The sequence below is a fragment of the Pseudomonas sp. KD5 genome (assembly GCF_012932895.1).
In the GTDB taxonomy this organism is placed as follows: Bacteria; Pseudomonadota; Gammaproteobacteria; order Pseudomonadales; family Pseudomonadaceae; genus Aquipseudomonas.
Window position 1 is genome coordinate 469,764 of sequence record NZ_JDWJ01000001.1, and the last position, 227,976, is coordinate 697,739.

Genomic DNA, 227,976 nt, shown 5'->3' on the forward strand with positions numbered 1-227,976 from the left:
GCAATTCCGTCAGATGCTGGCTCAGGAAATGCTGATCGGTCAGCTGCGCGCTGGCCTGGCCGGTAGCGGTTTCGTCACCGATGCACAGGTGTTGGCCTTCGCCCGTTTGGAAAAACAGACCCGCGATTTCGCCACCGTGAACATCAAGGCAGACCCGGCGGCAGTGAAACTGACCGACGATGAGGTCAAGGCCTACTACGACGAACACGCCAAGGAGTTCATGACGCCAGATCAGGTGGTCATCGATTACCTTGAATTGAAGAAGGCATCCTTCTTCGATCAGGTCAGCGTCAAGGACGAAGACTTGCAAGCGGCGTATCAGAAAGAAACCGCAAACCTGTCCGAGCAACGCCGGGCTGCGCACATTCTGATCGAAGTGAACGACAAGGTGACCGAGGCGCAAGCCAAGGCCAAGATCGAAGAAGTTCAGGCGCGCCTGGCCAAAGGCGAGAGTTTCGAGGCCCTGGCCAAGGAGTTCTCCCAGGATCCAGGTTCGGCGAACAACGGCGGTGACCTCGGTTTTGCAGGTCCGGGCGTCTACGATCCAGCGTTTGAAAAAGCCCTGTATTCGTTGGCCAAGGATCAGGTCTCGGAGCCGGTTCGCACTGATTTCGGTTTCCACCTGATCAAGCTGTTGGGTGTCGAGGCGCCTGAAGTGCCAACGTTCGCCAGCCTGAAAGACAAGCTGACCCGCGAGTTGAAAACCCAGCAAGTCGAGCAGCGTTTCGTCGAAGCGACCAAGCAATTGGAAGACTCCTCGTTCGAGTCCTCTGATCTGGCCCAGCCGGCACAAGACCTGAAGCTGACCGTTCACACGTCCGCGCCATTCGGCCGTGAAGGTGGCGAAGGCGTTGCGGCCAATCGTGCCGTAGTGACCGCTGCATTCAGTCCTGAAGTGCTGGATGAGGGTGCCAACAGCACCGCCATCGAGCTGGATCCGGAAACCGTGATCGTGCTGCGCGCCAAGGAGCACCGCAAGCCTGAGCAACTGCCGCTGGAAAGCGTGGCTGCCAGCATCCGCGTGCAATTGACCAAGGAGCACGCGAGTGCCGCCGCCAAGACCAAGGCCGATCAACTGATCGCCAGCTTGCGTGATGGCAAGACCGCACTGGACAAGGCGATCGATGGTCAGAACTGGAAAGTCACCGCAACCGCGACTCGCGCTCAGGAAGGGGTCGACCCAACCGTGCTGCAAGCGTTGTTCCGCATGCCCAAGCCAGTCTCCAAGGACAAGCCGACCTTCAGCAGCGTGACCTTGGCCGATGGTAGCCTGGTGGTCGTGCGTCTGAACGGCGTGAATGAAGGCGCTGCGCCGACCGAAGAAGAGAAGGCTCAATACCGTCGCTTCCTCGCCTCGCGCATTGGCCAGCAAGACTTCGCGGCCTACCGCAAGCTGCTGGAGCGTGAGGCTGAGATCAAGCGTTTCTGATGCCTGACTGAGCTTTGCGCGACACAAAGGACCCCAGCCGAAAGGTTGGGGTTTTTTTATGGGGGAAACGAAAAGATCGCAGCCTGCGCTAGCGCTTTCAGGGGATCGCGGTCATCTTTAGGCGCTGCCGCAGGCTGCGATCTTTTGATTTTTGCTCCGGCGGGACTTTCTCCCGAGATGATGGTCAATGAATCTGTAGCCGTTTTAGACAATCGTTGCTCCGCTAAGCATCGATCTGTTGCACAATACGCCTCGAACCGTTTTCCTCAGGATGTTCAATGTTTAAATCAATTCCCATGCGTGTTGTAGGGCTGGCCTTGGTGCTGGCCGCCGCTGCCGGTTGTTCGTCGAAGAAGGCCGCCATCTATGAGCATGAGAACTTCGACGACTCGGGAACGTTTTCGCGCAGCTATCCGGTGACCGATGCGCAAACCTGCGAAGCCGCCCGTCGGGCCTTGCTTAGCCAGGGTTACATCATCACCAGCAGCGATCCGAAACTGGTCAGTGGGCACAAGAGCTTCCAGCAGACCGGCGAAACCCATATGGAGATCAGCTTCAACGTGGTTTGTGCCGATGACGGCAGCGAGGGGCACCATGCGACCATGTTCGCCAACGCCCTGCAGGACCGATATGCGCTGAAAAAGACCAACAACTCCGCCAGCCTCGGCGTCGGCGTATTGGGCTCGGTATCGATGCCGATCGGCTCGTCCGATGATTCGATGGTCAAGGTCGCGAGTGAAACCGTGTCCTCGGCCAAGTTCTACGAGCGTTTCTTTACCCTGGTCGAACTGTTCCTGCCGCCGGAAGCGAAGAAGGCCGCGCACATTATCGAGAAGCCGAAAACCGAACTGGGGATGCCTGAAGCCAAGGCTGCACCGGCTCAGTTGGCGCCAACCCCGGCACCGGCGGCAGATCCTGCGCCAGCGCCAGCAGCCGAGCCCGCACCTGCCGCCGCGCCTGCCACTTCGGAGCCTGTTGCGCCGCCTGCTGAAACAGCGCCGATTACCCCGACCAAGAGCACCGAGCCGACGTCGTCCACGGAAACGGTCACTCCAGTAGCGGACTCGAGCACGCTGCCGCCGCCGACCGAGCCGATTTCGGCGATACCTGTCTCCGGCCAGTAGTGGGCTTGCTTCTTATGGGAGCGGGTCAGACGATACCGCTCCCGTAACGTCTTTCAAGACTGATCCACATCAAGTCGGGCTGTATTCCTACAGCCCGTATCGAAAAATCCAGTGATAAATTCCTGACCACCTGCTACGTTTTATTCAGTAGCGACGTAGTGTCGTGCCCGCGTCATTTTTCTTTCATGCGGGCACTTTATGCTCAAGGCGTTGGTCATTTATTCAAGCGATTTTTCAACAAACGATGGGGGTTTAATAATGGACGATTATCAAGAAGAACTGCTCGAGTATCAGGCCTTTGAACTGGACCCGCTGGAACCGGCCGAAGACGCAACCGAGCTGTAATTGCGATGACTGCGGCGAAACTCGCCGGGCGTCTGGCCATTCCAGCGTTTGAAGGCCCGCTGAAAGGCTTCGGCTGAGGCAAACCCCAGCAGATAGGCGATTTCGCCGAACGCCAGTTCAGTGTCGCGGATGTAGGTCATGGCCAGGTCACGGCGTGTATCGTTGAGAATTGCACGAAATTGCGTGCCTTCCTCGGCGAGTTTGCGACGCAAGGTCCAGGTTGGCAGCTTCAGGCGTGCCGCCACTTCTTCCAGGTCGGGTTCCCGGCCACCATTGAGCAACGGGCCCAGCAACTGAGTGATGCGTTCACGCAGGCTGCGGGTGCGTGTCAGTTGCTCAAGTTCCCGTTCACACAGTTGCAGCAGGTGCCGCCAGGTGCTCGGGCAGTGCTCCGGATTGCGCTGGGCGAGGCTGTCCAGGCTCAGGCGCAGTTGATTCTGTTCGGCGCCAAACTGGATCGGACAGTCGCCGAGTACGGCATAGGCGTCACGGTAATCCGGCGCGTCAAATTCGATCTCGATTCGTTCGGCACGCAGCGGGGCAGGGCTCACGCTGGACAATTGCTGCAACCAGCCAGCGATGATCGAATCCACCACGAAGCGGTTGTAGGCGTTGTAGGGGCTGATCGAATAGAACCGCAGCCAGGCGCCTTGGGCGTCTTCGTGAAAGCTCGACTGGCCTCGATAGTTGGAGCCGTACAGCGCTTCGAAACGAATCAGGCAGCGCGCCGCTTCGCGCACGGTGGGGGCCTGGGCGGCGGTGACGCCGGCGAGGCCGGCCTGGCTCAGGCGGCTGAGCTCGCCCATGCGCAAACCCAGCGCCGGGTCGTCGGTCAGTTGAATAGCGCCGTGGCCCAGGCGCATGTAGCGCGGGATCGACAGGCGGGCGCCGGCTTCGGCCAGTCGCGCGGCGTCGAGGCCGTACTGTTCCAGCAACGGTTGTGGGTCCAGGCCATGGCTGCGCACGGCGTCGGCCAGGCTATGGACGAAGCCCACCGACAGATCCCCGAGGCGCATCGGCTGCGGTTTCATCGCTTACAACCAGAGGTTCAGCAATTGCGCGCCGCGGGCATCGCCGTCGGCGAAATGCTGCCCGTTGCTGCTGAGAAAGCTTTGACCGGCGCAGCTCTTGTCCCAGAACTGACCGCGCAGGAACACGCTCATGCCGGCGATGCTCTGGCTGGCCGGTGGTTGGGCGGTCAGCGTCAGCCGCTGCCAGGCCTGACCTTCGCTGAGTTCGCCGGCCTTGAGGCTGACAGAACTCGGCGCGGGCAGGCCTTTATAGCCGCGCCATGGTTGATCCCAGGACCCACGCCCGACGACGAACGCCGGGACTGCCACCAGTTGCGCGCCTTGGTCGTCAAGTTTGCGGTAGTTGTCGGGGTACCAGCTGTCGCTGCCGATCAGCACGCCGAGGCGTCCGGCCGGGGTGTCGACGACGTTGACCGGATGATCGGAATTGCCTTGGAGCGTGCCACGTCCAGCGAACGTCGGGTGCACTTGTCGCTGGGGCTGGCCGATTGGCAGGCCGTCGCGACCGAACACCACGCTGCTGTTGTACAGCGCGCCGTGGCCGATGTGCAGGGTGCCGTCGCTGACGCTCGGCTCGGGCAGCACGATGGAACCGGCCACCAGGGTCACGTGGAACTCTTTCGCCAGGCCACCGAACAGCGCCTGGTAATCCTTGGCCATGCGTTTGGCTTTCATTCGCAAGTGCGCGTCGTCGAGACGGTTGCTGCCTTCGGCGCTGATCAGGGCGCGGATGAACTGCAGCGGGTTGCTCGCCGCCAGCCAGTTCATGGCTTCCTTGAGGGTGGTGGCCTGGTACAGCTCGTCTTTCTCGCCGCTGACCATCAGCCAGGTGCCGACATGTTCAGGCAGTACGACGATGGTTTTTTCATTCAGCAGGCCCTGGTCCTGGGCCTTCTGCAAATAGGCCGCGAGCTTGCGGTGCAGGCGTTCAGGACTTTGATAGTCGGTGGGGAACAGTTCGGGCTGGATGCCCAGCAGATTGCCACGATCGGCGGGCGTGCCCTGATCGACCGCGAGATTGATGCGCAGGTCCGACAGGTAATGACCCACCGGACGGTCCGCGGCCCACATCGCGTAGGTCGTCAGGACGGCGATCAACGCCATGGAGAGGGTCAGGTACAGAAGTTTGCGCATGGAAAACAGTCAGTGGCCGTGTGCAGGGTTCGCGACTAGGGTAGGGCGCATGCCTGCGCTTGCCAAGGGGCGCTGCGCATTTGGATCAATAAGTTGTCAGTTACGGTCATTGAGTGACAGCGGTGCGACTCTTAGTCTGTCGAACATGACTGACGGGGGCCGAAGAGCTCCTGCAAACTTTCCGTGATCGCTCGTTGTGGAGTTACCGATGGCCGCCGCTCATTACCCGCACCTGTTGGCCCCGCTGGACCTGGGTTTTACCACGTTGCGCAACCGTTCCCTGATGGGTTCGATGCACACCGGTCTTGAGGAAAAGCCCGGCGGTTTCGAGCGCATGGCCGCGTACTTCGCCGAACGTGCCCGTGGCGGCGTTGGCTTGATGGTCACCGGCGGTATCGGCCCGAACGAAGAGGGCGGGGTTTACTCGGGCGCGGCCAAGCTGACCACCGAGGAAGAAGCGCTCAAACACCGGATCGTCACCCGCGCGGTGCACGAGGCGGGAGGCAAGATCTGCATGCAGATCCTTCACGCCGGGCGTTATGCCTACAGCCCGAAACAGGTGGCGCCGAGCGCGATCCAGGCGCCGATCAACCCGTTCAAGCCTAAAGAGCTGGACGAGGAAGGCATCGAGAAGCAGATCAGCGATTTCGTTACCTGCTCGACCCTGGCGCAAAAAGCCGAGTACGACGGCGTCGAGATCATGGGTTCCGAAGGCTATTTCATTAACCAGTTCCTCGCGGCGCACACCAACCATCGCACTGACCGCTGGGGCGGCGCCTACGAAAACCGCATGCGCCTGCCGGTGGAAATAGTCCGTCGGGTGCGCGAAGCGGTCGGCCCGAACTTCATCATTATCTTCCGCCTGTCGATGCTCGACCTGGTGGAGGGCGGTAGCACCTGGGAAGAAATCGTGCAATTGGCCAAGGCCATCGAGCAGGCGGGCGCGACCATCATCAACACCGGCATCGGCTGGCACGAAGCGCGGATTCCGACCATTGCCACCAAGGTGCCGCGTGCAGCGTTCAGCAAGGTCACGGCGAAACTGCGTGGTTCGGTGAGTATTCCGCTGATCACCACCAACCGCATCAACACCCCGGAAGTCGCCGAGCAGATCCTGGCCGAAGGCGATGCCGACATGGTGTCGATGGCGCGGCCGTTCCTCGCCGACCCGGACTTCGTCAACAAGGCGGCGGCCGGCCGTGGCGATGAAATCAATACCTGCATCGGTTGCAACCAGGCTTGCCTGGATCACACGTTCGGCGGCAAGTTGACCAGTTGCCTGGTGAACCCGCGGGCCTGCCATGAAACCGAACTCAATTACCTGCCGGTGCAACAGATCAAGAAAATCGCCGTGGTTGGCGCCGGTCCTGCGGGGCTGTCCGCCGCCACCGTGGCCGCCGAACGCGGTCATCAGGTGACGCTGTTCGATTCGGCCAGTGAAATCGGCGGTCAGTTCAACATCGCCAAGCGCGTGCCGGGCAAGGAAGAGTTCTTCGAAACCCTGCGCTACTTCAACCGCAAGTTGCAGACCAGCAACGTCGAACTGTGCTTGAACACCCGTGTGGACGTGGCGCAACTGGTCGAGGGCGGTTACGACGAAATCATCCTGGCCACCGGCATCGCGCCACGGGTTCCGGCGATTCCGGGTGTCGAGCACGCCAAGGTGCTGAGCTACCTGGACGTGATCCTCGAGCGTAAACCGGTGGGCAAACGCGTCGCGGTGATCGGCGCTGGCGGTATCGGTTTCGACGTGTCGGAATTCCTCGTGCACGAAGGCGTGGCCACCAGTCAGGACCGCGAAGCGTTCTGGAAGGAGTGGGGCATCGATACGCACCTTGAAGCGCGTGGCGGTGTCGCGGGCATCAAGGCTGCGCCGCATGCGCCGGCTCGTGAAGTGTTCCTGCTGCAACGCAAGACCTCCAAGGTCGGCGATGGCCTGGGCAAGACCACGGGCTGGATTCACCGCACCGGTCTGAAGCACAAAAAGGTGCAAATGCTCAACAGCGTCGAGTACCTGAAGATCGACGACGAAGGCCTGCACATCCGCATCGGCGAAAGCGGCGAACCGCAGGTGCTGCCGGTGGACAACATCGTGATCTGCGCCGGGCAGGATCCATTGCGCGAGTTGCACGACGGTTTGGTTGCGGCCGGGCAGAACGTGCACTTGATCGGCGGCGCGGACGTGGCGGCGGAGCTGGATGCCAAGCGTGCGATCAACCAGGGTTCGCGGTTGGCGGCTGAGTTGTAATCAACACAAAATCTGTGGCGAGGGAGCTTGCTGTGGCGAGGGGGCTTGCCCCCGTGGGGCTGCGCAGCGGCCCCAAACCGATTCAACGCATTTTTTAGTATCACCGCGTTGAATCGGTTTACGACGGCTGCGCCGCCGAACGGGGGCAAGCCCCCTCGCCACATATCTGCTGTTAACATACCGGCTCTTTACCCAGAGCCGGCATCAATGCTTTCCCCTCCAACAGACTGGCTCGCCCAAGCCCCCCTCGAACTCCTTCACCTCGACTGGCTCACCACCGCCGGCATCGACGTCGCCATCCTGCGTCTGGACCAGATCGACCCGCTGATCAGCGGCAACAAATGGTTCAAACTCATCGAACACCTGAAAGCCGCCGACCAGAACGGCGCCCAAGGCATCATCAGCCTGGGCGGTGCTCACTCCAACCATCTCCACGCATTGGCCGCCGCGGGCAAGCGATTCGGTTTCACCACGGTCGGTTTGCTGCGCGGGCATCCGCAAGACACCCCGACAGTAAAGGACTTGCAGGCGTTCGGCATGCAGCTGCACTGGCTGGGTTATGGCGGTTATCGAGCGCGGCATGAGCCGGGTTTCTGGCAGCCGTGGCGGGCGCAGTATCCCGGGCTGCAACCGGTGCCGGAAGGTGGTGGCGGCTTGCGTGGGGCGAAGGGCTGCGTGCAGCTGGTGGCACAGGCTCGCGAGCAACTGAGTGGTCTGGGCTGGAGCCATTACGACGGCTGGTGGCTGGCCTGCGGAACGGGCACGACCCTGGCCGGTCTGGTGCTGGCTGAGGCGGGTGAACACCCGGTGTATGGAGCGCTGGCGGTGCCCGATGATCATGGCGTGGCGCAGCAGGTCGAGATGATTGGGCAGGAAGCCGGTTGGGTCGATCCTTTGTATGAACTACTGGACGCCAGCCGTGGCGGTTTTGCCAAAGTCGATCCGCAGCTGCTTGCATTCATCGAGCAGACCGAACAGGCCCGCGGCATTCTTTTCGAGCCGCTGTACACCGGCAAAGCGCTCATGGTTCTCAAGCAACAGGTCGACGCCGGTAAATTTCCCCAAGGCACGCGCCTGATCTTCATCCACACCGGCGGCTTGCAGGGCCGCCGGGGTTTCGAGCAAAGCGGTCGCGATTAACCGCGTTTGGGCATCATCCGCAGCAAGGTGTTATCGCGCACCACATAGTGGTGGTAAATCCCGGCCACCGCGTGCAACCCGATCAGCCAATAACCGATGGTGGCGCCGAGCTCATGCCAGCCTTGGAACTGCTTGGCCAGCGGTTTGTTTTCTTCGATCAGCAATGGCAAGTCGACGCCATAGAACATCACCCGATGCCCCTCGGCGCTGGTAATCAGCCAACCCAGAACCGGCACGGTGATCATGAAAATATACAGTGCCCAATGCATCAGCCTGGCAACCACGGTTTGCCAGCGAGGGGAGGCGGGAAATATCTGCGGTGCCGGCCCCAGGCTACGGGCGAACAGCCGCAACCAGACCAGGACGAACACGGTCAGGCCGAGCATGAAGTGTGCTTCCTTGATCAGCGTCCGGCCGCCACTGCCTTTGGGAAATATCCCGCGAAATTCGATACAGGCGTAGACCAGTATTAACAGAACCAGCATCAACCAGTGCAGCGCGATCGATACGGTGCTGTAGCGTGATTCGGAATTCTTCCAGGGCATACGGTGTTTCCTCACAATTCTGGTCTGAAGTCACCGTTCTTGTTCGACGGCGTGCACTAACTGTAATCCTGTTTCGCTGGATTTGCCCGAGGCAAATGGGCTGTTCAATGCTCTAAATCAACTGATCGACCACAAAAAAGCGCCAGTTCCATCAAAGGAGCTGACGCTTTTTTTTATGACGCGAGAGGGGCGATCAGTTGGTTTGCGGCATTTCGCCATTGGCCAGACGCTTGTTGATGTCGGCGATCACCTCGGGCAAGTCGCTGATGGTGTCGATCATGTAGTGCGGTCGCGAGCCTTCGAACAGAGCATGAATGCGCTTGCGTTCGCTGGCGAGTTTGTCGCTGCTTAGCGCGCGATAACCTTCGTAGTCCAGACCCAGCGCGTTACCGGAGCAGATCAACGCCACGGTCCACATGCCGGCACGGCGACCTTCGAGAATGCCTGGCACCGTGTCGTCGATCTTCACGCAGGCCGCGACGTCGTCGATGCCCAGCGCAATCACATTGGCCAGGGCCTGAGCGGGCCATGGGCGGCCGTTGGGCACTTCGTCGGTGGCGACCACGTGATCAGCGACATAGCCGTTGGTGGCGGCCAGTTCCACCACTTTGTCCATGACCTGTTTCGGGTAGCCGGAGCACGAGCCGATCTTGATCCCTTGTTGGCGCAAGTTGGCGATGGTGTCCAGGGCGCCCGGAATCAGCGCCGAATGTTCGGCGATTTTTTCGATCTGCAGCGGCATGAAGCGTTGGTAGATGGCGGTGACGTCATCGTCGGTCGGCGTGCGGCCGAACACCTGGCGATAACGCTCGGCAACTTGTGGCTGATCGCACAGGGTGCGGATGTGGTCCCACTTGCCCATGCCCATCGGCCCACGGGCTTCTTCGATGGAAACCTGGACGTCGAACTCGGCGAAGGCTTCGACGAAAATCTGCGTCGGGGCGAAGGAGCCGAAGTCGACCACGGTGCCGGCCCAGTCGAGGATGGCGGCTTGCAGTTTGGTTGGGTTGCTGTAGTTCATGTCTCATATCCTGTCTTGGGGAATTGGTGATCCCCGTAGCAGCTGCCGAGCCCGCGAGGCTGCTGCTACGGAGCGTGGTGGATCAGATTTCGATGACTTCCATCTCGCGCAGCACCTCGGCCACGGCCGCCACCGCTGCGTGCATTTCGGCCTGGTTGACGTGGCCGATGCAGCCGACGCGGAAGGTGTCGACCTGGGTCAATTTGCCGGGGTAGAGGATGAAACCCTTGGACTTGACCCGTTCGTAGAATTCCTTGAACTGATAGCGCGGGTCTTTCGGCGCATGGAAGGTAACGATGATCGGCGCCTGGATCGCCGCGGGCAGGAAGCTGCGCAGGCCGAGTTTGGCCATGTCATCGAGCAGCACCTGGCAGTTGTTGGCGTAGCGTTGATGCCGCGCCGGCAAACCACCTTCTTCGTGGTATTGCAGCAAGGCTTCGTGCAGCGCCGCGACCACGTGGGTCGGCGGGGTGAAGCGCCATTGACCGGTTTTGGCCATGTAGGCGTGCTGATCGAACAAGTCCATCGCCAGCGAGTGCGAGTTGCCGGCGGCGTTCGCTAGCGCTTCTTTGCGAGCGAAAACGAAACCCATCCCCGGCACGCCCTCCAGGCATTTGCCCGAGGCGGCGATCAGGGCGTCGAACGGCACCTGTTGCGCATCGATCGGCAGGGCGCCAAACGAGCTCATGGCGTCGATGATCAGGCGTTTGCCGTGCTGCTCGATGACGTGGGCGATTTCTGCCAGCGGGTTGAGGATGCCGGTGCTGGTTTCGCAGTGAATCAAGGCGACGTGGGTGATGCTGGCGTCGGCCTGCAGCAGGCGGTCGACGTCGGTGGTGGTGATCGGTTCGTCTTCGGCGGTTTCGAAGGTGCTGAACGAACGGCCAAGCACTTCGCAGATCTTCGCCAGGCGTTTGCCGTAGGCGCCGTTGATCAGCACCAGCACTTTACCGTCCCGGGGCACCAGCGTGCCGATCGCCGCTTCGACCGCGAACGTGCCGCTGCCTTGCAGGGGCACGCAGTGGTGGCTGTCGCCGCCGTTGATGATCACCAGCAATTGCTCGCACAGGCTGGCGGTCAATTGGTTGAAGCGGTCATCCCATGAACCCCAGTCGACCATCATCGCCTGACGGGTACGTTGCGATGTGGTCAATGGGCCGGGGGTGAGCAGGATGGGCTCGGCAGTACGCATTCTTGTGTCCTTGCAAAAGCTCAGTGGGATGAAACTACGGGGCATAAATTGCAATTCGACGTGCTATCAATCAAATTGTTTGTTGTTATGCCAGCCATCAGTGAGAGTTATTCATGAATCTGTTCCAGCTGCGTGCCTTCGATGCCGTGGCCCGCGAGGGCAGCTTCACCCGCGCCGCCGCACGCCTGTTCATCAGCCAACCGGCGGTCACCGGGCACATCAAGGCGCTGGAGGAGCGTTACCAGATCACCTTGTTGCGCCGCACCGCGCGGCGCGTCGAGTTGACGGAAGAGGGCACCAAGCTCGCGGCGATCACCCGGGCAATGTTCGGCCTGGCCGAAGAAGCGCAGGCGATGCTGGAGGCCAACCGGCAGCTACTCACCGGGCGCCTGGAAGTGGCGGCGGATGGCCCGCACATGGTCATGCCGATGCTCGCCAGCCTGCGTGTGCGTTATCCGGGGATTACCGTGAACCTGCGGTTGGGCAATGCCCAGGAAACCCTCGCGGCGTTGTTGTCGGAGCATGCCGACGTGGCGGTGCTGACCGAAGTCGAGCCGCGCAAAGGGTTGCATCTGCAAGGGTTGAGCGAGTCGAGGATTTGCGCGTTGGTGCCTGCTGGTCATCCGTGGGCGCAGCAGTCGAAAGGGGTGCCGCTCAAGGCGCTGGACCAGGTGATCATGGTGTTGCGCGAGCCGAGTTCGATTACCCGACGCACGTTCGACGAGGCGTGCATTCAAGCCCGGGTCAATCCACGGGTGTTGCTGGAACTGGACAGTCGCGAGGCCGTGACCGAGGCAGTGGCCGCCGAGTTGGGCGTGGGCGTGGTGTCGTCGGTGGAAGTCAGTCACGACCCACGGGTGGCGGCGGTGCCGATCATTGGCGAGGGGCTGGTCAATCGGCACATGATCGGTTGTATGGAACGGCGGCGGGATTTGCGCTTGATACAGGCGTTTTTTGGGCTGGCGCCCGTCGGGTAGAGCGCGGCGTGGCTATCGCGGGCAAGCCACGCTCCCACAGGTTTTGCGTCGTACACAAGGTTGGCGGCCAGCATAAATTCCTGTGGGAGCGGCCCGGTAAAATCACGGCATGGGATCCGAGCGGTTGATCAGCCAATCGAGCAGTAGATGCGCATCGCGGCGTGGTTCGGGAGCGGGCCGGGAAGGCTGGAGGTGGCTCATGCCGGCACACAACACCGGCCGGTCCGGGTCGCTGTCGAGAAAACTGACCAACACTTCGGTGCCGGCCATGGGCAGCCTGGACGGATCGATCCGACCGTCCGGTGCTGCGAGGGCGACCGGTAGCCAGAGTCCAACGGACTCATCCGCCTCGAACCCCGGTTTCGGCCACAAGCAGACCTGTATTCGGCCTTGCTCATCGAGTGCCGGCGGTTGCCCGACGGGGCCCAGCACCCGGGCGGTCTGATAGCCCGGGATGCTCGGCCTGACCTGTTTGAGCGTCGGCCTGAATACCGTTGACCAGGGAATGGCGGTGAAACGATTGCTGTAGCGCCGGGCCATGTCATGGCCGGGCTTGTCCTCGGCGAGAATCGACGGCTGCAGCCCCTGGTGCTGGATGTCGGTGAGCAGCCACTGATCGTTGAAGCTCGAGAGCGGGTGCTGCGCCACTTGCACGATTCGTCCGCTGCGCAGCTCGTTCAGGGTGCTTTGGCCGTGGATCTGCCGATGCTGGCAACGCAGGCGTTCCAGCGTGCGGCGGCCCAGCTGTTCGCGATGAAGCTGTTCGGGCGCAAGTCTTGCCGTAACCGGGCCCGTTCCGGCGAGCGGGTGGTTGGCCGCGCCGTCGCCAATCACCTGCGCGCCGCGGTTTCTGGCATCCCATTGTGCCGGGGCGGGGGCCGGGTCATGGCGCTGGAACAGTTCGCTGATCGCCGGCAAGAGCGGGTCGTTGAGCACGTCGGTATGGAACGGCATCAGCAGCGGTTCCTGCGGGAAACTCAGGCTGTCGTCGGCCAGAACCAGCAGGTGCCCGTCGGGCTGATGCTCGAAGTGGAAGTGGATGCCTTCTTCTTCACACAGCCGCTGCATGAAGGCCAGATCGCTCTCATCGTACTGAATGCAAAAGGGCCGCAGCGGGTAGTGGCCGCAGGTCAGGTCGAAGCGATAGCTATGCTCGGGCAGCCGATGCTTCTCCAGTAACTGACGCATGATCGCCGGCACGCTGAGACGATGAAATACCCGACGCGAGCTGTGCAACTGAAGTCGTTGCAGATGGGGCGCCAGCACCAGTGAGTAGCCGACCCGATACGGGCCGCGATGTTCGCGGCTGACGCTGTGGATCACGCCATGAATGCCCTGATCAGCCGACAGCCTCAGGAACGCTGGTTGTTGCAGCAACCGGTGCAGGTTCATCGCCGGTGCGAGGCCGATCACCTCGATGTCGAATCGATAGGGCTGGTTGAGGCCTTCGCGCCCATTGAACTGCAACACCTGCAAACTCAGACCACCGTCGAGGAGTGTCAAGGTGTAGGGACTTTCCTTGTCGTTGTGCATCGAATGCGCTTCTGCCATGGAGAACGGGCGCAGAGGGTACGAAACCACAGCCCTGAAGCGTCACCGCAAATCGACTTTTCAGAATTGCCCTACAAACACTGTTGAAGATGTCGATCGGTCATCGGCTGAAGATGTTGGAATTTTTGGTCGATTGGCATCTTTAGGCCGTATAAACTTGCGCTACGCGTCGGCCAATAGATGTCTCGGCGCCACAGATCAAGAGAGTGAGTAATGGGCGCACAGTGGAAGGTTAAACACAAAGAAGCGGCAGCCAACGCCAAGGGCAAGATCTTCGGCAAACTGGTGAAGGAAATCACCATTGCTGCGCGCAACGGTGCCGATACCGCCACCAACGCACACCTGCGTCTGGTGGTCGAACAGGCGAAAAAAGCCTCGATGCCTCGCGAAACCCTGGAACGCGCGATCAAGAAAGGCTCCGGCCAGCTCGGCGAAACCGTGCAATACCATCGCGTGACGTATGAAGGGTTCGCACCGCATCAGGTGCCGCTGATCGTTGAATGCGTGACTGACAACATCAACCGCACCGTCGCTGAAATCCGCGTCGCGTTCCGCAAGGGCCAGTTGGGCGCTTCCGGTTCGGTGGCTTGGGACTTCAACCACGTCGGTATGATCGAGGCGTCCCCGGACAGCCCTGACGCCGATCCGGAAATGGCCGCGATCGAAGCCGGCGCCCAGGATTTCGAACCGGGCGAAGACGGCGCGACGCTGTTCCTGACCGACCCTGCGGACCTGGATGCGGTACAGAAAGCGCTGCCGGAGCAAGGCTTCACCGTGTTGTCGGCCAAGTTGGGTTATCAGCCGAAGAACCCGGTGAGCGGCTTGAGCGACGAGCAGATGGCAGAAGTCGAAGCGTTCCTCGAAGGCCTCGATAACCACGATGACGTGCAGGACATGTTTGTCGGGTTGGCGGGTTAAGCGGTTCTGACCGTTGTGATTTAACCTGTGGTGAGGGCTTGCTTGTGGCGAGGGGGCTTGCCCCCGTTGGGTTGCGAAGCGACCCCAAAAGCGACGGCTGCTGCGCAACCGAACGGGGGCAAGCCCCCTCGCCACAGTTCTATCTTTGCGGGTCAGGATCCATTCAACTCCCGCACCACCTCACTGAACCCCGGCCGCGCCAACACATCCGGCTGACAGCAGCGCTGCTGTAAATCCTCTAACGCGACCCGCTGTTCAGCGCTCAACCCTGAGTCGATCCGCTCCAGCAATTCTCCCAGCAAAATCCCGAACGCCCGTACCTCGATCCGTTGCAGCGCGCGGCTTTCAAGGCTGTCCGAGGTGGCATGGAAAGATGCCGCGCCAAAATCCCCCAACAGACAATCGCCATGCTCGTTCCACAGAATGTTGTGGCCATAGAGGTCGCCGTGGGTGATGCCTTGGCGGTGCAGGTGTTCGGCCACCGAGGCGATGCCACTGGCGATGCGCATTGCCACGCCGGCGCTGAACCGGGTGTCGTCGGCATAGATGTCACGGGAGCAGGACGCCAGGCTCGGCAGGCTGGCCAGGTTGCGGTAGCTCGGATCGATCAGTTGCATCACCAGCCCGGCCTGCGCCTGCGGATGCCCGACGATCCGCCCTTCGACCCGGATCAGGTTGGGGTGGATGCCGGCAGTGATGCAGGCGTTCATTTCGTGCAACGGCGAGCCGTCGCTGGTCATTTCGCCTTTGTAGAGTTTTACCGCGACCTGTTTTGTCTGCTCCCACAACGCCTGATGAATGACCCCCGACGCGCCTTCGCCGAGTTTCTGCTCCAGGCTCAGCTCGGACCAGGGAATGCTCGTCGTGGCTTCAAGTGCCGCCGCATCGGCTTCGGTTTCCAATGGGTTGCCGGCGTAGGCCAGCCAGGTCAAGCTCGGCAGGGTCAGTAGCCATTCGGGAAGCTCGCTGAGCTGATTGGCGGCAATGCGGATCAGCTCAAGTCGATGACACTGGCTCAGGCTCTCGGGCAAGCGCTGTAAGCGGTTGCCGGCGAGCATGAGTTTTTGCAGGTGCGGGCGCTCGCCCAGCTCGGTTGGCAAATCCGTGATGCGGTTGTCGGTCAGGATCAGCCAGCGCAACAGCGGCGGCAGGGCGGCGGCCGGCACGTGTTCGATGGTGTTGGCCTTGAAACCGATCATCGTCAGTGCCGTACACTGGCCGAGGCAGGCGGGCAGTTCGGTGAACTGATTGTCCGAGCAGAACAGCACGCGCAAACGGGTCAGGCGGTGCAGATCGTCCGGCAGGCTGCGCAAGGCGTTGCCGCTGAGGTTGAGCACTTCCAGCGAGTCCGCCAGGTCGAATATTTCCCGGGGGAATTCGGTCAGGCCACAGACCAGGTCCAGGCGGGTGATACCCGACAATTGGCCGGCGCGCAGTTGTGCGAGGGTGTGCATAGGCAGGTTCGCTATTGATCTGAAGGAAGGCGCGGGGGCCTGGAAATGGGCGACATGATAGCGGGAAAGTGGTGGTGGCTGTCAGGCGAGTTCCCTGACCTCCAGCAACTGCCCCAGCCGGCTGCGCGTGCGCGCCAGGTCGATGGCATCGCCATCCAGGCATTCGCGCAATGACTGGTGGCCGAGCAGAATCAGGTGTTTGTCCTGGTCGTACAAGACGTCGATCAGGTTGATGAAGCGTTGCTGGGCGGCGATTGAACAGTCGGCGAGGCTGGGCAGTTTGTCGATGATCCAGCGGTCGAAGCGCCGACACAGTTCCAGGTAGTCCATGACGGCGGTGGGGTGTTCGCACAGGTCGGCGAAGGTGAAGCCGATGGTTCGCCCTTCGCAGTATCGGGCATGAAGGTGCCGTGTCCCGACGGGCAGTCGAATGGGCGGTGCGTCGTGTTCGAGCAGGTGCAGCGCCTGACGTTGGGTCACCGTGGCCGGCCAGACGTACTGGCCCTGGGTAAACAGCTGCTGCGCATGGGGTCGCGCCTGACTGCGGTAATCATGGGGGCCGCCGACTTCCATCACCTGCATGCGCGTGTTGATCAGGTCGATCACCGGTTTGAAACGAGCGTGGTAGAGCGGGTTGGGCAGTAAACCTTCCGGCGGGTAGTTTGAGGTCACCAGCAGCAGAATCCCCCGGCGAAACAGCGCCTTGAACAGCCGGGTGATGAGCATCGCATCGCCGATGTCATGCACATGGAATTCATCGAAACACAGCACCCGGCAGTCTTGCAGCAGTTCGTCGAGGGTGGTTGCCAGCGCATCGGGCTGATCGCGATGGCTGAACATGCCCTGGTGCAATTGCGCAAAAAACTCATGGAAGTGCAGGCGCTGTTTTGCCGTGACGGGGATGGCCTGGAAAAATCCGTCGAGCAGCCAGCTCTTGCCGCGCCCGACCGCACCATGGAGGTAAAGCCCGGGGAGTGGCGCCGATGACCCCGGCAGCGCCGATGCGTGCTGCGCCATGCAGTCGATCACGCGCAACTGGCTGTGGCTGAGGGTGTAGCCCTGAACATGGGCCTTGTGGCGGAAGTAGTCGTGGATCACCCGGCCTTGCGCGCTGCCACTGGTTGGCGCCGCGAATGCCTTGCCGAAAAAACGGCGTAGCGCGGACCAGCGTGGTGTGAGTTGCGGACGGTTGGGCGGTCGTACGGCCACTGTGATGTCACCCCGTAATCTTCAGGCCGGCTCCCCCTGAGCCGCGGCGGCGTAGTTTAACCAAGTGGGTAATTTCCCTTCCACTGCTGCCGATAAAATCTGTAGGAGCGAGGCTTGCCCGCTAAGAACGATGATGCGGTGATACGAAAAAACGCGGTGCATTCTTCGCGGGCAAGCCTCGCTCCTACAGGATTTCGATCTTTTGATCTTCGAGGTTAACGCTCGATACTGCGATTCCACCGATCATTCCATGCCGGGCGCTGTTCGTTGACCTGATCCCAATCGATGGCAATCGCTGTCTCCAGATAGCGCTTCATCGCCTCGACCTGACCGCGGGTCTTGTCGGTGGTTGGCGTATTCGGGTTCGACGGAATCTGATCGCCGTCTTCAAGCGCCGCAGCCTGTGCTTCAGGTGTCAGCAAGAAGGCTGCGAGTTTCTGCGCCAGTTCCGGTTGGGTGTTGTTGGCGATGGCGCATTCGGCCACGTTGAGCACCACCGAGCCTTCCTTCGGCTGCGCATATTCCACCGGCATGCCCTTGAGTTTCAGCGCGGTGACCTGGGTCGGGGTCAGCGGGAACAGCGCCGCTTCGTCGGTCTGGAGCATTTCGGAGATTTTCGCCGAGCTCGGAATGTACTCCAGCACGTTGCGCCCGACGGTGTTCGGCCAGGCCTTGAACCCCGGTTCGACGTTGGTTTCGCTACCGCCCTGAATCCGGTTGAACATCAGGAAACCGTGCAGGCCGAAGGTCGAGGAGGCCATCGACTGGAACACAACCTTGTCCTTGTATCGAGGATCGGCCATGTCCATCCAGGAGGTTGGCGCGTTCCAGCCTTTTTCCTTGAACAGCCGCGTGTTGTACGCCAACCCGGTAACGCCGAGGCTGACCGCCACCGCTTGATCCTTGATGCGGCCCTTGGGCGGAATCTGCGCCAGGGTCGGGCTGTCTTCGAGTTTGTCGCACAAGCCCATGGCGATGGCGCGGTACATGATGCCGTCGTCGAGGAACATCACGTGCAATTGCGGGTTGCCTTTGCTGGCCTGGACCTTGGCCAGAATATCGGCCGAGGTCCCCGGCACGATCACCACTTTGACGTTATTGGCTTTCTCGAAAGCCGGCAGCACCTTGTCGGCGTAGAGCCGCTCCATGGTCCCGCCGTTCATGCCCAGGTAAAGCGTCGGCTCGGCGTGGGCCTGAGTGACCGTGAGCAGGGCGCTCATGCAGGACAAACCGAGCAGTGCAGTGCGTTTGAGGTTATTCATTGGCGCGACCTTCCTCTATCAAGCTACGGAGATGGAGTGAAACCGGGTGATGGAAAACGCATCCAGCGGCGTCTTTGACGCGCCGCTACAGATGATCTCGGTGAGCGCCTGGCCCACCGCAGGCCCGATCTGAAAGCCCGCGCCGGCAAAGCCGAATGCGTGCAACAGACCGGGTTGCGTGCTGCTGTGACCGATCACCGGTTGGCGGTCGGGTAAATAACCTTCGGTGCCGCTCCAGGTACGAATCGCCTGGGCGCCTTCAAGAAACGGGTAGAGCTCGACGGCCTGACGCAGGATCTCGATCACCGCGCTCTGACCAGGCCGGGCGCGGGCACCATCAAGGGCAAAGCCCTGACCGCCGCCCAACACACAATTGCCCCGCGCGACCTGACGGGCATAGATGCCGCCGCCTTCGACGCCGGTGCTGGCATTCATCACCAGCGGCAACGGCTCGGTGACCAGCATCGCCGGGTGTCCGGCGTGCATCGGCACCGCTTCACCGAATTGCGCGGCAAGGTTGCCGGCCCAGGCGCCGGCGCAGTTCAGCAGCCAGGGGGCGCGCAGTTCGAGGCCGGTTTGAGTGCTGACGCGAAAGCGCTGACCATCGTGTTCCACCGCCGTGACTGCGCATTGCTCATGCACCTGCGCGCCATGCCGACGTGCCGCTTGGGCAAACGCCGGAGACACCAGGCGCGGGTTGGCGTGGCCATCGTCCGGGCACAGCGAAGCACCGACCGCGACGTCTCCGACCCACGGAAAACGTGCGCGCAACTCACTGCGGTCGAACAGTTGCAAATCGAGGCCGAACCCCTGGCTGCTGGCGGCGTAATCCTGCAACGCTCGTAAATCGTTGAGACTGCGGGCGAGTTTCAAGTGACCGCTGCGCTGGTACTCGCCGTCGATGCCGATCAGTTGTGGCAACTGTCCCCAGATTTCATGGGCCCGTTGCGACAACGGCAATTGCGACAACGGCCGGCCCTGACGACGCACGCCGCCATAGTTCACGCCACTGGAATGCGAGCCGCAAAAGTCCCGCTCCAGCAGCGCCACGCGTCGGCCAGCCTTGCTCAGAAACAGGGCGGCGGAAGCCCCGACAATGCCACCGCCAATGATGACTGCCTCGACTTCGATCATGGCTCGACCTCCAGACCGAACGGCAAGGGTTTGATCGGTGCCTGAGCCCGCAACCGACCGATTTCGGCTACGGAACGCTGACTTTCGCAGGCAATGATTTCCGCGGCGGCGGCCCCGCACATCCGGCCCTGACAGCGACCCATGCCGACCCGGCAATGGGCCTTGACCCGGTTGATCTCCCAATGACCTTCGCGCACCACCTGGCGGATGTCGCCGGCGCGTACTTCTTCGCAGCGACAGATCATCAGGTCATCCGCAGCGTCAGCGGCCCAGCTTTCGGGGAAGGCAAAGGCACGCTCAAGGCCCTGGCGGAATCTGCCGATATCTTTCAGCGACTGTTCCAGCTGGGTGGCACGTTGCGGCGGGAGCAGGTGACCGCTGTCTTCGAGCAAGGCGAGGGCTGCCCGTTCACCGGCCATTTCCGCCGCGTCGGCACCCATGATGCCGGCGCCGTCGCCAGCCAGGTACACCTCGGCGACACTGCTGCGCCCGGCACTGTCGCGCTGTGGCAGCCAGGCGCGGTTGAGCGGGTTCCAGGTGAATTCGCAGCCCAGCAGGTCGGCGAGTTGGGTTTCGCTGCGCAGACCATGGGCGAAGGCGACAGCGTCGCAGTCGATTCGATGTTGGCCTTTTGCGTTGCGCCAGATCAGCGATTGCACACGCTGTTGGCCATCGATGCCTGACAGGCTGGCGCCTTGATGCACCGGGATGCTGTGGGCGGTCAGCCAGGTACGGTAATAGAGGCCTTTGGCGAGGGTAGCCGGTTGCGACAACAGACCGGGCAGGGCACGAGCCTGAGCGCTGAACGGCGAACTGTCGAGCACCGCGACCACGTTGGCACCGGCCTTGGCGTATTGATACGCCACCAGGTACAGCAACGGTCCGCTGCCGGCGAACACCACGCGTTCACCAATGGCACAGCCCTGAAACTTCAAGGCGATCTGCGCCGCGCCGAGGCTGTACACCCCCGGCAACGTCCAGCCCGGCACCGGCAGAATCCGGTCGGTGGCGCCTGTGGCGACAATCACCCGGGAGAACGCCACGCGTGCGGCGTGACCCTCGTGCAAGGTGTCGAGTGCGTTGGCCTCGGCGTTCCACACCAGCGTGTCGGGGCGGTAATCGAGTTGTTCACGCAGTGCGTCGATGGTTCGATGCAGCGCGTTGGCCTTGGGGGCTTCGAAGCCATACAACTTGACGGGCGAGCGCTTGAAGTTCACCGGCTGCCGCCGATAAATCTGCCCGCCACCGCGTGCGGCTTCGTCCAGCAGAACCGGGCGCACGCCATGCGCCACCAGCGTCTGCGCCGCACGAATCCCGGCAGGGCCGGCGCCGATGATCACCACAGCGTTCATACCGAGCGCCCCGGTTCGCGGCTGACCTGCTGGCCGGCCTCAAGCTGCGTCGAACACGCCCGCACCCGGCGGCCATCGCCCAGGCGTACCCAGCAGTCCTGGCAGGCGCCCATCAGGCAGAAGCCGGCGCGGGGTTCGGCGCTGAAGTCGCTGCCGCGCAGGTGTTCGCTGCAGGTCAGCACGGCGGTCAGCAGGGTGTCGCCGAGCAAGCCACTGGCAGGCACGCCGTCGAGGGTAAAGTCCAGGGCCGGGCGGTCGCCTTCGGCCAGTCGTTTCAGCAGAGCCATGGCGCCCTCATTGTTTACCCACCAGAACCCGATCCAGGCCGTAGACCCGATCGAGCAGAATCATCGTCAGCGCGGTCAGCGCGATCACCAGGGCCGACACCGCCGCCATCATCGGATCGATGGATTCGGTGGCGTACACGTACATGCGCACTGGCAAGGTTTGCGTGGCCGGCGAGGTGACGAAGATCGACAACGTGACCTCGTCAAAACTGTTGATGAACGCCAGCAGCCAGCCACCGGCGACCCCCGGCAGAATCATCGGCAAGGTGATTTGCCGGAACAGCGTGAAGCGTCCGGCACCCAAGGATTGCGCGGCGTGTTCGGCGCTGCGGTCCAGGCCGATGGCCGACGCCAATACCAGTCGCAACACATACGGCGTGATTACCAGCACATGCGCGAAGATCAGCCAGGCGAAGCTGCCGTTGACGCCCATCAGCGCGAACAGGCGCAGCAACGCCACCCCCAGCACCAGGTGCGGAATGATGATCGGCGACAGGAACAGGGCGTTGAAAAAGTCCCGTCCGGGGAACTCGAAGCGGGTGATCGCCAGCGCCGCCGGCACCGCAATCAGCGTCGCCAGACTGGCCGCGCTGAAGGCCAGGATCAGGCTGTTGTAGAACGCATCGACAAAGTCCGCGCGTTCGAACACGGCGCGGAACCAGCGCAGGGAGAAATCCGTGGTCGGCAGGCTCAGGGTGTTTTCCGGGGTGAAGGCGACGAGGCACACCACCACCAGCGGCGCGAGCATGAACAGCACCACCAGGGCATGGAACAGCAGGGCGAAAGGACCGTTTCTGGACATGACGAATTATCCCAATGACTTCTTGTAGCGGCCTTCGATCATCCGGTTCCACGACAGCATGATCAGCAGGTTGAGCAACAGCAGAGCCACGGCAATCGCGGCGCCCATCGGCCAGTTCAGCTCCGACAGGTACTGGTCGTAGATCAGCGTGGCGACCATCTTCAGCCGGCGTCCGCCGAGCAGGCCGGGAATGGCGAAGGAACTGGCCGCGAGGCCGAACACGATCAAGGTGCCGGAGAGCACGCCGGGCATGACCTGCGGCAACACCACTTTGCGTATCACCGTGAAGTGGCTGGCGCCCAGTGACAGCGCAGCCTGCTCGGCGGCCGGGTCGAGTTTTTGCAGCGAGGTCCAGACCGGAATGATCATGAACGGCAGCATCACGTGGACCAGCGCGATCACCACTGCGAACGGCGTGTAGAGCAGCTTCATCGGCGAGCCACCGAAGGCTTGCAAGGTCTGGTTGACCAGCCCGTCGGCGCCCAGCAACAGGCTCCAGCCGAACGCCCGCACCACCACCGAAATCAGCAGCGGCGTGAGGATCAAAATCAGGAAAATCGAACGCCACGGTGCGCCCATGCGACTGAGGATGTAGGCCTCGGGCACGCCGATCAGTACGCAGAGCAGGGTGGTCAGGGCGCTGATCCACATCGTGCGCAGAAAGATCTCGTAGAAGTACCGGTCGCCCAGCAGGCTGCTGTAGTGGGCGAAGGTGTAGGCGTCGCTGTTGATCCCCGAGCTGTAGTCGAAGACGTTCAACGACAACACCAGCGTCAGCAGCAGCGGGATCGCCAGCAGGCCGACGTACAACGCCAGGGCCGGCGCCGACAACACATACCCTTGGCGTCCTTGACGGATGGCGGCGAGCGTATTCATGCCGACACCTCGTCGACACTCAGCACCCGCAGCAGTGCCGCGTCCCAGTCGAGGCCGACCGCCGTGCCTTCGGCCAGTGGCGCCGAGCCGTCGTTGCGACGCACCACGCAGAGTTCGCCCAGGGTCGTCGTTACGCCGTACAGCCATTGGCTGCCGAGGAAGAAGCGGCTGGCGATCTTGCCTTGCAGACGGCCATGGCCTTTTTCCCGCAGATCGATTTTCTCCGGGCGCAGGCTTAACGTCAGATCGCCGTTGCCGGTGTTGCACACCTGAACCACACCGGCGCCATCTCGCTCACCGGGCAGCAGATTGGCTTTGCCGACGAACCCGGAAATGAACTCGGTGCGGGGGTGTTCGTAGAGGGTGTAAGGCGCGTCGATCTGAGTGATGCGCCCGGCCTGCATCACCACTACCCGATCACTGATCGACAGCGCTTCGGACTGGTCGTGGGTGACCATCAGCGTGGTGATCCCGACTTCGCGCTGGATGCGGCGGATTTCGAACTGCATCTCTTCGCGCAAATTGGCGTCGAGGTTGGACAGCGGTTCGTCGAGCAGCAACACCGGCGGCTCGATCACCAACGCCCGGGCCAGAGCAACACGCTGGCGCTGGCCGCCGGAAAGCTCCCGTGGATAACGCTCGGCGTGCTGGTGCAGGCGAACCAGTTTCAGCACCCGATCCACCCGTTGCTGCAATTCACCGTTGGGTACTTTGCGCATGCGCAGGCCGAAGGCGACGTTGTCTTGCACGGTCATGTGCGGGAACAGCGCGTAACTCTGGAACACCACGCCCAGGCCACGGCTGGCGGGTTTGGCGTGGGTGATGTCGCGACCGTCCAGCACAATGCGTCCGCTGCTGACTTCAACGAAGCCGGCGATCATTTGCAGGGTGGTGGTTTTGCCGCAGCCGGAAGGGCCGAGCAGTGAGACGAACTCGCCTTTTTCCACCGACAGGTTGGTGGCGACGACCGCGTCGATCTCGCCATATCGTTTGCCGAGGTTTTCAAGTTGCACGAAGGCCATGACTGCGCTCCACCTGAGATTGTTATGCGTCGCCAACGGCGCGCTTTTTTGTATGGGCAGATACGAAAAGATGTTGCGGGGGGTGTTGGCGCTCGACGTGTGTCGGCTGCCGTTGTTGTTCGAATCGCCCCTGTATGGACGCAGAGTAGGACGAAGAATAGGATGGGCTCAATAACCTATTTCACTGAAGCGATGACTATTTTCAGTTTTATTCAGTGAGTAAATTTATTGATGAGAAATCAAATGTCAGATTCCACTGATCGGAATGAAATCAAAAATGAAGTCGGTGTCGGTGCGGTCTCGAGACTGTTTGCGGTGTTGCGCAGTCTGGGTGACACCGTCGAGGGCGGCGAACGCGTGACGCAACTGGCGCAGCGCATCGGTTTGTCGCAACCGACTACCCATCGCTTGCTGCGCAGCCTGATGGACGAGGGCATGGTCGAACAGGACGCCCGCAGCAAACGCTATCGCCTGAGCCTGGAGTTTTTTGCCTTGGCGGCCCGCGCCGGCAATACCAACAACCTGCGCGAACTGGCGCGGCCGGCATTGCTGCGGTTATCGGCATCGTTGGGCGATTCGCTGTTTTTGCTGGCGCGCAGTGGCTTTGATGCAATCTGTCTGGACCGCAGCGAAGGGCCGTTTCCGATCCGCACATTTACCGGTGACATCGGCGGGCGGGTGGCGCTTGGTGTGGGGCAGGGCAGCCTGGCGATTCTGGCATTCCTGCCGCAAGAGGAACGCGACACGGTGATTCACTACAACTTGCCGCGGCTCAAGGATTTCCACCTGTACGACGAAGTGTTCCTGCGCTCGGAAGTCGAGAATGTGCGCGCGCTCGGGTACGCCGGGCGCAACACCGGCGTGTTGCAGGGCATGGCCGGCGTGGCAGTGCCGATCCTCGATCGCGACGGCCGGGCGGTGGCGGCGTTGAGCGTGGCCACGATCAGTGATCGCCTGGGGCCGGATCGTTTGCCGACCGTGGTGGAAATGCTCAAGCGCGAAGCCGCGTTGATCGGGCCGCGGATCAATCCGTTCGACCCGCTGTTGCGCAGGCCTTCGCAGGTGTTTGGGCAGGGGTGACCACAACCCGGATCAGAACTTCAGTGTCTGCTTGAGCATCTGCGCCGCCGGTGTGTCACTCGGGCTGACCATCGCGTAGTTGTACCCGGCATCCGACCAATACTCGGCCTGCAGTTCGCCGTCGCTGCGGCTGCCGCGGGGCAGGAGGAAGTTTTTCGGTCCCGGCGGACGGACGTAAAAGCTGACTTTGTGGCCGCCCTGATCTTCGTAAACCACCATCGCTGCCGGCCCTTGTTCGGTACTGAGTAAACGGCCGCTGACCGGTTTGTAGCCAGCCCCCGCCAAGTTCGGCAGGCGATGGGCCTGGCTGAAATAGCGGTCGAGCCAGCCTTGCATATCGCCATCGTCGCTGACTTGGTAATCCGCCGGCAGGATGCCTTGCTGGGCAATCAGTCGGTAGGCCTGCATCGCATCGGCCATCGGCAGTGGGGGGCTGACCAGAGTCATCTGCCGCGCGTGCCAACCGCCCAATCCGCCGACGCTGACCGCAATCAACAACACCGCGGCACTGGCCAGATGACGGCGAGACTGGCGTTTGAGGCGCTGGCGAATCAGCGCCGGGTCAAGTTGCGGGTTGGCCGGTTGCTGCAAGGCGCCGCTCAGGGCTGCGCGCAATTGCTGGGCGTCCTGCTGCCAGGCGCGCACTTGCGCGGCCACCTCGGCATTGCTGGCCAGATAAGTGTCCACCTGATGTCGGTCGGCATCGCTGAGTTGGTGATCGACGTAGGCGTGCAGGTCACGCTCGCTGGGCGGCATGCTGATCATTTGAGTCTCCGCAGGGAAGGGCGGGTGATTTCGCCGTCGCTGAGCTGGCGCAAGGCCTGGCGCGCGCGGGACAGGCGCGACATTACGGTGCCGGTGGGGACGTCGAGAATCTCGGCGACCTCCTTGTAACTTAAGCCTTCCACCGATACCCAGAGCAGCAATGCGCGCTGTTCGGTGCTGAGCTGATCGAAGGCTTGCAGGGTCGACTGGGCGATTACCGTGCGTTCTACCGAAGGCTGCGCATCGTCGCGCCCGGTAAAGAATTCGAGCATCCGCGCATACCGCCGGGAGCGGCGGTGGGCGTCGAGAAACTGCCGATAAAGAATCGAAAACAGCCAGGCCCGCAGGTCGCCCTCCGGACGTTTAGCGCTCCAATTCGACAGCGCTCGTTCCAGGCTTGCCTGCACCAGATCGTCGGCGCTGCTGGGGTTGCGCGTCAGCGATACGGCGAAGCGCCGCAGCCTGGGAATGATTTCACGCAATTGTCCGTCGATGTTGTTCATGGAAATGGCGTGTTCTCTGGCTGTGATGAATGGCACTGACAAGAAGGACGCCGGCCACCGTGGTTTATTCCTTTGTCGGGGAAAACCATTACTTATTTGTGTAGGAGATTTCTGAGGGGTTTGTAATCCATGTAATGGCATCGAACTTCGCGGCTCAACCCATGCAGCAAGCTCAGGCAGTCAGCCCAGCCTCTCACCAGGTTGCGCAGAACCACCCGTGCTTGAACGTGAATATTGAGCCTGAAGAGAATTTTTTAACATGCAAGAGTGCAAAATTTCCCTTGAGTCGGCATCGATGTGTTCGCTGCTTCCGGACAACAACACCCATGACGTGTGGCCGCGGTTCGGTCGTGGGCCGACGGTTGAGCCTGAGTATCTTCTGATCCATCACGCCATCGAGGCGCAAGCCGCCGCCAGACCTCAGGGCATTGCCGCCCATTGTGAGGGCGAAACCATCACCTATGGTGAACTGAACCGGCAGGCCAACCGACTGGCCACGCTGTTGCGTCAGCAGGGCGTCGCCCCGGGCGATCACGTGGCCTTGTTTGTGGAGCGTTCGATCCCGATGCTGGCGGGAATGTTGGCCGCATTGAAAGTGGGTGCTGCCTACATCCCTCAGCACGTAGGGATTACTCCCACTGCGCAATTGCGCCACATCATGGACGTGGCCTCGACGCGGGTGGTGCTGACACTGTCGAGCCTCGAGTCGCGAATTCCCCTGACGTCGCAGCAACACTGCATTTGCCTCGATGAGTTCATGGAGGTTGCGTCAACACCCGCTGATGACCTGAATGTGGCCTGTTCGCTGTCATTGACCCCGGACCGGTTGTGTTTCGTGCTGTTTACCTCCGGCACCACCGGCCTGCCCAATGGGGTTCGGGTGACCCACCGCAATGTGTGCAATATTTTGCTGACAGCCCCTGGCAATCTCGGCATGCGGCCTGGGCTCAAGGTCGGACAGATACTTAACATCGCCTTTGACATGGCGGCCTGGGAAATACTCGGGTGTCTGGCTCATGGTGCGACCTTGATGATCCGTGGCAAGGACATCGCCCAGACGGCCGAACAATGCGATGTGCTGATCGCTACGCCTTCGATACTCGGCACACTCGATCCATTGCGGTGTCAGCAAGTCAAGGTCGTGGCCCTTGCCGGGGAGCCATGTCCGCAGCCCCTGGCTGATCGCTGGTCCTCGTTCTGCACTTTTTACAATGCCTGCGGCCCGACCGAAACCACGATCGTCAACACCATGCAGCATTACAGGGGCGCAGGTGCATTGACGATCGGCAAACCCACGCCCAACAACACGGTGTACGTGCTGGATGAGGCGGGCCAGCTCTGTCAGGCGGGTGAGCAAGGTGAGATGTGGGCTGGCGGCGACTGTGTGACCGCCGGTTATTTGAGTAACCCGACGCTGACCGCCGAACGCTATCGGCCGGATCCGTTTCTGGGGCAGGGCCGGATGATGTTTCGCACACGTGATCTGGGGCGCTGGACAGCGAACGGCGAACTTGAACACCTGGGACGTGTCGATGATCAGGTCAAGGTCAGAGGGTTTCGGGTGGAGCTCGACTCTGTTTCTGCGGCTCTGGAGTCATCTGATCGCTGCGAGCGGGCGGTCACGTTGAAACTCGACAGTCGCCATCTGGTGGCCTTCGTCTATCCCGTTACCACGGACATCGATGATGCAAGACGGCGCTGTGAAGAGCGGCTTGCCTATTATTGCGTCCCTTCGCTGATTCTCGCCGTGGAGCACATTCCGCTGACCTCACGCGGCAAGGTCGACAAACGTTTGCTGCTGGAGTGGGCGATGACGCACCAGGTCGACGCGACGACCCGGCAAGGGGTGAGCGCATGAAGGGGGGCAATCCGGATACCGCACTGCCGGTCAAGCGCGTGCTGTGGCGGCGATTGGGGACGTTGCCGATATTTTCGCATTACAACCGCCTCGTAGCGCTGGTGCTTGCACTCAATATCGCGGCACTGGCGCATGGGTTGACCGCCGGGCAGTGGTGGACATCCACGGGGATAGTCCTTGAGGCGCTGTCGGGATTGGTGGTGGCGAATCTGTCGCTGGCAATTTTGATTCGCCAGCAATACATCATCAATCTGCTGTTCTGGCTGGCAACCCGGGCGCCCACTTCCTGGCCGCTTGCGATACGCCGCTCACTGGCCAAGGTTTACCACTTCGGCGGCTTGCACAGTGGCGGGGCGCTGGCGGCGATTGGCTGGTTCGCGGTGTTGATCGGCTCCCTGGCCTGGCATTGGACTGAAAGCTTGGGCGGCGTTTCCCTGGCGCTGCTCGGGGTGAGCACCGGGTTGCTGGGGATCTTGCTGCTGGTGGCCGTCATGGCTCACCCGCGGATTCGCGGGCGTTTTCACAACGGCTTCGAGCGAATGCACCGCTTTGGTGGGTGGACCGCACTTGCCCTGTTCTGGGTATGGAGCGTTCTGTTTACCCGGGACCAGAACCCGCAGGCCTCCGTGAGCGAGGCGCTGTCGACGTCGGTGGCATTCTGGATGCTGATTGTGCTGACGTTCAGCATCGCCTTGCCATGGTTTCGTCTGCGCAAAGTGCCGGTGCAACTGATCAGGCCTTCTTCTCATGCGGTAATAGCCCGTTTTGACCATGTCACGCCGTTTGCCGGCTCCTCCAACGCCATCAGTCTCAACCCGCTGATGGAGTGGCATTCCTTTGCCAATATTCCCGCACCGGGTGAAGCGAGTTTTCGCCTGATCATTTCCCGGGCAGGTGATTGGACCGGCGAGTTCATCGAGCAAATGCCGACGCATGTCTGGGTCAAAGGCATTACCACCGCTGGCGTGGCGCACATCGAAACCCTGTTCAAATCGGTGGTGTACATCGCCACGGGCAGCGGCATCGGCCCGGTGTTGCCCCATTTGTTGGCCGGGCAAGTACCGATACGGCTGGTTTGGTCGACCCGCAGCCCGCGAAAAACTTACGGTGACGAACTGGTGGAAGAGATCCTGCGGGCCAATCCTGATGCCTTGATCTGGGACACCGATGTGCTCGGCAAGCCAGACCTTGTGCAACTGGCTTATGACGCGGTTCGCTCGTTCGGTGCCGAGGCGGTGATCTGCATTTCGAACCAGACGCTCACCCAGCGAGTGGTTGAGGAAATGGAGGGGCGGGGCATTCCGGCGTATGGCGCAATCTGGGATTCCTGAAGTGTGCCAAGAGCGTTTTTTCATTCAAACATTTCACATCTATTTAATGAGATCACCATGCACACATTGATCGAACGTCATGATCGAGTCGTATTGATTCGTCTTAATCGCCCGCAGGCCAGGAATGCTTTGAGTTCGGCCCTGATGCGCGAACTGCTGGACACGTTGCAACGGTTGGACCGTGACCCCGGAGTCGGCTGTTTCGTGATCACCGGGACAGCGGATTTTTTTGCGGCTGGCGCCGACATCAAGGAGATGTACGAAAAATCTTACCTGGACATGGTCCATGAGGATTATTTCGCCAATTGGGAAGCCTTTGCCGCGTTGCGTACGCCCAAGCTGGCCGCTGTTGCCGGTTATGCATACGGTGGCGGCTGTGAGTTGGCCATGATGTGCGATCTGATCTTTGCTGCGGATAACGCTCGTTTTGGCCAACCGGAAATCAGGTTGGGGGTGATGCCTGGAATGGGCGGGACCCAACGTCTCACGCGCCTGATCGGCAAGTCGAAGGCCATGGACATGATTTTGACCGGACGCTCGATGTCGGCCGAAGAGGCCGAGCGGGCAGGATTGGTGTCGCGGGTCATCGTTGCCAGCGATCTGCTGGAGCAATCCTTGGCCGCAGCGCAGATCATTGCCGGTTTCGCCAAAACCGCCACACTCGCTGCGCGCGAGTCAGTGGACCGGGCGCTGGAGTCAGGGCTGCGTGAGGGCCTTCTTTTTGAGCGAAGAGTGTTTCATGGTTTGTTTGCCACGCAGGGGCAACAGGAAGGTATGCAGGCTTTTTTGCAGAAGCGTGAGCCGAGTTTTAACCCGGTTTGACCAACCTTGAGGATTCGTCGCTAGCGGTGCTTTGAAAGAAACTACAGTTCAGGGGGAATAATCCTACGTGACGTTCGTCTCATAGCTCTTTCCCCCTGTGGCCTACGGCCCCGGAGACTTTCATGGTTGATCGCTCATCTACAACAGGGCCGTCTCGGCCGCCCCTGAGCACCGCGAGCCTGACGTTGCGCCTGACCGGCATTGCCGTGGTGGTCGCCGCGCTGGCCGGGGCTTTTGCCTACGTCAACGGCACACTCGACCCACAGCGCCTGACGCCGAAAGCGTTGATCAATGTGCTGGAGAAAAACAACGGCGTGCACCCGGGGTTCCGTCGTAACCACGCCAAAGGGGTGTGCGTGATCGGGCATTTCGAGAGCAGCGGCCAGGTGCGCGAGTATTCCAGCGCCCAAGTGTTCAATGAAGCGCGGACCCCGGTGGTCGGGCGTTTCGCGCTGCCTGCCGGCAACCCTTACGCACCGGACAACAGCGTACCGATCCGCAGCCTGGCGTTGCGCTTTACCCAGGCCAACGGTCAGCAGTGGCGCACCGGGATGAACAGCATGCCGGTGTTCCCGGTGGGCACGCCCGAGGCGTTCTATCAGCTGCAACAGGCGCAGTCACCGGACCCGGCCACCGGCAAACCGAATCCTGCGGCAGTGCCGGCGTTCTTCGGTTCTCACCCGGAAGCCGCGCCGTTTCTTGCCTGGATCAAGACTGCCAAACCTTCTGCCAGTTATGCGACCGAGACGTATAACAGCGTCAATGCGTTTTACCTGGTGAACGCAGCGGGGCAGCGGCAAGCGGTGCGTTGGAGCATGACCCCGGTTGCTCAGGATGCGGCGGGCGCGATGGCACCGGAGGGCGCTGACTTTCTGGAGAAGGATCTGGTTCAGCGTTTGTCCGCCGGACCGCTGCGTTGGCAGTTGAACATCACCCTGGCGAACCCCGGGGACCCGGTCAACGATGCGAGCAAGACCTGGTCCGGTGACCGAAAAGTTGTGAACGCCGGCACGCTGGTGCTTGAAAGTACCCAGCCACAACTCAATGGCGAGTGCCGCGACATCAACTACGACCCACTGGTATTGCCCAGCGGTATCGAAGGTTCCGACGACCCGTTGCTCGCCGCTCGTTCAGCGGGCTATGCCAATTCCTATCTGCGTCGCACCAGCGAAGTGAATCAGTTGCCCAACGCCAAGCAGGAGGCTCATCAATGAGCGCTCAACCGAACCATTTCGCTCCCCTGGCGCGGCTGCTGCATTGGCTGATGGCGCTGATGATCATCGCGATGCTGTTCATCGGCGCCGGCATGGTGGCCTCGGTGTCCGAGCGTCACGAGTGGCTGATCCACCTGCACAAACCGTTGGGCATCGCCATTCTGCTGTTGGTGGTCGTGCGTCTGGCCGTGCGTTTTTCGACCCGGCAACCACCGCTGCCGGCGGACTTGCCGGGTTGGCAAGTGCTCGCGGCGAAGGCTTCGCATGTCTTGCTGTACGCCTTGATGCTGATTTTGCCGCTGCTGGGCTGGGCGATGATATCGGCGGCTGGCGATCCGGTGATGCTCAGCAGCTCGTTGCAACTGCCGTCGATCCTGCCGGCGAATGCGCAGGTGTTTGCATTCCTGCGCAAAGCACATAGGTATCTGGCGTATCTACTGTTCCTGACCGTGCTGCTGCACCTGGCGGCGGCGTTGTTTCACGGTTGGGTGCGCCGCGATGAGGTGCTGGACAGCATGTTGCGGGGCAGGGACCGTGGGTGAGTCGGGGGACTGCCGATAACTGTGGCGAGGGGGCTTGCCCCAGGTGTTGGGTGTTTTGGCGGCGAGCGTCAGCCACCAATAGATCAACGCTACGGCGTTGATGCCCGCACCCAGCCAGCACACCGCGATCCAGCCGCCCCAGGCATACATCGCCGTCGAACCGATAGAGCCCAAGGCGCTGCCGATCGAATAGAACAGCATATAGCCGGCGGTGAGTCGGCTTTGCGCTTCGGGGCGCACGCTGTAGATCATGCTCTGGCTGGTGACATGAACGGCCTGCAAACCCAGATCCAGCGTAATCACCCCGAGCAGCAGCGCCCACAGCGAGGATTGAGTGAGGGCGATGGGCAGCCATGAGGCGAGCATCAGCAACAACGACAGTCCGCTGGTCCATTGACCCAGGCCACGATCGGCCAGATGTCCGGCGCGAGCAGCGGCCAGTGCGCCGGCAGCCCCGGCCAGCCCGAACAGTCCGATTTCGGTGTGGGACAGTGAAAGCGGCGGGGCGCTCAACGGCAATACCAAAGGGGTCCACAGCACCATGGCACTGGCGAACGTCAGCAGGGCAAGGATGGCCCGTTGACGCAACACCGGTTCTTCCTTGAACAACGTGAAGACTGAGCCGATCAGCGCGCCGTAAGCGCTATCCGGTCGCGCGTCTTCGTGCCTGGGCAGTACACGAAACAACAGCAGCGCCATCACCAGGGTCAACCCGGCGGACAGCAGATAAATCGAACGCCAACCAGCCAGGTCGGCCATGCCGCCGGCCACCGTTCGTGCCAATAGAATGCCGACGACAATGCCGCTGGTGATCACGCCTACCACACGTCCACGTTGCGCCGGGATGGCCAGCGTCGCGGCGTAGGCCACCAGGACTTGCGTCACGACCGCCAGTAACCCGGTCAGCGCCATGCCGAGCAACAGCCAGGTGCTGCTCGGCGCTAACGCGATCATCAACAAGGCCAGTGCCGACAACAGGGTTTGCAAGACGATCAATCGGCGACGGTTGAGCAGATCTCCCAGAGGGACCAGCAACAACAGGCCCACGCCATAACCGATCTGAGTGAGGGTGATGACGATACCGATGGTTGCCGGGTGCATGGCGAAGGCTTCGGCCATGGCATCGAGCAATGGTTGTGCGTAATACACATTGCCGACGGCCAGGCCGCAGGCGACGGCAAACAGCAGCACCACGGCACCGCTTAACGGGTGGTCAGGTCTCATCACAGGCTTCCTTGTGTGGTTTCAATATAAAACCAGTTGTACGGTAAGGAGTCTGGTTTTATATTGCAACCACATTGGTTGCCGGCGGACGCGGTCATGGTTAAACGTACAAGCATGCAAGGTGCCGAATGCCCGGTCGCCCGTTCACTGGATGCGATTGGGGATTGGTGGTCGCTATTGATCGTGCGCGATGCGTTCGATGGTCTGCGACGCTTCGGTGAGTTCCAGCGCAATCTGGGCATGGCCAAGAACATTCTTTCGGCACGCCTGCGCACATTAGTGGCCCACGGGATTTTCGATCTGGTGCCGGCGTCGGATGGCAGCGCGTATCAGGAATATGTGCTGACGGAGAAGGGCCAAGGCTTGTTCCCGTTAATCATCGGGTTGCGGCAGTGGGGCGAGGCGTTTTTCTATGAGGCGGGGGAGGCGCATTCGCAGGTTGTCGATCGTGAGAACGGTCGACCGGTGCGGCCGCTGGAATTGCGCGCCGAGGATGGGCGGCTGTTGGGGCCCCAGGATTGTGTGCGTATCCCGGCTGAGTAAAACATCAAAAAACCGCAGCCTTGCAGGAGCTGCGAAGGCTGCGATCTTTTGTCCAAGGGTGATCAGCGCAAGGTATCGACCATGTCGGCAATGGTCGTCAGCACATCCTTGCCCAACTGTTTCGAACGCTTGCCAGACCAGCCAGTCAGCGCATTCGGCGCGTCGTTGTTGTCCTTGAAGGGCATTTCAATGGTAAAGGACAGGCAATCGAACTTCTGACCGACGCTGTTGCAGGCCAGGGTCATGTTGGCTTTGCCCGGTTCGTCGCGGGTGTAGCCGTGTTTGGTCTGAAAGTCCTTGGTCAGGTGCTTCAGATGGCTGCGGAAGCGCTCTTCGAGTTTTTCGATCCGCGGTGTATAGCCGGGGTTGCCTTCGCAACCGGCGGTGAACACGTAGGGAATTTCTTCATCGCCATGGATGTCGAGGAACAGGTCGACGCCATACTTTTCCATTTGCTGCTGAACGAACAGCACTTCCGGGCTGATTTCCTGGCTGGCGTTCTGCCAGGCGCGATTCAGGTCCTGGCCCATTGCATTGGTGCGCAAATGACCGTGGAAGGCGCCGTCCGGGTTCATGTTCGGCACCAGGTACAGGTCGGCGCTGGCCAGGAGCTTATTCAGCACCGGGTCGTCGTGTTTCTCCAGACGCTCGATCACGCCTTCCATGAACCATTCGGCCATGTGTTCGCCAGGGTGTTGCTGGGCGATGATCCAGACCTTGCGCTGACCTTCGGCGCCAGTCCCTTTGCGCAACAGCTGGATGTCACGACCCTCAACGCTCTTGCCGGTGGCCAACAGTTCGGTGCCGGCCTTGGTCAGTGCCTGTTCGATCAGCCAGTCGTGACGGCCACGGCTGTAGGGTTCGAAGTAGGCGAACCAGGCATGTGTGGCAGTGGCTTCAAGGCTGAAACGCAGGCAGTCGCCTTCGAAGATGGTCGGCACCCGGAACCAGTTGACGTGGTCGTAGGACGCCACCGCCTGATAACCATCCCAGGCCTTGTTGTATGAGGACTTGCTGGCGTTGTTCAGACGAAACCAATGCTCCTGACCCACATGCAGGCCGCTGGCCTTGAAATGGAACCACTGGAAATGCTGGCTGCGAGTGTCTGGCCTGATGGCCAGCAATGCTTGCAGAGGATTGCTGATGTCCAGCACATCAATGTTGCCGCTGTCGAAGTTAGCGCTGATGTCGAAAGAAGATTTAGCCCCGGCCATAATCAATTCCTGAATACGATTTTTATGGCTGCTACTTTACACGCAAGAGGGGGAGAAACCGGGGGAAATTACGGGGGGGTAAAAGGGGGGCGTCCTCCTTGACGCCGATGCAGCTTAGAGACTGCGCAATTGATTCTCAAGTGCTATTTTTCGTTAGTTTGGCCCAGTGCTGCCGGGCTTCTCTTGGCAGTAGATATTCTTTTGATATCATCCGCGCCAATCGAATTTTGCAGCACCTACAGACTTCATTAGCCTGAAGCCAAAGCCAGCCTGACTGGCAAAAAAAAGACCCGGCAAAAAGCCGGGTCAAAAACCGTGATTAGCCTGATGAGGAGATAGTCCAGGAGTCCGACCTAAGGTCTCTTGGTCTATCGACTGATCTCGCGACCAGTTGGTGCAATAATAATCATTATCATTTGCAAGTCAAATGTTTCTACCTGCGCGATTGGAAAAATTTTCCTGTCCTCCTCCAATACGCTCCCGCCTCAATTGTTCTGATTGCCCTCCAGGGCCCGGTCGACCATCGCCTTGGCCATGTCGATCATGTGCACCGTCGAAAACGCCAGATCCCGGCTTGCGCCCTGCAGCTGGTTGGCTGACTCATGCGCGGTGGCAACGGCGCACCGCAGCAGGTCCGAAGCATGGACCAGCGCCTCTTCGCTGCTGATGTTACGGTTCACATCAAAGAAACGTTCTTCGCTGGCCGCTTCTGACACAGCTGGTTTCAAGTAATAGTCCAGTGCCCGCTGCGCGGCGGCAGAGCCTTTTGGCGAGGTGAGGCTGGTGTCGATTTGCATGTCGGGCAGGGTATTGCTGGGGATAGTCATGACGATGGCGAGCTCCGTGAGAAATTCAAATCCGTGAGCCCAGCTTAGTACGTACTGTATTTGTGTCTTCAGTTTTAATACTACAATTTGTGTTTTGATGGTCGGAGTACCCCACGTATCGTGCCGCACATGGATAAATGGATTGAATTGGTCAAGGCCAAAATGAGTGAACTCAAAGTCACTCAGGAAATACTCGCCGAGCGCATCGGGATGTCCCAGGGTGGCGTCGGCCACTGGCTCAATAAACGTCGTCAGCCCGGCATCGCAGAGATGAATCGTGTCTTGCGGGCGCTCGGCATGGACTATCTGGAAGTGGCGATGGTGATCAGGGAGCCGCTGCCCTCAGAGGATGAGGAGATCTGTCTGACGCAAAAGTACAACCCGTACTTCCGCTACCCGGTCAGTGACTGGCGGGAAACCGGGGAGGTGCGTGACGGAGAGCTATCGACCTACGGCACCTCGCTGGCTGTCAGCAAGCCACGTTTCGAGCTGTCCGATTACCACGCACAGGGCGCTGCGTTCTGGCTGGTGGTGGTCGGCGATGCGATGACCGCCCCTACGGGAGCGAGCATTGCCGAGGGCATGCTGATTCTGGTCGACCCGGCCATCGTGCCGGAGCCTGGCAAACTGGTGATCGCCCAATGGCCCGGCAGCGCCGAGGCGGTCTTTCGCAAGCTGATCGAAGAAGGCGGGCAGCGTTATCTGGTCCCGCTCAATCCGACCTATCCGAAAGCCCTTTACACCGAAGAATGCCGAATCATCGGCGTGGTGGTTCAGGCGACTGCCAAATTCTAATCAGATCGGTCCTCGCAACGCGTAGGACCGATCTTCATTTCACGCTTGTTCCAACTCCACCAAGGCACTGCCTTCGCTGACCATTTCGCCTTCCTGGCAATACAGCGCCTTGATCACCCCGGCGTGGGGCGCGCGAATGCTGTGCTCCATTTTCATCGCTTCCAGCACCACCAGCTGCGCCCCGGCTTCGACCGTTTGCCCGGCCTCCACCAGCACCCGCACGATGCTGCCGTTCATGGGCGCGGTGAGCCCGCCTTGATGGCTGTGACTGGCTTCGACGGCGCCGATCGGGTCATACGACTCGATGCGGCGCAGCTCGCCGTCCCATTGCAGATACAGCGCATCGCCACGGCGGATAGCCCGGTGCTGGCGGCGCAAACCGTGGTGTTCGGTCAGCAGATATTCACCTTGAAGCCGTGCGGTATGCATGTCGGCATTGCCCAGGGTCAGCGCCTGGTCTTGCCCTTCGCAACTCAAGTGCAGGGTGATTTCTGTTGGCAGCCCGGCACGGAAACCATTGTTGAAGGCCCATGGCGAACTCGGATCATCGGCGCGCAAAACAGCCGGCTGACTTTGCGAAAACGCCTGGGCCGCCGCTTGCCAGAACTCATCACTGAGCGGCGAAGGTGCTGGCAGCAGTTGCTCCTGATAACGCGGAATGAACCCGGTATCCAGTTCGGCGGCGGCAAACGCCGGGTGGCCGATGATCCGGTGCAGGAAGTTGATGTTGGTCTTCAGCCCGCCAATGGCAAACTCCTCGAGCATGCTCAGCAATCGCAGCCGCGCCTGTTCACGGTCTTCGCCCCAAGCAATCAGCTTGCCAAGCATCGGGTCGTAGAACGGCGAAATCTCGTCGCCTTCTTCGACGCCACTGTCCACACGACGCCCCGGCCCTTCGGCGGATTCGCGGTACAACGCCAGGCGCCCGGTGGCCGGCAGAAAATCGTTGCCCGGGTCTTCGGCATACAACCGTACTTCGATCGCATGGCCGATCAGCGGCACCTGATCCTGTGTCATCGGCAGCGCTTCGCCGCGGGCTACACGAATCTGCCAGGCCACCAGGTCGAGGCCGGTAATGGCCTCGGTCACCGGGTGTTCGACTTGTAGGCGCGTGTTCATTTCCATGAAGAAGAACTCACCGCGCGCATCCAGCAAAAACTCCACGGTGCCGGCGCCGACATAGCCGATTGCTTGAGCCGAACGCACGGCGGCTTCACCCATGGCCCGACGCAGTTCCGGGCTCAGGCCTGGAGCGGGTGCTTCTTCGACGACTTTCTGATGCCGACGCTGAATCGAGCAGTCACGCTCGTTGAGGTACAGACAGTTGCCGTGCTGGTCGGCGAACACCTGGATTTCCACATGACGTGGCTTGAGCAGGTATTTCTCGACCAACATCCGCGAATCGCCGAACGACGATTGTGCTTCACGCTGCGCCGAGGCCAGGGCTTCAGCCAGTTGGCTGACGTCCTCGACCACTTTCATGCCTTTGCCGCCGCCGCCCGCCGTAGCCTTGAGCAACACCGGATAACCAATGCGTTCGCAGGCATCGCGGAAGGTGTCGAGGTCCTGGGCTTCGCCGTGATAGCCGGGCACCAGCGGCACACCGGCGGTTTCCATCAAGGCTTTGGCCGCGGACTTGCTGCCCATGGCGTCGATGGCCGAGGCGGGCGGGCCGAGGAAGATCAGGCCAGCCGCCTCGATCGCCCGGGCGAACCCGGCGTTTTCCGAGAGAAAACCATAACCGGGATGAATCGCCTGAGCACCGCTGGCTTTCGCGGCGGCGATCAGTTTGTCGATTTGCAGGTAACTTTCGGCGGCTTTGCTGCCGCCCAGGTCGACGCGTATATCCGCTTCGCGGCTGTGCCGGGCGTCACGGTCGGTGGCGCTGTGTACGGCCACGGTGGTCAGGCCCAGAGCCTTGGCGGTACGCATCACCCGGCAGGCGATTTCGCCACGGTTGGCCACCAGCAGGGTGGTGAGAACAGGTGCGCTCATCAACGCGGCTCCTTGAGGGTGGTTTCGGCTTGCCAGGTGGGCGAACGTTTTTGCAGGAAGGCGCGCAGGCCTTCCTGGCCTTCCGGGCTGACGCGAATTCGGGCGATGGCATTCTCGGTGTAGCGGCGCAGCGCCGGGGTCAGTGCGCCGTTGCCGACTTCACGCAGCAGATCCTTGCTGGCGCGCATGGCTGCCGGGCTGTTGAGCAGTAGATTGTCGATCCACTGATCGACTTTCTGCTCCAGCTCAGCCATCGGATAGCTCTCTGACAACAGGCCGATTTCCCGAGCCCGTTGCCCGCCGAAACGTTCGGCAGTCAAGGCATAACGCCGCGCCGCACGTTCGCCGATGGCTTGCACCACGAACGGGCTGATGACCGCTGGCGCCAGGCCGATGCGCACTTCCGACAGGCAGAACTGCGCGTCGTCGGCGCCAATCGCCATGTCGCAGCAACTGATCAGGCCCAGCGCGCCGCCAAACGCCGCGCCCTGCACCACGGCCAGCGTCGGGACTTTCAGTTTGGCGAGGTTGTACATCAACTCCGCCAGTTCCCGGGCGTCATCAAGGTTGGTGTGGTAATCGAGTTCGGCCGATTGCTGCATCCAGGCCAGATCGGCACCGGCGCTGAAATGTTTGCCGCGCCCACGGATCAGCAGAAAACGCAGGCTCGCATCGCTCGACACTTTATCCAGCGCGAGAATCAGTTCGCGGATCATTTCGGCGTTGAACGCGTTGTTCTTTTCTTCTCGGCTGAGCCACAGGGTGGCAAAACCACGCGGGTCGGTCTGCAGCTCGAGGGTGTTGAAGTCGCTCATATTCATCCGTCTCCACAACTCTGGTTGTAGGAGCGAGGCTTGCCCGCGAAGAATGCGCCGCGGATTTCCTGTTGCACCGCGTCATAGCTGTTCGCGGGCAAGCCTCGCTCCTACGGGATCACATCCGGAACACGCCGAAGCGGCTCGGTTCGATGGGTGCGTTCAGCGACGCCGACAAGGCCAGGGCCAACACGTCGCGGGTCTGCGCCGGGTCAATGACGCCGTCGTCCCACAGCCGGGCGCTGGAGTAGTAGGGGTGACCCTGTTCTTCGTACTGATCGAGGATCGGTTGCTTGATCTCGGCTTCCTGCTCGGCGCTGAAACGATGCCCGCTGCGCTCGGTTTGCTCGCGCTTGACCTGCACCAGCACACCCGCCGCCTGTTCGGCGCCCATCACGCCGATTCGCGCGTTCGGCCACATCCACAGGAAGCGTGGATCGTAGGCCCGGCCACACATGCCGTAATTACCGGCGCCGAAGCTGCCGCCGATGATCACGGTGAATTTCGGCACCTTGGCACAAGCCACGGCGGTCACCAATTTCGCGCCGTGCTTGGCGATGCCGCCGGCCTCGTATTTCTGGCCGACCATGAACCCGGTGATGTTCTGCAGGAACAGCAACGGAATGCCGCGCTGGCAGGCCAGCTCGATAAAGTGCGCGCCTTTCTGTGCGGCCTCGGCGAAGAGGATGCCGTTGTTGGCGAGGATCGCGATCGGGTAGCCGTGCAGGTGGGCGAAGCCGCACACCAAAGTCGTCCCGAACAGCGCCTTGAACTCATCGAACACCGAGCCGTCCACCAGTCGTGAGATCACTTCACGCACATCGAACGGTTGCTTGGCGTCGGCCGAGACCACACCGTACAACTCGTCGCAGCTATACAGCGGCGCGATCGGCGTACGTTGTTGCAGTTCGCCGAGCTTGCGCCAGTTGAGGTTGGCCACGCTGCGCCGGGCCAATGCCAGAGCATGTTCATCGCTTTCGGCGTAGTGGTCGGCGACCCCGGAAATCTTGCAGTGCACATCGGCCCCGCCGAGGTCTTCGGCGCTGACCACTTCACCAGTCGCGGCTTTCACCAGCGGTGGGCCGGCGAGGAAGATGGTGGCCTGCTGACGAACCATGATCGCCTCGTCGGCCATCGCCGGAACGTAGGCGCCCCCGGCGGTGCAAGAGCCCATGACCACCGCAATTTGCGGAATGCCCATGGCACTCATGTTGGCCTGGTTGAAGAAGATCCGCCCGAAGTGTTCGCGGTCCGGGAACACTTCATCCTGACGCGGCAGGTTGGCGCCACCGGAGTCCACCAGATAAATGCACGGCAGGCGATTCTGCTGGGCGATGGTTTGCGCACGCAGGTGTTTTTTCACCGTCAGCGGGTAGTACGAGCCGCCTTTCACGGTGGCATCGTTGGCGACGATCATGCATTCGACGCCTTCCACCCGGCCGATCCCGGCAATCACGCCCGCGGCGGGAACGTCTTCGCCATAGACCGCGTAGGCCGCCAGCTGGCTGATCTCAAGAAACGGCGAACCCGGATCGAGCAGGCGATTGATCCGCTCACGGGGCAGCAGTTTTCCCCGCGAGGTGTGACGTTCTTGCGCCTTCGGGCCGCCACCTTGCTGCACTTGCGCGAGCAGGGTGTGCAGGGCGTCGACCTGTTTGAGCATCGCCGCGCTGTTGGCCGCGAACTCCGCCGAACGGGGGTTGAGCTGGGTATGCAGGATAGCCATGGACAGCTCCGTTTAGCGGGTTTCGTTGAACAGTTCGCGACCGATCAGCATGCGACGGATCTCACTGGTGCCGGCGCCGATTTCATACAGCTTGGCGTCACGCAGCAGACGACCGGCCGGGAATTCGTTGATGTAGCCATTGCCACCAAGAATCTGGATCGCGTCGAGGGCCATTTGCGTGGCGCGTTCGGCGCTGTAGAGAATCACCCCGGCGGCGTCCTTGCGGGTGGTTTCGCCGCGCTCGCAGGCCTGGGCCACGGCATACAGGTAAGCGCGGCTGGCATTGAGTTGGGTGTACATGTCGGCGACTTTGCCCTGGATCAACTGGAATTCGCCGATGCTCTGGCCGAACTGTTTGCGGTCGTGGATGTACGGCACGATCAGGTCCATGCAGGCCTGCATGATCCCGGTCGGGCCACCGGAAAGCACTACGCGCTCATAGTCGAGGCCGCTCATCAGCACTTTCACGCCGCCATTGAGTACGCCGAGGATGTTTTCTTCCGGCACTTCGACGTCATCGAAAAACAGCTCGCAGGTGTTTGAACCGCGCATGCCCAGCTTGTCGAATTTGTTGCTGCGGCTGAAACCTTTCCAGTCACGCTCGACGATGAACGCGGTGATGCCGTGCGGGCCTTTTTCCAGGTCGGTCTTGGCGTAGATCACGTAGGTGTTGGCGTCAGGACCGTTGGTGATCCAGGTCTTGCTGCCGTTGAGCACGTAGTGATCGCCGCGTTTGTCGGCGCGCAGCTTCATCGAGACCACGTCGGAACCGGCGTTCGGCTCGCTCATGGCCAGGGCACCGATGTGTTCGCCGCTGATCAGTTTCGGCAGGTATTTGCTTTTCTGTTCATGAGTGCCGTTGCGGTTGATCTGGTTGACGCAGAGGTTGGAGTGCGCGCCGTAGGACAGGGCGACCGACGCCGAACCACGGCTGATTTCTTCCATGGCAACCACGTGCGCCAGATAACCCAGGCCGGCGCCGCCGTACTCTTCCGGCACGGTGATGCCCAGCAGGCCCATGTCGCCGAATTTGCGCCACAGGTCGGCCGGGAACAGGTTGTCGATGTCGATCTGAGCGGCGCGCGGGGCGATCTCTTTGGCGACGAAGGACTGAACCTGATCGCGCAGCATGTCGATGGTTTCACCGAGGGCAAAGTTCAGGGATGGGTAGCTCATGGGGCACCTTTTGGCTTTTTTGTAGGGTGGGGAGGGCAGTGATTCAGCTCTCACCTTTACGTTAACGTAAGCCTGTGACGAATGGCTGTCAATCACCCTTTACGTTAACGTCAACTTGAGCGAGAGTAGAGCCAGTTCTGAAAGACTGTGGCGAGGGGGCTTGCCCCCGTTCGAGTGCGCAGCGCTCGCAGATCTTGGGTCCGCTGCGCGGCCCAACGGGGCAAGCCCCCTCGCCACACAAGCCGGCTCCTACAGGTCGCCGGTACAGCCCATTAATAAAGACAATAGGGGTCGTCATGGATCAACCCAGTGCAAACCCGCAGCGCAGCTATACCCGTGGTTCCCAGGACAAAGCCTTGCTGGCGATGACCATCGGCCAGGCGTTTGATAACACCGTCGCGCAATACCCGAACGGGGAGGCGCTGGTCGTGCGCCATCAACAGCTGCGTTACACCTGGCAGCAGCTGTCGGATGCTGTTGATCTGCACGCCAGAGCATTCCTGGCGCTGGGTTTGCAAACCGGTGACCGGCTCGGCATCTGGGCCCCGAACTGCGCCCAGTGGTGCATCAGCCAGTTCGCCAGTGCGAAAATCGGCGTGATCCTGGTCAACATCAACCCGGCTTATCGCAGTTCAGAACTCGAATACGTATTGAAGCAATCCGGCTGCCAATGGCTGGTCTGCGCCGGGGCCTTCAAGACCTCCGACTATCACGGCATGCTGCAAGGGTTGGTGCCGGAATTGGCGGAGCAATCCATCGGCCACTTGCAGAGCGAACGCCTACCGGAACTGCGTGGGGTCATCAGCCTGGATGCGCAGCCACCCTCGGGTTTCCTGCCGTGGTCGCAATTGGCCGATCTGGCGGCCAGTGTGTCGATCGAGCAATTGCACGAACGCCAGGACAGCCTGCATTTCGATCAGGCGGTGAATATCCAGTACACCTCCGGCACCACCGGTTTCCCCAAGGGCGCGACCCTCAGCCACTACAACATTCTCAACAACGGTTACATGGTCGGCGAAAGCCTCGGCCTGACCGCCGATGATCGGCTGGTGATTCCGGTGCCGCTGTATCACTGCTTCGGCATGGTCATGGGCAACCTCGGCTGCGTCACCCACGGCAGCACCATGATTTACCCCAACGATGCCTTCGATCCACTGTTGACCCTGACCACCGTCGCCGAAGAAAAAGCCACCGCGCTTTATGGCGTGCCGACCATGTTCATCGCCATGCTCGATCAGCCCAAGCGCGCCGAATTTGATTTGTCGAGCCTGCGCACCGGGATCATGGCCGGGGCGACGTGTCCGATCGAGGTGATGCGTCGGGTTATCGGCGAAATGCACATGAGCGAAGTGCAGATTGCCTACGGCATGACGGAAACCAGCCCCGTGTCTTTGCAGACCGGTCCGTCGGACGACCTGGAATTGCGCGTCACCACGGTCGGCCGCACCCAGCCGCAACTGGAAAGCAAGATCATCGACGAGGCGGGCAATCTGGTGCCACGCGGCACCATTGGCGAGCTGTGCACTCGGGGTTACAGCGTGATGCTCGGCTACTGGAAAAACCCGCAAGCCACCGCCGAGGCTATTGATGACGCTGGCTGGATGCACACCGGCGATCTGGCGAGCATGAACGACGAAGGCTACGTGTGCATCGCCGGGCGTAACAAGGACATGATCATTCGCGGCGGTGAGAATATTTACCCGCGCGAACTGGAAGAGTTCTTCTTCACCCACCCGGCGGTTGCCGATGTGCAGGTGATCGGCATTCCTTGCTCCCGGTATGGCGAAGAGATTGTCGCCTGGATCAAATTCCATCCCGGCCACAGCGCCACCGAACAGGAGTTGCAGGCCTGGTGCAAGGAGCGTATCGCGCACTTCAAGACGCCGCGTTACTTCAAGTTCGTCGAGGAGTTTCCGATGACCGTGACCGGCAAGATCCAGAAGTTTCGGATGCGCGAGATCAGCATCGAGGAACTCAAAGCGATGCGTTGAAAATCAAAAGATCGCAGCCTTCGGCAGCTCCTACGGATGTGCACAAAACCATGTAGGAGCTGCCGTGTTGTGGTCGAAGTTTTTTAGACCATGATGTAGGAGCGTCGACTTAAGGAAGCATCATGGGATTCAGGGTTGTTACGTCTGAGGAAAAAGCAGAAGCCATTCGGTTGGTTGTGGAAATGAATTACTCCGTTCCAAAAGCCTGTGAGGCTACCGGTGTGGGCCCTACAGCCCTGCGTCGCTGGGTTTTACGCTGGCGTCGGGAACAGGACGGAATGTCCCAGCCTCCACGACTGCAGGATCAGGAGCTGATTGAGTCGCTCCAGGCAAAACTGGCGCTACTTGAAGCCGAGAACCAAGTGCTAAAAAAGCAATTGCCCTCTCATCTAAAGGTTCTGTTCGGTCGAACCAAGTGATTGATGGCGTTAGAGGTGCAATGTCGATTCGGCGTATGTGCGCCGTACTTGGCCTTGCCCGCAGCAGCTATTACACCAAGTGCAAACCCAAACCGCAGAAACCTGCCCTGCGTTGGCTGGGGCGCAAGCTTCGTGCGCTGCATAAAGAACATCGAGAGGCGCTAGGTACTCGTGGGCTATCCAAAGAGCTAAGAAAAGAGGGCATTTTCATCGGGCGCTATCGAATGCGCACTTTGATCAAAACCTTTGGCCTGCACCGACGCAGGCCGCGTTATGCCCACTATCGCCGCGCCACGAAGCCGGCGATCGGTAAGCGTCCGCCCATCACACCTTGCTTCAAATGATGTGTCGCTCATTTCTTTGTTTCAGACAAAGTAGGAGCGAAAACAATATGGCGAACATACCAGCAGTCGCTCAGTGGCCCCCAGCGTCAAGTTTCGCCTTGTAGGCCCGAAGCCATATCTCAAGAGAAATATAGGCTGCGACCGGAAGCGAAAACCAAAAAAGGATCATCCCGAAAAACATGCCGGCACCGATCCATCCTTGCAAGTCGATGCCATTCCACATACACGGAAGCGGCAGGCCCTTGTCGCCATGACATTCAAGATACTGATAGGCGAATGTGCTTATCTTCAACCATATGAGAAACTGCGTAGTAGGCAGCCATGCAAGAACGTAGCGATATCCGATTTTCATTCTTTTTCCTACTCCCTCGATGATGCTCCATCCTCACAGAATGCACGGTGCCAGAACACGCCCACTAAATGCAGATGCACCGTAAGCATCCGCCCATAATACCGAGCGTGACTAAACGAGCATCTTTATGTGGCAGCAAACGGGGAATCGTGGTCTGTCCGCTTTTCCGACTCCAATCTAGTCACGCAAGGTGTGATTGGCGGTTAAGCGTCCACCTGTGCGGCTGCGATCATGAGCTTGATCCAGTCGGCACGGCTTAACGGCCATGATCCGTATGTCTATCTGAAGGACGTACTCACGCGCCTGCCGACGCAGCGGGCGAGTGAAATCGGTAACCTTTTGCCGCATCCATGTACGTCCGGGCAACCCACCTTTCGAACTCTGCATCAAGACCGGTGCTCTACGTGTGGCCGTCCGCGGTCTCTAAACTTAGGCACGGTCGTTCTTTGGTGTGTCCATTACGATGTAGCTCGTAATCGAAGAAACATGCGGCTGCGTACCCAAGACATCATTGTGGAATGTCTTGTAAGCCTTCATGTCCGCCAGTTCAACACGCAGAAGATACTCAATAGTCCCGGTGACGGTGTGAAACTCAACCACATCCGGACATGCGCTGATCGCTTTTTCAAAAGCCCGCAGACTGTCCTTCGTGTGATTGGAGAGTCCTACGGTAACGTAGGCCACAAACCCTGCTCCTAGGCGAGATCTGTCGATGACCGCCCTATAGCCTGTGATGACCCCAGATCGCTCTAGCTCTTGAACCCTTCTCAGACAGGCGGAGGGAGACAGCCCGACTCGTTCGGCCAGCTTCAAATTGGTCTGGCGGGCGTCTCGAGAAAGCTCATGCAATATTCTTCTGTCGATCTGGTCAAACTCTGCCATTAGTTGCGTCAGTCCTTGGTTTTTACGTCATTATGCAACCATTGTGCGTGCGTTGCGCTATAAAATTCACGCACTTCTCAACCAGGCTCACCCTTGTTATGACCGATCCCACGCTCCTCATTCCATTTATGATTTTCGCCATAGTGATGACCGGTACACCGGGCCCTAATAACGCCATGGTGCTGGTCTCAGGTGCGAAGGTTGGCGTGATGCGAACGATGCCCTTGGTGAGTGGTATCGCCCTTGGCGTCAGCTTGCAATTCGTGCTGCTTGGGCTGGGGCTAGGTACCCTATTTGACGCGGCGCCAGGTTTTCATACAGCGCTAGGCGTCGTCGGCGCAGGCTATATCCTTTGGCTGGCCTGGAAAATTGCAACCAGCGGCCCGCTGGAAATCGGTCAGGACAGCCGGCCCCCAATGGGGCTAGTGGCGGGCGCGGCATTTCAGTGGATAAATCCGAAAGCGTGGGCGCTTTCAATTAGCGCATCTGCAACCTATATACCCATCGAAAACCATGTCCTAAACCTATGCCTAGCAGGTGCTCTATTGGCGGCTCTATCGATGCTATGCGTGGGGATCTGGGCAGTGGGTGGGGTTGCATTACGGCAGGTGCTAACGCGCCCCAGTTATTCGTTAGCCTTCAACATCTCTATGTCCATAATTTTGATACTGACTACGATGCCTGCGATTCTGCGGTTGGCCCTTTCATAGCCGTAGCAAGTCCTACCTACAACTATTGAATAGTTAGCGTCCGGCGGACATGCCTTGCGTGGTTAAACGGGCGCCCATTTATGCAGCAGGAACTCCGTAATATCACTCGCCTGCTGCGTCGGCAAACGAGTCAGAATGTCCTTCAGATAGGCATACGGATCATGCCCGTTCATGCGCGCCGACTGGATCAAACTCATGATCGCCGCCGCCCGCTTTCCGCTGCATAGTGACCCGGCGAACAACCAATTCGAGCGTCCAAATGCCCACGGCCGGATCTGGTTTTCGACCTGGTTGTTATCAATGGGCACAGCGCCGTCGTCGAGGTAGCGCGTCAGCGCTACCCAGCGTTTAAGGCTGTAATCCAAGGCTTTGGCCGTCGCCGATCCGTTCGGCACCAGATCTCGCTGGGCCAACATCCAGTCATGCAGCGTTTTGATTATCGGCGCTGCTTTTTCCTGGCGTATTCGCCAGCGATCCTCATCGCTTATGTCCCGCGCCTGGCGTTCAACTCCGTACAAGCCGCCAATCGAGTGCAGTGCCTGCTCGGCCAGCTGACTTTTATTTGCCACGTGCAGATCAAAAAACTTGCGTCGAGCGTGGGATGCGGATCATTGGGTGAGTTCACGGACAAAACGGGCACAGCCTTCGGGATCGGAAGTTGGCCATTTCACTACGATTGATTGCTCGCCAAGCGGCAGTTCGATAGTCGCCGACGCTTCCTCCGGCTGTTTGGGGCTGGCTCTTAACGGAACAAAAGCCGGCAACGCCGCTGACGGCAGGTCTCGGTAAAGCGGCAGTCACTTGCGGATCACGTTGGCGTTGATGCCGTGGCGGATGGCAACGCTAGATAGGGTTGCGCCCGGTTGCAGGCATTCCTGAACAACCTGGGCCTTGAAGGGTTTCGGGTAAGAGCTTCGTTGGCGCATGGAAATCCTGACATTAAGGGCTATTGCGTCCGCTTAAAAATACGCGGACACCATCGCCCTTAATGCTGGAGTTCGGAAGGTGTGTTGGCTGGACGCTTACGGCGATCGTTGCCCCGAACATACTTGATCGTCGATTTATTCCGTCCCGGCCAGACACGCTTTGGGCGGGCGATATTACCTACATCAGAGTGGGAAATAGCTGGCTTTATCTGGCTGTGGTGATGGATCTGTTTTCACGCAGGATTGTGGGCTGGGCTTGTTCACGAACCGCCGATGCTGAACTGTCTGCGAAAGCACTGAGACTGGCAGTGTTGCTACGCCGCCCGATGCCTGAACTGCTATTTCACTCAGACTAGGGTTGTCAGTACACCGCTGATCGATTTGCTCCATGCCTAGCGGAAAACCGGATCGTTCAAAGCATGAGTCGTCGAGGCAACTGTTGGGACAACGCGGTGGTTGAACGCTATTTCAGGACGTTAAAGCACGATTGGATTCCGGAGAACGGCTACCAAAATCATTTCGAGGCCGAGAAGGATGTGATGGGTTTCATCTCCCATTACAACCATCGCCGTTGTCACTCCGCCTCGAACCACTTGCCGCCTGCGCTGTTTGAGGAGCAGGCGGCTTAATACTCCTACGGTTAAAAAACTGAACCACTACACCGAAGGCTGCGATCTTTTGAGGAAAAAAACCGGAAGACAAGAAAGCACAAAGGGGAGCCGAAGCTCCCCTTTAATTTTGTCGTTACGTGCTCTTTTTTTATTATTGAGGGGCGGTCTGTTGTTGTTTTTGGCAACCGTGGCCCTTTACCGCTGTTTTTGTCGATCCCCATCCGGGATCAAGAGCAAACGTATTTTTTTGAGCGCTGATCTACTTTTTCGCCAAGCGATCCAACCAGTTCGGGAGCTACCTGAAGGTAGTTTTATTGTTCTCTGCCCGGTTGCGGGTTACTCCGAAAAGCACCCTGAAAAGCACACCTTCTCCAAAAAAATCTGTTAGCTGCGTCTCTGCCGTGTTGTTCTTGTTATGTCAGAGTCGTTACGTCTTATTTTTATTGGTTTGCAGCTTTTTATTCTTGTTATGCCATAGAGATAGCAGAAGCCGTGCCAACTTTGAAAAGTCCTTTAAAATCAATGATTTGATTTTTTGTGAGATTTTTCATCCGTACCAAACCTGACAATTTGTTTCCGTGTTACTCGTTTCCGCCCCACGTGCCAGAACACGCGGTAACACCCGGACACATCCGCGTCGTCACTGTGCGCTGCGAGCCTTGGCCACGCGAGAACCAGTAGGGCGCCCCAGCACCGCGCAAATCTGCTGGCCGGCGCGAATCAAGGCGTCCAGGTCGATCCCGGTCTCGATGCCCAGGCCGTTGAGCAGGTAAACCACGTCTTCGGTGGCGACGTTACCGCTGGCGCCCTTGGCGTACGGGCAGCCGCCAAGGCCGGCGATGGAACTGTCGAATACCGAAATGCCTTCCAGCAGGCTGGCGTAGATATTGGCCATGGCCTGGCCATAGGTGTCGTGGAAGTGCCCGGCCAGTTTTTCCCGTGGCACATCGGCCGAAACCACTTCAAACATCTTGCGGGTCGCGCCAGCGGTGCCGGTGCCGATGGTGTCTCCCAGCGAAACCTCGTAGCAGCCCATGGCATAGAGTTCGCGAGCGACCCGGGCGACTTGCGCAGGCGCGACATCACCCTCGTAAGGGCAGCCCAGCACACAGGACACGTAACCGCGCACGCTGACGCCGTGTTGTTTGGCCGCGTCCATGATCGGCACGAAGCGCTCCAGGCTTTCGCTGATCGAGCAATTGATATTGCGCTGGGAGAACGCTTCGGATGCTGCGGCGAACACGGCGACTTCCTTGACCCCGGCGGCGATAGCGTCTTCAAAGCCCCGCAGGTTGGGGGCGAGGGCGCCATAGGTTACCTCTGGTTTGCGCTGGATCTGCGCGAAGACCTCGGCGGAACCGGCCATTTGCGGCACCCATTTGGGCGAGACGAAACTGCCGACTTCTATATAGCCGAGGCCAGCGGCGGTGAGCGCATCGACCAATTGCACCTTGTCCGCGACGCTGATGGGTTGGGCTTCGTTTTGCAGACCGTCGCGGGGGCCGACTTCGACCAGGCGTACGTGGGTGGGGAGGGACATGGGAATCGACCTGTTGAGATTGTATGAATGTTCACAGAGCCCTGTAGGAGCTGAGCTTGCTCGCGAAAGCGTCAGGTCAGTCGACATCCATGTTGAAGGACATACCGCTTTCGCGAGCAAGCTCAGCTCCTACACGAGCTGCTGGCTCTTGATCGTTTGCTCCAGCGCCTGGGTGCAGCGCTCTTCGGCTGTGTCGAGTTCCAGCTTCATCTGTTCGATGTCCAGCAGTTGCTGCTCGAGTTGTTCCCGACGCTCGGCAATTTTCGCCAGCATGCTGTGCAATTGCTTGGTGTTACCGCTGGAGGGGTCGTAGAGCTCGATCAGCTCGCGGCATTCGGCCAGGGAAAAACCAATGCGCTTGCCCCGCAGGATCAGCTTCAGGCTGACCTTGTCACGGGGCGAATAAATGCGTTCCTGACCGCGACGCTCGGGGCTGAGCAGGCCTTGCTCTTCATAGAAGCGAATGGCCCGGGTGGTGATGTCGAGCTCGCGGGCGAGGTCGGAAATGCTATAGGTCTGGCTGCTCATGGAAGCGCTCGAAAAAGGTCATGGCGCTAAGCTAATGTCAGGTTGACGTTTACGTCAAGGGGCATGAATTGTCTGTGTAGTGACGGGCCTCTTCGCGGGCAAGCCTCGCTCCTACAGGTTTGGTGTCGATCATTTAATCGTGGTTCGACGCTAACCTTGTAGGAGCGAGGCTTGCCCGCGAAGAACGATGACGCGGATTAACGTCTTACACCTTATCCAGCTTCTTCTCGTGCGCCGTGACCTGCTGGCACAACTCGATCATCTGCTCGCGCATCCAGCGGTTGGCCGGGTCCTGGTCGGTGCTTTCGTGCCAGTAGAGGTGGGTTTCCACCGGCGGAACTTCTTTGACCGGCAGGTTCACCGAGTACAAATCATGGCGACGAGCGAAGCGTTCCGGCACGGTCATGACCATGTCGGTCTGCTGTAACACCTGGGACGCCATCAGGTAATGCTGGGAGCGCAGGGCGATCTTGCGCTGGATGCCCATTTTGCCCAGGGCCAGGTCGACATAGCCCAGGCCGCTGCGGCGGCTGGAGATATGGATGTGGGTCAGGGACAGGTAATCGTCGAGGGTGAATTTCTCTTTGCCCGCCAGCGGATGGCCCTTGCGCATGGCGCACACATAACGGTCTTCCATCAACTTGACGTGACGCACCTGCGGGTCGGTGTTGAGCGGCGCATCCACTGCGAAATCCAGACGTCCGGCCGCCAGTTCCTTGGTGGTTTCGCGGCGTTTGGACAGGAAACTTTCGATGATCACCGTCGGCGCCAGGCGGCGCAGGCGCTGGAACAATGGCGGCAGGATCACCGCTTCGGTGAGGTCGGTCATGCTGATGCGGTAGGTCTTGACCGCCTGCAACGGGTTGAAGATTCGGCTTTCCTGCACCGATACCCGCAGCAGGGAGAGGGCGTTGCGCACGGGGCCGATGATGTTCTGCGCCATCGGTGTGGGCACCATGCCTTGGGCGGTGCGCACGAAAAGCGGGTCGTTGAAGGTTTCGCGCAGGCGGGCCAGAGCGTTCGACACCGCCGGTTGAGTAATGCCGACAATCTGCCCGGCGCGGGTCAGGTTGGCTTCGGTGTAGATCGCGTCGAAGACGATGAAAAGGTTGAGGTCGACCTTGCTCAGATTCATGCGCTGCACTCTTGTTATCAGGGGCGTCTTGATCGGACCCGAGGGCCTTGGCAATCAGCCGATCATATATCGGTGATGAATGTTAATACACGCTGAGAATAGGTTAGGTAAATTTTCGTAGCTGTTCTAGCATCGATTGCATGACCTGAACAACTCCTCTGAACCCCTGATTAAAAGGTAGAGCTGCCATGGATTTCGCTTATTCGCCCAAGGTCCAGGAACTGCGTGAGCGCGTGACTGCGTTCATGGATACCTACGTTTACCCCGCCGAAGCGGTGTTCGAACGCCAGGTCGCCGAGGGCGATCGCTGGCAGCCGACAGCAATCATGGAAGAGCTCAAGCTCAAGGCCAAAGCTGAAGGCCTGTGGAATTTGTTTCTGCCTGAGTCCGAACTCGGTGCCGGCCTGACCAACCTCGAATACGCGCCATTGGCGGAAATCATGGGTCGCTCATTGCTGGGCCCTGAGCCGTTCAACTGCTCGGCGCCCGACACCGGCAACATGGAAGTGCTGGTGCGTTACGCCAACGAAGAGCAGAAGCAACGCTGGCTCGAACCGCTGTTGCGCGGCGAGATCCGCTCGGCGTTCGCCATGACCGAACCGGACGTGGCCTCGTCCGACGCCACCAACATGGCTGCCCGTGCCGTGCGTGATGGCGATGAGTGGGTGATCAACGGCAAGAAATGGTGGACTTCAGGGGCCTGCGATCCGCGCTGCAAGATCCTGATCTTCATGGGCCTGAGCAACCCGGATGCACCGCGTCACGCGCAGCACTCGATGATTCTGGTGCCAGTGGATACGCCGGGCGTGAAGATTGTGCGTCCGCTGCCGGTGTTCGGTTACGACGACGCGCCTCACGGCCACGCCGAAGTGCTATTCGAGAACGTCCGGGTGCCGTACGAAAACGTCCTGTTGGGCGAAGGACGCGGCTTCGAAATCGCCCAGGGTCGTCTCGGCCCGGGCCGGATTCACCACTGCATGCGTTCGATCGGCATGGCTGAGCGTGCGCTGGAGCTGATGTGCAAACGGGCGGTCAACCGCACTGCGTTCGGTAAACCTCTGGCGCGCCTTGGCGGTAACATCGACAAAATCGCCGACTCGCGGATGGAGATCGACATGGCACGACTGCTGACGTTGAAAGCGGCGTACATGATGGACACCGTCGGCAACAAAGTGGCGAAGAGCGAGATCGCGCAGATCAAAGTGGTTGCACCGAACGTGGCGTTGCGGGTGATCGACCGGGCGATCCAGATCCATGGCGGGGCAGGGGTGTCCAACGATTTCCCGCTGGCCTACATGTATGCCATGCAACGCACCCTGCGCCTGGCCGACGGCCCGGACGAAGTGCACCGCGCGGCGATTGGCAAGTTCGAGATCGGCAAGTATGTGCCTAAAGAAATGATGCGCAGCGGGCACTGAAACCTGTGGCGAGGGGGCTTGCCCCCGTTCGGCTGCGCAGCAGTCGTAAATTGTACACCGCGTCTTTCCAGGATAAATGCGGTGGCCGGTTTGAGGCCCGCTTCGCGGTCCAACGGGGGCAAGCCCCTCGCCACAGTAAGCCCCCCCCCCAAGCCACATTGTTCGGTGTTCACTTCAATACACCCAAACCTCAACCCGTCGATTCTTGATCCGCCCTTCATCCCCGCTGTTGGCCGCCACCGGCATCTCGGCGCCAAAACCGCGAATCTCGCGAAACACCACGCCGCTTTTCACCAGTTCTCGCCGCACCGCCATGGCCCGCAGTTTCGACAGCAGGTCGGCCCGCGCGGGGTCGCTCTTGGCATCGCCAAACCCTACCAGCGTCACCTGCCGATTGGCTTTGTCGTGCTGCTTTATATAGTCGAGCACCCGCGACAGGTCCTGGCGGGCCTTGTTGTCCAGCGTCGCGCTGCCTTCTTCGAAACGAAAATTCACCGTCAGCCGCTGGGCATGCCGACTGAGTGCCTGATAACCCTCGGGCATCAGCGCATTCGGTGTGACGGCCATGGCCTGAACGGTCTGCGCGATAAAACCATTGGCCGCGACAATCGCCTGGCCATTGCTGCTCTGGGCGAACTTCACCAGCGCCTTGGCCCAGGGATTTTTCCCGTTCGGCGGCAGGTAAAGGAACAGCCGACGGGACAGCGGGTAATCTTCCGTCGCGATCAGGCTATTGAACGGCAGCATGGCCTGGGAGTCACCATCGACAATGGCCACTGCTTTGGCCTGGCGCACATAAGGCAAACCGATGAAGCCGATGGCTTGCGGGTCCAGACTCACCGCGTCGGACAATTGCTCACTGGATTCGAAGCGTTTCGCATTGCCGCTCAGCATTTTCCCACGCGGGCTGAGGACCAACTCCTTGAACGTGTCGTACGTGCCCGATTGGTCATCCCGCGCGTAGAGATGAATCGTCCCACCGGTGCCGCCGAGTTCTTCCCAGGTTTTCGTCTCGCCGCTGAAGATTCGCGCCAGTTGCTCGGTGTTGAGCTGCTTCAGCGGATTGTGCGGATGAAGGATGATGGCCAGCCCGTCGATGGCGATGACTTGTTCGGCAACCGGGCTTTTCAGATCGCCCAGCGGTTCGAGATCCAGTCGTTCGCTGTCCTTGATCGGCCGTGACGAGGCCGCAAGATCGGCGGAGGCGATTTTCAGGGCTTTGAATCCGGTGCTGGAACCGTGGGCCGCGACTTCCACCTCGACTCGACGGCCCTGAACGGTTTCGCCGACGATGCGTTGTTCGTTGGCTTTGTCCGGGGCTTCGCGGTGCACCTTGAGCAGGCCCTGCTCATGCATCAACCCCTCGACCAGCGCCGGCCCCAACGCCGCGCCAATGGTGTTGGAACCCTGGATGCGCAGCACCGGGCCGTGTTCGGGCGTCGGCAGATCGCCCGCCGACACCGTCAATGGCAGCACGGCGCCGAGCAGCAGGAACAACACGCGCAGGGTCATGCCGGCACCTTAATAAGCCAAAGAAAGTGCCGGGAGAATAAGTCAGTAAGGTTTCTGAACGATGACAGTGATTATTCCCACGCGGAGCGTGGGAACGATCAGCAAAACGTTATCAGCTCAACTCAAGCCAGATCGGCGCGTGATCGGAAGGCTTTTCCATTGCGCGCAGTTCGTAATCCACGCCTGCGTCCTTGACCCGAGGCAACAACCCGTTGGACGCCATGATCAGGTCAATCCGCAGCCCACGCTTGGGCTCATCTTCAAAACCGCGGCTGCGGTAGTCGAACCAGCTGAAACGGTCGGCAACCTCCGGGTTCAGGTGACGGAAACTGTCCACCAGACCCCAGTTCTTCAGGCGGGCCATCCATTCGCGTTCTTCGGGCAGGAAGCTGCATTTGCCGGTTTTCAGCCAGCGTTTCATGTTGTCCGGGCCAATGCCGATGTCGCAGTCTTCAGGGGAAATGTTCACATCGCCCATCACCACGATCGGCTGGTCGTTGCTGAACTGGCTTTCCAGCAATTGTTGCAAATCGCTGTAGAAACGTTCCTTGGCCGGGAACTTGGTGGGGTGATCGCGGCTTTCGCCCTGTGGGAAATAGCCGTTCATGATGGTTACCGGCACGCCATTGGCGTCGGCGAACGTGCCCCAGATAAAGCGCCGTTGAGCGTCTTCTTCATCAGTGGCGAAACCTTTGTGCAGCGCAATCGGCTCCTGGCGCGAGAGCAGGGCCACGCCGTAGTGACTCTTCTGGCCGTGGAAATACACGTGATACCCCAGCGCCTGCACCTCGGCCAGGGGAAACTGGTCGTCGTGGACCTTGGTTTCCTGCAACCCGATCACGTCCGGTTGATGCTTTTCGATCAGCGCCGCCAGCTGATGCGGGCGAGCGCGCAGCCCGTTGATGTTGAAGGAGACGATCTTCATGGTCGGCAGTCCTGGCAAAAGTGCGATGCTAGCTGACATGTAGGAATGGGGCCAGCTTTGGGGTGAGGGGATTCGTTGTGTCCTGTCAGAGATGCGTTGGCGCGGGCAAGCCTAGTCGATGAAGCTCATCGCTTGGTCTATACCTGTCTGGGGAACTGTGAAGCCACCCCAAGGCTCGTACCAAGAAGAGCGCAGCCATCTGAGCTGTGCCCCAGGGAGATCCGCCGTTATGCCCGAAACCTCGACCGCCATCGCCGATATTCACATGCTCGACAGCGGCTATTCCCGCGAAGCGCGTTCCCTGTTGTACCAGGCGTACCGGCACGAGCCGACGTTCGGCTATCTGTTCGAAGCCGAACGCCCCGGTTATGAGCAGCGGGTCCGGGCGACGGTGCGCGAATTGATCAAACAGCACTTTCTGCAGGATTTACCGGCCATCGGCCTGCTGGTGAATGACCGCTTGATCGGCATCGCCCTGATCGCGCCGCCGCAACGCCGCCTGGGCATCACCGAAAGCTGGGCCTGGCGCCTGCGGATGGTGCTCAGCACCGGGTTTCGCTGTACCCGACGCTACCTCGATTACCACGCCGCCGTGATGGCGTGCGTGCCGTCCGACTCGGTGCACGTCCTGCCATTGCTGGGGGTTCACCCGCAATTCCAGGGCAAGCACTTTGGCGAACAGTTGCTGCAAGCGGTGCACAACTGGTGCGCGGTCGATGAGCACTCCCAAGGCGTGATCCTCGACACTGGGAATCCTCGCTATCTGGAGTTCTATAAGCGTCAGGGCTATGAGGAAATCGGCGAAGTAGCCGTAGGACCGATTCGTGAACACGTGTTTTTCCACGCCAACCCGCAGGTGTTACAAACAGCAACAGCGTAATCGCCGAACTTTTTGGGGCAAGTCCGGCTCTATCAGGCTCCCAAGCTCGTGATAGCATCCGCGCCTATGAATGTTCCAGGAAGAATGACCAGTGGCCTGCTGATGCTGTTATCCAGCTGCGCAGCGCTGGCGCAAAGTGAATTGGATGTGCGGATCAAACCGTCCAACGATGAACTGAAGGCCAATATAGAGGGCTATATCGGTAGCCTCGGCGATCGCGATGAAGAAGCCTTGCTGCGCTTCAGTCGCGGCGCCGAAGAGCAGGCGCGCAAGGCCGCCCAGGCCTTGGGGTATTACCAGCCGCAAATCGACAGCGACGTGAAGGGCGGCAAAACGCCGCGCCTGGTGCTGAACATCGATCCCGGCGAGCCGATCCATTTGCGCAACGTCACGATACGTGTCGACGGTCCTGCCGCCTCGCTTAAATCCTTTCGTGTGCCTAAGAGCGACCTGCTTAAACCTGGCGCGGTGCTGAATCATGGTCATTATGAAGACGCCAAGCGGCTGATCCAGAACCAGGCCTCGCGTTTCGGCTTCTTCAGTGGGCGCTTCACTCGCCAGAAGCTGTTGGTGGACCCGCGCGCGGGCGTCGCCGACATCGAGTTGATCTACGACAGCGGTCCGCGTTATGCGTTGGGCAAAGTCAGTTTTGAAGGCGACACGCCGTTCGACGAAGACCTGCTGCAACGCATGGTGCCGTTCAAGGCCGGTACGCCCTATGACTCCGAGCTGATCGCCGAACTCAATCAGGCGCTGCAATCGAGCGGTTATTTCGAAGGCGTGCGCGTCGACGCAGCGCCCACCGCATCCAAGGACGACGTGATCCCGGTGGCGGTCAAACTCGACGCCCGCAAGCCGCGGACCATGGGCTTGGGTCTGGGGTTTTCCACCGACGTCGGCCCGCGAATCAAGGCCAACTGGACCCGGCACTGGGTCAACCCGCAAGGCGACAGCTATGGCTGGGAAGCCGAACTGTCGGCACCGCGGCAGAACGTCGGGGTGTTTTACGACATTCCCCTGGATCCACCGCTGACCGACAAACTGCGCTGGGCCGCTGGCTATCAATATGAAGATATCGCTGGCACCGACTCCCGCAGCAAATTGCTGACCCTCGGCCCCGAATGGCACAGCAAGTTGCCCAGCGGCTGGCAGCGGGTAGTGTCGCTCAAATGGCAACGTGAGGAATACACACTCGGTGACGACTCGGGGCTCAGCACCTTGCTGATGCCCGGCGTGAGCTATTCGTACCTGAAAAGCGACAACCGCATCGACCCGCACAACGGCTATCGCCTGCAATTCGAAACCAAGGTGGCCAAGGAAGGATTGGGTTCGGACACCAACCTGGTGTATGGCACGGCACTGGTCAAAGGCCTGACCACGGTCTTCGATAAACACCGCTTCCTCGGTCGGGTGCAGGTCGGCGGCAGCGCCACCAACGGCTACAAATCGGTACCGCCATCCTTACGCTTCTTCGCCGGTGGCGATCAGAGCGTGCGCGGTTACGACTACCAGAGCCTGTCCCCGGAGAACTCCGATGGCGACCGTATCGGTGGCCGTTACATGGTCGCCGGCAGCGTCGAGTATCAATACTCCATCGCCGAAAAGTGGCGGGTCGCAACCTTCATCGACCAGGGCAACTCCTTCAACACCCTCGAACTGCCGAACCTGAAGACCGGCGTCGGTATTGGCGTGCGCTGGGTTTCGCCGGTAGGGCCGATTCGCCTCGACCTGGCCCATGCGATGGACGACGACGGCGGCATTCGACTGCACTTTTCCATGGGGCCTGAGCTGTGAAGCGTGGTTTGAAAATAACGCTGCTGGCGATCCCGGCGCTGCTGATGCTGGTCGTGCTGGCCTTGATCATCGTGCTGGGTACGGCGACGGGCAGTCGCTGGGCGCTCGGGTTTGTGCCGGGTTTGACCGTGGAGAATTTCCAGGGCCGTTTGGGTGGACAGTGGAGCGCCGATCATCTGCTGTGGCAGCAGGACAACAGCCGGGTTGAGCTGAACCAGGCGATTTTCGCCTGGTCGCCACTGTGCCTGACGCGCATGACGCTGTGCATCGAGCAATTGCAGGCCGAGCAGGTCAGCCTGCAATTCCCGCCAGGCGTGGAAGAGCAAAGCAGCGGGCCGATCAGCCTTCCGGACTTGAAGTTGCCGCTGGCCATCGAGTTGGGTGACGTCAAGGTCGGCCGTCTGCTGTTCAATGGCAGCGAAGAGCTCAAAGGCCTGCAACTGGCGGCGCACTGGACCGAACAGGGTTTGCAGATCGACTCGGTGCACTTGCAGCGGGATGAACTGAGCCTGAACCTGTCTGGCCTGTTGCAACCGAGCGGCAACTGGCCGCTGACCGCCGAAGGCAAACTGACCTTGCCGGCGCCGGGCACCGAACCCTGGGCACTGGCTTTGAAGGTCGACGGCGATCTGCTGAAAACCCTGAACCTGAAAGCCGACAGCAGCGGTTACCTGAACGGGCAGTTGACCGGCGAATTGCAGCCACTGGTGGAAAACCTGCCGGCCAAAGTGCGCATCACCGCTGACGGCTTCAAGGCCAGCGCCGAGCTGCCGGACACCCTGCAACTCAATCAACTGGAACTCACTGGCGACGGCGACCTGAAAAACGGCTACCAGTTGCTCGGCAAAGCCACGTTGCCCGCAGAGCTTGGCCCGGTCGCGTTGTTGCTGCAAGGCAAGGTCGACGCCAAGGGCGCGCAAATCGCGGGTCTCGACCTGACCGCCAATGACAAACAAAGCCTCAAGCTCACCGGGCAACTGGACTGGAGCAAAGGCTTCAGTGCCGAAGCGAAAATCGACTGGCTGGATTTCCCCTGGCACCGCCTCTATCCGCTGATCGACGAGCCGCAAGTGGCACTGCGCAGCTTCAACGGTGAAGTCTCCTACACCGACGGCAACTACATCGGTAACTTCAAGGCCGCACTGGATGGCCCGGCCGGTGCGTTCAGCCTGAACAGCCCGTTCAGCGGCGACCTGAGCCAAATCCATCTGCCACAATTCAAACTTGAAGCCGGGCAGGGCAAGGCCGAAGGGCACCTGAGCCTGCAATTTGCCGACGGCATCGCCTGGGATACCGCGCTGGACCTCTCGGCGATCAACCCGGCTTACTGGCTCGCGGAGTTGCCGGGTACCTTGGCGGGTCCGTTACGCAGCAACGGCGAGATGAAGAATGAAAGGCTCAGCCTGACCGCCGACCTGGACTTGAAAGGCAAACTGCGCGGGCAGCCGGCGGTGCTGCAAGCCAAGGCTGATGGCGGCGGCGAGCAATGGAACCTCAATGCCTTGCAGATTCGCCTGGGTGACAACAGCATCAATGGCCAAGGCAGCCTGCAACAGAAACTCGCCGGCCAGATCGACATCAAAATGCCGCGTCTGGCCCAACTCTGGCCGCAACTGCGCGGCCAGCTCAATGGTCGGGTCAATGTCGCCGGCACGCTCAAGGCACCGCAAGGCAAGCTCGATCTGCAAGGCACGCAATTGGCCTTTGAAGACAATCGCCTGCAAAGCCTCAATCTCGACGCCACCCTCGACAGCGCCCAACGGGCGAAGATCGACCTCAAGGGCAGCGGCATCCAGACCGGCGACACGTCACTGGGCACCTTGACCGCCAGCGGCCAAGGCGATATCAAAAACCAGAAACTGACCCTCGACCTGCAAGGACCGAAACTGAAATTGGCGCTCGGTCTCGACGGCGCGTTGGATAAAGGTAACTGGCGCGGGCGTCTGGCCAGTGGCGATATCCAGGCCGGTGGTCAGGACTGGAAGCTGCAAAACCCGGCCAGGCTCGAACGGCTGGCGGACGGTAAAATCAACTTCGGTGCCCATTGCTGGATGTCCGGCCCGGCCAGCCTGTGTGGCGAAGACCAGCGCTTGATGCCCGAGCCAAAGCTGCGTTACCACCTCAAGCAGTTCCCGATCGACAGCCTGGCGCAATGGCTGCCGAAGGATTTTGCCTGGCAGGGCCGGCTCAACGCCGACCTGCAACTGGACTTGCCGGCCAGCGGCCCGAACGGCCAGATCAGCGTCGATGCCAGCGGCGGCACGTTGCGCATGAAGGAAAAGGATCAGTGGCTGGACTTCCCGTACCAGACCCTGAAACTCACCAGCAAACTCACGCCAAAACGCATCGACACCGACCTCAGCTTCGTCGGTGGCAAGCTTGGTGAGCTGATGCTGCAGGCGCAGATCAACCCGTTGCCGAAGAACAAACCGCTGACCGGCTCATTCCGCCTCAATGGCCTGGATTTGTCGGTGGCGCGGCCGTTTGTGCCGATGGTCGAGAAACTCACCGGGCATTTGAACGGCAGCGGCACGCTGTCTGGCGGGTTGTTGGCGCCGCAGGTCAACGGCAACCTTGAGCTGCGCGACGGTGAAATCTCCGGGCCGGAACTGCCGATGGCGCTCCAGGCCCTGCAACTGCAAGCCGTGATTGCCGGCGAAACCGTACAGCTGAACGGCAGTTGGAAAAGCGGCAAGACAGGGCAGGGCAGCCTCAATGGCAACATCGCCTGGGGCCAGGCACTGGTCGTGGATCTGGCGCTCAAGGGCTCGCAGTTGCCGGTCACCGTCGAACCCTACGCCGCGCTGGAAGTGGCGCCGGACCTGAAGATCTCCATGAAGGACGACAAACTGGCGATCGTCGGCAAAGTGTTGGTGCCCAAGGGCGAAATCACCGTGCGCGAGCTGCCGCCGTCGACGGTCAAGGTCTCCGATGACACGGTGATCGTCGGTCAGCAGACCGAAGAGGGCAAGCCGCCGATGGCCATGGCGATGGACATCGACGTGGTGGTCGGGGACGACAAACTCAGCTTTGCCGGGTTTGGCCTGACCGCCAACCTGCAAGGTCATGTGCACATCGGCGACAACATGGACACACGCGGCGAGCTCTGGCTCAACGACGGGCGTTATCGCGCCTACGGCCAGCGGCTGACGGTGCGTCGGGCCCGCTTGCTGTTTGCCGGTCCCATCGATCAGCCGTACCTGGACATCGAAGCGATTCGCCAGACCGACGACGTGATCGCTGGCATTCGCTTGAGCGGCAGTGCCGAACAGCCGACCACGCAGATCTTCTCCGAACCGGCGATGAGTCAGGAGCAGGCGTTGTCTTACCTGGTGCTGGGGCGTCCGCTGAGTACCACCGGTGAAGACAACAACATGCTCGCCCAGGCCGCCCTCGGTTTGGGTTTGATGGGCAGCTCCGGGGTCACCAGCGGGTTGGCCAAGGATCTGGGCATTCAGGACTTCCAGCTCGATACCCAAGGCAGCGGCAACACCACCAGTGTGGTCGCCAGCGGCAACATCTCCGAGAAGCTCAGCCTGCGCTATGGCGTAGGCGTGTTTGAACCGGCCAATACCATCGCTTTGCGTTACAAGCTGAGCAAAAAAGTCTACCTCGAAGCCGCCAGCGGCGTGGCCAGTTCGCTGGACATCTTCTACAAGCGGGATTTCTAACCCCCTGCGCGATCCCTGTGGCGAGGGGGCTTGCCCCCGTTGGGCCGCGCAGCGGCCCCAAAACTTGCCATTTCATTCCTTCTGAAACCCTGCAAATCGAAAAGCGACGACTGCTTCGCAGCCGAACGGTGCGGTGCGGCGTTCCGACAAGCCCGCTCGCCACAGGGATTTGTGGTCGTCGTTCGACAGCCATTTATCAGTCGAATACAAAGCATCCTAACTATTGCGTTGACATTGGCTGCCTAAGCAGTAATATCTCGACATACATTCACTGCCTAGGCAGCTAATTGGTGGTCAGATGAAACATTTCTCCTCATACGATTTCCATAATTGCCATCTCGGCCTCTTGCTCGGACGCGCCGCGCTGCTCAAGGACCGGATCATCGATACGCACATGGAACCCCACGGCATCACTGCCGCGCAGTTCAAAGTGTTGATCATCATGGCCCAGTTCGGCGTCGATACCCCGGCCGAGCTGTGCCGTCACCTGTCGCTGGACAGCGGTTCGATGACCCGCATGCTCGATCGTCTGGAACAGAAAGGTTTCCTTGCCCGCCAACGCTCCGAGGCAGACCGCCGCCAGGTGCAACTGGTGCTGACCGAACAAGGCCAGCAGTTGACCGACCAGCTGCCGCAGATCGGCGCCGATGCCATGAATGAACTGGCCGGTGCCATCACCCCGGAAGAATTGAAAACCCTGGAACACATCCTGAAGAAAATCCTGGTAGCGGCGGGTGACTCGATCACCTTGCTGCGGGTAGGTGGTCATGAACAGTAAACGCCTGCGTACCGGACTGAGCCTGGTGCTGTTGGCCATGAGCGTCGCCGGTTGCGCCAGTTACAGTGGCTTGAACACCGAAGGCGTCAGCCTCGATGCGAAGAACCTCAAGGCCGGGCAGTCGCTCAACGGCGTGCCCCTGTCACCTGCGGTCTGGCCGAAAAGCGATTGGTGGAAAAGCCTCGGCGACCCGCAGCTCGACGGCTTGATCCGCGAAGCCCTGCACGACAGCCCCGACATGCAAATCGCCGACGCCCGCGTTCACCAGGCCAGTGCTGCCGCCTATGCCGCCGATGCTGCACGGATGCCCACCCTCGATGCCAACGCCGGTGTCAGCCGTTCGCGTCTGGCCCGCGACAAAGATCCGAGCGGGCAGGGTGGCACTTACTCCACCGTGCGTAATCTCGGCGCCAGCTTCAATTACACCTTCGACCTCTGGGGCGGTCAGCGCGATGCCTGGGAAGCCGCATTGGGCCAGGCCCGCGCCGCCGAAGTCGATCAGCAGGCCGCGCAACTGACCTTGTCCGCCGACGTCGCCCGCGCCTACAGCGATCTGGGGCAGGCACACATCATCCATGACCTGGCCAGCGAAGACCTCAAACGCACCAAACAAATGCTCGACCTCAGCCAGCGTCGCCTGAGTTCGGGGATCGACAGTCAGTACCAGTTCCAGCAAACCGAAAGCCTTGAAGCCAGCGCCGAAGCCAGCCTGATCGACGCCGAGAAACGCCTGCAAAGCGCGAAAATCGCCTTGGCGGTGCTGCTGGGCAAAGGCCCGGATCGCGGCAACGAAATCGCCCGGCCGAAAGTCCTTCAGGCCAGCGCAGTCGCGTTGCCATCGGTGTTGCCAGCAGAATTGCTCGGTCGTCGTCCCGACCTCGTGGCCGCGCGCTGGCGGGTTGAGGCCGCGAGCAAAAATATCGCGGCGAGCAAGACCCGGTTCTACCCCAACCTCAACCTGAGCGCGGCGGCCGGTGTCGAGTCGTTGCTGGGGGATGCGATGTTCGGTTCCGCCAGTCGTTTCTTCAACATCGCGCCGACGATCTCGGTGCCGATTTTCGACGGCGGCCGCCTGCGTGCCGACCTCGATTCCCGCGACGCCGATTACGACCTCGCGGTGGCGCAGTACAACAAAAGCCTGGTGAAAGCTTTAGGCGATGTCAGCGACACCATCAACCAGTTGCACGATATCGGCCGGCAAATCGGTGCCCAGCAACACGCCACCGACATCGCCCAGGATTCTTACAACACCGTGGTCCAGCGCTACGGTTCCGGCATAGGCAACTACCTCGACGTGCTCAGCATCGAGCAGCAATTGCTCCAGGCCCAGCGTCAGCTGGCCAACCTGAATGCCGAGCAGATCGACCTGTCGATCCAACTGATGCAGGCGCTGGGTGGCGGTTTTCAGGGCGAAACCCTGACCGCCGCCAACGCAACCCCAGCCACGCAGCACAACTAATTCAAGGTACTTGTCATGGCCACTGCCGATACAACTCCAACCCCAGCTCCTGACAACGGTCAAGACACGAGCAATCCGCGCAAGCGCAAAGTGATGCTGTTTGTCCTGACGATCCTGGTGATCCTCGCCGGAGCCGGCGTCTGGGGTTATCACCAATTCTTCGGTCGCTGGAGCGAAAGCACCGACGACGCCTACGTGAACGGCAACGTGGTGGAAATCACGCCGCTGGTCACCGGCACCGTGGTCAGTATCGGCGCTGACGATGGCGATTTGGTCCACGAAGGCCAGGTACTGATCAACTTCGACCCGAACGACGCCGAAGTCGGTCTGCAAAGCGCCCAGGCTAACCTGGCCCGCACCGTGCGCCAGGTGCGCGGTTTGTATAGCAACGTCGATGGCATGAAAGCCCAGGTCAACGCGCAGCAGGCCGAAGTGCAAAAGGCTCAGGAAAACTTCAATCGGCGGAAAAACCTCGCCGCCGGCGGGGCGATTTCCCAGGAAGAACTGTCCCACGCCCGTGATGACTTGACCTCGGCGCAGAACGCTCTGGCCAACGCTCAACAACAGCTCAAGACCACCAGCGCGCTGGTCGATGACACCGTAGTGTCGTCGCACCCGGATGTGATGGCCGCCGCTGCGCAAGTGCGTCAGGCGTACCTGAACAATGCCCGTAGCACCTTGATCGCGCCGGTCACCGGTTATGTCGCCAAACGTACCGTGCAACTCGGTCAGCGTGTCCAGCCGGGCACCGCGTTGATGGCGGTGATTCCGCTGGATCAGCTGTGGATTGACGCGAACTTCAAGGAAACCCAATTACGTGACATGCGCATTGGTCAACCGGTGGACATCGAAGCTGATGTCTACGGCAGCGACGTCAAATACAGCGGCACCATCGACAGCCTCGGCGCCGGGACCGGCAGTGCATTTGCCTTGCTGCCGGCGCAGAACGCCACCGGTAACTGGATCAAGATCGTGCAGCGGGTGCCGGTGCGGATTCACATCAATGCCGAAGAACTGGCCAAGCACCCGTTGCGGGTCGGTCTGTCGACTCAGGTCGAGGTTAACCTGCGCGATCAGAGCGGTCCGGTGCTGGCACAACAGCCGCCGCAAAAGGCTTCGTTCAGCACCAGCGTCTACGACCGTCAGTTGGCCGAGGCCGACGCGATGATCACCCAATTGATCCACGATAACAGCGCCGCAGTCAGCAAAACCGCGCATCGCTGATTCGCCAATCCGTCAGCTGCGCCTGTAACGGGCGCAGCGCCGGCCCCGCTCCAAGAAATTCAGCTCCAAAGGATTCGCGATGAGCAAAAACGCCTCTTTCTCGCCGCCCAGCCTGGTGCTCAGCACCATCGGCCTGTCGCTGGCGACGTTCATGCAGGTGCTCGACACCACCATCGCCAACGTGGCCTTGCCGACGATTTCCGGCAACCTGGGCGTGAGTTCGGAGCAGGGCACCTGGGTGATCACCTCGTTTGCCGTGAGCAACGCTATCGCGCTGCCGCTGACCGGTTGGCTCAGCCGGCGCTTTGGTGAAGTGAAATTGTTTCTCTGGGCGACGATGCTGTTCGTGCTGGCGTCGTTTCTGTGCGGTATCTCGACCTCGATGCCGGAGCTGATCGGTTTTCGGGTACTGCAAGGCCTGGTGGCCGGGCCGTTGTACCCGATGACCCAGACGCTGTTGATCGCGGTCTATCCGCCCGCCAGGCGTGGCATGGCCCTGGCGTTGCTGGCGATGGTCACGGTGGTGGCGCCGATTGCAGGCCCCATTCTCGGTGGCTGGATCACCGACAGCTACAGCTGGCCGTGGATCTTCTTCATCAACGTGCCGATCGGGGTTTTCGCCGTGATGGTGGTGCGCCAGCAACTCAAGGCGCGTCCGGTGGAGACCAGTTACCAGCCGATGGATTACGTGGGGCTGATCACCTTGATCATTGGCGTCGGCGCGTTGCAGGTGATCCTCGACAAGGGCAATGACCTGGACTGGTTCGAGTCGAACTTCATCATCATCGGCGCGGCTATTTCGGTGATTGCGCTGGCGGTGTTCGTGATCTGGGAAATGACCGACAAACACCCGGTGGTCAATCTGCGGCTGTTCGCCTACCGCAACTTCCGCATCGGCACCATCGTGCTGGTGGGCGGATATGCCGGGTTCTTCGGCATCAACCTGATCCTGCCGCAATGGCTGCAAACCCAGATGGGCTACACGGCCACTTGGGCTGGTCTGGCGGTGGCGCCGATCGGCATTTTGCCGGTGGTGTTGTCGCCGTTTGTCGGTCGGTACGCGCACAAATTCGACCTGCGATTGCTGGCCGGTGGGGCGTTCCTGTGCATCGGTTTGAGTTGCTTCATGCGCGCCGGGTTTACCAACGAAGTGGACTTCCAGCACATCGCCTTGGTGCAGCTGTTCATGGGCATTGGCGTGGCGCTGTTCTTCATGCCGACCTTGAGCATTTTGATGTCGGACCTGCCGCCGAGCCAGATTGCCGACGGCGCTGGGCTCGCAACCTTCCTGCGGACCCTGGGCGGTAGTTTTGCGGCGTCGTTGACCACCTGGATCTGGATTCGCCGGGCCGATCAGCACCATGCGTATCTGAGTGAAAGCATCACTACCTATGAGCCGGCGACCCGGGAGGCGTTGAACACGCTGGGCGGGGCGGGCAACCCGGCCTACGCACAACTGGATCATGTGCTGACCAGTCAGGCGTACATGCTCTCCACCGTGGATTACTTCACGTTGCTGGGGTGGGCGTTCATGGGCTTGATTCTGCTGGTATGGCTGGCGAAACCGCCGTTTGCGGCGAAGGCGGGGCCGGCTTCGGCAGGGCATTGATTCAGTGGCGCCCGTTTAAAAGATCGCAGCCTCGCTCCGCTCGACAGCTCCTACATTGACCACGTTAGGCAATGCACCTGTAGGAGCTGTCGAGTGAAACGAGGCTGCGATCTTTTGATCTTAGGTTTTTATGGCGTAACGAAATCAAACGGCGCCAATGCAAACCCTTGCTCATCCACCTGCAACGCCCAGCCCTGACGGTCCCAATCCCCCAGCACAATGCGCTTGGCAGCTTGCTCGCCAATCTGCAATTTGTGGATGGCGGGGCGATGGGTGTGGCCGTGGATCAGGGTTTTCACACCGAATTGCCGCATGACCCGCGGCACTTCCTCAGGCGTAACATCGACAATGTCATTGGCCTTCATCCGCGTCTGCGCACGGCTTTCGCTGCGCAACTTGCGCGCTAGCTTATGCCGGGTGCCCAAAGGCAGATGGCGCAGGATGAACAGGGTGATCGGGTTACGCAGGTAGCGCCGCAGCTTCATATAACCGACGTCGCGGGTGCAAAGGCTGTCGCCGTGCATCAACAGCACCGGCTCGCCGTAAAACTGCACGACACTCGGATCTTTGAGCAAGGTACAGCCGGCCGCTTTGCAGAAGGCCTTGCCGAGCATGAAGTCGCGATTGCCGTGCATCAGGAAAATGGCCGTGCCGCTGTCGCTTAAGTTCCGCAGGGCTTGGCAGATGGAACGCTGGAAGGCTGTCATGGCATCGTCGCCAATCCACGCCTCGAAAAAGTCGCCCAGAATGTACAACGCACTCGCCGAGCGGGCGCGTCCAGCGAGCAAATCCAGAAACGCCCGGGTAATGTCCGGGCGCTCCTCTTCCAGATGCAAGTCTGAAATCAGCAGTATCACGCTTCGATGATCTCGGCTTTCTCGATGATCACGTCGTCTGCAGGTACGTCCTGGTGACCGGCCTTGGAGGTGGTGGCCACGCCTTTGATCTTGTCGACGACGTCGGTGCCTTCAACCACTTCGCCGAATACCGCGTAGCCCCAGCCCTGAACGGTCTTGGCGCTGTGGTTCAGGAAGCTGTTGTCAGCCACGTTGATGAAGAATTGCGCGGAAGCCGAATGCGGCTCCATGGTGCGGGCCATGGCAACGCTGTACTTCTTGTTCGGCAGGCCGTTGTCGGCTTCGTTCTGGATGCTTGGGCGCTTGTCTTTCTTTTCTTTCATGCCTGGCTCGAAACCGCCGCCCTGGATCATGAAGTTACCGATGACGCGGTGGAAAACAGTGTTTTCGTAGTGACCGGCCTTGACGTATTCGATGAAGTTGGCAACGGTCAGCGGTGCCTTATCAGCGTTCAGTTGCAGGACGATGTCGCCGAAGTTGGTAGACAGTTTGACTTGAGTCATGATCAGTACTCTTTATAGGAATTCGTGGGTTAGGGGCGCTTTGGCCCTCAACCGGTCCGGCCAGTGTCGGCCAAGGTGCGCAGTTTAGCGTGCCGGACGCGAATTTCGAGGCTGTTTTTCATCGCCGGCCGATTAAATGCAACCGATTGCCGGCCTGCTCTGTCAGCCACTTGACAGCATCGGCTATGATAAGCCCCTTTGATTTATAACAGCCGCTTTGATTTGGCCAACTGGCCGCGCACTTGTACGTTCAAGGATCCTATGAGCAAGCCCACTGTCGACCCTACCTCGAATTCCAAGACCGGCCCTGCCGTGCCGGTCAATTTCCTGCGCCCGATCATCCAGGCGGACCTGGACTCGGGTAAGCACACGCAGATCGTTACCCGTTTCCCGCCTGAGCCCAACGGTTACCTGCACATCGGTCACGCCAAGTCGATCTGTGTGAACTTCGGCCTGGCCCAGGAATTCGGCGGCGTCACGCACCTGCGTTTCGACGACACCAACCCGGCCAAGGAAGACCAGGAATACATCGACGCGATCGAAAGCGACGTCAAATGGCTGGGCTTCGAATGGTCCGGTGAAGTGCGCTATGCCTCGCAGTATTTCGACCAGTTGCACGACTGGGCGGTAGAGCTGATCAAGGCCGGCAAGGCCTACGTCGACGACCTGACCCCTGAACAGGCCAAGGAATACCGTGGCAGCCTGACCGAGCCGGGCAAGAACAGCCCGTTCCGCGACCGCTCGGTTGAGGAAAACCTCGACCTGTTCGCTCGCATGAAGGCCGGCGAATTCAAGGACGGCGCACGTGTGCTGCGGGCCAAGATCGACATGGCCTCGCCGAACATGAACCTGCGCGACCCGATCATGTATCGCATCCGTCATGCCCATCACCACCAGACCGGCGACAAGTGGTGCATCTACCCGAACTACGACTTCACCCATGGTCAGTCGGACGCCATTGAAGGCATCACCCACTCGATCTGCACCCTGGAGTTCGAAAGCCATCGTCCGTTGTACGACTGGTTCCTCGACAACCTGCCGGTGCCGGCGCACCCGCGTCAGTACGAATTCAGCCGTTTGAACCTGAACTACACCATCACCAGCAAGCGCAAGCTCAAGCAACTGGTCGATGAAAAGCACGTCAATGGCTGGGACGATCCGCGCATGTCCACGCTGTCGGGCTTCCGCCGCCGTGGCTACACCCCGGCGTCGATCCGCAACTTCTGCGACATGATCGGCACCAACCGTTCCGATGGCGTGGTCGACTTCGGCATGCTCGAGTTCAGCATCCGTCAGGACCTGGACGCGAATGCCCCGCGCGCCATGTGCGTGCTGCGTCCGTTGAAAGTCGTGATCACCAACTACCCGGAAGACCAAGTCGAGAATCTCGAACTGCCACGTCATCCGCAGAAAGAAGAACTCGGCGTGCGCAAGCTGCCGTTCGCCCGTGAAATCTACATCGACCGCGATGACTTCATGGAAGAGCCGCCAAAAGGCTACAAGCGCCTGGAGCCGAACGGCGAAGTGCGTCTGCGCGGCAGCTACGTGATCCGTGCCGACGAAGCGATCAAGGACGCCGATGGCAACATCGTCGAACTGCGCTGCTCGTACGATCCGGACACCCTGGGCAAGAACCCCGAAGGCCGCAAGGTCAAAGGCGTGGTGCACTGGGTGCCGGCTGCGGCCAGCGTCGAGTGCGAAGTGCGTCTGTACGATCGTCTGTTCCGTTCTCCGAATCCGGAGAAGGCCGAAGACAGCGCCAGTTTCCTGGACAACATCAACCCTGACTCACTGCAAGTCCTCACCGGTTGTCGTGCTGAACCCTCGTTGGGCAACGCACAGCCGGAAGACCGTTTCCAGTTCGAGCGCGAAGGTTACTTCGTCGCGGATATCAAGGACTCGAAACCGGGCGCTCCGGTATTCAACCGTACCGTGACCCTGCGTGATTCGTGGGGCCAGTGATCAAGTCTTAAGGAACCGTCGTGCTTACGATCTACAACACGCTCACCAAGAGCAAAGAAGTCTTCAAGCCGCTGGATGGCAACAAGGTGCGCATGTACGTCTGCGGGATGACCGTATATGACTACTGCCACCTGGGCCACGGCCGCAGCATGGTCGCGTTCGACCTGGTGACCCGCTGGTTGCGGTTCAGCGGTTACGACCTGACCTACGTGCGCAACATCACCGATATCGACGACAAGATCATCAATCGGGCCAACGAGAACGGCGAGTCGTTCGAGGCCTTGACCGAGCGCATGATCGCGGCGATGCACGAAGATGAAGCGCGCCTGAACATCAAAAAGCCGGACATGGAGCCGCGTGCCACGGATCACATCCCGGGCATGCACGCGATGATCCAGACCCTGATCGACAAGGGCTACGCCTACGCACCGGGCAATGGCGACGTGTACTACCGCGTCGCCAAGTTCATGGGCTACGGCAAGCTGTCGCGCAAGAAGATCGAAGACCTGCGCATCGGCGCACGAATCGAAGTCGACGAGTCGAAACAGGACCCGCTGGACTTCGTGCTGTGGAAAGGCGCCAAGCCGGGCGAGCCGAGCTGGCCATCGCCGTGGGGCGACGGTCGTCCGGGCTGGCACATCGAGTGCTCGGTGATGTCCACCTGCTGCCTGGGCGAGACCTTCGACATTCATGGCGGCGGCAGCGACCTCGAGTTCCCGCACCACGAAAACGAAATCGCCCAGAGCGAAGCGGCCACCGGCAAGACCTACGCCAACGCGTGGATGCACTGCGGCATGATTCGCATCAATGGCGAGAAGATGTCCAAGTCCTTGAACAACTTCTTCACCATTCGCGACGTGCTCGACAAGTACCACCCGGAAGTCGTGCGTTACCTGCTGGTGTCGAGCCACTACCGCAGCGCGATCAACTATTCGGAAGACAACCTCAAGGACGCCAAGGGCGCCCTCGAGCGTTTCTACCATGCGTTGAAAGGCTTGCCGAAAGTGGCACCGGCGGGTGGCGAAGCCTTCGTCGAGCGTTTCACCCAGGTGATGAACGACGACTTCGGCACGCCGGAAGCCTGTGCGGTGCTGTTCGAGATGGTCCGCGAGATCAACCGTCTGCGCGAGAGCGATCTGGATGCGGCGGCCGGTCTGGCGGCGCGCTTGAAGGAACTGGCCAGCGTGCTAGGTGTGTTGCAGCTTGAAGCCGATGACTTCCTGCAGGCCGGTGCCGAAGGGCGGGTCGATGCGGCTGAGGTTGATGCACTGATCCAGGCGCGCCTGACTGCCCGTGCCAACAAGGACTGGGCCGAATCCGACCGCATCCGCGACCAGCTCACCGCCATGGGCGTGGTGCTGGAAGACGGCAAGGGCGGCACGACCTGGCGTCTGGCTGACTGATCACTGCGTTTGCTACAAACAAAACCCGCCTTGTGCGGGTTTTTGTTTGCGCCACTGATCGTTCTGTCACTCGATCTGGCGCAACCGCTTGTACAAGGTATTGCGACTAACCCCCAACCGTCGCGCCAAGTGCGAAATATTTCCCCCAGCCGCCTGCAATTGCCGATTCAATGCCTCGGCATCATTCAAATCAACGGCTATCTGCTCCGGTGTATCCACCGGCTCCATCTCGAGATCGACAAAAAAATCATCCGGTAAATGTTCCGGTCGCACCGGCTGTTCCTCGGCCATGGCCAACGCCACCTGCATCACGCTGCTGACCTGACGCAAATTCCCCGGCCACGGATGACGGCCGAACAGGTCCAGCACCTCGGGGCTCAACCCGGCCCATTGCGACGGTTCACGGTGTTGTTCCCACAAGCGCTTGAACAGCGACTGCTTGTCACTGCGTTCCCTGAGCGGTGGCAGTTCCAGGGTCAAACCACCGATGCGGTAATACAAATCCTCACGAAACCGCCCCAACTGCACCTGCTCGCGCAACAAGCGGTTGGTCGCCGAGATGATCCGGATGTCCACCGGGAACAACTCGCTGCTGCCCACCGGTTGCACGCAACGTTCTTGCAATACCCGAAGTAGCCGGGCCTGGGTTGGCAGCGGCATGTCGCCGATTTCATCGAGGAACAGGGTGCCTTTGTCGGCCTTGCGGATCAGCCCGATGCTGCCTTTCTGGTTGGCGCCGGTGAATGCGCCTTTCTCGTAGCCAAACAGCTCGGACTCCACCAGTTCGGCGGGGATCGCTGCACAGTTGACGGCAATGAACGGTTGTTTGCTGCGTGAGCTGGCGTGGTGCAGGGCTTTGACGAAGACTTCCTTGCCGACCCCGGTTTCCCCGTGGATCAACAATGGAATGTCCTTCTCCAGCAAACGCTCGGCCTGGCGCACGGCTTTTTCCACGCGGCTGTCGCCAAAGTGCAGGGTGTTGAGGCTGATCGCGGCGGGCGCTGCCAGGGTGGGCTCAGTGCACTTTATTTCAGTGGTTTTCGTTTCAGTGCTCTTTTTTTCTGCAAACAGCCGCGCCTGAATCGACGCCTGCTTCGGTCGTTTCAGCACGCACTGGAAACGGTTGTTTCCTGAGGCTTGCAGGGAAAACGGCAGGCCGTCCGGCTGATTCAGCAGTTCCATCAACGAGACTTTGAACAAGCTTTCGACGCTGACCCGCGACAGGCTGATGCCCAGCAGATTGTCGGCCCGGCGGTTGGCCGACAGTACCTGACCGGTTTCATCGAAGATCAGCATCCCGGCCCATTGGCTGTCGAGGTTGTTCAACCCGGTGTTGAAGGTCAATTGGAAATGCTGGCCATGGAACAGGTTGAGGATCAGCCGGTTCTCCACGGTCTGGCTCATCATCTTGACCATGCCCAGGGTGTGGGAGGGCGGCAGGTAGCTGTCGCTGGACACATCCAGCACCGCGATCACCTTGCGCTCGGCATCGAAAATCGGCGCGGCGGAACCGGTCATGAAGCGGTTGGCCTTGAGGAAATGTTCATCGTGCTCGATGTGCACGGCCTGCTCGCAGGCCAGCGCAGTGCCGATCGCATTGGTCCCGCTGCAATGCTCCATCCAGCTGGCGCCGACGCTGAAACCACGGGTCAGGCTCGGCTCGATGAAACGCTGGGTACCCCACGACGTCAGCACCTGGCCGTGATTGTCGGCGAGCATGATCAGGCAATTGGAGTTGCTGAGGATGTTTTCGTAATACGGCAGGACTTCCTGATGGGTGGTCTGCACCAGGGAATGCTGGCTCTCCAGCAAGTGGGCGATGCCGTCTGCCGGTAACTGATCGAACGCCGGAGCGCTCTGATGATCGAGCCCGAACGCGCGGCAGCGAGACCAGGAGTCCTGGATGATGGCGTCGTGGGAGCGCTTTGAGACAGGTACGGCCATGGCGGTCGATCTCTGGGCATTATTATTTTTGTTATGAGTAACACGCTTCATGTAGCAGCTGGCGAAGCCTGCGTTCAGCGACGCAGTCGTCGTGAAATCAGGCGTCGCGGTGTATCAGGACGACCACGCAAACAGGTCTTACGACGACTGCGTCGCCGAACGCAGGCTTCGCCAGCTGCTACACAGGATGTGGGGGATTCGAGTAATCGTCTTGCTAAAGCATCCGTAGAGTGTTGTTCACTATTGTTCATTGTCAACCGCCGGATTGTTCAGTTGTTCATTCGTGGTTGTTCATTTCTGTTCAGCAACGAATGCGATTTTTATCTTGATTGAAGGGATTTCCAGCCAAATCAAACGCTTGAGATTTTTGGCACGAATGTCGCTGTAGTGCTCCGGTCGCTTGACTCAAAAAATAAAAAAAGGCCGAGCCATGTCACTAATCCTGGAACACGTCAGCCGCACCGTCGAAGGCCAGACCTGGATCGACGATGCGTGCCTTAATTTCGAACCCGGATCGTTCAACGTTTTGCTCGGTCGCACGCTGTCCGGCAAAACCAGCCTCATGCGCCTGATGGCCGGTCTGGACAAGCCCGACAGCGGCCGCATCCTGATGAACGGCGTCGACGTCACCCAGCGCCCGGTGCGTTTGCGCAATGTGTCGATGGTCTATCAGCAGTTCATCAATTACCCGACCATGACGGTGTTCGAGAACATCGCCTCGCCGCTGCGTCAGGGCGGCGTTGCCAATGAGCTGATCCAGAGCAAAGTGCTGGAAACCGCGAAGATGCTGCGCATCGAGAAATTCCTCCAGCGCCATCCACTGGAGCTCTCCGGCGGCCAGCAACAGCGCACGGCCATGGCCCGGGCGCTGGTCAAGGACGCCGAGCTGATTCTGTTCGACGAGCCGCTGGTCAACCTCGACTACAAGCTGCGCGAAGAGCTGCGCCAGGAAATGCGCGAGCTGTTCAAGGCGCGCAATACCATCGCGATTTACGCCACCACCGAACCCAACGAAGCCCTGGCGCTGGGCGGCACCACGACGATTCTTCACGAAGGCCGGGTGATTCAGAGCGGCAAGTCCTCCGAGGTCTATCACCAGCCGCAAACCGTGCTGGCGGCGGAGTTGTTCTCCGAGCCACCGATCAACCTGATGCCGGGCCGCATTGCCGGCAACGAAGTGAGTTTCGCCAATTTCGTGCACTTCCCGTTGAACGTCGATCTGCGTCCGGTGGGCGAGGGCGAGTTCCGTTTCGGCGTGCGTCCCAGCCATATCTCGCTGGTGCCGAGCAACGACGACGATCTGGAACTGGCGGTGACCGTCGAGGTGGCCGAGATCAGCGGTTCGGAAACCTTCCTGCACGTGCGCAACGAGTATTTCCTGCTGGTGCTGCACTTGCCGGGGGTGCACGAATACGACGTCGATGCGCCGATTCGCATCTATATCCCGACTCATAAACTGTTTGTGTTCGATATGCAGGGGCGGCTGGTCCAGGCGCCCGGTCGCCGTATTGCGAGGGTTGCCTGATGGCCGAAATCCGTTTGCAGAGCCTTGCCCACAGCTACACCCGCACACCAGCCGGCCCTGAGGATTACGCGATCCGCGAGATGGACCACGTCTGGGAGCAGGGCGGCGCCTATGCGCTGCTCGGGCCATCGGGCTGCGGCAAGTCGACCTTGCTCAACATCATTTCCGGATTGCTCAGCCCGTCCCAGGGCCAGGTGATGTTCGACGGCAAAGTGGTCAACGAGCTGACCCCGGAAAAGCGCAACATCGCCCAGGTTTTCCAGTTTCCGGTGGTCTACGACACCATGACGGTGTTCGACAACCTGGCTTTCCCGCTGCGCAATCAGGGCATGGTCGAAGCGAAGGTTTTCAGCAAGGTGCATGAGATCGCCGAAGTCCTCGACCTTCAGGCATTGCTGCACAAGAAGGCCCGCAACCTCACCGCCGATGAAAAACAGAAAGTCTCCATGGGCCGTGGGCTGGTGCGCGATGACGTGTCGGCGATCCTCTTCGATGAACCGCTGACGGTGATCGACCCGCACCTGAAGTGGAAGCTGCGGCGCAAGCTCAAGCAGATCCACGAGCAGTTCAACATCACCATGGTCTACGTCACCCATGATCAGCTCGAAGCCTCGACCTTCGCCGACAAGATCGCGGTGATGTACGGCGGGCAGATCGTGCAGTTCGGTACGCCACGGGAATTGTTCGAACGGCCGAGCCACACCTTTGTCGGCTATTTCATCGGCAGCCCGGGGATGAACCTGATCGACGTCCAGCCGCAGGCCGGCGGTGTCGGTTTTGCCGGGACTCACTTGCCGTTGTCCACTGCGATGCAGCAGCGGATCGCCGACAGCGAATGGAAAAGCCTGAAGGTCGGCATCCGTCCGGAGTTCGTCCATGTGTGGGAGGAGGCCTTTGATGACGCGTTGCGGGCAAAGGTCGTACACGTCGAGGACCTGGGCACCTACAAAATCATGACCCTGAACCTCGACGGCGTGCTGCTGAAAGTACGCTTGGCTGAAGACAAACCGGTGCCCGAGGGCACGGCGTACATCAGTTTTCCGGGGCAATGGCTGATGGTCTACGCCGATGATTACTTGCTGGAGGTGCAGCCATGAACAAGGTGCAGAACAACAAGGCCTGGTGGCTGGTATTGCCGGTGTTCCTGCTGGTGGCGTTCAGTGCGGTGATCCCGATGATGACCGTGGTCAACTACTCGGTGCAGGACATCTTCGACCAGTCCAGCCGCTATTTCGTCGGCGCCGATTGGTACAAGCAGGTCTTGCTCGACCCACGGCTGCATGACTCGCTGCTGCGCCAGTTCATCTATTCCGGTTGTGTGTTGTTGATCGAAATTCCGTTGGGCATCGCCATCGCCCTGACCATGCCGATCAAGGGCCGCTGGTCGTCGCTGGTGTTGATTCTCCTGGCGATTCCGCTGCTGATTCCGTGGAACGTGGTTGGTACCATCTGGCAGATTTTCGGCCGGGCCGACATCGGCTTGCTTGGGGCCAGCCTCAACGGCATGGGCATCAGCTACAACTACGCGGCCAACACCATGGACGCCTGGGTCACGGTGTTGGTGATGGACGTCTGGCACTGGACATCACTGGTGGCGCTGCTGTGTTTCTCCGGGCTGCGGGCGATTCCGGACGTGTATTACCAGGCGGCGCGGATCGATCGGGCGTCGGCCTGGGCGGTGTTCCGACACATCCAGTTGCCCAAGCTCAAGAGCGTACTGCTGATCGCGGTGATGCTGCGGTTCATGGACAGTTTCATGATCTACACCGAGCCGTTCGTGTTGACCGGTGGCGGTCCGGGCAATGCCACGACCTTCTTGAGTCAGACCTTGACCCAAATGGCCGTAGGGCAATTCGACCTCGGCCCGGCGGCGGCTTTCTCGCTGGTGTACTTCCTGATCATCCTGTTGGTGTCGTGGCTGTTCTACACCGCCATGACTCACTCTGACGCCAATCGGTGAGGCCTGCCATGAGCAAGAGAAAGCTGATTCCACTGCTGGTCTATATCCTGTTCCTGCTGGTGCCGATCTACTGGCTGCTGAACATGTCCTTCAAGAGCAACACCGAAATCCTCGGTGGCCTGACGCTGTTTCCCCAGGATTTCACTTTCGCCAACTACAAGGTGATCTTCACTGACCCGAGCTGGTACACCGGCTACCTCAACTCGGCGTACTACGTCAGCATGAACACAATCATTTCCCTGATCGTGGCGTTGCCGGCGGCCTATGCGTTTTCGCGCTACCGCTTTCTCGGTGACAAGCACCTGTTCTTCTGGCTGCTGACCAACCGCATGGCACCACCGGCGGTGTTCCTGCTGCCGTTCTTCCAGCTGTATTCCTCGATCGGGTTGTTCGATACGCACATCGCGGTGGCGTTGGCTCACTGTCTGTTTAACGTGCCGCTGGCGGTGTGGATTCTTGAGGGCTTCATGTCTGGCGTTCCCAAGGAAATCGACGAAACCGCCTACATCGATGGCTACAGCTTTCCCAAGTTCTTCGTGAAGATTTTCGTTCCGCTGATCGGCTCCGGGATCGGTGTCACGGCGTTTTTCTGCTTCATGTTTTCCTGGGTCGAACTGTTGCTGGCGCGAACCCTGACGTCGGTGAACGCCAAACCCATCGCCGCGGTGATGACCCGCACGGTCTCGGCGTCCGGCATCGACTGGGGCGTGCTGGCAGCGGCGGGGGTGTTGACCATCCTGCCGGGCATGCTGGTGATCTGGTTTGTTCGCAACCACGTGGCCAAGGGCTTTGCCCTGGGCCGGGTATGAGGAACTGATGATGGAATGGATGAGTTGGACTGGCCCGACGGCGGCGTTCTTCGGCGTCATAGCCTTGATCCTGGTGGGCATGACGACCTGGGAGTTGCGTTCGCCAAGCATTCTTCGAAAAGGTTTTCTGCCGATTACCACCACCCGTGGCGATCGGCTGTTTATCGGTCTTCTCGGCAGCGCCTACCTGCATTTGCTGGTAATCGGCGTCACCGACTGGAGCATCTGGATAGCGTTCGCGTTGTCCCTGGTGTGGCTGTTGGCTGTGATGCGTTGGGGCTAGTCGAATCGCTCGGCAATGTTGCTCCGAAACCCATAAAGGAGGTCTTATGTTCGATAAAAACAATAAGCTGCGACATAGCATTTCACTGGCAGCCATGCTGGCACTCAGCGGATTGAGCGCATCGGCCTGGGCTGATGCCTACGAAGACGCTGCGAAAAAGTGGATCGGCGGCGAATTCAAACCGTCCACCCTGACGGCCGATCAGCAACTCGCGGAATTGAAGTGGTTCATCAAGGCGGCCGAGCCGTTTCGCGGGATGGACATCAAGGTTGTCTCGGAAACCCTGACCACCCATGAATACGAGTCCAAGGTGCTGGCCAAGGCCTTCACCGAGATCACCGGGATCAAAGTCACCCACGACCTGCTGCAAGAAGGCGATGTGGTGGAAAAGCTGCAGACCGTGATGCAGTCGGACAAGAGCATCTATGACGGCTGGGTCAACGACTCAGACCTGATCGGTACGCACTTTCGCTATGGCAAGACCGAGGCGATCACCGACCTGATGGCCAACGAAGGTAAAAACTTCACCTCGCCGACCCTCGACATCAAGGACTTCATCGGCACGTCCTTCACCACCGCGCCCGATGGCAAGCTCTATCAATTACCCGATCAACAGTTCGCCAACCTCTACTGGTTCCGCGCCGACTGGTTCGAGCGGCCGGAGCTGAAAGCCAAGTTCAAGGAAAAGTACGGCTATGAACTGGGCGTGCCGGTGAACTGGTCTGCCTATGAAGACATCGCCAAATTCTTCAGCGAGGACGTCAAGGAAATCGACGGCAAGCGGGTCTACGGGCACATGGACTACGGCAAGAAAGACCCGTCCCTGGGCTGGCGCTTTACCGATGCCTGGTTCTCCATGGCCGGTGGTGGCGACAAGGGCTTGCCCAACGGTTTGCCGGTGGATGAGTGGGGCATTCGTGTCGAAGACTGTCATCCAGTCGGCTCCAGCGTGACCCGCGGAGGCGATACCAACGGCCCGGCAGCGGTTTTTGCCACCACCAAATACGTCGACTGGCTCAAGAAGTACGCGCCACCGGAAGCGGCGGGCATGACCTTCTCCGAATCCGGCCCGGTGCCGTCCCAGGGCAACATTGCCCAGCAGATTTTCTGGTACACCGCGTTCACCGCCGACATGACCAAACCGGGCCTGCCGGTGGTGAATGCCGACGGCACGCCAAAATGGCGCATGGCGCCATCGCCACGCGGACCGTACTGGGAAGAGGGCATGAAGCTTGGGTATCAGGACGTGGGTTCCTGGACATTCATGAAGTCCACGCCTGAGAAACAGAAGCTCGCGGCCTGGCTGTACGCGCAGTTCGTGACCTCGAAAACCGTGTCGCTGAAGAAAACCATCGTCGGCCTGACGCCGATCCGCGAGTCGGACATCAACTCGCAAGCGATGACCGACCTGGCGCCGAAACTCGGTGGCCTGGTCGAGTTCTATCGCAGCCCGGCGCGGGTGCAATGGACACCGACCGGCACCAACGTGCCGGACTATCCGCGTCTGGCGCAGTTGTGGTGGAGCCACATCGCCGAAGCTGCCAGCGGCGAGAAAACCCCGCAACAGGCGCTCGATGGTCTGGCCAAGGATCAAGACGCGATCATGACCCGTCTGGAACGCTCCAAGGCCCAGGCCACTTGCGCGCCGAAAATGAACCCGGAACGCGACGCGCAATACTGGTTCGACCAACCGGGCGCACCGAAGCCGAAACTGGCCAACGAGAAGCCCAAGGGTGAAACCGTGAGCTACAACGAACTGCTGAAATCGTGGGCGGATGCGCGTAAGTAATTGTCGGTAAATGTGAAACGCTAACGGCACCGTAAGGTGCCGTTTTACTTTGTGCCTGTTCCACCGCCAGGTATTGCGGTGACCTGCATTGCATTTTCGTTTTTGGGGAAAACCAGTCTGAACACGGTCATCGCACCGGGCGGGCTTTCAACCTCGGCCACTCCCTGATGCACGCTCATGATTGAGCGCACGATGGCCAGACCCAGTCCGGTGCTGCCTTGCGAGCGGGAGCGGCTGCTGTCGACCCGGTAAAAACGGTCGAACAGGTGCGGCAGATGCTGCGCTTCGATGCCCGCGCCGGGGTTGCTGACTTCCAGTGCAACCTGTGTCGCCTTTTGTTCAATATGCAGCGAAACCGTTTGCCCGGTCGGGCAGTGGCGCAGGGCGTTGGACAGCAGGTTCGAGATCGCCCGTTGAATCATCAACCGGTCGCCCAGCACGCGTGCGCTGCCGGTCACGTTCAGGTTGATGCGCTTGTCTTGCGCCGACAAGGAAAACAGGTCGGCCACTTTCTCGGCTTCTTCTTCAAGGGCGACCGGCTCGAAAGATGTGAGCGCTGCCGGGTTGCTGGCCTGCGCCAGAAACAGCATGTCCGAGACGATCCGCGCAACACGCTCCAGTTCTTCGGTGCAGGACACCAAGACGTTTTTGTACGCCTCGGCCGTGCGTTCCCGGGACAGCGTCACTTGTGCCTTGCCCATCAAATTGTTGATCGGCGTGCGCAGTTCATGGGCCAGGTCATCGGAGAACTGCGACAACTGCTGCACACCATTGTCGAGGCGATCCAGCATGAAGTTGATCCCCTGGGCCAGTTCACTGAGTTCCTGGGGCATGTCGAGCACCGACAGCCGATGGCCGAGGTCTTGCGTCGAGACCATCGCCGCCACTTTGCGAAACTCGCGCAACGGCATCAGCCCCCGCTGTACGGCGGCCCAGGCACTGAGGCCGATGAAGATCAGCAGCAGTGGCAAAGCAATCAGGGTCGAGCGCAGATAGGCGCTGAGCAACGCCTGATTGTGGGCATCGTCCATCGACAGCAGCACCGGGACGCGGGTGCCGTCCTTGATGCGGACCAACCGAGAAGCGGTCAGGTAGCGCTTGCCTTGATCGTCGGTGCCGTCGGAGAACGCCAGTGGTTCGTCGGCAGCCAGTACTGCCTTGCGTTCAAGGCGCGGGTCGGCCATGCCGGAGCCGGATTTCAACAGAGGCGTGCGCAAGTTACTGCGGTCATAAATCGTCAGGGTGAGGTTGTCATGGCCCATGACCTGATCGAGCAGAATGTGCGGCGCCGAACGAATTTCTGCGGCATCGGCGTACAGCGACAGGCTGTGTTCCACCTGTTCCATCTTCTGGGCCAGGCTGTCCCTGGATAACGCGTTCAACTCATGGGTCAGGGCAAAGTAGGCAAGGATCGCCAGGAACACCACCAGTAGCGCGCCGAGAATACTCACCGTCAGGCCCAGGCGCATCGACAGGCTGGCCGGCTTCATTCCCGCGCCTCCAGGACATAGCCGACACCGCGCAGGGTGTGGATCAACTTGCTGTCGAACGGGTCGTCGATCTTGGCGCGCAAACGTCGGATCGACACTTCGACCACGTTGGTGTCGCAGTCGAAATTCATGTCCCACACCAGCGAAATGATCTGGGTACGGGTGAGCACCTCGCCGGACTGGCGCATCAGCAGGTGCAGCAGGGCGAATTCCTTGGTGGTCAGGTCGATGCGCTGCTCGCCGCGAAAGGCGCGGTGACGGCCCGGATCAAGTTCCAGATCGGCGACTTTGAGCACCTGCGGCACCGGGATGTTTTCGCTGCGGCGCATCAGCGTGCGCACTCGCGCCAGCAATTCCGGAAACTCGAATGGCTTGACCAGATAATCGTCGGCACCCAGATCCAGACCACGAATCTTGTCGGCCAGACGCCCGCGGGCGGTGAGCATCATTACTCGGGTGGAATGGGTGCGACGTAATTGTTCCAGCACGCCCCAGCCATCGAGTTCCGGCAGGTTCACATCCAGGATCACCAGGTCGTATGCCTGCTGTTGCGCCAGATGCAGTCCGTCGGCGCCAGTGGCCGCGTGGTCAACGATATAACCACTTTCCGTCAGTCCCTGATGCAAGTATTCGGCAGCTTTAAGCTCGTCCTCGACGACAAGGATTCGCATGATCTATCACCACTTTTATTTAATGGATATTTAATTAAGGTGGCCGGGAAAGTTGTTGTTTTTGTAGGGGCTTCCGGACGGTTTTGAATAACGACTAGAGGTTGTGAGTTGCTGGTTTTCTACAGCGGTTTCCCTGTGTGATGGCGTGCAAGGTAAAGGCTGTAGTGGCTACAGGGTCAACTGAAATGCTGGGTCTTGAGCTCTGAAAATGGCGATCTGCGACAGCCTGTCGCAGCAGGCAAGCCCGAATGCCCATGCGCCACATTCAGGCAAGTGCTGTTTGGCAGATAACTACCGTGTATTTGTTTCCATGTATTGCTATGTCGCCTTTCGCACTTCGCATCCTAGATCAAAACAACTTCCATAAACCGTGGATGACGGATTTGTAATGTTCCAGTCACCTTGCCGATAAGTTCAAAACTCTACCGTGGCGGCATCAAAGATTCTTGAATAAAGGAAGTCTTCCATTGCCCGGTTTAAAAGAACGGACGGCGCGAGCACGCCTGAAAAAAACAGCGAGGACAGTGACGGCCAGCGTTGTGTTGCTGGCCGGCACGGGGCTTGTGCATGCATCGACCCTGACCCTCGATCAAGCCCTGCAAACGGCATTCGCCGGTAACCCGGATCTGGCGGCTGCGCAGTGGGAAATCGGCATCGCCGAGGGTGAGCGCAAACAGGCCGGCCTGATCCCCAACCCCGAAGTGTCGTGGGAGGCCGAAGACACCCGGCGCGATTCGCGAACCACCACGGTGATGCTCAGCCAACCGATCGAACTGGGCGGCAAACGTGGCGCACGGATCGACGTCGCCAGCCGCGCGCAGGACGCCGCCGGGATCGAGTGGGAGCGCAAGCGCAATGCCTTGCGCGCCGATGTGATTCAGGCGTTCAACAGCGCCCGGACCGCGCAACAGCGCTTGCAGTTGTCTCGTCAGTCGCTGCAACTCGCCGAACACGGTTTGCGCGTCGCCCAAGGACGCATCGAGGCCGGCAAATCATCGCCGGTCGAAGGCACCCGGGCGCACGTGCAACTCTTAGAAGTACGCCTGGAACTGAGCCGCGCCGAGCGCGATCAGGCCAACGCCTATCAGCAATTGGCGCAGGTCATGGGCGCACCGTTGCCAGCCTCGACCACCGTGCAAGCGGCCACGCAAAGCATGCCCACCGTGCCACCGGCGAGCCGATTGCTGGAGCGCCTGAACGAGACCGCCGAGCTGCGTCTGGCCAAATTGCAGATCGATCAGCGCGAAGCCTCACTGGGTCTGGAAAAGTCGCAACGCATTCCCGACCTGACCGTGAGTATTGGCAGCCAATACAGCGAAACCGAGCGCGAGCGGGTCAACGTGGTCGGGCTGTCGCTGCCGATTCCGCTGTTCAACCGCAATCAGGGCAACGTGCTGGCAGCAGCCCGGCGCAGCGATCAGGCGCGGGATCTGCGCAATGCCACCGAGCTGCGTTTGCGCACGGAAATCCAGACCAGCCTTGAGCAATGGCAGACCGCCAATGGCGAAGTCGAGGCGTTCAACCAGACCATCCTGCCCGCTGCGCAAAATGCGGTCGACAGCGCCACGCGCGGCTTCGAAATGGGCAAGTTCGGCTTCCTCGATGTGCTCGACGCCCAGCGCACCCTGATCAGCGCCCGCAGCCAATACATCCAGGCCGTCAGCGAGGCGACGGACGCGCGAGTACGCATCGAACGCATCTTCGGCGACCTCACCGTCAGCCCTTGAATTTCATCCTTCAAATCACTGCGCGATGGCATGGCGCAGAGGAGTTTCCATGGAAAAAAAACTGATCGTGGTGGCTGCGGCGACGTTGGCGCTGGGCATTGGTATTGGCTCGATGTGGCCGGGCAATGCGTCCATCGACGCGCACGCCGATGAAGCGGCGGAGCACGCCGATCACGCTGAAGAAGGCGCAGCAGCCGACGGCGAACATGCAGAAGAAGGGCACCTGGAGCTGAGCGCTGAACAGATCACCGCGGCGGGCATTCAACTAGCCGAAGCGCGGGCGCAGTACATCAGCCTCGGCTTGCCGTTCCCCGGCGAAGTGCGCTTTGACGAAGACCGCACTGCGCACGTAGTGCCTCGGGTGCCCGGGGTGGTCGAGTCGGTGTCGGTCAATCTCGGGCAGTCGGTGAAGAAGGGCCAGTTGCTGGCGGTGATCGCCAGTCAGCAGATCTCTGATCAGCGCAGCGAACAGGCTGCCGCGCAGCGGCGCCTGACCTTGGCGCGCACCACCTACGAACGCGAGAAAAAACTGTGGCAGGACAAGATCTCCGCCGAGCAGGATTTCCTTCAGGCACGCCAGGCATTGGAAGAAGCCGAAATTGCCCTGGCCAATGCCCGGCAAAAAATCAGCGTGCTCAGTGGCAGCGTGGTCGCCACCGGCGGCAATCGCTATGAACTGCGCGCGCCGTTCGACGGTGTGGTGGTGGAAAAACACCTGACGCCGGGGGAGGTGGTCGATGAATCCACGGAGGCTTTTACCCTCTCCGACCTGTCGCGGGTGTGGGTGACGTTCGGCGTTTCGCCCAAGGATCTGACCAAGGTGCAAGTGGGCAAACCGGTCACCGTCAGCGCCCCGGAACTCAATGCCGAAGTTGCCGGCACCGTGGCCTACGTCGGCAGTTTGCTCGGTGAACAGACCCGCACTGCAACGGTCCGCGTGACCTTGGAAAATCCGCAAGGCTCGTGGCGCCCCGGCCTGTTCGTCACCGCGCTGGTGGCGACCGACAGTCGCCAAGCCAGGGTCGCCGTACCTGAAACCGCGATCCAGACCGTCGAGGACAAACCCACAGTGTTCGTGCGCACCGACGACGGCTTCAAGGCGCAAGCGGTGGAGCTGGGCAGTCGCGCGGCCGGCTTGGTGGAAGTCACCCAAGGGCTGGAGCCGGGCGTGCAAGTCGCCAGTGCCGGCAGCTTCGTCCTCAAATCGGAATTGGGCAAAGCCTCGGCCGAGCACTCTCATTGAAGGCTCCCACTGATCCGTCAACCTCGACCGGAAGGTTCTCATGTTCGAACGCCTGATCCAGTTTGCCATCGAGCAGCGCATCATCGTGCTGCTCGCCGTTCTCCTCATGGCCGGCCTCGGCATCGCCAGTTACCAAAAACTGCCGATCGACGCCGTGCCCGACATCACCAACGTCCAGGTGCAAATCAACACCGGCGCGGCCGGGTTCTCGCCGCTGGAAACCGAGCAGCGCATCACTTTCCCGATTGAAACCGCCATGGCCGGTTTGCCGGCGCTGGAGCAGACCCGCTCGCTGTCGCGTTCGGGGCTGTCGCAGGTCACGGTGATCTTCAAGGACGGCACCGATCTGTTCTTCGCCCGGCAATTAGTCAACGAGCGCTTGCAGATCGCCAGGGAGCAATTGCCCGAGGGGGCGGAAGCGCTGATGGGGCCGATTTCCACCGGGCTCGGGGAGATTTTCCTGTGGACGGTGGAGGCGCAGGAAGGTGCGCTCAAGGACGACGGCACCGCCTACACGCCAACCGATTTGCGGGTGATTCAGGACTGGATCATCAAGCCGCAATTGCGCAACGTGCCCGGTGTGGCCGAGATCAACACCATCGGCGGGTTCGCCAAGGAATACCAGATCGCCCCCGACCCGAAACGGCTGGCGGCTTACAAACTGACCCTCACCGATCTGGTCACGGCGCTGGAGCGCAACAACGCCAACGTCGGCGCCGGTTACATCGAGCGCAGCGGCGAGCAGTTGCTGATTCGCGCGCCTGGGCAAGTGGCGAGCACCGATGACATCGCCAATATCGTGATGGCCAATGTCGACGGGACGCCGATCCGGATCAAGAACGTCGCGACGGTAGACATCGGTCGCGAACTGCGCACCGGTGCCGCCACCGAAAACGGTCGCGAAGTGGTACTGGGCACGGTGTTCATGCTGATCGGCGAAAACAGCCGGACGGTCTCCCAGGCAGTGGCGACCAGGCTTGAACAGATCAACCGTTCCCTGCCCAAAGGCGTGATTGCGGTGCCGGTGTATGACCGCACGCACCTGGTGGACAAGGCCATCGCCACGGTGAAGAAGAACCTGGTGGAAGGCGCGATTCTGGTCATCGCGATTCTGTTCCTGTTCCTGGGCAACATCCGCGCGGCGTTGATCACCGCGATGGTCATTCCGCTGTCGATGCTGTTCACCTTCACCGGCATGTTCACCAACAAAGTCAGTGCCAACCTGATGAGCCTCGGCGCCCTCGACTTCGGCATCATCGTCGACGGCGCGGTGGTGATCGTCGAAAACACCCTGCGACGGCTGGCCCATGCGCAGCAGCATCACGGGCGTTTGCTGAGCCGTTCCGAGCGTTTCCACGAAGTATTCGCGGCGGCCAAAGAAGCGCGGCGGCCGCTGATTTTCGGCCAGTTGATCATCATGGTCGTGTACCTGCCGATCTTCGCCCTGAGCGGTGTCGAAGGGAAAATGTTCCACCCGATGGCCTTCACCGTGGTCATCGCGCTGTTGGGCGCCATGCTGTTGTCGGTGACCTTTGTGCCGGCGGCCATCGCGTTGTTCGTTACCGGCAAGGTCAAGGAAGAGGAGGGCGTGGTCATGCGCGGCGCGCGTCGCGTTTATGCGCCGGCGCTGGCGTGGGTGATGTCCCATCGCGCCATGGCGGTGGGGGCGGCGCTGGCTGTGATTGTGCTCAGCGGCGTGCTCACCAGCCGCATGGGCAGCGAGTTTGTGCCGAGTCTCAGTGAGGGCGATTTTGCCCTGCAAGCCTTGCGCGTGCCGGGCACCAGCCTCACACAATCGGTGGACATGCAGCAGCGTCTGGAGACCTTGATCCTCAACAAGGTGCCGGAAGTCGAGCGCGTGTTCGCCCGTACCGGCACCGCCGAAATCGCCTCCGACCCGATGCCGCCGAACATCTCCGACAGCTACGTGATGCTCAAGCCGAAGGCGCAGTGGCCGGATCCGGGCAAGTCCCGCGAGACCCTGATGGCGGAACTGCAACAAGCCGCCGCGACGCTGCCGGGCAGCAACTATGAACTGTCGCAGCCGATCCAGTTACGCTTCAACGAACTGATCTCCGGCGTGCGCAGCGATGTGGCGGTCAAGGTGTTCGGGGATGACATGGACGTGCTCAACGCCACGGCGGCGAAGATCGCCGCCGCCATGCAGAAGGTCAACGGCGCGTCCGAGGTCAAGGTCGAGCAAACCACCGGCCTGCCGGTGCTGACCATCAACATCGACCGCGACAAGGCGGCGCGTTACGGGCTCAACGTCGGCGACGTGCAAGACACCATTGCAGTGGCGGTCGGCGGGCGCCAGGCCGGGACACTGTATGAAGGCGATCGGCGTTTCGACATGGTGGTGCGCCTGTCCGATGCCATGCGCAAGGACATCGAAGGTTTGTCGGCACTGTTGATTCCGGTGCCGGCGCCCCTGAATGGCGCGGCTGATCAGATTGGCTTCATCGCCCTCAAGGACGTCGCCAGCCTTGATCTGGTGCTCGGGCCGAATCAGGTCAGCCGCGAAAACGGCAAGCGGCTGGTGATCGTCAGCGCCAACGTGCGTGGGCGCGATATTGGCTCCTTCGTTAAAGAGGCTGGCGAGGTGATCGAGCGCGATGTGCAGGTGCCGGCGGGTTACTGGACCACGTGGGGCGGTCAGTTCGAGCAGTTGCAGTCGGCGGCCAAACGCTTGCAGATCGTGGTGCCGGTGGCTCTGCTGTTGGTGTTCGGGCTGCTGTTCATGATGTTCAACAACCTCAAGGATGGCTTGCTGGTGTTCACCGGGATTCCGTTTGCGTTGACCGGGGGCGTCATGGCGCTGTGGCTGCGGGACATTCCGCTGTCGATCTCGGCGGGCGTTGGTTTCATTGCGCTGTCGGGGGTAGCGGTGCTCAACGGTCTGGTGATGATCGCGTTTATCCGCAATTTGCGGGAGGAGGGGCGTTCGCTCGCTGATGCAATCAATGAGGGTGCGCTCACACGTCTGCGCCCGGTGTTGATGACGGCGCTGGTTGCGTCCCTGGGCTTCATTCCCATGGCTTTGGCGACCGGCACGGGTGCCGAGGTGCAGCGACCGTTGGCGACGGTGGTGATTGGCGGGATTCTGTCTTCGACCATCCTGACGCTGCTGATACTGCCGGCGTTGTATCAGTTGGCGCATAGACGCGACGAAGACCCAGCTTCAACCAAGTAGGTGGAACTGCTGTGGGAGCGCTAGATAACGGATATGTAATTTGCGTGCCACCGTCACGAAAGGTTCGGATTGTTACCTTGATCCCGTTAGTTAATTAAACGAGGAATCAAGCATGAAACTTGTACAACTGAGTGCGTTTGCAGCGGCGTTGGTGATGTCTTCCGTTGTTTTGGCTGAAGGTGGCGGCGACAGAGCCTTTGAAAAAATGATGGCGGCCAATGACCGCTCGGTGGAGGCGTTTGTCGCCAAGGAACAGGCGCGTAACCCCGTCGTGTTGAATGAAAAAAAGGACGACAAGACCAAAGACTTGTAAGCGTGTCGCACCTGAACTAGCCCGTCATCGAAGGCCGATGGTGGGCTTTTTTTTGAGCCTGGATTTAAGGTACTGGATATGAAAGTTTTTAAGTTGATGGCGTTCGTCGGTGTGATGGCGATGTCGTTGAATGCGCTGGCAGAAGGCGGCGGTGACCGGACGTTTGAGAGGGCGTTCAGTGCCAACGCCCACGCCATGCAGCAATACGCGGCCAACCAGGGCAAACCTGCGCCGGTGGTGAAAGACTACGAATACGGGATGAAACTGGATGTGGTGAAAGTGGTGAGCGTTGTGCGGCCGCAAGTTGCTTGTGCCGTGGTGCCTACTGCCATGACCTATGAAGATTCAAAGGGCCAACTCAATACCATCAAATACACCGTGGCAGGCGATTGCCGCCGACAGGGCGGGTGAGGGCACCGAGGGCCTCCACCTACAGTGCGTATTTCAATTCGGAATGTTTAACGGATGTGGCGCAAATACAGACGCTTCCCACAATGTTTTCAGGTTGTCCGTCGGACGCACGCTCTCTAGCCTGTGCATGTCGCTGCCAATTCAGCGACCGGGCCTGGAAACCCCGATCAGTAACAGTGGCGCCAACACGCCTTTCATAACGTATCCTTGCGCACCTTGAATGTGTGCACTCCGTTATGGCGGCTGTGCGTGGGAGACCTTCGGGTCGACCGGGTCGCCGCTGCCCGGGTTTCCAACCTGCGTACAGCTGCCACCTCTTCGTCCGGAAACCGAAATGGGGCAGCTCCAACTTTTCAGTGGAGTTTCACCATGAAAAAACCAACACCAAACCCTCCCGAAGCAAGCACAGCTACGGACACCGACCTAACATCTCCCTACGCCTCCATCGACTCCAAAAAACTCCACGAAGCTGCCGAACGTGCGCTCGATTACTACCTGAATCCGACGGCCCACGTCATGTCCACGCCCTACACCCCCAACCAGATGTATTTCGCCAATCCCAAAGCCGACACCGAATCCCTGCTGGCCAATGCCAGCGAATCATTGTCCTCGGCCACGGTCATGCTCGGTGACTTCGCCGCGCTTTTGGAAGGCACCCATCGCAAGACTCTGTTGGGTATTGCGCAAGTGGTGATGTTGGGAGAGTTGGCGGTGAATCAGGCATTGGATAACGTCGAGTCGGGTGAGTAACTCTCCCGCAACGCAATCCTGCAGGAGTCGCCGAAGGCTGCTCCTGCAGTGCTCAATCCACGGGCATAAAAAAGGCGCCCCGAAGGACGCCAAAAGATTCACCTCTTACCAAAGGAGCAAGGAGCTTCTAAAGGTGAATTTGCATAAACCGTGAAGTCAGAGAATCGCCAGCGGATACTCGACAATCACCCGCACTTCATCCAGATCCGACTCAAACGCCGTGGCGCGGGTTGTGGCCTGGCGCAGACGCAGAGACATGTCTTTCAGCGAGCCGCTCTGCACCACGTATTTGACTTCTATGTCGCGCTCCCAGCGCTTCTGGTCAGTCAGTGGTTTGCCGTCGGCATCGCGACGCATGTACACGGCGTTGGCGTTGGAGTAATCGGCGTCGGTGCCACGGCCGTAACGGGTCATGAACGACAAACCCGGCACGCCATAGCTGGTCATGTCGAGGTCGTAACGCACCATCCACGAACGTTCCTTGGGCGAGTTGAAGTCGCTGTACTGGATGGAGTTGTCGAGGAAGATCGAGTCGGACTGGCGCAGATAGTCGAAGTCGTCGTTGCCGTTGTTGCGCTGGTGCGATAACGCAACGGAATGGGCGCCGAGTTTCACCCCGACGCGACCGCTCCAGATGTTGTTGTCAAATTCGCCGAGCAGTTGTTTGCCTTCGTCGACCGCCTTGTAATAGTTCAAGCCACCGAATAGCGACAGGTCATCCGACAGCGGATAAGTCCATGCGGTGCCGGCGTAATACTGATTCCAGGCGTCCTTGAGGCGACTGGAATACAGGCTGAAACTGAGGTTTTTGTTCAGCGTGTAGTCGCCACCGAAATAGCCGACCCACGGCGAATTGACCGGACCGGCGTAGAAGGTCGCGAAGTTTTCGCGCATGTTGCTGGACACCGGTTGGCTCATCGCATGCAGGCGACCGCCCTGTACCGACAGACCTTCGATACTGGTGTTGGTGGCCGTGACACCCCGGAAGCTTTCCGGCAACAGTCGGGAGTCACCCGCCGCAACCACCGGGTTGGCGGGGAACACATCGCCGACCTTGATCACGGTATCGAAGGCGCGCACTTTGGCGGCGCCACCGACCTTGGTGTATTCATCCCGCGCCTGACCATCGCTGTCGACCGGCAACACGTCGAAAGAACTACGGCCACCGTTGCGCCCGTCACCGGTATCGAGTTTCAAGCCGATCATCGCAAACGCATCGACACCGACCCCGACGGTGCCTTGGGTAAAGCCGGATTCGAACTTGCTGATGACCGCGTGAGCCCAGGCCTCGGAATAACCATTGCCGGTGGGACTCGACTGGCCGTCACGGTGATCACGATTGAAGTATAAGTTGCGGTTGAGCACCGTCAGGCTGCTGCCCTCGATAAACCCCTCGGGTTTTTCTTCCGCCAACACCATGGACGGCCCGGAGCCGACAACCACCGCTAAAGCGGCTATCGACATTTTTGTGTTGTTAACCATCAATCACTCCTTGGGTTCGGCAGAACGGGAACGTGCTTCGGCGTGGGTTTTATTGTTCGACGGGCAAGGGCCCGCCGGCATGGTCGCCGGGTGACATCGTTGCAAGCTGCGGATAACGCCAAGGTGATGGGGGAATTACAATTTCGTCATGTGCGTGGAATGACAAGCCTGCACGTTCAGGTCAGCGCTGCGAGTTGTTCGATTGTTTGCGGAAAGCGTTCAACCAAGCGGATCAGTGTCGTGGCTTGGGCATTTGGTGTTGCCCGTCCTTGTTCCCAGTTTTCGAGGGTTCGGGTGTTGGTGCGTAGATACATGGCGAACACCGACCGGGAAAGATTGAGCTGTTGACGGATGGCTACCACTTCCTCGGCAGTGATGGGTACCAGTTTCGGCAGCTTGACCTTGTGGGTCCGCAGCGTGACCTTGCCTTGGCGCTCGTCGGCCAAGGCTTCGAGGCCTTCCATCAGTTCGGAAAAAATGTCACGTTTCATAGTGGGTTCTCGTGTTGATTTCTCTATCCAGCGCTTGTCTGAAAAGTTTTTTCTGGGAAGGCGACAGGTCGTCTTGCTCGTTTTTGCTATACACGGTGAACAGCCAGAATTGATCGAAACCTGACCACCAGTAATAAATCACCCTAAGCCCGCTACGCTTGCCTTTACCGCGACGTTGATCGAAAAAGCGGATTTTTCGCAGCCCGCCCGTACCTTCAATGAGATCGCCCGCTTCAGGGTTTTTCAGCAGCTCCAACTGAAAGCTGCGGAACAAATCGTCATCCAGGTAATCGTCTCGGTGTTTCTGAAACGCAGGTAATTCGATAAAAAGAGCGTCCATGTTCTGTACGTCACCTGCGTATAGTGTTGTCTTGATAATCGAATAGGTCAAGGCATCGAAGCCATCCTTTTCGTCCCCCGTTTTCAAGGTAGACCCCGGTCGTAAAAACGCCTGTAGGACGAAGCGACCAGGCCGGTGAGAATTTTCGAGTAATGCTGGGGGAAGGGGACTTCGCAATTGACTCATCGGCTCACCCACAGCACTATCTGCCGATGAATGATCAACGCCGAATGAACATGATGTGTTCCTCTATGACCGCTTCAGGTGGGCCATAAGGTCATACGTGCTCGGCATTTGACGTGTTACCCAAAGCCCCGCCAGAGATGGACGGGGCTTTTTGATTCTCCGTCTGCACATGGCTGATGGAGAGTGAAATGTTCGAAATTAGAAAAGCCACCCAAAGCGACGCCCAGACGGCATTCGACATACGGCTGCTAGCCATCCGACATCAATGCATCGGTGCCTATACCGAAAAGCAAATGCTGACCTGGACATCGGGGTCAGCTGAGGACGGTTACTGCGCACTCATGGAAAAGTACTTCTATCTGGGGTGCGTTCAGGGTGAGCCTGTGGCGACAGGCATGCTGGATCCGGAGAACCGCGAAATCGGCGCAATCTTTATACATCCTGACTTTATGGAACGAGGCCTGGGTAAGCGTATCGTGGGCTTTCTCGAAGATCTGGCGCGGGATCTTGGCCTGGTGGAAGTCCGTCTGGATGCGACTTTGAATGCCGCCGACTTTTATCGACGCTGTGGTTACATTGGGGAGGAACCCGCGGTTTACCATTCCCCCTCCGGTCTTCAACTGGCCTGCGTTCCTATGGTGAAGAAACTGTGATGGCTTCGGGGCCGACCTGAGTAGCACTGCATAATTTGGCGCCTGAAAGCTCCAATCTCAAAACGCAAAAACGGCACCCGTGTGCCGTTTTTTATCCGTCGTACCGATCTCGTTTCAGACTTCGGCGAATGGCTTTCAGTACAGTGCCGTCGAGAGCGTTATGCCCTGCGTTGAGCAACCGGCACTGAATATCCACACGTTCACGGAGCCAGCGCAGGCTCGCCATGCCGAACGAGTCTTTGATGCCTTGTATGACGCGGGTATTGCTGTCGAGGGAAAGCACTTCGTGAGCCTGGGTGAAGAAGTACTGGTTGATGTGGTAGTGCAGCTCCAGCCGGATAGCGCGGACGGCTTCTTCATTGACGAAGTCTTCGAGTGCGCGCTGGCGCATCGACTGGCCGTTCAACTGCCAAATGGCCCTTGACCAGTGCATGGCAGCCTGACGCTGCTGGATTGGGCAGCCATGGCTCAGTGTCTGATAGATTTCTTGCGCATTGCAGCCTTCGACCCCATTGGACACTCCGACCAAACCATCGCTCAAGGTTTGATCGTAGGCGCTGACATTCGTGGAAAACGGCACAAATATCGAGACCAGCGTGGTGTTCAGAACGGCTTGGGGATACCGCTGCTGGTATTGAATCGCCAGCCAGCTTCCCCAGGAAACCCCCAGCAAGCTTATCTTCTCGAAGCCCAGATGCCGACGCAGCGAATCGATGTCTTCGACACACAGCCTGGTATTGTTGTGACGCAATTCACCGTGGGGATGAGAGCGTCCGCAGCCGCGCTGGTCAAACAGGACAATGTCGTAACCAAGGAGGTCGAAGAACTCGAGGTGATGACGGGAACTGCAACCGCCGGGCCCGCCATGCAGGAAAAAGATCGGTTCGGTACCCGGAGTGCCATGCCGTTCCCAATAGACCAGATGACCGTCGCAGGTTGGGTAGTAGCCATTGTTCAAGGACGTCGTCATTCCATCGGGACCCTGAGTCGGTAGAACTGGAACAGCTCCACTTGGCCGGGGCGGGCCGCTACGCTTGAAATCAGCTCCATTTTCAGCGATTGAGCCATATAAGGAACCGCGATAAGCACGGGGGTATGGCCGAAAACGAGAATCGTGCCTCCTGGATTCACGCACGCTGCCATATCGCGCAATGTTTGCCGGGCCTCGTTATGCGTCATCACTTCGGCATTGAGAAAACGCAGAATCAGCACATCACATTTGACCCCGCAAGCGGCCACCTCACGGGCGTCGGCCAGATAGAACTCCGCAGAACACATGCCATGGCGACGTTTGGCGTGTTCGACCATCGAGGCCGAACGGTCCGAACCCAAGCAACGGCGGCCGGGGAGCTCGCGGGCCAGGTGCGCGATGAATTCGCCAGTCGAACACGCCGGGTCAAGGATCACGGCACCCGGGCTCGACAGGGTTTCAAGCAGGGCTGTGCAATGTTGACGCAAGTGGGTTTCGTCGCCATTCAGCTGCATGGCGAGCGCGTCGTCGCATTGCCAGTAGTCCGCCGGACACACAAACTCCAGCCCCTTGTCATCGACTGCAGGAAACGGGAAACGGACCTCGCTGTCAGGCCGAGCCTGTGCGATGTTGAACGCCGCGTGTTTTTCCTGCGTGGAAACACCGCGAAAATAGACGGCGATACCTTCATCGCTCCACTGTACATCCGTCAGCGGCCCAAGCAGCATCCAGGGCTTGAGCAAGCTGTTGATGTGCCAGCTGCCAGTCGCCGTCTGTTGCAAAACTTTTCGACCGACCCAGTCGCAGCGATTCACCCGCAAAACGAAAAGCTGATGGCATCCGGGCCCTGCGGGTTCTACGTGACAATCAAGCTTGCCCAAGGAGGCGACGCGGTGGATGAAGGTTTGCGTCAGCTGTAATTCGCGCTGGAAATCTGCTGGTGTGGACCGCAGGTTCATGCAGGCACTCCTTGCGGGTTTTCCAGACGCCGCCCTCGTGCCTGCGGGATCACCACATTGCCGCTGGAAACAATAAAAAACCGCTCCAGCCCCGGAATGACGACGTTCACCAAGGTGGTCCCGAGTTCGGTCTGGTGCAACTGCGTGATACCCAAGGTCCGCCCATGCCGGTGCAGATCTTCTGCCAGCAAATTGATTTGCTCTGCCAATGGCCTTTCATCGTGGGCGGTAGGTAACGCTACGAACTGTTGTTCGCACAGGTTCAATAGAGGATGCAGGTCGAATCGCAGGCAACGCAGGAGTCGCGGAAAATGGGTTAGATGACGTTCTGCGTTGATCAGGTAATGCTTCACTTCATGCTCGCTGGCACCGTGATGCATCTGAACCAGTTCGGTCAGTGCACGCCACGCACCATGCCGGGCCATGAGGGAGCAACCTGTTCCGAAAACTCTTGGGAAGGTGCAAGACGCGAGTGAAAAGGCCAGAAAAGTGCGTGGGAGGAACTCATTGCTGATGTCGACAAGGATGATTTCGGCGTCGATTTCTGATTCGGCATCTGACCATAGGCGGCCGAGGTCATCGTCATCGGGTAAACGGGCAATGCGGCGTAGAGGAGGGCGGTTTTCGTAGTAAAAATGCTGCAGTAGAAACAATGACACCGCGTCACGTTCAATACTTTCATTAATGGCGTGCAGCACCGCCTCATTATAACTTGCACCCACCGCAGTGCCGCTATTACTGGCATAACGCTGCAGGGAGTGGCAGTGGGTAGTGTCGGCAGAAAATAGCGTGCCTGGGTATCCTGGGGAACACAACGCTTTCGGATAATAAAAAGGGGACTGGTCGATAGCGTTGGTGTACGTTCGGCAGGCTATAACAGTGTTTTTTTGTTTTTCGATAAGTGCAAGAACTGTGTCGTCATGAAAGAGAGGGCATTCAGAGAAGTATTCCGGAGTAATAAGTTCAGTACTGGAAGTATCGCAATGATCGCTGAGGTAATGTTCCAATGCTTCATAGAGCGCACCCACATTGGCCTGTGGAGGGTAGCCTTTGCCGGCACCCCTGGCTCTTCGTTCAGGATCGATGGTACTGACAGATGCATGGGTCGCGACGACCTTTTGGCCAATGGTGCGGGTGTTGAGACGGAGTCCCAATACCTTGAATTCCGCATAAATTCGCTGTTCAGCCTGTGCGAGAGTCAGTTCCCGTTCAGTCACTGTGAAATTGTCCATTATTTGCTTCCTCAAGAAACCGGGGGCGTGAGCCCCCGATTTTTTATTCGGCTTTCAGTTCGGCCAGTTCTTCCTTAGTCAATTGGAGTGTTTCGATCTGCTCGGCAGTCGGGGCTTCCTGCTGTTCAAGATCAATAACTTTGTTTGCATTCCAGCTAACGAGATAACCCATCATTGAATCCTCTTGTTTTTAGTTTGACTGTGCACTGTTGAGCACGGATCAAATGTATAAGTCATTCGATGAGAGAGTCAAAAATGTCTGGAAGTTTCGACAGGCAGATTTAAGCGGTGCGGAAATACGTACATAACCATTCTCGGCTTGACCGAGTTGGCGCGACACAATGGTTTGCTCGACAGGGAACAGCATTACAAAACTAACTGGGCGTCTGGTTTTTGTCGTAGACGCTTGTAGGAAACTTCAACTGCATACAGAAGACAAATCTCTTTAACTGATTTTTTCAATCCTATGGGGCTTCGGCTTGGCGAGTTCTCCTACACCTTTTGTGGATACTTCAGACGTCACTGCACCTTTCACTGCTGGCGGTTGCGAACTTGCAAACGCAAAAACGGCACCCGAAGGTGCCGTTTCTGTTTTCTACCGAGTATCGCTTAAGCGATCAACCCGCCAACCCCGACTGTTGAACCAGGTTCAGCAGCGGTTGTGGGTACAGGCCGAGGAAGAACGCCAGTACGGCGATCGCCAGCAGCATCACGCCGCCTGCACGTTGTTCCCAGTGCAGTTGCGCATCGTGGCGACGCAGGTTCGGTTCCATCAGGTACAGGGTGACCATCACACGCAGGTAGTAGAAGACGCCGATGGCGCTGCCCAGTACCAGGGAGCCGACCAGCCACCATTGGTGCGATTCGACACCGGTGGCGATGATGTAGAACTTGCCGATGAAGCCCGCGGTCAGCGGGATACCGGCCAGGGACAGCATCATCACGGTCAGGACGGCGGTCAGGTACGGACGGCGCCAGAACAGGCCACGGTATTCGTACAGGGCATCCGCGTCACGGCCGCTGTACGGCGAGGACATCAGGGTGATCACACCGAACGCGCCGAGGCTGGTGATCACGTAGGTGACCAGGTACACGCCGATGGCTTCCACGGCCAGGCCCTTGCTCGCCACCAGGGCGATCAGCAGGTAACCGAAGTGCGCGATGGACGAGTAACCCAGCAGACGCTTGAGGTTGCTCTGGGTCAGTGCCAGCAGGTTGCCGAACAGGATCGACGCGATGGCGATGACGGTCAGCACGTTGCTCAGCACGCCACTGCTCGCCGCTGGCGAGATCTGGAACAGACGCACCATCACCGCGAACACCGCCACTTTGGAGGCCGTGGCCAGGAACGCTGCCACCGGTGCCGGAGCCCCTTCGTAAACGTCCGGGGTCCAGAGGTGGAACGGTACCAGCGACAGTTTGAACGCCAGGCCGATCAGCATCATGCCCAGGCCCAGTTGCGCGATCGGGCTAGGCAGGCCGGTGGCCGCCAGGGCCTGACCGATGCCGTTGAAGCTCAGGCTGCCGGCTTCGGCATAGAGCAGGGCCATGCCGAACAACAGGAACGCGGAACCGGCGGCCGACAGCACCATGTACTTGATGCCGGCTTCCAGCGAACGTTTGTTGAAGAAGGCGTAAGCCACCAGACCGTAGACCGGTACCGAGAGCAGTTCCAGACCGACGAACAAACCGGCCAGGTGCTGCGCGCTGACCAACACCAGGCCACCGGCGGCGGACATCAGGATCAGCAGGTAAAGTTCTTCACGGTTGCCCGGGTAGCCCGTACCGCCATCGCCCAGGTAGGCGTGGGCGAGGGTCACACAGGCGAGGGTGGCGACCAGGATCAGCGCCATGTACAGGCAAGCGAAAGTGTCGATCTGCAGCAACGGGGTCACGGCCAATGGCGCGACTTTCAGGGCTGGCAAGATCGACAGCAAGGCCAGGTTAAGACCTGCCACCGACAGCAGGAAGGTTTGCGAGTGGTTGCGGCGCCACGCGATAGCCAGCATCACCACGATGATCGTGGCGCTGGTGATCAACAACGGCGCAAGCGCGATAAAGTGTTGAGTCGTGAATTCCATAGCGCTCTTACCGGGCCGAAGCGAGTTGAGTGAAGGCGGAGCCGAGCCACTGCTGCACGCCATGCATCGTCGCGGCAGAGGTATCGAGGAACGGTTGCGGGTACACGCCGATGTAAAGCAGCAGTGCCGCAAGCCCAACCACCATGATCAGTTCGCGACCGTCCATGCCATGCAGCACCGCGTCGGATTTCGACGGGCCGAAGAAGGCACGGTGGACCATGATCAGCGAGTAGACCGAACCGAATACCAGGCCGGACGTGGCGATCACGGTGACCCATGGCGCGCTGGCGAAGGTGCCGATCAGGATCAGGAACTCACCGACGAAGTTACCGGTCGCCGGCAGGCCCAGCGACGCCGCTGCGAAGAACAGGCTGAGGGCTGGCAGGTAGGCAATCTTCGACCACAGGCCACCCATCTCACGCATATCGCGGGTGTGGGTGCGCTCGTACAGCTGACCGGAGAGGATAAAGAGTGCCGCGGCCGACAGACCGTGAGCCAGCATCTGCATGACCGCGCCCTGCAGTGCCAGTTGGCTGCCGGAGTAGATGCCGATCAACACGAAGCCCATGTGGGAAACGGACGAGAAGGCAATCAGACGCTTGATGTCGGTTTGCGCAAAGGCCAGGAACGCACCGTAGAAGATCCCGATCAGACCCAGGGTCATGGCGAACGGCGCGAACTCGGCCGAGGCATTCGGGAACAGCGGCAGGGCGAAACGCAGCAGGCCGTACGCAGCAGTCTTCAGCAAGATACCGGCCAGGTCGACGGAACCTGCGGTCGGTGCCTGGGCGTGAGCGTCAGGCAACCAGGAGTGGAACGGTACGACGGGCAGCTTGACCGCAAAGGCGATGAAGAAGCCGAGCATCAGGATGTACTCGGTGGTCTGCGACATCTTGGTTTTCAACAGATCGGCGTAGTTGAAGGTAATCACGCCGGTGTCGTTGAAGTTGACCAGTACCAGGCCCAGGATCGCCACCAACATGATCAGGCCGGAAGCCTGAGTGAAGATGAAGAACTTGGTCGCCGCGTAGATCCGGGTTTTCTTGCCGTCCGAAGAACTGTGACCCCAGAGCGCGATGAGGAAGTACATCGGCACCAGCATCATTTCCCAGAAGAAGAAGAACATGAACAGGTCGAGGGCGAGGAACACGCCAACGACACCGCCCAGGATCCACATCAGGTTCAGGTGGAAGAAGCCCACATGACGCTGAATCTCTTTCCAGGAGCAGAGTACCGAGAGGACACCCAGCAGGCCGGTCAGCAGGATCATCAACAGCGACAGGCCGTCGAGGGCCAGGTGCACGTTGATGCCGAAGCGCTGGATCCAGACGTGTTTGAACTCAAGCGCCCAGGTCGGATCGGCGCCAGGTTTTGGTGCAAATGAATAGTCACCGTTGGCCCACAGCCAGAGGCCGAGGGAGAGCAGCAGGGACATGGTGATCAGCGCAATCCAGCGGGGGAGGGTGGCGCCGAAGCGCTCACCCATCCAGCACAGCAGGCCGCCGATGAAGGGGATCAGGATTAGCCATGGCAGAATCATGACGGGCTCGTTTCCTTTCGCAAGTTCGCAAGGTTCATAGTCAGACCGCTACCAGCACGACGGCGCCGATTACCAGCACGGCACCAGCAGCCATCGAGGCGGCATACCAACGCAATTGACCGGTCTCGGTGCGGCTCAGGGCGGTGTGACCGCCTTTGGCCATACGCGGGATCAGACCGATGGTCTGGTCGAGCGGGTCTTTGCGCAGAATGTGGCTGATCGCAAGGTATGGCTTGACGAACAGTTTGTCGTAGATCCAGTCGAAGCCCCAGGCAGCGAACCACCAGGCCGAAAGGAAGCGGCCGATGCCGCTGTTGGCGATGGCCGTGACGAAGCGACGCTTGCCGAGGAACAGCAGCGCGGCCAGCAGGATACCGGACAGGGCGATGGCGCCCGAAGCGATTTCCAGGCTGTGCTTGGCTTCGCCGCCGGCATGGCCGACGCTTTCCGGCAACACACCGTGCAGCGGTGGAACGATCATCGCGCCGACGAACGTCGACAGTACGATCAGCACCGACAGCGGCAGCCAGTGAGCAATGCCGTGACCGGCATGGGCTTCGGTCTTCGCTTCACCGTGGAACGTGATGAAGATCAGGCGGAAGGTGTAGAGCGAGGTCATGAAGGCACCGACCAGACCGGCATACAGCAGGCCTTCGTTACCGCTGGCGAACGCTTCCCAGAGGATTTCATCCTTGGAGTAGAAGCCCGCGGTCACCAGAGGCAAGGCCGCCAGGGCCGCGCCGCCGACGATGAAGCTGGCGTAGGCCAGTGGCAGTTTCTTCCACAGGCCGCCCATCTTGAAGATGTTCTGCTCGTGGTGGCAGGCAACGATCACCGCACCGGATGCAAGGAACAGCAGCGCCTTGAAGAAGGCGTGGGTCATCAGGTGGAAGATCGCGCCATCCCATGCACCCACGCCCAGGGCCAGGAACATGTAGCCGATCTGGCTCATGGTCGAGTAGGCGAGGATACGTTTGATGTCGGTCTGAACCAGTGCGGCAAAACCTGCCAGCACCAGCGTCACGCCACCCACAACACCTACCAGGTGCAGGATATCCGGCGCCAGTGCAAACAGGCCGTGGGTACGGGCGATCAGGTAGACACCGGCGGTTACCATGGTCGCGGCGTGGATCAGTGCCGAAACCGGAGTAGGGCCGGCCATCGCATCCGCCAGCCAGGTTTGCAGCGGCAGTTGCGCGGATTTACCGACAGCGCCGCCCAGCAGCATCAGGGTCGCCAGAACGATCCAGAAGTCACCGGCCTTGAAGTGCTCAGGCGCCTTGACCAGCAGTTCCTGGATATTCAGCGTACCCAGTTGCTGGAACAGGATGAACAGGCCGATGGCCATGAACACGTCGCCGACGCGGGTCACGATGAAGGCTTTGAGTGCCGCGTTACCGTTGTTGCGGTTGCTGTAGTAGAAACCGATCAACAGGTACGAGCACAGGCCTACGCCTTCCCAGCCGAAGTACACGAACAGCAGGTTATCGGCCAGGACCAGGAACAGCATGCTGGCGATAAACAGGTTGGTGTAGGCGAAGAAGCGCGAGTAACCGGCTTCACCGCGCATGTACCAGGACGCGAACAGGTGGATCAGGAAGCCCACGCCCACCACCACACCGAGCATGGTCACGGACAGACCATCCAGGTACAGGGCGAAGTTCGGCGTGAAGCCTTCCACCGCCATCCATTGCCACAGCACCAGGGTGTAGTGGCCACCCTCGGGCGGTGCAACGTTGAATTGCCAGATCACATAAGCCGCGACGATCGCCGACAAGCCGATGGAGCCGACGCCGATCAGCGCCGAGAGGTTTTCCGAGAGGCGTCCGCGGGAGAACGCCAGCAGCACAAAACCGATCAGGGGGAACAGGAAAGTCAGATAGAGAAGGTTCATCCGCGCATCTCGCTGGCAGCGTCGATATCGAGAGTGTGGAAGCGGCGATACAGCTGCAACAGAATCGCCAGGCCAATACTGGCCTCGGCGGCTGCCAGGCTGATCACCAGGATGAACATGATCTGTCCATCCGGCTGCGCCCAGCGGCTACCGGCAACGATGAACGCCAGTGCGGAGGCATTCATCATGACCTCCAGGCTCATCAGCACGAAGAGAATGTTGCGCCGGACCATCAGGCCGACCAGACCGAGGCAGAACAGGATGCCGGCGACCGCCAGACCATGCTCCAAAGGGATAGCAGGCATCGTCATTGCTCCTTGGCTTCGTTGCGGCCCAAGTGGAACGCCGTGACGGCTGCGGCGAGCAGCAGCATCGAGGCGAGTTCGACCACCAGCAGATAAGGACCGAACAGGCTGATGCCCACGGCCTTGGCGTCTACGGTGGTGTGGCCGAGGGCCTGGCCGCTGGAGTGGCTGAACAGCACATACAGCAGTTCAGCCAGCAGCAGGGCGCCGAGTACGACCGGGCCCAGCCAGATACCGGGCTTGAGCCAGACGCGCTCCTGCTGAACCGAGGCCGGGCCCAGGTTCAGCATCATCACCACGAACACGAACAGCACCATGATGGCGCCGGCGTAGGCGATCACTTCCAGTACACCGGCAAACGGTGCGCCAAGGGCGAAGAACGTCATGGCCACGGCGATCAGCGAAATGATCAGGTAGAGCAGGGCGTGCACGGGGTTGGTGTTGGTGATCACGCGAAGCGTGGACACAACAGCAATACCCGATGCGAAATAGAAAGCGAATTCCATCGTTCTTCCTTAAGGCAGCAAGCTCTTCACGTTGATCGGCTCGGCTTCATTCTGCGCGGCGCCTTTTGGCTTACCGGCAATCGCCATACCTGCAACACGATAGAAGTTGTAGTCAGGGTTTTTACCGGGACCGGAGATCAGCAGATCTTCTTTCTCGTAAACCAGGTCCTGCCGCTTGAACTCGGCCATTTCGAAATCCGGTGTCAGCTGGATTGCGGTGGTCGGGCAGGCTTCCTCGCAGAGGCCGCAGAAAATGCAGCGCGAGAAGTTGATGCGGAAGAAGTCCGGGTACCAGCGACCGTCTTCGGTTTCAGCTTTCTGCAGCGAGATGCAACCCACCGGGCACGCCACGGCGCACAGGTTGCAGGCTACACAACGCTCTTCGCCGTCGGGGTCGCGGGTCAGGACGATACGGCCACGGAAACGCGGCGGCAGGTACACGGGTTCTTCCGGGTACTGCAGCGTGTCGCGCTTGCGGAAGGCGTGGCCGAAGATCATCACCAGGCTGCGAAGCTGGGTGAAGAAGCCATGCACGATGTCAAAAATGTACTTCATGATTCTCTATCCTCACTGAGCCGCGACGGCGGGCGTGTTGAGCAACACGATCGCAGCGGTCACCAGCATGTTGACGAGGGTCAGCGGCAGGCAGAACTTCCAGCTGAAGTCCATCACTTGGTCATACCGTGGGCGCGGAATCGAGGCGCGCAGCAGGATGAAGAACATGATGAAGAACGCGGTTTTCAGTGCGAACCAGATGAACGGGATCTGCGGCAGCAGGCCGAACGGGCCGTGCCAGCCACCGAAGAACAGCGTGACCAGCAGCGCCGAGATCAACACGATGCCGATGTACTCACCGACGAAGAACATGCCCCATTTCATGCCAGCGTATTCAATGTGGTAACCGTCGGCCAGTTCCTGTTCCGCTTCCGGCTGGTCGAACGGGTGACGGTGAGTCACGGCGACGCCAGCGATGAAGAAGGTCAGGAAACCGAAGATCTGCGGAATGATGAACCACATGTTCTGCGCTTGGTATTCAACGATGTCGCGCATGTTGAACGAGCCAACCTGGATCACGATGCCCATCAGCGACAGGCCCATGAACACTTCGTACGACACGGTTTGTGCCGAGGCCCGCAAGCTGCCCAACAGGGCGAACTTGTTGTTGCTCGACCAGCCGGCAAACAGCACCGCGTAGACCGACAGACCCGCCATGGCGAAGAAGAACAGGATGCCGATGTTGATATCCGCCACGCCCCAGGTCGGGGTGATCGGGATGATCGCGAAGGCAATCAGCAAGGCGCTCATGGCCACGACCGGTGCCAGGGTGAAGATCACTTTGTCGGCGAACGGTGGGGTCCAGTCTTCCTTGAAGAACATCTTGATCATGTCGGCCGCAATCTGGAACGCGCCGAACGGGCCGACGCGATTCGGACCGTAACGGTCCTGCCAGAGGGCGAGCAAACGACGCTCGACCCAGCTCAGCAGCGCGCCGCAAACCACTACGGCGAGCAGAATCACGATGGCCTTGAGGACCGCGATGATTACGTCGATCACTTCAGGAGTGAACAAGGTCATAGCGCTGCCTCCTGCAGACCGTCAACGGATTTGCCAAAGATGGCTGGTGGAATGCCGGCGATACCTGCAGGCAATGCGACCAGACCGGCACCCAGCTCTTCGTTGATGCGCAGCGGCAGACGCAAAGTCTGGCCAGCAACGTTCAAGCTCAGCAGGGCACCGTCATTGACACCCAGGCGATCGGCTTCGGACTTGGCCAGCGACACGTAGGCGGCCGGGATGCGCTCCTGCACCGGTGCGGCTTTGGAAGAGTTTTCTTCGCTGCCGAACAGGTGGAAGAACGGTACGACCTGCCAGGTGCCTGGCGCCGGGTTGAACGCACGCGGAACACTGGCGAACCAGTTCAGCGAATCACCGGTGCTTTCGATCAGGCGAGTGCCCGGGTCGCCAGCGCGCAGGTGACCACCGACTTCGTCCTGGAACTTGTTCCAGGCTTGCGGCGAGTTCCAGCCCGGAGACCAGGCGAAAGGTACTTGCTGACGCGGTTCGGCGGAGCCCGAGTAACCTTCCATCGAGAACGAGAATGCAGTGTCGTTATCCTGGGAAGTACGCGGTTCGTGCACGCTGATGTCGGCGCGCATGGCGGTACGACCGGAGTAACGCAGCGGTTCGCGCGCCAGTTTCAGGCCTTTGATCCGGAATGCGGCGGACGGTGCGGCATCGACGATACGCGCCAGTTGCGGCGTGCTTGCAGCAACGGCAGCGGTGACGTGGTCCAGTTGGGTCCAGTCGATCGGCTGGTTCAGCAGGGTCGAACGCAGGGCATGCAGCCAGCGCCAGCCTTCGTGAACCAGAATGCTCGCGTCGAGGTAAGTCGGGTCGAAGACCTGGAAGAAACGCTGGGCGCGGCCTTCCTGGCTGACCAGCGTACCGTCGCCTTCAGCGAAGCTGGCCGCTGGCAGTACCAGGTGCGCGCGATCGCTGGTGGCGGTCTTCTGATGGTCCGCCACGATCACCACTTTCGCAGCGTTCAGGGCAGCATCGACCTTGGATTTGTCGGTACGGGTGTACAGATCGTTTTCCAGCACGACGATGGCGTCGGCCTTACCGTCGATCACGGCTTGCAGTGCTTCGTCGACCGAGTTGCCGCCGAGCATGGCCAGGCCGAGGCTGTTGGCCTCCGGCACGATCAGGCTGATGGAACCGTTCTTCTCGCGCAGCTTCAGGGCTTTGGCGATGTTCGCCGCCGCTTCGATCAGCGCCTTGGAACCCAGCGAGGTACCGGCAATGATCAGCGGACGCTTGGCGGCGAGCAGGGCGTCGGCAATGCGCTTGGCCAGCGCCAGAGCTTCGGCGTCCAGACCTTCAACGGCCGGTGCGCTGGCGTCGAGGGCATGAGCCACGGCGAAACCGATGCGGGCCAGGTCGTCCGGTGCGGCGTGAACGCATTCTTCAGCGATGTCGTCGAGCTTGGTTTCAGCCAGGCTGGCGATGAACAGCGGGTTCAGTTCGTGCTGGCCGATGTTCTTCACCGCGGCGTCGAGCCATGGCTGAACGCGCATGGCGTCGGCCATGTCTTCGGCCTTGCCCTTGACCGATTGACGCAGGGCCAGGGCCATGCGCGCAGCGGTCTGGGTCAGGTCTTCGCCGAGGACGAAAATCGCATCGTGGTCTTCGATGTCACGCATGTTCGGGATCGGCAGCGGGCTGTCTTTGAGCACCTGCATGACCAGACGAATGCGTTCCAGCTCCGAGGCTTCGATACCGGAGTAGAAGTGCTCGGCGCCGACCAGTTCGAGCAGCGCGTAGTTGCTTTCGAGGCTGGCGCGTGGCGAACCGATACCGACGATGTTGCGACCGCGCAGCAGGTCGGCGGCTTTATCCAGTGCTTCGTCCAGGCTCAGTTTCGCGCCGTTGGCCAGCAGTGGCTGACGTGGGCGATCCTTGCGGTTGACATAGCCATAGCCGAAACGGCCACGGTCGCACAGGAAGTACTGGTTCACCGAACCGTTGAAGCGGTTTTCAATGCGGCGCAGTTCGCCGTAACGCTCGCCCGGGGAGATGTTGCAACCGCTGGAGCAGCCATGGCAGATGCTCGGCGAGAACTGCATGTCCCACTTGCGGTTGTAGCGCTCGGAGTGAGTCTTGTCGGTGAACACACCGGTCGGGCAGACCTCGGTGAGGTTGCCGGAGAACTCGCTTTCCAGGGTGCCGTCTTCAACGCGACCGAAGTACACGTTGTCGTGGGCGCCAAACACACCGAGATCGGTGCCGCCAGCGTAGTCCTTATAGAAGCGCACGCAGCGATAGCAGGCGATGCAGCGGTTCATTTCGTGGGAAATGAACGGGCCCAGTTGCTGGTTCTGGTGGGTACGCTTGGTGAAGCGGTAACGGCGCTCGTTGTGGCCGGTCATCACCGTCATGTCTTGCAGGTGGCAGTGACCGCCTTCCTCACAGACCGGGCAGTCGTGAGGGTGGTTGGTCATCAGCCATTCAACGACGCTGGCGCGAAACACTTTCGCTTCTTCGTCGTCGATGGAGATCCAGCTGCCGTCGGTGGCGGGGGTCATGCAGGACATGACGATCCGACCACGCTTGTCGTTCTCGTCGGTGTACTGCTTGACCGCGCACTGGCGGCAAGCGCCAACGCTGCCAAGGGCTGGGTGCCAGCAGAAATAAGGGATATCGAGGCCTAGCGACAGACATGCCTGTAACAGGTTGTCTGCCCCATCGACTTCGAGCTCTTTGCCGTCTACGTGGATAGTGGCCATGGTTCAAAGTTCTTCGTTGGCCCGGTGTCAGCGGGCGTGGCTAATGGAATCTTGTTATCCGTCCAAATCCAAACAGCCTCGAAAGGCGTCATCGGACGAAAGGCGAACGGCACGGACCGTTCGCCTTTTTTAAAGCGTTAAGCGCCGACTACGATCGGCTTTGCCAGAGGCGGGACGATGGCGCGGGTAGGCGCGATGCCGGCTTCGAACTCTGGACGGAAGTATTTGATGGCACTGCCCAACGGCTCCACGGCACCCGGTGCGTGAGCACAGAAGGTCTTGCCTGGGCCGAGGAAACCGACCAGACCCAGCAGGGTCTCGATATCGCCGGCTTGCCCTTCACCGTTCTCGATCGCGCGCAGCAGCTTGACGCTCCACGGCAGACCGTCACGGCATGGGGTGCAGAAACCACACGATTCACGGGCGAAGAACTCTTCCATGTTGCGCAGCAGGGACACCATGTTGACGCTGTCGTCCACCGCCATGGCCAGGCCGGTACCCATACGGGTGCCCACTTTGGCGATGCCGCCGGCGTACATTTGTGCGTCCAGGTGTTCCGGCAACAGGAAGCCGGTACCGGCGCCGCCAGGCTGCCAGCACTTGAGCTTGTAACCGTCGCGCATGCCGCCGGCGTAGTCTTCGAACAGCTCGCGACCGGTAACGCCGAACGGCAATTCCCACAGGCCCGGGTTCTTGACCTTGCCGGAGAAGCCCATGAGCTTGGTGCCCATGTCTTCGCTGCCTTCGCGGGCCAACGATTTGTACCAGTCCACGCCGTCGGCGATGATCGCCGGCACGTTGCACAGGGTTTCAACGTTGTTCACGCAAGTCGGCTTGCCCCACACGCCCACGGCGGCAGGGAAGGGCGGCTTGGAGCGCGGGTTGGCGCGGCGGCCTTCGAGGGAGTTGATCAGTGCGGTTTCTTCACCGCAGATGTAACGCCCGGCACCGGTGTGGACGAACAGCTCGAAATCGAAGCCGCTGCCCAGGATGTTCTTGCCCAGCAGACCTGCTGCCTTGGCTTCTTCCACGGCACGGTTCAGGTGCTTGGCGGCGGTGGTGTATTCGCCACGCAGGAAGATGTAGCCCCGGTAGGTTTTCAGCGCGCGAGCACTGATCAGCATGCCTTCGATCAGCAGATGGGGCAGTTGCTCCATCAGCATGCGGTCTTTCCAGGTGTTCGGCTCCATTTCATCCGCGTTGCACAGCAGGTAGCGGATGTTGATGGATTCGTCCTTGGGCATCAGGCCCCACTTCACGCCAGTGGGGAAGCCTGCACCGCCGCGACCCTTGAGGCCGGAGTCTTTCACGGTCTGGACGATGTCGTCCTGGGCCATGTCGGCGAAGGCTTTGCGTGCAGCGGCGTAACCGTTCTTGGCCTGGTACTCGTCGAGCCATACGGCTTCGCCGTCGTCACGCAAACGCCAGGTGAGCGGGTGAGTCTCGGCCGAACGCTTGATGCGGTTGGCAGGACCGAAGGAAGTCAGGGTCATACGTAGCCCTCGAGCAATTTGGCAACGCCGGCAGGCTGCACATCACCGAATGTGTCGTCGTCGATCATCAACGCCGGCGCCTTGTCACAGTTGCCGAGGCAGCAGACCGGCAGCAGGGTGAAGCGACCGTCGGCGGTGGTCTGGCCCAGGCCGATGCCCAGCTTGCTCTGGATTTCGCTGACCACCGATTCATGGCCGCCGATGTAGCAGACCATGCTGTCGCAGACGCGAATGATGTGACGGCCGACTGGCTGACGGAAGATCTGGCTATAGAAAGTAGCCACCCCTTCAACGTCGCTGGCCGGGATGCCGAGGATTTCGCCGATGGCGTAGAGCGCGCCGTCAGGCACCCAGCCACGTTCCTTCTGGACGATCTTCAGGGCTTCGATCGACGCCGCGCGCGGGTCTTCGTAGTGATGCAGCTCGTGCTCGATGGCCGAGCGCTCGGTTTCGCTCAGGGCGAAACGGTCTGTCAGGATAAGCGTGCTGTTCATGCTTAACGGTCCACGTCGGCCATAACGAAATCGATACTACCCAGGTACGCGATCAAGTCCGCGACCATGCTGCCTTTGATCACCGAAGGGATCTGCTGCAGGTGCGGGAAGCTTGGGGTACGAATCCGGGTGCGGTAGCTCATGGTGCCGCCATCGCTCGTCAGGTAATAACTGTTGATGCCCTTGGTCGCTTCGATCATCTGGAAGGATTCGTTGGCCGGCATGACCGGGCCCCACGAAACTTGCAGGAAGTGCGTGATCAGGGTCTCGATGTGCTGCAGCGTGCGCTCTTTAGGCGGCGGCGTGGTCAGCGGGTGGTCCGCCTTGTACGGGCCTTCCGGCATGTTGCGCATGCACTGCTCGATGATCTTGATGCTCTGGCGCATTTCTTCGACGCGAACGATGCAACGGTCGTAGGCATCGCCATTGGCCGCCAGCGGTACTTCGAATTCGAAGTTTTCGTAGCCGGAGTAGGGGCGAGCTTTACGCAGGTCGAAATTGCAACCGGTCGAACGCAGGCCGGCACCGGTGACGCCCCATTCCAGGGCTTCCTTGGTGTTGTAGGCGGCGACGCCGATGGTCCGGCCACGCAGGATGCTGTTGTCCAGTGCGGCTTTCTGGTATTCGTCCAGACGCTTTGGCATCCACTCGACGAAATCCTTGACCAGTTTTTCCCAGCCGCGCGGCAGGTCGTGGGCGACGCCACCGATGCGGTACCAGGCCGGGTGCAGACGGAAACCGGTAATGGCTTCGATCACCGTGTACGCTTTCTGGCGGTCGGTGAAGGTGAAGAACACCGGAGTCATGGCGCCGACGTCCTGGATGTAAGTCCCCAGGAACAGCAGGTGGCTGGTGATCCGGAAGAACTCGGCCATCATGATGCGGATGACGTCGACCTTCTCGGGCACCTTGATGCCGGCCAGCTTCTCGACCGAGAGCACGTACGGCAGGTTGTTCATCACGCCGCCGAGGTAGTCGATACGGTCGGTGTACGGAATGAAACTGTGCCAGGACTGACGCTCGGCCATCTTCTCGGCACCACGGTGGTGGTAGCCGACGTCTGGCACGCAGTCGACGATCTCTTCACCGTCCAGCTGCAGGATGATACGGAACGCACCGTGGGCCGAAGGGTGGTTCGGACCCAGGTTGAGGAACATGTAGTCCTCGTTCGGGCCGGAACGCTTCATGCCCCAGTCTTCAGGCTTGAAGCGCGCGGCTTCTTCCTCAAGCTGTTGCTTGGCCAGGGTCAGGCTGAACGGATCGAACTCGGTGGCGCGGGCCGGGAAGTCCTTGCGCAGCGGGTGACCTTCCCAGGTCGGCGGCATCATGATGCGGCTCAGGTGCGGGTGGCCGGCAAAGTGAATGCCGTACATGTCCCACACTTCACGCTCATACCAGTTGGCGTTCGGCCAGATGCTGGTGACGCTCGGCAGGTTGAGGTCGCTCTCGGACAAGGCAACCTTGATCATTACGTCACTATTACGTTCGATCGACATCAAGTGATAGAACACAGTGAAGTCGACGCCGTTTGGCAGCCCTTGACGCTTGGTACGCAGACGCTCGTCCACGCCGTGCAGGTCATAGAGCATGACGTACGGCTTGGGCAGGTTGCGCAGGAAAGTCAGGACTTCGACGAGTTTGGCGCGGGCAACCCAAAGCACCGGCATGCCGGTGCGGGTAGGCTGGGCGGTGAACGCCTCTGGGCCAAAACGGTTGTTCAGTTCGACGACCACATCCTGGTCGTCTGCCTTATAAGGCGGGATGTACAGAGCACTGCCTGCAGTCATGGTTATTTATCGCTTTCGGTCAACGTAAAGAATGAAGCCAGTTTCTCGTTCTATAAAAGAAGCAGATCTGGATCAGACTTCGTCGGGGCTGCGCAGGTTGGTTACCTGAATACGCTGTTCGCGGCGCTGTTCCTTTTGCGAAGGCATCTCGGCGCGGTAAACGCCTTGATCGCCAACGACCCAGGAAAGTGGGCGACGCTCCTGGCCAATCGACTCCTGCAACAGCATCAAGCCTTGCAGAAAAGCTTCAGGGCGGGGTGGGCAGCCAGGCACGTAGACGTCCACGGGCAGGAACTTGTCCACCCCTTGAACGACGGAGTAGATGTCGTACATGCCACCGGAGTTGGCGCACGAACCCATGGAAATGACCCATTTAGGTTCGAGCATCTGCTCGTAGAGACGCTGAATGATCGGCGCCATCTTGATGAAGCAGGTACCGGCGATAACCATGAAATCCGCCTGACGCGGTGATGCCCGAATTACCTCGGCGCCAAAGCGCGCGATGTCGTGGGGCGCCGTGAAGGCGGTAGTCATTTCCACGTAGCAGCACGAAAGACCGAAGTTATACGGCCACAGGGAGTTCTTGCGCCCCCAGTTGATCGTGCCGTTGAGCACGTCTTCGAGCTTGCCCATGAAAATGTTTTTGTGGACTTGATCTTCTAACGGATCGGAAACGGTTTCCCGTTGGCCAATCGGATACTGCTCGTTAGGAGCATCGGGGTCGATCCTGGTGAGATTGTATTGCATTGCCAAAGCCTCATTGTTTCAGCTTCGCTTGCCGCTTAAGACGAGCTGCCGGAGCCCAGTCAAGGGCGCCCACTCGAAATAGGTAGACAAGACCTGCCAACAGAATTGCTATGAAAACGAGAGCTTCGACGAATCCGGTCCAGCCGCTTTCGCGGACGGACACAGACCAGGCAAAGAGAAAGAGGGCTTCGATATCGAAGATCACGAAGAGCATCGCGACCAGATAGAATTTGGCTGAGAGCCGCAAGCGGGCGCCACCTGTAGGTAGCATGCCGGACTCGAACGGTTCGTTTTTGCTGCGGCCCCAGGCTTTTGACCCGAGGAGGCTGGAGACGCCGAGCATGAAGGCGCAAAGGCCGCCGACACCCAGAAGGAAAATGGCAAAGCCCCAGTTGTGGGCCATGAGTCCGGTCGCTTCGGGCATGCTGGTAATCCTTAACAGAGAGCAAAGGTCTCTGAGCTTGATAAAGAAATAAGGCAGTGACGATATGTCGCAGCAATCAATCCCGCTGATTTTATGGCTAAACACCCTGCAAGTAAAATTCCAATAGCGAAATTATTTATTGGAATAAGGACATGGCGCATCTCCAAAGCCCTGTAGCCCATGCGGTTCGGGCATTAGCGGGGGTTTTGTCAAATATGTTTTGTAGGGAATGTAACGAACATAGTTTCCGCTAAATGATAATCAATGTTATTTGGTGTGGTTTTCAAACTGTTTAGCGAGCAGCGGTTCGGGAAGTTGTCTTATATGCGCGTTACTGCAAGTAGCGCGCGGGGTGGTTTTACCTTGTTTTCCTGATCGTGAAACTGCTCTGGATCAAGGTTTTTTCCTGCACCCGATCCCGTAGGAGCGAGGCTTGCCCGCGAAGAACGATGATGCGGTATGTCTGAAAAACCGCAGCGCATTCTTCGCGGGCAAGCCTCGCTCCTACAGAGGGGGAGAATCGCAGGCAAAAAAACGCCCCGAACCAGTCGGGGCGTCAGATGAGCGGCTTTGCGGTTAGCTTTTTATTCGGTCCGCAAGGGCCGTTTGTTTAAGCGAAGCAGATCAGTGGAACTGTTCTTCTTCGGTCGAACCGGTCAGTGCGGTTACCGAAGACGTGCCACCCTGGATCACGGTGGTCATGTCGTCGAAGTAGCCGGTGCCCACTTCCTGCTGGTGAGCCACGAAGGTGTAGCCCTTGGCGGCGTCGGCGAACTCTTGCTCTTGCAGCTTAACGTAGGCGGTCATGTCGTTGCGGGCGTAGTCGTGCGCCAGGTTGAACATGCTGTGCCACATGTTGTGAATGCCGGCCAGGGTGATGAACTGGTGCTTGTAACCCATGGCGGACAGTTCGCGCTGGAACTTGGCGATGGTCGCGTCGTCCAGGTTTTTCTTCCAGTTGAAGGAAGGCGAGCAGTTGTACGACAGCAGTTGGTCCGGGTATTCCTTTTTGATCGCTTCGGCGAAGCGACGGGCTTCGTCCAGATCCGGCTTGGCGGTTTCGCACCAGATCAGGTCGGCGTACGGCGCGTAGGCCAGGCCGCGAGCGATGGCCTGGTCGAGACCGGCGCGAACCTTGTAGAAGCCTTCCTGGGTACGGGTGCCGGTCACGAATGGCTGATCGTACGGGTCGCAGTCGGACGTCAGCAGGTCAGCGGCGTTCGCGTCGGTACGGGCCAGGATAATGGTCGGTACACCGGCGACGTCGGCTGCCAGACGAGCAGCGGTCAGCTTCTGCACGGCTTCCTGGGTCGGAACCAGTACCTTGCCGCCCATGTGGCCGCATTTTTTTACGGAAGCCAGTTGGTCTTCGAAGTGAACGCCGGCGGCGCCTGCTTCGATCATGCTTTTCATCAGCTCGTAAGCGTTCAGCACGCCGCCGAAACCGGCTTCAGCGTCAGCCACGATCGGGGCGAAGTAGTCGATGTAGCCTTCGTCGCCCGGGTTCTTGCCGGCTTTCCACTGGATCTGGTCAGCGCGACGGAACGAGTTGTTGATGCGCTTGACCACGGTTGGAACCGAATCCACCGGGTACAGCGACTGGTCCGGGTACATCGATTCGGCGGAGTTGTTGTCCGCAGCCACTTGCCAGCCCGACAGGTAGATCGCCTGGATGCCGGCCTTGACTTGCTGTACGGCCTGGCCACCGGTCAGGGCGCCCATGCAGTTAACGAAATCTTTCTCAGGACGGAAGGACGGCTTGGCGCCCTGGGTCACCAGGTTCCAGAGCTTCTCGGCGCCCATTTTTGCAAAGGTGTGCTCAGGTTGAACCGAGCCACGCAGACGGACGACGTCAGCAGCGGAGTAATTGCGCTTCACGCCTTTCCAGCGTGGGTTTTCAGCCCAGTCTTTTTCGAGGGCTGCAATTTGCTGTTCGCGTGTCAGTGCCATGGAGATAAACCTCGTCGCGTCTTTAATCGAAAATGGTTCTGGGTGAACAATTCCTGCGTGCCAAATACGCTCATTCAGTTGGGGGCGTACATGGCTGCTCGCTGACCAGAAGCTTAGGCGGTCAAGTCGGGTTCGGCGGGGATGGCGACGGGATGAACGATGGGCTCGAGGGGGAAGTGAGCAGGTAAGGGCGAACTGGCGAGCGCATTCGGGCGTCGTGGGCCTTGGTGCGAACTTCAGTGTGGAGCCGGGTTACCTAATTACGCTTCCGTCCCTCGGGACAACTTCGTTCCAGTCGGCAACCTCGTCAAACACACCTTGTGGGCGGTACAGACACGAATCGGCTCGCGGGGTAGGGTGCGAACAGCGACTCGAAAGCCCTTGCCAGGGCCTCTGATTAGCGGGAGCGAGGCCATCATGCCTTTGCTTTTTTGGCTCGTCAAACGTTTTGTAGTGCTTTTTTTCAAGCACTACATCTTTGGTCTAATACGACTAATCAGTCAGTTTTTGGTGCTTTAGTCCAAGGTGTCGACTTTCACCCGCAAAGTCATGTCATCCCGGCCCTGGGTCGAGTAGCTGCGGGTCAGACCCTGTTTGTCGGCCTGAGTCTGACGATTCACGCCGGCCAGGGTGATCCATTCGCCCAGTCGACCGCTGACAGTTGTGTCGGTACTTTGCACGTTCACTACATCGGGACGTTCCTGGCTCATCCGGTCACGGTTGGTACTGATGGCTAGATGAACGATGTTGCCGGTGACGCTGGCGGTGACGTAGAAACCCTGGGTGACATTGCGGTATTCGGTCTGGCTGCGCAGGTCGCCATAGCCGTCAGTCTGAGTGCTGGTGAGCGGCACGCTTTGGCCGACCTGGATTAGCGCCGGTGCGCCTTCGCTGGCCTGAATCTGCTGGATACCGCCTTCACGGCTGTCGGTGCTGCGATTGATGATGCGGGTTTGATTCGGTGCGGCACCGTTGACCGAGTAGCCCTGATCGCCCTGAAAGTTGTTTTCGTTGGTGTCGACGGTGATCAGTAAGCGTTTGGGGGCGGTGTCGAGTTGCGCGAGGAAGGTCTTGAGTTCATCGATCTTGTCGGGCTCGGCGTTGACGATCAGCTGGTTGCCGTAGGCGCTGACCTTGCCGTCCTTGCCGATGAAATCCTGCGCTACTGGCAGCAGGTCGGCGCTGGTGCGGTAATTCAGGGGCACGATCTCGGTGGCGGCCATGACCGAAAAACTGCAGGTCAGCAGCAGCGTGGTGAGCAGGGTGCGTAGGGACATGTCCGTTTCTCCGCAAATCAAAGGTTTGATATTGCCAGTTTGTCGGCCCGGCGTGGTGCGAGTTGAATCACAGACAGCAAAACGCCCCGGCATCCGAGAATGGCGGGGCGTTTTGTGGTGTTCTTGATATGTATTTGTGGTGAGGGGGCTTGCCCCCGTTGGGTCGCGCAGCGGCCCCAAGATTTTTAGGGCTGCTGCGCAGCCCAACGGGGGCAAGCCCCCTCGCCACAGGGAATCAAGTCGAGTGACGCACCATGTCTACATGCGGAATCCCGGCTTCCAGGAATTCCTCACTGACCATACTGAAACCCAGGCGCTCATAGAACGCCGTGGCTTGCACTTGCGCGCTCAGCATCTGCTGCTTCAGCCCGCGCTTCTCGGCTTCACCGATCACCGCTTGCATCAGCGCATCGCCAACCTTCATGCCGCGCCAGTCTTTGAGCACCGACACCCGGCCGATGTGGCCATCGGACAACAGGCGGGCGGTGCCGATCGGAAAGTCGCCTTCGAAGGCCAGGAAATGCACCGCCGTGGCGTCATCGGCATCCCATTCCAATTCAGGTGGAACGGATTGCTCGGCGACGAATACCGCTTCACGAATGCGCCGGATCTCAGCGTTGTCCTTTTGCCAGTCTGCGACACGTACGTGAATCTTATTCATCGGCAAACCCCAGGCTGCCCTGCTTGACCAGTTCACACAGCAGGCCACGGCCGTCTTCGTCGCTCAGCCATGGGCCGAGGTTATCGACATGCAGGGCGTCGGCGGCGCAGATCATTTTCAGCAGCTCGCGCAGCTTGCCCGGCAGGTAACGGCTCTGGCCGCTGGCGAACAGCAGCAGGTCGTCGTCGACTTCCGACCAGGCCAGGCGCGCACTCGGGTTGCGGATCAGCACGGCACCTTCTTCGAGCGCGCTGAGGAAGTCTTGCTCTTCGACTTCTTCCGGGCCGACCACCAGTTCCGGGTAGCGCGGCTCGGTCATGAACTGGCCGAACCAGGTCAGCAGCAGGCGCTCGTCGCTCATGTGTTCGGCCAGCAGGCTTTTGAGGCGATCGAGGGCATCGTGCTGGATTTGATGAGGATCGACCGCCGGCAGGGCGTCGGCGTCGGTGTAGCGCTCTTCGTCCGTCAGGAACTGGCTGAGGAAGTCGGTGAAGTGGGTCAGCACTTCAGCGGCGCTCGGGGCGCGGAAGCCGACCGAGTAGGTCATGCAATCATCGACAGCCACGCCAGAATGAGCCAGGCGCGGTGGCAGGTAGAGCATGTCGCCCGGTTCCAGCACCCACTCATCGGTGGCTTCGAAATCGGCGAGGATGCGCAGGTCGGCGTGTTGCAGCAGCGGGCTCTCGGAGTCGCACATCTGGCCGATTTTCCAGTTGCGCTTGCCGTGGCCTTGCAGCAGGAACACGTCGTAGTTATCGAAGTGCGGACCCACGCTGCCACCCGGAGCGGCAAAACTGATCATCACGTCGTCGACGCGCCAGCTCGGCAGGAAGCGGAAGTTTTCCAGCAGTTCGGCAACTTCCGGCACGAATTGGTCGACGGCTTGCACCAGCAGGGTCCATTCGCGTTCCGGCAGTTTGCTGAATTCGTCTTCGGCGAACGGGCCGCGGCGCAATTCCCAAGGGCGCTCGCCGTGCTCGATCACCAGGCGCGATTCGACTTCTTCTTCCAGCGCCAGGCCGGCCAGTTCGTCGGCGTCGATCGGGCTTTCGAAATCAGGAATCGCCTGACGGATCAGCAGGGGTTTTTTCTGCCAGTAGTCGCGCAGGAATTCCCGCGCCGTGATGCCGCCCAGAAGTTGAAGAGGAATGTCAGGATTCATGTGTAACCTATTGAAAAAATGCACTTTTCAGACGGGAATAAAAACGCCCGGCGGCGCCGGGCGTCTCAAACGGGTAGAGCGGTCGATCAGATGCGTTTGGCTTGTGCCACAGCGTTGCCGATGTAGTTGGCCGGGGTGAGCAGTTTCAGCTCAGCCTTGGCGGCAGCTGGCATGTCCAGGCCGTCGATGAAGGTTTGCAGTGCTTCAGGGCTGATGCCCTTGCCGCGCGTCAGCTCTTTGAGCTTCTCGTACGGGTTTTCGATGTTGTAACGACGCATCACGGTCTGGATCGGTTCGGCCAATACTTCCCAGCAAGCGTCCAGGTCGGCGGCAATCTTTTGCTCGTTGAGCTCCAGTTTGCTGATGCCTTTGAGGCTGGCTTCGTACGCGATCACGCTGTGGGCGAAGCCGACACCGAGGTTGCGCAGTACGGTGGAGTCGGTCAGGTCGCGCTGCCAGCGGGAGATTGGCAGTTTGCTCGCCAGGTGCTGGAACAGTGCGTTGGCGATGCCCAGGTTGCCTTCGGAGTTTTCGAAGTCGATCGGGTTGACCTTGTGCGGCATGGTCGACGAACCGATTTCGCCAGCGATGGTGCGCTGTTTGAAATAACCCAGGGAGATGTAGCCCCAGATGTCGCGGTCGAAGTCGATCAGGATGGTGTTGAAGCGCGCGATCGCGTCGAACAGCTCGGCGATGTAGTCGTGCGGTTCGATCTGCGTGGTGTACGGGTTGAAGCCCAGGCCCAGCTCGTCTTCGATGAAGGCGCGGGCGTTGGCTTCCCAGTCGATCTCAGGGTAGGCCGACAGGTGAGCGTTGTAGTTGCCGACGGCGCCGTTGATCTTGCCCAGCAGCGGAACGGCGGCGACTTGAGCGATTTGACGCTCCAGGCGGTAAACCACGTTCGCCAGCTCTTTGCCCAGGGTGGTCGGCGATGCCGGTTGACCGTGGGTGCGCGACAGCATCGGCACATCAGCGAAACGGATGGCCAGTTCGCGGATGGCGTTGGCGGTCTGGCGCATCAGCGGCAGCATCACGTCATCACGGCCTTCACGCAGCATCAGGGCGTGGGACAGGTTGTTGATGTCCTCGCTGGTGCAGGCGAAGTGGATGAACTCGCTGACCTTGGCCAGTTCCGGCAGCTTGGCCGCCTGCTCTTTAAGCAGGTATTCAATGGCTTTGACGTCGTGGTTGGTGGTGCGCTCGATCTCTTTGACACGCTCGGCGTGCTCCAGAGAGAAGTTTTCCGCCAGGGTGTTCAACACCGCGTTGGCTTCGGCGGAGAACGCCGGCACTTCGCTGATGGCAGGGTGAGCGGCCAGGCGCTGGAGCCAGCGCACTTCAACCAGAACGCGAGCACGGATCAGGCCGTATTCGCTGAAAATTGGGCGCAGGGCCTGGGTTTTGCCGGCGTAGCGGCCGTCAACAGGGGAAACCGCAGTGAGCGAAGAGAGCTGCATGGGGTGTTCTCGGACAGTCGGGCAACGAAATGGGGCGCGTATCATACATGAAAAAAATCCGCCGGTCCGTTGCCAACTGACCGGCGTATTACGCGTTACTGACTACAAAACGGTATTGCGGGCGCGGTTCAGCTGCTGCGCATCAGCGGGTAAAGCTCTTTAAGCAACTTGCGTCGGCTGATCACCAACTGCCAGCGATGACCGCCCAACTGCCGCCACAGGCGTGCCGAACGAATCCCGGCCAGCAACAGTGCGCGGATTTTCGAGGCATTGCTCGGTTGCTGCAGGTTGCGCATGTCGCCATGCACCTGAATTCGTTGGCGCAGAGTGCTCAGGGTGTCCTGGTACAGCGCGCCGCAAGCGGCGATCACGTTTTCGTGGGCCGGGCCGAAGTGTTCGACCTGGGACTGAATCTGCGGTAGGCGCTTGCCGATCACGTCCAGCATGTCATTGCGCTTGGCCAATTGGCGCTCCAGCCCCAGCATCGCCAGGGCGTAGCGCAGCGGTTCGCGCTGAAGGGTGCTGGGGTCGCGCTCCAGGGCGCCGATCAATGCGCGATAGCCTTCGCGCAAATTGATGTCATCGCCGCCGTACACTTCCAGAGTGTCCTTGGGGTCGCGAATCAACAGGCTGCCGAGCATGCAAGTCAGGCCGGCTTCGTTGGTCTGGCCGGTCTTGGCGATCTTGTCGACCAGCACGGCGGCGAGAAACACGCCGCCCAGGGCCGTCAGTTGCTCCTGAGTCGGGCTCATGAACGCTGGCCCTTGCTGGTCCAGGGCTCGGCTACTTCGATCACGCCGCCACCGAGGCAGATTTCACCGTCGTAGAACACCACGGATTGGCCCGGAGTGACCGCGCGTTGCGGGTCATCAAAGGTGGCACGGTAGCCGGTGGCGGTCTTTTCCAGGGTGCAAGGCTGGTCGCTCTGGCGATAACGCACCTTGGCGGTCAGCCTGCGCGGCTCGGTCAAATCGATCGGGTTGACCCAATAGATGTCCGAGGCGAGCAGGGCGCGGGAGAACAGCCATGGGTGGTCGTTGCCCTGGCCGACGATCAGCTCGTTGTGTTCCAGGTCCTTGATCAACACGTACCACGGCTCTTCACCGGCGTCTTTCAGGCCGCCGATGCCCAGACCCTGCCGCTGGCCGATGGTGTGATACATCAGGCCATGGTGACGGCCGATGACTTCACCGTCGGTGGTCTTGATCTCGCCGGGTTGGGCCGGCAGGTATTGCTTGAGGAAATCGCTGAAGCGACGTTCGCCGATAAAGCAGATTCCGGTGGAGTCCTTTTTCTTCGCGGTGGCCAGGTCGTGTTTCTCGGCAATCGCGCGGACTTCGGGTTTTTCCAGCTCGCCGACCGGGAACAGGGTCTTGGCGATCTGTTCGCCGCCGACGGCGTGCAGGAAGTAGCTTTGGTCCTTGTTCGGATCCAGGCCCTTGAGCAGTTCGGTGCGACCATCGATGTCGCGGCGACGCACGTAGTGGCCGGTGGCGATCAGGTCGGCGCCGAGCATCATGGCGTAGTCGAGGAACGCCTTGAACTTGATCTCGCGGTTGCACAGGATGTCCGGATTCGGCGTGCGACCGGCCTTGTATTCGGCCAGGAAGTGCTCGAACACGTTGTCCCAGTACTCGGCGGCGAAGTTGGCGGTGTGCAGCTTGATGCCAATCTTGTCGCACACGGCCTGCGCGTCCGCCAGGTCATCCATGGCGGTGCAGTATTCCGTTCCATCGTCTTCTTCCCAGTTCTTCATGAACAGGCCTTCCACCTCATAACCCTGCTCGATCAGCAGGAGAGCGGAAACGGAAGAGTCCACGCCGCCGGACATACCGACAATGACGCGCTTCTTTTGTGTGGCAGAAGGGGCTGGATCACGCATAGGGATTTAATGAGTGTCTTGAAAAAGGACGCGATTCTAGCAGGCTCAAGCCTGCAAGGCTAAAGAGAAGGGCGGATCAGCTCGAGGCTGAAGTGTTTACCGTCCAGATAATCATCGATACAGCGGATGATCAGCTCACTGCGCCAGTTTGCGCGCTGTTGTAGCAGTTCGTCACGCGTCAGCCATTTCGCGCCGACAATACCGTCGTCCAATTGATAGTCGGGACGGTGTTTCAGCGCTTTGGCGGTGAAGCAGACGCGTTGATAGGTCACTCCGTTGCTCGGGGCGGTGTAGAGATAAATGCCTATTACGCCGGTTGGCTCGACGTCCCAGCCGGTTTCTTCGAGGGTTTCGCGTACGGCGGCCTCGATCAGGGTTTCGTCCGGGTCCAGATGACCGGCGGGCTGATTGAGCACCGTTCGTCCGTGTTTGGATTCTTCGACCATCAGGAAGCGACCGTTGTCTTCGACGATGGTGGCGACGGTGATGTGGGGTAGCCAATCCATGAAATGTCCTTAATGTTGAATTTGAAGCGCTTTCCCTGTGGGGGCAGTGTTCACATTTGAATGCTGTCAACGCTGAAAACACAAACCCCGGCGCATGGCCGGGGTTTGTGATGTTCCCTTACAACCTTAAACCAACGCAGCGATCGCGGCGTTGAAGGTTGCGCTCGGGCGCATGGCCTTGCTGATCAGCTCGGCATTGGCGTGGTAGTAACCGCCGATGTCCACTGGCTTGCCCTGAACGGCGTTGAGCTCGGCAACGATAGTTGCTTCGTTCGCGGTCAGGGTTTTGGCCAGTTCGCCAAACTGCGCTTGCAGTGCAGCGTCTTCGGTCTGGGCGGCCAGGGCCTGAGCCCAGTACAGCGCCAGGTAGAAGTGGCTGCCGCGGTTGTCGATGTTGCCGACTTTGCGCGATGGCGACTTGTTGTTGTCCAGGAACTGGCCAGTGGCCTGATCCAGGGTCTTGGCCAGCACCAGCGCTTTAGGGTTGTTGTACGTCACACCCAGATGCTCAAGGGAGGCGGCCAGGGCCAGGAACTCGCCCAGGGAATCCCAGCGCAGGAAGTTTTCTTCCAGCAGCTGTTGAACGTGCTTCGGTGCCGAACCGCCAGCGCCGGTTTCGAACAGGCCACCGCCGTTCATCAGCGGAACGATCGACAGCATCTTGGCGCTGGTGCCCAGTTCCATGATCGGGAACAGGTCAGTCAGGTAGTCGCGCAATACGTTGCCGGTCACCGAAATGGTGTCGAGGCCGGAGCGAGTGCGCTCCAGGGTGAACTTCATCGCGTCGACTGGCGACATGACGCGGATGTCCAGCCCGGAAGTGTCGTGGTCCTTCAGGTAAGCCTGAACTTTCTCGATCACTACGCCGTCGTGGGCGCGCATTGGGTCCAGCCAGAAAATCGCTGGAGTGCTGCTTGCGCGAGCGCGGTTGACGGCCAGTTTGACCCAGTCCTGGATCGGCGCGTCTTTGGTCTGGCACATGCGGAAGATGTCGCCGGCTTCAACCGACTGTTCCAGCAGCAGGGAGCCTTTGCTGTCGGTGACACGAACAACGCCGTTGGCCTTGATCTGGAACGTCTTGTCGTGCGAGCCGTACTCTTCGGCTTTTTTCGCCATCAGGCCAACGTTTGGCACGCTGCCCATGGTGGTCGGATCGAAGGCGCCGTTTGCCTTGCAGTCTTCGATCACCGCCTGGTAGATGGTGGCGTAGCAGCGATCCGGGATCACCGCCTTGGTGTCGTGCAGCTGGCCGTCGGTGCCCCACATCTTGCCGGAGTCACGGATCATCGCTGGCATCGAGGCGTCGACGATGACGTCGCTCGGCACGTGCAGGTTGGTGATGCCTTTGTCGGAGTTGACCATGGCCAACGACGGACGAACGGCGTAGACCGCCTGGATGTCCGCTTCGATCTGCGCTTGTTGCTCGGCAGGCAAGGCCTTGATGCGAGCGTACAGGTCGCCGATGCCGTTGTTCAGGTTGAAGCCGATCTGCGCCAGCACGTCAGCGTGCTTGGCCAGTGCGTCTTTATAGAACTCGGCAACGATCTGGCCGAACATGATCGGGTCGGAGACCTTCATCATGGTGGCTTTGAGGTGAACCGACAGCAGCACGCCTTTTGCCTTGGCGTCTTCGATCTCGGCGGCGATGAAGCTGCGCAGCGCGTTTTTGCTCATGACTGCGCAATCGAGGATCTCACCGGCTTGTACGGTGGTTTTTTCCTTCAGGACGGTGGTGGTGCCGTCTTGAGCGATCAGTTCGATTTTGACGGCGTCAGCGGCGTCGATCAGGGCAGCTTTTTCGCTGCCGTAGAAATCGCCGGTGCTCATGTGAGCTACGTGGGACTTGGAGTCCTTGGCCCAGGCGCCCATTTTGTGCGGGTGCTTGCGTGCGTAGTTCTTGACCGACAGCGGTGCGCGACGATCGGAGTTGCCTTCGCGCAGAACCGGGTTTACGGCGCTGCCCTTGATCTTGTCGTAGCGGGCCTTGGCTTCTTTGTCGGCGTCGCTGGTCACGGTTTCCGGGTAGTCCGGCAGTGCATAGCCCTGGGCTTGCAGCTCTTTGATCGCGGCCTGCAGTTGTGGAACCGAAGCGCTGATGTTCGGCAGTTTGATGATGTTGGCTTCAGGTGTAACGGCCAGGTCGCCCAGTTCGGCGAGGTGGTCGGCTACCGCTTTATCACCCAATTGCTCGGGGAAGCTGGCCAGAATGCGCCCTGCAAGAGAGATATCGCGGGTTTCAACGGCGATATCAGCGGAGGCGGTGAAGGCCTCTACGATAGGCAACAGTGAATAGGTGGCGAGGGCTGGGGCTTCGTCGGTGAAGGTATAGATGATCTTCGAGCGGGTGGGCATATTCGGATTAACTCTCTCTTCTTTGCTAAAGCGTGCACAGAAACTCGAGGGGCGCCGGGTAAGCGCGTTCGTTCAAAGTCATCCATGAGCCGAATGTCGAGGTTTCTTTGCGGTGATGTTGGGTGCATCGGTCGAGCGTCAAGCGGGTGGACTGCGGTAACAATCCTGCTTTTTCGGGCCCAGAGTCTCGGCTACATTTCCAGTGGCAGAGAGGTCGGCCGTCGTGACTCTGTGGTCAGCGGCGGCATTATACATAGGTAGCTGGCAATCTGCCGATGGTTCATATGCAACGATTCTCGTCCATTGGTCTAAAGGTCGCAGGCAGGCGTGGGGAGTAGCCTTGCATGGCGTGCTTGAGTTTGGCGCTTTTCCCTTTACTTTCAGGCTTGTACGTCACGAACTGTGCAGCTTCGCGGCAGATGGACGGAACATAGGGTTTGCGCGCCGATTCAACTGGGGTACGCTCGGACGAAGCCAGATGTTCAATCCAAACAATGGAGTTCAGCATGGGATACAAGAAGATTCAGGTTCCAGCCGTCGGCGAAAAAATTACCGTCAACGCGGACCATTCTCTCAATGTTCCTAACAACCCGATCATTCCCTTCATTGAAGGCGATGGTATTGGCGTTGATATCAGCCCGGTCATGATCAAGGTTGTCGATGCTGCTGTTAAGAAGGCTTACGGCGGCGAGCGCAAAATTTCCTGGATGGAAGTCTACGCCGGGGAGAAAGCGACTCAGGTTTACGATCAGGACACCTGGCTGCCTCAGGAAACCCTGGACGCGGTCAAGGATTACGTGGTTTCCATCAAGGGCCCTCTGACCACGCCGGTCGGCGGTGGCATCCGTTCCCTGAACGTGGCGCTGCGCCAGCAGCTCGACCTGTATGTGTGCCTGCGTCCAGTGCGCTGGTTCGAAGGCGTGCCGAGTCCGGTCAAGAAGCCAGGCGACGTCGACATGACCATCTTCCGCGAAAACTCGGAAGACATTTATGCCGGTATCGAATGGAAGGCTGGTTCGCCGGAAGCGACCAAGGTCATCAAGTTCCTTAAAGAAGAAATGGGCGTCACCAAGATCCGTTTCGACCAGAATTGCGGTATCGGCGTCAAGCCGGTTTCCCTGGAAGGCACCAAGCGTCTGGCGCGCAAGGCCCTGCAGTACGTGGTCGACAATGACCGCGACTCGCTGACTATTGTGCACAAAGGCAACATCATGAAGTTCACCGAAGGTGCCTTCAAGGAATGGGCCTACGAAGTGGCTGCCGAAGAATTCGGCGCGACCCTGCTCGATGGCGGTCCGTGGATGCAGTTCAAAAACCCGAAAACCGGCAAGAATGTCATCGTCAAGGACGCCATCGCCGACGCCATGCTCCAGCAGATCCTGCTGCGTCCGGCCGAGTACGATGTGATCGCCACCCTGAACCTCAACGGTGACTACCTCTCCGACGCCCTGGCGGCAGAAGTGGGCGGTATCGGTATTGCGCCGGGTGCGAACCTGTCCGACACCGTGGCCATGTTCGAAGCCACCCACGGCACCGCGCCGAAGTACGCCGGCAAGGACCAGGTCAACCCGGGCTCGCTCATCCTGTCCGCAGAGATGATGCTGCGTCACATGGGCTGGACCGAGGCGGCCGATCTGATCATCAAGGGCACCAATGGCGCCATTGGTGCCAAGACCGTGACCTACGACTTCGAACGTCTGATGGACGGTGCCAAACTGGTGTCGTCTTCGGGCTTCGGTGATGCGCTGATCTCGCACATGTAAGCGAAGAACGGCTGCAATAAAACCGCCCGGCTCGAGTGATCGAGTCGGGCGGTTTTTTTATGACTGGATGCCTTGGGTGGTATGAATCAGCTCACGGCTTTGGCGTGGCTGCTGGTAGCGGCTGCGGCTGCTGCGTCAATGGCCACTTTGTCCATAATTTTGACGGCATGCAGCCCCTTGGGGCCTTGAACAATATCAAAGTATACGGCTTGCCCGGCCTTGAGGGTCTTGTATCCATCCATATCAATGGCTGAGTAGTGGGCAAAGAAATCGATTTCTTTTCCGTCCTCGTCACGACCTTCCCTGGCGTCGGTATTAATGAAACCGAACCCCTTGGCATTGTTGAACCATTTCACCTTACCGACAGCCATACCCATATCCCTCTGCAACAGACTCCATCACTGGAGTATCATCCAGTTAATCCGCAGTCTAATCTTGTAAATAGATTGACTCCGCGGACCTTTTTTACCCACTGTGGGCTCTATTGGTTGTAACACCGTTTTCCCGATAGTCAAGGTGACCGGGCAGTCGGAGTTGAAATCGCTGATGGCCGCCCCCACCACTGTATTTGCACAACTGACGAACCTTTCTTTCCATGCATGCAATCAGCCAGATTCGACTAACATTCAATCAGGATCGCCCTGATTTACACGACGACGATTCCGCAGGCATTGCTGTTCAGGAGGCTAAGCCTGCTTTACAGGCGCCGCCTATGTACAAGGTGGTTTTGTTCAACGATGACTACACACCGATGGATTTCGTCGTCGAAGTGCTCGAGGTGTTTTTTAACCTGAATCGCGAGCTGGCGACCAAGGTCATGCTGGCCGTTCATACAGAAGGACGGGCAGTATGTGGAGTGTTTACCCGCGACATCGCCGAGACCAAGGCCATGCAGGTCAACCAGTACGCCAGGGAAAGCCAGCATCCGCTACTCTGTGAAATCGAGAAGGACGGTTAATCGCCGACCACTTGGGTATGAGGTGAAGCTATGTTAAACCGCGAGCTCGAAGTCACCCTCAATCTAGCCTTCAAGGAGGCTCGTTCGAAGCGTCATGAATTCATGACCGTCGAACACCTGCTGCTGGCCCTATTGGATAATGAGGCTGCCGCTACCGTTTTGCGTGCCTGCGGCGCAAACCTCGACAAACTCAAGCATGACCTGCAGGAGTTCATCGACTCCACCACGCCATTGATCCCCTTGCATGACGAGGATCGCGAAACCCAGCCAACCCTGGGCTTCCAGCGTGTACTGCAACGTGCTGTCTTTCACGTACAGAGCTCGGGCAAACGCGAAGTGACTGGCGCCAACGTGCTGGTCGCGATCTTCAGTGAGCAAGAGAGTCAGGCAGTGTTTCTGCTGAAACAGCAGAGCGTTGCGCGCATCGATGTCGTCAACTACATCGCCCATGGCATTTCCAAAGTGCCGGGGCATGGCGATCACTCTGAAGGTGAACAAGATATGCAGGACGACGAGGGCGGTGAGTCTTCTTCTTCAGGCAATCCTCTGGATGCTTATGCCAGCAACCTCAATGAACTCGCGCGCCAGGGTCGTATCGATCCATTGGTAGGCCGTGAGCTCGAAGTCGAGCGAGTCGCGCAGATCCTGGCGCGTCGTCGCAAAAACAATCCGCTGCTGGTGGGCGAGGCGGGCGTGGGTAAAACCGCGATTGCCGAAGGCCTGGCCAAACGCATTGTCGACAACCAGGTGCCGGACCTGCTGGCCAACAGCGTGGTGTATTCCCTCGATCTGGGGGCCTTGCTGGCTGGAACCAAATACCGCGGTGATTTCGAGAAGCGCTTCAAGGCGTTGCTCAATGAACTGAAAAAACGTCCGCAGGCGATCCTGTTCATCGACGAGATCCACACCATCATCGGTGCGGGCGCTGCGTCCGGTGGCGTCATGGATGCCTCGAACCTGCTCAAGCCATTGTTGTCTTCGGGCGATATTCGCTGCATCGGTTCGACCACGTTCCAGGAGTTCCGCGGGATCTTCGAGAAGGACCGTGCCTTGGCCCGGCGCTTCCAGAAGGTCGATGTGTCGGAGCCTTCGGTGGAAGACACCATCGGTATCCTGCGTGGCCTGAAAGGGCGTTTCGAGCTCCATCACAACATTGAATACAGTGATGAAGCCCTGCGCGCCGCTGCCGAACTGGCGTCGCGTTACATCAATGACCGGCACATGCCGGACAAGGCCATCGACGTCATCGACGAGGCGGGTGCCTATCAGCGTCTGCAGCCAGTCGAGAAGCGCGTGAAACGCATCGAAGTGCCTCAGGTCGAGGACATCGTTGCGAAAATCGCGCGAATTCCGCCAAAACACGTCACCAGCTCCGACAAAGAGCTGCTGCGGAACCTTGAGCGTGACCTGAAACTCACGGTATTCGGCCAGGATGCGGCGATCGACTCACTGTCGACCGCGATCAAACTGTCCCGTGCCGGCCTCAAGTCGCCTGACAAGCCCGTCGGTTCGTTCCTGTTCGCAGGCCCGACCGGCGTCGGTAAAACCGAAGCTGCGCGGCAGCTGGCCAAGGCGTTGGGGGTCGAGCTGGTTCGCTTCGACATGTCCGAGTACATGGAGCGCCATACCGTATCGCGTCTGATCGGTGCGCCTCCAGGCTATGTCGGGTTCGACCAGGGCGGTCTGCTGACCGAAGCCATCACCAAGCAGCCTCACTGCGTATTGTTGCTCGATGAAATCGAGAAGGCGCATCCGGAAGTCTTCAACCTGCTGTTGCAGGTCATGGATCACGGTACGCTGACTGATAACAACGGGCGCAAGGCAGATTTTCGTAACGTGATCGTCATCATGACGACCAACGCCGGTGCCGAGACTGCAGCGCGTGCTTCGATCGGTTTCACCTATCAGGACCACTCGTCCGATGCGATGGAAGTGATCAAGAAGAGTTTCACGCCGGAATTCCGCAACCGTCTGGACACCATTATCCAGTTTGGTCGCCTCAGTCATGAGGTCATCAAAAGTGTGGTGGACAAGTTCCTTACCGAACTTCAGGCGCAACTGGAAGACAAGCGTGTGCAGCTGGAAGTGACTGACGCTGCACGCAGCTGGCTGGCGGCGGGTGGCTACGACACGGCAATGGGCGCTCGACCAATGGCGCGCTTGATTCAGGACAAGATCAAGCGTCCGCTGGCGGAGGAGATTCTCTTTGGCGAACTGGCCGACCATGGCGGTGTGGTGCACATCGACATCAAGGACGGCGAGCTGACTTTCGAGTTCGAGACCACGGCTGAAATGGCCTGACGTTAACTGCAACAAAGCAAAAGGCGCCGAAAGGCGCCTTTTTGCTGTCTGCCAGATGTGATCGTTCCCACGCTCCGCGTGGGAATGCCTCAACGCACGCTCCGCGTTCGGCATTGCGCACAAACAAAAACGCCCGGCATAGCCGGGCGTTTTGTATTGACTTGATTAGCGAGCGCGGTAGGTGATGCGCCCTTTGCTCAAGTCATAGGGCGTCAGCTCGACGCGCACTTTGTCGCCGGTAAGAATACGAATGTAGTTCTTGCGCATCTTGCCGGAGATATGCGCGGTTACGACGTGCCCATTTTCCAACTCCACACGAAACATGGTGTTGGGCAGGGTGTCGACGACAGTGCCTTCCATTTCGAAGCTGTCTTCTTTCGACATGCAGTAAAGCCCTCGGTGTCCAATGAATGGCCCGGTGCAACTGCGCCAGGCAAAAGCGGCGTGCATTGTGCCCGAAAAGTGGGGTTTAAGCCAAGGGGTTCTAGCTCAGGATGACCCAACGTTGATTAATCAGCAGTTCGATAGGGCGATATTGGGTCTTGTAGCTCATTTTTTTGCAGTTTTTGATCCAGTAGCCGAGATAGACCGCTTCCAGCCCCAGGCGCCGGGCTTCGGCAATCTGCCAGAGAATCGCGTAACGCCCCAGGCTGCGACGCTCCTCGCCGGGCTCGTAGAAGGTGTACACCGCTGACAGGCCATTGGGCAGCAAGTCGGTGACGGCCACCGCCACCAGTCGGCCTTCGAGACGAAATTCGTAGAAGCGGGAGAACGGCAGGTCACGCACCAGGAAGGTCGAGAACTGGTCGCGACTCGGCGGATACATATCGCCGTCGGCGTGGCGCTGTTCGATGTAGCGCTGATAGAGGTCGAAATACTCCTCGCTGAACTTTGGTCGGGCCGGGCGTACCTGCAAGTCGGCATTGCGTTTGAGAATGCGTTTCTGCTGACGGTTGGGGGTAAATTGCGCCACAGGAATGCGCGCCGGTACGCACGCATTGCAATTCTGGCAATGGGGCCGGTAGAGATGATCGCCACTGCGACGAAAGCCCATTTCCGACAGATCTGCGTAGACATGCACATCCATGGGCTGACTGGGATCGAGGAACAGCGTAGTGGCCTGCTCCTCGGGCAGATAACTGCAAGAGTGGGGCTGAGTGGCATAGAACTTCAAACGCGCCAACTCGGTCATGATCAACCCTCGGGATAAACTTTTGATAAGGGGACGCTCTCAATTCGTCTCCCCGCATTAAGTGTAAGCCACACGGGCCAATGTCGCTCAGCAAACCCAGGTGGCACTACTGGGTTGATCCAGGTGCCGGGCAAGGTAGCCGGCAAACTCGGTGCGGGGAATCGCTCGGGCGCCCAGGCTGTGCAGATGATCGGTGGGCATCTGGCAATCGATCAGCACAAAACCTGAGTCTTTCAGATGTCGCACCAGCATGGCAAAGCCATATTTGGAGGCGTTGTCGGCGCGGCTGAACATCGACTCACCGAAAAACAGCTGTCCCATGGCCAGGCCGTAGAGCCCGCCGACCAGCACGCCATCGTCCCAGACCTCCACCGAATGGGCGTAGCCGCGCCTGTGCAGTTCGACGTAGGCGTCCTGCATCGCTTGGGTGATCCAGGTGCCATCGGCGTACTCGCGCGGCGCGGCGCAGGCGCTGATGACTGCGGCAAAATCCCGATCGAAGGTCACTTGATAGCGTTGTTGGCGCAGCAGTTTATTCAGGCTGCGGGAGACATGCAGTTCGTCGGGAAACAGCACCGTGCGCGGATCCGGCGACCACCAGAGAATCGGTTGGCCTTCCGAGAACCACGGAAAGCAGCCATGGCGATACGCCTGAATCAGACGGTCGGCGGACAGATCGCCGCCCGCGGCCAGCAGTCCGTTGGGGTCGCGCATGGCTTTTTCCAGCGGCGGAAAAGTCAGGGTATTGCGTTGTAACCAAGTCAGCATGGCATCCGGGCTTGCAGAAGGGGAGGGCGGTGGCGGGCCGATAAACCCGCCAGATAGAAGGTTAACCGTCAAACGCCGGGAATGTCATCGAGATACTTCTCGGCATCCAGCGCAGCCATGCAACCGGCTCCGGCAGAGGTCACTGCCTGGCGGTAAACGTGGTCGGCCACGTCGCCGGCGGCGAATACACCCTGGATGGCGGTGGCGGTGGCGTCGCCTTCGCTGCCGCCCTTGACCAGCAGGTAGCCGTTGCGCATCTGCAGCTGGCCCTGGAACAGGTCGGTGTTGGGTTTGTGGCCGATGGCGATGAACACGCCGGCCAGCGACAGTTCAGCGGTTTCGCCGGTATGGCTGTGACGCAGGCGGGCGCCGGTCACGCCGCTGGCGTCACCGAGTATTTCGTCCAGGTTCTGGTTCCAGTGCAGGCGGATATTGCCGTTGGCGGCTTTTTCGAAGAGCTTGTCCTGCAGGATCTTCTCCGAACGCAGTTTGTCGCGACGGTGAATCAGATGAACCTCCTTGGCGATGTTCGACAGGTACAGGGCTTCTTCCACAGCGGTGTTGCCGCCGCCGACCACTGCGACCACCTGGTTGCGATAGAAGAAACCATCGCAGGTGGCGCAGGCCGAAACCCCTTTGCCGGCAAAGGCTTCTTCCGATGGCAGCCCCAGGTATTGGGCCGAAGCGCCGGTGGCGATAATCAGCGCATCGCAGGTGTAGGTGCCGCTGTCGCCGATGAGCTCGAACGGGCGCTGTTGCAACTTGGCGGTATGGATGTGGTCGTAAACGATCTCGGTGTCGAAGCGTTCGGCGTGTTTCTGCATGCGTTCCATCAGCACCGGGCCAGTCAGGCCTTCGACGTCGCCGGGCCAGTTGTCGACTTCGACGGTGGTGGTCAGCTGGCCACCGGCCTGTATGCCGGTAATGACAACGGGTTTGAGGTTGGCGCGAGCGGCATAAACGGCTGCGCTGTAACCGGCAGGGCCGGAACCCAGAATGATCAGGCGGGAATGCTTCGCTTCACTCATAAAAACACCTCATAAGCCTTTGTCACAAAAGAGAATGCATGCTCAAATTGGACGGCGCGTATTGTGCTGTTGGCTATGCTGGAGCCAAGGGTCTCAAGCATGGCATTGGGCGAACAAACCCGTACAATGCCCGCTTGTAACAGTGTTTGTATCAAAAAAGCGCTGCGTACCGTATTTCGAAAAACCGGGGCACAGTGTTAAAAGTAGTCTCGGTTGGGACTGTTAACTTTTTTACCTGCCTGGATTGGGCAGTTTTTATAGTCATTCAACAGATGGACGCGCCAAGGGCGCAGGAAAAGAAGCGTTTTGAAGAAATCCACCGCAGCACCTAAAACAGTCGTTCCGCTCTGGCGCCAGCAATTGCACTACCGGCTCAAGGAAGGTGCATTGATCGCCATCGGCGCCTTGTGCCTGTTCCTGATGATGGCCTTGTTGACCTATGGCAAGGACGATCCGGGCTGGAGCCATAACAGCAAGATCGACGACGTACAGAACTTCGGCGGGCCTGCCGGCTCTTACAGCGCCGACATCCTGTTCATGGTCCTGGGTTACTTCGCCTACATTTTCCCGCTATTGCTGGCGATCAAGGCCTATCAGATCTTCCGTCAGCGCCACGAGCCATGGCAGTGGAGCGGCTGGCTGTTTTCCTGGCGCCTGATCGGCCTGGTGTTTCTGGTGCTGTCGGGCGCGGCGCTGGCTCATATCCATTTCCATGCGGCGACCGGTCTGCCGGCCGGCGCGGGCGGCGCTTTGGGTGAAAGCCTCGGCGATCTGGCGAAGAATGCCCTGAATATTCAGGGCAGCACGCTGCTGTTCATTGCGCTGTTCCTGTTCGGCCTGACGGTATTCACCGACCTGTCATGGTTCAAGGTGATGGACGTCACCGGCAAGATCACCCTCGATTTGTTCGAATTGTTTCAGGGCGCGGCCAATCGCTGGTGGGCAGCCCGTACCGAACGCAAGCAATTGGTCGCCCAGCTGCGTGAAGTCGACGATCGCGTGCACGACGTGGTTGCGCCGACGGTCACCGACAAACGTGAGCAGGCCAAGGTCAAGGAACGCCTGATCGAGCGCGAGCAGGCCCTGAGCAAGCACATGTCCGAGCGTGAAAAGCAGGTGCCGCCGGTGATTGCTCCCGCACCGCCGAAGCCGGCCGCTCCGAGCAAGCGCGTGGAAAAAGAGAAACAAGCGCCGTTGTTCGTCGACAGCGCCGTGGAAGGCACCTTGCCGCCGATTTCAATTCTCGACCCGGCGGAAAAGAAACAACTCAATTATTCGCCTGAATCCCTGGCGGCCGTCGGCCACTTGCTGGAAATCAAGCTCAAGGAATTCGGCGTCGAAGTCTCGGTAGACTCGATTCACCCGGGCCCGGTCATCACCCGTTACGAAATCCAGCCTGCCGCCGGGGTGAAAGTCAGCCGCATTGCCAACCTGGCGAAAGACCTGGCCCGTTCCCTGGCCGTGACCAGCGTGCGCGTGGTGGAAGTGATTCCGGGCAAGACCACGGTCGGTATCGAGATCCCTAACGAAGACCGGCAGATCGTGCGGTTCTCCGAGGTCTTGTCGACCCCCGAGTACGATAACTTCAAGTCTCCGGTCACCTTGGCCCTGGGTCACGACATCGGCGGCAAACCGGTCATCACTGACCTGGCGAAAATGCCCCACTTGCTGGTGGCCGGTACGACCGGTTCCGGTAAGTCGGTGGGTGTGAACGCGATGATCCTGTCGATTCTGTTCAAGTCGGGCCCTGAAGACGCCAAGCTGATCATGATCGACCCGAAAATGCTTGAGCTGTCGATCTACGAAGGCATCCCGCACCTGCTGTGCCCGGTGGTCACCGACATGAAGGATGCCGCCAACGCCTTGCGCTGGAGCGTCGCCGAAATGGAGCGGCGCTACAAACTGATGGCGAAGATGGGCGTGCGTAACCTGTCGGGCTTCAACGCCAAGGTCAAGGAAGCCCAGGACGCTGGCGAGCCGTTGAGCGATCCGCTGTACAAGCGCGAAAGCATCCACGACGAGGCACCGCTGCTGCAGAAGCTGCCGACCATCGTCGTGGTGGTCGACGAATTCGCCGACATGATGATGATCGTCGGCAAGAAGGTTGAAGAGCTGATCGCGCGTATCGCGCAGAAGGCGCGTGCGGCGGGCATCCACTTGATCCTCGCGACCCAGCGTCCGTCGGTGGATGTGATCACCGGTCTGATCAAGGCGAACATCCCGACCCGTATGGCGTTCCAGGTATCGAGCAAGATCGATTCGCGGACCATCATCGACCAGGGCGGCGCCGAACAACTGCTGGGCCACGGTGATATGTTGTACATGCCGCCGGGCACCAGCCTGCCGATTCGTGTTCACGGCGCATTCGTGTCCGATGACGAGGTGCACCGGGTGGTTGAAGCCTGGAAGTTGCGCGGCGCGCCGGAATACAACGATGACATTCTCGCCGGTGTCGAAGAGGCTGGTAGCGGCTTTGAAAACGGCGGCGGTGGCGGTGAAGATGATGCCGAAACCGACGCGCTCTACGACGAAGCGGTGCAGTTCGTCCTGGAAAGCCGTCGCGCATCCATCTCCGCGGTTCAGCGCAAGCTGAAAATCGGCTACAACCGCGCGGCGCGCATGATCGAAGCCATGGAAATGGCCGGGGTCGTAACGTCCATGAACACCAACGGTTCGCGTGAAGTCCTGGCCCCTGGCCCGGTGCGCGACTGATCCGGTATTGAAAGGGGCGGCGTCTTGAGGCGCCGCCCGCACTCCCACGAATGTTTATGAGGACTCCCATGCGTCTTATCCGCATGTTGCTGCTGCCGGTACTGGCTTTGACCACGCTCTCGGCCCACGCCGACGACAAGGACGTGGCGCGTCTGACTCAACTGCTGGAAAAATCCCAGACCCTGACCGCGCACTTCTCTCAGCTGACCCTCGACGGCAGCGGCACCCAGTTACAAGAAACTGCGGGTGAAATGTCCTTGCAGCGCCCGGGCCTGTTCTACTGGCACACCAACGCGCCGGCCGAGCAAACCATGGTATCGGACGGTAAGAAAGTGACCCTGTGGGACCCGGATCTGGAACAGGCCACCATCAAGACTCTTGATCAGCGTCTGACCCAGACCCCGGCGTTGCTGCTGTCCGGTGACGTGTCCAAGATCAGCCAGAGCTTCGACATCAGCGCCAAGGAAGCCGGCGGCGTGATCGACTTCACCCTGAAGCCGAAAACCAAGGACACCCTGTTCGACAGCCTGCGCCTATCGTTCCGCAATGGTCTGGTCAATGATATGCAGATGATCGACAGCGTCGGCCAGCGCACCAACATCCTGTTCACCGGTGTGAAGGCCAACGAGCCAATCCCGGCCTCCAAATTCAAGTTCGACATTCCCAAGGGTGCCGATGTGATCCAGGAGTAAACCTGTAGAAGCGGGCTTGTGTGGTGTTCGCCAAACTTGAGAATTGACTCGAGGTTTTAAAAGTACGTGATGGACCTGTTTCGCAGCGCCCCGATTGCTCAGCCTCTGGCCGCCCGTTTGCGTGCGGCCAATCTGGACGAGTACGTCGGTCAGGAACACGTGCTCGCTCGCGGCAAGCCTTTGCGCGAAGCCCTGGAGCAGGGTGCCCTGCACTCGATGATTTTCTGGGGGCCACCGGGCGTGGGTAAAACCACCCTGGCGCGGCTGCTGGCGGAAGTCTCCGATGCGCACTTCGAAACGGTTTCGGCGGTGCTGGCCGGGGTCAAGGAGATTCGTCAGGCGGTGGAAGTCGCCAAGCAGCAGGCCGGGCAGTACGGTAAACGCACCATCCTGTTCGTTGATGAAGTGCATCGCTTCAACAAGTCCCAGCAGGATGCGTTCCTGCCATACGTTGAAGACGGCACGCTGATTTTCATCGGCGCGACCACGGAAAACCCCTCGTTCGAACTCAACAACGCGCTGCTGTCCCGGGCGCGTGTCTATGTGCTCAAAAGCCTCGACGAAGCCGCCCTGCGCAAGCTGGTGCATCGCGCGCTGACCGAAGAGCGCGGGCTGGGCAAGCGGCAACTGACCCTCAGCGACGAGGGCTTCCAGATGCTGCTGTCCGCCGCCGATGGCGATGGCCGGCGTTTGCTTAACTTGCTGGAAAACGCCTCGGACCTGGCCGAAGACCAGAGCGAAATCGGCGTCGACCTGCTGCAAAGTCTGCTCGGCGACACCCGTCGACGTTTCGACAAGGGCGGCGAAGCCTTCTACGACCAGATATCCGCGCTGCATAAATCGGTACGCGGTTCCAACCCCGATGGCGCGCTGTACTGGTTCGCGCGAATGATCGACGGCGGCTGCGACCCGCTGTACCTGGCCCGACGCGTGGTGCGCATGGCCAGCGAAGACATCGGCAATGCCGACCCCCGCGCCCTGAGCCTATGCCTGGCGGCGTGGGAAGTGCAGGAGCGCCTCGGTAGCCCCGAAGGCGAACTGGCGGTGGCCCAAGCCATTACCTATCTGGCTTGCGCGCCAAAAAGCAACGCGGTGTACATGGGCTTCAAGGCCGCGATGCGCAGCGCTACCGAACACGGTTCGCTGGAAGTGCCGCTGCACCTGCGCAATGCGCCGACCAAGTTGATGAAGCAATTGGGTTATGGCGATGAATATCGTTACGCCCACGATGAACCGGATGCCTACGCCGCTGGCGAAGATTACTTCCCGGATGAGTTGGAGCCACAACGGTTCTATCAACCCGTGCCTCGCGGCCTGGAGCTGAAGATCGGCGAAAAGCTCAACCACCTCGCGCAGCTTGACCGTCTAAGCCCCCGACAGCGGAGAAAATAGTGATTCCCTTGATCGTTGCGGTTTCTGTCGGCGGTGTCGCCGGTACGCTGTTGCGCTTCGCCACCGGTAACTGGATCAACGCGAATTGGCCGCGGCACTTCTATACCGCGACGCTGGCCGTTAATATCGTGGGCTGTTTGCTGATCGGCGTTCTATACGGCCTGTTTTTGATTCGCCCGGAGGTATCGTTTGCGGTACGCGCCGGGTTGATCGTTGGCTTCCTCGGGGGGCTGACGACTTTTTCATCCTTTTCACTGGATACGGTGCGCCTGCTGGAAACCGGGCAAGTGCCGCTGGCCTTGGGCTATGCGGCCATCAGCGTATTCGGCGGGCTGCTCGCCACCTGGGCTGGCCTGTCCTTGACCAAACTTTGATAACGAGAAACCGACATGCTCGATTCCAAACTGTTACGTAGCAACCTTCAGGACGTAGCGGACCGCCTGGCATCCCGTGGCTTTGCCCTGGATGTTGCGCGCATCGAAGCGCTGGAAGAACAGCGCAAGACCGTCCAGACCCGCACCGAAGCTCTGCAGGCTGAACGTAACGCGCGCTCCAAATCCATCGGCCAGGCCAAGCAGCGCGGCGAAGACATCGCGCCGCTGATGGCGGATGTCGAGCGTATGGCGGGCGAGTTGAGCGCCGGTAAAGTCGAGCTGGACGCGATCCAGACCGAGCTGGATTCGATCCTGCTGGGCATTCCGAACCTGCCGCACGAATCGGTGCCGGTTGGCGATGACGAAGAAGGCAACGTTGAAGTGCGCCGTTGGGGCACGCCGAAGGCTTTCGACTTCCCGGTTCAGGACCACGTGGCCCTGGGCGAGAAGTTCGGCTGGCTGGACTTCGAAACCGCCGCCAAGCTGTCCGGCGCCCGTTTCGCCCTGCTGCGCGGCCCGATTGCTCGCCTGCACCGTGCCCTGGCGCAGTTCATGATCAACCTGCACATCAACGAACACGGTTACGAAGAGGCTTACACGCCTTATCTGGTACAAGCGCCAGCCCTGCAGGGCACCGGTCAGTTGCCGAAATTCGAAGAAGACCTGTTCAAGATCAGCCGCGACGGCGAAGCCGATCTGTACCTGATCCCGACCGCTGAAGTGTCGCTGACCAACATCGTGGCCGGCGAAATCGTCGATTCGAAACTGCTGCCGATCAAGTTCGTGGCACACACGCCGTGCTTCCGCAGCGAGGCTGGCGCGTCGGGTCGCGACACCCGCGGGATGATCCGTCAGCACCAGTTCGACAAAGTCGAGATGGTCCAGATCGTTGAGCCGTCGACCTCGATGCAAGCGCTGGAAAACCTGACCGCCAACGCCGAGAAAGTCCTGCAACTGCTGGAGCTGCCATACCGCACCCTGGCGCTGTGCACCGGCGACATGGGCTTCAGCGCGGTCAAGACCTACGACCTGGAAGTGTGGATTCCGAGCCAGGACAAGTACCGCGAGATTTCGTCGTGCTCCAACTGTGGCGACTTCCAGGCGCGCCGTATGCAAGCGCGTTTCCGCAACCCGGAAACCGGCAAGCCTGAACTGGTGCACACCCTGAACGGTTCCGGCCTGGCGGTCGGTCGTACCCTGGTGGCGGTACTCGAGAACTATCAGCAGGCCGACGGTTCGATCCGTGTGCCTGAAGTGCTCAAGCCTTACATGGGTGGCCTTGAGGTCATCGGCTAAATGGACTATCTGCCGCTGTTCCATAACCTTCGCGGCAGTCGTGTGTTGGTCGTCGGCGGGGGGGAGATTGCCTTGCGCAAATCCCGCCTGCTGGCCGAAGCCGGTGCGCTGCTGCGGGTGGTCGCACCTGAAATCGAACCGCAGTTGCGTGAGCTGGTAGCCGGCAGCGGTGGCGAGTGCCTGGTGCGTGGCTACGTCGAGGCGGATCTGGACGGTTGCGGGCTGATCATCGCCGCCACCGACGACGAACCGCTGAACGCGCAAGTCTCCGCCGATGCCCATCGGCGTTGCGTGCCGGTCAACGTGGTGGACGCGCCGGCCTTGTGCAGCGTGATCTTCCCGGCGATTGTCGACCGTTCGCCGCTGATCATTGCCGTGTCCAGTGGCGGTGATGCACCGGTGCTGGCGCGGTTGATTCGCGCCAAGCTGGAAACCTGGATTCCTTCCACTTACGGACAACTGGCCGGTCTGGCGGCGCGTTTCCGCAACCAGGTCAAAGGCCTGTTTCCGGACGTGCAGCAGCGTCGGGCGTTCTGGGAGGATGTGTTCCAGGGACCGATTGCCGACCGGCAACTGGCCGGGCAGGGCGCCGAGGCCGAGCGCTTGATGCTGGCCAAAATCAATGGCGAAGCCCCTGTAGCCACTGGCGAGGTTTATCTGGTGGGCGCCGGGCCGGGTGATCCCGACCTGTTGACCTTCCGCGCCTTGCGCCTGATGCAGCAAGCCGACGTGGTGTTGTATGACCGTCTGGTGGCGCCGGCGATTCTGGATTTGTGCCGTCGCGATGCCGAGCGGGTCTACGTCGGCAAGCGCCGCGCCGATCACGCCGTGCCTCAGGAACAGATCAACCAGCATCTGGTGGATCTGGCCAAGGCCGGCAAGCGCGTGGTGCGCTTGAAGGGTGGCGATCCGTTCATTTTCGGGCGTGGCGGCGAAGAGATCGAAGAACTGGCGGCCCATGGCATCCCGTTCCAGGTCGTGCCGGGCATTACCGCTGCCAGCGGTTGCGCGGCGTATGCCGGGATTCCGCTGACTCACCGCGATTACGCGCAGTCAGTGCGGTTTGTCACCGGGCACCTCAAGGACGGTTCCACCGATTTGCCGTGGGCCGACCTGGTCGCGCCGGCGCAAACCCTGGTGTTTTACATGGGGCTGGTGGGCTTGCCGATCATCTGCGAGCAGTTGATCAAGCACGGTCGCGCGGCCGATACCCCGGCGGCGTTGATCCAGCAGGGCACCACGGTCAATCAGCGGGTATTTACCGGCACTCTGGCCGACCTGCCACGGCTAGTGGCGGAGCATGAAGTGCATGCGCCGACACTGGTGATCGTCGGGGAAGTGGTGCAACTGCGCGAGAAACTGGCGTGGTTCGAAGGGGCTCAAGCGCAGGTCTGATTTCTGTGTTGTCTGTGTGATCGTTCCCACGCTCCGCGTGGGAACGCCGCCAGGGACGCTCCGCGTTCCGTTTCGGATGTGACGCAGAGCGTCACGGGATACATTCCCACGCAGAGTGGGAACGATCAACCTCAGGCCTTGCGCCAAACCTCTTTCCCACTCAACCGCCCCCGATCATGCGCCCCGGTGAAATCCTGCGCCGGCCCTTTAGGCACAATCCCGGTCGGATTGATGGTTTTGTGGCTGCCATAGTAGTGGTTCTTGATGTGGGTGAAATCCACCGTCTCGGCAATCCCGGGCCACTGATAAATCTCCCGTAACCAGTTCGACAGGTTCGGATAATCGGCAATCCGCCGCAGATTGCATTTGAAGTGGCCGTGATACACCGCATCAAAACGAATCAGCGTGGTGAACAGGCGAATATCCGCTTCGGTCAGGTATTCACCCGTCAGGTAACGATTCGCTCCCAGCAGTTGCTCCAACCGATCCAGCTCAGCAAACAACTCATCGAACGCTTCTTCGTAAGCCTGCTGCGAGGTGGCAAACCCGGCGCGATAGACGCCGTTGTTCACTGCTGGATATATCCGCTCGTTCAGGGCGTCGATTTCGTTGCGCAGCGGAGCGGGGTAGAAATCCAGGTCATTGCCGGTCAAGTCATCGAATGCGCTGTTGAACATGCGGATGATCTCCGCCGATTCATTGCTGACGATGCGGTTGGTCTGTTTATCCCACAGCACCGGCACGGTGACGCGGCCGGTGTAGTCGGCGGTATCGGCGGTGTAGCGTTGGTGCATGAAATTGAAATGATCGAGCTTGTCGCCAGTCGATCCGAGGTTTTTATCGAAGGTCCAGCCGTTTTCCAGCATCAACCAGCTGACCACCGACACGTCGATCAGGCTTTCGAGGCCTTTGAGTTTGCGCAGGATCAGCGTGCGATGGGCCCACGGGCAGGCGAGCGACACATAGAGGTGATAGCGACCGGCCTCGGCGGCAAAACCACCGACGCCGCTCGGGCCTGGCTTGCCATCGGCGGTCAGCCAGTTGCGACGCTGCGCCTGTTCACGCTGGAACGCGCCATCCTTGCTGCTTTGGTACCACTGATCCTGCCAGCGACCTTCGACTAACAAACCCATGTGCCTGACTCCTCAACCTATAAACGTTGGAGAGGAGTCTATGCGCATAGGTTCGAACAAAAAGCGCAAAGGTTGGGCTGTTATGATCGATTAAATCGATCGGTCCCGGGCGTCCCAATATTGCTGGGCGGTTTCGAAGGCTTGTTCGCGAGACTGGCCGAGGCCGCGCAAGGCCAGGGCCATGGTCGAGATCAGCGCCATTTGCGGATAGCTGTCGACCGCGTCGCCACGCCACACGGCTTTCAAGTGCTCCGGATCCAGGCTCGCCGGTTTGACGTGGCGCTGGCTCGACAGCTGCGGCCATTCTTCATCCCAACTTTCGCCGCCGGTGGTGCCATACAGGTGACTGTCAGCGTCCGGGTTGATCTCAATTTCGCCGCCATCGCCCTTGACGACGATTGCCGTGTCCCCGAGCAGACCGCTGGCATCGCGATGCACCGCCTGGTAGCCGGGGTGGAAAATGCTTTGCAGGCCACAACGGGCGCCCAACGGGTTGAGAATCCGCGCCAGGGAATGGATCGGCGAGCGCAGGCCCAGAGTGTTGCGCAGGTCGATCATTCGCTGGAGTTGTGGAGCCCAGTCCACCAATGGCATGAACGCCAGACCGCCCTGATCGAGTGCCGCACCGACCTGCTGCCAGTTGCGGCACAACGGTATGTTCAGCGTCTCGAGCAGTTGTTCGCTGTACAGTCGCCCCGCCGTGTGCGCGCCGCCGCCGTGCATGAAGATGCGCAGGCCGTTCTGCGCCAGGCACTTGGCCGCCAGCAGATACCACGGCAAATGCCGCTTCTTGCCTGCGTACGTCGGCCAGTCCAGATCGACCGTCAGCGCCGGGGGACTCAGGCGTTCACGCAAGGCTTCGGTGAACCCGGCCATTTCCTCGGCGCTCTCTTCCTTGTGTCGCAACAGCATCAGGAACGCGCCGAGCTGGGTGTCCTCGACCTTGTCGTCGAGCACCATGCCCATGGCCTCGCGGGCTTCGGCCCGGGTCAGATCGCGTGCGCCGCGTTTGCCTTTGCCAAGGATCCGCACGAATTGGGCGAACGGGTGCTCGGCGGGCGTTTCGAGGGTCAGCGCTGGATAGTCGGTCATAAGCAATTCGTCGGTTTGGGCAGGCCCGCCAGTTTCGCGGCGAGTTTGGCAGGGGTGCCTTTGAACAGTCGGTTCAGGTGCAGGCTGTTGCCCTTGTCGGGGCCGAGCTTCAATGCGGTGTACTTGATCAGCGGGCGGGTGGCCGGGGACAACTGGAATTCGTCGTAGAAACTGCGCAGCAGTTCGAGGATTTCCCAATGTTCCGGGCTCAACTCGATGTCTTCGGCGGCGGCGAGGGCGGTGGCCACCTCGGTAGACCAGTCGTTCAGTTCCACCAGGAAACCGTCCTTGTCCAGTTCAATGGCGCGGGCGCCAACGGTCAGGGATTTCATAGCCAACTGTTGACCTTGTCATAGTGAATCGACAGTTCGACGAAGGCCGGGTAGTCAATGGCACTGGCCCAGTCCGGAACCTGCAGAGCACGGGCCTGTGCGTCTTCGGCCAGTACGAACAGTTTCAGGTTGCGAGCATGCAAAGAGCTGAATGGCGCGGTGCCTGGCTGCAAGGCATAGGCCGCGTCGCCACTCAGCAGCAGCGCATCGTTGGGGCCGATCACGCGCAGGCAACTGCCCAGGCGCTCGTCGCCGAATGGGGAATGAGACAACACATGCAAAGTCGACATCAGAGGGTGATCACCTGGTCGTAACGGTCAATAAGGGCGGTGATGTCCTGGGCGCTCAGTACCCGGGCTTCTTCAAGCGACAGACCTTTGGGGTCCAGGCCTCGGGCCGCTACGCTGTCAGCGCACACGAACAGATCTTCGACGCCAAACATCGGCAAGGCTTGCAGGTTGGCGCTCAGGTCTTTCTGCTGCAACGCCTTGGCGTCCTGTTTCGCAGCGAGCTGGAACACGCCGTCATCAAGAAACAGCAGCCCGATCGGCAGATCGAAGGCGCCGCCGGCCAATACAATGTCCAGCGCTTCCCGCGCATTCGGCCCGGACCACGGCGCCTGACGGCTGATAATCAGCAAGGATTTAGCCATCTCACGCGCCTCCGAAACAGATCAGGCGGTCGGCGTCCTGCACCGCGTCATGCAACTGGCCAAGGCCGGACAATTCCCACGGCGCTCCCACGGCGACCGCTTCACGCTGATAGCGCTGGGCTTCTTCCTCGTTCAGCACGCCACGACGCAGGGCGGCGGCGATGCAGACCACGCCATCGAGTTGATGCTCGCTGACAAAGGTGCGCCATTGCTTGGGCAAATCCTGCTCATCCTGAGGCGTGACCACACTGCCGGACGCGTTGTAGACGCCATCCTGATAGAAAAACAGCCGGACAATCTCATGCCCGCCGGCCAGCGCGGCCTGGGCGAACAACAAGGCACGGCGCGAGGAGGGCGCATGGGCGGCGGAAAACAGCGCAATGGCGAATTTCATGACGGACTCGATCAGCAAAACTGCGGCCATGATAAAGCTTTATCGGCAGGGCGGCGAAGGGCGTTTACTCGCAGACCGAGTCGCTGCCATCGCGAGGATTATTTGGTTAGCCCATACAACTCGCAATACTCAAGCCAGTTCATGCCGGCCATCTCTGCAACTTCCTTGTGCACTTCCATGCGTTGGGCCTGATATTCCTCGGGCGTGGCGGTGGTCAGTTGCAGTGTCAGCTCCCAGGCAAACAAACCCAGGCGCTCGGCCTCGGCTTCGAACGCTTCATGCAAGCGTTCGTCGCGGTACTGCGCCATCGTCTCGCCTTTGGCCTGGGCGAGCAGGGGATTGAGATTGTCGAGCTCAAGACGCAGCTCAGGGCGTTCATCGAGAAACTTCCTCAGCGCCTGTTCGTGTTGCTGTTCGGTTGCCGCCATGGTCACTCCTTGAGGGGATTACGAAGACTGCTTTTTGCTCGCTTTGGCAGCCGCAGCCAGACACTCAAGGGCAAACTGCTCGGTGTAGGTCATCTGGATCGGCGTGGTTTCGCCTTTGACGGTTCTTTCGCCGTCGAGAATGTAACGAATCCGCTTGTCGGTGACGCCAATTCGCTTGGCGATCCAGGCCGGCGTCTGGCCGATCTGGCTGATCAGTTTGTCGGCGTAGTCGGTGGAGGGTTTGTAGAACTCGGCGTTGGGTGTCATGGCTTTCCTGAAAAATGGGTGATGCGAGGCTATCGGCGCGACAGGGTGCGCGAATCGTTGCGCGGTGTCGCGGTATAAATGAAGTAAAGCAGAACGATACGCCGCGCCGCGGTGGTACAGTCCGCTTTTTCCTTATGAGCGAACGCAATGCGAATTCTGATGGTGGCGCTGGCCGCAACCTTGCTGGCGGGCTGCGCCGGATCGGCGATGAACGACGCCCGCACCAAAACCCCGTACAAAACCCTGACCTCGGACAAACCGGAAAAAGTCGTCGCCCAGTGCGTGCAGTTTGCCTGGCAGGACGAGGCGGTGTTCGGCGTCGATGCCGGTGCGTATTTGCAGCCGGGCAAGAAGGGCGGATCGACGGTCTACACCCGTTCGGCCGAGTCTTTCGTGGACGTGACCACCGACGCCTCGGGTACAGCATTGAGCTACTACGCGCAGCACGACGATTTTGTCGCCAAGCGCCGATTGGCGGCGTTGGCGACCTGTTTGTAAGCAAGATCGAAGATCCAGAAAAGATCGCAGCCTCGTTTCACTCGACAGAGTGAAACGAGGCTGCGATCTTTTGAAGGCAACACAAAAACCGACGCTTACAAATCCATCAAACGCTTCTGAAAAAAGAAGCGCTTGTGGCCCGGCGGATAATCGGCAATGTGCCCCAACTCGCTGTAGCCGTGCTTCTTGTAAAACTCCGGCGCCTGGAAGTCGAAGGTGTCCAGCCAGATCCCCACGCATTTCTTTTCCCGCGCCAGGTCTTCGGCCATCTGCATCAGTTTCGAGCCCATCCCTTGTCCCCGGGCCAGCTCCGGCACCGACAACAACTCAATGAAAAACCATTGGTAAAACACCCGGCCATAAAGCCCGCCGAGAATCTCGTCGCTGTCATTGCGTACCAGCAAAGCAATCTGCTCCGACACCGTGGCCCCGGCCTTTGCGGCGTTGTAGGCGCGCAGTGGTGTGAGGATTGCTTCGCGCTCCTCCGCAGTGGCATTTTTCGACAATTCGATTCGCAGAGTCATAGGCAACACATCCTTATGGCAGTGAACACGGAGCCTATCCCGGTTGCGGCGATTGTTCTATCCCCCCGAAGCCCAAGGAACCCCCGGGGCTCCGGGAATGTCTAGCGTGAACAGCATCGTTGTTGAAAGCAGTCATTGAGGGCAGCCCGTGAACATTTTTGAAGCCTTGCGCGAAAGCCACGACCGTCAGCGCCGCTATGCCGATGCAGTGATTCAAACCAGTGGCGACACCCTGGAACGGGTCGAGGCTTACAAACGGCTCAAATCCGAGCTTCAGGCCCACGCAACCGCTGAAGAACGCCATTTCTACATCCCGCTGATGGAGTTCGACAACGGCGTGGATCTTGGCCGCCACGCTATCTCCGAACACCACGAAATGGACGAGATGATGGAAACGCTGGATGCCACCCAAATGTCCAGTCCGTCCTGGTTGGCAACGGCGAAAAAACTCTCGGAGAAGGTCCATCACCACCTCAAAGAGGAGGAGCAGAAGTTCTTTCAGATGGCCGGCAAGTTACTCGACGACCAACAGAAAGAAACCCTCGCCGGGGAGTATCAGAAAGAATACAGGGCGCAACTTTCCTGAGGATGAAAGCTCCGCAATGCGGTTCACTCAAGAGAGTCTTGAGTCAGTAAGAACTTGTGGCGAGGGAGCCAACACACCTTGCCGGCAAGGTGAAATGATTTGAACCCAATGCGCTCCTTGTAGAGAATCGCCATCTTTGCCTCGAAAGGATGCGCGCGATGAAGTTCGAAGGGACTTTCCAATACATGGGCACTCACGGGATCGTCTTCAACGTCTCGCAGATCACCCTCACCGACAGCGAGCGCGGACGCCTGCGCGAGCTGCATTTTGGCGAGGCGAAAAGCGCCCACTATGAGGTCAACAGCAAGGTTGTCGAGGTGTACGACAAGATGCAGGCCAAGAGCCTGCCGTGCGTGATGATGATCGGCATCTCCAAGCCGCTGACCCGGCAACAGGGCGATGCCCTCAATGCCCAACGCACCAAGGTCGCCAACCTGGCCGCCTCCGCCTTCGGTGGCGCTGCCGGTACTGTGGGCGGTTTAGCCGGACCTGCAGGCAGTGTCACCGCAGGTACTGTTGTAACTGCGGGTGTGCGCTCGTACGTCAATGACGCTCTGCCCACCTACCATGCTGGCGACGTAATCGTCAGCATCCAGGCGCAGGTCAATGGTGGGATTGGCCCACAGCGCTCTTCCGAATCCCTGATCATCAAGACCTGAGTGGGGCTGCACATGTCCGAAATTACCCAGACGGTCATCGTCGTGGCGCTGGCCTTTCTACTTGATCGGTTTCTTAAGCCGTACCCGCTGCGCAAGTGGCTAGGGGTGACGCTGGTGGTGGCAGGCGCAATCGGCTGCGTTGCAGTGAGCCAGACCCAGTTGCTGGGCTTTGACTTGGGATTGATGTCGGTCCTTGCCGTGCCAGTGGGCGCGGGGCTGTTCGTGACCAGGCGGCGGTTCGAGCAGATTGGATGAAGGTCAGGAAGGTGTGTTGACCGGACGGATACCTTGCTCCCGCTTGAGTGCGTAGCGCTCACAAAAATCGCAATGGTTGTCAGATTTTTGGGGCCGCTACGCAGCCCAGCGGGAGCAAGCTCCCTCGCCACAGGTTTCTCCGGCTCAAGGTTCTCTTGAGTGCACAGCATTACGACAGTCGCCGGTTTTTTCTGTTTTCGCCTAACATGGACGCTTTCTGACGAACATAAGGATGGATTGTCATGTCGAACACAGCCGAGCGGGTCAACATCATCGAGTCCCAGGTGCTGTCCCACGACTGGTATCTGCTGAAGAAAATCACGTTTGATTACTTGCGCAACAACGGCGACTGGCAGCGCCAGACCCGCGAGGTTTATGACCGTGGCAACGGTGCGGCGATCCTGCTGTTCAACCGCGAGAAGAAAACTGTCGTGCTGACCCGCCAGTTCCGGTTGCCGGTGTTCGTCAACGGCCATGATGGTTTGTTGATTGAAGTGGCGGCGGGGCTGCTGGAAGGCGCTGCGCCTGAAGAGCGCATTCGCGCTGAAGCTGAGGAAGAAACCGGCTATCGCGTCCACCATGTGCAGAAGGTGTTCGAGTCCTACATGAGCCCCGGTTCGGTCACGGAGAAACTGCATTTCTTTATTGCCGAGTACGACGCCTCTTCGAAAGTCAGCGAGGGCGGTGGGCTGGAAGACGAAACTGAAGAACTGGAAGTGTTGGAGTGGAAGTTCGACGACGCCCTCGAGGCGTTTTATCGCGGGGAAATTTGCGATGCCAAGACCATCATGCTGCTGCAGTACGCGGCGATGAAGAATATCTTCGCAGCGGTTTGAGATTACCTGTGACAGTGCCTGGATCGAGAGAGCGTTCAGGCACAATGGTCGAGCGTTTCGGCACAGTAATCAGCCTTTGCTCTCTCTAGACTCGTGCTTCACGCCAAGACACCGATGAGGTCACGATGAACATCCGAATTATCCTATCCGCATTGTCCATGGGGGTCGTCCTCACTGGGCACGCAGCCGACTTCTCGCTGACAAGCCAGGATATTGCTGAAAATCGCCCGCTGACCAGTCGCGAGGTATTCCAGGGTTTCGGTTGTGAAGGGGGAAATACGTCTCCGCAACTGTCCTGGTCCAACGCCCCGGTGGGCACTAAAAGTTACGCAATCACGGTCTATGACCCTGATGCGCCGACTGGCAGCGGCTGGTGGCATTGGACGGTGGTCAACTTACCGGCTTCAACCAAAAGTTTGCCAAGCGGGGTCGGTTCGAACCTGCCTGCCGGTGCCGTACAAGGACGAACCGATTATGGCCAACCGGGATTTGGCGGAGCGTGCCCTCCTGTGGGGGATAAGCCCCATCGCTATCAATTCACCGTATGGGCGTTGAAAGTCGATAAGCTGCCACTCGACAGCCAGGCCAGCGGAGCCTTGGTGGGCTATATGCTCAATGCCAACGCCTTGGCCAAAGCGACCATCACTTCAACTTACGGACGTTAAGAACGATGCGCCCTTGTGACGGCATCCAGCACCGGGAAAACATTATCGATGCGTGTGTCATACGGGCGCGGCAGCCTCATACCTTGCAACGGGTGCCGATATTCGCGACTGCCTTGTGTCGAGTGCGACAGGGGGAAAAGCTGTTGCAATGGGATGACCGGGAGATGCGCGCAGGGCCGCAACATCTGATTCTGTTGCCGGCCGGGCGTGAGCTTGGTATCTCGAACTTCCCCGGTCTTCACGGTCACTACATCGCTGATGTCGTGACCTTTCCCGGTTCGACACTGCGCAACTTCAGCAGCCGATATGGCCGGCAGATCATGAATGGTCACCGTGCCCCGAAGACAGATCTGTGTGTTCCTCTGGACAGGCACACGACGCAGGCATGGGATCAGTTATTGGCCGCCATCAATGCGAACGCGCCGGATGCATTACGCACCCACTATGGGGAAGCGGTTCTGCTCAGCCTGGGCCTCAACGGCCAGGCCGGACCGCTGCTGATGGATCGCAATGATCCACTGTGCGAGCGTGTGCAGCAGTTGGTGATGGGCAGCCCTGAGAGCGACTGGACGGTTGCGAGCGTCGCTCAACACCTGAATCTCGGTGAGTCGACTTTGCGTCGCCAACTGGCCAATGAGGGGAGCAGCTTCAGGAATATTCTGGAAAGCGTTCGACTGGCGACCGCGTTGCAATGGTTGCAAACCACTTCCCGGCCCATCGGTGAAATTGCCGGTGCCAGCGGTTACGCCTCGGCCTCACGTTTTGCCGTGCGCTTTCGCTCACATTACGGCCTGTCGCCACGGGAATTGCGGGCGGCGATTTAGATATTCCTGTGGCCTCGCTCCTACAGGATTTTTGTCGCGGCCAAAAAACGGCCTTGATCAGGCCGTTTTTTTGCGGGCGTTGAACAAGGGGATCACGGCATTTCCGGCAATTCCTGCGGCCGCAGATCAAACACCAGCACCTCAGCGTCCACGCCATTGCTCAAGGTCAGCACCTTTTCTTTGCGAACCCGTACGCCGTCGCCTTCCTGCAGCTGCATACCGTTCAGCTCGACACTGCCCCGCGCCACATGCACATAGGCGTAGCGATCGGCAGCCAGTTCCAGCGTGGCGCTTTCCTTGCCGTCGATCAGGCCGGCATACACCCGCGCATCCTGCCGGACTTTCAATGAACCCTTGGCCCCATCCGGGGAGATGATCAACTGCAAGCGGCCGCGTTTTTTCTGCGTGCTGAAATGCTCTTGCTGATAACGCGGTTTGGCGCCGCTGACGTCAGGCACGATCCAGATTTGCAGGAAGTGCACCGGGCGTGTCGATGAGTGGTTGTATTCACTGTGCGCCACGCCACTGCCGGCGCTCATCAGTTGCACATCGCCAGGGCGGATCACCGAACCCGTGCCTAAAGTGTCCTTGTGTTCCAGCGCGCCTTCGAGCACGTAGGAGAAAATCTCCATGTCGCGGTGAGGGTGCTGGCCAAAGCCTTTGCCGGCGGCTACGCGGTCGTCGTTGATCACCAACAGGTCGGAAAAACCCTGTTCCCGCGGGTTGCGGTAGTTGGCAAAGGAAAAGGTATGGAACGACTTCAACCAACCGTGATTGGCCGCGCCGCGATCCGAAGCTTTGCGAAGGGTCAGCATGATGAAATCTCCTGTCAGGACGTGAATTCGTCCGAGTGAGGAGAAGGTTAATGTTTACCTGAAAGTGCAGTAAGTAGATGGAAATTGAAATACTGTCTCGCACAGGTTGACAGTTGTGTGAACGGGTTCATGTATGCTTGTTGTTACATGTGGCCATAATGTGGGGCGCCAGACCTGTGGGCGGCGCAATGGTATTGAACAGTTCTCTATTAGTGACCTTGAACCCATGAAAACCGTGGCAATGGTGTTGTTCCCAGACTTTCTCCTGCTCGACATGGCCGGCCCCATGGAAGTGTTTTCCATCGCCAATCGTTATCTGCAACCGGCGGACCGATACGAGCTGTTGACCATCGGCACCGTGCAGGGCGCATTGCGGGCCTCCAACGGCGTGAGCGTACTGGCGGATCTGCACATCGATCAGGCTAACGAGCACTATGACCTGTTGCTGGTGCCAGGCGGGCCGGGGGCCTACAACGAAAAGTATCCGCCGCTGCTCGACTGGCTTCGGGGAGCCATCAGCCGTGCTGACCGATACGGGTCGATCTGCACCGGCGCGTTCGTGCTCGGGCATGCCGGATTGCTGGACGGCTTTCGCGTGACCACTCACTGGCATTACACCGAACGACTGATCAAAGGCTTCCCCAAGGCTGTCGTCGAGACCGATCAGATTTTCGTGCAGGACCGCAACCTCATCACTTCCGGCGGTGTCACCGCCGGTATCGATCTGGCGCTGGCGGTGGTTGCCCAGGACCACGGCAAGAAAGTCGCCCAGGACGTCGCCAAAGTGCTGCTGGTAGTGATGAAACGCCAGGGCGGGCAGGCGCAGTTCAGTCCGTTGATGGCCGCGGTGGGCCCCCAGGAAACGCCGGTCACCCGGGTGCAGAACCATGTGCTCGAACACCTCGACGAAGCGTTCGGTATCGAGCGTATGGCCAGTCTGGTGAACATGAGTGCGCGGCACTTCGCCAGGGTTTTCACTCGGGAAGTGAACATGACGCCGATGGAGTTTCTGCAAAGCGCGCGCATCGATCACGCCAGGAATCTGTTGGAAACCAGCGAGCTGCCGCTCAAGACTGTGGCCTATAAAAGTGGCTTCGGCAGCGTGCGGCACATGCGATTTCTATTCAGTGAAAAGCTCGGCCTGACCCCCACCCAGTACCGCGAGCAGTTCAGTTAACGCGCTGTTGTCCGTCGTGCGCACCGCGATGACCGTGACGCTCCTCCCATGGCCGTTGTACCGTCACCCATGCCTGCCAAGATACCCGTGAACTCTTTTTTGGGAGGTGCGGAGCCTGGATGGGCGGGATCGATGGAGCTTGCAGTTCCTTGAGCCGAGCCAGGTTTTCAGCATATGAACGTGCATGAACAACCTCAGAGAGATAAACAGTGACACGGTGCTGCGGTTCGGGCCCTACGCATTCCACTTGCATCAGCGGTTGATCCTGGACGGTGATCGGCCGCTGCGCATGGGCGGGCGAGCCCTGGACATTTTGCAGGTGCTGGTTGAGCACGCTGGTGCGGTGGTCAGCAAAGAGGCGCTGATTGCCCACGTATGGCCGACCTCGGTGGTCGAGGAAATCAACTTGCGCGTCCACATTGCCGCCCTGCGTCGAGCGCTCGGCGATGGGCCGAACGGGCAGCCTTATATCGTTAATATTCCCCAGCGCGGTTATAGCTTCATCGCCCCGGTGCAGCACGATCGGGCGGGCACGCCGGTGCTGGTCGAAACCGTGCACAAGCCTCAACACAACTTGCCTGCGCGGCTCACACCGGTGACCGGTCGCGACTCGATCGTCGGCAGCGTGGTCCGGCAGTTGCCGGTTCGACGCTTCATGACCCTGATCGGCCCTGCGGGCATCGGCAAGACCACCGTGGCGTTGCGCGTGGCCGAGCTGCTGTTGCAGCACTATCGGGATGGTGTCTGGATGGTTGACCTGTCGGCCATCGATGACCCATCGCAGCTTGTCGATCATCTGTCGCGCACCCTGGAATTAGACGTTGGCGCAAACGCGTTGGCGCAACGGCATGCCTTGGTGGTGCTCGACAACTGCGAACACCTGCTCGAACGTTGCAGGACAGTGGTGGACGATCTGTTGGCCTCGGCGCCTCGATTGTCGATCCTCGCCACCAGTCGCGAACCGCTGCGAGCAGCGGGGGAAACGCTGCTGCGGTTACCCGCCCTGACGGTGCCGCCAGTCTCGGCGATTTATAGCGTGGACGAGGCCATGGGGTATTCAGCGGTGCAGCTGTTGGTCAGCCGCGCCCGAGCCCGTCAGCTAGGGTTTGCCCTGCGCCAACAGGATCTCAATGCTGTGCGTGAAATCTGTCGTCGGCTGGATGGCTTGCCCCTGGCCATTGAGCTGGCGGCGGCGCAGATCGATGCATTGGCGCTGGTAGGGTTGCAAGCGCAACTGGGCAACTGTTTTCAGCTGTTGAGCCAAGGTCGACGCACCGCCGTGCCACGGCATCAGAATCTCAAAGCCGCACTGGATTGGAGCTATGAACGGCTAAGCCCGTTGGAACAGATCGTGTTGCAGCGGCTGGCGGTGTTCAAGATGGCGTTCACCCTGGACGCGGCGATTGGCGTGGTCAGTGGCGCGATGTTGCTGCCCGCAAGCCTGGTCAACGTGGTGGAGAGTCTGGCGAATAAATCGCTGCTGTCGGTCGAGCAGGGCAACGGCGTAACGCGCTACCGTTTCCTCAATACCACTCGCACCTACGCCCTGGAGAAACTCGAAAACAGCGGTTACTTGCGTGCCTTCGAACTGCGTTATGAGCGCTACATCAGCCGGGCCCACTGGACATCAGTCGGACAGGTGGTGCTGCAACTCGTCGAGTAACCGCCGGACTTTTATCAGGTCCGGTGTGGCGAAGCCTTCGGTGAAGCGCTGGTAAATCGGCGCCAGCAGCTCATGGGCTTGCCGGAAGTGGCCCTGACGCTGCCACAGCTGGGCCAGCGAAGTCGCACTGCGCAGCTCCCAGGCCAGCGCTCCCTGAGTTTTTGCCACGGCTAAAGCCTTGAGCAGCACCGCCTCGGCCGCGTCAGCACTGCTCGGGCAATCCTCTGCCAGTAACGCGTCGGCCCGGGCCCGCAGAATCTCTGCCGTGCTCCAGCCCGCCGCGCCGTTTTCGGCCCGCTCCAGCAACGCATCATCGATGAAACGGCTGCCCAGAGTGACCATGATTTCCTTGACCAACCCGGTGTCCGGTCGCGGGGATGAGGGCGCATCAGTTCCGTCGATTACCTGCGCGTAGTGTTTGGCCCAGGTGTAGAACAGCAACACCGAGTGTTTCTTCGACTGCTCAAGCAGCAAGGCCAGGAGCTCGCGGGCGACCGGCGTGTTGCCGTTGTAGTGGGCGATCAGGCAACCGGACAGCGCCAGGGTGTAGCAGATGGACGTGCCATGATTGATTTGCATCGCGATGTCGAGCGCCTGTCTTGCGGTATGCCAGGCTTTTTCCGGGAGCCCTTGCAGCCAGAGAATGCGCGCCAGAATCGTCAGGGCCGCCACGCTCTGGTCGTATTGCACGCCAAAGCCATGGGTGAAGCGGTTGAGCTGGCCGCTCTGGGCCAGACGTTGAATGACCTGTTCGGCATTCTCCCGCGCCAGTGCCTGATCCCCGGCAAAATGCAGGGCCAGGACCCGCAAACGTTGGGTGCTGAGGGCCGTCACCGCGTCGTCGTGCGGCCTCAACCGCTCGAATTGTCGGCTCTGCTCCAGAGCCAGTTGGTAGTGGCCGCAGCTGAGATCAACCGCCAGGTGCCCGGAAATCGCTTTGAGCTGACCGGCCATATCGTTGCAGTGTTCGGCCAGGTGTTTGGCGCTGACGAAGGCTTCGACGGCTTCGGTGCTATTGCCCTGGGTGTGGTAGCAGGAACTGCCGAGGGCAAGCTTGAGGTTCATGGTCAAACGCGGACAGGGCTGGTGCGTCGCTTCGAGCAACGCCAGGGCTTTGCCCACGTACACCCCGTATTCCTTGAGCAGCGACAGCTCTTGCCAGAGCGGTGCCGAGGTCGCGGCGAGACGGATGGCCAAGGCCTGCGGCCCTTGAGCGTTCAAGCCCCAATCCAGGACTGCACGAATGTCGTCCAGGCTGCGGGCGTAACGCTCGGTCCAGCGCTCGCTCTGGGTGTGTTCCCATTCACTTTGCGCCTGCTGCATCAAGGCCAGGCAGCATTCGGCGTGGCGCTCTCGGGTGTCCGCCAGCTCTTGGGCCTGGTCGAGCTTTTCCAGCGCATAGCCACGCGTGGTGTCGAGCAGACGGTAGAACACTTCTTCATCGCCGACTTCCACGTTCAGCAATGACTTGGCCACCAATTGGGTAATCGAGGCAAACACCACATCGGGCTCGACGTACTGGCCGACAATCACGGCAGCCGCCGATTCCAGGGTAAAAGCGCCCCGGAATATCCCCAGTCGGCGCAGGCACGTTTGCTCGCAGGCATTGAGCAGTTCGAAGCTCCAGTCCAGAGTCGCGCGCAGGGTCTGATGGCGGCCCATGGTGGTCGGGCAGCCTTGGGCGAGCAGGCGAAAGCTGTCTTGCAGTTGCGACAGCAAGCCGCTCAAACCCAGGTTGCCAACCTGCGCCGCTGCCAGTTCGATCGCCAACGGGATGCCGTCCAGACGTCGGCAGATTTCAATCGCCAGCGGTAGGTCGGCTTCGCTCAGTTCGAAGCTGTCGTGGCTGGCCATCGCCCGCTCGACAAACAATTGCAGCGCCGAAAACGTCAGGGCCTGAGCTCGGTCGAGCACGGCGATGGGCGGTGGGCAGTCCAGCGATTCCAGGCGCTGTACGTATTCGCCTTCGGCCCGCAGGCTTTCGCGACTGGTGGCCAGAATGTGCACTTGGGGCGCCGCGCGCAGGATGCTTTCGCTGAGCAACGCAATGGCATCGATCAGGTGTTCGCAGTTGTCGATGACCAGCAGCATCTGTCGTTCGCGCAAGCATGTGGCGAGCCCGTTCATGGGGTCGGCGTCATGCAACGACAAGCCCAGCGCTGTCGCCAAGTGCGCGCCGATCATCAAAGGGCAGTTGATCGGTGCCAGGTCCACCAGGCGAATGCCGTCTCGATAGCGACCGATCAGTTGCTCGGCGACGCGCAGCGCCACGGTCGTCTTGCCGATCCCGCCGGGGCCCACGAGGGTGATGAAACGTTGCTGTGAGAGTTGCGCCAGCAGTCTGTCGACCAGGGCCTGACGGCCGATCATGCGAGTCCGGCGCACCGGCAGGTTATGGCCGCCTGGTTCATTAGCGTCGTTTTGGGGGCGTTGTTCGATGGATTCCAGGGAAAATGGCGCGACAAAACTGTAGCCGCGTTGGGCGACGGTGATGATGTAACGCTGACCGGCCTGACCGTCACCGAGGGCTTTGCGCAGTGCTGCCATGTGCACGCGCAGATTGATGTCTTCCACCACGCTTTTGGGCCAGACCCGCGCGATCAGTTGTTGTTTGCTCACCACCTGGCCTGCGTGCTCCAGCAGGACCAACAGAATGTCCATGGCTTGCCTGCCCAGGCGCAGGGGCTGGTCGGCCTCCATCACCAGGCGTTGTCCGGGGTAGATCCGGTAGGGGCCGAAACGGATGGCCTGTTCGGGGGTAAGGGTCAACGGGTCACTCCTGCTTGCATCCTTCTATCACGCGGTATCCAGGCATATTCCTGAGGTTTTTTCGGTAGCGCAACGTGGCGTCATACATCTCGACAGCAGGTACAACGGCTGCGGCCTTGCCGTCAGTGCCCGGCGGCCCCGTATTTATTGGACTCAGCGCTGGTGAACGGCACGCCGGGGCCATGGGTGTACGGCAGAAAATTAACAACGTTTAACTCGTACCGATCCGGTCTACGCTCAAAAATCCATTTCTTCAAGTAGCCGAAGGTATCGGCCTTTTTGCAACAGAAAGTGCAACAAAAAGCGTGCCGCAAAAAGGACGAACACTTCTGGAGGAGCCGGAATGAGCAACGTGGTGGTGGTCTATCACAGTGGTTACGGGCACACCCGGGTCATGGCCGAAGCCGTGGGCCTGGGGGTGGAACGACACTTGGGCAGCACCTGTCGGCTGATTCCGGTGGAGGAAGTGGACGACCACTGGGAGCGCTTGCACCGTGCCGATGCAATCATCTTCGGCGCCCCCACCTACATGGGCAGCGCCTCGGCAGCCTTCAAGGGTTTCATGGAGGCCACCGCCTCGTTCTACCTGGCCCAGCCCTGGCGCGACAAGCTCGCTGCCGGGTTTACCAACTCCGGATGCCTGTGTGGCGACAAGCTCAATACCTTGCTGCAGATGGCGGTGTTCGCCGCCCAGCACTCGATGATCTGGGTCGGCCTCGACCTGCTGCCGGCGCGCAGCAGCCTTGGCCTGTTCGACGGGCAGTTGAACCGACTCGGCAGTTCGCTGGGGGCGATGGCCCAATCGAACGTCGAACAATCCCCCGAATTTGCTCCGCCCCTGGAAGACCGCCGCACCGCCGCACATTTGGGCGAGCGGGTGGCGCGCCTGGCCGAACGCCTGGCTCAAACCTCTTGTTAATCGTCGTAAACCCATGCATCAGGAGAGTCGTAATGAGCACCTTTACTACCCGAGACGGCACCGAGATTTACTACAAGGACTGGGGAACCGGTCAGCCGATCGTCTTCAGCCACGGTTGGCCGTTGAACGCCGACAGTTGGGAGTCGCAGATGATCTTCCTGGCCTCCAAAGGCTACCGGGTCATCGCCCATGACCGCCGTGGTCACGGCCGTTCGAGCCAGCCATGGTTCGGCAATGACATGGACACCTACGCCGATGACCTGGCGCAGTTGATCGAGCATCTGGATCTGCAAAACGCTGTGTTGTTCGGTTTCTCCACTGGCGGTGGCGAAGTGGCGCGCTACATCGGTCGCCACGGCACCGGTCGCGTGGCCAAGGCCGGGCTGATTTCATCGGTGCCACCGCAGATGCTCAAGACCGACACCAACCCTGGCGGCCTGCCAATGGAAGTATTCGACGGTATTCGTCAGGCGTCTTTGGTCGACCGTTCGCAGTTGTACAAGGATCTGGCCAGCGGTCCGTTCTTCGGTTTCAACCGGCCGGGTGCCAAACCTTCGCAAGGCATGATCGACTGGTTCTGGCTGCAGGGCATGGCTTCCGGCCACAAGAACGCGTACGACTGCATCAAGGCGTTCTCTGAAACCGACTTCACCGAAGACCTGAAGAAGTTCGACGTGCCGACCCTCGTGGTGCATGGTGACGACGATCAGGTAGTGCCGATCGAAGCGGCGGGCATCGCCTCGGCGAAACTGGTCAAGGGCTCCACATTGAAAGTCTATCCGGGAGCTCCACACGGCCTGACCGATACCCACAAGGATCAACTCAACGAAGATCTGCTGGCGTTCATCAAGGGCTGATCAAAATCAAAGGCGCCGGCGCCTACAGGGACATGTGAGCACCTGTAGGCGCTGGCGAAGGCTGCGATCTTTTGCTGTTGTGAGAGGGAAGAGTAAGCATGGCACGGCAGCGCCAGGCAAACGGTGTGATGCCTTCGCTGCGGGTGAAGATATGGGAGAAATGCGCCTGGTCGCAGAAGCCACATTCCAGGCTGATTTGCGTCAGGGTCAGGTCGGTGTTCTGGATCAATTGTTTGGCCCGGGCAATGCGTTGCTGTCGGATCCAGTCCTGCGGCGAAACACCGGTGCTGCATTTGAACGCACGGGAAAAATGACTGCGCGACAGGGCACAGACCCGTGCCAGTTCGGTCACTTCCAGGGTGTCGTCGAGGTGGTCGAGGATCAGTTGCTTGACCAGAGTTTCGCGCCAGGGGCTAAGGCCCCCCGTGGTTTTTTTTTGCGTTTCAATGGCACACGCCTTGATCGCGTTTTGCTGAATGAGAGCCATGGCCAATGTCCGTGTCGATGGGCGCGCGCGGATGCACTGCACGGTGGGTCAGCACGTTCCCTTGTTTTAGAAACAAGTCTGCGCAGAGGGCTTCATTCTTGGCCGCGAGGACTTTGGCTTGCGAGTTAAACGTTGTTAATTCCGCAGTCAGGCTTAAGGGTGAAAATGCGCCAACTGAGCACATCACTGCAATTCGCACCGATGCACGGTCATGCAAGATGGGCGACGTGTAGCGGCCTGGACTGGGCCGCTTTTTCTGGCTCGATCAAGGGTGATCTCATGAAGCAATCCCGCGTTTGCACACTTGGCGGACTTGGCCTGGCATTGGCGCTGATGTCTGGCATCAGCCTGGCCCAGGCACCGGCTCAGGTGAACACTCAGGTGCCCGGTTACTACCGGCTCGCGGTGGGCGACTACGAGGTGACGGCGTTGTTCGATGGCTACAACGACCTGTCGCCCAAACTGCTCGAGGGGCTGACCCAAGACCAGATCCGCGCGTTGCTGGCTCGTCGTTCGATTGAAACGCCGGGGGTGCAAACCGCGTTCAATGCGTTTCTGGTGAATACCGGCAAACAATTGATTCTGGTGGATACCGGAGCAGGGCAGTGCATCGGTGCCACGGCGGGCCAACTGTCGGCGAACATGAAAGCCGCCGGTTACCAGCCGGAACAGGTCGATACCATCCTGCTCACTCACCTGCATCTGGATCATGTGTGCGGGTTGGTGGATGGGCAGCAAAAGCCCGTGTTCGCCAACGCAACGGTGTACGCGGCCAAGGCAGAAGCCGATTACTGGCTTGATCCCCAGGCCATGGCCAAGGCACCGGCCGGTGCCAGGGAATTCTTCAAGATCGCCCAGGACTCAACCGCGCCGTATATCGCGGCGGGCCGTTTCAAAACCTTTACTGCCGGGCAGTCGCCAGTGCCGGGCGTTGTCGATGCCGAGCTGGAGGCCGGGCACACACCGGGCAGTACCACGTATCGGTTCAACTCCCAGGGTCAGAGCATTCTGTTCATGGGCGATCTGGTGCATAACCTGGCGGTGCAGTTCGAGCATCCCGAGGTATCGATCCGTTTTGACGTCGACAATCAGCAGGCGATCAAGAGCCGCGCCAAGGTTTTCAGCGATGCGGCGGCCAGCAAGATCTGGGTTACGGCAGCGCATTTGCCGTTTCCGGGTGTCGGCCATATCACCGCAGTGGACAAGCATTTCCAGTGGGTACCGATCGAGTACGGGCCTTATAAACGAGCGGCGAAAGTGCCGATGATCGAGTAAAGTCCGACACACTTGCGCCTGGCTGAACACAAAAGGGAACCGTGCCCATGAACCGTAATGATCTGCGCCGCGTCGACATGAACCTGCTGGTGATTTTCGAAGCGTTGATGTTCGAAAAAAACCTGACCCGCGTCGCCGAAAAGCTGTTCATGGGCCAACCAGCAGTGAGCGCCGCGCTGGGCCGGTTGCGTGATTTGTTCGACGATCCGTTGTTGCTGCGCAACGGTCGCGGCATGGAACCGACGGCGCGGGCGCTGGCGATTCTCAAGGAGCTGCAACCGGCGATGGACACCATCTCGGGGGCGGTCAGCCGCGCCAAAGAGTTCGAGCCGGCCAGCAGCTGCGATGTGTTTCGCATCGGGCTGTCGGACGATGCCGAGTTCGGGCTGTTTCCACCGTTGCTGCGCCAGTTGCAGGAAGAGGCGCCGGGGATCGTGGTCGTGGTGCGCCGCGCCAACTATCTGCTGATGCCGGCGTTGCTGGCGTCGGGGGAAATCTCGGTGGGGGTGAGCTACACCACCGATCTGCCGGCCAATGCCAAGCGCAAGAAGCTGCGGGACATCCCCTGCAAAGTCCTGCGCGGCGATGACCGCCCGGGGCCGCTGACTCTCGACGAATACTGCGCCCGTCCGCATGCGATGGTGTCGTTCTCCGGCGACCTGAGCGGCAACATCGACCTCGACCTGGCCAAGGTCGGCCGCACCCGCCGCGTGGTGCTGGGCGTGCCGCAATTCAGTGGTTTGCGCGCGTTGCTCGCTGGCACGGAGATGATCGCCACCGTGCCGGATTACGCCGCGTGTGCGTTGGTTGAGGGTTGTGGGTTGCGCGCCGAAGATCCGCCGTTCCCCATCGACGCCGCGCAACTGTCGATGGCCTGGAGCGGGGTGCATGACAACGATCCTGCCGAGAAATGGCTGCGATCGAGGATCAGCCAGTTCATGTCGGCCTCGCTGGATATTCCTGCTGTGTAAGGCGAAACCGCGCTGCACCGTTCGTCTGAAACAGCCACTCACCTATAAGTTCTGACAGTAGCGCGTGCCCGTACGTCGGTGTGTGATTCATTCAATGCTCTTTCGGGGGCCGGATCGATCATGCACAGGGAAAGCACAATGAACATCGCTACAACCACAGTAAGCGCCAGCGGCCCACCGTCTCCTGTCATCCAGGAAAGCGCCAACCAGTCCCTCCTCAATCCGGTGGACGTGAGGAATACCCTCACGATCGAGGTGACCGATCCGGCGTTGCAGGACGCCGATCAGGTGAGTGTGACCTGGACAGGTGCTCCGGGCTCCGGACCAAACGGCTCTCTCACCACGGCTTTCATCAACGCCGGTAGCACTCGGCCGCTGGTGAGTCGACTCCCTAATTCGTTGGTGATCTTCAATCTGGGCCAAACGGTGACGGTGACTTACACCATCATTCGCGGCACCGCTGCACCCGTGACTTCAGAGCCACAGGTCGTGTACGTGCTGCCTCTGGCGCAACGCGATTTACCTCGCCCCTTCATCACCCAGGCAGAACAGTCCGGGGAAGGTCCGATACTGGACATCAATGGCCTGACCGACGTTACCCTGCGTATCAACGCGTGGCCCTTGAGCGCTCGGGGTCAATTCCTTTGGTTGTGGCTTGAGGGCAAGAACGCCGACGGCAGCAATTTCCGTATGAGGTACTGGAGTGCGCCGAGCAATATCATCACTGACGAATTCATCCGTTTCGGTTTTTACGAGCGAAGCCACTCCGCCATTGCCCTGCACGGGCTCAAGGACCGCAGCGTACTGACCCTGAAGTTGATGGTGGGGCTGCAAGGGAGCCTGGATGAGTCCCTTGCCCAGCTGTTTGCCCATCGAAACTACATCGTCCTGACAAGCGCGGTGGTAAGCCGGGAAGTGACGATCAAGGAAGCGCCAGATAACGCCAATTTGAACCCGGTTGACGCGATCACACATTTGACCGCTGTCTTGAATTATGCAAGTCAGTCTGACGACCTGGTCAGCGTGAACTGGACTGCCGAGCCTGGCACACCAGCAGCGGGTTCGCTCACCACAATTGCTGTCCCGGTGGGCGCCATGCCCATGGAAATATCGTTGCGCACTTCATTGGTGCCTTTCAGCATCGGCAAGGCGGCGGGTATCTCGTTCACCTATAGGCGTGGTTCATCGGATCCAGTCACTTCATTGCCCTGGCCGTTACATGTTCTGCCTATCCCGAAGGAATCGCTCGTTTCCCCGGTGATTGCCGAAGCGAAGGGTACAACCGAGCTTGATCTGAAGGATGTCATTGCTGGAGGGACGCTGGCGCTTGGCATCTGGCTACATATTGCGATCGGACAACGATTGTCGTTGATGTTGACAGGCCGCAATGCCAGCGGCGTCGAGCACAATTTGCCCATTTGGACGGACTCGCGCAACGCGGTTCATCGAGCATGGGTTACGTCTGGTGGCTACAGCACGATCATACCGGCCGTCTATTTGCTGGCGCTCAGGCCTGGGAGCATATTGTCTATCGTGTTCTCGGTGTGTACGGATCAGGTGCCTGGTTCGGCGGCCAGGACGGATTTCGAAGTGCGGGAATACACTGTCATAGACACTCGTTGACCAGAGGCGGGGCTGGAGGGTTTTGGTATTCGACGTGCAGTGTTTAAAGGTGTTGATCGTTACTTCCTGAAAGCTACAGATCCTTGCGCCGTGAGTCCTTTGCCTCGGCCAAGGTGATCGCCAGTGACTGCGCCGGGTTTCTGGAGGGGCCGCAGCGCAATACGATACTGGGCGTCGCGCAGCTCATCATGTTCGGCGAGCTGGCGGTGAATCGGGCGCTGGACAGTCTGGAGCTGAAGGCCAACCCGGCCCTATGACCTGATCCCCTGTGGCGAGGGGGTGTGTTGTCTGTGTGTGGTGTTCCCGCCGTGCAAAGAGAGCACGTACATTCAATTTTTCCCTACCCCTTGGCGGCACTATTCAATCCAATGATTGAACAGGGGTGAGTCATGAACGCTTCGCAACGGGATGAACAGGCGCGGGATGTCGGGCTGCTGTTTTTGCGGGTCAGCGGTGGTCTGTTTCTGCTGTGGGTTCACGGCTTGCCCAAGTTGCTGGACTTCAACGCGCAGTTGCAACTGATCGAAGACCCATTCCACCTCGGTGCCCACCTCACGCTGATCCTGGCGATTTTCGCCGAAGTCCTGTGCCCGCTATTGATTGTCGCTGGTGTTCTGGCGCGTTTGGCGTGCTTGCCTATTCTGTTTGTGCTGCTGGTGGCGCTGCTGGTGGTTCATCCGCAATGGAGTGTGGCCGAAGGGCAGTTCGGCTGGCTGTTGTTGATCATCTTCACCTCTGTGTTTATCGCCGGGCCTGGACGGCTGGCGCTCAATGTCCGTTTGCCCGGAGTGCTCCGTTATGTCTGAAGCCCAAACTCAAAAAGCGCCGGGGTCCGATGAGATCGTGACGCTGATCGTCAAGCACCGGGTCAAGGCCGGTTTCGAAGCAGCCTATGAAGCCTGGCTGCGCAACATCGTCAGCGTAGCGGGGCGCACGGAAGGGCATCTGGGCGTGGACGTGATCCGCGGCAAGAACGCTGGCCTGGACATGTTTACCTGCGTGCTGCGCTTTTGCTCCACCGAGGCCATGCAGCACTGGCTCGATTCGCCGCAACGTCAGGCGTTGATCGATGAAGCCGCGCCGATGCTGGCCGACGGCGACCAGACCGAGGTCAACCCGGTCAACGAATTCTGGTTCGCGCCGCTGGCCGATGCCGCCTCGCCGCCACCGCGCTGGAAGCAGGCCGTGGTGTCGTTGCTGGTAATTCTGCCGCACACCTTGCTGGTGCCGCTGCTCTGGGGGCCGCTGCTCAAACTCAACGCTTTTCTCTCCAACTACTTGGTCGCCACGTTCCTGATCACCCTGACCATCGTGGTGTCGGTGGTGTACGTGTGCATGCCGGCCGCGACTCGCTTGTTTGCGCCGTGGCTGACGGCCAGTCAGCCACGGGAGCACCTCGAATCCAACGCAAATTCGCCACGCTGAGTCGGCGCTTTTTGCTTCATTTCACTGATGACGAAGGAACTGCGATGAACGCCGATCTGATTCTATTCAATGGCCAATTTCATACCGTAGACCGGGAAAAACCGCTGGCCAGTGCCGTGGCGATCAAGGACGGACGCTTTGTTGCTGTCGGTAACGATGCAGAGGCCATGGCCCTGCGCGGCTCGGGCACTCAGGTGATCGACCTCAAGGGCCGCTGTGTTATCCCTGGCCTCAACGATTCGCACCTGCACCTGATCCGTGGTGGTTTGAACTACAACCTCGAACTGCGCTGGGAAGGCGTGCCGTCCCTGGCTGATGCGTTGCGCATGCTCAAGGAGCAAGCTGACCGCACACCGACGCCGCAATGGGTACGGGTAGTCGGTGGCTGGAACGAATTCCAGTTTGCCGAGAAGCGCATGCCGACCCTGGAAGAGCTCAACCAGGCGGCACCAGACACCCCGGTGTTCGTGCTGCATTTGTACGACCGCGCCTTGCTCAACCGCGCTGCATTGCGGGTTGCCGGTTACACCCGCGACACGCCGAACCCGCCGGGTGGCGAAATCGTGCGTGATGCCAACGGCAATCCGACCGGCATGTTGGTCGCAAGGCCGAACGCGATGATCCTGTACTCGACCCTGGCCAAGGGGCCGAAGCTGCCGCTGGAATATCAGGTCAACTCGACCCGCCAGTTCATGCGTGAGCTCAACCGCCTCGGCCTGACCAGCGCGATCGACGCCGGTGGTGGTTTCCAGAATTACCCGGACGATTATCAAGTGATCGAGCAGTTGGCCAAGGACGAGCAACTGACCATCCGCATCGCCTACAACCTGTTCACCCAGAAGCCAAAAGAAGAGCTGACCGATTTCCAGAACTGGACCGGCAGCGTCAAGTTGCATCAGGGCGACGACTACCTGCGGCACAACGGCGCCGGCGAGATGCTGGTGTTCTCGGCGGCGGACTTCGAGGACTTCCTCGAACCGCGTCCGGACCTGCCGCAGACCATGGAGCAGGAGCTGGAGCCGGTGGTCCGCCACCTGGTGGAACAGCGCTGGCCGTTCCGTCTACACGCGACTTACAACGAATCCATCAGCCGCATGCTCGATGTGTTCGAGAAGGTCAACCGCGATATTCCGTTCAACGGCCTGCCATGGTTCTTCGACCACGCTGAAACCATCACCCCACAGAACATCGAGCGGGTAAGGGCGCTGGGCGGTGGCATTGCGATCCAGGACCGCATGGCGTTCCAGGGTGAATATTTTGTCGACCGCTACGGCAAGCAGGCCGCCGAATCTACGCCACCGATCAAGCGCATGCTGGCCGAGGGTGTACCGGTCGGCGCCGGCACCGATGCCACGCGAGTGTCCAGCTACAATCCATGGACCTCGCTGTACTGGATGGTCAGCGGCCGTACCGTCGGTGGTCTGGCGCTGTACGAGGAAGGTTTGCCGCGCACCACTGCACTGGAACTGTTCACCCATGGCAGCGCCTGGTTCTCGTCGGAACAAGGCAAGAAAGGCCAGATCAAGGTCGGACAACTGGCGGACCTGGCGGCGCTGAGCGCAGACTTCTTCAGCGTCGAGGAGGAAGCGATCAAGTGGATCGAGTCGGTATTGACCGTGGTCGGCGGCAAGGTGGTGTACGCCGCCGGCGACTTCGAAAAACTCGGGCCTGTCAGCCTGCCGGTGCTGCCGGACTGGTCGCCGGTGGCGAAGGTTCCGGGACACTGGCGGCCGAACGCGCCGATGCAGGCGCAGGTGCACCAGTGCAGCGGCCCTTGCGCCGTGCATACCCACAGCCATGAGAAGGCCCGTATGTCGAACGTGCCGGTGAGTGACTTCGCCGGTTTCTGGGGCGCCTTCGGCTGTTCCTGCTTCGCGTTCTGAGTCTTGCAACAAAAGCGTCGGCCATGTGTGGTCGACGCTTCACTCATCACCCTCCGAGGAGTTTCACATGAGCAACGTTCCTTACAAACGTCTGAACAAAGATGACGCCGTTGTGCTGCTGGTCGATCACCAGACCGGCCTGATCTCTCTGGTGCAGGATTTCTCGCCCAACGAATTCAAGAACAACGTGCTGGCCCTGGGCGACATCGCCAAGTTCTTCAACCTGCCGACCATCCTCACCACCAGTTTCGACGCAGGCCCGAACGGCCCGATCGTGCCTGAACTGCGCGAGCAATTCCCGGACGCGCCGTTCATTCAGCGTCCAGGCCAGATCAACGCCTGGGACAACGAAGACTTCGTCAAAGCCATCAAGGCCACCGGTCGCAAGCAACTGATCATCGCTGGCGTGGTGACTGACGTCTGCGTGGCGTTCCCAACCCTGTCGGCCATTGCCGAAGGCTTTGAAGTGTTCGTGGTCACCGACTCTTCCGGCACCTTCAACACCACCGTGCAACAAGCGGCGTGGGCACGCATGTCGGCGGCGGGTGCACACCTGCTGAACTGGTTCGCCGTGGCCTGCGAGCTGCAAGGCGACTGGCGCAACGACATGGAAGGCCTGGCCAACCTGTTGTCCCAGCGTCTGCCGAACTACCGCAACCTGATCAACAGCTACACCAAGTTCACCGCCAAGTAAGGCGTTGAAGAAAAATGCCCGCGATGTGCGGGCATTTTTTTGTACTGCTCGAATGTCCTCTGCATCAGCGCTTCTGCAACCATCCCAGAAAACCACCTTTCCTGATCGGCACCGGTTTGGCCATCAACGCCTGCCGACTGTTTTGCTGGCGCACCGCCTGCAACTTGTTCAACGCCCGGCCCACTTCGCTGCGCTGTTCCATGCACTGGCGGGTCAGGTTCTTGTCGAGACGGTAGATGATCGAAGATGTCAGCGCGGTGAACGTTGCCTGCGACGGCGTATCGGCCAGGATGCTCTGTTCGCCCATGACTTCGCTCGGCCCCATGCGACCGGCCTCGGTGAAACCATTGCCGTCCGGCACGCTGGCGCTGACGACGCCGGTGGCGATCACGAACAGACTGTCCGGCACTTCAGCCAGATCCAGCACCACCTCGCCGGCGGCGTATTGTTGCGCGACCATCGATTCGGCGAGGCGGTCGCGTTCCTCATGGCTCAGCGAGCGGAAAATCTTCACTTCATCGAGCAGTGCGCGGGCGCGGGTCGAGGGTTCGATCACGCCGTCGGGGTGCCGCGAGATGCCGGCCGCTTCCAGATGGCGATGGGCGAGGTCGAACAGTTGATTGCGCACGTCGCTTTTCTTGCCCAGCTCGGCGATGAAACCGCTGGCCACGTATTCGGACATCTCTTCGCCAGCCTCTTTGAGCACCGCTTTTGGTGCGGGCGACAGCAACAGACTGCTGCTGCCTTGCAGCGTGCGGTCGAGGGCGTCGAGCACCCGGCGTGGGCGGATGTGGTTCGGCACCTTGATGCTGATCGACACCCCGTGCAGGTTGTTCGGGCGGCTGAGGTTGACGATCTTGGCCTTGGCCGCCACCGAGTTCGGCACCACGGCCATCGTGCCGGCGCTGCTCAACAGGTGCGTGGCACGCCAGTTGATGTCCAGCACTTTGCCTTCGACGCCATCGATCACCACAAAGTCGTCCACCTGATAGGGTTTGGTGGTGTTGAGCACAATGCCGGAGAACACGTCGGCCAACGTACTTTGCAGCGCCAGACCGACCACGATGGCGAACACGCCGGAAGTCGCCAGCAGACCCTTGACCGGCAGATCCAGCACATAACCGGCGGCCGCGACGATGGAGGCCAGAAACACCAGCGCACCGATCACGTCCTGCAGCAAACGGCCGCTGTGACCTATGCGACGCATCAGCACCAGACCGAACACCTCGGTGAGCACTCGTGCGGTGTACAACCACCAGATAATCCCCAGCGCCGTTGCACCAAGTTGCGCCACCTGGTCATCGGCAATCAACGGTGTCTGCAACGGGCTGACGCCGGCGTTGATAATCAGCGCGCTGAACGCCAGAAACAGTACCAGCCGCACACCGACCTTTGGCGCGCGATGCTTGAACGGGACGAGGTGCCAGAGCAAGGCGTCGAGCACCAGCAGCAGGGCGCTCCAAGGCAACAGGTGGGCAGAGAAAAGGCTCATGGATTGCACTCCAGCGGGCACAAAAAAACTCGCCACACCCTGGGGTGTGGCGAGAGGTTGGGCTTAGTTCAGATGCGTCTTGAGCTCAGCCGCGGCCTGACGTACCGCCGCTTTGACTTCCGGGATCTGATTCAGCGGATTGAGCAGGCCAAAGTCATGAATCATCCCGTTGTAGCGCACCGAGGTAACCGGCACACCGGCCGCATCGAGGTGGCGGGCGTAGCCTTCGCCTTCGTCACGCAGCACGTCGAATTCGGCGGTCTGCACCAGTGCGGCAGGCAGGCCCTTGAGTTGTTCGGCGCTGGCATTCAGCGGCGAGGCATGGATCTGCGCACGCTCGGCCGGGTTGGTGGTGTAGTTGTCCCAGAACCACTGCATCATCCCTTTGGTGAGGAAGTGCCCCTCGGCGAATTGCTGGTAAGAGCCGTCGTCGAACTGCGCGTTGGTCACCGGCCACATCAACAGCTGGAAGCGCAGGGCAGGGGTTTTCTGTTCCTTGGCCATCAGCGCCACGATCGCCGCCATGTTGCCGCCGACGCTGTTGCCGGCCACCGCCAGTCGCTTGCCATCGACACCGATCTCTTTGCCGTGCTCGGCCACCCATTTGGTCGCGGTGTAGGCCTGGTTGATGGCGGTCGGGTATTGCGCTTCCGGCGACGGCGTGTAGTCGACGTATACCGCGACTGCGCCGGAGCCCACTACCAGGTCACGGATCAGGCGCTGGTGAGTCGGGAAGTCGCCCAATACCCAGCCGCCACCGTGGAAGAACATGAACACCGGCAACTCGCCCTTGACCTTGGCCGGACGCACCACTTTCAGGTTGATGGTCTGGCCGTCGACCTTGATCGCCTTGTCGCTGACTTCAACACCCGACAGATCAACCTTCACCGAAGCCTGGGCACCGGTCAGCACCGCGCGGGCGTCTTTCGGGCTCAGTTGTTCCAGCGGTTTGCCACCGCCGGCGGCGAGGGCATCGAGGAAGGCCTGGGTGTTGTGTTCGACACCGGGGCTGCCGGCGGCGAATGCGTTGCCGATGGACAGGGCGAGAACGGAAGTGGCGAGGGTTTTCTTGATGTTCATGTGCAAATCCTTTTTAAATCGTTTGAGTTTTTATGCCTTGGGATCGGGCTGCTGTGGCGCTGGGGTTCAGGCCTCAGCAACACCGTGAGCACAGATTAATGAGATGCCGGAAAGTGAAAAAGCGGCTATAAAGCGATTAACTGTCAACCAGAGAGTGACAATGAATCCGTTCGAAGACATGCGTATTTTTTGCCAGGTCATGGACTCCGGCAGCTTCACGGCGGCGGCCGATCAGTTGGGCCTGTCCAAGCAGTTCGTCAGCCGTCGGCTGATGCAACTCGAAGAGCGCCTCGGCGTGCGCCTGCTCAATCGCTCCACCCGACGGCTGGACGTCACCCCGCTGGGGCAGAGTTATTACGAATCGGCCCTTCGCCTGCTCAGTGAAGTCGAGCAAGTGGAGCAGGGCATCGCCGGCCAGACCATCGAGCCTCGCGGGACCATTCGCCTGAGTGCACCGTTGTCGTTTGCCGTGGCGCATTTGGGCTGTTTGCTGCCAGTATTTTTGCAGCGTTATCGCGACGTCACCGTCGAGGTCGACCTGAGTGATCGGCCGGTGGACTTGCTCGGTGAGGGATACGATTTGGCCTTGCGCATCGGCGTGCTGGAGGACTCGACCTTGATCGCCCGGCGCATCGCCGTCATCGAGCGGGTGTACTGCGCCAGCCCGGCGTATCTGGCCGAACGTGGTACGCCGGTTGAACCCGAGGAGTTGCACAGCCACGATTGCCTGCCCTACGGCCATGGTCGCCAGGTGCAATGGCGGTTCGAAGGGCGGGGCAAGCCGCTGACGATCAATGTCACCGGGCGGATGCGGGTCAACAACGGTGAACTGCTCAAGGACGCGGCCATCGCCGGCATGGGCATCACGTACTTGCCGACCTTCATCGTCGATTCGGCTCTGGAAGACGGCCGGCTGGTGCCGGTACTGGATGATTTCCGCCCCGAGCCGCTGACTTTGTCGGCGGTCTACCCGCAGCACCGCCAGGCCTCACGACCGGTGCAGGCGCTGATCGAGTTCTTGCGTGAGCGGTTGAACCAATAGGAGGGTGCACGCCATCGTTGATTACAAGATCGCAACAAACCCCTGATGTGGTTTTTCCTGACGCTGATCTAGACTCGTGCCGGTCAATCAAAGGCCCGGAATCTGGAGCGTGCAATGGAAATGCCGACAAAAGAAAAAGCCATCGCCAGCAATCGCGATGCATGGAATGACTCCGCCCAACACCACAAGGACACTCCCGAATGGCGGGCCCGTTTGAGTGCAGTGAGCCATGGCGATTTTTCCTGCCTGGATGACACCCTCACCGGGTTGCTCCAACAGGTCGGTGTCGACGGCAAGGATGTGGTGCAACTGGGCTGCAACAATGGCCGGGAAAGTCTTTCGCTGTTTGCGCTGGGTGCCCGCAGCGTGGTGGGCGTCGACCAGTCCGGGGCCTTTCTCGATCAGGCCCGGGAGCTGGCATCCCGTTCGCCTCATCAGCCCGAATTCATCGAAGCTGATATCCATCACCTGTCGACTGAGCTGCACCAACGCTTCGACGTGGCGCTGATCACCATCGGCGTATTGAACTGGATGCCGGACATCGGCGAGTTCATGCGCCATGCCGCGCGAACCCTCAAGTCCGGTGGCAGCCTGGTGATTTACGAAACCCACCCGTTCCTGGAAATGTTCGACCCCGAGTCAGCCGATCCCTATCGCCCGGACAGCTCGTATTTTCGCAGCGAGCCTTTCGTCCAGGACCAACCGATCGTCTACGAAGGCAAAGTCGAACAGCAGGCCTCGGCGTCCTACTGGTTCGTCCACACCCTGGGCGCGATCTTCACCGGTGCCGTCGAGGCGGGGTTGCAGATCAGCCACTTCAAGGAGTACCCGCATTCCAACCGCGAAGAACTCTACGACAAGTATCAGCAGCAAAAGGCGCAGTTGCCGTTGTGTTACACGTTGGTGGCGGTGAAGCGCTGAGTGTCAGACCTGAGGAATGAGTTGCACTGACTGACGCCATCGCGGACTTGCCTGCGATGGCGTCGACACGGTCCGCAGTCAAGCAACAACCATCGCTCCCGCCTGCCCGCCAATCACGCCTGCGCCGCCGTCACCGGCCGTTGTTCCGGTTTGCGCAGTGCCGTCAGCCGCGAGCCGGTGTAGTAGGTTTCGCGGAAGAAGCGCCAGCGGCCGAACAGGTCGTAGACGTGGGTGATGCGCCCTTGCTCCTGGTAGTCCATGCGGATGTGCATTTTCATTGCCTGAATGTTGCGGGTATCGCAGACGTCGACGATCTTGTTGCACCCTTTGGCCCGCATCGCGTCCCAGAGCTTGAACTGGGCGTCCATCGACAGGCTGGTGCCGAAGTATTGAGGGATCATTTCACCGCCGAACTCGAAAAACTCACCGGGGTTGATCCGGAACCAGCAGCCGTAATAGTGCCGGTCGAAGTAGTCCCTGGCGCTGCCCCAGATGAATCCGATGGCATCACCTTCCTCGTTCACGTACATGTGCCCGGTGTGACCCTCGGCGGCGATTTCGGCCATGGCCTTGACGCGGTTGCCGTAGTACTTGGTGAACGCGATGGCGTTTTCCGGGGTGATGATCACCAGGCGCAGGCCCGAATAGGGCCGCAGATTTTGCGGCGCCACCGGGGTCACCAGGTCGCGCCCCAGCCACAGCAGCTCCCTATGGAAATACACGTAGCGCTTCCAGAGCGACTGGAGCGTGTGGAGCAGGCCTTTTTGTTTGATGCGTTCGCGAATCTTGTCGATGGCGCTCATGAAGTCCTCCGAGGCCGAAGCCAGGGTGTGGTGGGTAACGTTTTCGATGGCGAAAAATCAGGATTTCAGCGGGTGCAGTTCGGTCGGGTATTGCGGCTCCTCTTTGGACATCCTCGGCACAACGGCATAGGACACTCTCGGAACACCCGCAAGACGCTGCTCCAGCACATGGCTCAGCGACTCTCCCGGGCTCAGATAGGCATCGCCAAAATCGGCGCCGATATGGATCGGATGGACGACGATTTCCAGTAAGCCGTCGATTGGCATCGCCACAGTGCGCAGGTCGACCGGGGTGCATACGTTCTGGGCGGTCGCTCCGGACAGGCTGTTCAAGCGATGGTTGAGCAACGTCTTGAACACTCGCTTGGGCACGCTCAGGTTACTTCCCAGATCGCGCGCCAGTCGCACGGGCACCCCTTGGCGGGCGGCAAACCGCGCGACGATTTCACCAATGGGCCAGATGTTGTGCACGTGCTGATGGGAATCGAGGTGGCTGGGGTGCAGGCCGTTGTCCAGGCAGCGTTGCCATTGGGCTTCGAGTTCCTCCAGCACCGCGTCGCGATCCAGGCGGTTGAGCCAGAGACAGTGACGGGGCAGGCTGAGGTCGAACTCACCCTGGCTGTCGCAGAACGTCGAACGCGCCAGAATCGACGGGCTCAACGGTCGGCCATACGTGAGGTTGAAGTGCAGCCCGATCCGCCCCTTGAGCATTGGCTGCCGGGCCAGGACGCAGGCCGCTTCGAAGGCCGGCATGTTGGCCATGGCGGTTGCGGAGCTGATGACTCCAGCATGGAAGGCACCCAGGATCACCGCGTTTTCGCTCGGGCTGAGGCCGAAATCGTCAGCGTTGACTATGACTTGGCGAGGCATGGCTGCCCTCTCTTTGTTGTTCGGTGGGTGCAGCGTCTTTGGCGACAATTGGAGCCTGTATAGGTGTAAGCGTAGGAGCAACCAGCGTTGCTGAACGCCTGGCCTGCCACTTTTTTAACCCGGGTTTGATGTGGTGCCAGAGTCGCAGGGCCAGCCCGAGGGCGAGTCCGCTGGGGCGCCAGGAGTAGAAACTCCAGCGCCAGTGCTCCAGTTGCCCGGTCATGCGCTCCAGGAGTTGATGGCTGGAGTTTTCCAGGCTGATCCGCGAGGCGTCGACCCAGTGCCAGTTGTCGTCCAGCCCCCAGCGGATCCACTCTTCCAGCAGCACACGTCCGCTGCCCAGGTCTGCGTGTTGCGGCAGGAACGCCAGGTTGTAGTCGTACAACCGACCCTGTTCCAGCAAGCCGATGCGGTAGCTGATGCAACGCCCGTCCAGTTCCAGCACCACCACCCGCACCAGTCCCAGTTCGGCAAGGGCGGTGAAAGCCTGCTCGATCCATTGCCGGTAGCGGTCATTGGTGAAAATCCCCACGCCTTGAAGGCCTTTCCAGCTCAGCGCTTCGACTTTGCCGAGGGCCCGCAACAGTGGCCTGATGGTGGCGGCGTCGGGGGTTATCCGTCGGATCTCGGCACCGCAAGCCGCGATGCGTTTACGTGCACGGCGCAGTTTGTAGCGGGGGTCGCCGGACACTTCCTGATGGTCGGCCTCGCTGATCAGGTGCACCGGCACCCGACAACTGAGGCGGCGCTCGCCGGTCGAGCTGTGGGCCATCCAGGTGGTCAGCGCACTTTCTTCGCCGATGGGTTCGCACAATTCATTGAGTTGCAGCATCGCATGGGGCACGCGACGGCGGATGATCACCAGCGCCTTGCGCATGCTCTCGGCATCGAGGCAACTGAGCAGGGCCAGGCGATCGGTGAGGGGGTAACCGAGGTGATGCAGGACTCGAAACGGTAGCCCACCAAAGCGCTCCACGGACACCACCAACGGCAGGCACAAGGCCAATTCATCGCCGTGCCAGCCGAGCAGAACGTGCAAGCGCTCCCCGGCAACCAGTGCCTGTTCCGATGCGCGCAGCCAGGCGAGGGTGTTGAACGGTGTATGGTCCGTCACGCGCCAGCGCAACCCCTCATAGGCGGCTGTTGGAAAGTCCGGAGCGCACAACGACGTGCGCCATTCGAATCGAGCCATCATAGGTTCAGACCGCCGCATAACTCATGGACGTTCATGAGGCGCTCCAGCTCAGGGCGAACAGGGTTTGCCCTGGCAGGTCGAAGCTGACGCGACCGTCCTGACAGTTGAATTTGCCTTCGCGACTGCGGCTGTCGGCACCAAAATACACCAGCGCTCCCTTGGTCAGCGGGCAGGTCGCCCCGGCCAGATCGACACGCTGCAGGCGCGCGCCCTTATTGACGCCCAACAGGCTGCGTTGGTGTTCGGTGGCCATCGCCAGCACGTCGACTTCGAAGGCGTCGTTGTCCAGGCGCATGACGTTTTTCAGCCAGTGCTGCCGGATGAATTGTTGGGCCAGGCCCACCGGTTTGAGCTCGAAACGATCGCCACCCAGCACCCGCACCATGCCTTTGGGGTAGTTCGGTTCGTCGGCGGCCTGGAACCAGTTGAGCATGTCCAGCAAGCCGTCCTGCGCCGAGTTGATGACCACCGAGGCCCACCACAGCGAAGCGAAATGGGTTTCCTGATCGTAGGGACTCAGGCTTGAGCCGCTGGACAGGTTGGTCTGGTCCAGCAGTAAGGCCTTGCGTGGCCGGCCCTTGGCATCGAGGCCCACCAGCTCGGCGGCGCGGCGCACACTGTCGCGGTAGACCCGGGTCGCCAGCAGGTCGCGAACCATCCATTCGTGCCAGGCGAGGGCGTCGATCTGCTCGCCGGATTCAGCCAGCATGCGCCGTGCCCAGTCGATACCGCGCTTGTCGGCAGCATCGTCGGTGAACGGGCCGTTGACGAAGCGCGAACTGGCGGGCATGGCAATGCGAATGCCAGCCTTGGCGTTGGCCGGATCGCTGCGCACTTGCCGAGCCATGCTGTTGAAGATCGCCTGGTAGTTGGCGTAGCTCGAGTAGTTGAGATTGGGCTCGTCGGCGAACGCGATGTAGTGAGTGCCGCCGCCACCGAGGGCGCGGGTAGCGGTGAGCCAGGCGTCGAGGCCGGCGTTGCTCGTGGTGTCGGCGCGCAGATCGGCCTGACGCTGGCTGCCGGCCAACAGCGTGATGTCCTGCGTGATGCCGAAGCGGTTCTGATAGAGCTGGCGGAACGCGTCTTCGTGGTGTGGATTTTGCGCCGTGACGTCGACGAAACTGTAGTAGGAGCCCGCCTGAGGCTTGAGGGCATCGAGCGCCGCGAAACTGGATTGCGGTGGCAGCACGTAGGGCAAATAAATGCCCAGGTTCGGGGTCGGGCCGAGCGTCTCTTTATGCAGGGTCAGCCGGGTCTGGCCAGCGTCCTCGCGCAGCGGCTTGAGTTGCTGCGGGTTCTGGGCGAACAGGTTCGCCGTGCCATCGAGCCAGAACGCGACCTTGCCGCTGCCTTGCAGGCGCAGGCGCCAGACTTGTTCGTCCTGGGTGACGGGCAGTTCGAGCTGATCGAATTGCCAATAGGCGCGATAGGGTTTCAGCGCCAGCGTCACTTGTTTGTTATCGCCCACACGCTGGGCCAGCAGAGCGCTGACGCCACCGTGAAACTTGCCGGCCAGCACGGCGTGTTCCCCCGGTGCGACTTTGAAATACAGCTCATCGCCGCCACGGGTTTCGGCGCTGAAATGCACCTTGGCCGGGGCGAACAGCGCCACGGTGCGTTCGTCGTGTTCGACGGTGTAGCGGCGGAAACTGTAGCCCGGAATTTCCAGTCGATAACTGGCGGCACCTGGCGCCAGCGGCCAGCTCTGCTTGCCGCGTGATTCACTGGCGGCGATCAGGCGATCACCCTTCAGGTTGCCGTTGCCGTCGAGCAGGTACAGGTGTTCTTCGTTGGCATCGGCCTGCCACGCAGGGACCCACTGGATGGTCAACGTGTCGGGGCGATCCGCTTGCAGGTACAGGCTGCCGTCGCGAATGTCGGTCCAGCGCATGGGCGCCGCCTGAGCGCTCAAACCAAGGCCCAGGCTCAACAGCAGCACCAGGGGTTTCATGCTGATTTCCGTTGCAGTATCTGAAGCATCGGTGCCACATCACTGGGCAGGATGATCAGGGTTTGCCAGAAGGGTACGCCGCTCAACCGGCAGTACATCACCAACAGCGCGACGGTCACCGCCAGGTAGGCGATGGACGATGCCGCCGCGGCGCCGACGATGCCATACATCGGGATCAGCAACAGGTTCAGGGCCAGGTTCAGCAGCGCGCCGAGGCCCACCAGCAGCGAAACCGTGCCGGGGCGATTTTTGCCCAGCAAGTCCAGGCGCAGGATGCTCGCATAGCAAAGACCGAGCAGCCCCGGCAGCAGCGCCAGCAAGGCTGGGTAGGCCGGTTGATAAGCGATGCCGAACAGGGTGACGATCAGCCATTCTCCGATCACGGCCATGGTCAGGCAGGCACCGAGCATCACCGTGGCGGTCAGGCGCAAGGCCAACGGCGTCAGGCGTTCCATGCCTTCGTCCTGTTGCAGCAGGCGTTTCATCAGGGGTGTGGTCACCGCTTCCGGGACGATCAGCAGCAACTCGGCGGCAGCGCTGGCCATGGCGTAATGACCCAATGCCGTACTGCCGAGCAAGGCACCGATGAACAGGTAATCGGAGCGCAGAATGACTTGCTGGAACAACAAATCGGGATGGCTACGGGCGCTGTAGCGCAACAGTTCTTTCTGGCTGGCGCGGTCCCATTGCAACGTCAAGGGTTGCGCACGGTTGAGCCAGACCCAGCCGGCCAGCACCACCAGGCTGATGCCGGCTAGCCAACTGATCAGCGCCGCTTCCAGCGCGGCGTCTTTCCACATCCAGAACAAGGCGATAAACAGCAGCAGTGGCGCCAGCGATTCGACCAGCCGCAAGGCATTGAACGCCACCACACCGCCCGACGCGTTGTGCAAGGTCAGCAGGCCGCTCTTGAGCACGGTCAGCGGCACCGCCAGCAGCAACAGCCAGGCGAGCAATCCTAATTGCGTGGTGATGTCGAGTTCGCTGCCGAACTCGCGGGTCAGCGCCACCACCAGCAACGTCAGCAAACCTGCCAGCAGGCAACCGAATACCAGCACCTGACTCAGCAGCAAACCCATGGGCCGTTGCTTGGCCGCCTGATAACCCACCGCCGAATTCAGCCCGCCGCTGGTGGCGGCGCTGATCAAATCGGGCAGGGTGCTGAGCAGCGCAAACAGGCCGCGCTCGCTGGGTCCCAGAATCCGCGCCAGCAACACGTTACGCAGCAGGCGCAGGCCGATCATCGCCAGTTTGGTGCCCATGCTCAGGGCCAGGTGTTTGAGGTAGTGGCTGCGACTCATGGCCGGGCTCCGCGGTAGATACGCCACGACAGCAGTTCCGGATCGCGCGCCGTGCGCTGGCTGATGCCGATTCGCGGCAAGGCCAGTGGATCGCCGATACCACGGTAAATCCCGCTGGCGGTGCCCAGGGCAAACGGGAAGTCGTGGTCGGCCACGTGTTCGCGCACCCGCGCATCATGGTTGCCATTGGGGTAGCAGTAGACTGGCAGCGGCCGGTTGCAGCCATTCAACAGTGCATTGCGGCTGCGGCTCAGTTCTTCATCCAGGTGTTGATCGTCAAGGTCGGTGAAGATCGTGTGGCTGGCGCCGTGAGGGCCGAAGCGGATCAACCCGCTGGCTTCCAGCGCGCGCACTTGATGCCAGTCCAAGGCTTGGGGCAACGATTCTTCAGGGCATTGGTCGGTGAGCCGGCTCAGTTCACTCGGTGGCAGGCTTTTCAGGTTTTGCAAAAAATGCAAAAGCGCCAGGCTACGGCGCTGCACATCCAGGTCATCGAGCATTACCGGTAACGGTCGCCCGATCTGTTGCAGGCATTCAATCAAGTGTGTCCGGGCTTTTTCACCGTGGCTGTGCCACAGGGTTTCCCCCAGGCTTTCCCACCAGAAGCGTTGCCGGCTGCCGATGAAGTCGGTGGAGAGAAAAATGCTCGCCGGCACCTGATACCTTTTCAGCAACGGGAAGGCATTCAGCGCGTTGTCGCGCCAGCCATCGTCGAAGGTCAGTGCGACTTTGGGGCGCTCCGACATGGCGGTGCCGGGTTGCAGAATTTCCATCAGCGGTACGCAATCGAAGTGTTTTTTCAACCAGAGCAGCAGGTGAGCAAAGCCTTTCGGCCCGACGCACAGTTCATTGCGATGGGGCAAGTCGGCGGCGCGGTCATTGGGCAGCACCCGGTGCAGCATCAGGATCACCCCGGCACCGTGCAGTTGGTGACGGCCTACCGGCGAGTTGAGATAGAGCCAGCCACTGGTGCGTTTTAATAATTGTCTGATCGCCATGGCGCGGTCCTGTCAACGATTTTGCTCGGGGTTCCACTGCGCGTACCGCTGTCCACGCAGGAACTGCCACAGACCGATACTCATTCCGGCAAGGGTCACCAGAAAGAAGCCGGCGAGGCGAAAGGGTTTGGGCAAACGGTGTTGCACATCCAGCAGGCCGGCGATGGCCACCGCATAACCGAGCAGCTGCGCGATCAGGCTCAGGCGATAGAAGCCATGGACATTCCACAGCCAGAAGTTACTCAGCAACAACGGCAGCAACAGGATCGGTGCCAAGCGTCGAATCAGTTTGTGGCTGATCAGCGCAATCGCATACAAGCCATGGCGCCAGGGATTCAACAGTTCCCGGCGCTGGGCCAGGCTCTGCAGGCCGCCGACGGTGACGCGCAGACGACGGCGCCATTGTTTGTCGATCTCATCGACGCCCTGGTCGATCACCCGGGCTGTGGGCACATAGACAATGCGTTTGTGCGCCACCGGCGCGCAGGTACTGATAAAGAAATCATCGTTGACCTCCGACGGCACGTTCTGGAACAACTCGCGACGCAGGGCGAGCAGGGCGCCGTCGGCGGAGACCATGCAGCCGGTACGATTTTCCACCATACGCAGCCAACCTTCGTAGTGCCGATAAAGGCTATCGCCCAGGCTCAGGCCCTGGCCCGCCACCGGGATCAACATGTGCCCGGCGCAGGCCCCGACCTGTGGATCGGCCAGAGGCGCGAGCAATTGGCCGAGGGTGTCGGTCGACCATTGGTTGTCGGCATCGGTGAACACCAGAATCTCGCCCGTGCTCAGGGCAACGGCGGCATTCAAGGTGGCTGCCTTGCCCTGACGGGGCAGGTCGAGCACGCTGATGCGCGGGTCGATGACCTTGCGGGCGCAGGCCACGGTGTCGTCGGTGGAGCCGTCGCTGGCCAGAATGATCTGTAGCGAGCGCGCCTGATAATCCTGGGCGAGCAGGATGCGCAACTTTTCTTCGATGTACTGGGCCTCGTTGTGCGCGGCGATGACGATGCTCACGTTCATCGGCTGTGCCGGCCCATGACGCCGTGCGGGAAATAACGGCGCGAGCAGCGTCAGCAGCAGCGGGTAGCCGAACCAGGCGTACACCGGCAATAACAGGCACCACCAGAAAATGAATTCAGCCACGGGCGGGTCTCCTGGCATTCCAGCGACAAAGGCTCAGGATGAACGCGGCACCCGCCAGGTGCAGACGCACCCAATGCAGGCCCCAGAGTTGCAGCATCAGGCGCAGGTCGCGGTGTAACAGGCTCTGGCGCAGACTTTGGGCGAGCGCTGGCAGGCTGGTGACGAACAGCATGAATAGCGCCAGTAGGGGGGAACCGTTGAGCAGGGCGGATAGCGCCATGAAATCCAACACCCAGGCGATGATCGATAGCATAGGGAATCGCAGTAAACGCAGATTCAAGCCGTGGCTGCGCAGTAATTGCAGGTGACTGCCCTGACGCCAGAACTCCTTGCCCATCCATTCGCGCCAACTGCTCTCGTAACCCCAATGCAGGGCAACGCTCTGGTTGACGGCCAGCAGGCGTGCGCCAGAGTGGGAAAGGCGCATGGTGAAATCTTTGTCTTCGCCGGTGCGCAGGTTTTCGTTGAAGCCGCCGACCTTGTCGAACCATGGACGACGCATCAACAGGTTGGAACTGGGCAGCCATCGCACTGCTTTCATGGTTTCATCGTTCGGGCGCAACGTGCGGCGTTGCCAGGCATTGGCATACCACGGGGCTTCGGCCGGGGTGTGCAGGTCCAGTCCCAGGACGTCGACCTGAACCGCGTGTTGGATGCTCAACAACAGCGTGAGCCAGTCCTCGGGCATCTCGATATCGGCATCGATGAAGCCCAGCCATTCGCCTGTCGCCATCGCCGCCCCGCGATTGCGCAGGGCGCCGATCAGCAGCCCGGGCAGCACCAGCACCTGCGCCCCGAGCTGGCGAGCGATGTGCGGGCCCTGATCGTTGGAGCCGTTATCGACCACAATCAGCTCGCATTCCATCCCGGCAGCCTGCGCGGCTTTTTTCGCGGCAAGCAAGGTGCGGCCGATGTGTCTGGCCTCGTTGTACATCGGGATGGCAATGCTGATGCGGTTCATGCCCTGGCCTCCGTCGGCGGACGTTCCTCAGCCTTGAGGCGCAACACCCAGGTCAGGGCGAGCATGATCCACAGGTACTTGTGATTCGGTGCGCTGAGGAACATCAAAAACAGTGTCAACGACAGATAACTGATGCCCAGGTGGGTGATCAGGTCGGCCTGTTCCCAATCTCGTCGCAGCATCCAGGCTTGACGGGCGCGGACCAGGTTGTACATCCCAAGGCCCAGCATGCCGACGAACAACAGCCCGGCGGGAATCCCCAGTTCACTGAAGATTTCCATGTAGGTGTTGTGAGCGCGACGGTACAAGTCGCCGGGTTTGCGGTTGGCGGAAAACACCTTGGCGTACCCGGAGGTGGCGTAGTGCAGCGGGAAGGTGCCGGGGCCGGAACCGAGTAACGGGTGCTCACGAATGATCTGGCTGCCGACCACAAGGTATGACGTGCGGCGGCCGAGGGATTCGTCCTGGCTTTTGGCGCCTTCTTTCAAGACGCTCAAGGACTGGATGCGCTTGAGGTAACCGGCTGGCATCGAATAAATCCCCACCGGGATCACGATCGCAAGGCCGAGTATGGCAAAACCCAAGTGGCGCGGCCGGATGCGTGGCAACTGCGCGCGGTAGTGCCAGGCGCCGATCATCAAGCTCAGGAACAGCACCACCAGCCCGGAACGGGAATCGGTTTTGGTCATGCCGCCCAGCAGCAAAATGCAGCAGCCGCCCCAGAACAATCGGTGCAACAGGTTCGGACCGCGGATCACCAGTAGCAGGGCCAGCGGCACGGCGAAGGCGATCAACAGGGCAAACGAGTTCGCGTCTTCCAGCAGCCCGGCGGCGCGGCCCTGGTCCTGATACTTGGTGGAGAACATGGCCAGCGCGCTGGTCGCGCTGACGCTAAGGGTTACCAGCCGGGCGAACAGATCGAGGTTCAACTCACGGCCAATCAGCAAGGTGATTACAAACAGCACCAGGCCGACGCTCATGTCCCGCAGATGACTCTGGGACATGTCCATGTTGTCGGTATTGATCATGCTCAACAGGTACAACACCACGAAGCCGATCAGGAAGCGCCAGATGTTGCTGCGCAGGCGCTCGGACGGAATCTGGTGAATGGCCAGTTGCAACATCAGGATCAGCGCCAATGACGCACCGATGAATTTGGTGCCTGACAGCGCGTTGCCCTTGAAGAAGCCTTCGAATGGCACCAGTGCCGCGATGCCCAATAACCCCCAGGCGGGTTTTCGGTAGAGCACACCGACAGCGACCATGCCGAGCACCGCGCCGGGCGCCAGATAGGGGTAAGGACTGGCCAGCAAACCGAGGCAGACCAGGGCGAGCAGACTGACGATCGAGAGCGGAAAGATCACGCGCGTGCCTCCCGTGCAGTACGGATATAAAGCTGCGACCAGCGTTCGGCCAAGGCCTTCAGGTCGTAACGGTCCTGTTGCGTACGTTTTGCGTTGTCGATCAGTNNGCGAGCCAGTACCGGCTCACTCAGCAGCGTGTCGAGCTGCCGGGCGAGGGCGACGCTGTCGGTGGGGGGCGCCAGCAGACCGTTGTGCCGATCCTCCAGCACATCGGGAATTCCGCCGACGCTGAATGCCACCACTGGCACTCCGGCCTGCATTGCTTCGAGCAAAATCATCGGCGTGCCCTCGGTGCGCGAGCTGATCACCAGCGCATCGAGTTGCGGCCACCAGCGGTTCATGTCGGTCTGGTAACCCGGCAGGGTGATGCGGTTGTGCAAGCCGGCGGCGGCAATTCGCGCCAGCAGGGTTTCCCGTTCCGGGCCATCGCCGAGCATCACCGCGTCCAGTTGCGGATGTTGCTGACACAGCGCAATCAGTGCATCGAGAAACAGGTCCGGGCCTTTTTCATGGGTCAGCCGACCGACGAAGCCCGCCAGCCAGCGCGGGTGTCTGGCGTTGTGGGGCAGCAAGCCGTTGGCGGTTGGCAGACCATTGGGAATCACTTGCAGCTTCTCCTTCCGAACACTGGCCTTGCGGTGCAGCATCGCGATGCTTTCTGCCACGCAGACCACCCGATTCACCGACGCCGTGCGGCACAGTTGCAGGCTCAGCCAGCCGTAGAAGCGTTGCTTGCGACTGCGCGGGGTGAAACCGTGCTGGGTAATCACCAACGGCAAGTCAAACAATGTCGCGCCGACCCAGCCAAACACCAGACCCTTGAAATTGTGCGTATTGATCAGCGGATGTTCAGCCCGCCGATAACGTAAATGACCCAGCAATTGCCCCAGTCCCGCGAAAGCGCGGCAGTCGATCCCGGCCTCGCGGAACCGGTCGATCAGCGCCGGCGGCGCATCCAGAAACAGCACCTGGTGGTGCCCCGGCGTCGCCAGGCAATGGTCCAGCAACATCCGCTCAGCGCCATAAAAGCCGCCGCTGCTGATCAAATGCATGATCGGCAGCGCGCTGGCGTTGAGCGGCCCGTTCAATGGCGCACCCAATACATGAAGCTAGGCACGGTCCAGTTCTTGTGCGGGTTGTTCGGCAGGACGTCCTGATCGTTGATCACCAACAGCACCGGCAAGCCCAGTTCATGGGTGATTTGCGCTGGATGTTTGAAGCTGTGATCGAAGAACTCACGCACGTAGACGAAGGCAATCGCCAGCAGCAGTCCGGTCAGCATCCCGAATGGAATGATCAGCAGCGGTTTGGGAAACGCCACCTCGGTCGGTTCGAACGGCGGGCTGAGCACCCGGGCGTTGGACAAATCGCTGTCCAGCGCGCGGGCGGTGCTGCTTTCGGCAAAGCGCTGGGCATAGGTGGAGAACGCCGCGTGCAAGGCATTGATCTCGGTATCCATCTGCTGCAACTTGCTCTGAGCCACTTGCAACTGGTGGATGCGGTTCTTGAACTCGGCGATGCGCGCGGTTTTCTGGTTGATCACCGAGGTGACAATGGCCAGGTCGCTGGTGCGCTCCTGAATCCGGTTGCTGACGATTTTCAGGAACTGCTGGCGGGTGCGGGTAATTTGCTCGCGGGCCAGCAGCATCGGTTCGCTGCCCGGCTGGAACACTGCGAGGTCGTTCATGTAGCGACTGACCTGAGTCGTCAGTGCCTCACCGATCTGCCGGATCTCCCGGTCTTCGAAGGCAATGTTGTCCACCGTGGTGGTGAAGGTGAAGGGGAAGGTGTAGTCGTTGAGCCGAGAGGTATTGTTGGCCGCCGCCAGCGCGGTTTTCAGGTAGTCGAGCCAGCGCTGGCTTTGCAGCAAGCGATCCTGATACTGGTTCAGGTTCTCTTCCTCGGTGTTGATGGCGTTGAGGCGGAAGGTGATTTCTTCCTTCGGATCGGACGCACCGATCTTTTCGAGCAACGCCAGTCGAGTACCTTCCAGGCCATCGAGCCGCACCTGATACTGCTTCTTCTTGGTTTCGTAGAAGCTCTGTGGCAGATCGATCGATTGCAGTTCCTGACGGCTGGCCAGGTAGTTTTGCAACATCGTTGCGACAAACCGGGTGCCTTGGGCCGGATCGCTTGAGCTGTAGATAATGGAGATCACGTTGGAGCCGGGCAGGGTGTCGATCTTCAGGTTATCGATGGCCTCCTGGGTGAAGGTATCCAGGGTGGTGTCCCGCACCGGATCGATTGCAAGCCCGAGCGCGCCGCGCACCGGGTTGATCACGTATTCACGCAAGGGGTTGGTCACGAAACGCTGGATCGGTACGGTCACCAATTTGTTGAAGGCCCCGGGGTTGGGCGTGTATTCGCCTTTGGCCTGCAGGTCACTGATGGTCTGACGGATCAGGGCCGGAGAGCGCAGGATATTGCTCTCGGTTTCCATATCCGCCAGCGATGGCGGAATGAAAGAGGCGTCGCCTTGGGTCAGGGATGTGGTGGCGTCTCCCTGAGAGAGTTTTTTGGACTGCACGAGCACCTGCGCGGTGATATCGAAGCTCTGTTTCAGCACCAGTGGCAGGAGCAGGGCGATCACTGCAAAGATCAGGAAGATTCGCTTCACCAGCCGCTTGTTGGCGAAGAAGATCCTGAAGAACTCATGCAGGTAGTTTTCCTTTGGGTTCATAGTCGGTCACCTGAGAGTTAGTTGTTGCTGCCTTTGTTGTCGACGCGGTAGCCGAAGGTGAAGCCCACCCCCTGAAACAACACCACATCGGCCAGTTGCCGCGCGAGCTCACCGGCACTGGCCAGTTTGGTCTTGGGCACGTAGAGCATGTCGTCCGGTTGCAGGTAAGCAATCTGCGACGCGTCACCGGACAAGGCTTTCTCCACGTCGTAGTGCACAGCCTGCACCTGGTTGCCGTTGCGGCGCATGATCACCACTGAATCGAGGCGCGCCTTGACGTTGGTGCCACGGGCCAGGGTCAACGCTTCGAGCACTGAAACCGGGCGGCGAATCGGATAGGAGCCCGGCTGCGCGACTTCACCCAGCACATAGATTTCATTGCCCGACGTGGATTTGAGCATGACGTCGACGGTCATCCGTCCCGGCAATTGCGCATAACGTTGATTGAGGAACGTTTCCAGTTGGTTCACGGTCATGCCTTGCAGCGGCACGGAGCCGATTTCCGGAAAACTTGCATAGCCGTCGTTGCCCACGGTGATCTCCCGGCTCATGCCGGTAGCGGGGTGGTTCAGGGCGCTCTTGAGGTTTTGCTCGTTGCTCAGCGGGCTGGTGACCAGCACGGTCAACTGGTTGCGATTGGGCTGGAACAGGGCTTTGCGGTTATAGGCGCGCTGGATTTCCTCCCGGGCCTGGACCGAGGTCATCCCGCCGATTTTCACCGAGGTGTTGGCCCCCGGCAGTTCGATGGTGCCATCGGGCAGCACCAGTTGCGTGCCGTTGAGCTGGCTGGCCGCAGTGAAGTTCAGCGCGACCTGGTCGCCGGGCTGAATGCGGTAAGCCTCCGAGCCACTGGTGCTGACGTGGAAGATCACGTCCAGCACGTCCTTGGGCCGCAAGGTCTGTTCGACCTTGGGCATATCGGTGGCCTGGGCGTTGGCCGGCTCGGCCGTGAGGATCTGCACCGGCATGTTTTGGGTTTCACTGGTGCTGGAGCAACCTGCAAGCGGTAGCAACAGCAGGACAAGCACTTTGGCATTCATGACTTCATCCTTCAGGTGGGTGCTTACAGGTTTTTGTAGAGCCATTTGGGCATGTAGTACTTGCGCCGGTTGAAGACGCTGCCCACCAGTTTCGCACCGGCCTGGGTCAGGCGTTGGGCCGCGGCCTGGGCCACTTCCCAGCGGGTGTCTTCCGCACGCACCACCATGATCACGCCGTCCACCAAAGTGCTGATGACCAGGGTGTCGACGGCCTCATACACCGCATCGCCGTCGATCACCACGAAGCGATACCGATCGACCAACTGTTCGAGCAACGGGATCAGCTGTTCGCTGGTCAGGTGCTCGGTACCGCGGATGTGCCGCCCGTTCGGCAGGATGTGGAAGGGCAGGCTGGAGACGGTCACCAGGCAGTCCTGCAGCAGCGGCGGGGAATCGTTGAACAGCAGGTCGCGAAAGCCGCGCTCTTTGCTCAGCCCCAGCTGTTGCGTGAGATTGCCCGTCGACTGACTGGCGTCCACCAGCAGCACTTGGCCGTTGCTCATTGACGCCAGTTGGCTGGCCAGCGCCAGGGCGCTGGTGGTGGTGCCCGTGCCTGCGTTGGCAGCGGTCAGAAAAAGGATCCGCAGATCCAGGTCGAGCACGGTCGAGGTCAGGTTGGACTCGCTCGGGCTGGCGATGGTCAGGCTGTTATTCGATGAACCGTCCATTTAACTCGCTCCGTGGCCGTTGAACACGATGAAGGGGGTTTTCAACAGAATCTTCAGATCAAGCAACAGGCTCTGCTCGGCGATGTACGTGAGGTCCAACTCAACGCGCTGGTCGAAGTCGATATTGCTGCGCCCGGAGATCTGCCACAGACCGGTCATGCCGGGGTAGATGCTCAGGCGTGCAAGGTGGCTGTCCTTGTAACGACGGGCATTGAACGAGGTGGGTCGTGGACCTACCAGGCGCATGTCGCCGCTCACCACATTGATCAGGTTGGGTAATTCATCGAGGCTGCTGCGCCGCAGGAAGCTGCCGATGGGGGTAATCCGCGGGTCGTTGTCGATCTTGAAGTCGATGGCGTCGGCGCCGTGCTTGTTCAGATGCCGCAGGGACTCCTTGAGCTCCTCGGCGTTGGCCACCATGGTGCGGAACTTGTACATGCCGAACATGCGGCCGCGATAACCGGTGCGCTTCTGCACGAACATCACCGGCCCCGGGCTGCTGAACTTGATCGCCAGTGCCAGCCCCAGCAGTACCGGGGAAATCAACAGCAAAATCACCAGTGCACCGAGGCAGGCGAGCACCCGATTGGTGCGCGACAGGGTCCAGGGCCGACCGCCGTTGCGGCCGGTCACCCAGCCGTGACCCTGCACGTGGATCGCCTTGTCGAGACGCATCCGGTGCTCGGGATCCAGGCGGTTGTCACGCTGCATGTGATCGAGCAACATGCCTTTTTCATGTCCAGTCATAGAGTCCTCCGCTAAAGCCCGGCCATGAATGGCGAGTGGGCGCTACGCAGTGGGTAGTAGTCACGGAACCAGGCGATGAATCGTCCGAGTCCTTCATCCAGCTCTATCCGTGGCTGGAAACCGGTGGCCAGTGCCAGATCGCTGGTATCGGCGCAGGTGTTGAGCACGTCGCCCGGTTGCAGGGGCAGTAACTCGACGAGGGCCTTTTGCCCCAGGTGCTTTTCCAGCAGTGCCAGGTAGTCCTTGAGCGCTACCGGCTGCTGTCCGCCAATGTTGTAAATGCGCCATGGCGCCATGCTGCTGGCCGGGTCCGGTTGCTCGCGGTTCCAGTCCGGTGCCGGCTGGGGCGCGCGTTCGACCAGGCGGGCGATGCTCTCGATGATGTCGTCGATGTAGGTGAAGTCCCGCTGGTGCTGGCCGTAGTTGAACAGCTTCAGCGGCTGCCCTTCGGCAATCGCCCGGGCGAACTGGATCGGCGACATGTCGGGCCGGCCCCAGGGCCCGTACACAGTGAAAAAACGCAAACCGGTGCAGGGAATGCCGAACAGATGGCTGTAGCTGTGGGCCATCGACTCGTTGGCTTTTTTGGTCGCGGCGTACAGCGACAACGGATGGTCGACGTTGTCCTTGACCGAATAAGGCGTGTGCTGGTTGGCGCCGTACACCGAACTGGACGAGGCATAGATCAAGTGCCTGACCGGGTGGTGACGGCAGCTTTCGAGAATGTTGAGGAACCCGCTCAGATTGCTGTCGAGGTAGGCCCGAGGATTTTCCAGGGAGTAACGCACCCCGGCCTGCGCCGCGAGGTGAATCACCACTTGCGGTTGTTCACACTCAAACAGTGCGTCGAGGGCCTCGGCATCGGCCAGGTCGACTTTCGCGAGGGGGAAATCGCCGACCTGCTCGCGTACCCAATCCACGCGGTCATGTTTGAGTTGCGGGTCGTAGTAGTCATTGAAGTTGTCCAGCCCGCACACCTGATGCCCGTCGCTCAACAGCCGCAACACACAATGGGCACCAATGAAGCCGGCGGCTCCAGTGACGAGTATCTTCATGATCGTGGCGCCTCTGGAGCTGCCAATGCCGCAGCTTGGATGAGGCCGACGCAACACGTACCCAATACGTTCACGTCCATATTGGCGTGCCTCGTAAGACGGTGGATGTAACTGAAATGAGACTGTCAAAAGGGGTATAGCCCAGCCTTGGGAAAGCGTGTCAGCAAAATGACGGGTAGCGCGGGCTGGAAACCCTGATTTCATGGGCTATTTGGTATCAAGTGCTTGCCGTTGCTGGATTTGTCGTGGTTTTGAGGGGTTTCAAGAAAACGATAAACGGTCGAAAGGCTTGTATTACAAGGGTTACAGGCGTTTTGAAGCGTCAGATTTGAGTTAATGTTTTTTTGACGCTTTTGGCAAAAAACCGGCATTTCTTGCGCTTTCATGGCTCGGTGCTAGTGTCAGAAAATGGCTGATAATCATTGGTTTCCATTTGCCAATGGCAGCCATGGAGGTACTGCATCCACCATGATCCGATACTTCAAGGAACTGTTGCTGGTTCTGTATTTACTCAAAAGCTACGACTATTACCTCGATCGTCTCGAGGCATTGGGCATCGGTTTGCCGATGTTGCTGTATGGCGGGATGTTCGTGGTGCTGACGATCGCGCTGTTCATGACCGCCTATATTCGTCAGACACTGGTCCGTCATTTGTTTGCGTTGGCGCTGTTTGGCTCGGCGATTTTCTTTGACGTGTATACGCACGTGACCGCCAGTTACCTGACCTACAGCAGTTTTGTGTCGCTGGTGTATTCCGGTGGGTTCATTCAGGAAGCGGCTTACCAGTACCGCGATGCGATCATCGGCGCGATGGTCAGTGGCTTGTTGCTGCTGTTGGGTATCGGGCTCAAGCCGCGTCGACGGCTACCATTGCCGGGACCGCTGTTGGTGGCGGCACCGGTGCTCGGCGTGCTGCTGCTCAGTGTCGTGTTGTTCGTGCGGGCCGGCGAGGGCGCCCGTGGCTTGCCGATCATGTACACGCCGTTGGCCTATCTGAATCTGTTTACCTATGAAGCGCTGCACAACACTGTCGGCCCGCGCGAGCCGGTGAGCCTGGCGCGCATCGATCGGCCGGTGGGTTACGACATCGTACTGATCATCGACGAGAGCATTTCCGGTAATTACCTGGACATCAACACGCCATTCGGTGTGCACAGCAACCTCAAGGAAGCGCACCCGGGCGTGGACATCTTCAATTACGGCTACGCCGCGTCCATCGCCAATTGCAGCGCCGACACCAACGTCACGTTGCGCTATGGCGGCACCCGTGGCGATTACATGCGGATCAACACCACACTGCCGTCGATCTGGCAGTACGCGAAAAAGGCCGGGCTGCGCACGGTTTACATCGATGCCCAGCGCACGGGCGGCAACTTGCAGAACCTGATGAGCAATGCCGAGAAGCAGGACATCGACGAGTTCGTGCAATTCGACCAGACCAGCGTGCGTGAGCGCGACATGGCTGCGGCGGCCAAGCTGATCGATCTGCTCAACGACGGCATACCGGAGCTGGTGGTGATCAACAAGGTCGGCGCGCATTTTCCCGTGCACGACAAATACCCAGACGCGTTTATGGCCTACCGCCCGACCTTGCCTCGGGGGCAGTTTGTCGAGGTGGCGGACTCCGGTAAACGCGATGGCTTCAACGGTCAGCCGGATGATTGGGTGTTGTACCGCAATGCCTACAAAAACACGGTGCTGTGGAATGTCGGCGAGTTCTTCTCACGGGTTTTCACCCAGGCGGATTTACGCAATGCGTTGCTGATCTACACCTCGGACCATGGGCAGGATCTGCATGAACGCGGTAACCCGGGGCTCAACACTCACTGTGGCAGTGACCCGGTGGAGGAAGAAGGGTTGGTGCCGTTGGTGGTGATCTCGGGCAGCGATTTGAAGACGATGGACTGGCAGGCGCAGTTGCCGGCCAACAAGGACCGCTCCAGTCACTACAACATCTTCCCGACGTTGTTGCAGTTGATGGGCTATGACCTGGCGGGGATCGAGGCGGTGTATGGCAAACCGTTGAGCGTGTCGACGGCGGATGACTTTACTTTCAACTATCGCTTCAATGCGCGGCTCGGCGCTGTGCCTGCGTGGAAGTACATCGATCTGAAGAGCATTGTGACGCCGGGGCCAGTGGTGCCGAGTGTGGCGGTGGGGGAGTGAGATTTTGATGAGATGACCTGGCCTTATCGCGAGCAGGCTCGCGATAAACGATAACGCGGTCCTGCTGCCGTCCGCTATCCTAGGCCCACTGCCTTCAACGAGCCTCCTCTCATGCTTTCGGTCCAGGGCGTCTTCAAAAGCTACGCCACCCCCCAAGGCCCTTTGCTGGTATTACAAGGCGTCGACCTCACGTTGAAACCCGGCAGCAGCCTGGCGTTGATGGGCGAGTCGGGCAGTGGCAAAAGCACCTTGCTGCACCTGATCGCCGGCCTGGACAAGGTCGATCGCGGCAGCATTCGTAGCGGCGAGCATCGGCTGGAACAGATGAACGAAGGCCAATTGGCCCACTGGCGGCGCACCGAAATCGGCCTGGTGTTTCAGCAGTTCAACCTGATCGGCAGTTTGCGGGTCGAGGACAATCTGGCGTTTCAGGCGCGTCTGGCCGGACGCCACGATTCGCGCTGGCAAGCGCATCTGGTGCAGCGTCTTGGGTTGGTGGATCTGTTGCAGCGCTATCCGGAACAATTGTCTGGCGGGCAACAGCAACGAGTTGCGCTTGGCAGGGCGTTGGCCTCGCAACCGAAACTGCTGCTGGCCGACGAACCCACCGGCAGCCTCGATGAAGCCACCAGCGATGAGGTGTTGAAGTTGCTGCTGGAGTTGCTCGACGACAGCCCGACGACGTTGTTGATGGTCACCCACAGCCCCAGAGTCGCCGCGCGGCTGGCGGAAAAAGTGGTGCTGCATAATGGCCGTCTGGCTGGCGCGGACGAGCGCTGAAGTGCGGGTTTTTCGCGAGACATTGCGGGCGCTGCTCAGCCATTGGCGGCAACATCCGGTGCAATTTTTCAGTGTGCTGACCGGGCTCTGGCTCGCCACCAGCCTGCTGACCGGCGTGCAAGCGCTGAACAGTCAGGCACGGGAAAGCTACGCGCGGGCCAGTCAGTTGATCGGTGGCGAACCTCAAGCCAGCCTCAGTGCGCCCGGCGGTGGGGTGTTCCCTCAGCAATTGTTTATCGACCTGCGTCGCGCGGGTTGGCCGGTATCGCCCGTGTTGCGAGGCCGGGTGACGCTCAAGGGCCATGAAGACCAGCGCTTGCAGCTGATGGGTATCGAACCGGTGTCGTTGCCGGCCGGTTCCGCAGTGGCCGGGCAGGCGTTGCCGATCGAGCAGGTCGTCGAGTTCTTTACGGCGCCGGGCAGCACCTGGATCTCGCCGCAGACCTTGCAGGCGTTGGGCTTGCACGAAGGTGAAACACCGACGGCCGAGAGCGGCATCGCCTTGCCGCCACTGCGTGCCCAACCCGACATGGCCCCCGGTGTGTTGCTGGTGGACATCGGTTTCGCCCAGCAGATTCTGCAATTGCCCGATCAACTGTCACGTCTGTTGCTGCCCAAGGATTTCACCGAGACCCTGCCTGATCAGTTCAAGGGCCAACTCCAGCTCATCAGCAGCGGTGAAGAAAACAATCTTGCGCGCCTGACCGAGAGCTTCCATCTGAACCTCGATGCCTTGGGCTTTCTGTCGTTCGTGGTTGGCCTGTTCATCGTGCACGCGGCAATCGGCCTGGCGCTGGAGCAACGTCGAGGTTTGCTCAGAACCCTGCGCGCCTGTGGCGTCAGTGCGCGAATGTTGATTGCCGGCCTCGCCGTCGAGCTGGGTGGTCTGGCGTTGATCGGTGGTGTCGCCGGTGTGCTCAGCGGCTACCTGCTGGCTGGCGTGCTGTTGCCGGACGTCGCCGCCAGTTTGCGCGGCTTGTACGGCGCCGAGGTGCCGGGACAGTTGAGCCTCAGCCCGCTGTGGTGGTTCAGCGGCATCGGTCTGAGCTTGCTCGGCGCGTTGCTGGCAGGCGCCAACAGTTTGCTGCGCGCAGCGCGTTTGCCGCTGCTGGCGCTGGCCGATCCGCAAGCCTGGCATCAGGCCCACGCGCGCTGGTTGCGGCGCCAGGGCTGGGTCGCGGCGATGGCTGCGTTGATCGCGGTGTTGGCGTTGATGTTCGGCGACAGCCTGAGCAGTGGTTTCGTGCTGATGGCCGCGTTGTTGATCGGCGCCGCACTGGCCTTGCCGGTGGTGTTGAACAGCGTGCTCAACCGGGTGCTGCGGCGCAGTCGCTCGGTGCTCGGCCAATGGTTCGTCGCCGACTGCCGTCAGCAGTTGCCGGCCCTGAGCCTGGCCTTGATGGCGCTGTTATTGGCGCTGGCGGCGAACATCGGCGCCGGCAGCATGACCGCCGGTTTCCGCCAGACCTTCAACAACTGGCTCGAACAACGCCTGACCGCCGAGTTGTATGTCAATCCGCAAAATCCGGCCCAGGCCCGAGAGCTTTACACATGGCTCAAACAACAACCCCAAGTCAGCGCGGTGCTACCCAACTGGCAAGTGTCGATTCAGTTACAGGGCTGGCCGGCGGAAGTCTTCGGCGTGATCGATCACCCGACCTATCGCCAGCACTGGCCGTTGCTGGAAGCCTTGGGCGACGACCCTTGGGAACGACTGGCCAAGGATGACGCACTGATGCTCAGCGAACAACTGGCCCGGCGGTTGAAGGTACGCCTGGGTGATCACTTGACCATTGCCACGCCCAACGGTCCATGGTCGCCACGGATCGTTGGGATCTACGCCGACTACGGCAATCCCAAGGGCCATCTGCTGGTCAACATCAATCACCTGCTGCGCGGCTGGCCGCAGCTGACACCCAGCCGTTTCAACCTGCGCATCGAGCCCGCGTCGATTCCCGCGTTCCTGGCCGCGCTGCAAGCGCGCTTCGCCCTGGACGACAGCCGCATCGTCGACCAGGCCCGGCTCAAGGGCTGGTCCACGCAAGTGTTCGAGCGCACCTTCGCCGCCACCGCCGCACTCAACAGCCTGACGCTTTGCGTCGCGGGCGTGGCGCTGTTCATCAGCCTGCTGACCCAGAGCCAGAGTCGCCTCGGACAACTCGCGCCCTTGTGGGCGCTGGGCGTGACGCGGCGACAGTTGATGCTGCTCAACCTCGGGCAGACCTGGTTGCTCGCGGTGCTGACATTGGTGCTGGCATTGCCGTTGGGCATCGCATTGGCGTGGTGTCTGGACACGGTGATCAACGTGCAGGCCTTCGGCTGGCGCTTGCCGCTACGGGTGTTTCCGCTGCAACTGTTGCAGTTGATGGGCCTGGCCTTGCTCGCCACGTTGCTTGCGTCGGCGTGGCCGTTGTATTCGCTATATCGCACGCAACCGGCGGATCTGCTGAGGACGTTTGCTCATGAAGATTAAAGTCGGCGTGTTGCTGCTGGCGTTGCTGAGCGGCTGCGACAACACGCCTGCGCCGGAAAAAGGCTTCGCCGGCCTCGGCCATCAGGCCACCGCATTTACCCCGGTGGTGCCCGGGCGAGAATTCAGTTTCCCGGCGGACCACGGCGCCCACGATGGCTTTCGCATTGAATGGTGGTACGTCACCGCCAACCTCAAGGACGATCAGGGGCGCGAGTTCGGCGCGCAATGGACGCTGTTTCGCAGCGCCTTGAAAGCGACGCCCGAGCAACTTGGCTGGGCCAATCAGACTATCTGGCTGGGCCACGCGGCCGTGACATCCGCCACCGCACACCATGCCGCCGAACGCTATGCCCGAGGCGGTGTCGGCCAGGCCGGAGTGATCCTTAAGCCGTTCAATGCATGGATCGATGACTGGCGTTTCAGCAGTCAGGCCACCGACGAAAACCCGCTGGCAGACCTGCAACTCAGCGCCCGCGACAAAACGTTCAGCTACCAGCTGCGACTGACCTCAACCCGGCCACTGGTGCTTCAAGGAGACAAAGGCTTCAGCCAGAAATCCGAACAAGGCCAGGCTTCGTACTACTACAGCCAGCCTTTTTTCCAGGCCAGCGGCACCCTCGAAATCGACGGCAAAACCTACACGGTCAACGGCCCGGCCTGGCTCGACCGAGAGTGGAGCAGCCAACCGCTGACCGCCAACCAGACCGGTTGGGACTGGTTCTCCCTGCACCTGGACAGCGGTGAGCAAGTGATGCTCTACCGCATGCGGCAAAAGGACGGCGCGCCATACCTCACCGGCACCTGGATCGACGCTCAGGGGCAGACGCAGTTGCTGCACGCCGACGACATTCGCCTCACACCGCAAGATACCGCCAAGGTCGCCGGGCGTTCGATGCCTGTGCGCTGGTCGATCAACATCCCGGGCAAGCACCTCGAAATTACTATCGACGCCCTCAACCCCAAGGCCTGGATGGACTTGCGCATTCCTTACTGGGAAGGGCCGGTGCGGCTGAGCGGCAGTCATGGGGGGCAGGGGTATCTGGAGATGACCGGGTATTGAGTTGGAGCTCTCGACGCCACGTTATTCGGTGAAATTGAAAGATCTGAACGTAGGGTAGAGCGTTGTGCTGACCTGTAGCGATGTGCTGAAAGTGGCCTGCCAGCACCCAAGCTGATCATTACTTGTACGTATTGATTGTTCTTGTGCGGATAGCTGTATAAGAACAATCAATTTTAATGGTCGAACCGGTGCGTTTAGGAAGTTTGTAGACGTTGTGTAAGCGGGGCCTTACGAAATATTACGTGCATAAATTTCATGTTTGTACACGAGGACATATCTGCCAAATTCTATTAAAATCCTTCCCGTTCGCCCGGTGTCAGGGCTCTTTACCGGTGCATGGATTGCCAGGCCATTACACTGGGCGAACACCTTCTTTGGGAGGTGCTGTTTAAAAGTTTCGGATATAAAAATGGGCGACCTTGGGGTCGCCCATTTTTATTGGCTGATGGAGCCAATCCGGGTCAGGCGCACGGTGTACGCCGTCAACAGCCAGATTCTGGCGTCAACTTGAAATGGTATTCACTCCCCGCGTGCTGGCCTGGAGCTGCTGTCGGTAATTGGCTGCTCGTTGAAGCACTCGGGTCAAGGACTGAAAGTTTGTCGGTTTGGTTAAAATATCATTGGCTCCGGCGGCCTTGAAACGTTCAATCTCGCTCGAAAAAGCGTTTGCGGTGAAAGCAACGATATAGCAAGTATCGCCCTGCGGTCGTTGGCGGATTTTACGCATGGCCGCTAATCCATCCATAACAGGCATATTGATATCCATGAAAATGATATCCGGAGTCGATGTCATACACTGATTGACCGCCTCCAGGCCATTTGACGCGAGGTCAGGCGTATAACCCAATGCCTGTAACATCGCCAGAGCAACTTTCTGGTTAATTGGATGATTCTCCACCAGCAGGATATCCAGTGGATAATCCTGGGCAAAAGAAGCGTCGAAACCAACCGCTGCCTGATTGCTCTCGATGGGTATCTCCGAAACTGAAAAAAGCTCCATGGGGAGTGAGAAAAAGAACGTCGATCCAACGCCAGGCTGACTGGTAAAGGACAACGTCCCCTGTTGTGCCTCGACCAGATTCTTGCAAATGGAAAGACCGAGCCCGCTCCCGGTAAAGCGTTGACTGGTCGGCCCTTTAAACTGGGTAAAGGGCTTGAACAGGCTGCTTTGCCGAGCCAAGGGGATACCTATGCCGGTATCGCGTATGGAGAAGTCGAGGCGCGCTCGAGGGCCGTAACCACGAGTCGTGACCACGAGTGATACTTGTCCGGCTTCGGTAAATTTGACCGCATTGCCCAACAAGTTGATCAATATCTGGCGAAGGCAATCACTATCGGCTTTGACCCACGGCGGTACGTCCGGTGAGACCTGGGCCTCAAGGACTATTGGTTTGTCCTGAATGTTTTGCCGGATCATTTCAATACTGGATGAAACCAGCACTCTCACGTCGAATACACGAGGCTTCAATTCAAGTTTGCCCGCTTCGATTTTTGCCAAGTCAAGAATATTGTCGATAAGAGACAACAGGGTTCGTCCACTGGTATGAATCGTTTTGACCAGATTGTTTTGCTCGGGAGTGAGGGCAGACCCAGCCAACAACTCGGTCGCGCCGATAACCCCGTACATGGGGGTGCGGATTTCATGACTCATGGTGGCCAAGAATCTGGTTTTTGAACGATCAGCGTCCTCGGCGGTATTTTTTGCCTGATTCAATACCTGTTCGTTTATTTGCAATTGCTGAAGATGCGCGCGCATGCGTAAAAGACTGAAGGCGAGAAATACCAGAATGGCAAGGAGGATATGGTGCAGGGAGTCCTGATTGAGTTGGTGGTAGTAATCCGCCAACGTCATCTCCGCCCCCACCACATAAACTGTTCCGTCCTGGGACTTCATCGGGACGAAGACAGCGCGAAAGTCTCCCCAGTGATCCGAGTAATCGATCCAGGTGGGCTCGGTGCGCTCAAAACTGTCGAGCAAAGCCTGACTGGCATCGGGATAAGGATCGAAAAAACGTACGAAATTCTGCTCTTGAATTTCTTTTTTCGATGCGCTGGAACTGACTAGATAGGCTTCCCCAGCGCGTTTGACCACGCTGTAGACAAACGCGGTGCCCATGGACTCGTTAAACCGGGAGAGCCGCTGAATGGCATCCCAGTCTTGCGCTTCCGTTTTCGACTGTTTGTCGATCAGATTGTCATGGTAGCGGTCGCCGAGGATGGCCGAAGCGCCCAACGCGGCATGCAGCAGCTTGTTATTAATGTTGTCAGTGAGGATGCCTTGGGTCTCGACGTAAAGGTAGTAGATATAACCACTGACACCTACGATGTAGACCAAAAGTAACGCCCATGTTTTCCGTCTGAGTTTGAACATTCATCACAGCCTCCATACTGTGAGCTCAAGCATAAATTGAAGACCGGCTGAAAACCAATATTTCTCAGTGTGGAAATTACTTGACCGAAGCGCCAGCTTTTTGGGTTTCCTGGTGGTCACGATTTTGCGGTAGAGTCCAATATAGTGGACGTTTGAAGGCTTTTGCTCCTGTATCAATAAATTTGCAGACGATGTTTTAGCAACCTCTTGCGAAATGCTGTGTGGATCAATTTGAGGAATGATATTAAACGTCGGATATAAAAATGGGCGACCCTGGCGTCGCCCATTTTTATTGGCTGAATTAAAGCTGCGCCCGTAACCGTCGGCCGACCACATCCAGCAAATCGCAGCCGTCCCGCAATGGGATTGCCAACACCCGCGCAAACTCTTGCAACAGTGCAGCGTCACCCCCAGGCGCTTCGCCCATAGACAGCGTTTCCAACAGTTGAGTGACGCAACGAATGCGATGCGCCGCCGTGTCGTGCAACACGTCGACAGGCGCTGCGGTGTCGATTAGCAGGGAAGGGATCGTGCAGTCGATGCCGGTAATCGGCATGTATCGAGTCATGGTTGAACCTCCTGAGCGTCGGACGTCCCACCGGTCGGGTCGAGGTTGTCCAGCGCCCGGTTTACCAACAACTCACCCAGTACAGCCAATTGCTGAATCGATAGCGCCAGGCTGCGGTGCGAGCCTTCGAGTTCACGGGCAAGGTCGGTGGTCAGTACGTTGAGCGAGGCGAGGGTTTCGCAGGCGTGGCTTAGCAGGGTTTCGGTGCGGATGTTGGGGAGAAGGGTGAAGACGTGGCTGATGGGGTCGGGGTTTTTGGGGTTGCGGAGGCGGGCGCTGACGGCGCGTTGGGTTGCTTGGCTGAGTTGAATGGGATCGAGGGAATCGGGTGGAAACTTTTTCACCGTGAAGCTCCTGAATCAAAGGAGCCGCAAAGCGGCATTTGCATGCCTTGTGTTCGGTCTGTCAAAACCGGTCGCTGAGGTTGCAGTGACTGAGGGAGGTTATCTGGGGAGGAGGGGGTTTACAAGTTCATGGATGGCGATGGGGGGGGCGGGAAATGTCCGATGCTTTTGTCAGACGACTCAAAGGGCAGAAAAATGAGTTAGATTTTTTAAGTGAGTACGGGCTTTTTGTCGTTCATATAAACTGAGGGGCCACAAAGTAGCGGGGATTTCGTTGTGAATTCAATTATCGAGCTGCTGTTCGAAGCATGGAGCGTGAAAATGTTTTCGCTCTGAGTGATTGTTATATTGGGTTTTTCTTTTGTAGGTATGTTTTTGATCGTCAGGTTGCTGATTTCGCTGCAGTTTAAACCGATGCGGCATGTCTTGAAATCACTGACGATGGCCTGAGCATCTGGTTGTTTCGCTGTCAGGTTCCCAACGATCGAACCCATCAAAATGCTCATACGGCCACCTCATTTTCCAAGTGGGCTTTCAGCAGCCCTGTGTAGTTCTCTTCCGTGAGAGGGGTGCGCTTTACGAAGCGCGCCACTTTTTCTCGAAGGTTGGATTCAGGGAACGAGAAGTACAGATCGGCGTGATCCTCCTTCAACCACTGCATCATGTTGCCGATGACGGTCGACGGATTTTGCTTGGTCAAACCATCCAGCAGCTTCTGCGGCACTTCCCACCACGGCCAGTCTTTTGCCGGCGGCACCGCGCGCGGCCCCACCTCCAGGCTCTTTCCATTGATCAGGTACCGATCAAACACCGGCAGCACTTCACCGGCGGCGTCGCCGAGTCCTGCCAGAATCGGGTAGATATGCCGCCCGTCCCAGAACCGGAAAAACACTTCAGTCCCATCCGGCATCCGAACCAGAGTGAGGCTACGCAGGTGTTCGAACACCACGTTCGGTTCGCTGCTGGAAACGGCCAGCCACCCCCAATCGAGGGCGTCGGTTTCGGCAATCCACGGTAGAAAACTTGAGTTGGGTTTCAACTCAATGAGGTAGGGCATCACCGGCTGCCAGCCCGCGTAAGGTGTACCGCCCCAAATCGGGGTCGCCTGGGTTGTGGGTTCGTTTTGGTAAAGCGACTTGAGCGCTTCGGCATCACTGGCCGCACTAACAATCAAGTACAACCGCTCACCCGTCCGCAACGGCCGTTCAGCCAGCCACGCTTGTGGAGTCATCGGATCAGATCGCACAAGCACCTGCCTTGCACTTCTCGCACTCTTCACAGAACGGCGCATTGCGCTTCAGCGTATTAATCTGCGCCGGGGTCAACACCGCGCCAGCCTTGTCCGCATCAGCCTGTTTCAACGCCCCAGGCATCAACGGTGCTGCCCCGGTGCCGCTGCCCGGGCTGCCGCCGGAGTTCATGTTGATCGCCGGGCCGCTGAGGGTGACGCCGCTGGCATCGATCTTGATGAAGCTGCCGCCGGCCTTGAGGGTGAGTTCGGTGCCGGCTTCAAGCACGACTTTCATGCCGCTGCTCAGGTGGATCTCCTGGCCGGCTTCGATGAATTGGCCGGTGCCGACCTTGATGTGCTGGTTGACGCCCACGGTTAGGTGGTCGTTGGCGCGGGCTTCGACTTTGCGATCGGCGTAGACAGTGTGGTGTTCTTCGGCCTTGAATTCGCTGTAGCTGTTTTGCTCGACGGTGTCGTGGCGTTCGTTGCCGACGCGGATTTTCTGGTCGTGTTCGACGTTCTCATCCCAGTCGTGCTGGGCGTGCAGGAAGATCTGTTCCTGGCCTTTTTTGTCTTCGATGCGCAGCTCGTTGAATCCGCCGCCGCCCGGAGAACTCAGGGTTTTGAAGGTGCTGCGGGTCTTGTTCGCCGGCAGGGCGTACGGGACGACGTTTTCCTTGTGGTACAGGCAGCCGCTGATCAGCGGTTGGTCGGGGTCGCCTTCGAGGAAGCTGACCAGCACTTCCATGCCGATCCGTGGAATGGCGATGCCGCCGTAATGGGCGCCGGCCCAGGCGGAGGAGACGCGCAGCCAGCAGCTGGTCTTGTCGTCGGCCTGGCCTTCGCGGTCCCAGTGGAATTGCACTTTGACGCGGCCGTATTGGTCGCAGTGGATCTCTTCACCTTTTGGCCCGGTGACCACGGCGCTCTGGCTGCCGAGGATCCGTGGCTTAGGGTGGTTCAGCGGCGGACGGTTCGGCACGTCCCAGGGGGTGGCCTGGAAGCGGTTGCGGTAGCCCTGGTGGAAATCGTCTTTGAGATTGGTGGTGCTGCTGGTCACCGACTCTTCCAGCACTTGCGGCTGTTTGCCTTCGTGGAGGATTTCAGTCAGCAGCCACAGGTCGTTCCACTTGGCCTTGGGGTGTTGGGTCAGGGCCAGGAAGTGGCCGCTGACCAGCAACGGCTGATCGCTTCGGCCTTCGGCCAGCTGGAAGTCGCTGCGATGACGCTCGAGGGCGCGTTTGGCCAGTTGCTTGCCGCGTTCGCGGTCGATGAAGCGGCCGGGGTAGTCGTAGTCTTCGAGGTCGGGCAGGGCGTCGCCACGGTTCTCGCTTTCAAGCTTCAGGCGCGGCTTTTCGAAGTCGTAGTCGCGGCGGGTGGTACGGCTGGTGCGGGTTTCCAGGCGCAGGTCGAAGCGCTTGATTACCGGGTCGTTGGCGACCATGCCGGAGTCTTGCTGGTAGGCCACGGGCGCGAGTTTCGGGAACACCGTCTGGCCATCGCCGAACACCAGCTTGTGGGCCGTGGCGCTGTGCTGGAAGTGGTAATGGATTCCTTCTTCCTCGCACAGGCGCTGGATGAACTGCAGGTCCGATTCATCGTACTGAACGCAGTAAATGCGCTCGGGATAAATCGCCCCGACTTTGAATTCGTAGGCATTGCTCTGGATGCCGTGCTCTTCGAGGACCATGCCGATGATTTTCGGCACGGTGAGGTTCTGGAAGGTGCGTTGGTTGATGCGATGCGCGAGGTAAGACAGTTGCGGACGCAGGGTCACCGCGTAGCGGGTCAGGCGTTTGCCGGAATCACCCTGGGCGGCGCGGTAGATCTGGCCATGAATGCCGCTGCCGTCAGGCGAGAGCTGCAAAAAGGCCGGTTTGTGCAATAGCGTTTCGAGGTCCAGGGACGGCTGCTCACTGACCAGCTCCACCTCAAACACAAAAGGCTGGCTGATGGCTTCCCGACCTTGCAGGGCAAGGACCTGGAGATCGTTTTCCAGACCTTCGACAGTCAGGGCAAAGTGAGTCTGATTGGCCGGCGCGAACATCCCTTGTTCCTCGTGCAGTGTTGCGGCGCGCGTTGACACCCGAAAGCCGGATCAACGGACGCGAAAATTCCTGGAAGGTGCAAATGACATCGACCAGCAGAGCTGGCCGATGTTTGGAACCGTCAGCCGCGATTAAGCGACTGGAACACGCCAGTCATCGGAACCCGAAGTACCGGATACTTCGTGGGTCCAGGTGATTTTGCGGTAGGTGAATTGCACTTCTTCCAGGTGCGTGAAGTGCGAGTTCGACGGATCCTGGCAGTTGTGCATTTTGTTGTTGATGGCGACGATGATCGCGTCTTCCAGTTTGGTGGTGTAGTAGTGCTCTTGGGTACCTTGAGCCGAAGTGCGGTACCACTGGATAACGATTTCGCTCATGCGCTCGCCGGAGGTCAGCGCCGCTTGCAGCAGTGGCGAAGACTTGTCGTAGACCTTGGTGATCACGACTGGCTTGTGTACACGCTGACCGGTCGGTTGGCCGGACTGTGGGTCACGCGGGATGATCACGTCGTGGCTGAACGCCTGAACCATGACCTGGTCTTCGTGGCCTTCCTGGTAGGTGTTGCCAACGGAGTCGGCGGTGAATGCGCCGGCAGTGATCAGGCCTTGTTTTTCGCCGGTAACGGACATGTACGCTGGTGTTGCCATGGGGTGCTCTCCTTGCGGATAAATTTAAGGTGCCCGGGAGGCGGTATCGCCCGGTGGGTGCCTGACTGTTCTCAAGGAGCGTGCCATAAATGTTTTTTGTCATATAAATCAGGTGGTTGAGGCTATTTTTTAAACGTGGAGAGGTTTTTCGGCAGCGATTACCTGAAAAAGTGCGCAACTTCTTGCGCAGTGGTGCGCAAGAAGTTGCGCACTCGGCTGGAGGGCTTGATCCACCTGGCGTTCAGCGTTGTCGAGGTGTTTTTGGGACGAATAACTGCGCAAGAAGTTGCGCATCAAGGCTATGAGCGACCATCCCGATAGACCCAGCCGTCTGTCCGGGCAATTCCAGTGGCGATGGAATTTTTTTCCGGACCTGTCGCTCTGCTGATGTAGAGACGTGCCGATTCAGCGTCCGCCAGCGAGCACCCGGTAAGCCATGAACAAGACCCTGGACGATTACAACCGCATGCGTGACTTTGTGGCGACTCCGGAACCGGCCGCCGCCAAGCGTTCGGGCAAAAAAGCGGTGAAGGATCATGCGCTGCAATTCTGCATTCAGAAACATGACGCCTCGCACCTGCACTATGACTTTCGCCTTGAGCTCGATGGCGCGCTGAAAAGTTGGGCCGTGCCGAAAGGCCCGTCGCTGGACCCCAAGGTCAAGCGCCTGGCAATCCACGTCGAAGACCATCCGCTCGATTACGCCACGTTCGAGGGCACCATTCCCGAAGGGCATTACGGCGCCGGCGAGGTGATCGTTTGGGACCGTGGGGTGTGGATTCCCCAGGACGACCCTGCCAAGGCGTACGCCAAGGGGCGGCTGAAATTCGAGTTGCAAGGGGAGAAGCTCGGCGGCCTGTGGAACCTCGTGCGCACGCACATGCCGGGCAAGCAGGAGCAATGGTTTCTGATCAAACATCAGGACGGCGCGGCCAGGCCCGAAAGCGATTACGACGTGGTCGCCGCCGAGCCCGACAGCGTACTCAGCGATCGCACCATTGTCGCCAAGTCGAAACCCAGTCCCGTTAAAAAGCCAGCGGCGAAGGCGCGCAGAGAGCGCTCATCACAGCTGACAGGCGCTCGCAAAGCCAAACTGCCGGAGCTGCTCAAACCCGAATTGGCGACACTGGTGGAATCCGCGCCGGACGGCGAATGGAGCTATGAGATCAAGTTCGACGGTTACCGGGTCATGGCGCGCATCGACCACGATGAAGTCAAGCTCTTCACCCGCAACGGTCACGACTGGACCCACAAATTGCCAGAGCAGGCTGCAGCGCTGGCGGCGTTGGGCCTGGAATCGGCCTGGCTCGACGGCGAAATGGTGGTGGCGGACGAGCAGGGTGTTCCGGATTTTCAGGCGTTGCAAAACGCCTTCGATGCCGGTCGTAGCGCCAGCATCGTTTACTACCTGTTCGATTTGCCTTACCTCAATGGCGTGGACCTGCGCGAAGTTCCTGTCGAAGCGCGCAGGGCGGCGCTGGCGACTGTGCTCAAGCCCGATGAAAACCCTCTGTTGCGGTTCTCCGACACGTTCAACGAGTCCCCGGAGGCGTTACTCGACAGCGCCTGTAAAATGCACATGGAAGGGTTGATTGGCAAACGCCTGGGCTCGCCTTACGTGTCCCGGCGCAGCAGTGACTGGATCAAACTAAAGTGCAAGCATCGGCAGGAATTCATCGTGGTCGGCTTCACCGATCCCAAAGGCTCGCGCAGTGCCTTTGGCGCGTTGCTGCTGGGGCTGCACGACCGTGACAGCGGGGAATTGCGCTATGCGGGCAAGGTCGGCACCGGATTCAGCGAGGCGAGCCTCAAGCGTCTTTACGAACAACTGAAACCGCTGCAGACGAAAAAGCCCTCGGTGGTGAACCCGCCCACCGGTGTTGAAGTCAAGGGTGTGCATTGGCTCAAACCCGTTTTGCTGGCGGAAGTGGCCTTCGCCGAGATGACGAAGGACGGCTCGGTGCGCCAGGCCGTGTTCCATGGGCTGCGCGAGGATAAGCCTGCCGCCGACATCACCGAGGAGCGTCCGACAACCGTGAAAACCTCAACCACTAAAACTAAAACCTCCCAAGCGGCACCGTCACAAGTCGGCCTGGAGCAGGGCAAGGTGCGCATCACGCATCCGGATCGGGTGATCGATGCCAGTAGCGGCACCACCAAGATGCAATTGGCGGAGTATTACGCCAGCGTCGCCGAGTGGATTCTGCCGCAACTCAAGGACCGGCCGGTGGCGCTGGTGCGCGCACCGGACGGCATCACCGGCGAACTGTTCTTTCAGAAGAACGCCGAGAATCTGGCCATACCCGGCATTGTCACTCTGGACAAGGCACTGACCGGCCAACCGATGATGGTTATCAACAATGCCCAGGCCCTGATTGGCGCAGTGCAGATGAGTACCGTGGAGCTGCACACCTGGAACGCCACGTCGGTCGATCTGGACAAACCCGACCGCTTCGTCCTCGACCTCGACCCGGATCCGGCGTTGCCCTGGAAGAGCATGGTCGAAGCGACCCGGCTGATCCTCACGGTGCTGGATGAGCTGGGGCTCAAGGCGTTTCTCAAGACCAGCGGCGGCAAGGGGATTCACCTGGTCGTACCGCTGACCCGCAAACACGGTTGGGACGAGGTCAAGGACTTCAGCCATGCGATTGTCAGTCACATGGCCAAGCTGCTGCCGGAACGATTTTCCGCGGTGTCGGGGCCGAAAAACCGGGTTGGGCGCATCTTTATCGATTACCTGCGCAACGGCCTCGGCGCCACCACGATCTGCGCTTATGCCGTGCGCAGCCGCGAAGGGTTGCCAGTGTCGGTACCGATCTTTCGCGAAGAAGTGTCTGAGCTCAAGGGGGGTAATCAATGGAACCTGCACACTGTGCATGAACGTTTGGCCGAGGTGGGCGATGAACCCTGGGCCGACCTGAAGAAAACCCGGCAGACGATTACCGCCGAGATGCGGCGACGGATCGGGATGAAAAAATAGTGAATCGGAAGGGATGTGGCGAGGGGGCTTGTCGGAACGACGCATCGCCCCGTTTGAGTGCGTAGCACTCACAAAATCTTTGGTACATCAGAGATTTTGGGGCCGCTTCGCAGCCCAGCGGGGGCAAGCCCCCTCACCACAACAACTATTGCTTGCCCACTGCGGCAGCGAGCAGCGGCGCCACCTGTTCATCGGTCAATGCGGCGTGGACTTCCATGTTCATGAGGTCGCTCCATTCCAGTACCCACTTCTGAATCGCCACTGGATCACTGGCCTCGGCAATGCCCACTCCACTGGAGCCGCCGACAGCATGCCAGCGTCCCAGCATGCTGACGCCTGCGGGTGGGGCACCACCGGTCTTGAGAAAACGTTCGATCGCGCTGTTACGTTGCTGCGGACTGATGGACCAACGGACCATGAATAACATCTGCCACCTCCTGCTACGGACTGGCACCTTTTATCTTCGCGTTCCTGGCTGGCGCCGGGGCCACGGTCACGCCTGAGTTTCCAGCTACGTCCTGGCTGGCCTGAAACCTGTTCTCCCATGAGAAGGCATAGCAGCGGACCGTGTCGCGTGTACGACCGCTGATCCTGTTTCAGGGCATTCTAATGAACGTATCGGGATAACGGTGCAAGCCATCAGGCATCACGCAACAAGTCGTTGGCATTGAGCAGCTCGTAGGCAACTTCCGGGTGCTTCTCCAGTCCTCGGCGAATGGCCGCCGGGATCGACTGACGGGTTTTGCGGCACAGGCCCGGCAGTTCGCCCAAGGTGATATTGATACCGCGCATGGTGCGCACTTCATTGAAGCCCGGAGCGATCTCCACGCGCAGACCCAACTGCTCATACATTCGCCGTTGCAGACGCTCCAGGTCGCTCAGGCTCTGGAGGTTTTCCAGGCGTTCGATCAGGCGTTTCTCTTCCGACTGGGTCAGGCTCAGGATGCGCAGGTCCGTGCCGGGGGTTTCCAACAGCTGCTCACGCTCGCAGATGCAAGCACCGGGAGGGCAGGGTTGGCGGATCGGAAGAGAGGTCGTCATGGGGTTCAATCATAGAGCGCTATGATCGGGTTTGCCCATGGGGTTGTTGTAGCTTTGAGCGCGATGTATTCCGTCGATGCAACACGCCTCCTGTTTACACAGTGTCTAGTGTGTTGCATCGACCGGTTGAATCTATTTTATCTGCACAATCACCGGACCTTCCGTCACGATCGGTGGTTTCACTTGAATATGCGAAGCATTTTTCTGAATCCAGTCGCGCGCCACTTTCAAGCTTGCATCAGTGCCGGTCTTGTCTGTGCAAACAGTTACCGCCGTGCCGCCATCACCCGTATTGAGCAGTGTGTAGCTTACGAGGCCGGGCACTGTCCGCAGGGTGGCTTCGACGTCGGCATTGCGCTCCTCCAGAAGCTTGAAAAGCTGTTCTGCTCCAGCGCCCAGGTAGGTTCTTATCACCGCATACATAGTCGTCTCCTTCGGGAGTGCGGTCTTGATGCCAATCAAGATCCGCTGATGGCCGCCATCACTCAGGTTTCAGTTCACCCCCCGATTTATTCAGCTTAGCCAAACGCCGGTGACAAGCGAAATGCAACGACCATCGGCCACAATTGGCCGCATTGGCGACCATCGTTGGGCGGATTTACCTCTCTGTCGGTTCTTAGGGGCTTTACTTCTATTCAAGCCCTATATGCACAGAGAGGAGAGCACGATGAGCGACGAACAGGTAGCACCTGAAACACAAGGCGTTGCGGTGAAGTTACTGGCAACGGTTGACCTTGGCCCCGAGATCGAAGGCATGGCAGGGCGCCAGCTTAGAATGCGCATGGTGACCATCGAGCCTGGAGGCGTCTTCGGGCCGGTTCACAACCATAAAGACAGACCCGGTACCGTCTACATACTGCAAGGAACCATCACCGACCATCGAAATGGCGTCGCCACGGACTATGGGCCGGGCGTGGGTTGGCCCGAGGACAGGAACACCACGCACTGGCTTGAGAACCGGGGCACGATTGCTGCGGTGGAGATCTCGGTCGATATTGTCAGGCAGGAGTAAGTTCAGGCCCGACATCTAGCACGGTCGGAACTAGAGTCGATTCAATCCGCTAACGGGGTTCCATAATCCGTAGTACCGGGTGCCCGTCGATATCCTTGAGCGGAAAATACGAGCGGTGTGTCGCGGCATCTACGGCAACGACATGCGCACGCGGGCCCACGCTGCCATTGCCAATTTTCGTGACCACTGCCCCCTTCACGTGGAACATCGACACAATGCCGGCCTCTCCTGCGACATAAAGTGTGTTCAGCACTGGATCGAACGCAAGCACATCGGGGGCTCCCCCGGTATCGAACGCCTGGATGACCCGCATGGTGTGCATATCCAGTACGAGGAGCTTGTCATTACCTTCGCACGCGATAAAGGCAAGCCGGTCATGCGGATTGATCAACAAACCATGATTGCCACGTGCCCCCGGCAGATCAATGCGCGCCACGATGTGGTCGGTCGCGGGATCGATTTCGATAAGTTGCCGACGAGTCTGGATATTGACGAAGACGTGTCGTGATATGGGGTCATATTGTGTATTGCCGACTTCACCTCCCAATGGAATCGTCGCAACACGAGTGTTCGTGTCCACGTCGATCACCGTTTCGGTTTCGCCGCTTTCGTTCGATACGTAAAGCTTGTGGAGGTGAGGCACATAAGCCATGCCGTCCGGATAGATGCCGCCTGGTATGCGACTGACAATTGCCAGGGTCGCTTCGTCTATTGCAACGATTTCGTTCGTACCTGTCGCTGAAGCGTAGACACGTGACAACTCAGGAATTACGAGCACACCGTGTACCGACGAGACGTTCGCAATGCGCCCGACAACGCGGGACTCGCGCATGTCAAAGGCGATAACTTCACCGTCACCAAGATGAGCGATGAACATCAGGTTGCGCTCTGGATCGTAGCTCTCGTAGTCGAGCCGAGTGGCGCCACCGGGCAATGGAATGTCGGCGACGTGCTTCAGTGGCAGGTCGTTAGTCGGCAACTCGTCGGCGGCCAGACAGTAGCGAAGACTTGCGAAGCCCAAAATGGCTAGCGCAGTCAGCAGGATCGCGAAGACTGGCAGAGTGAAACGTCGATTGTCTCGTGTGTTCATGAGGTCTTCTCCTGATCGGACAAGGCGGGTTCAACCGCCTCGCCCAAGTCTCAGCAATGCGCAGATCAGAATGTGCCGTGTTTCACTGATCATGAGCCCAGTTCCGGGCTGGACCTCCGTGTGGACGCCTCTCACATCTGAGGAGGCCAATTATGTGACTCGCCCTGACATTCCTTGCACCAGGCATACAGGGCGTCATACAGGATCAAACCATGTGCCAGCATTTCGTGGTCATCGGCATAACATTGCGATAGTCCCAGCGAAATCGCATAGAGCCCAGCCGATTGCGGTGTCAGATCCAGGCGGGAGGTATCTGCGCCGCGCACGATTTTGGCCAACTGCTGCAAGGCAGGATCACTGAGCTGGTACTTCTTCAGGAACGCATCAAAGCTGCACAGCTCACCTACGTGGGAAAGCTCAACGCCCGGAATGTCATAAGGCGTTGCACCTTTCTCAGCGGCAATCTGCAGAACCTCTCTGCTGGGCACGTACAAGAACTCGGCCTGGGGATCGATAAAATGAGTGATCAGCCAAGGACAGGCAATGCGGTCGATCTTGGGTCGTTCACGGGTAATCCACCTCATGGAACACCTCCTGCCTAACTCAGTAGGCTGGGTGATCTGGCAGGCCCGGTGCCCGCCAGAAAATAGTTGATCATTGCGCGCTCTAGCGCAGTAAGTGCACAGTCAAACCAACGAGTGCGCAGGCCATCAGTACCTGAATCACGCCGCGCTTGAAGCGGAACAAGGCAATCGCCGCCGCAATCGCGATCAGCGCGGAAGGCCAGTCCAGGTTGCCGCTGAACCCTTTGGGCCAAAGAACGTGATAGCCGAAGAAACACGCCAGATTGAGAATCACCCCAACCACAGCGGCAGTAATCCCGGTAAGCGGTGCGGTGAACTTGAGTTCATTGTGAGTCGACTCCACCAGCGGGCCACCTGCGAGGATGAACAGGAACGAAGGCAGGAAGGTGAACCAGGTCACCAGCGTGGCCGCGACGGCTCCGGCCAGAAACACCTGATCGGCGCCGAACACCTGCGAGACATAGGCGCCGACAAAGCCGACGAAAGCCACCACCATGATCAGCGGCCCCGGTGTGGTTTCCCCCAGCGCCAATCCGTCGATCATTTGTGTCGGTGTCAGCCAGCCATAATGACCGACCGCGCCTTGGTAGACGTAGGGAAGCACCGCATAGGCGCCGCCAAAGGTCAGCAATGCGGCCTTGGTAAAGAACCAGCCCATCTGAGTCAAGGTGCCTTCCCAGCCAAAGAGCACGGTCAAGACCCCCATCGGCAACGCCCACAACGCTGCGCCGATGAGTGCCAGCAGCGCCAGTTTCAACCAGCTGAACCGGGCATGCTCAGGGGACGGGGTGTCGTCATCGATCAATGCTGGGCCGAAGGACTTTTTGGCGGCGCTATGGCCCCCGGTCCTGAATTTCTCGGGCGCCAGGCGGCCTCCTGCATAACCGATTAACGCGGCTCCCAGCACGATCAGCGGGAACGGCACATTGAACGCGAAGATCGCGGTAAATGACGCCGCCGCCATAGCCCACAGCCAGTTGTTCTTCAGCGCGCGTGAGCCGATTCGATGGGCCGCCTGCACGACGATGGCCGTCACGGCGGGCTTGATGCCATAGAAAAGCCCGGCCACCACCGGGACTTCGCCGAAGGCGATATACATCCAGGACAGCGCGATCAGGATGAACAGTGAGGGCAACACAAACAGCCCCCCGGCGATCACCCCACCCCAGGTTCGATGCATCAACCAACCGATATAGGTTGCTAGCTGCTGAGCCTCCGGCCCTGGCAACAGCATGCAATAGTTGAGGGCGTGCAGAAACCGCCGCTCGGAAATCCAACGCCGCCGCTCTACCAACTCCTGGTGCATGATCGAGATCTGTCCTGCGGGCCCGCCAAAGCTAATGAATCCCAACTTCAGCCAGAACCAGAACGCCTCACGCAAACTGATCGGTTCAGGCCTCGACAGATCCTCTTCAACAGCTGATGGGGAAGCCTTAATCATTGGGATGTTCCTCTTTCACGAACTCGGCGAGCAGGCCGTCAAAGATGGCGCTGGCAGCAGCCAACAAGTGGTCGTCATGGGTAATGGTTTCGCGTAGCCCTGCCAGCACCCGTTCGATGCCGGCAGCCTCCACCGGCTGAATGCCACCGATATCGAGGTAATGCACCAGTGCAGCGATGCGGCTCAGGCCCGGCTCTTGAAGTTCAAAGCTGGCTTGCAGGGTTTCAAAGGTCACGCGATTGCCGACATGACTGAAAGTTGCGTCATCGAAGTCGAAACCCAATGCATCGGCTGGGCACTCCTGTGGAGTGTTCAGCCAAAGGATCTGAGCCTGCGGATCAATGAAGCGCCGAATCAACCAGGCGCAAGCCAGGCGGTCGACCCACGGGCGTTTACGTGTTGCCCAGACACGACATTGATAATCGCCAAGGCTCAGCGCCGTGATTGGCTGGTCGCAGCTATGCGGCTCATCCGCAGACAGCGCTCTGCTGACTGCTGTCTCCAGTTCCTGCAAAGCCGAGTCGATCTGCTGTTTGGGTTTACCTGGAAAGTAATCGATGCTGGCGAGCTGTTCATAGGCTTTGCGCAGCTTGCGAATTTGCTTGGTGGTGACCAGTGCATTCTCGGCATTGAGCTGTGCCCGGCATGCTTCGATCTCGGCGCCTAGCTTGCTGTAATCATCGCTACGGTCGAACAGCTCAATAAAGCGCTCACCATCAGGATCAACGACAGGCAGGACGTAGGCAGTGCCATTGATGGCCAAGATGTCGCGCTCGACAGACGTTAGCGCTTCTCGACAGGCAGCGGTATCAGGTAAGAGATAGGCGCCATCGCGTAAGACCGCCGCTCCAGAGGCTTTTAGCGCGCGCCAGGCACGCATGCGTTCGGTGGCATTGGCAGTTGGCAGACCTAATATCAAAGCTAGCCAATTTTTCATGTAGCGTTTTCTACGATTTATGTAGGTCTTGCTACTTTATTCCTGATTCAGGCCATGGGGAAGCGCTCCTTCAGAAGTAGGGCGGCAAACGACCCTGAACGGTCATTCATTTTTGTTTTTCACCGTGCGAGCTAACAGAACCTGCCCATCCCAATCCGCATCTGCCATTCCTTCGGTCCGGGATACGAGCCGCCCACCCTCAAGAACGGCCGCTAGCATTCTGCGCGGTGTATTCGCATCGGGCTGTGTTGACGTTAACGTGATGAGGGCCAGGGGATGATAGAAACGCTCCTCGACAATCGAGCCAATCCACAGCGGCATAGTTCGCCCGTTTGTGAGCTCGATATCGACGATCCACAATCGAAGCACCAGACGCGAACCGGCAGGCCCATCATCGTTATACGGTCGAACGAGAGTCAGACTGGGAAGGCGACCACTGGCGAAAAGGGGGATGACCGGAAGATCGGCAGGGTCAGTCTGGACGGTAAACCAGTTCAGGGTATTCAACAGTGTCCATGCCGCTGAGGTGCGCCATCCGTTGCGCTGCAGGACATCTTGCAACTCCGGCAGACCACCGGCCCACTGAAACGTCAGTGGTTCATTCGTCTCGCCAGTGAGGTCGATACGCCGCACCGGCAGTTGCTGCCAATCCGACGCCCACCAATCGGTGGCAGCTAAGGTCAACGTTCCCACCTTGACGGCATAACGACTGCTGTCCGTCGTATGGTTACGGTAAATATTGAAGCCGCCGGCGAGCAGAAGTGTCACACATCCGAGGGCGAGCAGCCCCGCTGACCCAATGTGCTCGGCCTGCCGCCGCAGGTAGAAGAGGCTGAGTAGCGCCAGCCAAGCGGATCCGAATGTCAGCCCCCCGAGCACGTCGGAAAGCCAATGTGCCCCGAGGTAGAGGTGCGAGAATGCAATCAGAAATATCAGGGTGGCTGCGCCAGGAGCGACCACGAGGCGCCGTGCCGGGCGGGTATCACGCGCGATAAGGAAGGCGAGAAAACCGTATAGCACGACATTGATCGTGCTGTGGCCGCTGGGGAAGGAAAAGGCACTCCACCCGGAATAGAGAGGTTCCGCAGGGAGAGCTCGATACAGCGCTACCTTGATGACTATGGTGAGCCCCGAAGCGCCAGCAATCGCAATCAGCCAATAGGCAGCCGTACGCCAAGCGCGTTTCCACATGAGCCACAGCAAGACAACAATCGTGACCGCCAGCACGACCTTGGTGTCGCCGAGTTCTGTGATGGCGATCATCACCGCATCGCCCGGTGCAGTGCGAAGATCCTGGAGCACGCGGTATATCGCGCTATCTGCAAGCAGCAACGGGTCGCCGTTGATGATGTCCTCAAGGACACCGAAGAAAAGCCACGCGGCACCGACGAGCAGGACCGTCGACAGTGCGAGAGCCCGTGCTTCGGGCCGTGAAGGATCGAGAAAGTGAGTGAGACTGCGGCTCAGCCAGGTGTCGTGGGCGCCGGTCCAGCCCCGCAACCGCTGCACTGCGACGATGAAGTAGGGGATGCCGCGATGCAGCGCCCAGCGCACGATATGCAGGACCACCCAGCCCACCGCGACTAAAATGACCAGCAGGATCGCGAGCGGCTTTGCAGCTGCACCGAGAATGCTGAACGTCGCGCCGACGAGCACGCCGGGCAGGATATGCGACGGAGCCCAGGCGAGCGCCGACACGACATTGACGGCATAAAACCGACTGACCGCCATTCCCAGCGTGCCGGCGAGGAGCGGAACGAAGGCGCGGACGCCCGGTGTGAAGCGCGCGAAAAAGATACTTTTATCGCGATGACGGTTGAAAAAGGCTTCGCTGCGCTGAATCAGCTCAGGATGCCGGTTCAGTGGCCAGAGGCCAAGAATCTCGCGGCGGTATCGGTGCCCGAGCCAGAACGAAAGACCATCCCCCGCAATGGCGCCTGACGTGGCGGCGATCAGTAACGGCCAGAGCAATAACACGCCACTCGGCACCAGAGTGCTGAGCGCAAGGATCACGGCGGTGCCGGGAACGACGACACCGATGATCGGAATTGACTCGGAAAGTGCCAGGAGAAACACGGCCAGATACGCGATATGCGGGTGCGCCGTGAGTAACTCGATGATCGATGAGACCAAGGACGTCATATTTCGCGGCTGCCTATGGAGTACCAGTGGGGCGGCGATCGACACGGGTGTCTGCAATTCCCGGCTGCACAATCAGTTTGCGCAACAGACCAAGCATAGCTACTCATTGGCTATCGCTCCGTCCACTGCCTGCTTTTGGTCCGGAGTCGAGACTCTCGGAGGCTGTGATGGAGAGCGATTGCCTCCACGATCAAGAGGCCGCGACTGAAATACCCGTCCGGGCAAGCAGTGTTTCGGACGCGACCATGAACTGACTGATATGCGCTTCAGTCATGCCCGTAGACGGCAGGATCGCCTGGCCCTTGCTGTTGAACATCACGCCGCTGCGATCCTCGATCTCAGGGGCAACCAGTAACGGGACGATTCTCTTCGCATAAGTTTCGGCGGTGGGTGTCAGCAGCCCGATCAGGCCCTCCGCGATGCGCGATTTCAGCGAGCCCTTGCCGAAAAAGTTATCGCGGATACTGGTTTTGATCAGACCGGGATTCAGGCCAAAAGCGTCCAGGTGCGGGTAGCGCTGCACCGCATCCAGAACAAGCATTTCGTTGCCGGCCACCGTGTTCATGTGCGCGGACATGGCCTTATAGGACCTTTCAGCATTGAGGTCGTCGAACGTCCCTATCTGGCCCGTGCCGGGATAGCCCACGACAATCACCCTTGGTTTGTTCTTAGCCTTGGGCCTGTCTGTACCCAACTTCGGCCCGACGTTGCGCAGGATGACCATGCGGTTCAGATAGCTGACTGCCAGATCGCGCTCAATGCCCTCCGCTGTTTCCTGACGTTGGGAGGCGGCGAAGATACCGGTGGTGAAAATGAGCAGATCCAGGGATTCCGCCGGCAGCAGCCTGGCGACCCGCAGCGCCTCACTCATCAGGCTCAGGTCCGCCTGGAGAAATTCGATGCCCTGGGTGCCAGCATCACGAAAAGTTTGCCCAACGACCAGGACGCGAGCGCCGCGAGAGGCCAGCAAGCGACTCAATGCCTGCCCGATGCCACCGGTGCCACCCACGACGGCAACCCGCATCCCTTTGAGGTCAAGGTTCTGTGCATCGACGTGGCGCCACGTCAGGCTGGTGTCACGTTTCATGATGGCTCTCACATAAATGGCTGGAGGCGCATCATCCGCTCTATTGTTTTTGGGATAAATATGGGTTTTTGGATTTAACTGATCCATTCATGGAGCAAAGGCCCAGCCCTTTGAACATCAAGGATGTCGAGGAGGTTCTGACTGGGCCACGCTGGCCCTTAGCGCTCTGGCTACCTTGGCTTGAATCTCGTAAGCAGGCGCCTCGACGGCTGTGTAATCACGGGTATAGCGAGTGGAAAACTCCCGAACCCCCCATTGCTGGTACTGCTGCACGTGCTTCAATTCATGCGCCCACAGCGCGACATTGTTAAGAGCATCATCGGCACTGCGAAAGACGATGATGTCTATCAGGGTGACCGCAGTGACATCGGGATTCTGCAACATGGTGTTTGCGGCGTTCAGCTCCTCATCATCGCCTACCTTGTAGCGGGCTGAATCAAGCACCTGGATGTCATAGTAGGGTTCGAGTTGGGCCCGGATATTCAGCGGGATTGTCCGAATATCGCCAGTTGCCGCGGTGTCGCGCGATTGCACGATCCAACTCTGTAATCCAGTGGAAGCTATTTGGCTCATGTTCTCAAAAATCGACCCGGTCTCCTCTTTGGAGCCCGGAGCACAAAAACAAGTGACCACGCAGACTTCGTACTGCCCTTTTGGGCAGGCGTAAACAGAGAACGAAGTGCCAACGGAAAAGAGCAGTACCGATAACCGGAACATTTGACGCAAAAAGACAGCTGACAATTGGTTCTCCCAGAGGTAGTGGCAGTCGGCAGGTGATGCTTCTGGTAGCTCGCACCTGGTGTTCAACCGCGCGTTGGACCGTTGCGGCCACCGTTTGTTGCCTTCAGAGCCCACCGCTTTTTCAGGCCACTTCCCACATTACCTGAAAGGCCGCGCTTGGCCGTTTCTACCTGTCGCGTTCACAGCCGCGCGGCCGACAAACGGTCGGTCGCGCGCTGTCGATCAATTATTCATGATGGGGGCCAGTGCGGTCTGAATCCTGGCCATTTGTGCCGGCGTTGTCATGCGCGTCAGCAGCCGGCCAAAGTGTGGATGCTGCACGCCCGAGATAATGTACTGCCAGCGATAGGCGCTCAGCAGGCAGGCATGGATTTGCGCTGTCTTATCGACACTGAACGGTCTTGAGACACTTCTAATAAAGTAGTCGGCATCGGATGCCGATTGTGCCTGCAGGATTGCATCGACGGCCGCCACCAGCGCAATCAGATCGTTCACTGCCAGGTCACACTCGGCTGGCGACAGTTTCGCATGCTCCGCCTTCCACTCCAGTTCATCGAGTACGACGTGCCGGCTTTCATCCTTCCAGTGAAATTTGAAGACATCCTTGAATAGGGGGCACAACTCCTCGCGCGGTGCGATGCTCTGTGCGTAGTGCGCCTGAACAAAAAGCTCGATATGACAGGTCAGCGCCAGCACCGACCAAGTGCTGGCTGCAAGTACCGCACGTGCCACATCGTTTGGATCGGCAACTTGACGATATCCCGCGGGCAATTGCGAACCAATCATCGTCTCCATGCGCCGGAATAATTCCTGGTGCTTGATCTCGTCGTTGGAAAAGCGCACCAGCGCTTCGAGTGCAAGCTGATCGTCAAATACATGGGCTCGGCCTTGATCGAGCATTTTGGCACTGATAAAGCGCTCGACCAGGCCAAAGATGTACGCATAGGTCCGGCCCTGAATCTGACTGAGCAGGCGTGCTTCGGCCTCGACGAGAAAGGTCAGGCGGTCGATTTGCGAGAGTCCATCGGGCAGGAATTTGCGCGAGAAGTCGAAACTCCGGTCCTGTAGCAAATCGCGATCGATCTGCCATTCGGCTTTTTTCGATGATCTGACCATTTGAGCATAACGGGCGGCGTTGCCGGACTCTGAGCGGGGTAGGGTAGCGATGGTGTTCATCTAGATCTCCTGCTGCCTTGGTCGAGTTGGAATGGGGCAATTACGGTTGACGTCGGAGCCAATGACCATCGATCTCTGAGTCCGCGTTGGTGCTAATCTAGGCATCGCGGTTCAGGTGGTGAATGACCGATGCGCCTGAATACCTGCTCCGGAGTCCGGAAAAGAGGACGGGCAAGTGTTGGATGCGCTTTCTGATGTCTTGCGTGTGATCAGGCTGTCTGGAGGGGTCTTCCTCGAGGCGGAACTCACTGCGCCCTGGTGCATCAACGGCAGAATCTCGGCGGATGATTGCAAACCGTTCCTGGCGGCCCCTCGACATATCATTGCGTCGCATTTTGTCGCCGCGGGGCACATGCAAATACGAATAGACGGTGGTGCCACCCTCGACGTGGGGGCAGGCGAACTCGTTCTGCTTCCTCGCAATGATGCCCATTCCTTTGGCAGTGACCTGAGCATTGCGCCCATGCCGGCGAGGGAAGTCATTCAGCCACCAGACGTCGGCGGCATTTCACGAATCAGGTACGGCGGGGGCGGCGAGGTCACGCAGTTGTTGTGTGGCTTCCTCGGCTCTGAAACACCCTTCAGCCCGTTGCTTTCGTCGCTGCCATCCTTATTGAAACTCGACCTGCGCGCGACGGCTTCGGGCACCTGGATCGAAAGCTCATTCCGTTTTGCTGTGAGTGAAATCGCGGCGGGACGGGTCGGCTCGACAACGGTCATCGCCAAGCTATCCGAATTGCTATTCGTCGAAGCCGTCAGCCAGTACGTCGCCAGCCTACCCACTGAGCGGCGCGGGTGGCTGGCGGGTTTGCGAGACCCGCATATCGGGCGCGCACTGGCGCTACTCCATGCTCGTCCAACCGAGGGCTGGACTGCAGAAGCGCTGGCGCTTGAAGTGGGCATGTCGCGCTCGGTATTCGCGGAGCGATTCACGGCATTGGTCGGACAGCCACCGATGCAATACCTGACGCTCTGGCGTATGCACGTGGCGGCTCAACACCTACGCGAAGGTCGCGGCAATGTGGCGCAAATTGGCTTTGCCGTTGGCTACGAGTCCGAAGCTGCGTTCAGTCGCGCATTCAAACGCCAGTTCGGCACGTCACCCGGCACTTGGCGCAGACAATCAGCATGAGAAGATCCGGAGCCGATGGAGACTCACTCAGCTAAATCGAAAGACCAAACCGACATTCGTGCTCTGCCCCTTTTCGAGAAGCATGTTCGATCAAGAAGCCACACCGTTCGAGTACTTTTGCCGAGCCGATATTTCCCGCGTATACGGTGGCAACCAGTTGTTTAAGGTTCCAGTGCACCTGCGCCTGCTGGATCAGATGCTTCACCGCCAGCGTCGCCAGTCCCTGTCCGCAAGCGTTTTGGGCAATCCTATAGCCGACTTCTGCCGACCGCACGGTCATGTCGATGCCTTTGAGGTTCGCCCGACCCACGATGTTTGCGCCGTCATCTTCGATGACGAATGGATGCCAGGTTCCGGCGGCAAAATCAGCTAAATAAGCGTCAATGTGGTCGGTGACGCCCTGCACCGAGTAAAAAGCAGAGCCGCGCGCGTCAATGTGGCGCTCGAACCATTCGCGATTGTCCAACTCGAACGCCAGCAACGCCTCGGCATCAGTACTTTGCAGGGTACGAATTCTGACGGGCTTCATAAGGTCGCTTTCCTTGCGGGTGAAACTACTTGAATGATTGTGCAGTGGAACAACTGTCCGCTCCTGGCCGGTAGGGCGGACAGTCAGGACACTAGCGTCAGGCTTCGGATTGATGAGCCGCCCAGTGTTTCATCTCTTCGGCAATGAAGTGGTTCACCAGGTCGCTGTACATCTTCTCGATGGCATCCGGGCTCAGGCCCTCGGCTTCGGCCCATTCGCGTCGTGTTGCCAGCATGGCCTTGAAACGCTCCGGAGCGCGCACCGAAGTCACCGAGGTCTTGAACTTCGAGGCGGCCAGCACGTAGTGAAAACGCTTGCCCAACAGCTTGATAACGGCCTGGTCAAGGGCGTCGATTTCGCGTCGGATATCTTCCATGCCTGCACACTCTGCGGGCTGCAACTGATTGATGACTTCCATGTAGGTGACTCCGTTTGTTGAAAAAATCGTGGATTCAAGTTTTGATTTTACGACGGCTACGCAGCCTCGCGAGCGCTGATAAATTCGATGAGCGCTTTCAAGGCGGGTGGCACATGCCGCCGGCTTGAGTAGTAAAGAAAGAACCGGCTGGGCGGTGCTTTCCACTCCTGGAGTATTTCTCTGAGATGCCCGTTCCGGAGATCGTCGCGCACCAGCTCCTCGTAGACATAGGCAATACCAGCGCCGTCTTTCGCTGCCTGGATCATCAGCCCATCGTCTTCCAGAATCAGCGGGCCGGTGACGGACAATCGTATCGGTTGACCGTCGGCTTGATACTCCCAGGCGTAAAGTTTGCCACTGGGAAAACGCCTGGCAATGCACGCATGGTCGAGCAAGTCGCGGGGGACGTGCGCGGTTCCCTTCGCGGCCAGATAAGCATCCGCGGCTACGGTCACGAACGATTGAGGTGCGCCGACAGGGACTGCGATCATGTCACCGGCCAGGCTTTCACCAAAGCGGACTCCAGCGTCAAATCCCTCGTTCACGATATCGGTCAATCCATCATCGGTGATCAGGTCCAACTGAATACGTGGATACCTGGCCACGAAGGGCGCCAGCACTTTCGCAAACACGATGCGAGCCGCCGGACGCGCCACGTTGAGGCGAAGTTTGCCAGTGGGCACTTCCTGCATCGAGGTCAATTGCGCCAATGCATCGTTAACCTGGTGCAGGCTCGGGACCAGCGTTGCCAATAGCTGCTGGCCGGCCTCGGTCGGGGTCACGCTACGAGTGGTTCGGTTCAGCAGCCTGATGCCCAAACGTGCTTCCAACGCTCGCATTGCGTGACTCAACGCGGAAGCCGAAACGCCACGTTCGTCGGCGGCCTTGCGAAAGCTGCGATGGCGAGCGACGGCGGCAAAGGCGTCGAGTTCAGAGAGATCGGGGTGATAACTCATGAGTGTTGTTCAGTAGTTCAAATACGATTACCTATCTTATCGTCATGAGACCTCTGCCGGATACTTCCTCCATCATTCGTGGAGAGGTCGCTATGCAAAACAATCGTCTTGGATCATCGGATTTTCTGATTTCGCCGATTGGCCTGGGAACCTGGGCAATCGCCGGCACCGGCTGGGAGTACAGTTGGGGAGCGCAGGATGACAAGGACAGCCTGGGCGCACTTGAATATGCCGTCGAACGCGGCGTGAACTGGATTGATACCGCTGCGGTTTATGGCTTGGGCCATGCGGAGCAACTGGTGGGGCAATTGCTGCGGCGGGTGCCGGCCTCACGGCGTCCTTTGGTGTTCACCAAAGGCAGTCTGGTCTGGGACCCGGTCACGAAGAAGATTTCGCATTCACTGGCCCCTCAATCCTTGCTTGCCGAGATCGACGCAAGCTTGCGCCGGCTTCAAGTCGAGACGATCGATCTTTATCAGATCCACTGGCCTGCTTTTCCTGCCGACGCCAGCAGTGAAGGCATTGAAATGGCGCTTTCGGCTTTGGCCGCCGCGCGCGATCAAGGAAAGATTCGCGCTATCGGTGTATCGAATTTCGATGTCGCTCAACTCAAGCGGGCGCAGGCGGTGACGGAGATCGTTTCGCTCCAGCCGCCGTACTCGGCCTTGATGCGGGACATCGAGCAGGACGTTCTGCCACTCTGTGAGCAGAGCGGGATGGGTGTGCTTGCCTATTCCACGCTTCAATCAGGGCTACTGTCCGGCAGCATGACGCGCGAACGCATCTCGCAACTGCCCGAAGACGATTGGCGCAAGGCCCGAAGTGCTGATTTCCAGGAGCCCCGTTTGAGTGCGAACCTGGCATTGGTTGACGTCATGGCACGTATTGGAGAAAGGCACGGGGTGAGCGCTGCTGCGGTCGCCATCGCCTGGGTTCTTCGCAAACCGGTCGTGACGGGCGCCATTGTCGGAGCCCGCCATCGCGCGCAAGTAGACGGGCTGATTGCAGCCCTGGAGTTGCGCCTCAGCGCTGCGGAGATCGACGAAATTCGACCGTTCCTGCCGGCGGGCATGGGAACCAATGTCCCTGGTGCCGCCTGACACTATTAAGAAGAGGATGAGTGTTCAGTTTGCATACTGAACGCAGGCGTTCGATGGGTAGCAGAGCGGTCGATCAAGATCGCAATGCTACCCATCACACGGTGGGGGACACTCATCACTCAGAAGCGAGCGTGGCGTTCCCCCGTACCTGTGGGGTATCAGCGGCCGTCTGGCGATCCACCTTGAACCATGCGGCGTACAACGCCGGGACGAAGAAGATCGTCAGTAGCGTCGCCACGGTAAGACCGCCCATGATCGCAATTGCCATCGGCCCCCAGAACACACTGCGCGTTAGCGGGATCATTGCAAGCACGGTGGCCAGCGCCGTCAGCATCACCGGACGAGTCCTGTGAATGGCCGCATCCAGCACGGCATTCCACGGGTCGCGTCCTTCGGCGATCTCGGTTTGCACCTGGTCGATCAGGATGACCGAGTTGCGCATGATCATGCCACCCAGTGCAATGATGCCCAGGATCGCGACGAAGCCCAGCGGCGACTGGAACACCAGCAGCGCCGGCACCACACCGATCAAGCCCAGCGGCGCGGTCAGTACCACCATCCACATGCGAGAGAAGTTCTGCAGTTGCAGCATAAGCAGCAGCAGGATGCTGATCATCATCAGCGGGGCCACCGCCAGCAGCGCCTTGTTGGCCTTGTCGCTTTCCTCCACCGCGCCGCCCACGTCGATGCGGTAGCCCGACGGCAGTTTCGCTTCGATCTCCTTGAGCAACGGCCGGATCTGCTGCGTCACCGATACACCTTGCTCGCCATCTTTCACGTCGGCACGCACCGTGATCGCCATGTCGCGGTTGCGGCGCCACAGCACCGGCTCTTCCAGTTCCGAGCGCACCTGTGCGACTTGCGACAGTGGCACCACCGTGCCCTGGCGCGTGTAGAGGTTGATGTCTTTGAGTGTGTCGAGGCTCAAGCGCTCCTCAGGCACGGCGCGGGCCACGATGTCGATCAGGTCCTCGTGCTCACGCAGCTGCGACAGGGTTGCGCCGTTCATCACGGTCTGGGTCGCCAGCGACACGTCGGCCGGCGTGAGGCCCAGCGCGCTCGCCTTGTCCTGATCCAGCTGCACTTTCAGCGTGCGCACCGGGTCGTTCCAGTCGAGCTGGAGGTCGCGCACCTTCGGGTTGGACGCCACCACCTTCTCCACGTCGCGGGCGATCTGGCGCACCATTTGGGTATCAGGGCCGACGACGCGGAACTGCACCGGGTAGCCGACAGGGGGGCCCAACTCGAGCCGGGTCACGCGCACCCATGCCTGCGGGAATTGTTGGTCGGCCGAGGTCATCAGCCGTGCACGGACTCGCTCGCGTGCATCCAGGTCCTTGGTCATCACAACGAGCTGGGCAAATCCGGGATTCGGCAGCTCGGGGTTGAGCGAGAGATAGAAGCGTGGTGCGCCGGCGCCGGTGTAGGCAGTATAGAAACGCACGTCCTCGTCCTTCGCCAGGATCTCTTCCATGTGCTTGACCTGCTCGGTCGTCGCGGCGAACGAGGAGCCTTCCTTGACGCGCAGGTCAATCACCAGTTCAGGACGCGAACTGTTAGGGAAGAATTGCTGCGGCACTAGCTTGATACAGGCCAGCGCCAGCACCAGGGCGCCAAACGTCGCGCCGATGACCACCCAGCGGTGCTCGATGGCGGCGTCGATCAGGCGGCGCAGGCTGCGGTAGAACTTCGTGTCATACAGATCACCGTGCTGGTGCTTGCCCAAATCGTTGGGCAGCATCTTCACTGCCAAGTACGGTGTGAAGATGCCGGAGCAGATCCACGAGAACAGCACCGCGGCGCCGACGATCCAGAAAATGCCACCTGCGTACTCGCCGGTGGTGGACTTCGAGAGGCCGATCGGCAGGAAGCCTACGACGGTGATGAGTGCGCCGGTCAGGCGCGGCATGGCGGTGGACTGATAGGAGAAGGCGGCCGCCTTTATGCGGTCCATGCCGGTTTCCATCTTCGCCACCATCATCTCGATGGCGATGATGGCGTCATCCACCAGCAGTCCCAACGCGATAATCAGCGAGCCGAGCGAGATGCGTTCGAGGTTCCAGCCCATCGCCAGCATCACCAGCGCCACGCCGCCCAGCACCAGCGGCACCGTGGTCGCGACCACGAGGCCGGCGCGCCAGCCCAGGCTGGCCAGGCTCACCGCGATCACGATGATCAGCGCCTCGGCCAGCGCATGACCGAAGTCCAGGATGGCGTCCTTCACCGTGGTTGGCTGGTCGGCCACCAGCTCCAGCTCCACGCCGTGTGGAAGTTCGGACTGGATCTTGGCGACTGCCGTATTCATCGCCTTGCCAAGGTCCACGATGTTGCCGTCGCTGGTCATCGTGATGCCGAGCATCAGCACTGGCTGGCCGTTGTGGCGTACCGTGTAGGTGGGCGGATCTTCGAAGCCACGGGTAACGGTCGCAATGTCGCCGAGCTTGATCAGTCGACCGCCCGCAGTGATGGGCACGTTACGGATAGCTTCTTCACTGGCGAATTGGCCGCTTACGCGCACCATCACGCGGTCGCCTCGGGTGTCGATCTGGCCTGCGGGCAACAGGGCGTTCTGGCTCTTGAGGCTTTCGGCGATGGCCAGCGGAGTAATGCCCAGCGCTGCCAGGCGCTCGTGCGAGAACTCGACGTAGACACGCTTGGCCTGTTTGCCGATGAGGTCGATCTTCTTGACCATCGGCACCTTCAGCATCTGGCGCTTGATGTCTTCGGCCGCGTCCGACAGGTCGGCGTGACCGATGCCGTCGCCCTTGACGGCGTACATCAGGCCATACACGTCGCCGTACTCGTCGTTTACGATCGGCCCGATCACGCCGTCAGGCAGCTCGAGGCTCAGGTCGTTGAGTTTTTTACGCGCCTGGTACCAGGCCTCGCGCTGGTCAGCCTTGGAGGTGCCGCCGCGCACGGTGAGCGTCATGCCCGCGTAGCCTTGGCGCGCATAGGTGACCACCTTCTCGAAGTTGTCGATCTGCTCGAATTTCTTCTCCATGCGATTGAGGACCTCGTCCTGCATCTGCTGGGCGGTAGCGCCCGGCCAGATGACCATGGTGGTCATGGAGGGCACGGAAAAATTCGGGTCCTCGAGCTGACCGAGCCGGGTGAAGCTGAAGGCACCGGCCACCGCGACGAGGATGAGCATGAACAGGACGATGGCGCGGTGACGCAGCGCCCAGTCGGTGAGGTTGAAGTTGTTCATCGGGCGGCCTGCTGCGTGGTGTTCGCGTCAACAATCGACGCGCCGGGAAGCGCGACTTTCAGCCCGGATGCCATCTTCTGCACCCCGGCGGTGACGACCAAAGCGCCGGCCTGTGGCCCGGAGACGAGCACCTCGTCATTGCGATAGCCCCACACCGCCACCTGCACCAGTTCGACGATGCCCGCCGGACCCTTGCCCTCGGGCGTGACCACCCACAGCGCTGGCTGGCCGCCGATTTGTGTCAGTGCCGTGGCTGGCACCGCCGCCACGGAGACATTTGTCATCATCCGCTCGGCGGTTACCGTGGCAGTGGCGCCCAGTGGCAGCGCCTGCACCGGCTTGAGCCGCGCGCGATAGGTGCGTGTCTGCGCCGCAGCTTGCGGCGACAGTTCACGCAGCGTGACATCGAAGACTTCGTTCGGTGCACTGGCCAGCGAAGCCTTGAAACGCGCCTCCTTGAAGACCGACAGCTGATCCTCGGGCACATCGATGACGATCTCGGACTCATCCGGATTCGCAACCGAGACGATCGGTTGGCCCTCGGCCACGACCTGTCCGGCCTCAAAGCGTACAGCCGTGACAACACCGCTACGCGAGGCGCGCAGCACGGTGTATTTGAGCCGGTTGCGCGCGAGTTCGAGCTTTCGTGCCTCGGCCTCGGCGGTCGCATGCGCGGTTTGGGCGTTGGTCTGCGCGCGCTCGTCATCCGCTGCACTGACCGAGCCGTCAGCCTTCAGCGCGGTCAGGCGCTGGCGGTCCGAATCGGCCTGGTGCGTCTGCTCGACGGCAACCGTCCATTGTTGTCGCGACGCGTCTTCAGCGAGGCGGTAGTCGCTGTCATCCAGCACAGCCAGGATGTCGCCGTCGTGCACATACTGGCCGACATCGACCTTGCGCTGGGCGACCTTGCCGCCCACGCGGAAGGCCTGGTCGACTTCGTGCCGCGACTGTACGGTGCCGACATAGCGACTGATATCGCGGGCATTGTCGTAGCTGATTTCAGCGGTGCGAACCGGTCGTGGTGCCTGCACGGTGGGTTGGTCCGGGCTGCACGCGGACAGCATGACGGCTACGGCCAGGGCGCCGGCCGCAGTAAGGGAATTCTTCAAGACGGTTCCTCTTTGGAAAACGACAGATTCTTAGGAAAGTGGTGGCCGGTCGGCTTCGATGGTTGCGGTGGGAGTGGCGGGGTGTTCGAACACCTGCCAGCCTCCGCCCAATGCCTTGTAGAGCTGCACGCTGTCGAGCAGCAGGCGGGTGTTGCTTTCGTTGGCGTTCAGGCGTGCCGCCAGACGCGCTCGCTGTGAATCCAGCAGCGGCAGCAGATCAATCTGGCCTCTATCGTAGAGTGACTGCGCGTGGCTCAGCGCAGCCTCCGCGGACTCGGTGGCCGACTGCAACGATTGGGCACGCTGGCGCTCCTGGGTCTGGGTGACGAGGGCGTTTTCCACGTCCTCGAGCGCGCGCACAATGCCGTCCTCGGCGCGCAGTAGCGCTTCACGTTGGCCGCTCTCGGCGACCTCGTTGATCGCGCGCGTGCGCCCGGCGTTGAAGATCGGCATGGTGAGCAGGGCGGCTACGTTGGTGAAGCGGGCGGCGCCCAGGTCCAGACCGTTCATCTCAAGGCCCTGGCGGCCATAGGATGCCCCGAGGAACAACCGTGGAAACCACTCGGCTGCGGCTTGTTGACGGCGCGCATTGGCGGCATCGAGTTGCGCCATCAACGCCAATACATCAGGCCTGCGCTGCAGCAGGGTGGCGGGCTGCCCTTGTCGGGCCGCGGGCGCCACCACGTTGCCGGGGGAGGGCTGGATACTCGCGGCATTAAAGGCCTGGTCACCGATCAATACCGCGATGCGGTGCCGCGCCACAGCCGCCTGGGTTTCCAGCGCAGGGATCTGCGCGCGCGCCGAAGCGGCATCGGTCTGTGCGCGCTCGACGTCGAAGGCGGTGGCCAGCCCGACACGGTGGCGGGCATTAACCAGGCGCAGTGTCTCGTCCTGCGCGGTCGAGATCGCGCGTAACGTTTCGGCCTGGCGCAGCGCACCGACCAGCGTGAAGTAGTTGCTGGCAACGTCGCTCATTACCAACAGACGCACGCCACGCACGCCGTCCTCCGCAGCCAGTGCCTCGGCCTCGGCTGCTGCCGCGCCTGCGCGCAGGCGTCCGCTGAGGTCGAGTTCCCAAGAGACGTCCAGGCCTGCGCCGACGGTCTTGGTGTCCGGAACTCCCTGCTTCTTGGCCGTGCTGTAGCCGCTACTACTGTCGGAGCCGAAGGCGGACATTCCGACGCTCGGAAAGAGCCAGGAGCGACTGATCGTCTCGCCGGCGCGAGCGGTGCGCACGCGCTCGGCGGCAATCTTGATATCACGGTTCTCGTGCATTGCGCGGCGCACCAGATCGGTCAACACCGGGTCGTTGAACGTTTCCCACCACGCGGCTTCGGGTTCCATCTCGGAGGCTGTGCTTGCTGCGAACTTGGCTGCCAGGGGCACCGACGGTTTGGCGGTCTCCGTGGAGCAACCGGTCAAGACCAGGGCGATAGAGGCGGCGAGCGCCGCACCCACGACGACGCCGAGCAGGCGTTCGGCATGTTGCAGGGGCGTGCGCCCGGCGCAGCGGGTCAGCGGATGGGAGGTTGGAGGTCGCGGCATCGGATTGGACTCGTGTAGATTCGAGGTGGCATCAGCGTAGGGCCCGGTGTGTGCGAAGTCGTCAGCGAAGCGTCGCCGTTCGGTCGCCATATCGAGTGTTGATTCAGGTTGGAGGTGTCACTCGCTGTCGGCATCTGCCGCGTGCTCGCCGGTCGCTGACGCGAGGTCGGAGTCAATCGACTCCAGCAACGCTTCGGCGGACGAAAACTCGCTTTGACGTCCGGTAACCAGGTTTTCGAGGCGGCCCACGAGCGCCCCGGGCATGGCGTCGCTACGCAGCTTCACGACATACGAGCGGCGGTTCGGGTACTTGGATTCAGGGTTCAGGCTCATTGCAGACCAGGGGATCAGAAAGTTCGACGACAGCGTAGGCCGTCCCCCTGGTCAAGTCGTAAGCGAAAGGTCGTACTTCGGTCGGGAATACTGCAGCCCTTGTGGGAGCCTGCCTCGGTGGCGAGGGGGCTTGCCCCCGTTCGACTGCGAAGCAGTCGTAAAACCGGTCGCCGCTTTCTAACTCAAAATCGCGGTGACTGGATTCGGGTGCGCTCCGCGCCCCAACGGGGGCAAGCCCCCTCGCCACAGAGGCTCGCTCCCACAGGTTTTGCGTCTTTAATTCACGGGCTTTGTAGCCTGAAGCAGCGAGCGCGCACGCTTCACCAGCTCGGTTCCATCGGTTTCGGGCAATTGCTCAACCAGCGCCGCCAGGGTCCGGCGGTCCTCGGTAGCCGCGTCGTGGTGCTCGCACAACTCGACCAGCGCGAGCAGCTCCAGCCACGGTGCCGCCTGGGTGCGCGCTTCCTCAATCGCTCGCCGCGCTGCGATGTTGCCGGCATCGAGCCGGTCCTGCATCCGCGCAATCGCTGCCTCCAGCAGCAACAGTTGCGGCAGGTACACGCGCTCGCCCAGTTCTTCCCCCACTCGTAGTGCTTCCTGTAGCTCGACTTGCGCAGCGTTCAAGTCACCCGCCAGCAGCAGCGCCTCGGCGGCGTAGCCGAGCACCTCGCTGGCACCGGAGCGCATGCCGAGTCCGGTGTGTTCGTCGTAGGCCTCGCGGATGCTGCGATAGCCGTCACGCGGTGCGCCATTGCGCGCCTCGGCCCAGCCGCGCCACCAGCGGCAAGCCGTGCGCCCCAGTGCCAGCGAATACTCGTCGACCAGCGTCTGCATGTCGTCAGCCAGCGCTGCCACCCGCACAGGGTTCCCCATCCGCACCTCGATCAACACCTCTTGCCAGGTGGCGACCAGCCAGGTCATGGGCTGGCGAAGCGCCTGCGCGCGGGTTCGCGCCCGCTGCATGTGGTCCCGGCCTTGCACAACAAGACCGGAACGCACGAGTTCTATGGCCAACATACCGTGCAGCATGACCTGAGGATCGGCCGCAAAGATCTCGTTCGCCCCAATGTCCAGCGGCTCGGCGATTGCGAGCGCGCGCTCCAGCCAATGGCGGGTCGCTTGCGTGCGCCCCTGAAGATGATGCACCTCGCCCTGTACGATGCATGCCACCAGCATGAGCGCTGGATCATTCGCCTCGCGCGAAAGGGTTTCGGCGCGCTCTGCTACCGCCAGCGCCTGCGCATAGTCGCCGCGCAGCCCGAGCAGATAGCCGAAGCCATGCAGCAGGCGCCCGCGCATCGGATGCTCGGGTACCTCCGCTAGCCGCGTGTACGCGCGTTCGAACGCGTTCCTGGCTTCGTTGCCGACACCGAGCGTATGGAAAGCCGATACGCCCTGTAGCGTCGCCAGGGTAATTTCGAGCGTATTGCGCTCGATCCCTTCCGGTGCTTGCCGCAGCAGGACCCGCGCGCGCTCGGTGAGACCGATGCACAAGGCTGGGCTGAAGTGCAGCAGCGCGGCTTCCGCGGCTTCGGCGTAATAACGCAGCGCGATCATCGGCTGCCGAGCCCGGTCGAAGTGTGTCGCCAGTTCCGAGGCCGCCACCGGCACGCCGGCCATGCGCTCGTGTTCGAGCGCGGCGCCAACCTGGTGATGAAGGTGGGTACGCAACGAGCGCGGCGTGCGGTCGTACAGTACCTGGCGGAAGAGGGCATGGCGGAACGAGTAGGGCAGCTCCGCCATTTCATCAGGTTCGGCGACCCGCGACCGCGTGAGCCACATCTGCTCGCGCACCAGTTCCTCGCAGGTGTCAGCCACGCAAGCGAGATCGCGCTCGAGGGCCAGCGAAACCGTCTCGACCCGAAACTCGACGCCGCAGACTGCTGCCGCCGAGAGCAGCGCACGCTGCCCGTGCCCGAGCCTGGTGATGTAGTGATCAATGATGGCTGCGAGGTTTTCGGGAACCGCCATTCCCGCCAGTCGGGCTTCGATGGTGGCGTCGTCGTCCGCCGGATCCATCACTTCACTGATGACTGACGACACGAACAGCGGTACACCGTCGGTGCGCTCGTGCAGGGCACGCACGAAGGCTTCATCGCGCGCCAGCGATGTCGAACGTAGCGCGATGTAGTCAGCGACTTCGGTTTCCGAGAACGGATCGAGCACCACTTCCTCGCAAAGACGTTGTTGGCGCAGTTCGTGGCGCAACGAATTGAGCGGATGTTCGAGCGCTACCACCTCGGCGACGCGGAAGCTCGACAGCCACATAAGCCGTGTGCGACCGCGCCGACGCGCCACATAGTCGATGAGCTGGACGGTCGCCCGATCGCTCCAGTGCAGGTCTTCAGTCACCAGCAACAGCGGTCGCTGCTCTGTGTAGCGGTCCAACAGTTCGCCCATTTCTCGCAGCATGCGATCCGGACCGATGCCCGCAAGTTCTCGCCGCAACGCGTCTCGCTCTTGCGCTGTGCTCAGCCACGGCAGTTGCAGCAGCCAGGTCGGCGCCACGGTGCGCAGCAGTGCCGGCAGGGCAGGGTCGCTGCGGCACAGATCGGCCAACGCCTCCAGCACCGGCAGGTACGGTTCGCCGGTGCCGTAGTGTTCCACGCAGTGGCCGCGGGCACAGGCGATGCCACCTAGGCTGGCGAGGAAATGCTCGATCAACGTGGTCTTGCCAATCCCCGGTTCTCCGGCCAGCCAAACCACCGCCCGTTGCCCACCGCAAGCCCGCTCCCATGCCCGTTGCAGTCTTGAGAGTTTGTCGGTGCGACCAATGAATGGTGTCGACGGATAGGCAACGACCGCCGGCACCGTCGTGGATGCAGACGGTATCGAAGGGGCAGGGGACGGCCCGGCGATGAACCGATAGCCGCGCCGCGACACCGTCTCGATGAAGCGGGGCTGCCTGGGGTCGTCGCCCAGCACCTTGCGCAGATCGCTGATGGCCGTCTTCAACACTGAATCGCTGACAAACCGATGTCCCCACACTTCATCCAGCAAAGCATCCTTGGTCACCAGCGATCCCGGCTGGCGTGCAAGCGCGCAAAGCAGCATGAAGGGCGTTGGTGCCAATGCCACGGCTTCTCCATTACGTGACAAGCAGGCGTTGGTTTCGTCGAGTTCGAACTCGACGAAGCAGAGCTGGACCGGATTCGGATGGGATTGCGGACGTACCACGTTGGATTCCTGAAACTGAAACAGAGTTATGCGCCGTGAGGCATGACACGTGGTCACTCCAATAACAACGCTGATCGGCTCGGAAGCCAAGCCTCGTCGGTCGGAAACTGGTACCAAAAAATTAATGACAAGAATTTCAATATTGAAAAATGTTTCAATTTTACATACCTTCACCTTGCCTGACGATGAGACCTGCGTGTCTCACGACTTCAATCACAACAAGGGCTCGAGATGAACAACAACAAGAAAGGTTCCGAATTGCCTTCCACCGCTGTCGATGTGCTGGTCGTCGGTAACGGTCCGGTAGGGGCGACAATCGCGGCGTTGCTCGGCGGCTATGGTGTAAAGACGCTGGTATTGGACAAGTCCCATGAGGTCCTGCTGATGCCCCGCGCCATTGCCCTGGACAACGAGGCGCTTCGCATCCTGCAACTGGCCGGATTGTCGGAAGACGCTTTCGAGAAGATCGTTATCCCTGAAGTGAAGATGCATTCCCCGGTCCTCGGGCAATTCAG

At 60.0% G+C, this 227,976-nt stretch carries 207 protein-coding genes and 3 pseudogenes (2 of these 210 running past the window's edge); 83 read left to right on the top strand and 127 right to left on the bottom strand.

Annotated elements, in window-relative coordinates; translation table 11 throughout:
* Nucleotides 1-1,429, top strand: partial view of a SurA N-terminal domain-containing protein gene (locus AF70_RS02060; protein ID WP_019580009.1) — the 3' portion only. The gene continues 443 nt to the left of window position 1, outside the view; 1,429 of the gene's 1,872 nt are visible here — the last part of the coding sequence; the start codon falls outside the window, past its left edge; it ends in the stop codon at nt 1,427-1,429.
* Between the two features lie 278 nt (nt 1,430-1,707).
* A complete protein-coding gene (locus AF70_RS02065) occupies nt 1,708-2,553 on the top strand; it encodes a DUF2242 domain-containing protein (protein ID WP_019580010.1) in 846 nt (281 codons plus the stop codon).
* 290 nt (nt 2,554-2,843) lie between these two features.
* Here the strand turns inward: AF70_RS02065 and AF70_RS02070 are convergent, their stop codons facing one another.
* A complete protein-coding gene (locus AF70_RS02070; protein WP_028941217.1) occupies nt 2,844-3,929 on the bottom strand; it encodes an AraC family transcriptional regulator in 1,086 nt (361 codons plus the stop codon).
* A gap of 3 nt (nt 3,930-3,932) precedes the next feature.
* A complete protein-coding gene (locus AF70_RS02075) occupies nt 3,933-5,063 on the bottom strand; it encodes a carbon-nitrogen hydrolase family protein (protein WP_019580012.1) in 1,131 nt (376 codons plus the stop codon).
* A gap of 208 nt (nt 5,064-5,271) precedes the next feature.
* Between AF70_RS02075 and AF70_RS02080 the strand changes: the two genes are divergently transcribed.
* Both AF70_RS02080 and AF70_RS02085 read left to right on the top strand, forming a co-directional pair.
* Nucleotides 5,272-7,311 carry an FAD-dependent oxidoreductase gene (locus tag AF70_RS02080; RefSeq protein ID WP_028941218.1) on the top strand — a complete coding sequence of 680 codons (2,040 nt, stop codon included), beginning with the start codon at nt 5,272-5,274 and terminating at the stop codon, nt 7,309-7,311.
* A 207-nt stretch (nt 7,312-7,518) separates the two neighbouring features.
* A complete protein-coding gene (locus AF70_RS02085; protein ID WP_028941219.1) occupies nt 7,519-8,451 on the top strand; it encodes a 1-aminocyclopropane-1-carboxylate deaminase/D-cysteine desulfhydrase in 933 nt (310 codons plus the stop codon).
* Here AF70_RS02085 and AF70_RS02090 read toward each other — a convergent pair.
* The 3 genes from AF70_RS02090 to AF70_RS02100 form a co-directional block, all read right to left on the bottom strand.
* Entirely contained in the window at nt 8,448-8,996 is a 549-nt protein-coding gene (locus tag AF70_RS02090) for a cytochrome b (RefSeq protein ID WP_019580015.1), read from the bottom strand. The genes AF70_RS02085 and AF70_RS02090 overlap by 4 nt on opposite strands.
* Before the next feature lie 193 nt (nt 8,997-9,189).
* Nucleotides 9,190-10,017 carry a phosphonoacetaldehyde hydrolase gene (gene phnX / locus AF70_RS02095; protein WP_028941220.1) on the bottom strand — a complete coding sequence of 276 codons (828 nt, stop codon included), beginning with the start codon at nt 10,015-10,017 and terminating at the stop codon, nt 9,190-9,192.
* An 82-nt stretch (nt 10,018-10,099) separates the two neighbouring features.
* A complete protein-coding gene (locus tag AF70_RS02100; RefSeq protein ID WP_028941221.1) occupies nt 10,100-11,209 on the bottom strand; it encodes a 2-aminoethylphosphonate--pyruvate transaminase in 1,110 nt (369 codons plus the stop codon).
* Nucleotides 11,210-11,322: 113 nt separating this feature from the next.
* On the opposite strand from AF70_RS02100, the gene AF70_RS02105 reads away from it, so the two are divergent.
* Nucleotides 11,323-12,186 carry a LysR substrate-binding domain-containing protein gene (locus tag AF70_RS02105; protein ID WP_028941222.1) on the top strand — a complete coding sequence of 288 codons (864 nt, stop codon included), beginning with the start codon at nt 11,323-11,325 and terminating at the stop codon, nt 12,184-12,186.
* A gap of 102 nt (nt 12,187-12,288) precedes the next feature.
* Here AF70_RS02105 and AF70_RS02110 read toward each other — a convergent pair whose 3' ends face one another.
* A complete protein-coding gene (locus AF70_RS02110) occupies nt 12,289-13,719 on the bottom strand; it encodes a type VI secretion system Vgr family protein (RefSeq protein ID WP_028941223.1) in 1,431 nt (476 codons plus the stop codon).
* 231 nt (nt 13,720-13,950) lie between these two features.
* On the opposite strand from AF70_RS02110, the gene AF70_RS02115 reads away from it, so the two are divergent.
* On the top strand, nt 13,951-14,655 hold the full coding sequence (locus AF70_RS02115) for a YebC/PmpR family DNA-binding transcriptional regulator (RefSeq protein ID WP_007940960.1): 705 nt from the start codon (nt 13,951-13,953) through the stop codon (nt 14,653-14,655).
* Between the two features lie 152 nt (nt 14,656-14,807).
* On the opposite strand, the gene AF70_RS02120 is transcribed toward AF70_RS02115, so the two are convergent.
* From AF70_RS02120 to AF70_RS02160, 9 genes are all read right to left on the bottom strand, one after another.
* Complete coding sequence (locus AF70_RS02120) at nt 14,808-16,109, bottom strand: leucine-rich repeat-containing protein kinase family protein (RefSeq protein WP_028941224.1); 1,302 nt, start codon at nt 16,107-16,109, stop codon at nt 14,808-14,810.
* Nucleotides 16,110-16,190: 81 nt separating this feature from the next.
* Nucleotides 16,191-17,318 carry a cell division protein ZapE gene (zapE, locus tag AF70_RS02125; RefSeq protein WP_028941225.1) on the bottom strand — a complete coding sequence of 376 codons (1,128 nt, stop codon included), beginning with the start codon at nt 17,316-17,318 and terminating at the stop codon, nt 16,191-16,193.
* Between the two features lie 215 nt (nt 17,319-17,533).
* Nucleotides 17,534-18,580, bottom strand: a complete 1,047-nt coding sequence (locus tag AF70_RS02130) for an ABC transporter substrate-binding protein (protein WP_019580022.1) — start codon at nt 18,578-18,580, stop codon at nt 17,534-17,536.
* 18 nt (nt 18,581-18,598) lie between these two features.
* Nucleotides 18,599-19,714 (bottom strand): FAD-binding oxidoreductase, encoded by a 1,116-nt coding sequence (locus AF70_RS02135; protein WP_019580023.1) that lies wholly within the window; start codon nt 19,712-19,714, stop codon nt 18,599-18,601.
* Nucleotides 19,711-21,066 (bottom strand): NAD(P)/FAD-dependent oxidoreductase, encoded by a 1,356-nt coding sequence (locus tag AF70_RS02140; protein ID WP_028941226.1) that lies wholly within the window; start codon nt 21,064-21,066, stop codon nt 19,711-19,713. The genes AF70_RS02135 and AF70_RS02140 overlap by 4 nt, the downstream gene beginning before the upstream one ends.
* Entirely contained in the window at nt 21,063-21,353 is a 291-nt protein-coding gene (locus AF70_RS02145) for a (2Fe-2S)-binding protein (protein WP_018925441.1), read from the bottom strand. The genes AF70_RS02140 and AF70_RS02145 overlap by 4 nt, the downstream gene beginning before the upstream one ends.
* Before the next feature lie 7 nt (nt 21,354-21,360).
* Entirely contained in the window at nt 21,361-22,155 is a 795-nt protein-coding gene (locus AF70_RS02150) for an ABC transporter permease (RefSeq protein ID WP_019580025.1), read from the bottom strand.
* Between the two features lie 6 nt (nt 22,156-22,161).
* Nucleotides 22,162-23,031 carry an ABC transporter permease gene (locus AF70_RS02155; RefSeq protein WP_018925443.1) on the bottom strand — a complete coding sequence of 290 codons (870 nt, stop codon included), beginning with the start codon at nt 23,029-23,031 and terminating at the stop codon, nt 22,162-22,164.
* Nucleotides 23,028-24,053, bottom strand: a complete 1,026-nt coding sequence (locus tag AF70_RS02160; protein WP_019580026.1) for an ABC transporter ATP-binding protein — start codon at nt 24,051-24,053, stop codon at nt 23,028-23,030. Before AF70_RS02160 ends, AF70_RS02155 begins: the two co-directional genes overlap by 4 nt.
* 243 nt (nt 24,054-24,296) lie before the next feature.
* Here AF70_RS02160 and AF70_RS02165 point away from each other — a divergent pair, with 243 nt between their 5' ends.
* Nucleotides 24,297-25,133, top strand: coding sequence for an IclR family transcriptional regulator (locus tag AF70_RS02165; protein ID WP_028941227.1), 837 nt, complete (start codon nt 24,297-24,299; stop codon nt 25,131-25,133).
* A gap of 12 nt (nt 25,134-25,145) precedes the next feature.
* On the opposite strand, the gene AF70_RS02170 is transcribed toward AF70_RS02165, so the two are convergent.
* Complete coding sequence (locus AF70_RS02170) at nt 25,146-25,898, bottom strand: anti-sigma factor (protein WP_019580028.1); 753 nt, start codon at nt 25,896-25,898, stop codon at nt 25,146-25,148.
* Nucleotides 25,895-26,401, bottom strand: coding sequence for an RNA polymerase sigma factor (locus AF70_RS02175; protein WP_019648429.1), 507 nt, complete (start codon nt 26,399-26,401; stop codon nt 25,895-25,897). The genes AF70_RS02170 and AF70_RS02175 overlap by 4 nt, the downstream gene beginning before the upstream one ends.
* A 295-nt stretch (nt 26,402-26,696) precedes the next feature.
* Between AF70_RS02175 and AF70_RS02180 the strand changes: the two genes are divergently transcribed.
* From AF70_RS02180 to AF70_RS02200, 5 genes are all read left to right on the top strand, one after another.
* The gene (locus AF70_RS02180; RefSeq protein ID WP_032831194.1) at nt 26,697-28,259 is read left to right on the top strand and encodes an amino acid adenylation domain-containing protein; all 1,563 of its coding nucleotides are present in this window, start codon (nt 26,697-26,699) and stop codon (nt 28,257-28,259) included.
* Nucleotides 28,256-29,590, top strand: a complete 1,335-nt coding sequence (locus tag AF70_RS02185) for a membrane protein (protein WP_028941229.1) — start codon at nt 28,256-28,258, stop codon at nt 29,588-29,590. Before AF70_RS02180 ends, AF70_RS02185 begins: the two co-directional genes overlap by 4 nt.
* A 57-nt stretch (nt 29,591-29,647) precedes the next feature.
* Nucleotides 29,648-30,412 (top strand): enoyl-CoA hydratase-related protein, encoded by a 765-nt coding sequence (locus AF70_RS02190; protein ID WP_028941230.1) that lies wholly within the window; start codon nt 29,648-29,650, stop codon nt 30,410-30,412.
* Nucleotides 30,413-30,534: 122 nt separating this feature from the next.
* A complete protein-coding gene (locus AF70_RS02195; protein ID WP_028941231.1) occupies nt 30,535-31,626 on the top strand; it encodes a catalase family peroxidase in 1,092 nt (363 codons plus the stop codon).
* Nucleotides 31,623-32,168 (top strand): cytochrome b, encoded by a 546-nt coding sequence (locus AF70_RS02200; protein ID WP_018925452.1) that lies wholly within the window; start codon nt 31,623-31,625, stop codon nt 32,166-32,168. Before AF70_RS02195 ends, AF70_RS02200 begins: the two co-directional genes overlap by 4 nt.
* Here the strand turns inward: AF70_RS02200 and AF70_RS02205 are convergent.
* Nucleotides 32,061-33,392 (bottom strand): MFS transporter, encoded by a 1,332-nt coding sequence (locus AF70_RS02205; RefSeq protein WP_019580035.1) that lies wholly within the window; start codon nt 33,390-33,392, stop codon nt 32,061-32,063. The genes AF70_RS02200 and AF70_RS02205 overlap by 108 nt on opposite strands.
* Before the next feature lie 96 nt (nt 33,393-33,488).
* Here AF70_RS02205 and AF70_RS02210 point away from each other — a divergent pair, with 96 nt between their 5' ends.
* Nucleotides 33,489-33,935 (top strand): helix-turn-helix domain-containing protein, encoded by a 447-nt coding sequence (locus AF70_RS02210; protein ID WP_028941232.1) that lies wholly within the window; start codon nt 33,489-33,491, stop codon nt 33,933-33,935.
* A 62-nt stretch (nt 33,936-33,997) separates the two neighbouring features.
* On the opposite strand, the gene AF70_RS02215 is transcribed toward AF70_RS02210, so the two are convergent.
* Nucleotides 33,998-35,149 (bottom strand): M14-type cytosolic carboxypeptidase, encoded by a 1,152-nt coding sequence (locus tag AF70_RS02215; RefSeq protein WP_028941233.1) that lies wholly within the window; start codon nt 35,147-35,149, stop codon nt 33,998-34,000.
* Between the two features lie 485 nt (nt 35,150-35,634).
* The gene (locus tag AF70_RS02220) at nt 35,635-35,976 is read right to left on the bottom strand and encodes a DUF6124 family protein (protein ID WP_019580038.1); all 342 of its coding nucleotides are present in this window, start codon (nt 35,974-35,976) and stop codon (nt 35,635-35,637) included.
* 129 nt (nt 35,977-36,105) lie between these two features.
* Between AF70_RS02220 and AF70_RS02225 the strand changes: the two genes are divergently transcribed.
* Nucleotides 36,106-36,771 carry a LexA family transcriptional regulator gene (locus AF70_RS02225; protein WP_019580039.1) on the top strand — a complete coding sequence of 222 codons (666 nt, stop codon included), beginning with the start codon at nt 36,106-36,108 and terminating at the stop codon, nt 36,769-36,771.
* Nucleotides 36,772-36,810: 39 nt separating this feature from the next.
* Here the strand turns inward: AF70_RS02225 and AF70_RS02230 are convergent, their stop codons facing one another.
* The 4 genes from AF70_RS02230 to AF70_RS02245 form a co-directional block, all read right to left on the bottom strand.
* The gene (locus AF70_RS02230; protein WP_028941234.1) at nt 36,811-38,766 is read right to left on the bottom strand and encodes an acetyl/propionyl/methylcrotonyl-CoA carboxylase subunit alpha; all 1,956 of its coding nucleotides are present in this window, start codon (nt 38,764-38,766) and stop codon (nt 36,811-36,813) included.
* Nucleotides 38,766-39,581, bottom strand: a complete 816-nt coding sequence (locus AF70_RS02235; protein WP_019580041.1) for a gamma-carboxygeranoyl-CoA hydratase — start codon at nt 39,579-39,581, stop codon at nt 38,766-38,768. The genes AF70_RS02230 and AF70_RS02235 overlap by 1 nt, the downstream gene beginning before the upstream one ends.
* Nucleotides 39,582-39,699: 118 nt before the next feature.
* The gene (locus AF70_RS02240; protein ID WP_028941235.1) at nt 39,700-41,307 is read right to left on the bottom strand and encodes a carboxyl transferase domain-containing protein; all 1,608 of its coding nucleotides are present in this window, start codon (nt 41,305-41,307) and stop codon (nt 39,700-39,702) included.
* Between the two features lie 12 nt (nt 41,308-41,319).
* The gene (locus AF70_RS02245) at nt 41,320-42,483 is read right to left on the bottom strand and encodes an isovaleryl-CoA dehydrogenase (protein WP_007940933.1); all 1,164 of its coding nucleotides are present in this window, start codon (nt 42,481-42,483) and stop codon (nt 41,320-41,322) included.
* Nucleotides 42,484-42,779: 296 nt separating this feature from the next.
* On the opposite strand from AF70_RS02245, the gene AF70_RS02250 reads away from it, so the two are divergent.
* From AF70_RS02250 to AF70_RS02260, 3 genes are all read left to right on the top strand, one after another.
* Nucleotides 42,780-44,474, top strand: a complete 1,695-nt coding sequence (locus tag AF70_RS02250; RefSeq protein WP_028941236.1) for an AMP-binding protein — start codon at nt 42,780-42,782, stop codon at nt 44,472-44,474.
* A 122-nt stretch (nt 44,475-44,596) separates the two neighbouring features.
* The gene (locus AF70_RS02255; RefSeq protein WP_028941237.1) at nt 44,597-44,893 is read left to right on the top strand and encodes a transposase; all 297 of its coding nucleotides are present in this window, start codon (nt 44,597-44,599) and stop codon (nt 44,891-44,893) included.
* Nucleotides 44,894-44,928: 35 nt separating this feature from the next.
* Nucleotides 44,929-45,237: a hypothetical protein gene (locus tag AF70_RS02260; protein ID WP_155954674.1), complete on the top strand. Its 309-nt coding sequence runs from the start codon at nt 44,929-44,931 to the stop codon at nt 45,235-45,237.
* A gap of 70 nt (nt 45,238-45,307) precedes the next feature.
* On the opposite strand, the gene AF70_RS02265 is transcribed toward AF70_RS02260, so the two are convergent.
* Nucleotides 45,308-45,589 carry a hypothetical protein gene (locus AF70_RS02265; RefSeq protein ID WP_028941239.1) on the bottom strand — a complete coding sequence of 94 codons (282 nt, stop codon included), beginning with the start codon at nt 45,587-45,589 and terminating at the stop codon, nt 45,308-45,310.
* A gap of 219 nt (nt 45,590-45,808) precedes the next feature.
* Here AF70_RS02265 and AF70_RS02270 point away from each other — a divergent pair.
* Nucleotides 45,809-45,937: pseudogene (locus AF70_RS02270) on the top strand (transposase domain-containing protein); the annotation flags it as partial.
* 81 nt (nt 45,938-46,018) lie between these two features.
* On the opposite strand, the gene AF70_RS02275 reads toward AF70_RS02270, so the two are convergent.
* Nucleotides 46,019-46,471, bottom strand: coding sequence for an Lrp/AsnC family transcriptional regulator (locus AF70_RS02275; RefSeq protein ID WP_028941240.1), 453 nt, complete (start codon nt 46,469-46,471; stop codon nt 46,019-46,021).
* 98 nt (nt 46,472-46,569) lie between these two features.
* Between AF70_RS02275 and AF70_RS02280 the strand changes: the two genes are divergently transcribed.
* Nucleotides 46,570-47,181: a LysE family translocator gene (locus tag AF70_RS02280; RefSeq protein WP_028941241.1), complete on the top strand. Its 612-nt coding sequence runs from the start codon at nt 46,570-46,572 to the stop codon at nt 47,179-47,181.
* Nucleotides 47,182-47,243: 62 nt separating this feature from the next.
* Here AF70_RS02280 and AF70_RS02285 read toward each other — a convergent pair.
* Together AF70_RS02285 and AF70_RS02290 are read right to left on the bottom strand one after the other, a co-directional pair.
* A pseudogene (locus tag AF70_RS02285) lies at nt 47,244-47,783 on the bottom strand (IS66 family transposase); the annotation flags it as partial.
* 195 nt (nt 47,784-47,978) lie between these two features.
* Complete coding sequence (locus tag AF70_RS02290; RefSeq protein WP_081791090.1) at nt 47,979-48,107, bottom strand: transposase; 129 nt, start codon at nt 48,105-48,107, stop codon at nt 47,979-47,981.
* Nucleotides 48,108-48,169: 62 nt separating this feature from the next.
* On the opposite strand from AF70_RS02290, the gene AF70_RS30000 reads away from it, so the two are divergent.
* Together AF70_RS30000 and AF70_RS02300 are read left to right on the top strand one after the other, a co-directional pair.
* Nucleotides 48,170-48,463: a DDE-type integrase/transposase/recombinase gene (locus tag AF70_RS30000; RefSeq protein WP_155954675.1), complete on the top strand. Its 294-nt coding sequence runs from the start codon at nt 48,170-48,172 to the stop codon at nt 48,461-48,463.
* Between the two features lie 51 nt (nt 48,464-48,514).
* Nucleotides 48,515-48,736: an integrase core domain-containing protein gene (locus AF70_RS02300; RefSeq protein WP_269321164.1), complete on the top strand. Its 222-nt coding sequence runs from the start codon at nt 48,515-48,517 to the stop codon at nt 48,734-48,736.
* Nucleotides 48,737-49,358: 622 nt separating this feature from the next.
* On the opposite strand, the gene AF70_RS02305 is transcribed toward AF70_RS02300, so the two are convergent.
* The 3 genes from AF70_RS02305 to AF70_RS02315 form a co-directional block, all read right to left on the bottom strand.
* Nucleotides 49,359-50,258 carry a hydroxymethylglutaryl-CoA lyase gene (locus AF70_RS02305; protein WP_028941243.1) on the bottom strand — a complete coding sequence of 300 codons (900 nt, stop codon included), beginning with the start codon at nt 50,256-50,258 and terminating at the stop codon, nt 49,359-49,361.
* A gap of 129 nt (nt 50,259-50,387) precedes the next feature.
* Nucleotides 50,388-50,786: a MerR family DNA-binding transcriptional regulator gene (locus tag AF70_RS02310; RefSeq protein WP_007904077.1), complete on the bottom strand. Its 399-nt coding sequence runs from the start codon at nt 50,784-50,786 to the stop codon at nt 50,388-50,390.
* A 205-nt stretch (nt 50,787-50,991) separates the two neighbouring features.
* A complete protein-coding gene (locus AF70_RS02315) occupies nt 50,992-51,921 on the bottom strand; it encodes a LysR family transcriptional regulator (RefSeq protein ID WP_008068246.1) in 930 nt (309 codons plus the stop codon).
* 188 nt (nt 51,922-52,109) lie between these two features.
* On the opposite strand from AF70_RS02315, the gene AF70_RS02320 reads away from it, so the two are divergent.
* Nucleotides 52,110-53,339, top strand: a complete 1,230-nt coding sequence (locus AF70_RS02320) for an acyl-CoA dehydrogenase (protein ID WP_008014296.1) — start codon at nt 52,110-52,112, stop codon at nt 53,337-53,339.
* A gap of 174 nt (nt 53,340-53,513) precedes the next feature.
* Here AF70_RS02320 and AF70_RS02325 read toward each other — a convergent pair whose 3' ends face one another.
* Both AF70_RS02325 and xthA read right to left on the bottom strand, forming a co-directional pair.
* A complete protein-coding gene (locus AF70_RS02325) occupies nt 53,514-54,851 on the bottom strand; it encodes a substrate-binding domain-containing protein (protein ID WP_019580045.1) in 1,338 nt (445 codons plus the stop codon).
* A 112-nt stretch (nt 54,852-54,963) separates the two neighbouring features.
* On the bottom strand, nt 54,964-55,776 hold the full coding sequence (xthA, locus tag AF70_RS02330) for an exodeoxyribonuclease III (protein ID WP_018925465.1): 813 nt from the start codon (nt 55,774-55,776) through the stop codon (nt 54,964-54,966).
* Nucleotides 55,777-56,005: 229 nt separating this feature from the next.
* Here xthA and AF70_RS02335 point away from each other — a divergent pair, with 229 nt between their 5' ends.
* The 7 genes from AF70_RS02335 to AF70_RS02365 all read left to right on the top strand — a co-directional run bounded on the left by AF70_RS02335 (nt 56,006) and on the right by AF70_RS02365 (nt 67,191).
* Nucleotides 56,006-56,656: an N-acetyltransferase gene (locus AF70_RS02335; protein WP_018925466.1), complete on the top strand. Its 651-nt coding sequence runs from the start codon at nt 56,006-56,008 to the stop codon at nt 56,654-56,656.
* Nucleotides 56,657-56,722: 66 nt separating this feature from the next.
* Nucleotides 56,723-58,450 carry an autotransporter assembly complex family protein gene (locus AF70_RS02340; RefSeq protein WP_028941244.1) on the top strand — a complete coding sequence of 576 codons (1,728 nt, stop codon included), beginning with the start codon at nt 56,723-56,725 and terminating at the stop codon, nt 58,448-58,450.
* Complete coding sequence (locus tag AF70_RS02345; protein WP_028941245.1) at nt 58,447-62,121, top strand: translocation/assembly module TamB domain-containing protein; 3,675 nt, start codon at nt 58,447-58,449, stop codon at nt 62,119-62,121. Before AF70_RS02340 ends, AF70_RS02345 begins: the two co-directional genes overlap by 4 nt.
* Nucleotides 62,122-62,419: 298 nt before the next feature.
* The gene (locus tag AF70_RS02350; RefSeq protein WP_007940922.1) at nt 62,420-62,899 is read left to right on the top strand and encodes a MarR family winged helix-turn-helix transcriptional regulator; all 480 of its coding nucleotides are present in this window, start codon (nt 62,420-62,422) and stop codon (nt 62,897-62,899) included.
* Nucleotides 62,889-64,358: an efflux transporter outer membrane subunit gene (locus AF70_RS02355; protein WP_028941246.1), complete on the top strand. Its 1,470-nt coding sequence runs from the start codon at nt 62,889-62,891 to the stop codon at nt 64,356-64,358. Before AF70_RS02350 ends, AF70_RS02355 begins: the two co-directional genes overlap by 11 nt.
* 15 nt (nt 64,359-64,373) lie before the next feature.
* The gene (locus AF70_RS02360) at nt 64,374-65,582 is read left to right on the top strand and encodes an HlyD family efflux transporter periplasmic adaptor subunit (protein WP_028941247.1); all 1,209 of its coding nucleotides are present in this window, start codon (nt 64,374-64,376) and stop codon (nt 65,580-65,582) included.
* A gap of 79 nt (nt 65,583-65,661) precedes the next feature.
* Complete coding sequence (locus AF70_RS02365; protein WP_019580051.1) at nt 65,662-67,191, top strand: DHA2 family efflux MFS transporter permease subunit; 1,530 nt, start codon at nt 65,662-65,664, stop codon at nt 67,189-67,191.
* A gap of 128 nt (nt 67,192-67,319) precedes the next feature.
* Here the strand turns inward: AF70_RS02365 and lpxH are convergent, their stop codons facing one another.
* Together lpxH and AF70_RS02375 are read right to left on the bottom strand one after the other, a co-directional pair.
* On the bottom strand, nt 67,320-68,048 hold the full coding sequence (gene lpxH, locus AF70_RS02370) for a UDP-2,3-diacylglucosamine diphosphatase (protein WP_028941248.1): 729 nt from the start codon (nt 68,046-68,048) through the stop codon (nt 67,320-67,322).
* Nucleotides 68,045-68,551 carry a peptidylprolyl isomerase gene (locus tag AF70_RS02375; RefSeq protein WP_028941249.1) on the bottom strand — a complete coding sequence of 169 codons (507 nt, stop codon included), beginning with the start codon at nt 68,549-68,551 and terminating at the stop codon, nt 68,045-68,047. The genes lpxH and AF70_RS02375 overlap by 4 nt, the downstream gene beginning before the upstream one ends.
* Nucleotides 68,552-68,812: 261 nt before the next feature.
* Here AF70_RS02375 and AF70_RS02380 point away from each other — a divergent pair, with 261 nt between their 5' ends.
* Both AF70_RS02380 and cysS read left to right on the top strand, forming a co-directional pair.
* Nucleotides 68,813-70,513: a glutamine--tRNA ligase/YqeY domain fusion protein gene (locus AF70_RS02380; RefSeq protein ID WP_028941250.1), complete on the top strand. Its 1,701-nt coding sequence runs from the start codon at nt 68,813-68,815 to the stop codon at nt 70,511-70,513.
* Between the two features lie 20 nt (nt 70,514-70,533).
* Nucleotides 70,534-71,916, top strand: a complete 1,383-nt coding sequence (gene cysS / locus AF70_RS02385; RefSeq protein WP_019580054.1) for a cysteine--tRNA ligase — start codon at nt 70,534-70,536, stop codon at nt 71,914-71,916.
* A gap of 66 nt (nt 71,917-71,982) precedes the next feature.
* On the opposite strand, the gene AF70_RS02390 is transcribed toward cysS, so the two are convergent.
* Entirely contained in the window at nt 71,983-73,860 is a 1,878-nt protein-coding gene (locus AF70_RS02390; RefSeq protein ID WP_028941251.1) for a sigma-54-dependent Fis family transcriptional regulator, read from the bottom strand.
* Between the two features lie 430 nt (nt 73,861-74,290).
* On the opposite strand from AF70_RS02390, the gene AF70_RS02395 reads away from it, so the two are divergent.
* The 6 genes from AF70_RS02395 to AF70_RS02420 are packed head-to-tail and all read left to right on the top strand — an operon-like array spanning nt 74,291 to nt 80,226.
* Nucleotides 74,291-75,385 (top strand): ABC transporter ATP-binding protein, encoded by a 1,095-nt coding sequence (locus AF70_RS02395; protein ID WP_028941252.1) that lies wholly within the window; start codon nt 74,291-74,293, stop codon nt 75,383-75,385.
* Nucleotides 75,385-76,482 (top strand): ABC transporter ATP-binding protein, encoded by a 1,098-nt coding sequence (locus AF70_RS02400; protein ID WP_028941253.1) that lies wholly within the window; start codon nt 75,385-75,387, stop codon nt 76,480-76,482. The genes AF70_RS02395 and AF70_RS02400 overlap by 1 nt, the downstream gene beginning before the upstream one ends.
* Entirely contained in the window at nt 76,479-77,345 is an 867-nt protein-coding gene (locus AF70_RS02405) for a carbohydrate ABC transporter permease (RefSeq protein WP_019580058.1), read from the top strand. The genes AF70_RS02400 and AF70_RS02405 overlap by 4 nt, the downstream gene beginning before the upstream one ends.
* An 8-nt stretch (nt 77,346-77,353) precedes the next feature.
* On the top strand, nt 77,354-78,154 hold the full coding sequence (locus tag AF70_RS02410; protein WP_007940908.1) for a carbohydrate ABC transporter permease: 801 nt from the start codon (nt 77,354-77,356) through the stop codon (nt 78,152-78,154).
* 10 nt (nt 78,155-78,164) lie between these two features.
* Nucleotides 78,165-78,437: a DUF2160 domain-containing protein gene (locus AF70_RS02415; protein ID WP_018925490.1), complete on the top strand. Its 273-nt coding sequence runs from the start codon at nt 78,165-78,167 to the stop codon at nt 78,435-78,437.
* 46 nt (nt 78,438-78,483) lie between these two features.
* The gene (locus AF70_RS02420; RefSeq protein ID WP_007940906.1) at nt 78,484-80,226 is read left to right on the top strand and encodes an ABC transporter substrate-binding protein; all 1,743 of its coding nucleotides are present in this window, start codon (nt 78,484-78,486) and stop codon (nt 80,224-80,226) included.
* A 44-nt stretch (nt 80,227-80,270) separates the two neighbouring features.
* Here the strand turns inward: AF70_RS02420 and AF70_RS02425 are convergent, their stop codons facing one another.
* Both AF70_RS02425 and AF70_RS02430 read right to left on the bottom strand, forming a co-directional pair.
* The gene (locus AF70_RS02425; protein WP_028941254.1) at nt 80,271-81,716 is read right to left on the bottom strand and encodes a heavy metal sensor histidine kinase; all 1,446 of its coding nucleotides are present in this window, start codon (nt 81,714-81,716) and stop codon (nt 80,271-80,273) included.
* Nucleotides 81,713-82,387, bottom strand: coding sequence for a heavy metal response regulator transcription factor (locus AF70_RS02430; RefSeq protein ID WP_007940896.1), 675 nt, complete (start codon nt 82,385-82,387; stop codon nt 81,713-81,715). The genes AF70_RS02425 and AF70_RS02430 overlap by 4 nt, the downstream gene beginning before the upstream one ends.
* A 467-nt stretch (nt 82,388-82,854) precedes the next feature.
* On the opposite strand from AF70_RS02430, the gene AF70_RS02435 reads away from it, so the two are divergent.
* The 6 genes from AF70_RS02435 (at nt 82,855) to AF70_RS02460 (ending at nt 90,024) form a co-directional block, all read left to right on the top strand.
* Nucleotides 82,855-84,114 (top strand): TolC family protein, encoded by a 1,260-nt coding sequence (locus AF70_RS02435; RefSeq protein WP_028941255.1) that lies wholly within the window; start codon nt 82,855-82,857, stop codon nt 84,112-84,114.
* 49 nt (nt 84,115-84,163) lie between these two features.
* A complete protein-coding gene (locus AF70_RS02440; RefSeq protein ID WP_028941256.1) occupies nt 84,164-85,357 on the top strand; it encodes an efflux RND transporter periplasmic adaptor subunit in 1,194 nt (397 codons plus the stop codon).
* A 40-nt stretch (nt 85,358-85,397) separates the two neighbouring features.
* Complete coding sequence (locus tag AF70_RS02445; protein ID WP_028941257.1) at nt 85,398-88,550, top strand: CusA/CzcA family heavy metal efflux RND transporter; 3,153 nt, start codon at nt 85,398-85,400, stop codon at nt 88,548-88,550.
* A gap of 112 nt (nt 88,551-88,662) precedes the next feature.
* The gene (locus AF70_RS02450) at nt 88,663-88,863 is read left to right on the top strand and encodes a co-regulatory protein PtrA N-terminal domain-containing protein (protein ID WP_028941258.1); all 201 of its coding nucleotides are present in this window, start codon (nt 88,663-88,665) and stop codon (nt 88,861-88,863) included.
* Nucleotides 88,864-88,941: 78 nt separating this feature from the next.
* A complete protein-coding gene (locus AF70_RS02455; RefSeq protein ID WP_028941259.1) occupies nt 88,942-89,274 on the top strand; it encodes a DUF2790 domain-containing protein in 333 nt (110 codons plus the stop codon).
* A 369-nt stretch (nt 89,275-89,643) separates the two neighbouring features.
* A complete protein-coding gene (locus AF70_RS02460; RefSeq protein ID WP_028941260.1) occupies nt 89,644-90,024 on the top strand; it encodes a DUF6124 family protein in 381 nt (126 codons plus the stop codon).
* A gap of 156 nt (nt 90,025-90,180) precedes the next feature.
* On the opposite strand, the gene AF70_RS02465 is transcribed toward AF70_RS02460, so the two are convergent.
* The 3 genes from AF70_RS02465 to AF70_RS02475 form a co-directional block, all read right to left on the bottom strand.
* Nucleotides 90,181-91,506 (bottom strand): OprD family porin, encoded by a 1,326-nt coding sequence (locus tag AF70_RS02465; protein WP_028941261.1) that lies wholly within the window; start codon nt 91,504-91,506, stop codon nt 90,181-90,183.
* 176 nt (nt 91,507-91,682) lie between these two features.
* Complete coding sequence (locus AF70_RS02470) at nt 91,683-91,997, bottom strand: DNA-binding transcriptional regulator (protein WP_007940887.1); 315 nt, start codon at nt 91,995-91,997, stop codon at nt 91,683-91,685.
* Nucleotides 91,987-92,337 carry a toxin gene (locus tag AF70_RS02475; protein WP_028941262.1) on the bottom strand — a complete coding sequence of 117 codons (351 nt, stop codon included), beginning with the start codon at nt 92,335-92,337 and terminating at the stop codon, nt 91,987-91,989. The genes AF70_RS02470 and AF70_RS02475 overlap by 11 nt, the downstream gene beginning before the upstream one ends.
* Nucleotides 92,338-92,711: 374 nt before the next feature.
* Here AF70_RS02475 and AF70_RS02480 point away from each other — a divergent pair, with 374 nt between their 5' ends.
* On the top strand, nt 92,712-93,176 hold the full coding sequence (locus tag AF70_RS02480; RefSeq protein ID WP_028941263.1) for a GNAT family N-acetyltransferase: 465 nt from the start codon (nt 92,712-92,714) through the stop codon (nt 93,174-93,176).
* 91 nt (nt 93,177-93,267) lie between these two features.
* Here AF70_RS02480 and AF70_RS02485 read toward each other — a convergent pair whose 3' ends face one another.
* The 26 genes from AF70_RS02485 to AF70_RS02605 all read right to left on the bottom strand — a co-directional run bounded on the left by AF70_RS02485 (nt 93,268) and on the right by AF70_RS02605 (nt 123,141).
* The gene (locus AF70_RS02485) at nt 93,268-94,146 is read right to left on the bottom strand and encodes an alpha/beta fold hydrolase (RefSeq protein ID WP_028941264.1); all 879 of its coding nucleotides are present in this window, start codon (nt 94,144-94,146) and stop codon (nt 93,268-93,270) included.
* Complete coding sequence (locus AF70_RS02490) at nt 94,143-95,105, bottom strand: bifunctional 2-polyprenyl-6-hydroxyphenol methylase/3-demethylubiquinol 3-O-methyltransferase UbiG (protein WP_028941265.1); 963 nt, start codon at nt 95,103-95,105, stop codon at nt 94,143-94,145. The genes AF70_RS02485 and AF70_RS02490 overlap by 4 nt, the downstream gene beginning before the upstream one ends.
* Complete coding sequence (locus AF70_RS02495) at nt 95,102-96,337, bottom strand: YcaO-like family protein (protein WP_028941266.1); 1,236 nt, start codon at nt 96,335-96,337, stop codon at nt 95,102-95,104. Before AF70_RS02495 ends, AF70_RS02490 begins: the two co-directional genes overlap by 4 nt.
* A gap of 43 nt (nt 96,338-96,380) precedes the next feature.
* Nucleotides 96,381-96,509: a hypothetical protein gene (locus AF70_RS29740; RefSeq protein WP_256677813.1), complete on the bottom strand. Its 129-nt coding sequence runs from the start codon at nt 96,507-96,509 to the stop codon at nt 96,381-96,383.
* 445 nt (nt 96,510-96,954) lie between these two features.
* Nucleotides 96,955-98,418 carry an NADH-quinone oxidoreductase subunit NuoN gene (gene nuoN / locus AF70_RS02500; protein ID WP_018925505.1) on the bottom strand — a complete coding sequence of 488 codons (1,464 nt, stop codon included), beginning with the start codon at nt 98,416-98,418 and terminating at the stop codon, nt 96,955-96,957.
* A 7-nt stretch (nt 98,419-98,425) separates the two neighbouring features.
* A complete protein-coding gene (gene nuoM, locus AF70_RS02505; RefSeq protein ID WP_028941267.1) occupies nt 98,426-99,958 on the bottom strand; it encodes an NADH-quinone oxidoreductase subunit M in 1,533 nt (510 codons plus the stop codon).
* A 40-nt stretch (nt 99,959-99,998) separates the two neighbouring features.
* Nucleotides 99,999-101,852 carry an NADH-quinone oxidoreductase subunit L gene (nuoL, locus tag AF70_RS02510; protein WP_018925507.1) on the bottom strand — a complete coding sequence of 618 codons (1,854 nt, stop codon included), beginning with the start codon at nt 101,850-101,852 and terminating at the stop codon, nt 99,999-100,001.
* The gene (gene nuoK / locus AF70_RS02515) at nt 101,849-102,157 is read right to left on the bottom strand and encodes an NADH-quinone oxidoreductase subunit NuoK (protein WP_007940879.1); all 309 of its coding nucleotides are present in this window, start codon (nt 102,155-102,157) and stop codon (nt 101,849-101,851) included. The genes nuoL and nuoK overlap by 4 nt, the downstream gene beginning before the upstream one ends.
* Before the next feature lie 2 nt (nt 102,158-102,159).
* Complete coding sequence (gene nuoJ, locus AF70_RS02520; protein WP_019580075.1) at nt 102,160-102,663, bottom strand: NADH-quinone oxidoreductase subunit J; 504 nt, start codon at nt 102,661-102,663, stop codon at nt 102,160-102,162.
* Nucleotides 102,664-102,672: 9 nt separating this feature from the next.
* Nucleotides 102,673-103,218, bottom strand: a complete 546-nt coding sequence (nuoI, locus tag AF70_RS02525; RefSeq protein ID WP_007940875.1) for an NADH-quinone oxidoreductase subunit NuoI — start codon at nt 103,216-103,218, stop codon at nt 102,673-102,675.
* 12 nt (nt 103,219-103,230) lie between these two features.
* A complete protein-coding gene (nuoH, locus tag AF70_RS02530; protein ID WP_019648467.1) occupies nt 103,231-104,238 on the bottom strand; it encodes an NADH-quinone oxidoreductase subunit NuoH in 1,008 nt (335 codons plus the stop codon).
* Nucleotides 104,235-106,949, bottom strand: coding sequence for an NADH-quinone oxidoreductase subunit NuoG (nuoG, locus tag AF70_RS02535; RefSeq protein WP_028941268.1), 2,715 nt, complete (start codon nt 106,947-106,949; stop codon nt 104,235-104,237). Before nuoG ends, nuoH begins: the two co-directional genes overlap by 4 nt.
* Before the next feature lie 137 nt (nt 106,950-107,086).
* Nucleotides 107,087-108,442, bottom strand: coding sequence for an NADH-quinone oxidoreductase subunit NuoF (nuoF, locus tag AF70_RS02540; RefSeq protein WP_028941269.1), 1,356 nt, complete (start codon nt 108,440-108,442; stop codon nt 107,087-107,089).
* On the bottom strand, nt 108,439-108,936 hold the full coding sequence (gene nuoE, locus AF70_RS02545; protein WP_007905058.1) for an NADH-quinone oxidoreductase subunit NuoE: 498 nt from the start codon (nt 108,934-108,936) through the stop codon (nt 108,439-108,441). Before nuoE ends, nuoF begins: the two co-directional genes overlap by 4 nt.
* 2 nt (nt 108,937-108,938) lie before the next feature.
* Complete coding sequence (gene nuoC, locus AF70_RS02550) at nt 108,939-110,723, bottom strand: NADH-quinone oxidoreductase subunit C/D (RefSeq protein WP_028941270.1); 1,785 nt, start codon at nt 110,721-110,723, stop codon at nt 108,939-108,941.
* A 72-nt stretch (nt 110,724-110,795) separates the two neighbouring features.
* On the bottom strand, nt 110,796-111,470 hold the full coding sequence (locus tag AF70_RS02555) for an NADH-quinone oxidoreductase subunit B family protein (protein WP_007940869.1): 675 nt from the start codon (nt 111,468-111,470) through the stop codon (nt 110,796-110,798).
* Between the two features lie 10 nt (nt 111,471-111,480).
* On the bottom strand, nt 111,481-111,894 hold the full coding sequence (locus tag AF70_RS02560; RefSeq protein WP_007940868.1) for an NADH-quinone oxidoreductase subunit A: 414 nt from the start codon (nt 111,892-111,894) through the stop codon (nt 111,481-111,483).
* Between the two features lie 624 nt (nt 111,895-112,518).
* On the bottom strand, nt 112,519-113,844 hold the full coding sequence (aceA, locus tag AF70_RS02565) for an isocitrate lyase (RefSeq protein ID WP_018925513.1): 1,326 nt from the start codon (nt 113,842-113,844) through the stop codon (nt 112,519-112,521).
* Between the two features lie 515 nt (nt 113,845-114,359).
* Complete coding sequence (locus tag AF70_RS02570; RefSeq protein WP_028941271.1) at nt 114,360-115,121, bottom strand: secretin N-terminal domain-containing protein; 762 nt, start codon at nt 115,119-115,121, stop codon at nt 114,360-114,362.
* 235 nt (nt 115,122-115,356) lie between these two features.
* On the bottom strand, nt 115,357-115,782 hold the full coding sequence (locus tag AF70_RS02575; RefSeq protein WP_028941272.1) for a GNAT family N-acetyltransferase: 426 nt from the start codon (nt 115,780-115,782) through the stop codon (nt 115,357-115,359).
* Entirely contained in the window at nt 115,775-116,944 is a 1,170-nt protein-coding gene (locus tag AF70_RS02580) for a cupin domain-containing protein (RefSeq protein ID WP_019580081.1), read from the bottom strand. The genes AF70_RS02575 and AF70_RS02580 overlap by 8 nt, the downstream gene beginning before the upstream one ends.
* An 86-nt stretch (nt 116,945-117,030) precedes the next feature.
* The gene (gene purB / locus AF70_RS02585) at nt 117,031-118,401 is read right to left on the bottom strand and encodes an adenylosuccinate lyase (RefSeq protein WP_007940861.1); all 1,371 of its coding nucleotides are present in this window, start codon (nt 118,399-118,401) and stop codon (nt 117,031-117,033) included.
* 128 nt (nt 118,402-118,529) lie between these two features.
* Nucleotides 118,530-119,153, bottom strand: coding sequence for a high frequency lysogenization protein HflD (hflD, locus tag AF70_RS02590; protein WP_007940860.1), 624 nt, complete (start codon nt 119,151-119,153; stop codon nt 118,530-118,532).
* Entirely contained in the window at nt 119,150-120,283 is a 1,134-nt protein-coding gene (gene mnmA / locus AF70_RS02595; protein WP_028941273.1) for a tRNA 2-thiouridine(34) synthase MnmA, read from the bottom strand. The genes hflD and mnmA overlap by 4 nt, the downstream gene beginning before the upstream one ends.
* A 59-nt stretch (nt 120,284-120,342) precedes the next feature.
* Nucleotides 120,343-120,789 carry an NUDIX hydrolase gene (locus tag AF70_RS02600; protein WP_028941274.1) on the bottom strand — a complete coding sequence of 149 codons (447 nt, stop codon included), beginning with the start codon at nt 120,787-120,789 and terminating at the stop codon, nt 120,343-120,345.
* Between the two features lie 126 nt (nt 120,790-120,915).
* Nucleotides 120,916-123,141, bottom strand: coding sequence for an NADP-dependent isocitrate dehydrogenase (locus tag AF70_RS02605; RefSeq protein WP_028941275.1), 2,226 nt, complete (start codon nt 123,139-123,141; stop codon nt 120,916-120,918).
* Nucleotides 123,142-123,647: 506 nt separating this feature from the next.
* Here AF70_RS02605 and icd point away from each other — a divergent pair.
* Nucleotides 123,648-124,904, top strand: coding sequence for an NADP-dependent isocitrate dehydrogenase (icd, locus tag AF70_RS02610; protein ID WP_019580084.1), 1,257 nt, complete (start codon nt 123,648-123,650; stop codon nt 124,902-124,904).
* A gap of 86 nt (nt 124,905-124,990) precedes the next feature.
* On the opposite strand, the gene AF70_RS02615 is transcribed toward icd, so the two are convergent.
* Nucleotides 124,991-125,275 carry a cold shock domain-containing protein gene (locus AF70_RS02615; protein ID WP_028941276.1) on the bottom strand — a complete coding sequence of 95 codons (285 nt, stop codon included), beginning with the start codon at nt 125,273-125,275 and terminating at the stop codon, nt 124,991-124,993.
* A gap of 224 nt (nt 125,276-125,499) precedes the next feature.
* On the opposite strand from AF70_RS02615, the gene clpS reads away from it, so the two are divergent.
* A complete protein-coding gene (gene clpS, locus AF70_RS02620) occupies nt 125,500-125,862 on the top strand; it encodes an ATP-dependent Clp protease adapter ClpS (protein WP_015094394.1) in 363 nt (120 codons plus the stop codon).
* 30 nt (nt 125,863-125,892) lie between these two features.
* Nucleotides 125,893-128,163: an ATP-dependent Clp protease ATP-binding subunit ClpA gene (gene clpA / locus AF70_RS02625; protein ID WP_019580086.1), complete on the top strand. Its 2,271-nt coding sequence runs from the start codon at nt 125,893-125,895 to the stop codon at nt 128,161-128,163.
* A gap of 165 nt (nt 128,164-128,328) precedes the next feature.
* Here clpA and infA read toward each other — a convergent pair whose 3' ends face one another.
* The 4 genes from infA to trxB all read right to left on the bottom strand — a co-directional run bounded on the left by infA (nt 128,329) and on the right by trxB (nt 131,151).
* Nucleotides 128,329-128,547, bottom strand: coding sequence for a translation initiation factor IF-1 (infA, locus tag AF70_RS02630; RefSeq protein WP_002553999.1), 219 nt, complete (start codon nt 128,545-128,547; stop codon nt 128,329-128,331).
* A gap of 100 nt (nt 128,548-128,647) precedes the next feature.
* Nucleotides 128,648-129,355, bottom strand: a complete 708-nt coding sequence (locus tag AF70_RS02635; protein WP_019580087.1) for an arginyltransferase — start codon at nt 129,353-129,355, stop codon at nt 128,648-128,650.
* Between the two features lie 87 nt (nt 129,356-129,442).
* Complete coding sequence (aat, locus tag AF70_RS02640) at nt 129,443-130,123, bottom strand: leucyl/phenylalanyl-tRNA--protein transferase (protein WP_028941277.1); 681 nt, start codon at nt 130,121-130,123, stop codon at nt 129,443-129,445.
* Nucleotides 130,124-130,191: 68 nt separating this feature from the next.
* Complete coding sequence (trxB, locus tag AF70_RS02645) at nt 130,192-131,151, bottom strand: thioredoxin-disulfide reductase (RefSeq protein WP_018925527.1); 960 nt, start codon at nt 131,149-131,151, stop codon at nt 130,192-130,194.
* A 306-nt stretch (nt 131,152-131,457) separates the two neighbouring features.
* Here trxB and AF70_RS02650 point away from each other — a divergent pair, with 306 nt between their 5' ends.
* The 6 genes from AF70_RS02650 to cysG all read left to right on the top strand — a co-directional run bounded on the left by AF70_RS02650 (nt 131,458) and on the right by cysG (nt 139,012).
* Complete coding sequence (locus tag AF70_RS02650) at nt 131,458-133,863, top strand: DNA translocase FtsK (protein ID WP_019580089.1); 2,406 nt, start codon at nt 131,458-131,460, stop codon at nt 133,861-133,863.
* Between the two features lie 68 nt (nt 133,864-133,931).
* Complete coding sequence (gene lolA / locus AF70_RS02655) at nt 133,932-134,555, top strand: outer membrane lipoprotein chaperone LolA (protein ID WP_019580090.1); 624 nt, start codon at nt 133,932-133,934, stop codon at nt 134,553-134,555.
* Between the two features lie 69 nt (nt 134,556-134,624).
* Nucleotides 134,625-135,947, top strand: a complete 1,323-nt coding sequence (locus tag AF70_RS02660) for a replication-associated recombination protein A (protein WP_019580091.1) — start codon at nt 134,625-134,627, stop codon at nt 135,945-135,947.
* Complete coding sequence (crcB, locus tag AF70_RS02665) at nt 135,947-136,321, top strand: fluoride efflux transporter CrcB (protein WP_007941127.1); 375 nt, start codon at nt 135,947-135,949, stop codon at nt 136,319-136,321. The genes AF70_RS02660 and crcB overlap by 1 nt, the downstream gene beginning before the upstream one ends.
* Before the next feature lie 15 nt (nt 136,322-136,336).
* On the top strand, nt 136,337-137,617 hold the full coding sequence (gene serS, locus AF70_RS02670; RefSeq protein WP_018925530.1) for a serine--tRNA ligase: 1,281 nt from the start codon (nt 136,337-136,339) through the stop codon (nt 137,615-137,617).
* Complete coding sequence (gene cysG, locus AF70_RS02675) at nt 137,618-139,012, top strand: siroheme synthase CysG (RefSeq protein ID WP_019580092.1); 1,395 nt, start codon at nt 137,618-137,620, stop codon at nt 139,010-139,012.
* A 131-nt stretch (nt 139,013-139,143) separates the two neighbouring features.
* Here cysG and AF70_RS02680 read toward each other — a convergent pair whose 3' ends face one another.
* From AF70_RS02680 to AF70_RS02715, 8 genes are all read right to left on the bottom strand, one after another.
* The gene (locus AF70_RS02680; RefSeq protein WP_028941278.1) at nt 139,144-140,145 is read right to left on the bottom strand and encodes a glutathione S-transferase family protein; all 1,002 of its coding nucleotides are present in this window, start codon (nt 140,143-140,145) and stop codon (nt 139,144-139,146) included.
* 90 nt (nt 140,146-140,235) lie between these two features.
* On the bottom strand, nt 140,236-141,237 hold the full coding sequence (locus AF70_RS02685; RefSeq protein WP_028941279.1) for a glycosyl transferase family protein: 1,002 nt from the start codon (nt 141,235-141,237) through the stop codon (nt 140,236-140,238).
* Nucleotides 141,234-141,569: a TusE/DsrC/DsvC family sulfur relay protein gene (locus tag AF70_RS02690; RefSeq protein ID WP_028941280.1), complete on the bottom strand. Its 336-nt coding sequence runs from the start codon at nt 141,567-141,569 to the stop codon at nt 141,234-141,236. The genes AF70_RS02685 and AF70_RS02690 overlap by 4 nt, the downstream gene beginning before the upstream one ends.
* Nucleotides 141,566-141,859 (bottom strand): sulfurtransferase complex subunit TusB, encoded by a 294-nt coding sequence (gene tusB, locus AF70_RS02695; protein WP_018925535.1) that lies wholly within the window; start codon nt 141,857-141,859, stop codon nt 141,566-141,568. Before tusB ends, AF70_RS02690 begins: the two co-directional genes overlap by 4 nt.
* The gene (gene tusC, locus AF70_RS02700; RefSeq protein WP_028941281.1) at nt 141,859-142,221 is read right to left on the bottom strand and encodes a sulfurtransferase complex subunit TusC; all 363 of its coding nucleotides are present in this window, start codon (nt 142,219-142,221) and stop codon (nt 141,859-141,861) included. Before tusC ends, tusB begins: the two co-directional genes overlap by 1 nt.
* A 1-nt stretch (nt 142,222) precedes the next feature.
* Nucleotides 142,223-142,615 (bottom strand): sulfurtransferase complex subunit TusD, encoded by a 393-nt coding sequence (tusD, locus tag AF70_RS02705; RefSeq protein WP_026345734.1) that lies wholly within the window; start codon nt 142,613-142,615, stop codon nt 142,223-142,225.
* 98 nt (nt 142,616-142,713) lie between these two features.
* On the bottom strand, nt 142,714-143,043 hold the full coding sequence (locus AF70_RS02710) for a DUF6388 family protein (RefSeq protein WP_019648485.1): 330 nt from the start codon (nt 143,041-143,043) through the stop codon (nt 142,714-142,716).
* A gap of 18 nt (nt 143,044-143,061) precedes the next feature.
* Complete coding sequence (locus tag AF70_RS02715; protein ID WP_007941139.1) at nt 143,062-143,310, bottom strand: hypothetical protein; 249 nt, start codon at nt 143,308-143,310, stop codon at nt 143,062-143,064.
* 147 nt (nt 143,311-143,457) lie between these two features.
* On the opposite strand from AF70_RS02715, the gene AF70_RS02720 reads away from it, so the two are divergent.
* Entirely contained in the window at nt 143,458-143,808 is a 351-nt protein-coding gene (locus AF70_RS02720; protein ID WP_007904889.1) for a hypothetical protein, read from the top strand.
* A 95-nt stretch (nt 143,809-143,903) separates the two neighbouring features.
* Here the strand turns inward: AF70_RS02720 and AF70_RS02725 are convergent, their stop codons facing one another.
* Nucleotides 143,904-144,332 carry an N-acetyltransferase gene (locus AF70_RS02725; RefSeq protein WP_019580097.1) on the bottom strand — a complete coding sequence of 143 codons (429 nt, stop codon included), beginning with the start codon at nt 144,330-144,332 and terminating at the stop codon, nt 143,904-143,906.
* A gap of 148 nt (nt 144,333-144,480) precedes the next feature.
* On the opposite strand from AF70_RS02725, the gene AF70_RS02730 reads away from it, so the two are divergent.
* The 6 genes from AF70_RS02730 to AF70_RS02755 all read left to right on the top strand — a co-directional run bounded on the left by AF70_RS02730 (nt 144,481) and on the right by AF70_RS02755 (nt 148,157).
* Complete coding sequence (locus tag AF70_RS02730) at nt 144,481-144,918, top strand: hemerythrin domain-containing protein (protein WP_028941282.1); 438 nt, start codon at nt 144,481-144,483, stop codon at nt 144,916-144,918.
* Between the two features lie 158 nt (nt 144,919-145,076).
* Nucleotides 145,077-145,577, top strand: a complete 501-nt coding sequence (locus AF70_RS02735) for a hypothetical protein (protein ID WP_028941283.1) — start codon at nt 145,077-145,079, stop codon at nt 145,575-145,577.
* Between the two features lie 12 nt (nt 145,578-145,589).
* Nucleotides 145,590-145,832: a hypothetical protein gene (locus AF70_RS02740; protein ID WP_019580101.1), complete on the top strand. Its 243-nt coding sequence runs from the start codon at nt 145,590-145,592 to the stop codon at nt 145,830-145,832.
* Nucleotides 145,833-146,074: 242 nt separating this feature from the next.
* Nucleotides 146,075-146,668 carry an NUDIX domain-containing protein gene (locus tag AF70_RS02745; protein ID WP_028941284.1) on the top strand — a complete coding sequence of 198 codons (594 nt, stop codon included), beginning with the start codon at nt 146,075-146,077 and terminating at the stop codon, nt 146,666-146,668.
* Between the two features lie 125 nt (nt 146,669-146,793).
* Nucleotides 146,794-147,333, top strand: a complete 540-nt coding sequence (locus AF70_RS02750) for a kinase inhibitor (RefSeq protein WP_028941285.1) — start codon at nt 146,794-146,796, stop codon at nt 147,331-147,333.
* A gap of 5 nt (nt 147,334-147,338) precedes the next feature.
* Nucleotides 147,339-148,157, top strand: a complete 819-nt coding sequence (locus AF70_RS02755; protein WP_028941286.1) for a helix-turn-helix transcriptional regulator — start codon at nt 147,339-147,341, stop codon at nt 148,155-148,157.
* A 92-nt stretch (nt 148,158-148,249) separates the two neighbouring features.
* Here AF70_RS02755 and AF70_RS02760 read toward each other — a convergent pair whose 3' ends face one another.
* Nucleotides 148,250-148,972, bottom strand: coding sequence for a pirin family protein (locus AF70_RS02760; RefSeq protein ID WP_019580105.1), 723 nt, complete (start codon nt 148,970-148,972; stop codon nt 148,250-148,252).
* A gap of 226 nt (nt 148,973-149,198) precedes the next feature.
* On the opposite strand from AF70_RS02760, the gene AF70_RS02765 reads away from it, so the two are divergent.
* Nucleotides 149,199-150,149 carry a GlxA family transcriptional regulator gene (locus tag AF70_RS02765; RefSeq protein WP_018925545.1) on the top strand — a complete coding sequence of 317 codons (951 nt, stop codon included), beginning with the start codon at nt 149,199-149,201 and terminating at the stop codon, nt 150,147-150,149.
* Between the two features lie 184 nt (nt 150,150-150,333).
* Nucleotides 150,334-151,812, top strand: coding sequence for a winged helix-turn-helix domain-containing protein (locus AF70_RS02770; protein WP_028941287.1), 1,479 nt, complete (start codon nt 150,334-150,336; stop codon nt 151,810-151,812).
* Here the strand turns inward: AF70_RS02770 and AF70_RS02775 are convergent.
* Nucleotides 151,777-154,581: a winged helix-turn-helix domain-containing protein gene (locus AF70_RS02775; protein ID WP_028941288.1), complete on the bottom strand. Its 2,805-nt coding sequence runs from the start codon at nt 154,579-154,581 to the stop codon at nt 151,777-151,779. The genes AF70_RS02770 and AF70_RS02775 overlap by 36 nt on opposite strands.
* 343 nt (nt 154,582-154,924) lie before the next feature.
* Between AF70_RS02775 and AF70_RS02780 the strand changes: the two genes are divergently transcribed.
* A complete protein-coding gene (locus AF70_RS02780; protein ID WP_018925548.1) occupies nt 154,925-155,500 on the top strand; it encodes a flavodoxin family protein in 576 nt (191 codons plus the stop codon).
* 32 nt (nt 155,501-155,532) lie between these two features.
* Nucleotides 155,533-156,357: an alpha/beta fold hydrolase gene (locus AF70_RS02785; RefSeq protein WP_019580109.1), complete on the top strand. Its 825-nt coding sequence runs from the start codon at nt 155,533-155,535 to the stop codon at nt 156,355-156,357.
* Nucleotides 156,358-156,379: 22 nt separating this feature from the next.
* Here the strand turns inward: AF70_RS02785 and AF70_RS02790 are convergent, their stop codons facing one another.
* Nucleotides 156,380-156,844, bottom strand: coding sequence for a helix-turn-helix domain-containing protein (locus AF70_RS02790; RefSeq protein ID WP_028941289.1), 465 nt, complete (start codon nt 156,842-156,844; stop codon nt 156,380-156,382).
* A 279-nt stretch (nt 156,845-157,123) separates the two neighbouring features.
* On the opposite strand from AF70_RS02790, the gene AF70_RS02795 reads away from it, so the two are divergent.
* The 8 genes and pseudogenes from AF70_RS02795 (at nt 157,124) to ycaC (ending at nt 164,715) form a co-directional block, all read left to right on the top strand.
* A complete protein-coding gene (locus AF70_RS02795) occupies nt 157,124-158,119 on the top strand; it encodes an MBL fold metallo-hydrolase (protein WP_018925551.1) in 996 nt (331 codons plus the stop codon).
* Between the two features lie 47 nt (nt 158,120-158,166).
* A complete protein-coding gene (locus tag AF70_RS02800; protein ID WP_028941290.1) occupies nt 158,167-159,090 on the top strand; it encodes a LysR family transcriptional regulator in 924 nt (307 codons plus the stop codon).
* 138 nt (nt 159,091-159,228) lie between these two features.
* Nucleotides 159,229-160,713, top strand: a complete 1,485-nt coding sequence (locus tag AF70_RS02805; RefSeq protein WP_169342456.1) for a hypothetical protein — start codon at nt 159,229-159,231, stop codon at nt 160,711-160,713.
* Between the two features lie 92 nt (nt 160,714-160,805).
* Nucleotides 160,806-160,970 (top strand): annotated as a pseudogene (locus AF70_RS02810) (DUF6124 family protein); the annotation flags it as partial.
* A gap of 132 nt (nt 160,971-161,102) precedes the next feature.
* Nucleotides 161,103-161,519 carry a DoxX family protein gene (locus AF70_RS02815; protein ID WP_019580114.1) on the top strand — a complete coding sequence of 139 codons (417 nt, stop codon included), beginning with the start codon at nt 161,103-161,105 and terminating at the stop codon, nt 161,517-161,519.
* Nucleotides 161,512-162,138: an antibiotic biosynthesis monooxygenase gene (locus AF70_RS02820; protein WP_028941292.1), complete on the top strand. Its 627-nt coding sequence runs from the start codon at nt 161,512-161,514 to the stop codon at nt 162,136-162,138. Before AF70_RS02815 ends, AF70_RS02820 begins: the two co-directional genes overlap by 8 nt.
* A gap of 44 nt (nt 162,139-162,182) precedes the next feature.
* A complete protein-coding gene (locus AF70_RS02825) occupies nt 162,183-164,021 on the top strand; it encodes an amidohydrolase (RefSeq protein WP_019580116.1) in 1,839 nt (612 codons plus the stop codon).
* A gap of 67 nt (nt 164,022-164,088) precedes the next feature.
* Nucleotides 164,089-164,715 (top strand): isochorismate family cysteine hydrolase YcaC, encoded by a 627-nt coding sequence (ycaC, locus tag AF70_RS02830; RefSeq protein ID WP_028941293.1) that lies wholly within the window; start codon nt 164,089-164,091, stop codon nt 164,713-164,715.
* A gap of 64 nt (nt 164,716-164,779) precedes the next feature.
* Here ycaC and AF70_RS02835 read toward each other — a convergent pair whose 3' ends face one another.
* Together AF70_RS02835 and AF70_RS02840 are read right to left on the bottom strand one after the other, a co-directional pair.
* A complete protein-coding gene (locus tag AF70_RS02835; RefSeq protein ID WP_028941294.1) occupies nt 164,780-166,207 on the bottom strand; it encodes a mechanosensitive ion channel family protein in 1,428 nt (475 codons plus the stop codon).
* 63 nt (nt 166,208-166,270) lie between these two features.
* The gene (locus AF70_RS02840) at nt 166,271-167,287 is read right to left on the bottom strand and encodes an alpha/beta hydrolase (protein ID WP_028941295.1); all 1,017 of its coding nucleotides are present in this window, start codon (nt 167,285-167,287) and stop codon (nt 166,271-166,273) included.
* A gap of 160 nt (nt 167,288-167,447) precedes the next feature.
* On the opposite strand from AF70_RS02840, the gene AF70_RS02845 reads away from it, so the two are divergent.
* Together AF70_RS02845 and AF70_RS02850 are read left to right on the top strand one after the other, a co-directional pair.
* Entirely contained in the window at nt 167,448-168,329 is an 882-nt protein-coding gene (locus tag AF70_RS02845) for a LysR family transcriptional regulator (protein WP_028941296.1), read from the top strand.
* Between the two features lie 114 nt (nt 168,330-168,443).
* Nucleotides 168,444-169,250 (top strand): bifunctional 2-polyprenyl-6-hydroxyphenol methylase/3-demethylubiquinol 3-O-methyltransferase UbiG, encoded by an 807-nt coding sequence (locus tag AF70_RS02850; protein WP_028941297.1) that lies wholly within the window; start codon nt 168,444-168,446, stop codon nt 169,248-169,250.
* A gap of 113 nt (nt 169,251-169,363) precedes the next feature.
* On the opposite strand, the gene AF70_RS02855 is transcribed toward AF70_RS02850, so the two are convergent.
* From AF70_RS02855 to AF70_RS02925, 15 genes are all read right to left on the bottom strand, one after another.
* Nucleotides 169,364-170,053: a hypothetical protein gene (locus AF70_RS02855; protein WP_028941298.1), complete on the bottom strand. Its 690-nt coding sequence runs from the start codon at nt 170,051-170,053 to the stop codon at nt 169,364-169,366.
* A gap of 57 nt (nt 170,054-170,110) precedes the next feature.
* Complete coding sequence (locus tag AF70_RS02860) at nt 170,111-170,923, bottom strand: ChbG/HpnK family deacetylase (protein ID WP_028941299.1); 813 nt, start codon at nt 170,921-170,923, stop codon at nt 170,111-170,113.
* A complete protein-coding gene (locus AF70_RS02865; protein WP_028941300.1) occupies nt 170,895-172,118 on the bottom strand; it encodes a GNAT family N-acetyltransferase in 1,224 nt (407 codons plus the stop codon). The genes AF70_RS02860 and AF70_RS02865 overlap by 29 nt, the downstream gene beginning before the upstream one ends.
* Nucleotides 172,119-172,149: 31 nt before the next feature.
* A complete protein-coding gene (locus tag AF70_RS02870; protein ID WP_028941301.1) occupies nt 172,150-174,069 on the bottom strand; it encodes a hypothetical protein in 1,920 nt (639 codons plus the stop codon).
* Nucleotides 174,066-175,370, bottom strand: coding sequence for an oligosaccharide flippase family protein (locus AF70_RS02875; RefSeq protein ID WP_019580125.1), 1,305 nt, complete (start codon nt 175,368-175,370; stop codon nt 174,066-174,068). The genes AF70_RS02870 and AF70_RS02875 overlap by 4 nt, the downstream gene beginning before the upstream one ends.
* On the bottom strand, nt 175,367-176,368 hold the full coding sequence (locus AF70_RS02880; protein ID WP_019580126.1) for a polysaccharide deacetylase family protein: 1,002 nt from the start codon (nt 176,366-176,368) through the stop codon (nt 175,367-175,369). Before AF70_RS02880 ends, AF70_RS02875 begins: the two co-directional genes overlap by 4 nt.
* 12 nt (nt 176,369-176,380) lie before the next feature.
* Nucleotides 176,381-177,517, bottom strand: coding sequence for a glycosyltransferase (locus tag AF70_RS02885; RefSeq protein WP_028941302.1), 1,137 nt, complete (start codon nt 177,515-177,517; stop codon nt 176,381-176,383).
* Entirely contained in the window at nt 177,510-178,478 is a 969-nt protein-coding gene (locus AF70_RS02890; RefSeq protein ID WP_028941303.1) for a glycosyltransferase family 2 protein, read from the bottom strand. The genes AF70_RS02885 and AF70_RS02890 overlap by 8 nt, the downstream gene beginning before the upstream one ends.
* Nucleotides 178,475-179,842 (bottom strand): O-antigen ligase, encoded by a 1,368-nt coding sequence (locus tag AF70_RS02895; RefSeq protein WP_028941304.1) that lies wholly within the window; start codon nt 179,840-179,842, stop codon nt 178,475-178,477. The genes AF70_RS02890 and AF70_RS02895 overlap by 4 nt, the downstream gene beginning before the upstream one ends.
* The gene (locus AF70_RS02900) at nt 179,839-180,894 is read right to left on the bottom strand and encodes a glycosyltransferase family 4 protein (RefSeq protein ID WP_169342461.1); all 1,056 of its coding nucleotides are present in this window, start codon (nt 180,892-180,894) and stop codon (nt 179,839-179,841) included. The genes AF70_RS02895 and AF70_RS02900 overlap by 4 nt, the downstream gene beginning before the upstream one ends.
* Before the next feature lie 32 nt (nt 180,895-180,926).
* Nucleotides 180,927-182,522 (bottom strand): Wzz/FepE/Etk N-terminal domain-containing protein, encoded by a 1,596-nt coding sequence (locus AF70_RS02905; RefSeq protein WP_028941306.1) that lies wholly within the window; start codon nt 182,520-182,522, stop codon nt 180,927-180,929.
* 17 nt (nt 182,523-182,539) lie between these two features.
* The gene (locus AF70_RS02910; RefSeq protein WP_019580132.1) at nt 182,540-183,562 is read right to left on the bottom strand and encodes a polysaccharide biosynthesis/export family protein; all 1,023 of its coding nucleotides are present in this window, start codon (nt 183,560-183,562) and stop codon (nt 182,540-182,542) included.
* 23 nt (nt 183,563-183,585) lie between these two features.
* A complete protein-coding gene (locus AF70_RS02915) occupies nt 183,586-184,230 on the bottom strand; it encodes a CpsD/CapB family tyrosine-protein kinase (protein ID WP_019580133.1) in 645 nt (214 codons plus the stop codon).
* Nucleotides 184,231-184,977 carry a sugar transferase gene (locus AF70_RS02920; RefSeq protein WP_028941307.1) on the bottom strand — a complete coding sequence of 249 codons (747 nt, stop codon included), beginning with the start codon at nt 184,975-184,977 and terminating at the stop codon, nt 184,231-184,233. It abuts the gene before it with no gap.
* A gap of 11 nt (nt 184,978-184,988) precedes the next feature.
* The gene (locus AF70_RS02925) at nt 184,989-186,032 is read right to left on the bottom strand and encodes an NAD-dependent epimerase (RefSeq protein WP_028941308.1); all 1,044 of its coding nucleotides are present in this window, start codon (nt 186,030-186,032) and stop codon (nt 184,989-184,991) included.
* 468 nt (nt 186,033-186,500) lie between these two features.
* Between AF70_RS02925 and AF70_RS02930 the strand changes: the two genes are divergently transcribed.
* The 4 genes from AF70_RS02930 (at nt 186,501) to AF70_RS02945 (ending at nt 192,511) form a co-directional block, all read left to right on the top strand.
* Nucleotides 186,501-188,198 carry a sulfatase-like hydrolase/transferase gene (locus AF70_RS02930; RefSeq protein ID WP_028941309.1) on the top strand — a complete coding sequence of 566 codons (1,698 nt, stop codon included), beginning with the start codon at nt 186,501-186,503 and terminating at the stop codon, nt 188,196-188,198.
* Nucleotides 188,199-188,309: 111 nt separating this feature from the next.
* Nucleotides 188,310-188,978: an ABC transporter ATP-binding protein gene (locus AF70_RS02935; RefSeq protein ID WP_028941310.1), complete on the top strand. Its 669-nt coding sequence runs from the start codon at nt 188,310-188,312 to the stop codon at nt 188,976-188,978.
* A 1-nt stretch (nt 188,979) separates the two neighbouring features.
* Nucleotides 188,980-191,451 (top strand): FtsX-like permease family protein, encoded by a 2,472-nt coding sequence (locus tag AF70_RS02940; protein WP_028941311.1) that lies wholly within the window; start codon nt 188,980-188,982, stop codon nt 191,449-191,451.
* Nucleotides 191,441-192,511, top strand: coding sequence for a lipocalin-like domain-containing protein (locus AF70_RS02945; RefSeq protein WP_028941312.1), 1,071 nt, complete (start codon nt 191,441-191,443; stop codon nt 192,509-192,511). Before AF70_RS02940 ends, AF70_RS02945 begins: the two co-directional genes overlap by 11 nt.
* 502 nt (nt 192,512-193,013) lie before the next feature.
* Here the strand turns inward: AF70_RS02945 and AF70_RS02950 are convergent.
* The 7 genes from AF70_RS02950 to AF70_RS02980 form a co-directional block, all read right to left on the bottom strand.
* Nucleotides 193,014-194,882: an ATP-binding protein gene (locus AF70_RS02950; RefSeq protein ID WP_028941313.1), complete on the bottom strand. Its 1,869-nt coding sequence runs from the start codon at nt 194,880-194,882 to the stop codon at nt 193,014-193,016.
* A gap of 301 nt (nt 194,883-195,183) precedes the next feature.
* Nucleotides 195,184-195,450, bottom strand: a complete 267-nt coding sequence (locus AF70_RS02955; RefSeq protein WP_019580140.1) for a hypothetical protein — start codon at nt 195,448-195,450, stop codon at nt 195,184-195,186.
* Nucleotides 195,447-195,794, bottom strand: a complete 348-nt coding sequence (locus AF70_RS02960; protein ID WP_028941314.1) for a DUF6124 family protein — start codon at nt 195,792-195,794, stop codon at nt 195,447-195,449. Before AF70_RS02960 ends, AF70_RS02955 begins: the two co-directional genes overlap by 4 nt.
* 209 nt (nt 195,795-196,003) lie before the next feature.
* Nucleotides 196,004-196,300: a hypothetical protein gene (locus tag AF70_RS02965; protein ID WP_231508986.1), complete on the bottom strand. Its 297-nt coding sequence runs from the start codon at nt 196,298-196,300 to the stop codon at nt 196,004-196,006.
* On the bottom strand, nt 196,297-197,025 hold the full coding sequence (locus AF70_RS02970) for a DUF4123 domain-containing protein (protein ID WP_081791091.1): 729 nt from the start codon (nt 197,023-197,025) through the stop codon (nt 196,297-196,299). The genes AF70_RS02965 and AF70_RS02970 overlap by 4 nt, the downstream gene beginning before the upstream one ends.
* A 4-nt stretch (nt 197,026-197,029) precedes the next feature.
* Nucleotides 197,030-199,072: a type VI secretion system tip protein TssI/VgrG gene (gene tssI / locus AF70_RS02975; RefSeq protein WP_028941316.1), complete on the bottom strand. Its 2,043-nt coding sequence runs from the start codon at nt 199,070-199,072 to the stop codon at nt 197,030-197,032.
* Nucleotides 199,073-199,204: 132 nt separating this feature from the next.
* Nucleotides 199,205-199,720, bottom strand: a complete 516-nt coding sequence (locus AF70_RS02980) for an Hcp family type VI secretion system effector (RefSeq protein WP_007900657.1) — start codon at nt 199,718-199,720, stop codon at nt 199,205-199,207.
* 436 nt (nt 199,721-200,156) lie between these two features.
* On the opposite strand from AF70_RS02980, the gene ligD reads away from it, so the two are divergent.
* Complete coding sequence (gene ligD, locus AF70_RS02985; protein WP_028941317.1) at nt 200,157-202,700, top strand: DNA ligase D; 2,544 nt, start codon at nt 200,157-200,159, stop codon at nt 202,698-202,700.
* 145 nt (nt 202,701-202,845) lie between these two features.
* Here ligD and AF70_RS02990 read toward each other — a convergent pair whose 3' ends face one another.
* The 3 genes from AF70_RS02990 to AF70_RS03000 all read right to left on the bottom strand — a co-directional run bounded on the left by AF70_RS02990 (nt 202,846) and on the right by AF70_RS03000 (nt 204,164).
* On the bottom strand, nt 202,846-203,127 hold the full coding sequence (locus AF70_RS02990; RefSeq protein WP_007937010.1) for a DUF3303 domain-containing protein: 282 nt from the start codon (nt 203,125-203,127) through the stop codon (nt 202,846-202,848).
* A gap of 212 nt (nt 203,128-203,339) precedes the next feature.
* The gene (locus tag AF70_RS02995; protein WP_007937009.1) at nt 203,340-203,741 is read right to left on the bottom strand and encodes a hypothetical protein; all 402 of its coding nucleotides are present in this window, start codon (nt 203,739-203,741) and stop codon (nt 203,340-203,342) included.
* Between the two features lie 132 nt (nt 203,742-203,873).
* Nucleotides 203,874-204,164: a hypothetical protein gene (locus AF70_RS03000; RefSeq protein ID WP_019580144.1), complete on the bottom strand. Its 291-nt coding sequence runs from the start codon at nt 204,162-204,164 to the stop codon at nt 203,874-203,876.
* Between the two features lie 244 nt (nt 204,165-204,408).
* Here AF70_RS03000 and AF70_RS03005 point away from each other — a divergent pair, with 244 nt between their 5' ends.
* Nucleotides 204,409-204,753: a cupin domain-containing protein gene (locus AF70_RS03005; RefSeq protein WP_019580145.1), complete on the top strand. Its 345-nt coding sequence runs from the start codon at nt 204,409-204,411 to the stop codon at nt 204,751-204,753.
* Between the two features lie 49 nt (nt 204,754-204,802).
* On the opposite strand, the gene AF70_RS03010 is transcribed toward AF70_RS03005, so the two are convergent.
* From AF70_RS03010 to AF70_RS03045, 8 genes are all read right to left on the bottom strand, one after another.
* A complete protein-coding gene (locus AF70_RS03010; protein WP_028941318.1) occupies nt 204,803-205,843 on the bottom strand; it encodes a YncE family protein in 1,041 nt (346 codons plus the stop codon).
* Nucleotides 205,844-205,974: 131 nt separating this feature from the next.
* Nucleotides 205,975-206,427: a chromate resistance protein ChrB domain-containing protein gene (locus tag AF70_RS03015; protein ID WP_019580147.1), complete on the bottom strand. Its 453-nt coding sequence runs from the start codon at nt 206,425-206,427 to the stop codon at nt 205,975-205,977.
* An 82-nt stretch (nt 206,428-206,509) separates the two neighbouring features.
* Nucleotides 206,510-207,868: a chromate efflux transporter gene (chrA, locus tag AF70_RS03020; RefSeq protein WP_018925604.1), complete on the bottom strand. Its 1,359-nt coding sequence runs from the start codon at nt 207,866-207,868 to the stop codon at nt 206,510-206,512.
* Complete coding sequence (locus tag AF70_RS03025; protein WP_028941319.1) at nt 207,861-208,805, bottom strand: chromate resistance protein ChrB domain-containing protein; 945 nt, start codon at nt 208,803-208,805, stop codon at nt 207,861-207,863. Before AF70_RS03025 ends, chrA begins: the two co-directional genes overlap by 8 nt.
* Nucleotides 208,806-208,907: 102 nt before the next feature.
* On the bottom strand, nt 208,908-210,947 hold the full coding sequence (locus AF70_RS03030) for a bifunctional DedA family/phosphatase PAP2 family protein (protein ID WP_028941320.1): 2,040 nt from the start codon (nt 210,945-210,947) through the stop codon (nt 208,908-208,910).
* Nucleotides 210,948-211,137: 190 nt separating this feature from the next.
* Entirely contained in the window at nt 211,138-212,034 is an 897-nt protein-coding gene (locus tag AF70_RS03035) for an SDR family NAD(P)-dependent oxidoreductase (RefSeq protein WP_028941321.1), read from the bottom strand.
* 117 nt (nt 212,035-212,151) lie between these two features.
* Nucleotides 212,152-212,751 carry a DUF4157 domain-containing protein gene (locus tag AF70_RS03040; RefSeq protein ID WP_231508991.1) on the bottom strand — a complete coding sequence of 200 codons (600 nt, stop codon included), beginning with the start codon at nt 212,749-212,751 and terminating at the stop codon, nt 212,152-212,154.
* 246 nt (nt 212,752-212,997) lie between these two features.
* Complete coding sequence (locus tag AF70_RS03045; protein ID WP_028941323.1) at nt 212,998-213,951, bottom strand: diiron oxygenase; 954 nt, start codon at nt 213,949-213,951, stop codon at nt 212,998-213,000.
* Nucleotides 213,952-214,126: 175 nt separating this feature from the next.
* Here AF70_RS03045 and AF70_RS03050 point away from each other — a divergent pair, with 175 nt between their 5' ends.
* A complete protein-coding gene (locus AF70_RS03050; RefSeq protein ID WP_028941324.1) occupies nt 214,127-215,083 on the top strand; it encodes an AraC family transcriptional regulator in 957 nt (318 codons plus the stop codon).
* 31 nt (nt 215,084-215,114) lie between these two features.
* Here AF70_RS03050 and AF70_RS03055 read toward each other — a convergent pair whose 3' ends face one another.
* The 3 genes from AF70_RS03055 to AF70_RS03065 all read right to left on the bottom strand — a co-directional run bounded on the left by AF70_RS03055 (nt 215,115) and on the right by AF70_RS03065 (nt 216,986).
* Nucleotides 215,115-215,612: a GNAT family N-acetyltransferase gene (locus AF70_RS03055; protein WP_028941325.1), complete on the bottom strand. Its 498-nt coding sequence runs from the start codon at nt 215,610-215,612 to the stop codon at nt 215,115-215,117.
* A 97-nt stretch (nt 215,613-215,709) separates the two neighbouring features.
* Complete coding sequence (locus AF70_RS03060; RefSeq protein WP_019580154.1) at nt 215,710-216,030, bottom strand: isochorismate lyase; 321 nt, start codon at nt 216,028-216,030, stop codon at nt 215,710-215,712.
* Nucleotides 216,031-216,086: 56 nt separating this feature from the next.
* On the bottom strand, nt 216,087-216,986 hold the full coding sequence (locus AF70_RS03065) for a LysR family transcriptional regulator (RefSeq protein WP_019580155.1): 900 nt from the start codon (nt 216,984-216,986) through the stop codon (nt 216,087-216,089).
* 92 nt (nt 216,987-217,078) lie between these two features.
* On the opposite strand from AF70_RS03065, the gene AF70_RS03070 reads away from it, so the two are divergent.
* Nucleotides 217,079-218,086, top strand: coding sequence for an aldo/keto reductase (locus AF70_RS03070; protein ID WP_028941326.1), 1,008 nt, complete (start codon nt 217,079-217,081; stop codon nt 218,084-218,086).
* A 115-nt stretch (nt 218,087-218,201) separates the two neighbouring features.
* Here AF70_RS03070 and AF70_RS03075 read toward each other — a convergent pair whose 3' ends face one another.
* From AF70_RS03075 to AF70_RS03095, 5 genes are all read right to left on the bottom strand, one after another.
* A complete protein-coding gene (locus AF70_RS03075) occupies nt 218,202-221,297 on the bottom strand; it encodes an efflux RND transporter permease subunit (protein ID WP_028941327.1) in 3,096 nt (1,031 codons plus the stop codon).
* Entirely contained in the window at nt 221,294-222,406 is a 1,113-nt protein-coding gene (locus AF70_RS03080; protein WP_028941328.1) for an efflux RND transporter periplasmic adaptor subunit, read from the bottom strand. Before AF70_RS03080 ends, AF70_RS03075 begins: the two co-directional genes overlap by 4 nt.
* 30 nt (nt 222,407-222,436) lie before the next feature.
* Nucleotides 222,437-223,951: an efflux transporter outer membrane subunit gene (locus tag AF70_RS03085; RefSeq protein WP_019580159.1), complete on the bottom strand. Its 1,515-nt coding sequence runs from the start codon at nt 223,949-223,951 to the stop codon at nt 222,437-222,439.
* Nucleotides 223,952-224,068: 117 nt separating this feature from the next.
* Complete coding sequence (locus AF70_RS03090; protein WP_019580160.1) at nt 224,069-224,284, bottom strand: hypothetical protein; 216 nt, start codon at nt 224,282-224,284, stop codon at nt 224,069-224,071.
* Between the two features lie 276 nt (nt 224,285-224,560).
* Nucleotides 224,561-227,461 carry an AAA family ATPase gene (locus AF70_RS03095; protein ID WP_028941329.1) on the bottom strand — a complete coding sequence of 967 codons (2,901 nt, stop codon included), beginning with the start codon at nt 227,459-227,461 and terminating at the stop codon, nt 224,561-224,563.
* Nucleotides 227,462-227,692: 231 nt separating this feature from the next.
* Here AF70_RS03095 and AF70_RS03100 point away from each other — a divergent pair, with 231 nt between their 5' ends.
* Nucleotides 227,693-227,976: the beginning of a bifunctional 3-(3-hydroxy-phenyl)propionate/3-hydroxycinnamic acid hydroxylase gene (locus tag AF70_RS03100; RefSeq protein ID WP_028941330.1), read on the top strand. Its footprint extends 1,375 nt past the window's final position; only the first 284 of its 1,659 coding nucleotides appear in the window; it begins with the start codon at nt 227,693-227,695; its stop codon lies beyond the right edge, outside the window.

What these genes read in the sequence shown, in the direction of transcription:
- AF70_RS02065 (WP_019580010.1), top strand. Translation starts at nt 1,708, where the DNA reads ATGTTTAAATCAATTCCCATGCGTGTTGTAGGGCTGGCCTTGGTGCTG.
- AF70_RS02070 (WP_028941217.1), bottom strand. Translation starts at nt 3,929, where the DNA reads ATGAAACCGCAGCCGATGCGCCTCGGGGATCTGTCGGTGGGCTTCGTC.
- AF70_RS02075 (WP_019580012.1), bottom strand. Translation starts at nt 5,063, where the DNA reads ATGCGCAAACTTCTGTACCTGACCCTCTCCATGGCGTTGATCGCCGTC.
- AF70_RS02080 (WP_028941218.1), top strand. Translation starts at nt 5,272, where the DNA reads ATGGCCGCCGCTCATTACCCGCACCTGTTGGCCCCGCTGGACCTGGGT.
- AF70_RS02085 (WP_028941219.1), top strand. Translation starts at nt 7,519, where the DNA reads ATGCTTTCCCCTCCAACAGACTGGCTCGCCCAAGCCCCCCTCGAACTC.
- AF70_RS02090 (WP_019580015.1), bottom strand. Translation starts at nt 8,996, where the DNA reads ATGCCCTGGAAGAATTCCGAATCACGCTACAGCACCGTATCGATCGCG.
- phnX (WP_028941220.1), bottom strand. Translation starts at nt 10,017, where the DNA reads ATGAACTACAGCAACCCAACCAAACTGCAAGCCGCCATCCTCGACTGG.
- AF70_RS02100 (WP_028941221.1), bottom strand. Translation starts at nt 11,209, where the DNA reads ATGCGTACTGCCGAGCCCATCCTGCTCACCCCCGGCCCATTGACCACA.
- AF70_RS02105 (WP_028941222.1), top strand. Translation starts at nt 11,323, where the DNA reads ATGAATCTGTTCCAGCTGCGTGCCTTCGATGCCGTGGCCCGCGAGGGC.
- AF70_RS02110 (WP_028941223.1), bottom strand. Translation starts at nt 13,719, where the DNA reads ATGCACAACGACAAGGAAAGTCCCTACACCTTGACACTCCTCGACGGT.
- AF70_RS02115 (WP_007940960.1), top strand. Translation starts at nt 13,951, where the DNA reads ATGGGCGCACAGTGGAAGGTTAAACACAAAGAAGCGGCAGCCAACGCC.
- AF70_RS02120 (WP_028941224.1), bottom strand. Translation starts at nt 16,109, where the DNA reads ATGCACACCCTCGCACAACTGCGCGCCGGCCAATTGTCGGGTATCACC.
- AF70_RS02130 (WP_019580022.1), bottom strand. Translation starts at nt 18,580, where the DNA reads ATGAATAACCTCAAACGCACTGCACTGCTCGGTTTGTCCTGCATGAGC.
- AF70_RS02135 (WP_019580023.1), bottom strand. Translation starts at nt 19,714, where the DNA reads ATGATCGAAGTCGAGGCAGTCATCATTGGCGGTGGCATTGTCGGGGCT.
- AF70_RS02140 (WP_028941226.1), bottom strand. Translation starts at nt 21,066, where the DNA reads ATGAACGCTGTGGTGATCATCGGCGCCGGCCCTGCCGGGATTCGTGCG.
- AF70_RS02145 (WP_018925441.1), bottom strand. Translation starts at nt 21,353, where the DNA reads ATGGCTCTGCTGAAACGACTGGCCGAAGGCGACCGCCCGGCCCTGGAC.
- AF70_RS02150 (WP_019580025.1), bottom strand. Translation starts at nt 22,155, where the DNA reads ATGTCCAGAAACGGTCCTTTCGCCCTGCTGTTCCATGCCCTGGTGGTG.
- AF70_RS02155 (WP_018925443.1), bottom strand. Translation starts at nt 23,031, where the DNA reads ATGAATACGCTCGCCGCCATCCGTCAAGGACGCCAAGGGTATGTGTTG.
- AF70_RS02160 (WP_019580026.1), bottom strand. Translation starts at nt 24,053, where the DNA reads ATGGCCTTCGTGCAACTTGAAAACCTCGGCAAACGATATGGCGAGATC.
- AF70_RS02165 (WP_028941227.1), top strand. Translation starts at nt 24,297, where the DNA reads ATGTCAGATTCCACTGATCGGAATGAAATCAAAAATGAAGTCGGTGTC.
- AF70_RS02170 (WP_019580028.1), bottom strand. Translation starts at nt 25,898, where the DNA reads ATGATCAGCATGCCGCCCAGCGAGCGTGACCTGCACGCCTACGTCGAT.
- AF70_RS02175 (WP_019648429.1), bottom strand. Translation starts at nt 26,401, where the DNA reads ATGAACAACATCGACGGACAATTGCGTGAAATCATTCCCAGGCTGCGG.
- AF70_RS02180 (WP_032831194.1), top strand. Translation starts at nt 26,697, where the DNA reads ATGTGTTCGCTGCTTCCGGACAACAACACCCATGACGTGTGGCCGCGG.
- AF70_RS02185 (WP_028941229.1), top strand. Translation starts at nt 28,256, where the DNA reads ATGAAGGGGGGCAATCCGGATACCGCACTGCCGGTCAAGCGCGTGCTG.
- AF70_RS02190 (WP_028941230.1), top strand. Translation starts at nt 29,648, where the DNA reads ATGCACACATTGATCGAACGTCATGATCGAGTCGTATTGATTCGTCTT.
- AF70_RS02195 (WP_028941231.1), top strand. Translation starts at nt 30,535, where the DNA reads ATGGTTGATCGCTCATCTACAACAGGGCCGTCTCGGCCGCCCCTGAGC.
- AF70_RS02200 (WP_018925452.1), top strand. Translation starts at nt 31,623, where the DNA reads ATGAGCGCTCAACCGAACCATTTCGCTCCCCTGGCGCGGCTGCTGCAT.
- AF70_RS02205 (WP_019580035.1), bottom strand. Translation starts at nt 33,392, where the DNA reads ATGAGACCTGACCACCCGTTAAGCGGTGCCGTGGTGCTGCTGTTTGCC.
- AF70_RS02210 (WP_028941232.1), top strand. Translation starts at nt 33,489, where the DNA reads ATGGTTAAACGTACAAGCATGCAAGGTGCCGAATGCCCGGTCGCCCGT.
- AF70_RS02215 (WP_028941233.1), bottom strand. Translation starts at nt 35,149, where the DNA reads ATGGCCGGGGCTAAATCTTCTTTCGACATCAGCGCTAACTTCGACAGC.
- AF70_RS02220 (WP_019580038.1), bottom strand. Translation starts at nt 35,976, where the DNA reads ATGACTATCCCCAGCAATACCCTGCCCGACATGCAAATCGACACCAGC.
- AF70_RS02225 (WP_019580039.1), top strand. Translation starts at nt 36,106, where the DNA reads ATGGATAAATGGATTGAATTGGTCAAGGCCAAAATGAGTGAACTCAAA.
- AF70_RS02230 (WP_028941234.1), bottom strand. Translation starts at nt 38,766, where the DNA reads ATGAGCGCACCTGTTCTCACCACCCTGCTGGTGGCCAACCGTGGCGAA.
- AF70_RS02235 (WP_019580041.1), bottom strand. Translation starts at nt 39,581, where the DNA reads ATGAGCGACTTCAACACCCTCGAGCTGCAGACCGACCCGCGTGGTTTT.
- AF70_RS02240 (WP_028941235.1), bottom strand. Translation starts at nt 41,307, where the DNA reads ATGGCTATCCTGCATACCCAGCTCAACCCCCGTTCGGCGGAGTTCGCG.
- AF70_RS02245 (WP_007940933.1), bottom strand. Translation starts at nt 42,483, where the DNA reads ATGAGCTACCCATCCCTGAACTTTGCCCTCGGTGAAACCATCGACATG.
- AF70_RS02250 (WP_028941236.1), top strand. Translation starts at nt 42,780, where the DNA reads ATGGATCAACCCAGTGCAAACCCGCAGCGCAGCTATACCCGTGGTTCC.
- AF70_RS02255 (WP_028941237.1), top strand. Translation starts at nt 44,597, where the DNA reads ATGGGATTCAGGGTTGTTACGTCTGAGGAAAAAGCAGAAGCCATTCGG.
- AF70_RS02260 (WP_155954674.1), top strand. Translation starts at nt 44,929, where the DNA reads ATGTGCGCCGTACTTGGCCTTGCCCGCAGCAGCTATTACACCAAGTGC.
- AF70_RS02265 (WP_028941239.1), bottom strand. Translation starts at nt 45,589, where the DNA reads ATGAAAATCGGATATCGCTACGTTCTTGCATGGCTGCCTACTACGCAG.
- AF70_RS02275 (WP_028941240.1), bottom strand. Translation starts at nt 46,471, where the DNA reads ATGGCAGAGTTTGACCAGATCGACAGAAGAATATTGCATGAGCTTTCT.
- AF70_RS02280 (WP_028941241.1), top strand. Translation starts at nt 46,570, where the DNA reads ATGACCGATCCCACGCTCCTCATTCCATTTATGATTTTCGCCATAGTG.
- AF70_RS02290 (WP_081791090.1), bottom strand. Translation starts at nt 48,107, where the DNA reads ATGCGCCAACGAAGCTCTTACCCGAAACCCTTCAAGGCCCAGGTTGTT.
- AF70_RS30000 (WP_155954675.1), top strand. Translation starts at nt 48,170, where the DNA reads ATGCTGGAGTTCGGAAGGTGTGTTGGCTGGACGCTTACGGCGATCGTT.
- AF70_RS02305 (WP_028941243.1), bottom strand. Translation starts at nt 50,258, where the DNA reads ATGTCCCTCCCCACCCACGTACGCCTGGTCGAAGTCGGCCCCCGCGAC.
- AF70_RS02310 (WP_007904077.1), bottom strand. Translation starts at nt 50,786, where the DNA reads ATGAGCAGCCAGACCTATAGCATTTCCGACCTCGCCCGCGAGCTCGAC.
- AF70_RS02315 (WP_008068246.1), bottom strand. Translation starts at nt 51,921, where the DNA reads ATGAATCTGAGCAAGGTCGACCTCAACCTTTTCATCGTCTTCGACGCG.
- AF70_RS02320 (WP_008014296.1), top strand. Translation starts at nt 52,110, where the DNA reads ATGGATTTCGCTTATTCGCCCAAGGTCCAGGAACTGCGTGAGCGCGTG.
- AF70_RS02325 (WP_019580045.1), bottom strand. Translation starts at nt 54,851, where the DNA reads ATGACCCTGCGCGTGTTGTTCCTGCTGCTCGGCGCCGTGCTGCCATTG.
- xthA (WP_018925465.1), bottom strand. Translation starts at nt 55,776, where the DNA reads ATGAAGATCGTCTCCTTCAACATCAACGGGCTGCGCGCTCGCCCGCAT.
- AF70_RS02335 (WP_018925466.1), top strand. Translation starts at nt 56,006, where the DNA reads ATGCCCGAAACCTCGACCGCCATCGCCGATATTCACATGCTCGACAGC.
- AF70_RS02340 (WP_028941244.1), top strand. Translation starts at nt 56,723, where the DNA reads ATGAATGTTCCAGGAAGAATGACCAGTGGCCTGCTGATGCTGTTATCC.
- AF70_RS02350 (WP_007940922.1), top strand. Translation starts at nt 62,420, where the DNA reads ATGAAACATTTCTCCTCATACGATTTCCATAATTGCCATCTCGGCCTC.
- AF70_RS02355 (WP_028941246.1), top strand. Translation starts at nt 62,889, where the DNA reads ATGAACAGTAAACGCCTGCGTACCGGACTGAGCCTGGTGCTGTTGGCC.
- AF70_RS02360 (WP_028941247.1), top strand. Translation starts at nt 64,374, where the DNA reads ATGGCCACTGCCGATACAACTCCAACCCCAGCTCCTGACAACGGTCAA.
- AF70_RS02365 (WP_019580051.1), top strand. Translation starts at nt 65,662, where the DNA reads ATGAGCAAAAACGCCTCTTTCTCGCCGCCCAGCCTGGTGCTCAGCACC.
- AF70_RS02375 (WP_028941249.1), bottom strand. Translation starts at nt 68,551, where the DNA reads ATGACTCAAGTCAAACTGTCTACCAACTTCGGCGACATCGTCCTGCAA.
- AF70_RS02380 (WP_028941250.1), top strand. Translation starts at nt 68,813, where the DNA reads ATGAGCAAGCCCACTGTCGACCCTACCTCGAATTCCAAGACCGGCCCT.
- AF70_RS02390 (WP_028941251.1), bottom strand. Translation starts at nt 73,860, where the DNA reads ATGGCCGTACCTGTCTCAAAGCGCTCCCACGACGCCATCATCCAGGAC.
- AF70_RS02395 (WP_028941252.1), top strand. Translation starts at nt 74,291, where the DNA reads ATGTCACTAATCCTGGAACACGTCAGCCGCACCGTCGAAGGCCAGACC.
- AF70_RS02400 (WP_028941253.1), top strand. Translation starts at nt 75,385, where the DNA reads ATGGCCGAAATCCGTTTGCAGAGCCTTGCCCACAGCTACACCCGCACA.
- AF70_RS02405 (WP_019580058.1), top strand. Translation starts at nt 76,479, where the DNA reads ATGAACAAGGTGCAGAACAACAAGGCCTGGTGGCTGGTATTGCCGGTG.
- AF70_RS02410 (WP_007940908.1), top strand. Translation starts at nt 77,354, where the DNA reads ATGAGCAAGAGAAAGCTGATTCCACTGCTGGTCTATATCCTGTTCCTG.
- AF70_RS02415 (WP_018925490.1), top strand. Translation starts at nt 78,165, where the DNA reads ATGGAATGGATGAGTTGGACTGGCCCGACGGCGGCGTTCTTCGGCGTC.
- AF70_RS02420 (WP_007940906.1), top strand. Translation starts at nt 78,484, where the DNA reads ATGTTCGATAAAAACAATAAGCTGCGACATAGCATTTCACTGGCAGCC.
- AF70_RS02425 (WP_028941254.1), bottom strand. Translation starts at nt 81,716, where the DNA reads ATGAAGCCGGCCAGCCTGTCGATGCGCCTGGGCCTGACGGTGAGTATT.
- AF70_RS02430 (WP_007940896.1), bottom strand. Translation starts at nt 82,387, where the DNA reads ATGCGAATCCTTGTCGTCGAGGACGAGCTTAAAGCTGCCGAATACTTG.
- AF70_RS02440 (WP_028941256.1), top strand. Translation starts at nt 84,164, where the DNA reads ATGGAAAAAAAACTGATCGTGGTGGCTGCGGCGACGTTGGCGCTGGGC.
- AF70_RS02445 (WP_028941257.1), top strand. Translation starts at nt 85,398, where the DNA reads ATGTTCGAACGCCTGATCCAGTTTGCCATCGAGCAGCGCATCATCGTG.
- AF70_RS02450 (WP_028941258.1), top strand. Translation starts at nt 88,663, where the DNA reads ATGAAACTTGTACAACTGAGTGCGTTTGCAGCGGCGTTGGTGATGTCT.
- AF70_RS02455 (WP_028941259.1), top strand. Translation starts at nt 88,942, where the DNA reads ATGAAAGTTTTTAAGTTGATGGCGTTCGTCGGTGTGATGGCGATGTCG.
- AF70_RS02460 (WP_028941260.1), top strand. Translation starts at nt 89,644, where the DNA reads ATGAAAAAACCAACACCAAACCCTCCCGAAGCAAGCACAGCTACGGAC.
- AF70_RS02465 (WP_028941261.1), bottom strand. Translation starts at nt 91,506, where the DNA reads ATGGTTAACAACACAAAAATGTCGATAGCCGCTTTAGCGGTGGTTGTC.
- AF70_RS02470 (WP_007940887.1), bottom strand. Translation starts at nt 91,997, where the DNA reads ATGAAACGTGACATTTTTTCCGAACTGATGGAAGGCCTCGAAGCCTTG.
- AF70_RS02475 (WP_028941262.1), bottom strand. Translation starts at nt 92,337, where the DNA reads ATGGACGCTCTTTTTATCGAATTACCTGCGTTTCAGAAACACCGAGAC.
- AF70_RS02480 (WP_028941263.1), top strand. Translation starts at nt 92,712, where the DNA reads ATGTTCGAAATTAGAAAAGCCACCCAAAGCGACGCCCAGACGGCATTC.
- AF70_RS02485 (WP_028941264.1), bottom strand. Translation starts at nt 94,146, where the DNA reads ATGACGACGTCCTTGAACAATGGCTACTACCCAACCTGCGACGGTCAT.
- AF70_RS02490 (WP_028941265.1), bottom strand. Translation starts at nt 95,105, where the DNA reads ATGAACCTGCGGTCCACACCAGCAGATTTCCAGCGCGAATTACAGCTG.
- AF70_RS02495 (WP_028941266.1), bottom strand. Translation starts at nt 96,337, where the DNA reads ATGGACAATTTCACAGTGACTGAACGGGAACTGACTCTCGCACAGGCT.
- AF70_RS29740 (WP_256677813.1), bottom strand. Translation starts at nt 96,509, where the DNA reads ATGGGTTATCTCGTTAGCTGGAATGCAAACAAAGTTATTGATCTTGAA.
- nuoN (WP_018925505.1), bottom strand. Translation starts at nt 98,418, where the DNA reads ATGGAATTCACGACTCAACACTTTATCGCGCTTGCGCCGTTGTTGATC.
- nuoM (WP_028941267.1), bottom strand. Translation starts at nt 99,958, where the DNA reads ATGATTCTGCCATGGCTAATCCTGATCCCCTTCATCGGCGGCCTGCTG.
- nuoL (WP_018925507.1), bottom strand. Translation starts at nt 101,852, where the DNA reads ATGAACCTTCTCTATCTGACTTTCCTGTTCCCCCTGATCGGTTTTGTG.
- nuoK (WP_007940879.1), bottom strand. Translation starts at nt 102,157, where the DNA reads ATGCCTGCTATCCCTTTGGAGCATGGTCTGGCGGTCGCCGGCATCCTG.
- nuoJ (WP_019580075.1), bottom strand. Translation starts at nt 102,663, where the DNA reads ATGGAATTCGCTTTCTATTTCGCATCGGGTATTGCTGTTGTGTCCACG.
- nuoI (WP_007940875.1), bottom strand. Translation starts at nt 103,218, where the DNA reads ATGAAGTACATTTTTGACATCGTGCATGGCTTCTTCACCCAGCTTCGC.
- nuoH (WP_019648467.1), bottom strand. Translation starts at nt 104,238, where the DNA reads ATGACCTTGTTCACTCCTGAAGTGATCGACGTAATCATCGCGGTCCTC.
- nuoG (WP_028941268.1), bottom strand. Translation starts at nt 106,949, where the DNA reads ATGGCCACTATCCACGTAGACGGCAAAGAGCTCGAAGTCGATGGGGCA.
- nuoF (WP_028941269.1), bottom strand. Translation starts at nt 108,442, where the DNA reads ATGACCCTGACTTCCTTCGGTCCTGCCAACCGCATCAAGCGTTCGGCC.
- nuoE (WP_007905058.1), bottom strand. Translation starts at nt 108,936, where the DNA reads ATGAACAGCACGCTTATCCTGACAGACCGTTTCGCCCTGAGCGAAACC.
- nuoC (WP_028941270.1), bottom strand. Translation starts at nt 110,723, where the DNA reads ATGACTGCAGGCAGTGCTCTGTACATCCCGCCTTATAAGGCAGACGAC.
- AF70_RS02555 (WP_007940869.1), bottom strand. Translation starts at nt 111,470, where the DNA reads ATGCAATACAATCTCACCAGGATCGACCCCGATGCTCCTAACGAGCAG.
- AF70_RS02560 (WP_007940868.1), bottom strand. Translation starts at nt 111,894, where the DNA reads ATGCCCGAAGCGACCGGACTCATGGCCCACAACTGGGGCTTTGCCATT.
- aceA (WP_018925513.1), bottom strand. Translation starts at nt 113,844, where the DNA reads ATGGCACTGACACGCGAACAGCAAATTGCAGCCCTCGAAAAAGACTGG.
- AF70_RS02570 (WP_028941271.1), bottom strand. Translation starts at nt 115,121, where the DNA reads ATGTCCCTACGCACCCTGCTCACCACGCTGCTGCTGACCTGCAGTTTT.
- AF70_RS02575 (WP_028941272.1), bottom strand. Translation starts at nt 115,782, where the DNA reads ATGAATAAGATTCACGTACGTGTCGCAGACTGGCAAAAGGACAACGCT.
- AF70_RS02580 (WP_019580081.1), bottom strand. Translation starts at nt 116,944, where the DNA reads ATGAATCCTGACATTCCTCTTCAACTTCTGGGCGGCATCACGGCGCGG.
- purB (WP_007940861.1), bottom strand. Translation starts at nt 118,401, where the DNA reads ATGCAGCTCTCTTCGCTCACTGCGGTTTCCCCTGTTGACGGCCGCTAC.
- hflD (WP_007940860.1), bottom strand. Translation starts at nt 119,153, where the DNA reads ATGAGCCCGACTCAGGAGCAACTGACGGCCCTGGGCGGCGTGTTTCTC.
- mnmA (WP_028941273.1), bottom strand. Translation starts at nt 120,283, where the DNA reads ATGCGTGATCCAGCCCCTTCTGCCACACAAAAGAAGCGCGTCATTGTC.
- AF70_RS02600 (WP_028941274.1), bottom strand. Translation starts at nt 120,789, where the DNA reads ATGGATTGGCTACCCCACATCACCGTCGCCACCATCGTCGAAGACAAC.
- AF70_RS02605 (WP_028941275.1), bottom strand. Translation starts at nt 123,141, where the DNA reads ATGCCCACCCGCTCGAAGATCATCTATACCTTCACCGACGAAGCCCCA.
- icd (WP_019580084.1), top strand. Translation starts at nt 123,648, where the DNA reads ATGGGATACAAGAAGATTCAGGTTCCAGCCGTCGGCGAAAAAATTACC.
- AF70_RS02615 (WP_028941276.1), bottom strand. Translation starts at nt 125,275, where the DNA reads ATGGCTGTCGGTAAGGTGAAATGGTTCAACAATGCCAAGGGGTTCGGT.
- clpS (WP_015094394.1), top strand. Translation starts at nt 125,500, where the DNA reads ATGCATGCAATCAGCCAGATTCGACTAACATTCAATCAGGATCGCCCT.
- clpA (WP_019580086.1), top strand. Translation starts at nt 125,893, where the DNA reads ATGTTAAACCGCGAGCTCGAAGTCACCCTCAATCTAGCCTTCAAGGAG.
- infA (WP_002553999.1), bottom strand. Translation starts at nt 128,547, where the DNA reads ATGTCGAAAGAAGACAGCTTCGAAATGGAAGGCACTGTCGTCGACACC.
- AF70_RS02635 (WP_019580087.1), bottom strand. Translation starts at nt 129,355, where the DNA reads ATGACCGAGTTGGCGCGTTTGAAGTTCTATGCCACTCAGCCCCACTCT.
- aat (WP_028941277.1), bottom strand. Translation starts at nt 130,123, where the DNA reads ATGCTGACTTGGTTACAACGCAATACCCTGACTTTTCCGCCGCTGGAA.
- trxB (WP_018925527.1), bottom strand. Translation starts at nt 131,151, where the DNA reads ATGAGTGAAGCGAAGCATTCCCGCCTGATCATTCTGGGTTCCGGCCCT.
- lolA (WP_019580090.1), top strand. Translation starts at nt 133,932, where the DNA reads ATGCGTCTTATCCGCATGTTGCTGCTGCCGGTACTGGCTTTGACCACG.
- AF70_RS02660 (WP_019580091.1), top strand. Translation starts at nt 134,625, where the DNA reads ATGGACCTGTTTCGCAGCGCCCCGATTGCTCAGCCTCTGGCCGCCCGT.
- serS (WP_018925530.1), top strand. Translation starts at nt 136,337, where the DNA reads ATGCTCGATTCCAAACTGTTACGTAGCAACCTTCAGGACGTAGCGGAC.
- cysG (WP_019580092.1), top strand. Translation starts at nt 137,618, where the DNA reads ATGGACTATCTGCCGCTGTTCCATAACCTTCGCGGCAGTCGTGTGTTG.
- AF70_RS02680 (WP_028941278.1), bottom strand. Translation starts at nt 140,145, where the DNA reads ATGGGTTTGTTAGTCGAAGGTCGCTGGCAGGATCAGTGGTACCAAAGC.
- AF70_RS02685 (WP_028941279.1), bottom strand. Translation starts at nt 141,237, where the DNA reads ATGACCGACTATCCAGCGCTGACCCTCGAAACGCCCGCCGAGCACCCG.
- AF70_RS02690 (WP_028941280.1), bottom strand. Translation starts at nt 141,569, where the DNA reads ATGAAATCCCTGACCGTTGGCGCCCGCGCCATTGAACTGGACAAGGAC.
- tusB (WP_018925535.1), bottom strand. Translation starts at nt 141,859, where the DNA reads ATGTCGACTTTGCATGTGTTGTCTCATTCCCCATTCGGCGACGAGCGC.
- tusC (WP_028941281.1), bottom strand. Translation starts at nt 142,221, where the DNA reads ATGGCTAAATCCTTGCTGATTATCAGCCGTCAGGCGCCGTGGTCCGGG.
- tusD (WP_026345734.1), bottom strand. Translation starts at nt 142,615, where the DNA reads ATGAAATTCGCCATTGCGCTGTTTTCCGCCGCCCATGCGCCCTCCTCG.
- AF70_RS02710 (WP_019648485.1), bottom strand. Translation starts at nt 143,043, where the DNA reads ATGGCGGCAACCGAACAGCAACACGAACAGGCGCTGAGGAAGTTTCTC.
- AF70_RS02715 (WP_007941139.1), bottom strand. Translation starts at nt 143,310, where the DNA reads ATGACACCCAACGCCGAGTTCTACAAACCCTCCACCGACTACGCCGAC.
- AF70_RS02720 (WP_007904889.1), top strand. Translation starts at nt 143,458, where the DNA reads ATGCGAATTCTGATGGTGGCGCTGGCCGCAACCTTGCTGGCGGGCTGC.
- AF70_RS02725 (WP_019580097.1), bottom strand. Translation starts at nt 144,332, where the DNA reads ATGACTCTGCGAATCGAATTGTCGAAAAATGCCACTGCGGAGGAGCGC.
- AF70_RS02735 (WP_028941283.1), top strand. Translation starts at nt 145,077, where the DNA reads ATGAAGTTCGAAGGGACTTTCCAATACATGGGCACTCACGGGATCGTC.
- AF70_RS02740 (WP_019580101.1), top strand. Translation starts at nt 145,590, where the DNA reads ATGTCCGAAATTACCCAGACGGTCATCGTCGTGGCGCTGGCCTTTCTA.
- AF70_RS02745 (WP_028941284.1), top strand. Translation starts at nt 146,075, where the DNA reads ATGTCGAACACAGCCGAGCGGGTCAACATCATCGAGTCCCAGGTGCTG.
- AF70_RS02750 (WP_028941285.1), top strand. Translation starts at nt 146,794, where the DNA reads ATGAACATCCGAATTATCCTATCCGCATTGTCCATGGGGGTCGTCCTC.
- AF70_RS02755 (WP_028941286.1), top strand. Translation starts at nt 147,339, where the DNA reads ATGCGCCCTTGTGACGGCATCCAGCACCGGGAAAACATTATCGATGCG.
- AF70_RS02760 (WP_019580105.1), bottom strand. Translation starts at nt 148,972, where the DNA reads ATGCTGACCCTTCGCAAAGCTTCGGATCGCGGCGCGGCCAATCACGGT.
- AF70_RS02765 (WP_018925545.1), top strand. Translation starts at nt 149,199, where the DNA reads ATGAAAACCGTGGCAATGGTGTTGTTCCCAGACTTTCTCCTGCTCGAC.
- AF70_RS02770 (WP_028941287.1), top strand. Translation starts at nt 150,334, where the DNA reads ATGAACAACCTCAGAGAGATAAACAGTGACACGGTGCTGCGGTTCGGG.
- AF70_RS02780 (WP_018925548.1), top strand. Translation starts at nt 154,925, where the DNA reads ATGAGCAACGTGGTGGTGGTCTATCACAGTGGTTACGGGCACACCCGG.
- AF70_RS02785 (WP_019580109.1), top strand. Translation starts at nt 155,533, where the DNA reads ATGAGCACCTTTACTACCCGAGACGGCACCGAGATTTACTACAAGGAC.
- AF70_RS02790 (WP_028941289.1), bottom strand. Translation starts at nt 156,844, where the DNA reads ATGGCTCTCATTCAGCAAAACGCGATCAAGGCGTGTGCCATTGAAACG.
- AF70_RS02795 (WP_018925551.1), top strand. Translation starts at nt 157,124, where the DNA reads ATGAAGCAATCCCGCGTTTGCACACTTGGCGGACTTGGCCTGGCATTG.
- AF70_RS02800 (WP_028941290.1), top strand. Translation starts at nt 158,167, where the DNA reads ATGAACCGTAATGATCTGCGCCGCGTCGACATGAACCTGCTGGTGATT.
- AF70_RS02805 (WP_169342456.1), top strand. Translation starts at nt 159,229, where the DNA reads ATGAACATCGCTACAACCACAGTAAGCGCCAGCGGCCCACCGTCTCCT.
- AF70_RS02815 (WP_019580114.1), top strand. Translation starts at nt 161,103, where the DNA reads ATGAACGCTTCGCAACGGGATGAACAGGCGCGGGATGTCGGGCTGCTG.
- AF70_RS02820 (WP_028941292.1), top strand. Translation starts at nt 161,512, where the DNA reads ATGTCTGAAGCCCAAACTCAAAAAGCGCCGGGGTCCGATGAGATCGTG.
- AF70_RS02825 (WP_019580116.1), top strand. Translation starts at nt 162,183, where the DNA reads ATGAACGCCGATCTGATTCTATTCAATGGCCAATTTCATACCGTAGAC.
- ycaC (WP_028941293.1), top strand. Translation starts at nt 164,089, where the DNA reads ATGAGCAACGTTCCTTACAAACGTCTGAACAAAGATGACGCCGTTGTG.
- AF70_RS02835 (WP_028941294.1), bottom strand. Translation starts at nt 166,207, where the DNA reads ATGAGCCTTTTCTCTGCCCACCTGTTGCCTTGGAGCGCCCTGCTGCTG.
- AF70_RS02840 (WP_028941295.1), bottom strand. Translation starts at nt 167,287, where the DNA reads ATGAACATCAAGAAAACCCTCGCCACTTCCGTTCTCGCCCTGTCCATC.
- AF70_RS02845 (WP_028941296.1), top strand. Translation starts at nt 167,448, where the DNA reads ATGAATCCGTTCGAAGACATGCGTATTTTTTGCCAGGTCATGGACTCC.
- AF70_RS02850 (WP_028941297.1), top strand. Translation starts at nt 168,444, where the DNA reads ATGGAAATGCCGACAAAAGAAAAAGCCATCGCCAGCAATCGCGATGCA.
- AF70_RS02855 (WP_028941298.1), bottom strand. Translation starts at nt 170,053, where the DNA reads ATGAGCGCCATCGACAAGATTCGCGAACGCATCAAACAAAAAGGCCTG.
- AF70_RS02860 (WP_028941299.1), bottom strand. Translation starts at nt 170,923, where the DNA reads ATGCCTCGCCAAGTCATAGTCAACGCTGACGATTTCGGCCTCAGCCCG.
- AF70_RS02865 (WP_028941300.1), bottom strand. Translation starts at nt 172,118, where the DNA reads ATGATGGCTCGATTCGAATGGCGCACGTCGTTGTGCGCTCCGGACTTT.
- AF70_RS02870 (WP_028941301.1), bottom strand. Translation starts at nt 174,069, where the DNA reads ATGAAACCCCTGGTGCTGCTGTTGAGCCTGGGCCTTGGTTTGAGCGCT.
- AF70_RS02875 (WP_019580125.1), bottom strand. Translation starts at nt 175,370, where the DNA reads ATGAGTCGCAGCCACTACCTCAAACACCTGGCCCTGAGCATGGGCACC.
- AF70_RS02880 (WP_019580126.1), bottom strand. Translation starts at nt 176,368, where the DNA reads ATGGCGATCAGACAATTATTAAAACGCACCAGTGGCTGGCTCTATCTC.
- AF70_RS02890 (WP_028941303.1), bottom strand. Translation starts at nt 178,478, where the DNA reads ATGAACCGCATCAGCATTGCCATCCCGATGTACAACGAGGCCAGACAC.
- AF70_RS02905 (WP_028941306.1), bottom strand. Translation starts at nt 182,522, where the DNA reads ATGAACCCAAAGGAAAACTACCTGCATGAGTTCTTCAGGATCTTCTTC.
- AF70_RS02910 (WP_019580132.1), bottom strand. Translation starts at nt 183,562, where the DNA reads ATGAATGCCAAAGTGCTTGTCCTGCTGTTGCTACCGCTTGCAGGTTGC.
- AF70_RS02915 (WP_019580133.1), bottom strand. Translation starts at nt 184,230, where the DNA reads ATGGACGGTTCATCGAATAACAGCCTGACCATCGCCAGCCCGAGCGAG.
- AF70_RS02920 (WP_028941307.1), bottom strand. Translation starts at nt 184,977, where the DNA reads ATGACTGGACATGAAAAAGGCATGTTGCTCGATCACATGCAGCGTGAC.
- AF70_RS02925 (WP_028941308.1), bottom strand. Translation starts at nt 186,032, where the DNA reads ATGAAGATACTCGTCACTGGAGCCGCCGGCTTCATTGGTGCCCATTGT.
- AF70_RS02930 (WP_028941309.1), top strand. Translation starts at nt 186,501, where the DNA reads ATGATCCGATACTTCAAGGAACTGTTGCTGGTTCTGTATTTACTCAAA.
- AF70_RS02935 (WP_028941310.1), top strand. Translation starts at nt 188,310, where the DNA reads ATGCTTTCGGTCCAGGGCGTCTTCAAAAGCTACGCCACCCCCCAAGGC.
- AF70_RS02945 (WP_028941312.1), top strand. Translation starts at nt 191,441, where the DNA reads ATGAAGATTAAAGTCGGCGTGTTGCTGCTGGCGTTGCTGAGCGGCTGC.
- AF70_RS02950 (WP_028941313.1), bottom strand. Translation starts at nt 194,882, where the DNA reads ATGTTCAAACTCAGACGGAAAACATGGGCGTTACTTTTGGTCTACATC.
- AF70_RS02955 (WP_019580140.1), bottom strand. Translation starts at nt 195,450, where the DNA reads ATGACTCGATACATGCCGATTACCGGCATCGACTGCACGATCCCTTCC.
- AF70_RS02965 (WP_231508986.1), bottom strand. Translation starts at nt 196,300, where the DNA reads ATGAGCATTTTGATGGGTTCGATCGTTGGGAACCTGACAGCGAAACAA.
- AF70_RS02970 (WP_081791091.1), bottom strand. Translation starts at nt 197,025, where the DNA reads ATGACTCCACAAGCGTGGCTGGCTGAACGGCCGTTGCGGACGGGTGAG.
- tssI (WP_028941316.1), bottom strand. Translation starts at nt 199,072, where the DNA reads ATGTTCGCGCCGGCCAATCAGACTCACTTTGCCCTGACTGTCGAAGGT.
- AF70_RS02980 (WP_007900657.1), bottom strand. Translation starts at nt 199,720, where the DNA reads ATGGCAACACCAGCGTACATGTCCGTTACCGGCGAAAAACAAGGCCTG.
- ligD (WP_028941317.1), top strand. Translation starts at nt 200,157, where the DNA reads ATGAACAAGACCCTGGACGATTACAACCGCATGCGTGACTTTGTGGCG.
- AF70_RS02990 (WP_007937010.1), bottom strand. Translation starts at nt 203,127, where the DNA reads ATGTTATTCATGGTCCGTTGGTCCATCAGTCCGCAGCAACGTAACAGC.
- AF70_RS02995 (WP_007937009.1), bottom strand. Translation starts at nt 203,741, where the DNA reads ATGACGACCTCTCTTCCGATCCGCCAACCCTGCCCTCCCGGTGCTTGC.
- AF70_RS03000 (WP_019580144.1), bottom strand. Translation starts at nt 204,164, where the DNA reads ATGTATGCGGTGATAAGAACCTACCTGGGCGCTGGAGCAGAACAGCTT.
- AF70_RS03005 (WP_019580145.1), top strand. Translation starts at nt 204,409, where the DNA reads ATGAGCGACGAACAGGTAGCACCTGAAACACAAGGCGTTGCGGTGAAG.
- AF70_RS03010 (WP_028941318.1), bottom strand. Translation starts at nt 205,843, where the DNA reads ATGAACACACGAGACAATCGACGTTTCACTCTGCCAGTCTTCGCGATC.
- AF70_RS03015 (WP_019580147.1), bottom strand. Translation starts at nt 206,427, where the DNA reads ATGAGGTGGATTACCCGTGAACGACCCAAGATCGACCGCATTGCCTGT.
- chrA (WP_018925604.1), bottom strand. Translation starts at nt 207,868, where the DNA reads ATGATTAAGGCTTCCCCATCAGCTGTTGAAGAGGATCTGTCGAGGCCT.
- AF70_RS03025 (WP_028941319.1), bottom strand. Translation starts at nt 208,805, where the DNA reads ATGAAAAATTGGCTAGCTTTGATATTAGGTCTGCCAACTGCCAATGCC.
- AF70_RS03030 (WP_028941320.1), bottom strand. Translation starts at nt 210,947, where the DNA reads ATGACGTCCTTGGTCTCATCGATCATCGAGTTACTCACGGCGCACCCG.
- AF70_RS03035 (WP_028941321.1), bottom strand. Translation starts at nt 212,034, where the DNA reads ATGAAACGTGACACCAGCCTGACGTGGCGCCACGTCGATGCACAGAAC.
- AF70_RS03040 (WP_231508991.1), bottom strand. Translation starts at nt 212,751, where the DNA reads ATGTTCCGGTTATCGGTACTGCTCTTTTCCGTTGGCACTTCGTTCTCT.
- AF70_RS03045 (WP_028941323.1), bottom strand. Translation starts at nt 213,951, where the DNA reads ATGAACACCATCGCTACCCTACCCCGCTCAGAGTCCGGCAACGCCGCC.
- AF70_RS03055 (WP_028941325.1), bottom strand. Translation starts at nt 215,612, where the DNA reads ATGAAGCCCGTCAGAATTCGTACCCTGCAAAGTACTGATGCCGAGGCG.
- AF70_RS03060 (WP_019580154.1), bottom strand. Translation starts at nt 216,030, where the DNA reads ATGGAAGTCATCAATCAGTTGCAGCCCGCAGAGTGTGCAGGCATGGAA.
- AF70_RS03065 (WP_019580155.1), bottom strand. Translation starts at nt 216,986, where the DNA reads ATGAGTTATCACCCCGATCTCTCTGAACTCGACGCCTTTGCCGCCGTC.
- AF70_RS03070 (WP_028941326.1), top strand. Translation starts at nt 217,079, where the DNA reads ATGCAAAACAATCGTCTTGGATCATCGGATTTTCTGATTTCGCCGATT.
- AF70_RS03075 (WP_028941327.1), bottom strand. Translation starts at nt 221,297, where the DNA reads ATGAACAACTTCAACCTCACCGACTGGGCGCTGCGTCACCGCGCCATC.
- AF70_RS03085 (WP_019580159.1), bottom strand. Translation starts at nt 223,951, where the DNA reads ATGCCGCGACCTCCAACCTCCCATCCGCTGACCCGCTGCGCCGGGCGC.
- AF70_RS03090 (WP_019580160.1), bottom strand. Translation starts at nt 224,284, where the DNA reads ATGAGCCTGAACCCTGAATCCAAGTACCCGAACCGCCGCTCGTATGTC.